The sequence below is a fragment of the Chitinophaga jiangningensis genome (genome assembly GCF_900142605.1).
GTDB lineage: Bacteria > Bacteroidota > Bacteroidia > Chitinophagales > Chitinophagaceae > Chitinophaga > Chitinophaga jiangningensis.
Genome location: NZ_FRBL01000001.1, coordinates 346030 through 576715, shown reverse-complemented (window position 1 = coordinate 576715; position 230686 = coordinate 346030). Strand labels below are relative to the sequence as shown.

Sequence of the window (230686 nt, the reverse complement as noted above, 5' to 3'; positions counted from 1 at the left end):
ACATTCCATTGCTGAAGCAGGGGAATGATAATGTGAGGAGCAATCCGTTTAGTAAATACTTCCCTAAACCAAACTGGAATATTACCTATAATGGGTTGACTAAAATTGAACCATTCAGGAGTATACTTACCAACTTCACGTTGTCGCACAAATACACCGGTACACTGAGTATGAGCTCCTTCAATACGAGTATGTATTATGAGGATCCACGTATTGCAGGTTATCCGGCGTTCAGGGACACTATCAGTGGTAACTACTATCCATATTTCATGGTGCCTAACCTGACCATGACAGAGGCCTTTGTGCCGTTACTGGGTATGGATATGACCTTCACCAATACCCTGAACCTGCGACTGGAATTTAAGAAATCCCGCAGTCTGAGTCTTAGCCTGATCGACTACCAGCTGACGGAATTACGTTCCACAGAAGTAGCGATAGGCGGTGGTTACCGTATCCGCGGAGTGACTTTACCTTTTGCTGTGAATAAAGAAGGCAGCAAGCGTTTGCAGAATGACCTGAACATCAGGCTAGATTTAAGTTTGAGAGATGATAAGACCGTGAATAACAGGTTGGATGCCGACCAGGTAATTCCTACCAGTGGTCAGAAGGTATTGCGTATTGCACCGAGCATTGACTATGTGGTGAACAATCGTTTGAACCTGCGTTTCTTCTATGACAGAGCACAAACGATACCGGCGATATCTTCGGCGTATCCGATTACGAATACCCGTGGTGGTTTAACGTTACGATTTGTATTATCACAATAATAGTTTTAGTACATGGTGCGATATACCCATCGCCTCCGGCGATGGGTATATCGCAAAAAAAAAGAGGAGCCACCGGCTCCTCTTTTTTTTGCGATAAAAAAATCAGACTTTCCTTTTTTAAAGTTTTCCATCCTATCTTTGCCCGGATTTGAAATACCTTGTTATCATATTAGTGTTCGCAGGATTATTGCTGGAGAATGCCAGCAAGGGCCTGATTGTGCTGCAATACTGGGCTAACCAGCAGTACATTGCGCAGAACCTTTGTGAAAACAGGGATAAGCCTCAAATGCACTGTAATGGCCGCTGTCACCTTAAGAAAGAATTAGAGAAAGATGCGCAGCCGGAGAAAAGCAGCAACACAAATAAAGAGAGTTACGAAGTAATGTTTGTAAACGAGCTGCAATCGTTTTTACAGGCACCTCCTGCCAATGAAATAATACATTCCGGATATTATAAGGATCCCGTACTTCCGACGCCTGTATTTGCTATTTTCCATCCTCCTCAGTGGTACAACTGTTGATACCCGTTTCTTAGACTTTTCAGATTTACAAACCCCGGGAGTGGCCACAGGCCTGTCCCAGCTGTTTATTGTACCACATGAAACAATGTTGTTTACTCATCATTGCGTGTTTGGCTGCAATGCAGACCCATGCCCAGCAATTACGTGGGCGTGTGGCTGACATGCAAACACGCGAAGCATTACCAGGCGCGGTAATAAGTACGCTCAATAATAATAAGGGCTGTGCAGCGGATGCACAGGGATTATTCGGATTAGACGCCGGAAACGCTGATTCCATCAAGATTTCCAGCGTTGGATATATCACCAGGAAGTTGCCGGTTACAGCGGTTACGCAGGGCATTATTTACCTGGAGCCGGTAGCGGCCAATCTCAATGAAGTAATAGTATCTTCCTCAAGGGATAAACAATACAGGACTGATGCGCCGGTCGCCATCAGCACTATATCTCCCCAAACACTACAGGATACAAAGGCTACTACACTGGACAAGGTGTTGAATAAAGTAAGCGGAGTGTATATGGTGGACCTGGGTAACGAACAGCATACCATGGCTATTCGCCAGCCGATAGGTTATAAGAGCCTGTTCCTGTACCTGGAGGATGGTATTCCCATCCGCACTGTAGGCGATTTTAACCACAATGCGCTGATAGAAATCAATATGGCGGCGCTGCGGAACATAGAAGTGATCAGAGGTCCGGCTTCCTCCCTGTACGGCAGTGAAGCAGTAGGCGGAGCCGTCAATTTTATTACGTTGTTGCCCACCATTGCGCCTACTGTAAAGGTGCAGGCGGAAATGAGTAACTGGGGGTATAAACGTACCGACTTCAGTGCCAGCGGTACCAGTGGTAAGTGGGGGGCGGTAGTGTCGGGCTACTACGCTAATCAATCCAACGGATACATGGACCACAGCGATTTCCATAAGCTGGGCCTGAGCCTTAAAACCGTATACCAGGCTAATGCCACTACCCGCTGGACCAATGCCGCTACTTTAATAAATTACAATACTGATCAGACAGGTGGCCTCGACAGTGCTCATTTTTACAGCAAAGATTACCGCAATTTTCAAACTTTTACTTACAGAGATGTACAGGCCTTGCGGATAAGAAGCACGTTAGATAAACAATGGAATGAGGATAACAGCACCAGCTTCACGGCGTTTTACCGGCATAGTACCATCGGGCAAAACCCTTTCTATGCGATAAAAAATACGGCTGATCCGCTTCGGTCCACCGGGCAAATCAATAGTGATGGCTTTCATAGCTATGGTATGATTATCCAGCATAAAAAGCGTTTCAACTGGAAGGAGGCTGCGCTGATAGCTGGTGTGAGTGCGGATTATAGCCCTGCAACGTATTATGCGGGTTTTATTACGGTAGATAGAAATGCCGCCGGTTATTATACTTCCTATCAAACAACGGATTCAGTGTTGACGGATTACAAGGTAGGACTCCTGAATACTGCTGCTTACACGCAATTTGAAATGTCGCCTTTGCACCGGATGAAAATGGTAGCGGCGTTGCGATACGACCGCATGGATTATGATTTTGTGAATCATCTTACCCCATCAGCATATACGGGTGCACCCAGTGAAAAAAATAATTTCAATGCGCTCACCCCTAAGCTGGGATTGATTTATAGCCTGGAGAATCAAATTGGTTTTTACGCGAATTACAGCAGGGGTTTTGCGCCACCAAATATTTCTGAATTGTACCAGGGAGTGAAGGTACCGGTGTTGGAACCTGCTACTTATAATAACTACGAAGTAGGTGGCTGGTTTGGCTTTGCAGGAAATAAGGGGTATGCAGATATTAGTGTATATCGGATGAAAGGCACCAATGAAATTGTAAGTGTGCGTACGCAGGATGGTAGCTATGAAAACCGTAATACGGGTGCTACCACGCATCAAGGCATAGAATGGAATGTGAAGTACAATTTATGCAGCAGTATTCTGCTGCGTACGAGTGGTACTTATGCGCATCATAACTTTGACGCCTATACGGAGAAGGGAAAGGTGTATAATGATAATCGGATGAATGGTGCCCCGCAGTGGATTACCAACAGTGAAATAACGTGGAAACCTTTGTTCCTGAAAGGTTTCAGGTTGGGTGGCGAATGGCAGCATATCGGTAGTTATTACATGGACCCTGCCAATACAGCGATGTATGGGGGCTATGACCTGTTTAACCTGCGTGCAGGATATGCTTTTAAAAGTATCGACTGCTGGATCAACTGCATGAATGTGGGGGACCAGCTGTATGCTACCACTGCGGAGAAGAGTGCTTATGGCGCCACCTACAGGGTAGGGCCTCGGCAGACGTTCAATGTTGGAATCGGATATACTTTCACCGGAAAAAAGTAACAATATGAAAATGATCTGGATAGCAGTCATCATTTTTTTTACTGCTTGTACTGTCAGGGAGAAACCAACTGCGCGATTCCTGTCGCACCCGGATGTGGCAGCTTCCTGCCCCTACATTACACACGATGCAGCGGGGAACCTGGCTATCAGCTGGATTGAAACGGATACGGCTGACAATAGTTATATCTATTATACTGTTTCTGCCGATCAGGGGGAAACCTTTGCAGCGCCGGTGCAGGTAACTGGTTCTGCGGGTGTATATCCGCACGATGAAAACCTGCCGAAGGTATTGTTTAAACCGGATGGAAGTATCATTGCCATGTTTGGTACTGAAGCTAACGATGCGCGGAACAAGTATGCCGGTAAGGTGATGTATACACAATCGTTTGACAGTGGCCGCACCTGGCAACCTGCTATGCCATTGGTGACTGATACGGCCGGATATGATCAGCGGTATTTTGACATGGCATTGCTGCCAAACGGAGAGGCAGCAGCCATCTGGCTGGATAATCGCAAGGTGGCCAGTGCAGAAGGCTCTACGCTGTACTTTGCGCGCACCAATGGCCGCAATGGATTTGGCGATGCCAGCCCGGTAGTAGAAACGGTGTGCCAGTGCTGCCGTACCAAGCTGCTGGTGGATGATAAAGGCGCGGTGCATGTGGTGTACCGGGATATTATCAACGATAGTATCCGTGATATGGTGCACCAGGTGTCGGTGGATAACGGACAACATTTTTCCCCGCCGGTACGCATCAGTGCGGATAACTGGGTGGTAAACGGTTGCCCGCACACAGGACCAACTTTAGGTGTGAATAAAACCGGCCTCCACTTCGCCTGGTTTACCATGGGGCATGGAAAAGGGGTGTTCTACTGCCGCTCTGTGGATAACGGGAACGCCTATACGCAAAAGGAGTCGCTCAGCGGAGCCCCTATGGCCAAGCATCCGCAGCTGACGGTTGGTGCAAACGGAGATGTGTATATCGCCTGGGATGAGCCGGTAAAAGTTGGGGATGATTTCAACAGCAGGATCGGGTTTGTGCATAAGTCGCCCGATGGTAAAACTATCTCTTCTTCCCCCCTTACATCCGATAGTGCCTACGCTAATTTCCCGGTGGTGGGTACGGCAGGAAATAAGGTGCTGGTGGTATACAAGCAGCGGGTGGGAAAAGGTACCGGTGTGGCATGCCAGGTGTTGCAGCCATAAAATTGTTCGCTTGCAATTTATTATCTGTAGAGACGGGCGCAGCCTGTTTCTACGAAAGGACATAAAAAAAACGCGGGGCACCTGGTGCTCCGCGTTTCAAATCATTGAGTACAACAATACATCTCAGCTGTAACCAAAAGAGAAACCTTTTTGTCCAGCCCAATCTGTCGCAGTAACCCAGCGGCCGTAATTGCCTTTTGATGTGTTACCGAAATAGTAGCGCCACTGCTCTTTCCACCTGGGATAGTACAGGCGCAGCAAGTACATTGTTAGAAATGTAAGCATAGGGATATGGTTTTCATTAAATTAACGGATAGTCAAGTTCAGTTCAGCATTGGCACGGGTCCTATATTTTTACGGCAATGTTTTAGCCAAAAGATATAGGTATTTTCAAATATACTTGCTTTTACTAAATCGTAATATCACACGTATGTGTTAATTTTTATCTATGTAGTAAGCGTTGGCCTGTTGTAACGGTGTTACTACCAGGTCGTTGATACAAACATGCGCCGGCAACGTAGTTACATAGTATACTATGTCGGCCACGTCCTGTGCACTCATTGGAATGAAACCCTGGTAAACGGCTTTGGCTTTATCTTCATCGCCTTTAAATCTCACCATAGAAAATTCCGTTTCAGCAGCACCCGGATGAATAGCGGTTACCTTCACACGATAAGGCAGCAGATCAATACGCATGCCCTGGGAAATCGCATCTACAGCAGCTTTGGTAGCACAGTAAACATTACCCTTCGCATAAACATGCTTGGCCGCAGTAGAGCCTATGTTGATGATATGGCCTGTGGTGCGGGAACGCATCCAGGGCATCACTACCCTCGACACATACAGCAGCCCCTTTACGTTGGTATCAATCATGGCATCCCAATCGTCGATACTGCCTTCCTCAATGCTGCTGAGCCCTGCAGCCAGCCCGGCGTTATTCACCAGTATATCGATGGCCTTCCATTCTTCCGGAATGCCACCCAGCGCCTGGGCTACCTCACTTTCATTTCTTACGTCAAAGTTCAGTGCCAGCACGTTGGTACCATATTCCTGTGTGAGTTGTGTGGATAATGCTTCCAGCCTTTCCTTGCGGCGGCCGGTTATAATAACATCGTAACCTTTGGAAGCAAAAGTAATAGCGCAGGCCTCACCAAATCCTGCCGTAGCGCCTGTAACAAGAACAATACCCATGAGAAGTAAATTTTAAGATAAGCTGAGGATGCAAAAGTAATGCAATTTGCAGCGAATCACCGGATGAGTGTGACGGTTCCTTTTCGCTGTATCTCCTGGCCGCTTAAATCGGTGCCGCTCAAAATCCAGATGTAGGTGTCTACCGGCGCGGGTTTGCCGAGGAAGGTGCCATCCCATCCAATTCTGAAATCAGTGGAGGCATATAACTCCTGCCCCCATCGGTTAAAGATCCGGAAGTATTTGTAGCTCACCATTCCTACGGGAATAAAGCGGAAACGGTCGTTTACCCCATCGCCATTAGGCGAAAAGGCATTAGGGATATAGATTTCAGGGCCGGCATAAAATTTCACACTCATGGTATCGTATCCTACGCAGCCTTGCAGGCTGGATACTTTCAGGATGTAAGTGGTATCAGTTACGGACTGCAGTACGGGATTGGCGATATTAGGATTGCTCAGCCCAAAGCCAGGTGTCCATTGGTAGGTATCACCACCGCTGCCCTGCATGGTAAAGGGCAGGCCCCTCACAAGGATGGTGTCGTTGCCGGCGAACGGATTTACGGCATAGATCCGCACATCTTTGGTGACGGACTTCTCACACTGGGTGTTGGTGTTAAGTGTAAGTGTGAGGCTGTAAACGCTGGCGCTGGGGAAAGTATAGGTGAGGTAACGGGTAGACTGGTCCTGGATGGTACTGTCGCCATTAAGCTCCCATTTCCGGTTTGTAATGGTGCCGTATTGATAAGTGGATAAGTCCTCGAACTGAATAGGATCGCCTTTACAGAAGCCGGTGTTTTTGAAATCAGCTTTCAGGCCGGGATAATTCGATACCTCACCGGTGGTACTATCGGTACAGGCCAGTCCGGGATTTACCACCATCTTAATCTTATACACCCCTGTATCCGGAAATACGTGCTGAAACAGGTTCTTGTTGGTTGTCAGCGTATCGGTACCATCTCCAAAATTCCAATAATAGGTAGATGTAAAACCTGCGTTACTATAATTAGGCATCGGCACGGCCAGCGTGGGCTCGTCCGCACAGTTGCGCAACACGGAGGGAATAGTGGCCGTAATTTTTGTGGTACAGTCAAATACGGTCATCAGGATATCCTTGCTGTGCGTGCCCAGAAACTTTTTAGTGGTCCGGTCATATTCGTTTACGCATACCGTTACCACATACTTTCCCGGCCGGTCTGGGGTACAGGTTATCAGCCCGTTGTTGTTGATACTGATCTGCGGATTCCCCCCCATGGGATTATTTCCCGAGTAAGGGGGGATATATCTTACCGTAGTATTATAAGGAGGCGGGGTGGTGGAACTCCGGTCGTTGTTCAGGGTACCATCGGTAAGGGCGCTGCAAAGGCTGTAGGTGAGACTATCGCCATCTTCATCAAACGCTGCATAATCCACCGAAAAGCCGATGGCGTTGCAAATAACGATGGTAGTATCTTTATTAAAGTAGGCGCTGTTATTATAAGGCTTTGTTTCTGATCCGGGAATAACGGTATAATACGTTGAACCTTCATGTTCGGAGTCGTAAATATTAGTGAGCTTTTCGCCACGGCAGCACCGTTGTGAGGATACATAGTAGCCGCCTGCCACCGGGGGTAATTCAATGGTAGCCTCATAAAAGGCTACTTCCAAATGTTGCGCCTGCGGGGCGAGACAAGGATTCTTAAGCGTATCGATCAATGGTTTTATGGCGGTGATATAGAGGTACACAGAAGATAAAATCCTGGTGCCATTTGCGGAGTACACATTAGCAACGGAAGGGTTTTCAAAGCGGTCAATACAACCTTGCCGGTCGCCGCAGGTAAAGTCTGCGTCGCGGTAAAGTTTGAGTGTAATCAGATAGCGGTAGCGTAGGCTATCTGCACTCATACCTATCGTTTTGTAATATATCTCGCCACCAATGATATGATAGCCAGCTGCATTAAGGAATAACAAACAGCAGCTAAGTACCAAAAAAATGACTCTCTTCATAATAGGGGTACTGCTCTATTAATTTAACACAAAATGAGCAGTTCCGGTTCACTGAAGTGTCATTATCGTACAATCGTTACCGTTCCTTTTAAACTGATAGTTTTTTGATTGATGTCCACCCCTTCTACCATCCAAACATAGGTGCCAACAGGGGCACGCTGGCCATTTACGGTGCCGTCCCAGCCCTTGAGATATGCTGTGGATGAATACATTAGCTTACCCCAGCGGTCATATACACGGAAGTAATTCATTTGAACAATGCCAACGGGCAGCGGCCGGAAAATATCATTTTTTCCATCGCCATTAGGAGAGAAGGCATTAGGTATATAGATTTCCGGCCCTGCGATGAATCTTACGAAAATATCATCGGTGCCACTGCAACCTTCCTGCGTATAGGCGGTAACGGTGTAAGTGATGTCTTTATCATATGCCGCAAACGGTGAAGGAGAGGTGGTGGAATTGAGTCCGGCGGATGGTGACCAGGTATATCTCACCCCTCCGGATGCATGTAACTGGAATGGAGTACCCAGCATTACAATGGTGTCATTGCCGGCAAACGCCTGCACCGGTGGTACTACTTTTACCAACGCCGTTGCTGTCACTTCTTTGGGGCATCCCAGTGTATCCGTTACCGTTACAGTGAACAAAGTGGTATCCGTAGGCTTCGCCCAGGTGATGGCGCTGCGTGGGTTTTCTACATAGTAGCTGGGCGACCAGGTATAGTAAGCGCCACCGCTGGCACGTAATAATACCCTGCTGCCGCTGCAGATGGTTGAATCCGGTAAGGCAGCTGCCCGTGGTGGATCAACTACTTTCATGCCTACGGTATCACGGTTGTGGCATTTACCCAGCTGTGCATGTATTTCGTAGCGCTGTGAGGGTGGTTGTGGTAAAACGGTAGCCTGCAAATCATTTCCGACAACGGTGTTGCTACCCAGCTCCGTCCAGGTATAACCATAAGGCCCGTCTGAGGTGGCGCGCAGTTTTACTTCGTCGCCGGTACAAACGGTACTGTCGCTCATCGCATTCACGTGAATTTGCTGTCTAACATCAATGGCTACACGTTTTTCAGCGGTGCATTGCTCCTGGTCGGTAAAGTACACAGTGTAAAAAGTATCTACTAAAGGAAATACTGTTGGGGTTGCCGTGTTTTCATCGAAGATCCGGTAGCTGGCGGGTTCCCAGGTAAAGGTGCCCGGTACGTCACTGGTAGCAGCGAGCTTCAGTGAATCGTTAATGCAGATAACCGTGTCGGTAGTAGCATACAACGGAGGATGGTCGTATACGGATAAAGTGGTGGTATCATATTGCTCACAGCCAAAGCTGGTGCGGGCATACAGGATCACCTGGTAGTTGCCTGTTTTGGTAAAGGTAAACTGCGGGTTGGCCAGGTTAGAGCTGTCGGCCGCTACGCCGGTGCCAAAATCCCACTTATAATAAGCCATGGCCCCCATATCGGTGGTGCTTCTGTCGGTGAACTGTACAGGTTTATCCACGCATCTGCCGGCGGTGCTGAAATCCGTGTGAAACACCGGAAACACCAGTACTTTGGCCGTGGCGCTGTCGCCGCAGTTACTGTTTTTATCTACATACAATTTTACGGTATATATACCGGGAGCAGCATAAGTATGCGGTAAAGGAGCGGGGTCATTGGTATCGAGCGTGGTCCCATCGCCAAAGTCCCAGTGATACGGCTTTCCGAGTGTACTGTTATTGAGGAAGGTGACCGTCATGCTGCGGCATTCGGTGTATTTATCCGGCATGGCAGCTACTACCTGTTTTACGCAGGTGGTCACGTTGATGTGGAAATCTTTTCGGAGGGTACCTACGAGTTTACCATTGCGCCTTTCTTCCACGCATACGGTTACTACGTATTTGCCGGGATCGGGTGCAATGCCGCTGATGATACCGGTTTTGGAATCTATGGTAACATTGGGTCCCAGTGGGGAGGCGCCGCTATAGGGCGGTACATAGCTTACATAGTCATAAGGTGGTGGGATGGCCGGATCAGGAATGCCGGTATTGTTGGTAGCCCTGCCACCTTTATAGGCAGAACAAAAGGAATAGGTGAGCTCATCATTATCCTGGTCGCTGGCGGAGAAGTCGTATGTGAATTTCTTTCCTGCGCATACCAGGGTGGCTTCTTCTTTATTAAACTGCGGGCTGGAATTTTCCGGGATGCCATTTTGGCGTCCTGGTAATTCCGTAAAATAGGTAGCACCAGTACCCTGGTTACCGGCAGGGCCGTTCATATTTTCAGCGATGATGTTGACCATGAAGTTATCGCGGCAGCAGCTCTGAAAAGAAACCGTATATCCTTTGTTGTTAGGGGCTACGGTGATATTGGTGGTATAATAGGCTACCTGGAAGCATACCCGTGGCGGGTTCACGATGCAGGGGTCTACCTGTGCCAGCTCTTTTTGCTCAAAGGAAGACCGGCCTACGAGTGGACTGGTAATCGCTGTGGTGCCGGGATTATCATTGTCGTAAACGGTGAGGTACACGGAAGCGGGCATTTCAGCGATATTCTGTCCGCTTTCACAGGTGCGGTACAGGCGCATGGTTACCCGGTAAGTATAGTTTCCATTGGCTTCCTGTTGCAGGAAGGTGTAATACACTTGCCCTCCTATAATATGTTTGGCGTGCACGGCCAGCGTGCCCATCATACATATGAGGATGAACAGTAGTTTTTTCACAACCAGAAAGTGTTTGTCTGCCTGGGTTTAAAGCTGGCAGAATGAAATAAATTGGTTCAGTAAATGATTACTTTCTTCAATTTTTTCCCACATTCCCATGTGGCCAACCTCTTCAAAAATGAATACGCTGCTGGTTTTTGGTAGCATCACCTGTTGTATTACACTGGCTGGTGCTACTGCGTTATCATCTTTCCCTATCACAAATAACACGGGAGTTGATGCTGAAGATAATAATCCGGTCAGATCGGGTCGTTGCATCATTGCATTGGTGTAGGCAATGAGTGATTCATCGGGACATTGTGAACACATATCGATACCTGCTTCTACCAGTTCGGGCTTTTTCGTTTTGGTTGCCGGGCTAAACAGATTGGGGATCGTTTGCCGGGTAAATAATGCACCGCCATGTTGCCGGATAAAGTCCATAGATTTCTTACGTGTATCCTTTTTCTCTTCTGTGTCAGCTGCTGCTGTAGAATGAAAGAGGCCAAGTCCTTTGATCACTTCGGGGTGTTGCTGCAGCAATGCCAGTGCTACATAACCTCCCATGGAGTGACCGATTACTACCGTTTCTTTTATGTTTTCTGCTAACAGTATTGCATATACGTAGTCTGCCATGGCAGCAATGGTAAGCCCTGCTGTAAGGGGCGATTTTCCGGTGCCTGGAAGGTCGGGGAGTATCAGCCGGTAATACCTGCTCAGGTAATCCCGTTGTGCTTTCCACACCTCGCTGTTTTCTGAAAATCCGTGAAGGAGTACTACCGCCGGGCCCTGTCCAATGTCCTGATAGGTGCCATTTCCATTATTGATTGTTTTCCACATTTCTGATGCCTGGAATGAACCGTGAAAAAATAGCATGTATCAATAACAAGATACAAAATATTATTGCTCCTCTCGAAATAAGATCTCCATATTTTACGTAGAACGTAAGATCATACCTCGGTGTTACAGGTGCTTTAAAAACGGCTGGTTCCCAATAGGGTTGCGGCTGATAGATGTTGCCCAGCGGGTCTACCACTGCTGAAATACCGGTGTTGGCGCTGCGGGCAATCCATTTCCGGGTTTCAATGGCACGGATGCGGGCATACTGCATATGTTGCCTGTGCCCTTCTGTATTTCCCCACCAGCCATCGTTGGTGATGATTACCAGCAGGTTGGCGCCGGCACGCGCACGGGAAGCTACATAGTTACTGAAAACGGATTCGTAACAGATGGTAGGGAATACATTAATGTTGTGTGCCGGATCTGTAAGCATTTCACAGGCAGGGGTGCGGCCATAACTTCCGCTGATGCCGCCCATGTCCAGCGCCACTTTTTTCATGAAATTGAAATAGCGCACATAGGGTACCAATTCTACCCCCGGCACCAGTTCATATTTATGATATATCTGTATGGAGTTCGAAGTATCGATTTGCAGTGCGCTGTTGAAGGCATCCCAATGGGTGCCATCTTCCATGGTGCGACTCCCTTCTGCCGCTTCATCCGGCTGGCGGTACTGCTTTAAAGTAACAGCGCCGGTGATCACTTTGGCATGTGGGTATTGACGCAGAAAGTCACGTACAGCGGTAACTTCAGGCGTGTAGTTTAATTGCTCTTCCCAGCCGCCCTGCGGAAATAGCGCAGTTTCCGGCCAAATAATATAACGGGTATTGCTATCTGTTTTTTCTTTTGAGAGAGAGATGAGTTTTTCGACCTGCTGCATGGAATTGCCTCCGGCAAATTTCTCATCGTAGGGATCAATATTAGGTTGCACTACTACGACGTTGATTTGCTTTGCCGGATCATCCGGAACAGGGTGAATGAGCACATTCACCAGCAGTGGCAGCAATAGGACAACCGCAGGCTTCCATATCTCTCTTTTACAAAACTCCGCAAAGGAATAATCGTGTATACGTGCCCGTTTCCATGCTGTATAAATCAGGATATTGCTCAGTAGTACCCATACGGTGCCACCGCTGGCGCCGGTATATTCATACCACTGTATCCACCCGGGGTGCATGGCAAAGCCGTTACCCAGTACCAGCCATGGCCAGCTGAGTTCCCAGGTTTGGTGAATATATTCGAAGGTGAGCCAGTATACGATCAGCGCAAAATAGCTGCTGGTGGCCGACAGGCGCCGGCGACTATTCTTATACATCACCCACGGGATCGTCATCAGAAAGGCATTAAAGCTGTTGGCAAAAACGCCGCTGGCAGGCACGGGGGTGTTGCCCACCCACCAGGTACTGCCCGCATTCCAAAGGAGAAAAGCGAGGAATATCAGCCCGAAATAAGCCCCCTTATGCCTTACCTTCTCTGTAATATAAAACAAAGGCGTAAGGGCAATAAAAATCAACGGGGTAAACGGCATGGTAGGCCAGGAAAGCCAGAGCAGCAATCCACTGAGTATACTTAAAATGATAATGCGCAGGTTCATATTCGTGTTTCAGGAATAGATGGCAACGAAGATAAGTGGGGATCGGTACAAAACAAAAGACGGCATGCTATTATAACATGATATTAATTGATTATTTGAATGACGGCCTCCTGAAAGCAAAACACCGCAGTCCATACAAGTAGTACGAACTGCGGTGCGTTATAATTTAACTGCTTGCGCTTATCTGCTATAGTTAGGTGCTTCTTTAGTGATTACCACATCATGCGGGTGGTTTTCTTTAACGGTAGCAGCGGTGATTTTCACAAACTGAGCTCCCTGTAAAGTTTTCACATCTTTAGAACCTGTGAGGCCCATACCTGCACGAAGTCCGCCTACAAACTGCTGGATAACTTCGGAGAGGTATCCTTTGTAAGGTACGCGACCTACGATACCTTCCGGAACGAGTTTTTTGATATCATCTTCATCCTGGAAGTAGCGGTCTTTACTACCTTCCTGCATGGCTTCGATAGAACCCATACCACGGTAGGATTTGAACTTACGACCTTCGTAGATGATGGTTTCTCCCGGAGATTCCTCCACACCAGCGAAGATGGAGCCGGCCATGATGCAGGATGCACCGGCAGCCAGGGCTTTCACCATATCACCGGTATAACGGATACCGCCATCGGCGATAACAGGAATACCTTGTTTTTTCAGGGCGTCAGCAGCATCCATTACAGCGCTCAGCTGAGGGAAACCGGCACCGGTTACGATACGGGTAGTACATATGGAACCAGGGCCCACACCTACTTTTACCGCATCAGCACCAGCAGCAGCAAGTGCGAGGGCACCTTCCGCAGTGGCTACGTTACCAGCGATCACCTGTAATTTAGGGAATGCTTTCTTCAGTTTTTTCAGGGTGTTGAGTACTGCGATGGAATGGCCATGAGAGCTATCCAGGCAAACTACGTCCACGCCTACATTAATCAGGGCCTGTGCACGATCCAGCACGTCAGGGGTGATACCCAGTGCTGCACCTACCAGCAGGCGGCCAAACTCGTCTTTCACTGCATTAGGATAGCTGGTGAGCTGGAGGATGTCACGATAAGTGATCAGGCCAACCAGTTTACCCTGCTTATTTACCACAGGCAGTTTTTCAATCTTATATTGCTGGAGGATTTTTTCCGCCTTTTTCAGGTCGGTGCCTTCAGGAGCGGTGATCAGCTTTTCGCTGGTCATTACTTCTTTTACGAGGCGTTTTTTATTTTTCTCGAAACGCAGGTCTCTGTTGGTCAGAATGCCGATCAGCTTGCTGGCGTTGTCAACGATTGGAATACCACCAATGCCGTTTTCTTTCATGAGCTTCAGGGCCTGGCCAATGGTAGCATCCGGCTGTAAGGTAACAGGGTCCATAATCAGACCGCTTTCGCTACGCTTTACACGACGAACCATTTCCGCCTGTCTTTCTATGCTCATGTTTTTGTGGAGAATACCTATTCCACCCTCTCTCGCCAGGGCGATAGCCAGATTGGCTTCCGTAACAGTGTCCATAGCGGCAGATACCATCGGTAAATTGAGCCGTATGTTCTTTGTTAATTGCGTAGAGATATTTACATCTTTCGGATGAACTTCAGAGTAGGCCGGGACGAGGAGTACATCATCAAATGTCAGTCCGTCAGCTACAAATTTGGGTTTAGATTTTCCCGCAGGCATGATGCAACTATTTGTCAGTTAAAAAATAATTGCACGCAAATGTACACCTATTTGCGCAATAAATAAAATTTCACTGTTAAGCAGTTGTGAATTTGTGTTTCCTGACGCTCAAATGACAGGTTCATATACCTGACCCGGCAAACATTTCACCAGGGACTGCATTTCGAGGTTGAATACGGCTACTGCCACCTGGCTACCGCTCAGGCGACTAAGTATATATATTTCTTCCAGATGTAGCCGTTTCCGTTGCTCAAAAAGCCGCATAATAGCTTGTTCTTCCGGGGAAAGTTCGGGAAACAACGGTACCTGCCTGTTAGCTATGGGCCTGGCTGCCTGTTGGTCCCATCCCATAGCGCTTAATATATCTGCTGCACAGGTAATGAGTGTGGCCTTGTTTTCCCGGATCAATGCATGGCAACCGGCGGAATACCATTCGCCCACCCGGCCGGGAATGCAATATACATCCCGGTTGTAGCCATTGGCCAGGGCGGCAGTGATCAGTGAACCACCTTTGATACCACTTTCAATAACTACCGTGGCATCTGCCAGTCCTGCCACTATCCTGTTGCGCTTTGGGAAATTCTGTTTATCGGGCAGGGTATTAACGGGGTACTCCGTGAGTAAGCCGCCGCACTGCTGCATGCTTTCGGCCACCTGACTATGTGCGGCCGGGTATATACGGTCCAGCCCATGTGCCAGTACGCCTATAGTGGGCGCCTTGGCCGCCACGGCGGTGTTGTGCGCCAGGATGTCGATCCCATAGGCCAGTCCACTGATAACGGTAACACCGTTATCGCACAATTCCTTCACCAGTTGCTCGCAAACCCGGATGCCATATGGCGATGGCTGCCGGGTGCCCACAATGCTCACCATCCGGGAGGCATTCAGGGAAGCATTTCCTTTGAAATACAGCAGGGATGGGGCGTCCATACAATTACGCATTCTCCCCGGATAGCTTTCATCTCTGTAAAAAATAACCTGGATATCATTGGCGCTGATGAATTCCATTTCCTTTTCTATGGGCTCAAAATCATTGAAGTGCTTGATGGCGCTGGCCTTTACACTGCCTACCTGTTCAATTTTTTCCAACTCGTGGTGCCTGGCCTGGAAAATAGCGGAAGCAGTGGGAAAGTAATCCAGGAGCTTCCGGATGGTGACATCACCAATCATGGGCACCCTGGTTAATGCAATCTGATACATTAATTCGGAGGGCATAACAAACAATTTTAGTCCATTCAAATTACAATTTATCCGGAGTAGTTTTTTCTTGCACAGGTGATTTATTTTTGCAGCAACCAATTTATATTTTATGAAGATGATAAGGCTTTGGGGAGTAGTACTACTGGCAGGTTTGGCAGCATGTAAAACCGGGCAGCCGGCGGCAGGCAGCACCGCATCCAACACGGTGCTGGTACCACAGGGAGCTGCATGGGCCGCCTTGTGGCAACAACAGTCGGGTGAGTACAAGGCATTGTGTTTACAGGCATACCAGCTGGCCACATGGCGACTGGATCAGTACCTGGCAAAAGCCAACGGTAAGCCGCTGGCTGTAGTAACGGACATCGATGAAACGGTATTGGATAACAGCCCCTATTCTGTGCACCAGGCTCTGAATAAAAAAGGCTACGACGAAAAAAGCTGGGCCGAATGGACCGCCAAAGCAGCTGCTGACACGGTACCGGGAGCTCCGGCATTCTTCAAATATGCAGCGTCAAAAGGGGTACAGGTATTTTATATCACCAACAGGCTGGAGTCGGAACGGGCTGCCACCCTTAAAAACCTGCAGCAGTTCAACTTTCCTTATGCAGATGACCAGCACCTGCTGCTGAAAACAACCACTTCCGGCAAGGAACCCCGCCGCCAGCAAGTGCTGCAGCAGTATGATATCGTGTTGCTGTTTGGAGATAATCTCAGTGATTTTGCGTCCATTTTTGATAAAAAACCTTTCGAAGAAAGGAATGCCGCTGCGCTGAAATCCAGTGCCGATTTTGGTTCGCGGTTTATTGTGCTGCCTAATCCGATGTATGGCGACTGGGAAGGAGCCCTTTATAATTTTCAGTATAAGCTCACGGAGCAACAAAAAGATTCCGTGTTGCGAAGTAAGTTGAAAAACTATTAATAGCATATTTCCATAATACAAAAAGCAGGGGCGGGCCAGTGGCTCGCCCTCACTATTTGTCCTCATTTGAAGTTTTTTTTATTAACCGGTGTCCATTGTGTCGTTCAAATCCGTCTTTAGGCAGGAATCCAGCTTTGTACCACCAGCATGCCACCAAGTGCTGGTGAATACAACGTTTTTCCATTTTGGGTAGAATTCTACAAAACATTATCTTATCTTGTTAGCTAATTAGTGTTTGTACAGTAAATGAACAATTGAGTTGTCAACCAAAATAGTACTGGAGGAAAAAGAGTTATTACAACAGGCCGCTGAAGGAGACAGGGAGGCATATGGACAATTATATGCCCGGTATTACGACTCCCTATATCATTCCCTTTCATTTCTGGTTAAATCAGAGACGGAGGCAGAAGAATTAATTCAGGACGCTTTTGTAAAGACGTGGATCAGCCGTGAAACGCTCATGCTGGTCAGGTCATTTGGCGATTATATGTTTACAGTAGCCAAGAACCTCCGTATTGACAAAATGCGGAGCCGCAATACCCGAACTACAGCAGAATTTACCTATCAGGAACACCGGCCGGAATCGGACCCCTTGTCGGATGATATCTACCTATATAAACAATATTATGAAACTGCATGGGCTGCGGTACAACAGCTGCATGGTAAAAAGAAATCTATCTTCCTGCTACGGACCCAGGAAGGACTTACATTGCAGGAAATAGCAGAACGCGAAGGTATCAGCAGATCCGCTGTGAAAAAGCACCTGTATACGGCATTGGAACAAATGAAAATGGCACTGGTTAAAAACGGTGAGTGGATGTCTGTATTAGTACTGCTTGTCATGCCATCCTACCTGTAAAATTTTTTTTAGAAAAAAGGTGTCCATTCCCTATTTCACTTACGTCTATCTATTAACAGCATATGAATAAACAAGAAGTAATTGTACTGTTCAGGAAATATGATGATGGTACCATCACTGAACAGGAGCGGCTTACCTGGGAAGAGTGGTGTAATAACATCACTCTGGAAGCATTTAATGAAATGCTCCGGGAGGCTTTTCCTGAGCGTACTTTTCCTAAAGGACAATTACTTCCACACAGGCAGGAGGCATTAGCATTAGCCTTAACAGCTGCTGAACAAAGGGATGCCTCACCAGTGGTGCCTATGGGCCGCTGGCGCTGGGCCGCAGCCGCAGCTGCGGTAGTGTTGGTAGCAGGTGCGGCGTGGTGGTATAACGGTACCCGGCCAACCGTTAAGATAGATGACTTCAAAGCTGCTGCTAAAATTCAGCCAGGCCGTCAGGGTGCTATGTTAACACTTGCAAACGGACAGCAGGTATTGCTCGACAGCCTCGGAAACGGTCTGATCGCCGCTCAGCAGGGAACCAACCTGCGCATGGATGCCGGTAAACTGAAATACGACGTATTAAAAAAGGACAATGAAAAAATAGCCTGGAATACGATTACCACTCCCAGGTCCAGGCAGTTCACCCTCATACTGCCCGATGGCAGTATGTTGTGGATGAACGCTGCCAGCTCCGTGAAGTTCCCGGTGAGTTTTGCCGGTAATGAAAGGCGGATTGAAGTATCCGGTGAGGTATACATCGAAGTAGCACCGCAGGAAAATCAACCTTTCTATGTTTCACTCACTGGTCAAACAGCGATAGAGGTACTGGGCACCAGCTTCAACATAAGTGCCTATAACGACGATAAGCATATAACAGCCACCCTGATTGCAGGAGCTATCAACGTAAAAACAACAGATAATAAAATACAGTTGAAACCCGGGCAACAGGCCCTGGTGAAAGAAAATGGCAGCCAGCTGTCAATTAATACAAATCCGGACCTTACCAAAGTAATGGCCTGGAAAAACCGACAATTCAATTTCGAAGGTGCCAATATTAAAGATGTAATGAAACAATTGTCCAGATGGTATGATATCGAAGTAGTGTATGAGGGCACGCCCCCAAATATCGACTTTGGTGGAAAACTTAGTATGGACATGAGTCTTGATGGAGTACTACATGCGTTGAAAGACGCCGAAGTCCATTTTAAAATGGACGGTCGCCAACTAACTATTATGCAATAACCAGAATGAATGTTATTGCCAGCTACTTATGAGATTATATCAACTAATTTAAAATTATAGACAGTAAAACAGATCATTAAACTTAATTAAAAACAACATAACTGGTAAACGTGGAGCAATGAACCGTCGGATTTATCCGATATGGTAATGGCTTGCCTTTACCCAAGAACCAACCAACCAACTTGGAACAATAAAGCCGGAAGAGAAATTGGACCCTCGCTTCCGGCATAGGTTCCAATTGGAAAATCGTCGTATACAACAACATTTAAAAATCAAAACCCAACCAAAATTATGCAAAAATCTGCAAACCGTTCTACGGTTATGTGGCCGGGATTAACGCGCTGGCTACGCCAGAACGGCGCTCTAAAACATTACTTGTTGGTTATGAAGCTAACCGCTTTAATAATGTGCTTTTCACTGATGCATGTATATGCGAGTACGTTTTCTCAATCAGTGACTATTTCTGCCAAAGGAGCAGGATTAAAAACTATTTTTTCAGAGATAGAAAAGCAGACTGGCTATGTTGTTTTCTATAACAAAGCCATGCTTGAAAATACAAACAGGGTAACCGTACATGCTACCAACGCGCCGCTCAGATCTTTCCTGGATGAAGTGTTTGCAGATCAACCCCTCAGGTACCGGATTGATGGTGCCAATATAGTGCTCACCCGTAAAGTTGTTGTTAGCGAAAAAGTCCCACCGGTATGGGCCATGGTTATTCCTGTTATGATCCGTGGCCGGATTACAGATGCTTCCCATAATCCATTACCTGGCGCTACTGTTTATGTGAAAGGTCGTAAAGATCGATTCGCCGTAGCTGACGCAAAAGGTAACTTTGCAGTCAGTTGTGAGGAGGGGGATGTGCTGGTATTTTCTTATATCGGCTACAAGACCGGTGAGTTTAAAGTGGGTAGATCTTATACACTTAACATCATCTTACAGGAAGATCAGAAAAACATCAAAGACGTGGTAATTACGGGGATGATGGTACGTAAAAAAGAAAGTTTCACGGGAGCAACATCTTCATTCACTGGTGAGCAGTTGAAAACAGTGAGCAACCAGGATATCGTATCCAGCCTCAAATTACTGGATCCTTCTTTTGTACAGATTGAAAACAACCTGGCAGGGTCCAATCCTAACGTATTGCCTACCATTGAGCTGCGTGGACAAACCAGCATCTCTTCCACCGGACTGCGTGATCAATTTTCCAATGATCCTAACCAGCCACTCTTCATCCTGAATGGTTTTGAAACTAACCTGCAGACTATTGTTGACCTGGACATTAACCTGGTTGCATCCGTTACCATCCTTAAAGATGCAGCCTCCACTGCTATCTACGGTTCCAGAGCTTCCAACGGTGTAATCGTAGTTGAAACTAAAAAACCGCTGCCAGGAAAACTTCGTGTTAGCTACACCGCGGATCTTCGCGCTGAACTGCCTGATCTGTCTTCTTATAACATGATGAACGCCAGTGAAAAACTGCAGTTTGAAAAACTGGCCGGCGCATATGACGAAGTCAGTAATAACCCACAATACCAGGTATACCTCGACACCATTTATAATGCGCACCTCAGAAATGTATTACGTGGGGTAAATACCTACTGGTTAAATAAGCCGCTGCAAACCGGTTTTACCCAGCGTCATGCAGTTAATGCCTCCGGTGGGGATAACATTTTCCAATATGAAGTAGGCTTTAATTACCGTACCAACTCCGCTACCATGATCGGTTCCAAGCATAACGACTGGGGGGTAACACTGAACCTGTTCTATAACAGTGATAAGGTACGTATTGGTAATATGGCTTATGTAAGTGGGAATAATATGGCAAACTCCCCTTACGGTAGCTTTACAACCTGGGCAAATGCCAACCCTTATTACGAAATTCCTGCTGATAACTCTCTGCCATACCTGGAACAAATCCGCACGGGTTACAGCCCAATGAACCGGAATATTGTGAATCCCTATTATAACGCAGGATTAGGTAGTTATGATAAAGGTAACGGCTATACGATCACTGATAACTTCCAGGTAAATATAGATGTAAGTAAAAATTTTAGAATTCAGGGTAATGGCCAGGTACAAAAAGGCATGACTGAGTCAGCTGCGTTTATATCTGCCATGAATACCCAATATCTGACGCAGGCAGATCCAACCCTGCGAGGCTCCTACACTTTTGCCCGTCAATCGCCATTTTCCTACAATGCCAATGTGAGTGCCACCTATACGCAGATGCTGGCACAGCGCCATTCTATTACCGCCTATGCCCGTGCTGAAGCCGCTGAAAATAAAAACAGCGCCAATGGTTACAAGGCAATTGGTTTCCCTAACATCAGTAATGGTAACCCTGCTTTTGCATATGGTTATGAGCAAAGTGGGGTACCTAACGTAGCTAACAGTATCACCAGAAGAAATTCCTTCATTGGATCAGTGAACTATTCTTATGATGGCAGATACAATGTGGATCTGAATGCAAGCTTTGATGGTTCTACCGCTTTTGGTTCAAACAAACGTTATCAACCATACTATTCTGTTGGAGGTAGCTGGAACCTGCATAAAGAGCGATTTGTAAAAGCAATGGGTATTTTCAATAACCTGCGTTTGCGTGGTAATATCGGTCTTACCGGTAACCAAAACTTTGGTAACGTAAGTGAATCCGTTTACAAGTATTATTCTGCCATCAATGGATTTGGGCAAGGTGTATACCTCAGCGCTTTAGGTGCTCCTGATCTGAAATGGCAAAATACTTTGCAAACCAGCTTCGGTATCGATGCTGACCTGCTGAAAAGCAGGTTGAAATTACAGGTGAATGGCTACCGTAAGCTCACCGACCCACTCGTGGTTGCTATTACCCTGCCTTCTTCCACCGGTCTGAGCAATTATCCTTTTAATGCCGGCACGTCTGTGGTAAACGGCTGGGAGTTTATGGCCACTGCCTATCCGATATTCAAACCTAAGATGGTATGGTCCGTCGGTATTACAGGCGCACTGCTCAAACAGCATTATGAAAACTTCAATAACAAACTGGCTGGTTTAAATAAAGATTTACAGAAAAGTAATTCATTAACCAGGTATAAAGATGGTTACAGCTCTTACGACTTGTGGGCAGTTGTTTCACAAGGTATTGATCCTGCAACAGGAAGAGAAGTATTCCTCCGTAAGGATGGTCAGCAAACCTTCGTGTATGACGCTACTGATCAGGTAAGAGTAGGAACTACCAATCCGAAGGCACAAGGTGTATTAAACTCCTCATTTACCTATTATGGCTTCCGTGCAAGCGTTTACTTCAGCTATGTCTACAGCAAGGACCAGTTCAATACGGCCCTGTATAATAAAGTTGAAAACATCACTTATGCACAATTATCCAACAACCAGGATAAGAGAGCCTTATATGATCGCTGGAAGAAACCAGGTGATGTAGTGCCTTTCAAAGGTATTGCTGACAGTAAGCAAACACCAATATCATCACGCTTCATCCAGAATGAGAATTCCATTTCCCTGTCTTCCCTCAACGTAGGCTATGAGTTCAGAGACAAGCCCTGGTTGAGTAAAGCAAGTCTGGCAGCGTTGAATCTCAGTGCTTTTACCAATGATTTGTTTTATATCTCCACTATAAGAAGAGAAAGAGGAATTGATTATCCGTTCGCGAGATCTGTATCATTCAGTCTCAGAGCTACTTTCAAATAATGCCTAAAATATTGACCGCATGAAAATTTACATATATACACTGGCGTTAGCTGCACTTGCGTTTTCCAGCTGTAAAAAATGGATGGATGTAAAACCGGAAGATAAATTCCTGGAAGAGCAGCTGTATGCTTCCAAACAAGGATTTGAAACAAGTATCAATGGATTTTACCTGGGGAATACGGATGCTGCACTTTACGGTGGTTCGCTTACGATGACCACCATGGACATCCTGGGACAACTGTATACCGCATCCTTTGATTCCAAGAATCCGAACTATTCCATGTCATCCTATTCCTATGGTGATGATGCAGCTAAATCGTTAATAGATAGAATCTGGACTAAGCAGTTTGCCAATATCGCTGGTGTGAATAATTTTATTGCAGCCGTAGATAAATATGGTGCTGTGATGGATTCCGCCAGCCGTAAGCGTTATAAAGGTGAAGCACTCGGGCTTCGTGCCTTCTACTACCTGGACCTCGTGCGGATGTTTACCCCTGCATATTCCCAGGATTCGCTTATACAACTGATGCCTTATTACTCGAAGGTATCTAACGATATTTCACCGTTTTACCCTACCAATCAGGTGATGCAGTTTATCCTGGATGATCTTACAAAGGCAGAGCAGTTATTGCTCGCCTCAGATCCTGCGGTACAGCAGGCACGCGTAAGCCAGGTGTCTGGTTCTTTCGACCGTACCACCCGTAATTATCGCATGAATTACTATGCAGTAAAAGCACTGAAAGCCAGGGCATATATGTGGATGGGTAATAAGCCTGCTGCACTGGCTGCTGCCAAAGCGGTGATAGGTGATCAGCTTAAATTTCCATGGACAACTACCGATGATCTGAAAAATGGTGAATACAGTAATAAAGTATTTGCTACAGAAATGATTATGGGTATGGAATTTACCAAATTACTGGATGTATTCAACAGCAACTTTATTTCTACGCTGGATGGTACGGTGCTGCTGGCCCCTGAAAGCAGTGGGGCGTTTATCAACCAGACCGTCTTTGAAGGTATTTCGGCCGATTACAGGTATCAGTACAACTGGAAAATTGTTGCAAAGGCCTATCCTACTTTCGTAAAGTACCAGGATACCAACAACAGCGGATATGCTTCAAACAGAACAGTTCCATTAATCCGGATGGGCGAAATGTACCTGATCGCTGCTGAATGCGAACCAGACCTTGGAACAGCAAAGTCATACCTGAATGAATTGTGGATCAAAAGAAACTTCGGTGCGCTGGCTGATAACGCCAGTGCCGTGGATCTCACCGCGGCGATCCTGAAAGAATACAGAAGGGAATTTATAGGGGAAGGACAGCTGTTCTTCTTTTACAAAAGAACAAGGGCCGCCTCTATCATAGCAGCCAGCACTAACAAGGCATTGACTATGTCGGATGTTAAATACACTTTCCCTATTCCTTTATCCGAAACTACTCCAAGATAAAAACTGCTACCATGAAGAAAGTAATTTTATCTATACTGATATTGACAGGATTTTTGGCCTGTAAGAAAGAGGATATTGATGTTTATCATAATGAAGCGTCAGGAGCCAGCATCTATTTCCCCAGACAGGAAGTTGATTCCACCGGAGATATTTCATTCTCCTTTGGTTATATTAAATCAACGATTGCCGATACTTCTATCACCATACTCATTAGAACCTTAGGAGCGCCAACACGATACGACAGACCTTATGATCTGAAAATTATGGATAGCAGCACGGCTACTGCCGACATGTATAGCATCGCCAATAAAACCCTGGCTATTCCTGCAGGAAAAACAGCCGATACTTTGGTGATCAACCTGCACCGCGCCGATGCCTTACAGAAGAAGGGTTATATGCTTAACCTGGAATTGCATGCCAATGAGCATTTTAACACCAATTATTATGAAAACATCGTTACACCTGGTAGTACAAAGCCTAAGCGCTACTATACACGCATGCGTGTAACAATGGACGATATTGCCGGTGCACCGGACTGGTGGCGTCAGGGGAATGCTGCCTATTCCTTTGCATTAGGGTACTTTGGTACTTTCAGTACACTGAAGTTTCAGTTATTGCTTACCTATTATAATCTTGATCCGTTGGAATTAACGAAATCCAACTGGCCAATGCTGGAAGGCAACATTTACCGCATCATTGCCTGGGCAGGCGGCCTGAAGTCTTATCTGACTGCCATGCAGGCACAGGGTACACCTGTATTGGAAGCTGATGGCTCTCTGATGAAAATGGGAACTAACGCTAAATAATTATTCATCACTTACACGGATCAATATGCATCGTCCTATAAAAATATTTTCTTTCATAGCGATCATTGCTGTAGCCCTCATATCCGGCTGCAGAAAGGATTTAGGTAATTATAGTTATCACGATATCAACAATGGAACGATCAGTGGTATAGAACCACTTTATAATGCACGGCAGGGAAGTCAATTAAAGATAAATCCTGTATTGGATTTTACGTTAGAGAAAGATACCTCCAAATATAGTTACGAGTGGTTTAGCCTGGATGGAGTTGTTAATCCTATCATCCGTACCGTCATCAGCAGGTCGTTGAACCTTGACTGGACAGTGTCACTGCCGGCGAAAGATGCGCAATATAAATTGTATCTGAAGGTTACAGAAAAAAGTACCGGCCAGAGCTGGAATACATATACCATGTTAAAAGTATCCACCAACATTGCGGATGGATGGGCTGTTCTTAATGATGTAAGTGGCGTTGCAAGACTGGACTTCCTGAATTACCTGCCCGCAACAGATTCTTTTGAATATTACCGTGATATACTGGCTTCACAACAGTCAATTGTGCTGAAAGGTAAACCGGTAAATGTATCCTTCTGGTACAGAAGAAATGCCTTTACCTCCGCCTATAGTAAAACACTGACTGTAAGTACTGATGTGACCACCACCTTCTTTAATACAACCAATAATAAGTTCTCAGATTATACGGATATTACTAAATCAGTATCTACCTATAATACACCTCCTTATTACAGCTTAGGTGTACAAACCTCGGGGAGAGTTGATTATATAGCTTTCATGTATGATAACCTGGGTAACCTGAGCTACGAAAATGCCACGCAGGGACTTCCGTTTGGTAATCGTATAAATAGAACTTCAGACTTAGCGCCTTTCAATATATCAAAGTGGTTTGCTTCTGAAATGCAACAGGTGCCTAACTATACGCTGATGTATGATACGGATCATAAGCGATTCATGGAGCATAGAGGTACTAACTCCTATAGCACCATTGCTGCCAACAGTAATGCGGGACAGGGAGGAACAGTATTGTTTGATCCGGCACATATGGATATGGAGTTGTTATACATGACGTATACACAAGCCATAGACGGTCGTATTTATGCTGTTTTTAAAGATAATAGCGGCGCCATTTTCCTCGCCCGTATTAAGGCTGCAAATACCACTTTTGTACCTTTAGCATTCGACAAGATCTCTGATTACGCACCAAATATTGCTAACGCCAGTAACTTCGCCGTTGATCCAATTGAAGGATACCTCTGTTATAACATCGGTTCTAAAGTTTACCGGTATACACCCGACAGGAAAACCAATGTGATGATTGCGGACTACGGAGATAAAACCATTACCGTCTTTAAGTTCCACAGAATGGTGTACTCACTTAATTCTGATCGTATGAAAGCCTATGCTTCCAAATTGATGGTTTGCTCCTACAATGCGGCAGCACCGGCTGGTTCGGGTAAAATGGATCTTTATACACTACCTAACCTGGATGGTCCTGTTATCTTATACAGATCCTTTACAGGCTTCGACAAAATTGTAAGCGTGAGCTATCGAGAGTAAATATGCTATCCCTATAACCCATAAAAAAACCGGAACATTTTATACGTTCCGGTTTTTTGTTTTTATAAACTGATTACTTTAAATACCGTTCTTCTGTTAGCGGCCCTGCCTTCTTCCGTATCGTTGCTTTCCACCGGTTGTGTTTCTCCAAATCCTTTACTGCTTAACCTCTCAGCGGCAATACCTTTTTGTATAAGATATTTTACTACTGATTTAGCCCTGTTCTCAGATAACAGCTGATTGTCTTTATCGCTGCCTACATTATCGGTATGCCCGGCAATTTCAATCTTCATACCGGCATTGTCGTTCATGAGTCGCACCAGCTTATCAAGTTCCAATTGCGACGCAGGTTTCAGCTCAAATTGTTTGCTGTCGAAAAAGATATTATGCAGCACAATACTGGCATTCACTGCAATCGGCTGCAATGGAATATTTTTCTCAAACGGTTGTCCGGGATTATGCTCTTTCAAAGAAAAGTTATCTGAATAAAACAGGTAGCCTTTTTTGTTGACATGGAAAGCATAATCGCGGCCTACCGGCAATGGTGCCAGGAAGTTGCCGGCAGCATCGGTGGTAAGTCGGGCTACCGGGCTGCTGCCTTGCAGGTCGATGACGTCTACGGCTGCCTGCAGTCGCTCGTGGCTGGAGCTGTCGTACACAAAGCCTTTCACATACAGTGTTTGCAATGGTCTGGCTTCGGGATATAATTCAAAGCTGTAAATATCCAGCGTGCCTTTTCCGTCAGCACGATCGGAGGCGTAGTAGGCCGTGGTACCATTGGCATCTACTATGAGTGACCCTTCTTCATCAATGGTGTTGATAGGATAGCCGAGGTTCACTGGTTTGCTCCAGGAGCCATCCGCCTGTTTACGGGAATAGTACATATCCAGCCCACCATAGCCGGGGTGACCGTTAGACGCGAAATATAGCGTTTGCCCGTCTGCGTGAATAAAGGGAGTAGATTCTTTTCCTTTGGTATTGATCACCGGGCCAAGGTTCTCAGGATCGCTCCAGCGGCCATTTTCTTGCAGATGTGATACAAAAATATCGGCGCCGTTGTTGGGCGTTTCGCGGGCGAAATAGAGCGTTTGGTTATCGGCCGTGAGTGATGGTTGGGATTCCCAGTCGCGCGTGTTAATGGGTGCTCCCAGGTTCTTAGGTGTTGTCCAGCCTTCGGGGGTTTTATGGGAGATGTAAAGGTCGCAGCTCCCTTTTCCTTCCGGGAAATCACAGCCTGTATAGAGCAATATGGTCCCATCCTGGGAGATGTGTTGCGCACCTTCGTTAAAGGATGTATTGACCGGTGCGCCCATGTCTACGGACTGTGCCCAGCCATTGCCTTCGCGTTTGCTGATATAGAAGTCCTCATTACGGCCGTTTACGCGGCGGGTGTATACGAGTGTTTGCCCGTCGATGGTAAGGCTGGGAAAGTATTCCATATCCTTTGAATTGATATGGTCGCCGAGGTTTTGCGGCTGAAAGGGAATTTGTTTTGTGCTGTTGGCCACTGCAAATTCATAGTTGGCTTTCAGTTTTTCGGCATTTCTGCTGCTTACCTTAGCATTAGCCATGTATTGATTCACCAGTTGCAGTGCGCCCTGGAAGTCGCCCATACCGGCCATTGCACGGGAGTAGGGGAGCATGATCATGCGCATGCTGCTGCTGTCGAGTTGTTTGAATTTTACAAATGCTTCGGTAGCTGCTTTATAGTCTTTTGTTTCTATGTAGCACATCCCCAGCTGGCCGTAGGCATCCAGGAAATTAGGAGCAATGGTGATGGCTTCTTTGAGCAGTGGGATCGCCTCTTTGGTGCTATAGACCGCAATAGCGGCCTGGGCTTTGTCGAAACTGGCTTTGGCCTTTTTCGGCGCGTTATCGGCCGTTACAAACTGTGCCTGCAGCCTGGGGCTGAGGAGCAGTAGTGCGGCGCAGCAGATGAGCAAGGTGTGTTTCATAGTAGTAATACAACGTGTAAGATAGGTTGTTTATTTAGCCCATATCGATTTTTGATCGAATTCCCGAAGCCGAAGGCTCCGGGAAATTCGAAAAAGCCCGTGCCATCGGCACGGGCTTTTTCGAAAATATATAAAAATGCTGGTAAACTGGTTAAGGTACGTTGATGTACTTATGTATCTGAAGCGATAGTTGCCACTGCGGATTATCCTTGATATAATCGATGATCAGCGGCGTCATTTCTGCACTTTTTCCCCATTCCGGCTGCAGGTATAATCTGCAGCTTTTATCCACCATGGCGGCGTGTTTCTCTGCCCAGGCGAAATCGGATTTATTGAATATTACCACTTTCAGCTCATTGGCGGCTTTGCATACTTCCGGCAAAGGGGCTTTGAACTTTTTAGGGGAAAGGGTGATCCAGTCCCAACTGCCGCTGAGAGGAGAGGAACCCGACGTTTCCATATGCGTACGAAAGCCTTTTTTATGAAGGGCTTTGGTAAGTGCGTCGAGGCGGTGCATCAGTGGCTCACCGCCGGTTATCACGGCGATACGGCCGGGATTGGCGGCAGCTTCCTGCACGATACTATCGATGGTGAGCTGCGGATGTTTATCTGCATCCCAGCTTTCTTTGACATCGCACCAATGGCAGCCTACATCGCATCCGCCGAGGCGGATGAAATAGGCGGCCTTGCCCTGATAGAGTCCTTCTCCCTGAATGGTGTAGAATTGCTCCATCACCGGCAATGTGCTGGTGCTATTTGAAATAAGTACTGACATGTTCTAACCCTGCAAAGGTCCGATTTTTTACGGAACCTGTTAATTCTGACTACCTTTCTGTCCGATGCATGCCTGGTAGGTATTTTTCAGCAGTGCAGCGATGGTCATAGGACCTACACCACCAGGTACCGGCGTGATATAGCTTGCTTTAGGCGCTACTTCATCGAAATTCACATCACCTACAAGGCGGAAACCACTTTTCTTAGAAGCATCCTCAATGCGGTTGATCCCTACATCCACGATCACAGCACCTTCTTTCACCATATCAGCGGTTACGAAGTTAGGCCTTCCGATGGCAGCAACGATGATATCGGCCTGGCGGCAGATGTCAGCGAGGTTATGGGTGTGGGAGTGGGTGAGTGTAACGGTGCAGTTGCCCGGAGTGGTATTGCGGCTCAGCAGGATGCTCACAGGAGTACCTACGATATGGCTACGACCAATTACCACTGCGTGTTTGCCTTTGGTAGGTACGTTGTAGTGTTCCAGCATCAGCATGATACCGTAAGGAGTAGCAGGTATAAAGGTAGGCAGACCGCTTACCATTTTACCTACGTTCATTGGGTGAAAACCATCCACATCTTTGCTGGGATCGATGGTGTTGATCACCAGTTCTTCGCTGATGTGCTTAGGTAAAGGCAATTGAACCAGGATACCATCGATATCCGGGTTTTCGTTGAGCAGGATGATCTGGTCCAGCAGGTGCTTTTCAGAGATTTGCTCATCAAAACGCAGGAGCGTGGAGTTGTAACCGCATTCTGCACATGACTTTACTTTGGATGCAACGTAGGTTTCGCTGGCCGGATTGTTACCAACCAGGATAGCAGCCAGGTGAGGAACCTTTTTGCCAGCTGCCTTTAACTCAGCCACAGAAGCGGCTAATTGGGCCTTGATGGCCTGAGATACATGTTTACCGTCTAAAATTTGCATGCGCAAAGTTAGGACGTTTCTTGCAATTTCCTGCAATTTCTTGCAGGAGTGTTTTTCAAGTAGCGTACTTTAAGGATTTTATTTTGCCGGCCGACTTAAGCCCATGCCTGCGGCATGGGCTTAAGTCGGGTGTAGTCATGGCCGCAGGCCGTGACTACACCCGAGAAATAATCAACAGCAGCTTTTGCTAAAAAAAAGACACGCCGAAGGCGTGCCTATGTCAGAAAATATTGCTGGTTCTGCAAAACAGGTTACAAGAGAAACCTGTTTTGCGGGAGACAAGTAATTAGTCTCTTACGAACCGATTGGATTGTAGTGGAAATTATAAGGCAAACAAAGACGGTTATCAGTTAGCAAAAGGCAGTGAATCTGAAAAATATGATAAATATTAAACTTTTGCTAAGCTTTCGATCACAATATATTTAAATTTTTGGAGCTGCGCCAAGAATTTCTTGATCAGCGGCATCTGCATATTTTTCGAAGTTGCGGATGAACTGGCTGGCCAGGTTCGCCGCTTTCGCATCATATTCATTTTTATCGGCCCAGGTGTTGCGTGGGTCGAGGATATCAGCTGGTACGCCGGGGCAGATTTCCGGGATGGCGAGCCCGAACACAGGAGTGTTGCGGTATTTCGCGTTATCCAGTTTCCCGTCGATGGCAGCAGCAATCATGGCGCGGGTGTAAGCCAGTTTAATACGGCTGCCGGTACCATAAGGGCCTCCGGTCCATCCGGTATTAATCAGCCATACGTTCACCTGATTTTTACGCATTTTCTCGCCGAGCATGCGGGCATATTCCGCCGGGTGAAGTGGGAGGAATGGTGCACCGAAGCACGCAGAGAAGGTGGATTTAGGCTCAGTTACGCCTGCTTCCGTACCTGCTACTTTCGCGGTATAACCTGAAATGAACTGGTACATGGCCTGTCCGGTTGTGAGGCGGCTGATCGGAGGCAGCACGCCATAAGCATCCGCAGTAAGGAAGAAAATGTTCTTCGGTACCGCACCTACAGAAGGTTCCAGTGCATTAGGAATATACGTGAGCGGGTAAGATACACGGGTATTTTCAGTGATGGATTTATCCGCGTAATTCACCGTGTTGGTGCCAGGGAAGAACGTTACATTCTCCAGCAGTGCACCCGGGCGCACCGCCTGGAAAATTTCAGGTTCTTTTTCTGCACTCAGGTCAATACATTTTGCGTAGCAGCCACCTTCGAAATTAAATACGCCGGTATCTGTCCAGCCGTGTTCATCGTCGCCAATGAGCTTACGGTTAGGATCAGCGCTCAGCGTGGTTTTTCCGGTGCCACTCAGGCCAAAGAAGATGGCGGTGTCACCTGCAGCGCCCTGGTTGGCAGAGCAGTGCATGCTGAGTACATGTTTGTTGTGTGGCAGTATGTAGTTCAGTACAGTGAAAATACCTTTTTTGATTTCGCCGGTGTAGGCAGTACCACCAATCAGGATAACCTTTTTAGTGAAACTTACTACGGCAAAGTTAGACTGGCGGGTGCCGTCAACAGCAGGATCAGCAAGGAATCCAGGTGCCTGGATCACTGTCCAGTCACTGTGCATTTCCTCCAGTTCTTCCTCCGTAGGACGCAGGAACATGTTGTAGGCAAAAAGACTGGACCATGGCAGTTCCGTAATCACTCTTACGCCCATGCGATAGTTGTTATCGGCACAGGCAAAGCAATCACGTACCCATACGTCTTTCCCGGAAAAGTAAGCGGTTACTTTCCTGTAGAGGCGATCAAAATTTTCGGTAGTAAATGGGAGGTTGAAGTCGTTCCAGTTTACGGAGTCCGTTGTGATGTCGTCCTTTACAATGAATTTGTCTTTAGGAGAGCGGCCGGTAAATTCACCGGTGTTTACTGCAAGTGCTCCCGTGTCGGATAAAACGCCCTGGTTTCTTTCTACAGTTTGTTTAACCAACTTCTCTGGCGAAAGCTGGTAGTATACGTTCGAAGCGTTCTCTATGCCCAGTTCCCGTAAGTCAGCTAAATGATTACTTACGCTACTCATTTGCATAAAAGCAAGATTGTTTTGGTGTAAAAGCAAAGCTAGGTAATTTTTGAAATCATCAAATTTTATAAGTGTTGTACCATTAAAATTTAGAAATCAGCAGGCTATCTGCTGATTTTGTTGCGATATCTCTAATATGTCCGGGAAACATTGGAGGTTGTCAAAGGTATATTGTGTGAAAAAAACATTAAGTAGGGGTAAAATAATTCTATAGTGATTTTATGGGGTTTATGTGTTGATTGCGAATGTTTTATATATATGGTCAGTGATTAGGGAGATGCCATTTGCATCTCCCTAATCACTTTTTAGTTCCGGACCGCAGGTCCGGAACTAAAAAGTGGCAAAATCGCCTTTTATACATTTACCTAATTTCTAACTGACAAACTTTCCCTAAGTTTGAACCCTCATTGAAAATTAGAGATATGAAGAATCTGCCTTTGGATCCGCAGCTGTTCACAAAGAACCGCCAGCGATTTGTGGCCAAAATGAAGCCTCACTCAATTGCTATTGTCAATTCCAACGATGAACTTCCAACCAATGGCGACGCACTGTTCAAATTCAAACAGAACTCCGACCTGTACTGGCTTACAGGCATCGACCAGGAAGATACCATGGTAGTCCTCTACCCGGATAATCCTGATCCTAAATACCGCGAAGTACTGGTGCTGGTACGCCCTAACGAGCTGAAAGAAAAGTGGGATGGCAAACGCCTGAGAAAAGAAGAAGCGACCGCAATTTCCGGAATGACCACCATCGTGTGGCTCGACGCCCTCGACGCACTCCTGCAGCAATGGGTACACGAAGCGGAAAACGTATACCTGAACAGCAACGAAAATAACCGTAAATCCAACTACGTTCCGGTGCGCGACTACCGCTACGCCGCCGAAATGAAAGAACGTTACCCGCTGCACAATTTCCTCCGCGCCGCCGTTATCTTCAAAGAACTGCGCGCCGTTAAATCACCGGAAGAAATTAAAGTGATGCAGGTAGCTATGGATATTACCGAAAAAGCATTCCGTCGCGTATGCGGTTTCATTAAACCTGGTGTATACGAACACGAAATTCAGGCAGAAATTGTGCACGAATTCCTGCGCAACCGCTCTGCAGGAGAGGCTTACGGCTCTATCATCGCCTCCGGCGACCGCGCCCGCACCCTCCACTATGTGTTTAATAACGCAGAATGTAAAGATGGTGAACTGATTCTCATGGACTTCGGTGCTGAATACGGCGGCTACAACGCTGACCTCACCCGCACCGTACCGGTAAATGGTAAGTTTACACCACGCCAGCGCCAGGTATACGATGCCTGCCTGCACCTGCACCACTACGCAGTCTCTATTCTCCGCCCTGGCATCACCCTGGCGAAATACCACGAAATGATGGGCGAAGAGGCTACCAGAGAATTCATTAAACTCGGCCTCCTCACCGAAGCAGATGTTAAAAATCAGGACCCTGAAGTACCTGCCTACCGCAAGTACCTCTACCACGGTATCTCTCACCACCTGGGTGTGGATGTGCACGACCTGGCCCCTTCCTTCCTTCAGCCAATCCCTGAAGGAGCGGTGCTCACCATCGAACCTGGCATCTACATAGAAGAAGAACAAATGGGTATCCGTATCGAAAACAATTACTGGATTACCGCTAACGGCAATGTCGACCTGATGAAAAACATCCCGATCACTGCCGACGAAATCGAAGCTTTAATGAAATAATAAACCCGGCCCCTCACCCCTGTGGGGGGCTTTTTTTCGCTAACTACAATTGCAGCATGCGACAAATTCCCAATATTATTACCCTATGTAACCTGTTTTGCGGAGCACTGGCTATTATCTGCGTGTTACATGCGCCCGAATTCAGGGCTGATTTTAACGGTGCCGACTATACGGTCACCACTCCCGAACCTGTTTACTGGGCTGCTGCACTGGTAGTACTGGCAGCTATATTCGACTTCTTCGACGGCATGGTTGCCCGGCTCCTCAAAGTTCAATCGCCCATGGGGAAAGAACTGGACTCCCTGGCAGACGTAGTAACATTTGGGGTAGTACCCGGCATGATGCTCTACCGCCTCCTGCGCAGTGCCTATTTCCAGGAACCGGATGTATTCGACGTTTCCATCGTGAACCTGGCCCCGGCATTACTGGTGCCCTGCTTTGCGGCATACCGGCTCGCAAAGTTCAACCTGGATACCCGCCAGTCAGAAAACTTCATCGGGGTACCTACCCCGGCCGTCGGCTTACTGGTAGCCTCCTTCCCGCTTATCGTACTGTATAATCCCTATCATCTCGGACACTGGTTCCAGAACATATGGGTGTTGTATAGCATTATCCTTGTACTCTGCTACCTCATGGTCGCAGAAATACCCATGCTCAGCCTTAAAGTGAAAGAGAAATCGCTGAAGGCCAACTGGACACGACTGCTGCTGGTAGTACTGGCCATCGTGAGCATTCCTGTACTCAAATTTGCGGCCGTACCGTTCATCTTCATCGTGTACGTTATCTTATCGCTTTTGTTCCCGCCAATGAAGGCGAAACAAGCGTAATCATTTTTTTGACGTAGGTTTGTAAAAAACCGAAGAAAGCATGCCTTCGGCATGCTTTCTTCGGTTAACCCGGTGCGGTCCGCACCGGGTTAACCGAAATACCAAGCGTTAATGAAGTTAATAATTGTACCATCACCCATCGGCAACCTCGCCGATATTACATACAGAGCTGTTAAAGTACTGGAAGAAGCTGACCTGATCCTGGCGGAAGATACCCGTACCTCCAGTGTTTTATTGCGTCACTACAACATCAATAAACCCATCACTCCTTATCACCAGCACAACGAACATAAAGTAGCGCAACATTTAGTTGACCAGCTGCAGCAGGGAAAATCCATGGCTTTGCTGACGGATGCCGGCACACCGGGCGTTTCAGATCCTGGCTTCCTGCTGGTCAGGGAATGCATCCGCAACGGTGTGCCGGTAGAATGCCTGCCTGGCGCCACCGCTTTTGTACCCGCCCTCGTGAACAGCGGCATTCCAATGAACCGCTTCATTTTCGAAGGATTCCTGCCACTCAAAAAAGGCCGCCATACCCTGTTTACACAACTGGCTACAGAAGAACGCGCCATCGTATTTTACGAATCGCCTATGCGACTGGTACGTACGCTGGAAGACCTGATTCAATACTTCGGAGCTGACCGCCAATGCTGCGTTAGCCGGGAACTTACCAAAATGTTTGAAGAAAATAAAAGAGGCACCCTCCGCGAAGTAGCCGACTACTTTAAAGAAAAAGGAGTGAAAGGTGAAATTGTAGTGGTTGTACAGGGAGCGGAATAATTTTGTGACTGCTGACATAAGGCTGTCATTACCCATTGCTTATTTTGTGATATAAACTACACCCATGCTTATATCCGATATCGCACGTTTACGCTTGCACGCTCAACAGCTTTCGCATCATAGTTGTAAAACGCCGCAGGCGCTGGTGAAGTACATGGGCCCGATGCAGGCGCAGGATTATAACGCCGGCAAATACGCCATAGGTACGCGTTTGCCGAAGGCAACCCTGCCCATGGTGGAAAAAGCCATCAACCAGGCGAAAATTATCCGTACCTGGGTATTCAGAGGTACTCTGCACCTGATGGTACCGGAAGATATCCGCTGGATGACCCCCCTCGTGAAAGACCGCCTACAGCAGCGCCTGAAAGCCCCTGAAAAAGCACTGAATGTGGACCCCGCCGGATATCCCAAAATCTATAAACTCCTGCAGCAGGAAATGAAAGGCGGCCGGCAATTGCTGAAAAGCGAAATCGAAACACTGATCACCGGGCACAAATTCAACAGGAATTATATGCAGTACCTGCTGCTCCGGGCTTCACTCGAAGGCATCATCTGCCACGCTCCCATGCGCGGTAAACAGTTCACCTTCACCCTGCTGGACGAATGGAGTCCGGGAACCAACACCATCACCACAGAAGCAGCGTTAGGGATGCTGGCCACGCGTTTCTTCACCAGTCACGGACCAGCCACTGTAGCCGATTTTATGACCTACGCCGGTATCACTCAGAAAGAAGCCAATGTTGGCCTGGAAATAGCCCGGCCTTCTCTCGACAATATCACGCTTGATAAGGTGGTATACTGGTGTGGAAAAGGATGGCTGAAATCTCCCAAAGCAGTGCCGCAGGCATTGCTGTTACCGGCTTTCGACGAAATTCTGGTGGCCTATAAAGACCGCTCCGCCATCACCCCGGCGGCACACAAAGGAAAAGCCATGACGATTAATGGTATCTTTCATCCCATTATGCTCCTGGACGGCCAGTTGACAGGCCTCTGGAAACGCACCATCGTGAAAGACGGGGTAGATATTGAATTGCAGCCCTTCCATCTCCTTAAAAAAACAGAAAAACAGGCATTTGAGGCCGCCTGCCACCACTATGCAAATTTTATGGAACTGCCACTGCGGCAGGTAACTTACGCCTGACCGTTCATAGAATTGATCCGCTTCTTATCTTGAATTGTTTATTTTCGCAGCCTGAACAAAATCTAACAGCATGAAGCACCCGGTTATCGGAGGCTGCCTGGCTATGGCCCTCGCCACAGGCAGTTGGTTACAGCTGCAAGCGCAATCAGACCGCTGGCAGCAACGAGTGAAATACACGATGGATATTAAGGTTGACGCGCCTGCAAATAAGTTCACGGGTAAACAACATCTGGAATATTACAATAACTCTCCCGATACGCTGAAAAAAGTATTCTATCACCTTTACTGGAATGCATTTCAGCCAAACAGCATGATGGACGTACGCAGCCGCGAGCTGGGCAAAGTGGTGATCGGCAAAAGTAAATCAGGTACCGATGTACTCGATTGGGATGGCCGTGTACGCGATCGTATCGCCAACCTGAAACCGGATGAAATCGGCTACCAGAAAATTATTTCCCTGAAAAGAGATGGTAAACCCCAGGCATTCAATGTAGTGGAAACTATCCTCGAAGTACCACTGGATAAGCCTATCCTGCCAAACTCCAAAGCGGAATTTGACATGGAATTTGAATCGCAGGTGCCCGTTCAGATCCGCCGCAGTGGCCGTAATAACGCCGAAGGGGTGGACTTCTCCATGGCACAGTGGTATCCAAAAATGGCCGAGTATGACTACGAAGGCTGGCATCCTACACCCTATATCGCACGCGAGTTTTATGGGGTTTGGGGAGATTACGATGTCACCATTCACATGGACCGTAAATACACCATTGCCGCTACCGGTTACCTCCAAAACCCTGATGTAATGGGACACGGATATGGAAAACCCGGTGCGATGGTAAAACGCCCTGCCGGTGATATCCAAACCTGGCGGTTTATTGCGCCAAACGTACACGATTTTGTATGGGCCGCCGATACGGAATACAAACACATTACCCAGGAAGTAGATGGCTTTACCGCGCATTTCTTCTATATCGAAAACGATAAAACCAGGGATACCTGGCCTGCATTGGCCAAAGCTATTCCTAAAGCTTACGCCTATATCAAAAAGCATTACGGCGCTTATCCATACAAACAATACTCCTTTATCCAGGGCGGCGACGGTGGTATGGAATACCCGATGGCTACGCTGATCCTTGGCAATGGTACCGCTGCCGGCTTGTACGGTGTGGCCATGCATGAGTGGATGCACAGCTGGTACCAGGGTATGCTGGCTACCAACGAAAGCTTGTACCCATGGATGGATGAAGGCTTTACCACCTTTGCAGAAGAAAATACCATCTATAACACCGTAGACAGTCTCAAAGGCAAATGGCCAATGGAAGATACCTACAATGGATATTTCCGCCTGGCAAAAAGTGGCTTTGAGGAACCGGCTACCACCCATTCCGATCACTACAGTTCCAACTACGGTTACAGCAACAATGCTTATCGTAAAGGAGCGGTGTTTTTAGAGCAACTGGGTTATGTAATTGGTGCGCAGGTGCGCGACAGTGGCCTGATCCGCTATTACAACGAGTGGCGCTTCAAACATCCGAATGCCAACGATTTTGTGCGCGTGATGGAGAAAGAAAGCGGTATTCAGCTGGATTGGTACAAACAGTATTTGATTAATTCCACCAAGCATATTGACTACGGTATTGATTCCGTGGCAGCTAATGGCAATAAAACCACCATTCGCCTGCGCCGCATCGGTGAGTTCCCGATGCCGGTTGATTTGCTGGTAACGGATAAGAGCGGTAATAAAACGATGTATTATATCCCGCTGTCGATCATGTTCGGTGAAAAACCAAATGAAGATCCGTCGGTGAAACGTGTCGTAAAACCAGGATGGTTCTGGACGCACCCAACTTACGAAGTGGAAGTGGAACTGCCTTTCAACCAAATTAAAGCAATTGAGATAGATCCGAGCCAGCGACTGGCGGATTTAGACAGAAGAAATAATAAAGCAGTAGCTGAATAGTTATCTGCCTTTCGTATATCCGCGGCCTTCGGCCCCGGATATACGAAACAGCCCCATCACCGAAGGTGATGGGGCTGTTTTGTTATTAGAAAATTCGCTAGAAAATAAGTTGCTGTAATTGATTCTCCCACGCCTGCGCATGCTGCTCCTGAAACTTCAGTTTTTCCAGGTGATGCTGATTATGATGCGCCGTAAAGTACAGCATTTCGCGTACGGTTAATTTACCCAGCAGTGGATGCGGGAGCCGGTATTTATCCAGGTCGTTTTCTGACCAGTTACTCAGCTTCTCCTTCAACCGGTATTTCTGGCCGATGAAGCTTTGTAATAATGCCTGCCGTTGCGCGTTATAAATAACGGCGGGCTGGTAAGGCGGGGTAGTGGTAGCTCCCTGCGCCAGCTTGTCCTGGTAATGCTGTACCAGCACATCATACGATCGGGAGGGTTGCTGACTCACCCCGAAATACCGGAGTGTAAATTTTGGAAATCCCAATGCGCTGCTAACCGGTCTTACCGATTTGATAAGATGATCCATTTGTTGACCAGCGGACCATTTGCCATAAGGTGAAGCAGTAAATCGATGATCCGGCAGCGTGTTTACATAGTCGACGAAGTTGTCGAAGCTTTTGTCAAGTAGAGATTGTATCTCATGCTGGTTCAGGTACATAGGAAATTCGATTTAAAGGGTACAAAAAAGTCACAATACCTGGGCGCCTTTAGTGAATATACCTGGGCCTAATTGCAAGCTTCCTGAAGTTACGCCAGTTTTTGCAAGCCGCCAATATATTGTTTATTAAAATATTTAATTTTGGTTATAATGGATGAGTTGGAAATTCAATACCCGTTTAAAATATGTATATGTATTTTAATTTAATGTGATTTTTTGGTGGGTATCCTGTCTTTCCCAATCTCTTAATATATTTGTTACTCACTTTTAACCATATAACCCATATCCATTGCAACAACCATATCAGGAATTAATTCACACGGTATTCGAGTATATTCCAAGAGGAATAGATCCTGCAACGGATCCTGAAGCCTGGTCCAACTCTCCGGAAATGAAGCGTTTAGCTGAAAAATGGACCGCTGCCAACGCTGATACGAGTGTATGGGATGCATTTTGTGCTTTTATGGTCAACGTATACGGTAAATCCAGGGTGGCCGATGTGTCGACCCCTGATGCGCTACACCGTTGCCGCCAGCTGATGATCGACGTTAGTCGCCATCCTGACAGGGCGGAAAAGCTGGTGATCAGCTGGAGTATCATCGCGCCCTATTACGAAATTTACCGCTCAAAAGCTGATCTGGTAACAGATAGCGGAAAGCCCTGGCTGATCAATCAAAGAAGTAGTTACGATATCGCGCCTGATTGGGGAGATGATGCGGATGAAGTGGTCAAAGCACTGTTTGCTTACAATTACCTGACGCCATTTGCAGGCTCGATCATTATTCCGGACATTGCTTTGACCTACACTGGTTTCGGGGAGGTAACGCTGTCAAAAGCGTTATTTACGGATATTATTATTTAGTTTTCAGGGAGATGTTATTGAAACTTCTCCTTATTTTCTTCGTCCCGGGCATCGGGTGTCCAACGGTTCCAGCCCCTGCAACGGTCCCGCATCTTATCCCGCAGTTCCTGTTGTTCTTCTGCTGTCATGTTCTGCCATTTATCACGAAACCGGTCTTTCCATTCTGCACGGCGACTACCAAACCTGCGGCCCCCATTGTTGTGCCAGCCGAAGAGTAATTTACCCAGTAACAGCAGGCCAAAGGCTTGCCAGTAAGTGACTGTTGGTCCGTGGAAAAGCTCTGGTATCAGCCAGTTCCAAAGGGTCATGGTCAGGAAAATTACAGCGGCTACAAATGCGATTCCGCAAAGGCCCATCAGTAATTTTGTTTTGAAATCAAACCCGCGTCTGAATCGTCCCATATAAAAAAGTTAGTTTAATCAGTTGTTAACAATTTCACGATACAGTTCTCCTAATCGCTCTCTCAAAAACAAGACAGCATAGCGTTTGCGGGAGAGTAGTGTATTTACACTCACGCCTGTTTCTGCACTCATTTCCTTAAAAGATTTACCCAGAATTTCGTGGCCTATGAACACCTGTTTCTGCTCCGAAGGCAGGTCTTCAATGGCAGCGGTAATCGCTTCCGAAATGATTTTCTGCATCATGGGCGTATCGGCTTCCATGGAGGTATCAGCGATGATTTCCGGCAGGAAGAGGACTTCTTCTCCTTCTATTTCATGTGTGTATGTGGCAAAAGGAGTTTCTTTCTTCTTCCTGAACCAGTCGGTGATCCGGTTGCGCGCAACGGAAAACAACCAACCGGTGATGGAATCAACCTGGCTTCCCAGGCGGAGGTATTCTGTGAACTGATAAAGCACGTCCTGCAGAATATCCTCGGCATCTGATACATTGCTCACCCGCTGACGGATAAAGTTGAGCAAGCGCTTGCTCTCCTGTTTCACCGCCGCCTCTATTCGCTCATTTTGCTCTTGGGCCATAATTGTATTTGATAGGAGCAACTGTTTCATCTTGTTATTGAAGACGATTCAGTATACCGGATATTTTAGCAGATGCAGAAATTATCTACGCAGGCTCCCCAAAAACGCGGCTAGTGCTTGGCCATCACAATATATTTCGTCTTGAAGCTCTCTTCGGGGAAGATGTCGTATATGTCTATTAATCTGGGTTTCAATCCACTTTCGGAGATTTCCTGGGCGAGGTCGCCGCCTTTAAGGCAGATCAGTCCCTTTTCGAACTGCTTGCCGGGAACGGTGGATTTTTTCATCAGGTGTTTGCTCCAGCGCCAGAGGTCTCCTAAAGGAGCCACTGCCCGGGAAACAACGATATCAAATTTACGGTTTTTGATTTCTTCTACACGTGTATGCGCGGCCGTTACATTTTTGAGTCCCAGCTCGGCAGCCACGCCTTCCACCACTTTAATCTTTTTTCCAATGGAGTCTACCAGGTGGAACTGTACTTCAGGGAAGAAGATCGCCAGCGGGATACCCGGAAATCCGCCCCCGGTGCCCAAATCAATAATCTGGGTGCCAGGCGTGAAATCGGCAATCGCGGCAATGCTCAGTGAGTGTAATACGTGCTTTTCGTACAGGGCGTCAATATCTTTCCTGGAAATGACGTTAATTTTCTCGTTCCATTCGCTGTACAGTCCCTTTAACGCTTCAAACTGCGCCAGCTGTGCCGGCGTGAAGTCGCTGAAATACTTTAAAATAATCTCCATGCTGCAAAAATAAACTTATTCCACAATGAACAAGCTTACCAGCGGTTTTTGGATTTGATCAGCAGGGCTGGTGTAAACACCACATAATACAGGAGCATGAAAATATCCATGAACCAGGCGTATTTAAACAGATCCCTTTCATCCAGCTTACGCATTGCGCAAAAGTTGATGATGGCCTGGATGAGGAGCTTACCGCCAAAAATGCCCAGAGAGTACCACAGCAGCGGTGCCGGGAAAAACAAGGTAAAGATAAATGCCGGGTAAAAGAGGAAATGCGTCAGGGAAAACAGGCCCAGCACCATCTTGTGGAAAAAGCGGTAATGCTTTCCGGTAGTCATGTGCCTGGTTTTTTGTCGGAACCAGCTACTCCAGGAAGTTTTGGGTTCTGAGTAGGTAAATGCTTTTTTATGAATCACCACACCCACGTTTTTACGGTTGGCGGCAGTGTTTACAAACAGGTCATCATCGCCACCGGCCAGGTGCTGGTGACTGGTAAACCCTTTGTGGCGGTAAAACAGTTCCCGCTTGTACGCCAGGTTGCGGCCCACGCCCATATAAGCCATACCGCTCATAGCGAACGACAGGTGCTGCAACGCACTGAAGTAGGTCTCGTAGCGGATCACCTTATTGAGGAAGCCTGGTTTTTTATGGTACGCGCCATATCCCAGCACGATCTCTTTATTCTCTGTAAAACCCTGACTCATCAATGATAACCAGTAAGTACTGGCCGGCTTGCAGTCGGCGTCCGTCAGCAGCACATTTTCATGCGCAGCCCCCCGAAGTCCCATCGACAATGGAAATTTCTTTCCAGGAATAAACTTGGCGGGTTGCTTGATTTCTATCGTCCGGTAATGTGGATAACCGGGCTCTATGGACCGGAGATAATAGCGGCTGTCGTCTTCAGAGTTATCATTTACCACAATCACCTCATACTCAGGGGTCAGGTGATGGTGAAAACGCTGCTGCAACACCGCGGGGAGGTTGCGTTGCAGGTTCAATTCCTCATCCTTCGCACAGATGATAACTGAAAATTTCTCAGCCGGCGGCTGGTCCTGATCAAATTTCCGGGAGTAAAACGCTACCCTGGAAAAGATGAAGAGATAATAGCATATCTGAATTCCTGCAATGATGGCAAAGGAATATAAGGCAATTTCACCCAGATGGTCAAACATAATGGAGGCAAAAATATAATAATTTTAATATCTGTAAAAAGATAAATTATTTAACGTTTAAACAGCTTTGTAATAATGCACAATTCGATTTGCAAATCGGTATCTTTGCACGCTGAAATGGAAATCTCGTGAATTTTGAACTGATAACCACAGATAATGGCAGTAAAGCCAGGGCAGGGAAAATTACCACTGCCCACGGAGAAATAGAAACGCCGATATTCATGCCGGTTGGTACGGTGGGCAGCGTAAAAGCGGTGACCCAGGAACAACTGCGCGACGCCGTGCAGGCCCAGATCATCCTGGGTAATACCTATCATCTGTACCTGCGCCCGGGCCTGGAAGTATTATCCAAAGCCGGCGGCCTGCATAAATTCAACGGCTGGAACCGGCCTATACTTACAGATAGCGGTGGTTACCAGGTATTTTCCCTGGCTAACAACCGGAAAATCAAGGAAGAAGGAGTTGTTTTCCAATCACATATCGATGGTTCCCGTCATTTATTTACACCAGAAAATGTAATGGACATACAGCGTACCATCGGAGCCGATATCATCATGGCTTTTGATGAATGTCCGCCGTACCCGTCCGAATACAGATATGCCCGCAAATCGATGGACCTGACCCATCGCTGGCTGGACCGCTGCATTAAACGCCTCGGCGAAACGATGCCGGCCTACGGCCACGAGCAAACCCTGTTCCCGATTGTACAGGGCAGTACCTATAAGGACCTGCGAAAAGCTTCGGCGGAATATATCGCCAGTCGCGGTGCCGCCGGCAACGCCATCGGTGGCCTCAGCGTAGGGGAGCCGGAAGAAGATATGTACGAAATGTGCGAGCTGGTATGTGATATCCTGCCTGTGGAAAAACCACGTTACCTCATGGGCGTAGGTACCCCCTGGAACATCCTGGAAAATATTTCCCTGGGTGTGGATATGTTCGATTGCGTAATGCCTACCCGTAACGGACGTAACGGTATGCTGTTTACCTGGAACGGGGTGATCAACATCAAAAATAAAAAATGGGCGGACGACTTCACCCCCATCGATGCTAACAGCGAATGCTTTGCCACCCGCGATTACAGCAAGGCCTATATCCGCCACCTCTTTGCAGCCGGCGAAATTTTAGGCATGACGCTTGCCAGTATTCACAACCTTGCATTTTACCTGGAGCTGGTGAAGGAAGCCCGCAAACAAATATTAGCAGGCACTTTCAGCACCTGGAAGCCGAAAATGATTGCGCAGTTAAAAACACGTTTATAATACCAGCAATTCAAATAATCCAATAAACTAATATCTTTGGGTTCATGCCGAAATTAATTACGAAAATAGACTGGTATATATTACGTAAGCTGATAGGTACCTTCATTTATTCGCTGGCGATCTTCCTCCTGATCTCCGTGGTAATTGATATTACCGAGAAGGTGGATGACTTTATGAGTAATAATCTTTCCCTGCGCCAGATTGTAGTGGATTATTATTTCGGCTTTATCCCGCATATTCTGGCGTTACTGTTTCCGCTGTTTATCTTCCTGTCTGTTATCTTTTTTACCTCTAAAATGGCTTACCGGTCGGAGATTATTGCCATTTTGAGTGCCGGCGTGAGCTTCCGACGTTTCCTGCGCGCCTACTGGATTGGGGCTTTCCTGTTTGGAGGCATCCTCTGGCTCGCCAACTTCTGGGTGGTGCCTAATGCTAACCGCATCCGTACCACATTTGAAAATAAATACCTGCACAGTCACGATAATCAGAACACACAGTTCGACCGCAGCACCCGCATCGACAGCTTTACCTACGTGACCTTCGGAACCTATGATCCTAACTACGGCAATGGCTCTTCCTTTGTGCTGCAGCAGGTAAAAGGGCAGGAGGTGACTTTCAGGATGCGTGCTGACAGGGCTTCCTGGGACAGCACCGCTAAAAAGTGGCGGCTGGACTATGTGACCATCCGCACCATGGATGGGCTGAAGGAAACCTGGCAGAGCAAGCAGGATACCATGCTCAAGATAGCTTTGACACCTAAGGATCTGGTAGAAGAAAAGAATATGCAGGAGGCTATGACCACCCCTGACCTTCGCCGCTATATTCAGCGGGAGGCAATCAGAGGGGCGGAAGGCCTGAATACCTATTGGGTGGAATATTACCGCAGAACAGCTGCTGCTGCGGCAGTGGTGGTGCTCACGCTGATTGGTGGTATCATTGCGGCCAAGAAAGTGAGAGGGGGTAGTGGGTTGCATCTGGCGGTAGGGATTGTGATCAGTGCATCCTATATCATCGCTTTACAGTTTGCGACCGTGTTTTCCGTGAAGGCAGACCTAAATCCCCTGATAGCTGTGTGGATACCGAATTTCATTTTCGGGGGGCTGGCATTTTATTTATATAGGAAAGCGCCTAAGTGATGGGCACAGGATAAAAATAGTTGGAACGGCTCGCGGTTGCGGGCCGTTTTTATTTCCCCGGCATTCATCTCTGCCTTCGGCAGAGATGAATGCCGGGAGCGCCGCGCCAGCGGCGCTCCCGGGCTGGGAATGATTTTGGGGCAGGAATTCCCGAATACTTTGATTCTCCGGGTACACCTGCATAAGAGGAAAATCGTAATAATATTCCAGAAGGGCCGGCGGGCCGGTCCCGGCCCGCGGTAAGAAATTCTGTTGCCGAAGGCAACAGAATTTCTTACCGCAAAAAATACAAAACATCAAATAATCTCACCTTCTATTTTCAATATTTTCAATTCATTCTGAAAAAATTTACAATTTCTTTATCGTTTATGAGTATTATATTTTTTATACTTGTAAGATGCTGATTTCAAGTAATTAAAATTGACTTTTGCCCACCTGAAATCTGGCCGGAATGCACATGATTTTGTTGTTAATTTGCCATTAAAAATCGCTTAAGGGTGGTAACTTCGTTAACAAATCATTACTTTTGACAATTGATCGATTTTGTTTTCATTATATAAACAATAGCAGTAAAATGGGGTACATAAAAGAAAAATTCAAGGTTAAGGCGGATGAATTGAACGCTGAAGTAAAAGACCTGCTGAAGAATCACGGCACCACCAAAATTGAGGATGTCACACTTGCACAGGTATACCAGGGTATGCGCGGTATTACCGGACTGGTTACTGAAACTTCCTTGCTGGACGCTAATGAGGGTATTCGTTTCCGCGGATATTCCATTCCCGAACTGAGAGAGGCATTACCAAAAGCACCGGGTGGCGCGGAGCCACTGCCGGAAGGTTTATTTTACCTGATGCTGATCGGTGAACTGCCAGGTGAAGCAGATGTACAATATATTTCCAGCTTGCTGGGTCGCCGCTCACACGTGCCTAACCACGTTTTCGACGCCATCGAAGCTTTACCTATTTCTACACACCCCATGACCATGTTTACCGTAGGTATCATGGCACTGCAAACTGAATCTGTTTTTGCTAAAGCTTACGCAGAAGGTACCAACAAAAAAGACTATTGGAGCTATGTGTATGAGGATACCTTAAACCTCATCGCACGCCTGCCTCGCATTGCTGCATATATCTACCGTCGTAAATATAAAAATGGTGATCACATTCAGCCAAACGGTATGCTGGACTGGGCTGGTAACTTCGCACATATGCTGGGCTACTCCGACGAAGGTTTCCGTGAGCTGATGCGCCTGTACATGGTGATCCACGCGGATCATGAAGGTGGTAACGTAAGTGCACACACGACACACCTGGTAGGTTCTGCCCTCAGCGATCCTTACCTGGCTTTCGCTGCCGGTATGAACGGTCTGGCTGGTCCGCTGCACGGCCTCGCTAACCAGGAAGTGATCAAATGGATCCTCCAGATGCGTGAAGAGCTGGGTGGTGGTATGCCAACCAAAGAAGAAATTGCTGCTTACGTTCGTAAAACACTTTCCGAAGGTAAAGTAGTACCAGGTTACGGTCACGCCGTACTTCGTAAAACAGATCCACGCTTCACCGCGCAGATGGAATTTGCGAAATCTCACCTGCCAAATGATGAACTGGTAAGAATTGTATGGATGGTTTATGAAACTGTTCCGCCAATCCTGCAGGAACTGGGCAAGGTAAAAAACCCATGGCCTAACGTGGATGCTCACTCCGGTGCACTGCTCGTACATTACGGCCTGGTAGAATATGAATTCTACACCGTGCTGTTCGGTGTGTCACGCGCCCTCGGCGTACTGGCTTCCCTCTGCTGGGATCGCGCCCTCGGCCTGTCACTGGAAAGACCTAAATCCGTGACTACCGAATGGATGAAGCTCTTCGTAAACGGTAAAGTAGAAGCTTCTGCCGAATAACAAAGTGTTATAATTGTTTTTTATAGAAAAAGGCAGGTGGTGAATTTTTACCACTTGCCTTTTTTATTTTTGTAACCTGAACAAATTTGTAACCTATTTCCACATTTACTGCCATATTATCCAATCCGATCGAATACCTGAAAGGGGTAGGCCCGCAACGGGGTGAACTGCTGCGTAAGGAACTTAGTATCCATACCTTCGGCGACCTGCTGCAATACTTTCCCTTCCGGTATGTAGACAAAACGAAATTCGATCTTATCCGCGACGTCAGCGGATTTGATGACTACGTGCAACTACGCGGCCGCATTGTACACATGGAGGTAATAGGAGAAAACCGTGGGAAGAGATTGGTGGCCACCCTGAAAGATGAAACGGGAACGATCGATCTAGTATGGTTCCAGGGCTGGCAATGGATGCAGAAATCTGTTCAGCTAAATACCGGCTACATCGTATACGGCAAGGTATCCACCTTCAACGGTGCCATACAAATTGCCCACCCGGAAATGGACCCTATCACCGAAGTATCCGCCACCGGCAAACAGTTTCTCGAACCGGTATATTACACCACCGAAAAACTGAAAGCCCGCGGACTAACGGCAAAGGCTATAGGAAAACTCACCAAAAACCTGCTGGAACAATTATCCCCGCAGGAAATCAGGGAAAATATTCCCGTTGACATCCTGCAGCAGTACCGGCTGATGCCCCGCTCCCTGGCGCATTACAAAATCCACTGGCCACTGAGTGAAGAGGAGTCACACCAGGCCCAACGACGCCTGAAATTCGAAGAACTATTCATCGCGCAAATACGCATCTGCCGACTAAAAATACGCCGGCAGAAACTTTCCCATGGTTATATATTTGGTGCCGTTGGGGAACACTTCAACGACTTTTACAATAACCATCTGCCCTTCGATCTCACGGGTGCACAAAAACGTGTGCTCAAAGAAATCAGGCAGGACACCATGCATGGCCGCCAGATGAACCGCCTGCTGCAAGGTGATGTAGGCAGTGGTAAGACCATGGTGGCACTGCTCACTGCGCTGCTTGCTATCGACAACGGCTTCCAGGCCTGTCTCATGGCGCCTACGGAAATACTTTCCCAGCAACACTTTAAAGGTATTTCCGAACTGCTGGAAAATATGCCGCTCAACGTGGCACTCCTCACCGGCAGCGTAAAAGGAAAAGCACGCAAACAGGTATTGCAGGGGGCCAAAGATGGCTCCATACAGTTGCTGGTTGGTACCCACGCCCTCCTGGAAAAGGAAGTGGAATTCCAGAACCTCGGCATGGCCATCATCGATGAACAGCACCGCTTCGGCGTAGCACAACGGGCACGCCTGTGGGAAAAAAATAATATCCCACCACATGTGCTCGTTATGACCGCAACGCCTATCCCACGTACGCTCGCCATGACCATCTACGGTGATCTCGACGTTTCCGTGATCGATGAAATGCCGCCAGGCCGCAAACCCATTACCACCGTGCACCGTACCGAATTCCAACGGCCACAGGTAATGGACTTTATCAAGGAAGAAGTGAAAAAAGGCCGTCAGGCTTATATCGTATACCCGCTCATCGAAGACTCTGAAAAGCTGGATTACGAAAACCTGATGAAAGGTTATGAAGAAGTGAAAGCCTTCTTCCCTGAGCCTCAATACTATATCAGTATGGTGCATGGCCGCCAGCCTGCGGACCAGCGCGAAACCAATATGCAACGCTTCGTTACCGGCGATACCAACATCATGGTGGCCACCACCGTGATCGAAGTAGGCGTAAACGTACCCAACGCCTCCGTAATGGTGATCGAAAGCACGGAACGATTCGGCCTCTCCCAGCTGCACCAGCTGCGCGGCCGCGTTGGCCGTGGCGCCGAACAATCATTCTGTATCCTCATGACCGGCAATAAAGTGAGCAAAGACTCCAAAGAACGTATTAACGTGATGGTACAAACGAATAATGGTTTTATCATCTCCGAAAAAGATATGGAACTTCGTGGCCCCGGAGATATCGAAGGTACACGCCAAAGCGGGGTGCTCGACTTCAAACTGGCCGACATCCTGGCCGATAAACCCATCCTGGATGCCGCCCGCAACAGCGCTGAAAAGCTGCTGCAGCAAGATGTTGACCTCGTATTGCCTGAAAATCAGGGACTCAGAGATTTTCTGGCCGCACAGCGAAGTAAAACTGTCTGGAGCAAAATTTCCTGACCGCTTTTAACGTTTATTAATTATCAGCGTCTAACTTTTACGTATATATTTTACGGCAAAACCCTTATGAGTGCGTAAGTTATTGTGTATGATGCCGTAACAATTGGGTTGGCTTGTGCGTTTATAGTAGTATATTAGTTTTTTCAGATAATTAAAAATCTTATCCCGTTGAAATTTACCCTCCCGATCGGATTTGTTGGAACGATTATCGGCTTATTGCTGTTCACCTCCGCTATGGCGCAGCAAACAGCTGGTCTAACTAATTATTCCCCGCTGAACTTCGCGGAGAATAAAGGACAGTGGGATTCGCAGGTGCGCTATAAATCCGACCTGGATGCAGCAGCGGTATTCCTGTTAAAAGATGGTTTCCGGTTCGTACTCCAGCACCCGGAGGACCTGGATAAAGTGGAGGAGTTTATCCACGGACATGTGCACAAATCAGATACGCTGTATGTCAACGACCGTAAATATGTGGGGGATAAAGTAGTAGGCACTATCGACCGTAAAGATCCCTTCCCTACTTCCATGCCTACCGTCAGAAACCACGCCTACACGGTGTCTTTCGTGAACGCTAACCCGAACGTTTTACTGGAACCAGAAAAAAAACAGGAGTTCTATAACAATTACTTCATTGGTGATGACCGCTCCAAATGGGCCTCCCACGTGTCATCCTACCAGGGCGTGAATTACATCTCCATATACAAAAATATTGACGCTCATGTGTACTCAGAAGCCTCCAAACTTAAGTACGACATGATTGTGCACCCAGGCGGAAACCCGGATGAAATCCTGCTCAACTACGACGGAGCCACCGGCATGGAAATCAAAAAAGGTCAGCTGATTATCCACACCACTGTGGGAGATGTTACGGAACAATTACCATATGCCTACCAATATGTAAATGGTGAGCGTGTATCCGTAAAGGTTAGTTACAAACTCAATGGCAATAAAGTTGGTTTTAAAATCAATGGTTCCTACAACAAAGATTATGACCTGATCATTGATCCGGTATATGTTTTTTCCACCGTTTCCGGTTCCCGCTCTGATAACTGGGGCTTTACTGCCACCTATGATGACGATGGTTTCTTTTACGGCGGTGGAATAGTATTTGGCCGCGATTTCCCGGTAACAAACGGGGCATATCAAACTGCCTATGGTGGTGGTGAAATTGACATAGGCATCCAGAAATTCACGCCCAATGGCACCGGCCTCGTATACTGCACATTTATTGGCGGTAGTGGCGCGGAACAGCCCCACTCGCTCTTTGTAAACAGGAATAAACAACTGGTAATTTCGGGGAGAACAAAATCCGGCAATTACCCCATGGATAAGTTAATTGGCAAGCGCGGCGGATGGGATATTGCCGTTTCCATGCTGTCCGCAGATGGCGCTAGTATGGTGGGTTCCCTGGTCATCGGCGGCTCTGCCGATGATGGCGTGAACATGAGAGACCAGCGTGCCGGCGGTGCTACAGGCCTGCTGCGCAACTATGGCGACGATGCCCGTAGTGAAGTAGTGGTAGATGGTGCCGGTTATATTTACGTAGCCAGTTGTACCCGCTCCAGCGATTTTCCTGCTACCGGCGGCGCTTTCCAAACCACCCACGGTGGTGGCCAGGATGGTGTGGTATTGAAAATCAACCCAATATGCCAGGACGTAGTGTGGGCCTCCTACTTAGGAGGTAGAGGCGATGACGCGGCATTTGTGATTGCATTAAACGACCTCCAGTCGCTCTACGTGGCAGGGGGTACCAATAGCGACGATTTTAAAGTAACCGGCTCCGTAGCCGGTCCCACCTTTACCGGTGGCGCCTGCGATGGCTTTATCGCACATCTTTCCAGCGACGGTTCCTCGATTTTACAGGCTACCTATGTGGGTTCTACCGATGGCCAGGCCGATCAGATTTATGGTATCCAGCTGGATAATAACGGTTACGTATATGTGACCGGTACAACAGAAGGCGTATGGCCCATCAAGCAGCCCACCGGCACTGCCACGTTCTTTAACCAGAACTCCGCACAGTTTATCATGAAGTACCAGCCCAATCTGTCCGATATCGTGTATTCAACAACCTTTGGTAAGGCCAGAACTTCTTCCAGGCTGCCTTCTATCAGTCCCACCGCTTTCCTGGTAGACCGTTGCGAAAATGTGTACGTTTCCGGATGGGGTGGTGGTATCAACCCGGCAGAAGGTTATCCTAACTCCGGTACCGGTGGCTTACCACTCAAAAATCCTTTACAGAGCCTGACGGATGGTATGGATTTCTATTTTATTGTGTTACAGAAAGATGTAACCGACATCCTGTTTGGTAGCTACTTTGGTGGCGCCGGTTTATTTGAACACGTAGATGGCGGTACCAGCCGGTTCGACAGAAATGGGATCATCTACCAGGGTATCTGCGCCTGGTGCCAGACTGGTAGCGACTCCCGCCCCCGCTATCCCACTACACCTGGAGCATACAGCAGTACGCCGCCCCGGTCCTGTAACTACGGCGCACTCAAAATTGCATTCAACCTCGACGGGGTGAAAGCAGGTATTAAAACACTGGAAAGAAAAAATAATTACTGCGTACCCGAAACCATTACTTTCATTGATACCACACAGGTATATGTGAACACTTCCTTCTACCGCTGGGACTTTGGCGACGGTAGCCCGGAAGTAACCGGTAATGCACTGGATACGGTGTCCCACGCTTATCCGAATGTGGGTACTTATATAGTTCGACTCATCAAATCCGATGCAAGCACCTGTAATGGAGCAGATACTGCATATATCCAGGTGAAACTGGGAACCAACCGCGCTACGCTGGATCTGGTGGCCAATCGCCTCCCGCCATGCGAATCGTTGCAATATGAGTTCCTGAACAACTCCAACCCCGGCTCCGGCGCATTCAGGGATAGTTCATTTATTTTCAACTATGGCGATGGTCCTGCGGTGTATGTGCTGCAGAATCCGCCTACCTTCCCATTCAAACATACTTATCCTGCACCAGGATTGTATAATGTGTCGCTGATGCTGCGGGATACTAATTTCTGTAATGCTCCTGAAGTACTGAACCTTCCACTGCGTGTAGCCGTAAACGTGAAGGCGCAGTTTGAAATGCCGGATACGGTTTGCGTGGGTGAAACCATCAAGCTGGATAATACATCCCTGGGTGGTCAAACCTTCGTGTGGACATTTGGTGATGATAATTCCCAATCTACCGACGCCTATCCGCTGCATACCTTCAATATTCCGGGCACCTTTGATGTGAAGCTGGTAGCTACGGACCTTACCACCTGTAATGAGAAAGACAGCATTGTACAAAAAGTGCTGGTAGCGCCGCTACCGGTGGCTGATTTTGAATTTTTACCAAATAAAGCCGTGGAAAATACACCGGTCACGTTTACGAATAACAGCACAGGTGCACAGTCTTACCTCTGGAATTTTGGAGATGGCGATACCACTTCGGTAGCTAACCCGGTACATCAGTTTAATACCACCGGAACATTTACCGTTTGTTTAACCGCTTCTAATCCGGAAGGTTGTGCCCACACCACCTGTAAAGATGTGAACGCGATTGTAGTGCCATTATTTGATGTGCCAAATGCATTTTCACCGAACAACGACGGTATCAACGATGTATTTTATATCAAAGCATTTGCGGTGGCAAAATTCAACCTGAAGATCTTTAGTCGCTGGGGACAACTGATATTCGAAACCAACGATTTCAGGCAGGGTTGGGATGGTAAGTTTAAAGGAGAAGTAATGCCTATGGATGCATATGCATACGTAGTGAGTATAGAATTTAACGATGGTACCAAAGGTAACCGTCAGGGTAGTGTAACCTTGTTAAGATGATGACCCATGAAGCAGCTAGTTAAAATCGCGGCAGGCATGTTCCTGTTGTTAACCACCGGATTGAATGGATATTCCCAGGACCTGCATTTCTCGCAGTTCTTCAACTCTCCATTGACCACCAACCCTGCCAACACAGGGTTTATTCCGGATGGCAACTATCGTATCGGGGTGAATTATCGCGACCAGTGGACTTCTATTCCGGTGCCTTATAAAACGATGTCGGTATTTGGCGACTGGCAGTTATTCCGGGACCGCCTGGAGTATGGCTGGGTAGGACTGGGAGGGGTGATCCTCCGAGACGTGGCGGGTGCAGGAAATCTTTCTTCCACCAAAGCCTACGGATCTATTGCGTACCATCAGTTGCTGGGCAACAGCAGTTTGCTTTCCCTCGGTTTCAATGCAGGTACGGCTAATAAACGGGTGGATATTACGAAGCTGGTTTTTGGGGATCAGTGGAATGGTAAATTCTTTGATGCACGCGTACCTACTGCGGAACCTATCAATGCATCCAGCACCAACTACTTTGATTTACAGGTAGGTATGAACTATGCCTACTTCCCAACCGATAATATTTACGTTAATGCCGGTTTTTCCGTGCATCATGTGAATAAACCACGCGAAACCTTTTATGATTCAGATAATATAGTTCCCCGGCGTTACATTGGCTTTTTAAATGCCAGTATCAAGGTGAGCGACATGGTGATCCTCAACCCCGGCGCGTATTACAGTAAGCAGGTAAATACCTCCGAGCTGGCAGTGGGCATGAATGCGGCTTATAACGTATCCGGTGATGGTTCGCAGCAGGCCTACGGTGGTATTTACTACCGCGGTAATGATGCTGTTATCGCCATGGTGGGCTACCAGTTAAGTACGGTGAAGCTGATGTTCAGTTATGATGTTACCACTTCACAACTCTCTGCTGCCAACAGCCGCAGGGGCGCTTATGAAATCGGTATCATCTACACCGGCTTATATCGCAACCGCGCATTTACTGATGCGGTACGATCCACCTTCTGCCCTTCGTTTTAAATTCTCTGCTTATTGATTACTTTTGTTACATGACCACATTGAATAAGGTAACTGCTGCACATATAGCGGCATTACGTGAAATAGCAGGCGACAAAAACGTGCTGGTGGATGAAGAGAGCCTGGACCGCTATGCACAGGACGAAACCGAAGATTTACACTTCCTGCCGGAAGTGGTGGTAAAGCCGGAAACCACAGCGCAGGTGAGCAAAATCATGCAGCTCTGTCAGCAGGAGCTGTTGCCCGTTACTCCGCGTGGTGGCGGTACCGGCCTTAGTGGTGGCGCACTGCCACAATTGGGAGGCGTACTGCTTTCCATGGAACGTTTCAACAAGATTATCGAGATAGACGAAAGAAATCTGCAGGTAACCACCGAACCAGGTGTTATCACAGAAGTGCTGCAGAATACGGTGAAGGAAAAAGGCTTGTTTTACCCGCCGGACCCCAGCAGCAGGGGAACCTGTTTTATAGGTGGTAACATCGCTGAAAATTCAGGTGGCCCTAAAGCGGTGAAATACGGTGTGGTGAAGGATTACGTGTTAAACCTTGAAGTAGTGTTGCCTTCCGGCGAGGTGATCTGGACGGGCGCTAATGTATTGAAGAATTCAACCGGTTATAATCTCACCCAGCTGGTGGTGGGTAGCGAAGGTACTTTGGGCATAGTAACTAAAATTGTGTTGCGCCTGATTCCACTGCCTAAAAACGACCTGCTGATGCTGGTGCCTTTCCGCTCTGCGGAGAGCGCCTGTGCCGCGGTGAGCGCGATTTTCAGGGCGGGCTATACGCCAAGTGCCATGGAATTTATGGAGCGGGACGCATTGCTATGGGTAACCCAATTTGTGGATTCCTCAACGGTGAAGATTGAAGACGATATCCAGGCACATTTGCTCATTGAAGTAGATGGTAATTATCCCGAAGTGCTGATGCAGGAAATGGAAGGCATTGCCGGTATTGTAGAAGGATATGATATCGGGGAGATATTATTTGCGGAGGACTCCACCCAAAAGGATGAGCTCTGGAAGCTGCGTAGGAGAGTGGCAGAAGCAGTAAAGGCTAATTCTGTTTATAAAGAGGAAGATACGGTGGTACCGCGGGCGGAATTACCCGTATTGCTCAAGGGAGTCAAGGATATAGGGGCGAAATACGGATTCCACTCTGTATGCTATGGCCATGCCGGTGATGGTAATCTGCACGTCAACATCATTCGTGGTACCCTTACGGAGGAGCAGTGGAATGGCACCCTTACCGAAGGTATCCGCGAAATCTTCCAGCTGGTGAAGGAACTGAAAGGCACTATTTCCGGTGAACACGGTATTGGGCTGGTACAGAAGAATTACCTCGATATTGTGTTTGACGATACTTCCCTTCGTATAATGAGGCAAATAAAACAGATATTTGATCCCAATAACATCCTCAACAGAGGAAAAATATTTGACTGTTAAATACCGATTTATGAAGAAACTGCTTTTGGGTTTGTTTTTAATGGCCGGCATACAGTCGGTGAATGCCCAGTATTATCAGACTGACCCCACTCGCCGCCAGGCGCCTAACCAGGCTCCTGCCCCTGCCCAGCAGAAAGGATTTGACCCCAACCGCCTGATCGTAGGTGGTGCTATCGGTGCGGTATTTGGCGATTATACGAATGTGAATATAAGTCCGCTCGTGGGTTACCGGTTCAATGATTACATCGCGGCCGGTGCCAATATCAACGCCCAGTATGGGCAGATTCGCTATCGTGATTTTTACGATGTAACTACCGAGCGTGATACCTATACCATCTTTGGTGGTGGCGTATGGGGCCGCGTATATCCTATCCCACAGCTGTTTTTACATGTGCAGCCGGAATATAACGGTGTGTCAGAAAAAACTACCGTTTACGATGTGCCTAACATCGGGGATAAATACACTTACAAATCCAACTACGGCGTACCTAGTTTGCTCCTCGGCGCCGGTTATACACAAGGCGTAGGCGGCAGGGTAGGCATCAGCTTCTCCGTGCTGTACGATGTACTCCAGGACGACCGTTCTCCTTACAATAATCAACTGATATACAGAGCAGGCGTAGGCCTGGGCTTCTGATAAAAGCATATTTCCATCCGGAAAGGGTTAGATTAACCCTGTGTTAAATGTTTATAAAGGCTAAACTTTATTTTAGTATGAATGCTACCTTTGTACGGTAATTATAAATTTAGCCAGATGGGAATACAGTTAGCTGTTTTTGACATTGCAGGCACCACCCTGCATGATGAGTCCAACGTTGCGCTGGTGCTGCAACAGGCGGTAAAAACTGCCGGAGTGGATGTTACTGTTGACGAAGTAAACGAAGTAATGGGATACGCCAAACCTTTCGCTATCCGCTATCTGCTGCGTACAAAGCAGCATCCGCGTTATAACGATGACGCCTATATCCTGGAACTGCATGAACTGTTTGTGAACAATATGAAATCGCACTATGCCACCAACCCGGCTGTCCGTGAAAAGGAAGGGGTGTCGGAAGTATTTGCGGCACTGAAGCAAAAAGGTATTAAAATCGCGCTGGACACAGGCTTCGACAGGGATATTACCAACGTGATCCTGCAGCGCACCGGCTGGCAGGAAAACGGCCTGATAGATGCGGTGGCCACCAGCGATGAAGTGCCGCATGGCCGCCCTTATCCGTTCATGATTTACCGCATCATGGAGCAGCTGGAAATCGCCAGCATAGCGCAGGTAGCTAAAATCGGTGATACTACTTCCGACCTGGAAGAGGGCACCAACGCCGGATGCGCCGTAGTGGCGGGTGTTACCACCGGTGCCTATACCCGCGAGGAGCTGGCCAAAGGCCCGCATACCCACCTGATCGCACAACTCGACGAATTACTCCACATCATCTAAAAATATTTTCACCACCATGCAACAGCAACAGGCGGAGGTAGCCGTTATCGGCGCAGGTATTGTAGGCCTGGCAATGGCTTACAAACTGTCAAAACAAGGCAGAAAGGTAGTATTATTTGAAAGGAACAGTAAGGCTATCAGCGCTTCCATACGTAATTTCGGACTGGTATGGCCCATCGGCCAAACCGCCGGTAAAATGTACAACCGCGCCATGAGCAGCCGGGAAACATGGCTGGAGCTGGCCGCTGCCACCGGTTTACAATGTCAGCCAACAGGATCATTGCATCTTGCATACAACCAGGATGAACTGGCTGTGCTGGAAGAATTTACTGGCAACGCCGCAGCCAATGGCTATGAATGTGCATTAATATCTCCCAAAAATATAACTGACTACTCCCAGGCAGTAAAGCAGGAAGGCCTGCTGGGGGCCATGTGGAGTAACACGGAAATGACCGTAAACCCACGACTGGCCAGCGCCTCCATCGCCAAATACCTGGAAGAGGTGATGAAGGTAACGGTGCGTTTCGGCACTGCCGTAAATGGCATCCATATGCCTTATATTGAAACAAAGGACGAGAAATGGAAGGTGGACCAGGTGTACGTATGTAGTGGTGCCGACTTTGAAACCCTTTACCCTGCTGAGTTTTCAAAATCATACCTTACCAAGTGCAAACTCCAGATGATGCGTACCGTACCGCAACCGGGCAACTGGCAGCTGGGCCCCGCACTCTGTGCCGGCCTTACTTTGCTGCACTATTCCGCCTTTAACAGCTGTACTACGCTGGAGGCTGTACGTAAACGTGCGGAAGCAGAAATGCCGGAATATATGAAATGGGGCATCCACCTGCTGATCTCTCAAAATGGGGCCGGAGAGCTTACCATCGGGGATTCCCACGAGTATGGCCCCGACTTTGAACCCTTCGATAAAGCCTTTATCAATGAGCTTATCCTCCGATACATGCACACGTTCCTGCAGGCACCTGATTTCACCATCCAGGAGCAGTGGCATGGTATTTACCCCAAACTGAAAAATGGCAATACTGACCTGATTTTCGCACCGGAAAAGGATGTGACCATCGTTAATGGCCTCGGAGGCGCCGGCATGACGCTGTCGTTCGGTCTTGCAGAAGAAATTGTAGCTGGCCGCTACCAATAGCACCGTGAACAATTATAACATGCCCTGCGGTGTGTGCTGCTTGCACACTGTAGGGCATTCCCATTTCTATCCTTAGTGTATATACGTAAAACTAAAATTAGGTTATTGCCTAAATATGCAATAATTTAAGCCCCTATTAACCGTTATGAAAATTAGCCAGCTTCGCAACGTTTCTGCAGCATAGTATGAAGAGCTTTGCTGCACGTTCATAACGTGTTAAATGGAAAGCAGGTTTCTTTTGAGTTACCTGCTTTTTTTATGCAGGTGTTTTTACATCTTATGTTCTAATAATCGCGATGACCTTCGGTCATCGCGATTATTGGAAGTTTGCCCTTCGCCGGACGCGAAGGGCAAACCCCCGGTAGTGAGAAAGGCCGCTGGCCCTCCTCACAACCGGGAGTTTCTCTCGCACCGAAGGTGCGAGAGAAACTCCCGGCCAGTAAACAAAACAAGGTTCTTTCCCGCAAAAAAATCCTAAATTGAGCCTTAGCATAAATGACAAAGCATGAATGATAGATTAAAGAATTTAAAAGAAAGGGATTGGACAGAAACCAGAGCTCATTCAAGTTGGCAAATCTTCAAAATCATGGCGGAATTCGTCGATGGTTTTGAATCACTCGCAAAAATTGGCCCCTGCATATCTATATTTGGTTCCGCACGTACAAAGCCTGGAAACCGCTACTACGACCTCTCTGAGGAAATAGCCTTCCGCCTCGCTGAGGAAGGTTTCGGGATCATTACCGGCGGAGGCCCCGGCGTGATGGAAGCGGCCAACAAAGGCGCACAGCGTGCCGGCGGAAAGTCAGTAGGCGCCAATATTACACTGCCACACGAGCAATATCCGAATCCATACCTCGATAACGACAAACGACTCAACTTCGATTACTTCTTCGTAAGAAAAGTGATGTTCACCAAATACTCACAGGGCTTTGTAATGATGCCTGGTGGATTTGGTACAATGGATGAATTTTTTGAAGTGGCTACCCTCATCCAGACCAAAAAAATGGAAGAAACGCCAATGGTGCTGGTGGGTCGCGAATACTGGAGCGGGTTGCTGGAGTGGATCCGCACCACCATGATGGAAAAAGAAAGCAATATCAACCCGGCTGACCTCGATTTGCTGCAGCTGTTTGATACTGCCGATGAAGTGGTGGAGTACTTCCGGGTATTCTATACCACCAACAAACTCAGACCAAACTTCTGATAAAACAGGCCATAATTGCTTATTTAAGCGCCACAGTTACGCATAAACTGCTATACTGTGGCGTTTACTATTTAACAGGCAGGTGTTCAAAGCTTAGCGGTTTTCTTTAGCTTTGCAGAAATTTTATATATGGAGCTGATACCGGTAGCTGTGGAGCAATTTTCAGAAAAATATACGACCCCTGAAAGTGAATTATTATACAAACTGCACAGGGAAACATATCTGAAAGTAGAGCAGCCGCACATGCTCAGCGGCCATGTACAGGGTCAATTACTGAGCATGGTCAGTCATATGATACGCCCCATGCGTATCCTTGAACTGGGAACCTATACCGGTTACTCCGCCATCTGTCTCGCACAGGGCTTGCAGCCGGGAGGTATTTTGCATACGGTAGATGTAAATGAAGAATTGGAAACACTTTGTCGTAAATACTGGGAAGCCACCGGGAACGCTGACCGGATTAAAATGCATATCGGAAAAGCAGCGGCAGTAATCGACTCGCTGGACGAGGTATTTGACCTGGTATTTATTGACGCTGATAAAGCAGGATATGAACATTATTACGACCAGGTATGGGATAAACTCCGGCCCGGTGGTTTTATCCTCGCTGATAATGTGTTGTATCACGGCCAGGTGCTGCTGCCTGAAAATGAACGGGGCAGCCAGGCTAAAGCAATGGTGCGGTTCTGTGAAAAAGTACTCGCAGATGACAGGGCCGAACAAGTATTATTAACTATCCGTGATGGTGTGTTGTTGATCAGGAAGAAGTAAGCATCACCATGAATTATGCCCATTAAATTCTAACATACATGCAAGTAAGAAAATTCTTGTTGGTGGTCTGTTTTCTTCTTGGCTCCGCATTGCTGGTGAAGGCACAGAGAATTACCACCCAGCAATATATAGCCACCTACTACCAGCTGGCTATAGATGAGCAACGCCGCTCCGGCGTTCCTGCCGCCATTACACTGGCACAGGGTGTGGTGGAAACACAATCCGGCAATGGTACACTGTGCCAGCAGTCTAACAACCACTTCGGTATCAAATGTAAAAATACCTGGACGGGTAAAACCATCAAATACGATGATGACGAAGCACAGGAATGTTTTCGTGTATACGAAACCGCTGATGAATCGTATCGGGATCACTCCGACTTTCTCCGTAACAATCCCCGTTATGGTTTCCTCTTCCAGTTTGATGGAGAAGACTATAAATCCTGGGCCTATGGCCTTAAACAGGCGGGGTATGCTACCAATAAAACCTACCCGCAGCAACTGATTAAGGTGATTGAAGATAATAACCTGCAACGCTACTCCCTGGTGGCACTGGGTAAATTATCTCCGGAAGCAGTGGCGGCTGAAAATGCAGCCATCGCCGGTACAGTGGTAAATCCTAAACCCCGCCCGGTAAACAATAACAACTCAACTCCGGCTAACAATAACAGTACAGCTTCCCGTCCGGTTAAATCCAGCAAGCCGGTAGCAGGTAACTATCCGAAAGGAGTGTTTGAAATCAATGGTCGCAAAGTAATTTATGCCAAGGCCGGTACTTCCCTGATTGCCCTGGCAAGCCAGCGTGATATCCGCCTCAGCAAGCTGGTACGCTTCAACGATCTGCCAAGTGATGCCCCGCTGAAGAAAGATATGATCATCTTCCTCCAAAAGAAATCCAAACGAGGCAGTAAAGATTATCACGTGGTTGCAGGCAATGAAACCACACACGATGTAGCACAGGCGGAAGGTATCCAGATAAAATGGCTGCGCCGCAGGAATAAACTGCACGAAGGTGAAGAGGCTGCCGCCGGCCAGCAACTTGCCCTCAACGGCTACGCTTCCAAAACACCTGCACTGGCAAAAGCCACCAGGATCTTAAAGGAAGAAGAACAGGAACCGGAAGATTTTTCGCCCGGTAAAATGGTAAAAGATATAAAAGAGGAGATGGCAAAACCTACTTCCAGCGGTGGTGTAGCGTCTATTCCTCCATCTAAGCCAGGCGGTGTACCCGTTCCAGTGGTAGTAGAACCGGATAATACCGAAGCCAGCGTGCCAGTAAAAGCAACGATGCCGAAGCCAGCGCCGGCAGGGCCAGCACCGGCACCCGTAAGAAACACACCGGCACCGGTGAAATCCGGTGGGCAACAATACCACGATGTGCAGCCTAAAGAAACACTGTACGGTATTGCTAAAATGTACAACAGAACTGTAACGCAGTTACAGGAGTGGAATAATTTGCAGGGCTTCGATATCAAAATCGGCCAGCGCCTGCTTGTGGGAAAGTAAGCACATCTTTTCGTGCTTTTAATTGTTAAAATGGAAATGAGTATTTATGTCGGTAATCACAGTGCATGACAAACAGTTTCAACCTTATATCAATGCCGCAGATCTGCAGCAGCGTATCAAGGAAATGGCCACCCAGATCAATCATGATCTCAAAGGGGAGCGCCCGTTGTTTATTGCTATCCTGAATGGTTCTTTTATGTTCGCTGCTGATATGTTTAAGTATATCAACATCGATGCAGAGATATCCTTTATTAAACTGGCCTCCTACAAAGGCACCAAATCTACCGGAAACGTAGTGCAGGCTATCGGTTTGGATGAAGACCTCTATAACCGTACCGTAGTGATCCTGGAGGATATTGTGGATACCGGTAAAACTTTAAGCCAGTTTTTACCACAGCTGGAACATCAGCAACCCAAAAAGCTGCTGGTAGCTTCGCTGCTCACAAAACCGGAAGCTATGGTGCATCCGATCAAAATCGATTACCTCGGATTTTCCGTACCTAATAAGTTCCTGCTGGGTTATGGACTCGACTATGATGGCCTGGGTCGTAACCTGCCGGAAATCTACCAGCTCGTAGAGCCGTAATGGTTACCGCGTCCTTCTGCACGCTTTGAGCTGCGCAAATAGCTGCAAAATTGACTAAAAAGCCTGGTTTTTACACAAAAACCAGGCTTTTTTATGCCCTGATCAGGTTGCAGGCATGGATTTCTCGTCAGAAATTTTTAATTTAATCCATGCGAAAGTTGCTTTTGCTGCTGCTCTTCTGCTGTAACCTCGCCAGTGCGCAAACAAACTGGATCTCCGGGGCAATAGAAGACAGTACCGCCAATAAACCCCTAAGCGGAGTTTCCGTAAGCGTTATGAACGATACTGCCGTGGCGGTATCGAACAGCTACGGCCTTTTTCGCATTGCTGTGTCCAGGCCGGTAGTGCAGCTCAAACTGGAGCTGGACGGTTACCAGACGAAAATTATTTACGCCCGCCCTAATGAGTACCTGGTGATCAGGCTCCTGCCCCAGCGCCCTCCTGCCGACGCGATTGCGCTGGCCAAAGCCAGGGCTAACATCTCCCGAAATAGTAACCCGAATTATACGAATGCCGGCATAGGCATGTATACTTTTTTCAATGAAACCTATGGCGCTACCTATGAAAATAAGTTCCAGCGGACTGGCGTAGCGCCTATGTCCAATTTTGCCGTGGATGTGGACAGGGCTTCGTACAGCAATATCCGCCGCTTCCTCCGTCAAAAGGAAAAGGTGCCAAGGGATGCCGTCCGCATTGAGGAAATGGTCAACTATTTCCACTACAATTATCCGCTGCCAGGCAATGGTGAAACGTTGAAACTGTCAGGATGTTATACCAGTTGCCCCTGGGAACCCATGCATCACCTGCTGCAGATCGTAATACGCGCCAGGGCCGTACAGTTGGATAGTTTGCCTGCCAGTAATCTCGTTTTCCTGATCGACGCTTCCGGCTCCATGGGCGCTTCCAACAAACTGCCGCTCCTACAGGCTGCCTTCCGCGTGCTGGTGAACAACCTGCGGGCCAAAGACCGGGTAGCCATTGTGGCTTACGCCAGCGAACCCAGTGTGATACTGCCTTCTACAAGCGGCGACCAAAAAGAGAAAATTCTCAATGCTATCGATAACCTCAATGCCAATGGGGCCACTGCTGGTGAAGCTGCGATAAAAATGGCGTATAAAGTGGCTAATCAGCATTTTATACCAGGGGGTAATAACCGGGTGATACTGGCTACAGACGGCGATTTCAACGTAGGCCGCTCTAGCGATGAAGAGATGGAAGTGCTGATCACCAACGCCCGGGAAAGTGGGGTGCTGCTGACCTGCCTCGGTGTGGGCATGAAAAATTATAAAGATTCCAAACTAAAGGTGATGGCGGGAAAAGGCAATGGTAACTTCGCCTATGTGGACGACCTGGATGAGGCCAATAAAATATTTGCGCAGGAGTTTGGCAGCACGCTGTTTACCATTGCTAAAGATGTAAAAGCACAGGTAACTTTTAATCCGCGTACTGTAAAATCGTACAGGCTTATAGGTTATGAAAATAAAGTACTGGCGGATGCCAGTGCCGGAAAAGATTCTATCGGTGGCGGTATTATCGGCAGCGGGCACTGTGCGGTGGCTTTATATGAAATATTGCCAGCGGACAGCATGGTGACAGGCGACAGTGTGCTGGCTGGCATTAAGGTTACCTATCGTGCGCCGGACAGTGAGGTGCAGGAAGAAAAGGAATTGCATATCAGTACTGGTTGCGCAGCCTTTAGCGAGGCCACTGCCGACTATCGGTTTGCAGCGTCTGTAGCGTTGTTCGGAATGATATTAAGGAATTCTGCCTATCGCGGTTGTGGTGATTGGGAGATGGTAGAGGCTATGGCGAAAAAGGCGGTGGGAGCGGATAAGAGCGGCTATCGCCAGGAGTTTTTGAAATTGGTAAAACTTGCTAAAAAGGAGCGTTAAAGAAAGCCGTCCACCTTTGGTGGACGACTCCTTATTGTAGGGACCGAAGGTCCCGACAATAAAAGATATTATTTGATAATTCTATAGCACTGTCTGATCATCTTCTGTTGAAAATCAAACGGCAATGTTTGCGCTGTAATATCCTTGATGGTACTGGCTTCTATCTGATCACTTTCCATTACAAACCTGCGGTAATTGTTACTGAAATAGATCACACCTCCTTTTTTGGTGGCGAGTAATACTTTATTGAGTAACATCACGTGGTCGCGTTGAATATCCAGGAACTCCTTCATACGCTTGCTGTTGCTGAAGGTAGGCGGGTCCATGATCACGAGGTCGAAGGTGTTCAGCTTGAGCGAGTCCAGGTATTGGAGTACGTCCGCATGAACAAATTCGTGTTGAGCCGGATCAATGTCGTTAAGGCGGAAGTTATCCTCGGCCCATGCCAGGTAGGTTTTGGACAGGTCCACGGAGGTTACGTGCGAAGCGCCGCCTGCGGCTGCATACACGGAAAAGGAACCCGTATAGCAGAAGAGGTTGAGCACTTTTTTATCTTTGGCTTCCTCCCGCACCATGGCGCGGGTCATGCGGTGGTCGAGAAACAGGCCGGTGTCGAGGTAGTCGGAGAGGTTGACTTTAAATTTAAGTCCCGCCTCGTTGGCCACCATTTCATGGCTTTCGGTGCTGAGTTTTTCGTACTGACTTTGCCTGTTTTCTTTGCGCTGCCGTTGCTTTACCCATATTTTTCCGGGTGCTACATTCAACACTTTACTGATCAGTTCCAGGCAGTTGTCGAGCCATGCCTCATGCGCTTCTTCGTCCATGCCGTGTTTGCGGTGGTACTCAGCGATGTAGACGTAGTCTTCATACATTTCGATGCTGAATGGAAATTCAGGGATATCGTCGTCGTATATACGGTAGCAGGTGATATGCTGGCGGCGGGCCAGTTTGGAAATATGCCGGAAAACTTTCGTTAGCCGGTTTTCGAACATCTGCATTTTGTTGTCCATAGTGCTTGCTGGGTGGTTTTGTGGGGCCTTCGGCCCCGGGAGCGAGCTTTTTTCTGCAAAGCGGCAAAGATTTAAGCAGCAAAGGCTTGCCATATGTTGGTTATCGGATTTAACGGGCCTTCGGCCCGTGAGGATCACAATCTATCCTGTGCCAGAGGTACAGGATAGATTTGTCCGAAACAACAAAACATAAGTCTTAGCTGCTTACCTGCTTATGCTGCTTTGCGAGAAAAAAGATCGCATACATCTCTGCCGGAGGCAGAAAAAAACAAAAGAGAGAAATGGCCAAGGCTATTTCTCTCTTTTGCAAAAGTATTTAAATCTCCGCTCAGCTGAAAATATCTCTCACCTTTTCGAAGAAACCTTTTTCAGATTTTTCCGGGTTAGGTTTAAAGTTTTCGGAAGAGTTGAGTTTATCGATCATATCTTTTTCTTCACCGGTCAGGTTTTGCGGGGTCCATACGTTTACCTGGATCAGCTGATCACCGCGATCGTAGGAGTTTACGGATGGGAAGCCTTTACCTTTCAGGCGGAATATTTTACCGCTTTGTGTACCGGCAGGGATTTTTATTTTTGCTTTACCGTCGATGGTAGGTACTTCCACGGAGGTACCGAATACCGCATCCGGGAAGGAGATGTACAGGTCGTACGCTACGTTCAGGCCATCGCGTTGCAGCTCCGGATGTGGTTCTTCTTCGATGAGGATGAGGAGATCACCGGGAGCGCCGCCTCTTTCGCCGGCATTACCTTTGCCGCTCATGCTGAGCTGCATGCCTTCTGCCACACCTGCAGGGATGTCGATGCTGACGGTTTCCTCGCCATACATGCGGCCTTCGCCTTTACAGTGGTTACATTTGCTGGTAATGATTTGTCCTTCGCCATGGCAGTTAGGGCAGGTGGTAACGGTTTGCATCTGGCCGAGGAAGGTAGAAGTTACTTTTCTAACTTGTCCGGAGCCACCGCAGGTGTTACAGGTCTGGAAAGAGTTTTTGTCTTTCGCACCGAGGCCGCTGCAATGCTGGCAGGATACGTATTTTTTAACCTTGATTTTCTTGTTGGCGCCTTTGGCGATTTCTTCGTAGGTGAGTTTAATTTTCACGCGCAGGTTGGAACCACGGGTACCTCTGCCACGGCGGCCACCGCCACCGCCCTGCCTGCCGCCTCCAAAGAAGGAGCCGAAAATATCGTCACCGAAAATGTCACCGAAGTTGGAGAATATGTCGTCCATATTCATGTTGCCACCGCCTCCAAATCCACCGCGGCCACCATTCATGCCGGCATGACCAAAGCGGTCGTACTGGGCACGCTTATCAGGGTCGCTCAGCACTTCATATGCTTCAGCGGCTTCTTTGAATTTCTCTTCTGCCTCAGTATTGTTGGGATTACGGTCCGGGTGATATTGCATGGCTACCTTGCGGTACGCCTTTTTAATCTCATCCTGCGAGGCCGTTTTCGCAACAATAAGGACTTCGTAATAATCTCTTTTGGTAGACATTATATAAAAAACTTATAACTCCACTCGGGTGGAGCTTTTGGTCCTGTGAATAAATATTGTAATTCCGTCAGTTGTCAGCATAGCAACGGATGTGGCTTATGCCACATCGTCATTTATTTGCCTACTACTACTTTCGCGTGACGTATTAATTTGTCATTCATATAGTAGCCTTTCTGCAGCACGTCCAGCACTTTACCTTCCAGGTCCGGTGTAGGGGCAGGGATTTCGGTGATGGCATCGTGCAGGTCTGAATCAAATGGTTGGTGTAATGCTTCCATTTCCTTCAATCCTTTTGCGAACAGGGAGTTTTTCAGCTTATTGAAAACCAGCTGCGAACCGTCTTTTACGGCCTGGAGCTCAGTGGCGGTCTCCATTTGTTTGGAAGCGCGCTCGCTATCGTCCAAAATATCGAGCAAAGATATGATAACATCCTTGCCGGCAGTTTGCATTAATTCTAATTTTTCTTTTGCAGTACGCTTGCGGAAATTGTCAAATTCAGCCTGCAGACGGAGATATTTATCACGCAGCTCCTTGATTTCCTGGTCTTTTTTCTCCAGTTCACCAACTTCTTCCAACTCATTATTCATATGCGAAGTTCCACTCATATTCTCATCAGCGTTAATGTCTGGCATGCTGTTCTCATTTTCGGTATTGTTAATTTCCTCTTGATGCATGTCTTTTTCGTTTTCTGTCATAATTGTAATGATTGTCTGCAAAGATACGTTGTCAATTACTTTGCCAAGGGCTGATTTGGCGACAAATTGACATTGCCTCCTTAATCTATGTTAATGGCTGCTGCCGATTTCTTACCTTTGCACCTCGAATTGCGATAAATGACTAAAGTTTTTTTAAAGAAAAAGATACAAAACAGGGTTTTGCAGGGCCATCCCTGGGTTTTCGGTAACGAAGTAGGGGAGATTGACGGCCCGGTAAACGCCGGTGATATTGTGGACGTGTTCACGCACCAGGGCCATTTTGTGGGTCGTGGTTATATCAACCCTCAGTCCCAGATCCTGGTACGCCTGCTTACCCGCGATAAATCAGAGGAAATCAACGATGAATTCTTCTACCGCCGCCTCCTGAAATGCTGGGAGTACCGCAAAAAAATCGGCTATGTGGAAAACTGCCGCCTCGTATTTGGTGAAGCCGATGAAATGCCTGCCCTTATCATCGATAAATTCAACGATTACCTGGTGATTCAGACGCTGGCACTGGGGATGGACAAATGGAAAGGCGCCATCGTAGATGCGTTGAACCGTATCTTCTCCCCAAAAGGTATATATGAAAGAAATGATGTACCGGTAAGGGAACTGGAAGGCCTGGAACAGCAAAAGGGCTTCCTGAGCGCACCGTTTGATACCAACGTGATCATTAATGAAAACGGGCTTAAATTCCATGTGGATATCGTAAATGGTCAGAAAACCGGCTACTTCCTGGATCAGCAGGATAACCGCCGTGCCATCCAGCATATTGTAAAAGGTGCGGATGTACTGGAAGCATTCTGCTATACCGGTACCTTCTCCTGCCATGCAGGCTACTACGGAGCTAAAAGCGTTATGGGACTGGATATCTCCGAACATGCTGTGAATACCGCCCGCCGCAATGCGGAACTGAACAACCTGCAGGATATCTGTAAGTTTCAGGCAGTAAACGCCTTCGACCAGCTGAAACAATGGACCCGCGACGAAAAGAAATTTGACGTTGTAATCCTTGATCCGCCGGCATTCACCAAAAGCAGGGAAAATATCCAGAAAGCCATCACCGGCTACAAGGAAATTAACCTCCGTGGTATGAAGCTCCTGAAACCGGGTGGTTTCCTCGTAACAGCCTCCTGCACCAACCTGGTGCCGCCAAGCATGTTCCTGGAAATTATCGATATGGCCGCTAAAGATGCTAAAAAGAAACTTCGCCAGGTGACCTTCCAAACGCAGGCACAGGATCACCCGATTCTCTGGAATATTGAAAATACCACCTACCTGAAGTTTTTGATTGTAGAGGTACAATAACCTATTCGAAAGGCGCCTCCGGCGCCTTTTTTGTGCCCTGCGCTGCGCGTAGGTACGAAAGCCCCTATGCCACGGTATCAGGGGCTTTTGTGTGTATGCAATCTAATAGCACCAGTGGGGCTTACCTTTAAAATAGTTAGAAAACCGAACTATCTTATGGGCCCACACGTCGAACATGTATGTAAAGGGTAAAAGAAAAGCCGATCCATCAGGATCGGCTTTAAAATATCGTGAAGCTGTTATCTCTATTTAACTACATTAAACTTCCCGGATTCTACCAGGTTCCCACGCCTGTCGCGTAACTGATAAATATACAGGCCACTGTAATAATTATCCAGATTAACCGTTGTACGCTGTCCGATCGATTTCAGCTGGTCAATTTTCTTTCCCAGAAAATTATATACAATAAGATCGTATAAACGCTCGTTATTATGTAGTTGCTGAATTTCGAAGTTGATAGCGGAGGTAGCGGGGTTCGGATATAATCTGACAATTTTACTACCCCCGTCCGTTGCCGGCTGGGATTTGTCGGTCTGTGCACTGCTCACTAAGGAAAACAGGCAAAAAACCAAAGATAAAATGAGGGTAGAGGATTTTAACATAGTGCTATAAAGATAAAATTATTTTCAAATATATTAACTTTTTTTGATTGATAAATCACACGATCTCCTGTGCACACCTCTATGTAAATTTAACAAATACAAAGCCATTTTGTTAGCTTTTTTCTTGTTTTTATGTAAATTTTAACGGAAATTTTCGTCTGCTTATACAATCTTTTGAAACTCAATTCGTTCTCCGAATTAAAATCTAGGGCAATTCACACTTTCAAGCGTGCTGTTCCGGCTGTTCAGGAAGCCTTTAAACACCAGCGATATCTCAAAGCCCCCAAAACTCTGACTTGCAGTCCTCAACTGTGAAATATTTGCGTCGTAGCTCATCCCCAGTTCATACTTGTCCATATCCAGTTTTACAGTCGGTATCAACGCGTCATTCCAGCGAAGGAAGAGGCCGCCGTATATGCCCCTGGTAGATTCTAACCCCTGATCCATCAAAGCATAACGCAGCATTGCTCCACCGATATATTCGGAGTAACTACCCTGGTGCAACTGGTTATACTCCGCCACCAGCTTTACCCGCTCCTCCAACGGAATGGAAATGCCGGCATTAAACGTGATCTTAGGGTTGAGCATGATAGATTTATCATTGTAAAAAGAAACCTTCGGGCTGTTAAAATGAAAATACCCCACCCCGATGTAATAATTCACGTCTTCACGGATCACACTGTTGTAACTCAGCCCCACGCCGGCATCCAGGTAACTGTAGCCCCGCAGTGCCAGCTTGCCCTCCTCACCGGTAGCCATACTCGGATCAAAACGCCCGCCGGTATACTGGTTATCGAAAGTCATATTGGCTGGATCAAACTGGCGCTGTACAAAACCACCCATGAAACCAAGGGAAAGAAAACTGGCTTTGTCAGCATTGAGCGACTTATGATAATTTATCGCCGGCATAATCTGGGTAGATTGCAGCCTGCTGGTCCCCGCACGGTCATAAGTCATCTGCAATCCGGTAGTCAGATAGTCGTTGGCGTTACCCACCGGGAATTTGATTTCTCCACTTAAAGTCCCGGTCTGATAAGGAATAGTCACCTGGTTCCATTGGTTGCGGTATACCGCCTGAACCCTTACATCTCCATTGAAAATGCCTATCAGCGCCGGATTACGAAGGATAGGCGTTTCGTAGAATTGCGACAAATGGATGTCCTGCGCCAGAGCGCCCGACCCGCAAAGGGCCATACACGATAGCAGGAGAAGTCGGTACAGGTGTTTCATGTATCCAGGTTATGATGTTATCTCAGTAATGTTAAGTTGCCTTTCAGCTGCAATAACTCGTTGGTATCGCAATAAGCTTCGAGAAAATAAATGTATACATCGGCAGACTGTGGCTGGCCTTTGAAATAGCCATCCCAGCCCTTGCTGATATCGTCGGTATTGAATTTTTCGCGGTGGTATACCTCTTGTCCCCAGCGGTTAAATACGCGGAGCGACTTCACGAAGCTGATGCCCTTTCCACGGGGGTAAAACACGTCGTTTACCCCGTCGCCATTAGGACTAAAACTGTTAGGTATAAACAGGGCATCGCTGCCGCATACGAGGTTTACTTCCATCACATCCACCTTCGTACAGCCGAAACGGTTAGTGCCGGTAACACTGTAGGTCATCGGTTTACGCACATTGGCAATAGTAACGGGGCTGTTAGGAAAACTGAGGTAATCGGTGGGCGACCATTCCCACTTTACTACATCCAGCGAGCCGGTAGCCATGAGCGTGGTGGTAGTGCCTACGGAAATTGTCTGGTCTTTCCCGGCATTCACCTGCGGCGTGGGTTTCACGCTCACCTTTACTGTTACAGGTGCACTGTAAGGGCACATAGGATCGTTTGTGCCGGTTACCTGGTAGGTGACATCTGCCGCGGGCGTGGTGATCGGGTCCGCAATCTTGTTGTTGGTGAGTCCATCCAGTGGCGTCCAGTTATAGAGTGCGGCACCGGAGGCCTGCAATTTTGTACTGCTGCCATAACATACGATGATATCGCTGGAAGCTACGGTGATATTAGGTTTAGGTACTACCGTAATATTCAGTGAATCACGCATCGTACAGCCGTAGGCGTTAGTAGCTTCTGCTATATATTTTGTGGAACTCAGGGGAGATACCACCGGCGCCGTGCAAAAAGTACAGCTGATATTATCGGTGCTGAGCCACTGCACGTTCCCGTCTGTAATGGCATTCAGTGGAGTGCCGGTACCTTCACATATTTTAGGATTGGTAGCATTTACTTTCAAAAACGGCGATGGGTTAATCGTCACTGTTTTAGTGATACTATCCTTACAGTTGCGTGCATCCGTAATGACCAGCTTTACGCTGTAGTTGCCGCTGGCGCTGTATTTGGTGGCTGGCGGCGTTTGGGAAGCGGACGCCAGTCCGTTACCCAGGTCCCATTGCCAGTTGGTAAGGGGAATATTGGGAGATGTAACCGACGTGTTGCTGAAGGAAACCGGCTGCCCGGCACATGCTCCTCCGGAAAGATTGAAATTGGCTACCGGCGCCAGTATGCTGATGTTGGCGGTTTTACGTACTACCTCGTCGCAATAGGCTGGATTGCTGTAGTGGATGGTCAGCTGATCATCGTACACACCGGTTGCCGGCCAGTTTTTCGTGTAGCTTTGCGCGTTAGTGTTTTGTGTGGTGCCATCCCCGAAAGTCCAGGTGTAGCTGGCTACAAGTTCCAGCGGTACGTTGAGGACTTCGTAGGTAGCGTTACTACCGCGACAAATAGCGCTCACTCCTGTTGTGAAATCTGCATTGAAATAGTAAACAGTCTGGAAGCTGCTGTGGGTACAGGTTCCATTGTTGTCCTGCACTGTAAGGCGTACTGTATATTTACCGGGTGTGGTATAATTGTGTACGGCATCGCGGGTAGTTTCAATAGCACTATTATCTCCAAAATCCCACTGATAGGTGGCGTTAGCGGTAGTATTGGAACTTGTATTGGTAAAACTGAATTCGCTTTTGTTGTTGCAGTTTCTGGTATAGGTAAAGGCGGACACTGGTCCGTTGATCGTTACCGGCACAGGTGTGGCGGTGGTGTAACAGCCATTGCTACCCGCTTTCAGCTTCACGGTAAGGTTACCGTTAGCGTTAAAGCTATGCCTGATGTCGTTGGAGGTAGTCTCCTGTTGGGTGCCATCGCCAAAATCCCAGCTATACGTATCGGCATATTGTGCATTGGCGATGAGTCGCACCGGCTCGCCGGTGCAGGCGGCCGCAGGCGCTGCTGTAAAGCTGACGTTGGCCGGTGGATTACCGGCACGGACCTGCCTGTCATACGTTTTCTTAATAGTACAACCACTGGTGGTATTCACCGTAAGCGTAACGGTATACGTGCCCGTTTGTGCATACGTGTGCGTAATTGCTGCATTACCGTTTTGTGTAATCCCATCTCCAAACTCCCAGGTGTACCCGGTTACAGGATCGTTGGTGGTATTAGTGGAAGTGGCGGTGAAGGCTGCCTGGTAAGGCACGCAGCCGGCTACCGGTGCACTCATGGTCACTTCAGGCAAAGAAATATTGATATAGGCTGATTTCACTATCTGCTGCGTACAGCCGTTTGCGTTAGCCACCTTCAGCGTTACATCAAACTTACCGGCTTTGGTGTAAGCATGTGCCACGGTAGCGGTAGTAGTAGTAACGGGTGCACTGCCATCTCCGAAGGTCCAGGTTCTGACTGCACCATCCGGCGTGAGATCGGTGAAATTGGCGGTATACACTTTACAGCTTTGGGTAACATCTGCCTTAAAATCAGGCACCGGAGTACCTGCAACAGTAAACTCCTTATAGTAACTACTTTCGGTGTTATAATATTTAGCTGTGAGAGTAATGCGTTTCACGCCTCCCGACGTATAAATAACTTGTGGATTTACATCATGAGAAGTTCTGCCATCCCCAAAATCCCAGGTGTACATTACCGGCGAGCCGGTAGTGGTGTTCTGTAATGTAATGGTTACAGGTGAGCATAATGTTGACGGTGAAGCAGTGTAGTTGAAGTTGGCCTGCTGCGCACAGAGCTTTCCTCCAAATAACAACACTAACAGTAACAATAATGTCCTGAAAGGATATTTCATAGGTTCGGGCGGTTTTTCATAAATCAGACCACAAATTAATGAAAAAAATAATAAACGACCAGTTGTATCTATTTTAGATTGTTAGTCAATAAGTTATCTGAGTAAAGTGATGTTGCCTTTCAACAACTGGGTGCCGCCTTTATCACAAACTACCTCCGCAAAATAAACGTAGACATCCGGGTTGGCTGCCTGTCCCTTGAAGGTTCCATCCCACCCTTTGCTAATATCGTCCGTTGTAAAGCTGTAACGTTCATAGATCATCTGTCCCCAGCGGTTAAAGATCCTGAAGGATTTCACTTCCTGTGCTCCGCGGCCCCGGATATAGAAAATATCATTCACCCCATCCCGGTTAGGGCTAAAGGAATTAGGAATGAAGATGTTAGCGTTATCGCATACAATTTTTACATTCAGCTCATCCGTTCCCGTACAGCCGTAACGGTTAGTTACCTCAATGAAATAAGTGGCGTCGTTTTTTGGCGTAAGCGTAGTGCTGGCGCAGATGCTGCAGCTAAGGCCATCTTGCGGCGTCCATCGTACAGTTGCCACATCTTCACTCAACTGTAATCGAAGTGGAATGATACTACCATTGGAGGTTGTTATGTCCGGGCCTGCATTAACGGTGGGCGATGGATGCACTACAACGTGTGATACCGCCGTGGAGGTAAAGCAGTTGTATTTATCCTGCCCCGTTACGGTGTAGTCAGTTGAAACGGTTGGCCGGGCAATCGGATTGGCAATACCGGCATCACTCAGTGTGGCGGCAGGCGTCCACTGGTAACGGTCGGCCCCGGTGGCCATCAGCCTGGCGGCAGTGCCGTTACAGATAGCTGCGTCACTAGTGCGCACGGTCACAGGTTGCGTAACAGTCAAACTGATTTTTTTTGTATTCGTACATCCGTAAGGGTTAGTAGCCACAACGGTATAGGAAGTATCGATATCAGGTGTTACCAGCGGGGAATGACTGCCGGCATCACTGATATTATAATTGGTCCATGCCACGGTGGCATCGGCTTCTGTATTGGCTAACAGCTGCAGTGGCGTACCGCGGCACACATTCACCTTATCGGGTGTAGGCGCCAGTAGCGGCGATACGCGCACTGTGAATTGTGTATTAGCGATATTCGGACAACTGCCATCGGCATTGGTAACCGTGAGCTGTACTGGTTTTAAACCGGCGATACGGGCTTCGTAACTAATCGGAGTCTGTTGGGTGGTGGTAAGCTCAGTGCCTATGTTCCATTGCCATTTTGCATTCGGCTGACCCGTAGTTTCATGGCCGGTAATGGTGGTAGTAAAGCCCTGGCAGATATCCGCAATGGGATCGATAGCGGCCCTTGGCTGTGTGGGTACCATCAGCTCTTTGGTGGCTTCAGCAGTACAACCATAGGCGGTTACAATTTTTAGGTTGATGGTATGCTTGCCAGGATTTGGATAGTTAAACGAAGGGTGGCGGGTCGTGCTGGTATTACCCGGATCGTCGGGTACGCCAAAATCCCATGTGCTGTTAATGGGCATTCCCAGCTGTTCCTCGGTCAGCGTTTTGGAGAGATTAGTAAATCTCACCAAACCACCCCCACATGCGGCAGAATTATCAATGCTGAAATCCGCTACGGGTTTATCCACAATCACCTTATCGTTAATGATAGCCGGCACTTCACAACCCTGGGCATCAATCAGGATCACACGCGGCGTATAGATGCCACCGTTAGGATAAATGTGCGGTGGCGACTGCGGTGTAGTCGTGGTTTCTACCACGCCATCATCAAAGTCCCACGCATATTTAACGGTTTTGGTAGCGGTGGCGGTCATGCTCATATTCAATGGCGCGCAGCCGTGGTCCGGCCCTGCGGTGGCAGTACCGTTTGGTCCATCAATGGTGATGGACTTCTTAAGCTGGTTATTACAACCTTCCCGGGTGTAAACGGTCAGTACAATTTCATAGGTACCGGGGCGTGAATAGATATGCCCGTCGGGGTTATTGTTGCCGGTGTTGGTGCCATCGCCAAAGTCCCACCGGGAGCGGATAAAATCAGTTGAAGTATTGGTGAGCGTCACATTCGCCGGCGGGCAGGGCACCATCGTTTCCGGCAGTACGAAATTGGCCTTTGGATCAGGCACCCTGATCTTTTGGGATGTTTCATCTGTGCAGCCGGCGCTGGAAGTGATTTTAAGTTTGATATCATAGGTACCTGGTGCAGTAAAACTCTTATTCGGATATAGGTTTGTGCTGGTGGTACCATCTCCAAAATCCCATGCCACAGCAGCATAACCGGTAGATGTATTGTAATACATGCGGGATTCATTGAGGCAGGGCTCTGTGCTGGTAACGGTAAAGCTGGCTTTGTGATTATCCAGTTGTACCTGTTTCATCACACTGGCAGCGCAATTGAACTTATCCGTTACCGTTAGTGTAACCGGATAGCTGCCGTCCTTACTGTATTGATGGGCAACGTCAACTGGTTTGGTAGTGGAACTCACGTCGGCACTGTTGTCGCCAAAGTTCCATTGCCAGGCGGTGAGCGCATTACCAGTGTTCATGGTAGATTGGTCGGTAAACAGTATATCGCTGTTGCGGCATAGCTTTCCGCTGAAGGTAAAATTCGGAATAGGGCCGTTTACAGTTACATCGGCAATATTGGATTCAGTGGCGCAGTTGTTCAGGTCTGTCGTTTTTACCTGCACTTTGTACTCGCCCGGAACGTTGTACTGGTGCATGGCCGGCTGGTTCCACACGGTCAGGTAATCCTGTGTGCCATCGCCCCAAAAAATGAAGTAGCCCTGCTGTAGGGTGTCCGCCGGAATGGTGGCGGTGAGGGTAAGACTTTTACCCACACATACTGAAGCCAGGTCTGTAGAGATCGCAGGTACCTGGTCTACAATTACCACACTGTCCCCAAATTCATTATCACAGGCGCCATTATTCACTTTTAGGGAGACATAAAACCTGCCTTGCTTCGTGTAGGTATGTGCGGGCTCCGGATCCGTGCTGGTAGTGCCATCGCCAAAATCCCACCAATAATTTTTAGGTGCTCCCGGGTTGTTCCCCCAGTTGGTGAGGTCGCTGAATTTACGGTAGGCGGGTTGCGTACAATCCACGGTGGTAGCCCATTCTGCAATGGGTGGGTTCACGTTGATGTAATCAGTTTTAATGAGTGTATCTCTGCAGCCGTAGTTATTCACAATCAGCCGCACATCGTGTAAACCTACGCTACGGAAATAATGCAGCGGATTTTCGACGGAGCTGAACCGGTCGTCCTGTGGCGTGCGTGGGTCATCTATATCTTCCAGAAAAGTCCATAGCCATTCCTGGCCCGGAGGCAGCGATCTGTTAGTAAACTGTACCGGGTCCTTCGCACAAACGGTGAGCGGGGTGGCGGTGAAATCCACGATAGGTTTGCGCCCTGCCCGCAATACGATGTCGGTAGTACCCTGGCAGCCATTTACAGTGGTATATGTTAGTATTACATTGAAAATCCCTTCGGAGGTATAAACATGTGCAGGATTGGGGCCGGTGCCGGTGGTGCCATCTCCAAAGTCCCATTTATAGTCCACCACAGGTTCATAAGGTCTGGTGGTAACACGTGTGGATAACCGGGCATTAAAAGGAATGCAGCTATCGATTCTTGCTGCTATTACCTCTACCACGGGCAGGGAGTAATCAACCACCAATGGTATACTTACTGTGCAGCCATGGTCGGTAGTGGCGTTCATTACCACGTTATAGGCGCGGTTTTGTGTAAATGTATGAGTAGGATTTTGTTCGGTAGATGCTGGTGTTCCATCGTCAAATGTCCAGGACCAGGAAGCAGCATTGCTGTTGGTGGCGGTAAACTGTGTAGCTGCCGGCAACTGACAGGTATTGTTAGGGGTAACGGTTGGTTGGTCGGTAGGATTATCATACATCGTGATGGGCACTATCACTACATCCGAGCAGCCGTCTAAGGTTACGGACAATACTACCTGTTGGCCGCTTACCGCAATACCGTGGCTGGCATTCAGGGTGGTGGCAGTGCTGCCATCAGGAAACGTCCATATCGAGGAAGACGGGGTGGGGGTAGATGTATTGGTGAACTGCACGGTTTGCCCCATGCAGGAATTCGAATAAGTAAAAGCGGCTTTCAGGTTTCCGATGGTGATGTAGTCCGTCAGCGTTGTGCTGCTTTGGCAATCGCCATTGGTAGCAGTAAGCGTTACGGAGTATTTACCGGGTTGCGCGTACTGGTGGGCAGGACTGGTTCCTGTTGTGCCATCACCGTAGTCGTATGTAAAAGTAAATTCTTTATTAGGGTCAGGTGTTTTGTTGATAAAGGTGACATCAAAAGGGGCGGTGCAGCTGCTGGATTTTATGGCCTGGAAGTCGGGCTTATCCGGTGCTGTTCTTATTTTAACAGGCAGCGGTGTGCTGCTGCTGCGGCATCCCCAGTTGTTAATCGCGATAGTGCTTATATTGTAGGTGCCGGAGGCGTTAAACGGGTGACTCACTGTTTTACCCTGATCCCCTTTCAGGAGAGTACCGTCGCCCATATCCCATTCAATAGAAGTGATGGTACCGTCGGGTGTGGTGGAGTTATCGGTGAATGAAAGTGTGGTGAACTGGCAGGCATCAGTAACCGTACCGGTAAAGCTGGGTTTGGGGACATCGTGTACTACTACATCCAGTGTTTTAGTAACGGGCCCTGATGGATAGGTAGCCGTAAAGGTGACTTTGTATGTTTTAGGAACATCAAAGGTTTTCTTTGGAGCCAGGAGGTTATCGATGCCTGATCCCTGATCAAAGGTCCATTCGTAGCTGGTGTATCCCGGATCTAGTGTGGCGGAAAAGCTTACCAGCATAGGTACACAGCCGCTTGTTTTATCTGCACTGATCGATACATTTTGCGCCTGGCTATTGGCAAAGGATAATAACAGTAAGATACTCACTGCTAAGGATATACGACAATAAAAGTTTTTCATGGCATAGGTGCCCTTTACAGGCAGGTCATAGGTATGTTATGTGAGCTAAAAATAATACATTAATCGGTATGCCTGTATTATATCTTCATTTCGATTGCGGGAATACCTGTAAATTGAGGACAGTATTTAATGCAGCAACTTTTTATGGATAGTCAGTACTGGAACGACCGTTACCTGAACAATGAAACAGGTTGGGATATGGGGCAGGTATCGCCCCCGTTGAAAGCCTATATAGATCAGGTGGAAAATAAGCAGTTACGTATACTCATACCAGGTGGGGGTAATAGCTATGAGGCGGATTATTTGCATCAGCAGGGATTTAGTGATGTGACGGTGCTGGATATTGCGCCGGTGGTGGCGGAGCGGCTTCGGCAGCGTTTTGAAGGTACCGGGATTAAGGTGGTGGAAGGCGACTTTTTCGTACATGCGGCACAGTATGACCTGGTGCTGGAGCAAACATTTTTTTGTGCGCTGGAACCGGGACTGCGCAGGCAGTATGTGGAACATATGCATCGTTTAATAGTGCCGGGAGGCCATCTGGCAGGCGTGTTGTTTAACTGGCAGTTTCCACAGGAGGGGCCACCATTTGGGGGAGATATTCATGAATACCGGGAAATATTTTCTCCCTATTTTGAGTTATATACGATGGAAGCATGTTATAATTCCCACCCTGCCCGTCAGGGCAAGGAAGTATTTATTAATTTTATACCGAAATAAGATATTGTTTATGAGAAAATTGTTGACCATATCCGCTTTGTTGCTGGCAGGTTTGGGCGTATCTGCCCAGGACAAACAGCGGGAGGATGCAGCAACCTTTGCCAAAGATATTGCCCAGCCGGGCGTGCAGGTTTTTGATGTACGTACAGCTGCGGAGTTCAGAACAGGTTATTTGCCTAATGCACTACAGGCGGATTACACCCGGAAAGAGGAGTTTCAGGAGCGGGTGAAATACCTGCATAAGGATCAGCCGGTATACATTTACTGTTTGAGTGGAGGGCGGAGTACTGCGGCTGCCAAATGGATGCGCGAAAACGGTTTCACCAGCGTAGTAGAGCTGGACGGAGGCATCAATGCCTGGAAGCAGGCGGGTATGTCGCTGGCTGGCGCTAAGGGACAACAGCCTCAGATGGCGATCAGCAGTTATTTGCAGCAGGTGCAAACAAAGGGCTGGGTACTTACGGATGTAGGTGCTGCCTGGTGTCCGCCGTGCAAGCAGATGGAGCCGGTGTTGCAGGCGTTGTTGAACGAGCGTAAGGATGTGAAGCTGGTAAAAGTGGATGGGGGGAATGATACAGAGGTGATGCAGTCTATCAATGCTTCGAAGCTGCCTACTTTTATTATTTATAAAGATGGCGAGGAGCAGGGAAGGTTTACGGGAGTAACCAGCAAGGAGCAGTTGATGAATATGTTGAAGTAGATGTACCTTAATAAAAAAGGAACGGATGAAGCCGAAGGCTTCATCCGTTCCTTTTTTATTTATCTGTCGCCGAAGGCGACAGATAAATAAAAATTATAAAAACTTACCTGCGGCATAATCGAGAAAATAGCTGAACTGCAGTGGGTTTCCTGTAATTTTCTTACATAGTTCATTGGAAGTATAGAATCTGCCGAAGGGATGTATATTATTCCGCAGCCAGTCCAGCAGCGGTTGATAGTTGCCGATGGCAATGCTGGCGTCGAGGTCAGGTACCTGTTTTTGTGCAGTGGTAAAGAACTGTGCAGCGTAGAAGCTTCCCAGGGAATAGGTAGGGAAGTAGCCGAAGCTGCCATGCGACCAGTGGATATCCTGGAGTACGCCCTGGGTATCGTTTGGCACTTCTACGTGTAGGTATTGACGGTAGTAGTCGTTCCAGGTTTTGTTCAGGTCTTTGGTGCTGATGGAGCCGTCGATCAGGCCTTTTTCAATTTCGTACCGGATCATGATATGAAAGTGATAGGTGATTTCATCCGCTTCCGTGCGTATCAGTGATGGCTGTACGTGATTGATGGCTTTGTAGAACTGCTGCAGGGATACGTTGCCGAGTTGTTCCGGGAACAGTGCCTGGATTCGTGGATATTGAAATTTCCAGTAGTTGAGGCTGCGGCCCACGTTGTTTTCCCAGAGGCGGGATTGCGATTCGTGGATACCGAGGCTGGCGGCTTCTCCGCAGGGGAGGCCGTATTGTTCGGTGGGCAGGCCTTGCTCGTAGAGTGCGTGGCCGCCTTCGTGGATGCAGCTCCAGGTCATGTTGCTGAAATCATTTTCATCGATGCGGGTGGTTACGCGTACATCCAGCGGGTTGAAGCTGGTGGTGAACGGGTGTTCGGAGATATCCTGGCGGCCGGCGTTCATATCGTACCCCATTTCTTTGAGGAGGTCGATACCGAGTTTCCATTGTTTATCGCGGTCGAAGTGCAGGTGCAGAAAATCCCGTTGGGCGGGTGTTTGTTTGGCGATATCCTCCAGCAGTGGGGATAAGGCGGTTTTAACTTCTGCAAAAATGGTATCGAGCATTTCTACATTGGCTCCTTTTTCATATTCGTTGAGGAGGGCGTTGTAGGGATGGTCGTTATAGCCGAGTACGGCGGTTTCCTGTTTTTTCAGTTCCACCATGCGGGCGAGTGCAGGCTCAAAGAGGTTGTAATCGTTGGCTTTACGGGCTTTGATCCAGGCGTGGTAGGCCTGGTTGGTGGCTTCAGATAATTCGGCCACGAGCGTTGCCGGGTATTTTTTATTTTTATCGTAGTCTTCCAGGGAGAGATGAATATTTTTCTGCTGAACAGCATCCAGTTCCGGGTTGTTGTGCAAGTCGTGCAGCAGGCTGCCCAGCTCCGGGGAGGTGAACAGTTCATGTGCGATGGTACTGAGGGTGGTGATTTGCTGGCCTCTGAAGCCGGCGCCTTTTTCCGGCAGGTAGGTTTCCTGGTCCCATCCCAATACGGCGATGGCATTTTTTACGTCTGCAATTTTTTGCATCTTTAGTTTGTACGCCGCATATTGTTCTGCTGTAGATTTGCTTCCTGGCATAACTTATATTTTTTTACAAATGTAGGGGATGGCCCGAATGAACCATTAATTTTTACCCATTATGAAGATAAAAGAGATTATTCAGGCGATTGAAAGTTTTGCGCCGTTGCAGTACCAGGAGAGTTACGATAATGCGGGGCTGCTTTTCGGCGATGCATCCAGGGAGGTGACGAATGTATTGCTGACATTGGATGCTACGGAGGAGGTGATAGACGAGGCGATTGCGCGTGGCTGCAACCTGGTGGTGGCGCATCATCCGATTGTGTTTGGGGGGCTGAAGAAGATTACGGGCAGCAATTATGTGGAGCGGGTGGCGATCAAGGCGATCCGGCATGAGGTAGCGGTATATGCCGCGCATACCAATCTGGACAATGTGCGTAACGGTGTTTGTGCGGAGATGGCGGCGCGGCTGGGGTTGGATCATTGCAGGGTGTTACAGCCTAAAAAGGGTTTATTAAAGAAGTTATACACATTTGTACCGGAGGCTGATGCCGAAAAGGTGCGGGTAGCGCTGTTTGAGGCGGGTGCCGGGCATATCGGGCAGTATAGTGAATGTAGCTACAATGGCGCTGGTGAGGGCACGTTTAAGGCTGGTGCCGGCACGGATCCATATGTGGGTAAGGTGGGGGAGCGACATTTTGAAAAGGAAACGAAGTTGGAAGTGATTTTTCCGTTATATTTGGAAGGTCGTGTGATTTCCGCACTGTTGTCGAGTCACCCTTACGAGGAAGTGGCATATGACATTGTAAATCTGGACAATACATATAATGAAGTGGGTTCTGGCCTGGTGGGCGAGTTACCGGCGGATATGGATGAGTTGGAGTTTTTGCGGCTGGTAAAGGAGCGGTTTGGCGCTGGATGTGTGAAGTATACGAATCTGAGGGGGAAGAAAGTGCGTAAGGTGGCTTTGTGCGGGGGTGCTGGTAGTTTTCTGCTGAAGCGGGCGATTGGAGCTGGGGCGGACGTGTACATTTCCTCGGATTTCAAGTATCACGAATTTTTTGATGCTGATAATCAAATAGTTATAGCAGATATTGGACATTTTGAGAGCGAGCAGTTTACAGTGGAATTATTTTATCATATATTGACTGAAAAATTCCGTAATTTTGCGCCTCTTAAATCTACGATTAAAACAAACCCGGTAAATTATTTATAATACATGGCTACCGTAAAAGAATACTCCGTTGAAGAAAAATTAGCGTCTGTGCTCAGATTGCAGAAGATTGATTCCAAGCTGGATGAGATCCAGGTGCTGAAAGGGGAGTTGCCGATTGAGGTAAAAGACCTGGAGGATGAGATCGAGGGATTGAACACCCGTCAGTCACACATTGAGAATGAGATCAAGGGTATCCAGGATTTTGTTTCCAACAAGAAAGCGGCTATTAAAGATGCGGAAGCGCTGATCAAGAAATATGAGAAGCAGCAGGACAATGTGAAGAATAACCGCGAGTTTGAGGCAATTACCAAAGAGATCGAAATGCAGAACCTCGAGATCAAGTTGGCGGAAAAGCATATTAAAGATGCCAACGAAGAGATCAAGGATAAGAGCCGTGTGCTGGAAGGTGCTAAAAAAGCGGTTGGCGATAAAGAAGCTAACCTGAAGCACAAGAAAGGTGAGCTGGAAAAGATTATTGCCGAAACTGAGAAAGAAGAGACAGCATACGAAAAGCAGAGTGAAGAAGCACGTGGAAAAGTAGATCCGCGCTTGCTCGCTGCTTACGAGAAAATCCGCAAAAATTACCGTAACGGTCTGGCCGTGGTAACAATTGTTCGTGATTCCTGCGGTGGTTGCTTTAATGCGATCCCTCCTCAGCGTCAGGCGGAAATCCGTCAGCACAAGAAAATCATTGTGTGCGAGCATTGCGGACGTATCCTGGTTGACAACGACCTGGAAGCTTCTGTAACTATCTAAGTACTCACTTAAGCGCTTTATAAAAGACCTCCGCAAATTGCGGGGGTTTTTTTATGTGGTTCAGGCGGTACCGGGCTGGTGTCGGTTTGGTTCTGCACTTTTGCCGGTGCTGTCCCGGAACGGGAACTGGTATTATCATTTGCGATTACGGGATGCCTTCTTTGGTATTGCCGGGTGTATCCGGAACAGTTACTGGTATTATCATTTGCGATTATCGGATGCATTCTGTGGGAATTGCCGGGCATATATCCGGAACAGTCACTGGTTTTATCACCGCCGTTGCCGGCAGCCTTTCGGAAACTCTACGTTGCCGTAATACCAAGTTGATCCCCGGGCCGGCGGCCCGGGGATCAACGCTTTTCTTTTCCCGCCGAAGGCGGGAAAAGAAAAGCGTTATGAATGAAAAAAAATAAACTAATATAATTAGTGTCATATTACTAAAAATATTAGTTTTGCTATAATTTATTGCTCCACGCACATACCATGCGTACAAGTTCTTTTTATTTGTGGCAGGAAATTCGCTGGAATAAGGCAACTTTGAGAATTGTGAATTGTTTGATCAAATGAAGACCTTTAATTTCAGGAATTTTGTCGGTATGCGAATCGTAGTTACATTAATCTTGGTACTGAGTGTAGCGTTGAACGTTAGTGCGGGTCAGAAGGTATATGACTTTAACACACGGTGTGAGCAGGCATATGATGCCATCATGCAGTTACGTATCAACGCCGGAAGGGCATTGCTGGAAGCAGAAAAAAAGGAACATCCGGATAACCTGATGCCTTATTTCCTGGATGATTATGCAGATTTTTTTCCGCTGTTCTTCAATGAAGATCCTTCGGAGTACTCACGGAAAAGAAATATGCGTGGCTTTCGTCTTGATAAAATGGCGGAAGGATCACCGGACTCTCCCTACTACCTCTATACCCAGGCGGCTATCAAGTTCCACTGGGCAATGGTAAAAGTGAAGTTCAACGAAAAATGGGATGCTGCATGGGAGGTTCGCAAGGCCTACATGACGCTGAAAGAAAACCAACGACGCTTCCCTGACTTTGTACCTAACAAAATGCTGCTGGGCGCCATGCAAACCGTTTTCGGGACTATCCCCGAAGGGTATAAATGGATTACCAACATCCTCGGTATGAAAGGCAGTATTAAGGAAGGGATGAATAACGTGAATGAGTTCATTGAAAGCAGCGCGCCGGAAGCGAGGTATTTCAGAGAGGAATCCTATTACTACTATTGCTACCTGACACTGTTTGTGGTGAATAAGCCGGAAGATACCTGGCAGTTTCTGCAACGCAAGCAGCTGGACACAAAAAATAATTATCTCTTTGCCCTGATGGTGGCCAATCTTTCTATGAATAACCAGAAAGCCGCCAACGGTATCAGGGTGTTACAGGAAAGAAATGATTCAGGAGATTATGCAGATATCCAGTATTACAATTACGTATACGGACTGCTGAAGCTCACCCGGCTCGATGATGATGCACACATTTACCTGGAAAGGTTTATCAATAACTTCAAAGGGAAGTTTTACCTGAAAGAATGTTTGCAACGACTCAGCTGGTATTATTACCTGGAAGGTAATCAGGGGGCTGCCAATAAATATAGAGAGATGATCCTCTCCAAAGGCGGTACGGAAACGGATGCGGACAAACAGGCATTGAAAGAGGCACAAAGCGGCAGATGGCCCAACGCCTTTTTGCTGAAAGTACGCCTGCTGAGTGATGGCGGATATTTCAGCGAAGCGCTGAAATTATTGCTTACCAAAAAGGCCGCCGACTTCGATGCGATGGACGAAAAACTGGAATATGCTTACCGCCTTGGTCGTATCTATGACGAAACCGGCCAGGATGATAAGGCCATCCAGATGTATGATGTAACCGTGAAAGTTGGCGCCAACAGGCCTGAATATTATGCCGCCCGCGCCAGTCTGCAAATGGGGATGATCTACGAAAAACGAAACGAAAAAGCCAGAGCTGTCCAATGCTATCAACGATGCATGGATATGAAAGGGCACGATTATAAAAATTCCCTCGACGCCCGTGCTAAAGCTGGTATCCAGCGTATAAGCGGAAGCTGAGGAAATAAAGCACTTGCATAGATTTTTTATTATCCTGACTTATGTTACAGCGCTTAATTATAAAAAATTACGCCATTATTGATCACCTGGAAGTTGACTTCTCAGGAAACCTGAATGTTATCACCGGTGAAACAGGCGCAGGTAAATCTATCCTGCTCGGTGCCCTCTCTCTGATCCTCGGTGAAAGAGCAGATCCAGGCGTGCTGTTTAATAAAGAAGAAAAGTGTTACGTGGAAGGTGTTTTCACCTTTAAAGACAGGCAGGTATCCGTATTCCTAAATGAACATGAACTCGATGTGGAAGATCAGCTGATCATCCGCCGGGAAATCAGTGCCGCCGGGAAATCAAGGGCGTTCGTAAATGATACACCTGTTAATATCTCCCAGCTGTCGGCACTCAGCCAATACCTGGTAGACCTACACCAGCAGTTTGATACACTCGAACTCGGCAACGCCGAATTTCAGCGCGAAGTAATTGATGCCCTCGCCAAACCAGCGGAACTGCAGCAATACCAACAGCTGTTCCAACAATACTTACAGGTACAGAAAAAATATAAGGAACTGTTCGACAGCAGGGACGTAGCCAACAAAGAACTGGACTACAACAAATTTCTGCTGGATGAGCTGACAGAAGCTGACTTCAAGGAAAATGAAATCGAGGACCTGGACAACGAATTACAGGTGCTCAGTCATGCCGAAGAAATCAAAAATACCCTTAGCCGCGTTTACTTTCAGCTCAAGGAAGATGAACAGCCCATCTTACAACAACTGAAACAAATGCAGTCGTCCCTGCAAACAATCGCCTCTTATCATAAAGATGTGCCGGCGGTGGCAGAGCGAATGCAGTCACTCTATATAGAGCTGCAGGACATCGCCGGTGATATTGACCGAATTAGCGACCAGGTGCAGTTCGACGGTGCACGTATTGAACAGGTAAACGAGCGCATGGCCATGGGCTACCGCTTCTTTAAGAAGCATGGTGTGCAAACCACTGCTGAGCTGCTCGAAATCAAAGCCGCACTGGAACAGAAAGTCTCCAGCGTGCTTAACCTCGATGAGGAACTGGCTGCACTGGAACAGCAACAGGCCGAATTAAAATCGCGCCTGCAGGAACTGGCCACCGGCATCACTGCCGCCAGAACTACCGCTGCACAACCATTTGAGAAAAAAGTAAATGAACTGCTGGCACAGGTAGGTATGCCAAATGCCCGTATGAAAGTGGATATCGCCAGTGGCGAACTGAATGCATATGGCCAGGATACGATCGACCTGCTCTTCGATGCCAACAAAAGCAACCAGTTTGCCCCGGTTGGTAAAGTAGCCTCAGGTGGTGAGTTGAGCCGTATCATGCTTTGTGTAAAATCACTCGTGGCAAAATCCGTTCACTTGCCTACCCTCATCTTCGATGAGATCGATACCGGTATTTCCGGTGAGGCAGCCAAGCAGGTGGGCGTTATCTTAAAAGACCTTGCCAGGGAGCACCAGATCATCTGTATCACGCACCAGCCGCAGATTGCAGGTAAAGCAGACGCACACTACTTTGTATACAAGGATGCAGCTGCCGATAAGGTGCGTACCAGCGTTCGCCTGCTGACACTGGAAGAGCGCATCAGTAAAATCGCACAGATGCTCAGCGGAGAGAAGCCTACAGCGGCAGCATTAGAAAATGCACGTGAAATGGTGAGATGAAAAAAGCTGCCTGCCAACAACTCCTGATATTATGGCGTCACGCATATATAAATTAGACAGGTATACTTCATGGGAGGAAGTCTGCGTGTAAATGCCGGCCGAAGGCAGGTAAATCACTCAAACTGACCGGTAAATAAATCAAATAGCTTTTTTCAACTATAACGACTATTTTTGCCGAAATTAATTTTTGACCAAATGGCTCATAACTTATTAAAAGGGAAAAAAGGTATCATCTTTGGCGCTTTGGATGAAAAGTCTATCGCGTGGAGAACTGCACTGCGTTGTGTAGAAGAAGGCGCTGAAATCGTGCTTACCAATGCTCCTATTGCCCTCCGTATGGGTGAAATCAAAAAGCTGGCTGATACCTGTAATGCACCGGTAATCCCTGCTGATGTAACCAACATGGATGATCTGAATAACCTGTTTACTAAATCCATGGAGCATTTTGGCGGTAAGATTGACTTCGTACTGCACTCTGTGGCGATGGGTATGAACATTCGTAAGGGCAGAAGCTATACCGACCTGGATTACGATTTTAACCACAAAACATTCGATATCTCCGCCATTTCCTTACACCGTGTGCTGCAAACAGCTTACAAACTGGATGCGCTGAATGAATGGTCTTCTGTAATTGCGCTGTCTTACATCGCTGCAGAACGTGTATTCCCTGACTACGGTGAAATGGCTGATGCCAAAGCACTGCTGCAGTCCATCGCACGTAGCTTCGGTTACCACTACGGTGTGCATAAAAAAGTACGTATCAATACCATCTCCCAATCTCCGGTTAAAACAACTGCAGGTGGTGGTGTGAAAGGCTTCGATGGTTTCATGACCTACGCAGAAGAAATGAGCCCGTTGGGTAATGCTTCCGCCGACCAGTGTGCAGACTATGCGGTTACTCTCTTCTCTGACCTGACAAGAATGGTGACCATGCAGAACCTGTTCCACGACGGTGGCTTCTCTTACACCGGTGTTTCTGAAGGAGTGGTGCTCCAGATGGAAAAACAGTAATAACTCAATAGTACGACTATATGAAAAAGGCCGCTGCAGTTGCAGCGGCCTTTTTTGCTCCCCATCCAACAACCGCCTTTGGCGGTTATTGGATGGGGAGTTGGTTCCGACCGAAGGTCGGAACCAACTCCCCATAATGGCTAAAGAGCTTCAAATAGGCACAAAAATAGCCGCTCCACCACGGTGGAACGGCTGCAGTTCTTTCGGCATAGGATCCTCAGGAGCCTATAAGTAACAACGGATTATCTGATTAATACTCATCTTCGTTGAAGAAGAAGTCATCCTGTGACGGATAATCGGACCAGATATCCTCAATACCTTCGTAAATTTCCCCCTCATCTTCCAGCTCCTGTAAGTTCTCAATCACTTCAATCGGTGCACCGGAGCGGATTGCGTAGTCAATGAGTTCGTCTTTCGTAGCTGGCCATGGAGCATCCTCCAGGTATGAAGCTAATTCTAATGTCCAGTACATCTTATTAAAATTTTTACTTTTTTAATTTTCCGCAAAAGTATTATTTAATTTGAAATAAACAACTTTTACTATTTTATTGGTTATTTACTTTTCTTTGGGTTATGCTAACCGCTCGCAATGTCACCAAAAATTATTCCAACTTACCGATTTTAAAGGGAGTGGATATAACTGTCAGTAAAGGAGAAATAGTGACTATCGTTGGTTCCTCAGGAGCCGGCAAGAGTACGCTGTTGCATATCCTTGGAACACTTGACCAGCCCAGCTCCGGCGAAATACTGCTCAATGATGTAAACCTGACTGAACTGAAAGGCAACCGCCTGGCCGACTTCCGGAACCGCCATATTGGCTTTATTTTTCAGTTTCACCACCTGCTGCCGGAGTTTACTGCCATTGAAAACGTTTGTATTCCCGGCTATATCGCCGGTGTCAACAAAAATACTGTCAGAGAGAAAGCTGTTTTCCTCCTCGAAACCCTCGGTTTGAAGGACCGGCTGGATCATAAACCCGGCGCCCTATCCGGTGGTGAACAGCAGCGTGTGGCCGTAGCCCGCGCGCTCATCAACTCCCCAGATGTGGTAATGGCCGATGAGCCTACCGGTAACCTGGACTCCCGCAATGCCAGAGAACTGCATAACCTGTTCTTCGAACTCCGGGAAAAACTGAACCAGACATTCATTATCGTTACGCATAACGAAGAGTTGGCGCCGCTTAGCGACCGCCAGCTTGTGATGAAGGATGGTAAAATCATTTAGCTCCCGAAAAGCGCCCGGCTTTGCCGGACGCTTTTCGGGAGCCGGGTCAGGGCCGCAGGCCCTGACCCGGCTCCCGGTTAATAGCCGTATATATCCATACCCGCACTAAAAGTACGGCAGTGCGCATCCACCACGTCTTTCACCTTCGGCGAATACCCACCACCCATGACTACGGCCACGGGTATATCATGTTTTTTCAATATGTCAAATACCAGTATGTCCCTTTCCAGACATCCCGCCGCGGTGATTTTGAGCTTTCCCAGCTTATCTGTTTCCAGAATATCGACCCCGGATAAATAATATACAATATCAGGCCGCACCTTGTTTATCAAAATCTGTAAAGCATCTTTCAGTGCCTGAAGGTATGGCCCGTCAGTGATGCCATCCGGCAGGGGAATATCCCAGTCGGAGCGCTCCTTATGGAATGGATAATTATGTGCCCCGTGCATGCTGAACGTGTATACACTGCCGTTATTTTCAAAGAGGGAAGCCGTTCCGTTGCCCTGGTGCACATCCAGGTCCACCACCAGTACCTGCTTCACTTTACGCCGATCCAGCAGGTAGTTAGCCGCCAAACCAATATCGTTGAGTAAGCAGAAGCCTTCGCCCCTGGCGGCAAATGCGTGGTGGGTGCCACCGGCCACATTAAAGCCGATGCCGTGATCCAGTGCATGCAGGGAGATGTCGATCGTTCCCTGGCCGATCGTGATTTCGCGCAGGGTCAGGCGTTCGCTTTGCTCAAAGCCAATCACCCGCTGCTCGCGGTAGGTGAGCTGCTGATCGCGCAGTTTATGCCAGTATTCCTTTTCGTGGGTGAGCAGGATAATATCTTCATCCAGTGGCGAAGGTTCAAACAGGTGCATCGGCTGAATGATCCCTTCCCGCAGCAGTTGCTGGGGGATCAGTTCATACTTCACCATCGGAAAGCGATGCTCCGGCGGCAACGGATGTACGTAAACGTCATGGAATGCTATCTTCATAAAACCTTATTGGGCCCTTACTACCGACTGACCGGCAATTACAAAAACTGCCTCTCCCGGCTCGGCATCTACGCTGGCCATGCCGGTAAAATCACCGAAGGCGGGTAAAATCCCGCAATGGCGGCCAAAATAAAAGCAGGGCAATCGCAAACGCTGTTTGGCCAAACCTGCCATCACATATCCCGGATGCAGATGCCCGGAAAACGTGTATGTATAACCGTTAGCGCCCTCGCAGGGCTCATGAATAAAGTGAATATCGCGAATGGTAAGGTGGGGAGAAGTAGTGACCTGCAGGTTGACATATATCTCCTCCGGCATAATGTCATGATTGCCAACTACCAGGTGGAAAATGATGTGCGGGAACTGCTGGCGCCAGATCTTAAAATACTGCACCTCGCTGTTTTCCCGGCTGTGAAACATATCGCCTACAATAATGATCTGCGTAGGCTGCAGGCGGGTGATCAGCCGCTGTAATCGCAGCAGGTCTTCCTCCACAATGCCGGTAGGTACAGCAATGCCGGCCTTCCTGAAATGTGTAGCCTTGCCCAGATGCAGATCTGAAATAATAAGTGCCTGTTCTTCCTGCCAGTATATCGCGCGTTCCGGCAACAGGTGCCAGTGCTGCGATTGGTATACGAATATTTCCCCTGTCACGCTTTCCTCTTTTTTAATCAGGCTGCAAATTATCAATTATTACCCGTTTGCGGCGATCAATTTTTTGATGCGGTCTTCCAGTTTTTCGCTGGTCATGGTATCGCGCAAACTATCCACTTTAATCGGGAAGCAGAAGGGTGTGAGCCGCTCCGGGCGGGTGATTACAATCTTGCTAACCGCTATGCGTTCCAGCGTTTCACGGAGCCTGGCTTCTTCCATCTGGTAAAAGAAGGCCTCATTAAACGCCTGTTGCAGCAGCAGGTTATGCGGATCATAATCCCGGAACACGTTGAATATAAGGGAGGAAGACGCCTGTAAATGCCTGTTGGCTTTGCTTTTACCGGGATAGCCCTGGAAAATGAGACCGGCAATCACCGCTATATCCCTGAATTTACGCCTCGCCATTTCCGTGGAGTTCACGCTGGCTTGTAGTTCTGTATTCAGGTTTTCGAGAGATAGCAGCGCCTTCGCATTCTCCGCCGTCACGGGAATGGGCTGGTCGGACAGGAGCTCAAACCCATAATCATTCATCGCTATCGAGAAAGTAATGGGCTGAATTCTGCTGATACGGTATGCCAGCAGTGCGGCCATTACCTCATGCACCAGCCGCCCTTCGAATGGAAAGCAGAAGAGATGGTAGCCGTCTTTGGTAGCTATATGCTCTATCAGCAGCTCATCATCTTTAGGAACGTGGGATAAGTGCTCCTGCAGCTGAAACAGCGGCTGCAGGGCAATCAGCTCCGGGTCTTTGGTTCGGCGGCTAAGCGCTTCGTTAAACTTCTGGCGGAGCATTTTTCCCAGGTTGGACGACAGTGGAATACGGCCGCCCTGCCAGGAGGGTACAATCGTTTTTTTGGAAGTGGATTTGCGCACGAGGGCCGTCATATCTTTCGTCATCACAAATTCCAGGTTACGGCCGGCCAGTGTAAAGGATTCGCCGGGTTGCAGCCGGGAAATGAAGCCTTCTTCTATCACACCCACATAGCCACCGGAAAGGAATTTCACTTTCATCATCACGTCACTGACGATGGTGCCTATATGCAAACGATGGCGCATGGCCAGTACGCGGCTGGTACAGCGGTAGTAGTTCCCGCTTCTCTCTACTTTCTTAAACTCATCATACCCTGAGAGAGCTTCGCCGCCAGTGGTGAGGAAGGCCAGCAGCCATTGCCAGTCCTCCGGGGTAATATGTTGAAAACAGTAGGTTTTACGTACTTCTTCCCAGATGTCGTTTGCATGAAAGCCATCGGATACGGCCAGCGTCATCAGGTATTGCAGCAGCACGTCCCAGGCAAGGAGTACGGGCATGCGGCTTTCAATCAGTTCCTGTCCCATGGCTGCCTTTAGCGCCGCGGCTTCCACGAGCTCGAGCGCATGGGTAGGGAGGAAATATATTTTGCTGACAGCGTCTGGCTGGTGGCCGCTACGGCCGGCCCTTTGCAGAAACCGGGCAACGCCCTTCGGACTTCCTACCTGTATAACGGTGTCCACCGGGCGGAAGTCCACGCCAAGGTCCAGACTGGCGGTACATACCACCACTTTCAGGATGCCATTATGCAGGGCTTCCTCCACCCATACACGCAGTTCCATGTCCATTGAGCCGTGATGTAAGGCTATGGCTCCCGCCAGCTCCGGGCAGTGGGTGAGGAGCGACTGGTACCAGATTTCACTTTGGGAACGGGTATTGGTAAACAGGAGAGTGGTTTGACTCTCCTTGATTATCGGAATAGCCTGTGGGAGCATTTTAAGGCCCAAATGGCCGGCCCAGGGGTAATTCTCTATCTCAGTAGGGATTACACTGGTAAGGGCTATTTTCTTCCTTAAAAGTGCCCTTATGATGATGCCATCGTTATGGTAAGGACCCAGGAGTACCTGCATGGCCTCGTCGAGGTTGCCGATGGTAGCAGATATGCCCCAGACTTTAAGGGGAGGGCGATTTTCTTCGATGGCCAGCCCGCGGAGGCGGCTTAGCGCCAGTTCCACCAGCACGCCTCTTTTGGTGCCGATGAGTTCATGCCATTCGTCTGCCACAATGGTGTGCAGGTGCTGGAAGTGTGCGGGATAGTCCCTTTGGGCAAGCAGGATATGCATGCTTTCAGGGGTAATGAGCAGTACTTCCGGCATTTGCTTTTTTTGTGCAGCGCGGGTAGCAGTGGAGGTATCGCCGCTGCGAATGCCTACCTGCCAGGGGATGCCGAGTTCGTCCAGTACTTCGGACATGGCACGGGCAATATCTTTGGCCAGTGCGCGCAGCGGTGTGATCCAGATGAGTTGCAGGCCGTTTTTCTTTTTTTTCTGATAGTCTTTGGGGTGCGCATCAATCCATGCGATCACGACTCCCAGAAACAGGGAGAACGTTTTACCGAAGCCGGTGGGCGCGTTTACAAGTCCTGATTTGCCTTGCAGGTACGCTTCCCAGGCTTCTTGCTGGAATTGAAAAGGTTGCAGCTCTTTAGCGGCGAGCCATTCCGTGATTACCTGATGTCCTTTCATGCACAATTTCCTTACCGGGTTATTGGATAAAATTAAGACACTATTTTTGCAACATGCTCTCTAAATTTTTCAGGCTGGAAGAAAACCAGACCACTTTCAAAAAGGAGGTCCTGGCAGGCCTCACTACTTTCTCCACCATGGCTTATATACTGGCGGTAAATCCCAGTATCTTGTCCCAAACGGGCATGGATTTCAATGCCCTGATCACGGCTACTGCCCTGGCGGCGGCCATAGGTACGCTGGTGATGGCGTTTTACGCTAATCTGCCGGTGGGGGTGGCGCCGGGTATGGGGCTGAATGCTTTTTTCGCGTATACGATTGTGTCGGCCATGGGCTATAGCTGGCAGTTTGCGCTTACAGCGGTATTCCTGGAAGGGGTTATTTTCATTTTTCTTTCTCTTTTTAAGATACGGGAGGCGATCATCAACAGTATCCCGTCCAATCTCAAGCATGCCATATCGGTAGGCATAGGTTTGCTGATTGCGCTGATAGGCATGGCCAATGCGGGCATCATCCAAACAGGCATGCATCATGTGGGTGATGGCCGGCTGGAAGGGGTGATCCTTAAAATGGGTGATCTTACCTCTGCAGGTCCGCTGCTGGCATTGATTGGCGTGATTGTAAGCGCTGTGCTCATGTACAAGGGCATCAATGCGGCGTTGCTGATCGGTATCCTGGCTGCAACGCTGGTGGGCATTCCGCTGGGTATAACCCATATGCCTGAAAACGGCCACCTGATTGGATGGCCACCGTCGGTAGCACCCGTAGCGTTTAAGCTGCAATTCGATAAAATATTTTCAATGGACATGGTCAAGATCCTGTTTACACTGCTGATGGTGAACCTGTTTGATACGGTGGGTACGCTGATCGGCCTTTGTAACAAAGCAGGATTGCTGGACAAGGATGGTCGCATGCCACGCGCCAAACAGGCCCTGATGGCGGATGCGGTGGGTACTACGGCTGCCGGCTTACTGGGTACCAGTGTGGTAACAGCCTATGTGGAAAGTGCGAGTGGTATTGCGGCTGGTGGCAAAACAGGGCTTACGGCTTTTACGGTAGCCATCATGTTTTTGCTGGCCTTGTTTTTTGCGCCGGTGTTTGCCATGATTCCTACCGCAGCTACTGCACCTGCCTTGATAATTGTGGGCATGCTGATGATGGGCGCCGTTACAAAAATAGATTTCAATGATGTAACGGAAGCGCTGCCGGCATTCTTAGCCATCGCTATGATGCCTTACTCTTACAGCATTGCAGAAGGCATCGTATTCGGAATGTTATCCTATGTGTTGCTGAAAGTATGTACAGGGCAGCATAAGCAAATCAGCCCTGTCATGTATGTGCTGGCCATCCTGTTTATCGTAACCTTCTTTGTTAAATAGTTTTTTCTACCAGCGTAGTACCCGTGTTGCTGACTTGTAAGGTATGTATCGCATTGCATTTCAGGGCATAGTTATTACGTTGGTGGCCTACCGGGAAGTTAAAGCATACCGGGTAGTTGTATTTTCCCACGCGTTCGAATATCATATCGTACAAAGTTCTGCCAAATTCTTCTCCCGGATCATCGGGTTTAATGCGGTTGAAACCACCAATGATCAGGCCTTTAAGGTGTCGAAGTTTGCCGGATCTTTCCAGGGTTCCCAGCATTCTGTCCAGGCTATATAAATATTCCCCAACTTCCTCCAGGAAAAGTATTTTCCCTTTGGTGTTGATTTCTGACGGAGTGCCCGACATGCTTTGCAGCACACTGAGATTACCCCCAACTAGTGGTGCAGTGGCGCTGCCTTGCCGGTTGTTGGGATCAGCTACGGCAGTATATTGCATGGCGGTTCCGGTGAGTGATTTATAAATGGAGGAGATGGTATCCTGCATCACGGCGTCGGATGTACGAAAATCATCAGGGAAGCTGTTACACATTTTACTGTGTATACTGGAGATGTTAAACCTGCTGTTGATATGGCTGTGTAACGCCGTAATGTCGCTAAATCCAATGATCCATTTGGGATGTTTGGTGAACGCGTCGAAATTGAGCCGGTCGATCATCCTGGCGCTACCGTATCCGCCGCGGGCGCACATAATGGCTTTGATGTCCCGGTTGTTAAGCATATCCTGGAAGTCGGCGGCACGTTGCGCATCCGTGCCGCCGAACGAACCATCTTTCAGTCCTACGGTGCTGCCTATACGAATCACAAACCCCCAGCTTTCCATAATGCGTACTGCTGCATCAATTTCATCCCTGTTAATAAACCCTGCCGGGCAGGTAATACCTATCTCATCACCTTCCTTGAGATACGGCGGGATAATGGGATGAGCAGGCATGTCGTCAAAAGGCAGTATGGCAGCTGCTGCTCTGACGCCCGGAAAGGCGGCACCGGTGGATATTAAGGCGGATAAAAAATGCTTACGATTCATTGGATTAAAGTAAGCATATTTTATGGATTATGCCTGCCTCAATTCCCGTACGGACCAATGCGCGACGTACTGTCCGTTTTTCAATTCCACGATATCAATGATCCGCATGGTTAATGGCTTGCCGATGGCTGTCAGTCCCAGGAAAGGTGCATTCAGTATGCCCGTAAACGTTTTATGGGTGATTACGGTATCTCCATCGGCATACATGGCATGGATGTCGAGTTTAAGATCACCGATATTGCTGAGCCCTGTGAGGATAAAGGTTTTGAGAGAGTTAATATCTTTGGAAAACCCCGGAGCAGCGGTATGATTGATGAAATCAGGATGTACGATGGCGTCAAGAGTTTCCATGTCTTTGTGGAGGAGGCAGGCTTCATTGAAAAGTCTTACGGTAGCCATGTTTTGTTCAGCAGTGTGTTGCATAGTAATTTTTATTTACTGCAAAGGTAAATTGGTGGGGAAGGTCCGGGTAACGCGATCGGCTCAGATCATAACATTTTTGGTGCGCATGGCCTGCGGGGTGGTACCATATTGTTTGCGGAACAGGGATATAAAATGTGGGGTATGTTCAAAGCCGCATTCGAGGCTTATTTCGGTGATCTGTAGTTGTGAATTAAGCAGGAGGGTATGGGCGTATTTGAGTCGCTCCGCAGTGATCCATTGCCGCGGGCTGCTCTGGAAATGCTGCTGGAAATCCCGCTTAAATGCAGCGAGGCTTCGGTTGGAGAGCCGGGCCAGTTCCGGCAGGGTAAGTGGTTCAAAGAGGTGGTGTTTTACTACCCAGTCTATATTTGGCGCACTGCCATTGGCGATATCATGCAGCATGGCTGCTACCTGAGTTTTTTGCGGTGTGGCCAGCAGGAGCAGGAGTAATTCAAATACTTTCAAGGGCAGCAGTTCTCCTATTGTAGCGGGTGGTGCGGTAAAGTACTGCAGGTATTGTTCCTGAAAGCTGTTTAGTGCCGTTGTGATGGGAATCACCAGGTTAGCCACAGGTGAGCCGGTAGCTGGGAAGTGTGCGCCATATTTGTGAATAAATCGGCTTACCTGTTCGTCCGTAAAATAGATCAGCAGACTCTTAAAATCGGTGCCGTCTTCCACGATGTCGGACAGGATGTGAAAACCCTTGCGGAGGATGAATACGGAGCCTGCGGCTACCTCGATGGAGGTATCGTTGGTATGCAGGATTTTATAGCCGTTGAGTACGAAGATGAGCGTGTTTTCTTTCAGGAATACACGTCGTTTTTCGGCCATGCGGCGTTGTTTGAGCATGGCGTAATGCGTGTTGCCCAATTTCAGCAGTTGCTGACCGGGAAAGTCCTGTGGAAATTTAAGCAGCATATCAATACACTACCTGATGGGTAGCTTTAATCACTGAAATTACAAAAATGCTTTGGGTGTGACTGAGGTTATCGAGTTCACCCAGTTTATTCACATAAAATTCGCGGTATTCATCCATATCGCGTACCTGTACTTTGATCATGAAATCAAATTCACCGGAGATGTTAAGGCACTCGGTAATTTCATGGAAGTTCAGAATTTCCTGGATGAATTTTTTTCCGTACTTTTTGTTGTGTTCTTTTAAGGTAATGTAAACCAGTACTGTTAATCCTTTACCAATTTTACCGGGGTCCACGATGGCGGCATATTGCTTAATGATACCTGCCTGTTCCATCTTGCGGATGCGCTCATATACGGGCGTGGTGCTCATGTTAAGCTGGGCAGCTATATCGCGCATGGTCATCTTGGCATCTTGTTGCAAGAGGCGCAGGATGTTCATGTCCTTTTCATCCAATACCAGTTGTGTTGTTTCCAATTTTTTCCTGATTTAGTAAAAGAATATAGATCTTTATGGAATAAAAATCTACATAAAGATAGATATAAGGCAATTTATTCCAAAATTTCTTTTTTATTTAGTTTTATGTTCTAGAAAATATAAGTTTGCTGACCCAATTCAATCTTATGCAGCAACGAATAATTTTAATGATTTCCTGTCTGGCCGTATTCTTTGAAACGCTGGATGCTTCTGTATTGAACATGGCCATCCCCTCAATGGAGCAGTACTTCAATTTTGGTCCGGATGCCATTCAGTGGGTACAGGCACTGTACCTATTGTTTTATGGCGGCTTTGTATTGCTGGGTGGGCGGCTCACGGACATCAGGGGTCGCAGGAACGTGTATATTACCGGTGCTGCCATATTTGGTGCCGCTTCCTTTGCTGCGGGCTTTGCAAAAAGTTTTGGCTGGCTGCTGGCATGCAGGGCGGTGCAGGGCATCGGCGTGGCATTTGCCATCCCGGCAGCGATTGCGATCATCATTCACACCTTTACCGTACCGCAGGAGCGCAACCGGGCCATGGGCATATTTGGCGCCATGGCAGGCACCGGCTTTGCCACCGGGTTGGCCATAGGTGGCTTGATCAGCGCTTATTGGGGCTGGCAATGGGTATTCTTCATTAACGTGCCGGTAATCATACTGGCGATCCTGCTTGCGCTTACCTATATTCCTGCTGATCAGAAAAATGAACAGTCTGTTCCCAGTGATTATAAAAGTGGGTTGATGATAACTACGCTCATGCTGGCTGCCGCGTGGATGGTTCATTCCCTCGGCAGCATCGGCAGCCATCCGTGGATGTTTGCCGGTACGCTGACAGGATTTTTGGTACTGGGTACTTACTTCATCCAACGGGAACGTGCACACGCCACACCGCTTGTGGACTTTAGTATATTTAGGTTAGATGGTGCCGTTGCGGGTAACCTGGCGGCGTTACTGACAGGCGCTGCATTTGTCAGCTACTTATTCCTGCTCACGCTCTACCTGCAGCAGCACCTGCTGTTTAGCCCTGCCAGCGCAGGCTTGCTGTTACTGCCTTTCAGTATTCTTTCGGGCTTGTTTTCAAAATTCATACTGCCGTTTTGCTTTAAGCGTTTGGGTGTAACGGGAGTGGGCTTACTGGGCAATGCTTTCATGGTTACCGGCTTCCTGAGCTTTATGTTGAGTTACAGCGGCGTACTGCCGGTACCGTTAATTGTATTTGGTATTTTTTGTACCAATTCGGTAGGTATTTCCATGATATTCCCGAGTGTAACCATCCTGAGTGTGCAGGCGGCGCCTCCGCATCAGCAGGGACTCGCCTCTGGTATTAACGGTACTTCCAACTCCTTTGGCGGTGGGCTCGGACTTTCTGTTACAGGGCTGATCATGCAGGTAGTACCGCTGTATCAGCTGGATATGCACCTTTCTTCATTGGTGATGCTGCTGGTATTTGAAGCGCTGGCCATTACCACACTATTGGTATATCAGCGTAAGCATTCAGCCCTGGTGGAGGGCAAGTAATTTTTTCAGGTCGTCGAGGGTATTGATCTCTGCCACGGGCTTATCTTTACGCCAGCGGGCTATGCGCGGGAAACGCAGCGCTATCCCTGATTTATGGCGATTTGAAGCTGCAATACCTTCAAATGCAATTTCAAAAACCTGCAGTGGCTCCACCGTTCTTACCGGGCCAAATTTTTCCAGCGAATGCCTTTTTATCCAGCTGTCTACTTCCGCAATTTCCTTATCGGTAAGGCCTGAATAAGCTTTGGCAAAAGGTACGAGGTTATCGCCGTCGCGCACTGCAAAGGTATAGTCGGTATATAGGTTAGACCTGCGGCCATGGCCTTTTTGCGCATACAGCATGACTGCATCCACTGTAAACGGATCAATTTTCCACTTCCACCAGTCGCCACGTTTGCGGCCTACCTGGTAAGACGCCGCCAGCTTTTTTAGCATCACGCCTTCGCTCACGTGTGCCCGTGCTTCGTCGCGTAAGGCGGCCAGTTGCTGCCATTCCTGGAAGGTAATCACGGGGGAGAGCTGCAACATGGGTTGCTGCACCTGTTGTACGATGGATTCCAACAGCGCACGGCGCTGGGATAACGGATAATCGCGTATATCGGCGGATTCCCATTCCAGCAGGTCGTACGCCAGAAATGCTACCGGTGCTTCCTGCAGTTGTTTTTTGGTTATAGTTTTACGACCGATGCGGGTCTGCAATGTTTGAAAGGGCAGGGGAGTGTTATTAGCGTAGGTTAATATCTCCCCATCCAAAACTACTCCATCAGGTAATGCATTGGTAAGTGGCTGGTATTCCGGAAATTTTTCGGTGATCAGTTCCTCTCCGCGTGACCATACAAACAGCTTTCCTTCTCTTTTGATGATCTGCCCGCGGATGCCATCCCATTTCCATTCGGCTTGCCACTCTTCCGGCGGCCCCAGCTCCTCCGGTGCTGTTTCCAGTGGATAGGCGAGGTAAAAGGGATAAGGCCGCGAGGCATCCGCGCCGGTGGTATGAAGGTGTAATAAGTCTTCTATGGTGGCTTCCCGCGGGTCCCAGTTGCCGATGATCATATGGGAAAGGGTGGCTGGTGGAATATCCCAGGTTTTGGCCATGGCGTTCACCATCATTTTTTGCGACACGCCTATACGAAAACCGCCGGTGATCAGTTTGTTGAATACAAATCGTTCACTTTCATCGAGGGAGTTCCAGGCATGTTTGATGAACTGTTCCTTAGTAGGTTCGTCTGCCTTATCGAGTTGCAGCAGTTGTTCCATCCAATAATGCAGGGGAGCGGCTTTCCGGTCCGTGGGCGGTGGCAGCAGGAGGGCTATGGTTTCTCCCAGATCACCTACGGTGTGATAACTTTCATCGAACAGCCATTCCGGCAGGCCGGTTTGTTGAATACACCAGTTTTTAAGTTGCGTGGTATTCACGGTTCGCTTAGGTCTCCTACCGGTAAACAACGCCAGTACCCACGTTTTATCGTGACCGGGGGCTGTGGCAAAGTACTCACTGAGGGCGGCGAGCTTTTCATTTGTTTTGGTACTGTTGCTGATTACCTGCACTAATTTTGCGAACTGCTGCACTTGAATAATCTTTTAGTTATTGACAATGTTTCCGTTTTCTTCCTCTCCATAGGCCGTCACCACTTCTTCGGCGGCAATGCCCTGTTCATGGAGGTAGCGGGCAAATACGCTGCTGAAGCCATGTGTCACGTATACTTTTTCAGCGCCGGTAGCCTTCACGGCGGAGAGGAGGCCGGGCCAGTCGGCATGGTCCGACAGCGCAAAGCCTGCGTCCGCATTTTGCCGGCGCATATTGCCCCGCACCGTCATCCAGCCGCTGCAAATGCCGAGTGCATACGGACTAAATTTTTTCATCCAGCTTACATCTGCGGAAGGCGGTGCAATAATGATGCTATTCGGAAAAGCACTTTTAGGGGTGTCGGGCGTAATATGCTCTATGGGCGGCAGCTTCCAGCCATTATGTACCAGCGCCTCATGGGTATTGGCGATGGCGCCATGCACGAGGAATTTCTCCGTTTTGTGTTGTAAATGCTGCATTACGCGCTGGGCTTTTCCCAGGCTGTATGCCAGCAATACGCTGGCTTTGCCGGATTGACGGTTATCATCTACCCACTGGCCTATTCCCGAAAAAATCTCCTCCTGTGGGGCCCACCTGTAAATGGGCAGACCAAAAGTAGATTCTGTGATGAACGTATGGCATTTCACGGGCTCGAATGGTGAGGATAGTCCGTCGTTTTCCAATTTGTAATCGCCGCTCACCACCCATACTTCCCCGTCTTTTTCCAGCCGTATCTGTGCGGAGCCAATGATATGGCCGGCAGGATGCAGGGTTACTTTCACGCCGTTGAAGTAAATAGCTTCGTTATAGGCAATGCCCTGCACGTTGATATCTTGTCCGAGCCGGAGTTGTAGTAGCGGCACCGTTGCGTTTTCGCATAAATAGTAGCGGGAACCAAGCCGGGCATGATCCGAATGGGCATGCGTGATAACCGCACGGGTAACGGGTTTCCACGGGTCAATATAAAAATCACCCGCAGCGCAGTAGAGGCCGCTGTTGGTAAATGTGATCATACCTGAATTTACTTAAAAAGATGCAGGTTGCCAGAAAAGTTGTTTGTATATACCTTTGCGTGGTTACAAACAAAAGATATGAGTCAATTTCCGCATATAAACCTGCCTTTAAAAGCTAAGCTGACCTTTACAGCCAACCCGGTAAACGTGGTACCGATACCTGGTGGAGAGGTGCTGATGAACTTCGCCAGCCAGCCACTGATTACTAAGTTGAATGATAACCTGGAAATCGTCTGGGAAAAAATCATGCAGGGGCAAAATGCCAATTATGTGAGCAGTAAATTATCTGCTTCCCCTGACGGGCGACTGATTGCTATTGCCGGCATGACAGACATGCGTATATTAAATGCCGATGGAACTGAACTCCTGCATACCGTGGAGCATGGCTCCTGGGGCTGGTTTTTAGGGGCTGCCTGTTATTTTTCGGCAGATAATAAAACTATCTGGTATGTATTGCCGGGTGATGAAAATGAAACCGATGAATTACAGGTGATGGACGCCCAAACCTTCGGGGTAATTGCCTCCTATCCGCTGTTAGAGAGTCAGCAACATGCCTACACTTTCCACGCTACACCTGATGTATCCACCATCCTGCTGGAAGCCTCTGCAGGCCAGGAGCAATCCACGCTTATGCGGTTGCAGCTCAGCGATGGTGTGATTAAACTGACTGAACTCAGCCAGTGCGAAGATGTGATCATGGGTAACTTTGCGCCTTCCGGTAAAGAGTTTGTTATGGCTCCTCATTATGAAGGACCGGTAGAAATATTCTCTTTCCCTGAAATGGAGAAATTAGCTGAACAGGACCAGGAGTCTATATTTGCGGGCAGCATCGATTTTCCTGCGGCTGAACCGGATAACATTAATTTCACGGTGTATTTTATTGATGATAATCATTTGCTGGTAGTTTCCCAGTTTGGTCGTTTACTCCTGCTTGATAGAGCTTCGTTGCTGGTAAAAGGAGAGGTGATGCCGGAAGGTATTGTGTTTACTGCTTATGATATGGAAGGTAATCCTACTACAAACAGAGATGAGATTTATGATTACAGCAGCAATGTGATCAACGTGATGATGGTGCATGGAAAGCTGTTGCTGACAACGGCGGAAGGGGAGTTGAGGAGTTATGAGCTGCCGGTGTAAATATTTCAAAAGGACGTTTCAATTCCAGAAACGTCCTTTTGAAATTACATTTTCTTAAGCCCATCTTTATTAATAAAATCGGTTTCTTTTTTCGGTCCGTTCAATCGATGTATAAAAACGGGAGGCAATGTTTGGATATGCCGGATGTTACTCCATGAGTATACGTCGTTTTTATAAGCCGAAGAAATGCCTGCTTCGCCGGCAAATTCTACTGTACCGTCATAAGAATGTTTGAGATAGTAAACCGGAATAACATATTGATTCACCCCTTTCTCACTGAATAGTTTCCAGTTAACTCCTTGTAATGCTTTCTGTTTAAGCTCTTTGTTGGGACATGGGTAATTTTCAGGAATGCTTACCTCAACAGTATTTGATACTTTCACCAGTATGGTATAAACGCTGGATTGCCTGAGTGAATCTGCATCTCTTACATCCGAACTCAAGATTTTTACTATTTTATTAAATTCGGTTTCTGGCGTTAATGTTTGGGCAATGATGCTTTTATGAAATATTAACAGGACACCTGCCAGCAGATACTTGTACATAATATCGTTTGATTACGGTATTGGGAATTGTTAGTACAAAAGTTACAAACAATTTTCACAAAGATGATACGCCTGCCATAAAAAAGGTGCCTCCAAAACTGGAAGCACCTTGTTCACATTGTTTACCGTTTACTTTTTAACAATCTTCCTGATCCGGTGATTTCCCAGGTCAGCTACGTAAATGTTGCCGGCGGCATCCATGCATACATCTGTAGGTTGATTAAACTGTGCTGCCGAGCCTGGCCCATCTGAAAACCCGCTGCTGGTACCGGCAATGGTGGATACTTGTCCACCGGCAATCAGCCGGATCTTATTATTACTTAAATCTGCGATCACGATATTGCCGTCTTTATCGAGTGTGATACCGTAAGGATCAGCAAAACGTGCCGCATTGGCTACGCCGTCGATATAGCCGGTGGTGCCGTCACCTGCAATGGTGGTAACCACGCCTGCCGGCGTGATTTTCCGGATACGGTAGTTCAACCGGTCGGCGATCCAGAGGTTTCCATCTTTATCGATTTCCAGGCCGCTGGGGTTCTTAAACCGGGCGGCAGTACCGGTACCGTCTGCAAATGCAGCGGTACCGTCGCCAGCGATTGTACTTACAGTTCCATCTATCGAAATTTTTCTGATGCGGTGATTCAGGTTATCTGCTACATACAGGTTACCGGCGGGGTCCACCACTACATCCAGTGGCTGGTTGAATTTTGCAGTGGCCACAGGGCCATCTGCAAAGCCAGCGGTGCCTGTACCGGCTACGGTGCTCACCGTACCGTCTGCAGCTATTTTACGAATGCGGTGATTATCCCTGTCGGCCACGTAAATGTTGCCGGCAGCATCCGCCACCGATCGCCAGGGCAGCTTAAATAAAGCCGTAGCCGCTGCGCCATCTTTAAACCCGCCAGCGTCAACGCCTGCAATAGCCGATACGTTAGTACCGCTGATTTTTCGGATACGGTTATTACCACGATCTACCACAATAATGTTGCCTTGTGCATCCACCGCTACGCCTTCCGGGTTTTTGAACTGTGCAGCAGTACCACTGCCTTCCACACTGCCCCCGGTGCCGTTGCCGGCAAGGGTGGATACTATATATTCCACGGGAGGTAAGGTGTAGTTAAACACAGGACCGGTGGCCTGTTGCTGACCTACGGCAATGGAAATGACGCCGGTAGTGCCGTTTGCAGGCGTCACCACCTGCAGCTGGCTGGCGTTGGCTTCGATCACCACTGCGGCCGCGCCGTTGAATTTTACTTGGTTCTCTTCCCGGATGCCACTGAAGTGCTTACCGTTGATGATAACAATGGTGCCGGCAGGAGCACTCCCCGGCCATACGGATGTAATACTGAGCGCTTTTACAGCGGATGTTTCATCGTTTTTATCGCACGAAACACCCAATAAAGCCATTAATAACAGTAACGTATATACGATATTTTTCATGGTGTCAGGATTGAATTAAGGTAGATCGTTAATGATCATCCAGCTGTTACCCACAGCACGGTTGTTGCCATCAGAAGGCTTGTTGCGTACCTGCCATACCGGTGCCAGCGGATGACGGATCATAAAAGTAGAAGAGCCGCCACCGTCCAGGTTTACCACGGTTTTGGCGCCGCACGCTTTCAGCAGCATACCCAGGTCGGTAATGGTGATACCATTGCTATAGTAAAAATTGCGCCCATCCACTACGGCGAAGTACAGGGTATTGTCCGCACTGATACCCGCAGCGGTGCGTGGTTCTATGGTTACATCGGTTTGCAGCTGTACCACGTTATCCTTCACGAGCAATTGCCCTGCACCCAACGCATCTTTGATTTGTGGCTGCATCACCGGGAAGTCCGCCCGGGTACCGAAAAACGGCTTACCATCATTGAGTACGGCAATGAAGGTGGCACTGCGTTCATTGGCCCACGTAGTTTTGAAAGTTTTACCATCTTTCACCATAATACCACGAGGTTCCCCAATGGTGCTGAAAAAATCGGCATTAACGGCAGCGGCTACACGATTGTGTGTGGAGTCGATGTACTTTGCCATGTCCGGCACTGTTTGCAGCGCCCATGGTGTAAGGCCGTACGGCGTGCCCGCTTGTAAACGGATGCCAGGCTTATTCATATCCACTTTTAAAATGAATAGGCGCATGGTATAGCCGGTCTGACTCAAATAGTGAATATCAGTTTCCTCAATGCCGGGAGCAATTGTGAAACTGGTATCGGAAAATACTTCAGCTATAATTTTAGTGCTGTCCGTAATTTTCTTAGCGAGGTCAGTCACCGGTGCACGGTGCACGGGTGCTGTGGTATCTTTATTGCAAGCCACCGCAGTGATGCTCAGCAGCAGGCAGCAGGCAAGTCTTATAATGCGCATGATCTTAATATTTTGGATTTTGCTGTAGTAAGTTGTTTAACGCCAGTTCGTTCATGGGCAGCGGGAATTTAGATTCCCGCTCTGCCAGGCCAATGTCGCTGGTTCTGTTCAAACGTACCAGGTCGAACCAACGGAACCCTTCTCCTACAAACTCTTTTCTTCTCTCTTCTAAAACAGTATTTAAATAGTCCTCTTCAGTACTCGGACTCACCGCAGTTAATCCACGGGCAACACGCAGTTCATTGAGGCGGGATAAACCTGACAGACCCTGTGCTTCCGCACTGATCAGGTACATTTCGGCAATGCGAACCACAATCAGCGGATCGGTGCCCGACTGACCACTGGGATATTTGTTCACCACGTTCAGCCCCTGGTAAGTGTCAACCGACATCGCCCTGCGTGTATCCGTTGACGTGAACAAATTCATTACCTCGTTGGTAGGCCGGTATACATAGCTGCCTTTTACAGGATGGGCATAAGTATAAAACAACGTGCTGATATTGGTGCTTGATTCAATCGTCGCATTTTTAAAGGAGAAAACGATTTCTGTATTGGCCAGCGCGCGGAAGATCTTGTCGAATGAATCCAGTTGGAAGAACCCGGATTTAATCACCTCTTCCGCATAAGCAGCGGCTTCCGTTTTTTTATTTTGTGCGAGCATCACCCTTGCCATCAGGGCTTTTGCAGCCATATTGGATACATAGTTGTATGAACCGTTGGTGTAAGCAGGGGTAGTGCTGATGGCGGCCTGCAGTTCTTTTTCTATGAAGGCCCATACTTCTGCTTCCGTGTTGCGTGGCACTTTATTGGCGGTATTTTTTTCCAGCACAGGCACGCCACCCCAGCGGGTTACGAGGTTGTAGTACTCGTAAGCGCGGAAGAAATGTGTAATGCCCAATACTTCATTTTTACGGGTGGACTCACGCAGCTGCGAGGCTGATTCCAGCAGGTTGTTGATCTGGTACAACGCGCTGTAGTAGCCGTTCCATGCGGTACTCATCAGGCCCTGCTCCGGACGCATAATGTTGCTGATAAACGTATTCAAACCACCATCAGTAGTAGAGCCCGAGTTAATCAGGTTACCACCGGTGATATCAAACATGATGTAGGATTCCGGACCGGGCGCGTTTTGTACACGGTTATAGATGCCGTTGAGGAACGATTCTACATCGTCAGGAGAAAGGGTGTTGGTGGCCACAGCGGAGTGCGACTTCACATCCAGCAGCTTGCTGCAGGAGCTGAAAACCATGCTGCCGGCTAATATAATCGGTAATAGTTTCTTTTTCATGATCAGGTCAGATTGATGTTAAAAGCCCAGGTTAAGTCCGATGATAAAGGAACGTGGCTGCGGTAATATCAGGTTATCTTCACCAAGGAAACGCGGGTCCATATTGGAATTCACTTCCGGATCCAGTCCGCTGTATTTAGTCCATAACCACAGGTTATCTGCCTGTGCATATATGCGTAAGCGGGAGATATGCGCTCTTTCCAACAGCGATGTTGGGATATTATAACCCAGCGAAACGCTTCTCAGGCGCAGGAAGGAACCGTTTTCCAACCAACGGGAGCTGTTGTAGATATTATAACCCAGGTTGTAAATCGCGCGGGGTGTGGTATTGCTGGTACCTGGCCCGGTCCATCTTGTTTCCACAGAGCGGAGGGTGCTGTTAAATCCGCTGAGGCCAAGTTTTTCCGCGTTAATTCTCCAGGTAGCATACACATCTGCCCCAACAGCATAATTCACGAACACACCTAAATCGAAGTGACGGTAACGGAAGGTGTTGTTCCAGCCACCGTAGAAGTCCGGATTGGAGCTGCCTACGATGGTGCGGTCGTTGATGTCGATGTTACCATCGTTGTTCAGGTCTGCGTATTTCACGTCACCGGCTCTTACGCCAATGTCGTACAGCGGTTTGGGTACTTCCTTATCATCCTGGAAAATGCCTGTCATTTTATACACCCATATGCTGCCGATATCCTCGCCTACTTTGAGTCCGCGGTTACTGCCAATACTCAGTACATCCGTGTTACCAATTAATGAAGTGATGCGGTTTTTAACATATGCGATATTAAAATTGGAATTCCAGACTACCGGGCCCAGGTTTACGTTGGTGTTCAAACCCAGTTCCACACCGGTGTTCAGCATGGAACCTATATTGCTGGTGATGCTGGTGAAGCCGGAGGTGCCCTGAATAGGCATGTTATAAAGGAGGTTGGTAGTTTTTTTGTTGAAGTAGTCCAGCGTTACTTCCACCGCACCTTTCAGCAGTGAGAGGTCGATGCCGGCATCCAGCTGATTTGCTTTTTCCCAGGTGAGGTCATTGTTGCCGGTAGTAGTTACAGAGATACCACTTTTTCCGTCATAGTTATAACCGCCGGTTGTGAGGGATTGATAAGCATAGTTACTTACGCCTTCCTGGTTACCGGTAGCACCGTAACTCACGCGTATTTTCAGATCAGTAGTGGGCGAAAACCAGAATGGTTCTTTGGATACCTGCCAGCCCGCGGATACAGCAGGGAAGTAGCCATACCGGTTTTGTGGCGAGAACCTGGAAGAACCGTCTGTACGCATGGAGAGCGCCAGCAGGTATTTATCTGACCAGGCAAAATTAGCTCTGGCAAAGTAGGACTCCATGGCGTTACCATACAGGTTGGTGCCTGCATCATTGATCACCGCGGCAGCATCCAGTACATCAAACGATGGTGCCGGGAAGCCGTTACCATCAATACTGGAAGAGCTGATCATGTTACGCTGGAAGGATTGTCCTGCGAGGAAATCAGCTTTCAGTTTACCGAAGTTAGTGCTGTAGCTGAGGGTGTTTTCCAGCAGGATATTGCTCAGCAGGCGGCGCTCATCTACATTTCGGCCGTTGCCGGTACCATAAGGGTGTTTCTGGTTGTAATAGATATAATCCTGTGTATAAATCAGATCTGTTCCCAGTGAAGTTTTGAAGGTCAGGCCTTTTGCCAGCTTCAGCTCTGCAAACAGGTTGCCTAACAGGCGGTAGTTATCGAGGTATGCTACTTCCTCATTTAAGATTTGTACCGGGTTGTGATATACGAGGTCGCTGGTGCCACCTACATAATAGTCACCGTTTGGCTTGTATGGCCTGTCAAACGGCCGTTGTGGCAAACTGCGGCCCAGGATGGTGCTGCCCAGGTTGGAGCCTGGCACGCGGTTATTTCTCGAATAGGTAAGACTCATATTCGCCCCGATCTTTGCCCACTTCACCGGCTCGCTGGTGAGGTTGATGCGTGCCATGTATTTTTCCAGACCATTGGTTTTGATGGTACCCTGTTGATTCAGGTAGCCGGCGCTGATGTAGTAGGTACTTTTTTCAGTACCTCCGGAAGCAGCTACATCTACGCTTTTGGTGTAGGCTTTGCGCAGCACTTCATTCATCCAGTTGGTTTCAGGGAGCCCCGGGTAAGGGTTGTAGATGTAGGGGATGAATTTACTGTTGCCTGGCGTGTAGCCGTATTGGTTATTATAGTTGTCGATAGCTTCATTGGCTACTTCAACATATTGTGCGCTGTTAGCCATCTGGATTTTGTTGAGTCGCGCTACTTCCTGCATGCTGGCGAAAGTATTCACAGTCAGCTGTCCTTTGCCTTTTTTACCGCTTTTGGTGGTGATCAGCACCACGCCATTGGTGGCGCGGGAACCGTAGATGGAAGCGGAGGCGGCATCTTTCAGTACATCAATTGATTCTATATCGTTCGGATTCAGTTCAGCCAATGGGTTCATGCTTTCGCCGAAGTTGGTGATGGCGGCGTTGTGCGGCATTACCGGCACGCCGTCGATTACATACAGCGGTTCGTTGCTGGCGCTGATGGAGCCGATACCCCTGATGCTTACACGTACGGCGCCGCCGGGAGTACCGGAGCCGGAGCTAACGTTTACGCCGGCAATACGGCCCTGCATCATTTGATCGGGACCCAGCACCGGGCGGGCGTTCAGGTCGGTAGGTTTAAAGCTGCCAACGGCACCGGTAAGGTCTACTTTTTTCTGTGTACCGTAGCCAATTACCACTACCTGCTGCATGTCCTTGCTTTCACGTTTCAGGAGTACGTTGATCGGTTGTGCTTTGGTGATGACGAGTTGTTGGGCGGTAAAGCCTACAAAGGTAAAGTTCAGTGTAGCCGGCAGCGTTACATTTTTCAGTTCAAATTTTCCGTCGGCGTTGGTGATGGTACCGGCGGAAGTGCCTTTCACGCCTATGGTTACGCCGGGCAGGGTTTCACCGGTGTTGGCATCTTGTACGGTACCGGTAACGGAAACGGGGACTACCTGTTGGGTTTGATTATCTTCCTTTTTGGGAATCAGGATCACGGTTTTGTCTACAATGCGGTAACTCAGTGAGGTGCCTTCCAGGCATTTGTTCATCACCTGGTCTATCGTTGCTTTTTCGAGTGAGAGCGTCACTCTGTTAGCGGCTTTGGACAGGTTTTCGTCGCGGAAGATGAAGAGGTAGTCGCTTTGCTTCCTGATGATGCCGAAAATCGTTTCCAGAGTGGCATTGGTGGCCTTCACGGTGAGTGGCTGGTCCTGTGCCAGTGCGCCTGCGGATGTTTGCATCGAGATGGCGAGCAGTAACAGCAGGCCATAGCGGCATATACGCGTGGTATATGAGGTTGCTCTGCACTTGCCAAGCCATCGTTTGATGGGTAAATGTGTTTTCATTGCTGGTAAGTTTGTGGAATACAATAGTGTGTTGTATCAGCGTGCGCGCAGTCGCTGATGCAAACAAAGTATTAGTGATTTTTTTTTGAATTATCTGGTTACGCTAATGGTCCGTCCTTGTATTTTGAAATGCACGCCTGCAGTGAGTTCCAGTATTTCCAACGTGCTGGAAAGGTTGGCCTGCCGGCGCATAAATCCTGTTACATGAATAGCTGATATATCTAAAGTTTCGTCGTAATTAACATCTGTATCATACCATCTGCTGATGGTTTGCATTACTTCTTTCAGGTCGTCGTTTTTAAATGCGAACTGTCCGTTTTTCCAGGCGATGGCGCGTGCAGGATCGCCGCCGGAAGCCTGGAGGCGGCCGGTGGATTTGCTATACACGGTTTGCTCCCCGGGTTTGAGGACAATTGATCTTTCTGCTTTGGCTACTTTCACGGCCCCCTCGATGAGGGTGGTGGTGTTGCGTTTTTCTTCCGTGTAGGCTTTCACGTTAAAGCTGGTGCCCAGTACCTGTACCTGCTCTTCCGGTGTATTTACATAGAAGGGCATATTTGCATTGGCGGCCACTTCAAAGTAGGCTTCGCCGCTGAGTGTTACGGTGCGGGTGTTGCCTCGGAAGGAAGCCGGATAGGTGAGCGTGCTGGCGGCGTTGAGCCATACTTTGGTACCATCGGAAAGTACTACCTGGTATTGGCCGCCTTTAGGTGTTTGCAGGGTGTTGACGGCTACGGATTGTTCGGTATGATCATATACCAGTTCGTCTTGTGCTTTGTGAATTTTTTCATCGCCCGCGGGTATAGTGCCGTCTTTGGTGTCTTCCAGTACCACGGTTTTCCCGTTGCCAAGGGTAAGGGTGGCTTTGTTGGAGCCGGGCTTCACATCTTCCCCAAACTTACTTGCAATAAGGCTTGCAGGTGCAGTAGTTTTTTTATTTGTTACAGAGAGATGTGGAGCTGTCCACACTACAACTGCCAGTATAGCTGCGGCAGCCGCTGTGGACACTACTATGAGCCTGCGGTATCGGTTACGCGGTACCGGCGGTGCTGCAGGTTGTAGTTGTGAATGTATTTTTTGCAGCAGCATGTGGGCGTGCTCACTGTTCTTTTGTTGTGTGGTAGCTTCCCGGAACCGTTGCAGCAAATGCTCCTGCAGCTCACTGCGGTTGGAGGTAGCCAGGTAGTGCATTACCCGCTGCCGGTCTTCTTCCGTCCAGTGTTCTTTTTCGAGCAGTTCAATGATGTAGTGGTCCATATCCACAGGTAGCGTTTATATTAATACACCGGGGAGTGAAGAGAGGGGGGCTGTGGAGTAAAAAAAATTTTAACAGGTGGCAGCAAGATAGGCCAGCAATGGAACGCCCACCTGAAATGCTTTGTCGGGGTGCATTCTGGCATATTCCCTGATGAAATCGTTGGCTTTGGTAATATGTTCTTTTACGGTATATCGGGAGATGTTTAGTGTTTCTGCTGCTTCTGCGTAGGTTTTGCCCTGGATTTTACAGAGGGTGAATACGCGTTTGCGTTGTGGCGGTAGTTGGCCAATAGCTTCTTCTATCAGTTGCAGTTGTGCTTCGGTGATCTGCCATTCATTTTCTGCGGCTGTAACGCTGGTGGCCAGTTGTTCGGGAGCGAGCTTTTCCCGCTGGCGGTCGCGCAGATAGTTCATGCTACGGTTATAACTCACTACAAATAGCCAATTGCCGAGGGGGCGTGCCACATCGAGTGAATCTTTCTTCTCCCATAACCTGATAAATACTTCCTGGATGATATCATCGGTGGCAGCAGCATCGTGCGTGAGCCGCAGGATATTGCCATATACAGCCTGAAAATAGGTATGGTAGATGGCGTCGAAAGCTGCCATATCACCGCATTGCATTTGTGCTATCAGTTCCGTTTCTGTTAACCCTGTATTCGTTGACATGAATTAAGTACGCTTATTAGGTTAGCAATCAGCAGGTTCTTACACCGGATGAATAGACAAAGATTAGAATTTTGGTTGTTTAGATGTTGGTTACTTCGCTAAGTTAATATTTATTTAATCCGAAAGAAATATAAATAGGTGTTTTTTAACGCTTGTCCACCCGGGCCTTCGTCCCGGGTGGACAAGCGTGGGGGGAGGCCTGCGGCCTCTCCCGCACGCATACACTGCATATGGTGTTATGTAGCGCATTATGGAAATGGCCTGCAGTTTTTCCTGTGTGTATACACGGGAATGCATACGGTGTAGCGGTGTGCTTCAGAAATGCTGCCGGGCGTATTGTAGCAAAGGCCTGCGGCCTCTCCCGCACGCATACACTGCATATGGTGTTGTGGAACTCATTATGGAAATGGCCTGCGGGTTTTCCCGCGTGTATACACGGGAATGCATGCGGTGTAGCGTTGTGCTTCAGAAATGCTGCCGGGCGTACTGTAGCAAAGGCCTGCGGCCTCTCCCACATGTACTAATTCATCTGCCGGCAGGCAAAACCCCGCGCGACAGCGCGCAAAAAAAAGGCTGATGCCGAAGGCATCAGTCTTTTTCTACACTTCAAAATATTATTAGTTATTCGTATTCATCTTCACATCCTCGGAATCGCCCTTCTGATAGATATAGATGTTCTTATTCTCAAAATAGGAAGGAATGGTTTCACCATCTTTCACATATACCGGCTGGAAGTTATACCTGGAAATGATCTTAGGTGCATCGTTGGTATAGGCGTTGAAGTAAACTCCTTTGTCGCGCATCAGCCGCACGAAATAATAGGTCATGTCAAATCCTTTGATCGCCATGTCTGAAGGGCGTGCACGATAAACACGACGGAAATAATCCGTTACATATTTGCTGTAATAATCGTTTTTATCGTTGTAGTAAGGAGAGGAGTAGTAGATATTCATGCCTTTGAATTCCGGCTCTTTAAACCGGAAAACATCCCAGGTAGGCATACCGTAGATCTGGATCGGGTAGGTGGCTGTAGCGGTGCTGAGCTTGCGCAGCAGGGTTTTGGCGCCATTCTCGTCCAGTGCCGTTACGATCAGGATATTGGTACGGTCGGTGAGCAGCACTTTGCTGAGTTCGTCCGCGGTGGTGGCATCACTCCATACAAATTCACGGATCCTTGATTTTTTAGCGTAATCCATTTTATCGTAGGCTGCTTTGAAGTCAGCATACATGCGTGATTCAAAGGCGGTGTTACGGCGCAGCAGCACAATATTTTTATTCGCAAATGTTTCCTGTACATACTTCTGCATTGCTTCGGTATGTGTTTTCAGGGTGCTGTTGCTGATAAACAGGAACGGGTTATCGGTAACGCCACCATCGTTAGGGTAGGTAGCGGACACGAAATTGATTTCTTTATCGCGGGAGAAATCGCTCAGTTCCTTTAGGTCAGGATTGGTAACCGAGCCGATGATCAGGTCGGTGGCATCCAGCACTTTGGATTTGATCAGGCTGGAAATGCTCTGTTTTCCTTTGCTGTCGTATACGGTTACACGGAGATTATACCCTTGTGTTTGCAGGGAGTCGAGGGCGAGCTGTGCGCCTTCGTAGAATTCAAGTCCTGGCAGTACGTAGCGGGGCATGGTACGACCTGGAATATCGTTGGAGGTGGCAAATACGGAGTCGAGATACAGTGGCGCGAATATGGCCACGTTGTAGGTGCCTCTTTTCACATCTTTGGCAAAAGCGGGTACGTTGAAAGGTATTTTTTTATCTACCTTTTTAGGTTCCGGACTTTTTTCAGGTGTGGGTTTGTTAGTGGTGGTATTGGGAGCAGGAGCAGGTTTTGATACGGTTTTGCGGGAGGAGGAACAGGCGCTGATGGTGAGCGCGATGGCCACTCCGGCAAACAGGTGTTTTATAGAAAAAGACAGGCTCATAACAATTGGCAGTTTGTGTGCTTGATATAAATTTAACAACCGACCGGCATCTACTGCATAAGTTGTGCCGATCGGTTATTTTGGCTCGTAAGTCGCCCGTTATTCCCACTCAATAGTGGCAGGTGGCTTGGAGCTGATATCATAAACAACACGGTTAATACCTTTAACCCTGTTGATTATATCATTGGACATTTTTGCCAGGAACTCATATGGCAGGTGCGCCCAGTCGGCGGTCATACCGTCTACGGAGGTTACTGCGCGCAGTGCCACGGTAAACTCGTAGGTACGTTCGTCGCCCATTACGCCTACGCTTTGTACCGGCAGCAGGATGGTACCCGCCTGCCATACTTTGTCGTAGAGGCCTGCTTCACGGAGTCCGTCGATGTAGATGGCGTCTGCCTGTTGCAGCATATCCACTTTTTCCGGGGTGATGGCACCGAGGATACGGATGGCCAAACCAGGACCCGGGAATGGATGACGAGCGAGGAAGATGTCGCTGATACCGATTTCGCGGCCTACGCGGCGTACTTCGTCTTTAAAGAGGAAGCGCAGTGGCTCTACCAGCTGCATGTTCATCTTTTCAGGAAGGCCACCTACGTTGTGGTGCGATTTAATGGTAACAGAAGGACCGTTAACGGATACGGACTCAATTACGTCCGGGTAGATGGTACCCTGACCGAGGAAGGAGATGTCTTTCAGCTCAGAGGATTCCTGCTGGAATACTTCGATGAAAAGGCGTCCGATGATTTTACGTTTCTGCTCCGGATCGGAAACGCCATCCAGCTGACCGTAGAAGAGGTCTTTTGCATTCACCCCTTTCACGTTCAGGCCCATATGTTTATATGATTCCAGTACGGTTTCGTATTCGTCTTTACGGAGCAGTCCGTTATCTACAAAGATGCAGAACAGGTTGCTACCGATCGCCTTATGAATCAGTTCAGCAGCCACGGTGCTGTCTACACCACCGCTGAGCGCCATTACTACACGTTTATCACCTACTTTTTCCTTGATATTAGCGATGGTTTCCTGTACAAAGTGAGCAGGAGTCCAATCCTGGCTGCAGTTACATACATGCAGGAGGAAGTTGCGGATGATCTGTTTACCTTCCAGGGAGTGGGTTACTTCCGGGTGAAACTGCAGACCGAATACCGGGTTTTTAGCAACTTTCGAGCTTTTGAAAGCGGCTACCGGGATATTTTCAGTGGTAGCGATTACTTCGAAGGTATCCGGTATTTTTTTGATGGTGTCGGAGTGACTCATCCAAACCTGGCTTTTACCGGAAATATCATATAATAATTTTTCCTCTTTATCGCTGTGCTCCATAAAGGCGCGTCCGTATTCACGGATATTACTTTTGGCTACTTCGCCGCCGAAGTTTTTGGCCATCAGCTGTGCACCGTAGCAGATACCGAGTACCGGTACTTTTTCGGCCATGGCTGCAATGTCAACGGAAGGTGCATTTGGATCATTTACGGAAAACGGACTTCCGGATAAAATAATGCCTTTGATGGATTCGTCCCATGCTATTGGCTGCAGGCATGGTTTAATTTCGCAATAAACATTTAGTTCGCGTATGCTGCGTGCAATCAGCTGCGTATACTGTGAACCGAAATCGAGGATAAGTATCTTTTCTGTCATGGTGGTGCAAAGATAAAGTCATTATGGGAAATTCGGCTTATCTGATTCCAAATTCCGAAATCTGGTTGTATCTTTCTACCATAATCCAGCATTTATGAGAATCAACACTAGCCTTTGCCAAGGGCTCCTGACCCTAACCACCCTCGTATTATTGTCCTCCTGCAATTTCCGCCGTATAGAAGGAAATGGTAATGTAATCAAGGAAGAACGCCAGATCACCGCCTTCCGTAGCATCAAAGTTGATGGCGGTATGAACGTACACGTACAGCAGGGAGAAACAAAAACTGCCGTCATTGAGGCGGAAAGCAACATTGTACCGCTGATCGTGCTGGAGCGCGACGGCGAGGAACTGATTGTAAAGCTCCGTGAGGATGTGCATAACATCAGCACCCACAAGAAATTTGATGTTTACCTGTCCGCCCCGGAACTGGACGCCATAAAAGTGGACGGCAGCGGGGATATCGACCTGCTTGGCACTTTTACCAACCGGGAAGATATTAAACTAAAAATTGCCGGTAGCGGTAATATCATCGGTAAGGTGGACGCCCCGTCCATCGATGCTTCTATCGCCGGTTCCGGTGATATGAAGGTATCCGGCCAAACCCGTGATCTGAATGTATCCATCGCAGGTGTTGGTAACTTTGAGGGACTGGACCTGTTCACCGAAAACACCAAAGTGAAAATATCTGGTACCGGTAACGCTAAGGTTCACGCCAGTGTAACGCTCAAAGCAAGTATCGCCGGTGCGGGTGACATCATTTACAAAGGCTCGCCAGAGGTAAGTCAGTCTATCGCAGGCGCCGGTTCTGTACAACAGGCGAAATAATATTTACAAAATTTTAACAAATTTTGTATCATAAAAAGACTGATTCTTAGTTATTTAGAAGAAAATATTAAAAGTCCTTTAGACCAGGTGCAGCAACAACTTAGTAAGCCGATTGGTGTTGCACCTGGCTGGGGCACAAGCCCTGAAAGTCAGCCTTTAACCCCGCTTTCCAATTACCTTTACTCCCCGCAATACATCAAATTATCATTAAATCATATAAATGATAGTATCTTTTTTGTAAGTTTACAGCTTAATTAATGTTGAACTCCTGTTCCTTTTATGAATGTAAAACCTAAGGTCCTGGTAGTATATTATACACAAACCGGGCAGCTGAAAAGGATTGTAGATCATGTGCTGGCGCCGCTGGAAGGCAAAGTGGATGTAACTTTCGAGCAACTGGTTCCCACAGAGCCTTTTGCGTTTCCCTGGAAAAAGCAGACTTTTTACGATACAATGCCGGAAACGGTACTGCAAACGCCACGTGGTATACAACCTTTGAAAGTTGATGTGAACGAGCATTTTGATCTGGTTATACTGGCATACCAGCCATGGTTTTTATCGCCATCGCAGCCTACCGCCGCGTTCCTCCAAAGTGAACAGGGCCGGCAGCTGTTGAAAGGTAAAAAGGTAATCACCCTCCTCGGAGGCCGCAATATGTGGCTCAATGCCCAGGAATCGGTGAAAAAATACCTGCAGCAAGCTGGTGCCAACCTGGTAGGGAATATTGTACTGGTCGATAAATCTTCTAACCTGGTATCCCTGATCACCGTGTTAAGGTGGCAGTTTAAAGGACTGAAAGCCGCTACCAAATATCTTCCGCCGGCAGGAGTGCAGGAAAACGAAATCGTTACCAGCGCCCGCTTTGCGGCACCTATCGCCAAGGCACTTGAATCCGGCAACTGGAACAATCTGCAACAGGAACTCATTGACCTGAATGCCGTTGAACTCATTCCTAACCTGATTTTGCTGGAAGACAGAGGCATCAAAGCCTTCCGCTTCTGGGCCAAATACATCAGCGCCAAAGGTGGGCCCGCAGCAAGCTCCCGCCAGGGCCGTGTGAGTATGTACCGCTCCTTACTGTTGCCCGGTATTGTGGTACTTTCACCCATTACACTGATATCTTCCCTTATTAAACTTAACCTGAAAAAGAACGAACTGCAAAAGGAAGTGGAATACTATAAAAGTACTTCCCTTCGTTGAGTGGAAAATGCAGGAATTTCTGTGCCGACCTGTAATTAACCCGGCTTTTTGTCTGGTGGCGTAATAATTGTAATTCAGATTAGAATTCTATATTTACGTTTGTATAATACATATACCATCATAACATGCACCCATGTATGGCCTATCCAGCTTGTTGCATGTGCCTTTTAAAGACGAATTTTTTCAAATGAAGGAAGTTTATATTAACAGGCTTTCAAAATTTTTACCCAACAAGCCTGTAGAAAATGAAGAAATGGAGAGCATTCTCGGGCTGGTAGATGGAAAGCCTTCCCGTATGCGGTTGAAGATTTTGGGAAACAACAAGATCAAAACCCGCTATTACTCCCTGGACAACGAAGGGAAGTCGACCCATACCAACGCGGAAATGACAGCTGAGGCGGTGAAAGCATTGTTTGACGACAAAAACCCAATCAGTAACCTGCAGCTCCTTGCCTGCGGCACTACATCTCCTGATCAGTTATTGCCTAACCACGCCGCTATGGTGCACGGTTTGCTGAAATGTCAGCCTGTAGAGCTGATCGCAGCTACCGGCGCTTGCGCCGCTGGTATGCAGGCATTCAAATATGCCTGGATGTCCATCCGTTGCGGAAATACTTCCAACGCGGTGAGCACAGGTTCCGAAAAATTCTCTGCCTGGATGCTGGCTGAAAAATTCCAGCCGGAAAGAGATGCTCAAAAAGCTTTAGACGCTAATGGCTACATTGCTTTCGAAAAAGACTTTCTCCGCTGGATGCTGTCCGACGGTGCCAGCGCCGCTTATTTCTCCGATAAGCCAAACGAAGAAGGACTTTCTTTACGTGTAGACTGGGTAGAAATCGCCTCGTACGCCAATGAACTGGAAACCTGTATGTATTCCGGTGCCATCAAAACCGAAGATGGCGGTACCAAAGGCTGGATAGAAATGACTCCTGACGAATGGGCCTTCCACAGCGTGTTCTCCTTTAAACAGGATACGCGACTGCTGGGCAAAAATATTGTTCCTTCCGGTGCACAAATGTGGAAAAACCTGGTGGAACGCTATGGTATAAACCTGGATGAAATCGACTTCTTCCTGCCACATCTTTCTTCTGAATTCTTCCGTCTTAAAATAGATGAAGAAATCACCCGCATTGGAGTGCCTATCCCGCTGGACAAATGGTTCACAAACCTGGACCGCGTGGGTAACGTGGGTACTGCATCTCCATACCTGATGCTGGAAGAACTGATGAATACCGGCCGACTGAAGAAAGGACAGAAGATTGTGATGATGGTGCCGGAAAGTGCGCGTTTCTCCTATGCTTACGCACAGATCACCGTTGTATAAGCATTCACCTTTAAAACTGCTGTCATGAAAAAAGAGGAAGTACCACAGGATAAGGATAACCTTCATGAAGGTACATTCAAACAGATTATGTATGCGGTGGATAACTCGGGCAACTATGTACAGGTGCAGAGTGCTGGCTGGGAGCCTGAAAACATCGCCCTCGACCAGGCCTGGGAAGAAGTGAATAAAAGAATAGAAGCAGCGAAGCAAAAAGTACTCGCCGGAGAAGTGAGCCCCATCGCCTACTACATGGAAAAAAATATCATGGACCTTGCCCTGCTGGCAAACTATGTAGGCAAATTCCAATGGCAGGTGAAACGGCACATGAAGCCGGCGGTGTTCAGGCGATTGAGCCAACACATGCTGCAAAAATATGCAGATGCCTTTAAGGTCAGTATCGCTGACCTGCAGCACATAAAATAACTTACAATTTTCCACATCAAACGGAGTTCTGGCAACCGGAACTCCGTTTGATAATTAATGGAGCTATAAAAACTATGAGCGAAATTCTATTCCATCACACACAAACAGCACATTGCGAAAGCGGTGTTATCTCCAATCTGCTGGGCCACCACGGACTGAAGATCAGCGAGCCAATGGCTTTTGGTATCGGTGCCGGATTATTCTTTGGTCACCTGCCGTTTGTGAAGGTGAATGGTGTGCCGGGTACCACTTACAGGATATGGCCTGGTGCTATATTTCAACGCGTTTGTGACCGCCTGGGTGTAAAAATGAAAGTGGAAAAATTTAGTTCTGTGGAGAAAGGAATGGCCGCACTGGATCAAACCCTCGCCACCGGAACCCCTGTAGGACTGCTTTCCAGCGTGTATTACCTTACCTATTTCCCTGCCTCCTACCGTTTCCACTTCAATGCACATAACCTCGTAGTATATGGCAAAGAAAATGGCAACTACCTGGTAAGTGATCCGGTAATGGACAGTATTACCACCATCGACCCGGAAAGCCTGGCCCAGGCCCGCTTTGCAAAAGGATTTCCGGCCCCTAAAGGAAAAATGTATTACCCGGTGAGCGTACCATCTTCCGCTTCATTGGAAAAACCAATCATAGAAGGTATTAAGCAAACCTGCCACTATATGCTTAAGATTCCGATACCCATGTTCGGTGTGGACGGTATCCGGTTTCTGGCAAAACGGCTGAAAAAATATCCGGAGAAACTGGATGATCGCCGTGCAGTACTTTACCTCGGCAATATCATTCGTATGCAGGAAGAAATTGGTACCGGTGGTGCCGGATTCCGCTTCGTATATGCGGCCTTCCTCCAGGAAGCTGCCGAACTGCTGAATAAACCTGAACTATCCAAACTGGCCACCGAACTCACGCAGATCGGTGACCTGTGGCGTACCTTCGCCTTTGCAGCCGGCCGCGTATGCAAGAGCCGAAGCGCAAGTGATGATTCCTATAACGAGCTGAGTCAGATGCTTTTCCGCACAGCTGCTGCTGAAGAAGCATTTTTCCGTAAGCTCAGTAAGGCTATATAATAAAACGTTATGTCCAGCATTGCAGTAAAAGAGCTATACAAAACCTACACCGGCGCAGAAGAGCCCACGCTGAAAGGCCTGACGTTCTCCTTCCGGAAAGGTAGTATCGCAGGGTTGCTTGGGCCAAATGGCGCTGGTAAAACAACCACTATTTCCATTCTTTGCGGACTGGTAAAAGCCAGCAGCGGAGAGGTGCTGATCAACGGCCTCTCCCAGGACGCCGCTCACCGCGAAGCCATCAAACAGCAAATAGGTGTGGTGCCGCAGCGCATTGCCCTCTATCCGCAGCTTAGTGCGGTGGAAAACCTCACCTACTTCGGTAACCTTTACGGCTACAGGGGGAAGGGCCTGAAAGCCCGCATCATGGAGCTGCTGGAGGCATTCGGACTGGAAAAAAGTGCGGATAAAGAAATTCATAAATTCTCAGGTGGTATGAAAAGGAGAGCCAATATTATTGCGGCCATCCTCCATCAGCCATCGCTGCTCGTACTGGATGAGCCTACAGCGGGTGTAGATGTCCAGTCCAGGAGCATGATCCTGCAATTCCTGCGTGAGTACAACAGCCAGGGAAATAGTATCCTCTATACTTCCCACCTGCTGGAAGAAGCACAGTCGCTCTGCAGCGATGTAGCCATCGTAGACCAGGGGCGCCTCATTGTTCAGGGTAACCCTGATCAGCTCATCCATGACCTGCCGGATTGTGAAAACCTGGAAGACGTGTTCCTGCACTATACAGGGCATGCCTTGCGAGACTAATATTCAGATTAATGCTACGATTACTGGCGACAATAAGAAAAGAATGGCAACTACTGGTGCGCGATAAAACAGGACTCACCCTCCTGTTTCTCATGCCCGTGGTGTTGATTACAGTAATGGCACTGATCCAGGATGCGCCGTTTAAAGACTACCAGGAAGTTAAATTTGATATCCTGACGGTTGACAACGACCATGGCCGCCTGGGCCGCCATATACGCGAAGGGCTGGCCAGTGGCGGACAATTCCGTATCATAGATTCGCTGGACGGCAAACCGCTGACTGCCGAACAGGCACGACAGCTGGTAAACGAAGGGACTTATAAAATCAGTATTATCATTCCCGCTGGTGCTACCGGCAATATCGTGAGCAACGCCAACAGAATCGTGAATGATATTTCCCATCGGATGGGTATGTCGCTGGCACTGCCGGTAAAGCAAAACGCCGATTCCCTGGATGTTACCATCTACTTTGATCCTGCCGCTAAAAAGGCTTTCAAAGGAGCTATACACCAGGCGATTGATAATTTTCTGACGCAGGTAGAAACAGATATGCTTTTAGGGCGTATCCGCCAGGAACTGCGTCGCAAAGATTCCAGTGTGACAGCATCGAATGACACCCTTCCAATTCGCCTGCAGGCGGTAGGGCTGAAAGAAGAGGCGACAGGCACCGGCAAACAGATAGACGTGATTTCCAATTCCGTACAGCATAATGTACCGGCCTGGAGCATATTCGCAATGTTCTTTATCGTGATCCCCATTGCCGGCAATATGATCCGGGAGCGGGAAGACGGCAGTTTGCTGCGAATGAAGCTGATCCCGGGTTCCTACCTGGAGATTTTACTGGGCAAGATGTTGTTTTTTGTGGGCATTTGCGTGGTACAGTTTTATTGCATGATGCTCGTGGGTATGTACATCATGCCTTTACTGGATCTTCCAAAACTGGTGATGGGCCGCGATGCGGGCGCTACCTTCCTGGTAGCTGCTGCAATTGGCCTGGCCGCCACGTCGTACGGTATACTGATTGGCACGCTTTTTAAAACGCCTAATCAGGCCCTGAATTTTGGGGCTATTTCCATCGTGATCCTTTCTGCCATAGGTGGCATCTGGATTCCGCTGGAGGTGATGCCGCAGAAAATGCAGGCGATCGGGCATTTATCCCCGCTTAGCTGGGGACTGGATGCCATCAATGATATTTACCTCCGTAACGGCAATATAGCCTATGTGTGGAAAAATGTAGTGCTGTTGATTGTTACGGGCCTGGTAATGCTGGCAGTAGCCGGATATGTTGAAAAACGAAGAATGAACTGAGAATAATTTTCAAAACAGTACTAAAACTGTATTTTTACCAATTAACAAAGGCATCTGTGGCTGCCGACAGTCGCAGGTAAACCTACAACATTATGGAAGAATTAAAACAGAAACTGAAAGAACAGATCATTGAAGCACTGAATCTGCAAGACACCAAACCTGCTGATATCGACGACAACGCGCCGTTATTCGGAGATGGTCTGGGACTTGACAGTATCGACTCCCTCGAACTGATGGTATTACTGGAAAGACAGTATGGCATCAAGGTGGAAGATCCGCGTGAGGGCCGTAAAATCCTGCAGTCTGTTCAGTCTATGGCCGAATTCATTCAGTCTAAACAACAACCCGCTTAAGTAATTCAGCTGCATGGCGGAAAGAGTGTTTATTACAGGGATGGGAATGGTCACCGCCATTGGTGATAACGTGGCCGGAAATCTGCAACGCCTGCGCCAACAGGAGAGTGGGCTTGGGTTTACGGACTACATAGATACTATTTACAAACAGGTACTGCCGGTAGGTGAAGTAAAGCTGGATAACACCACTTTGTTTCGCATGGCCGGCATTCCTGTGCAGGATGGGTTTAGTCGCACTACATTGCTTGGCCTCGTGGCCATGCGCGAAGCATTGCAGCAGGCAGGCATACAGCACCTCCAGGATGAGCCTACGGGTTTCATCAACGCCAGTACGGTGGGAGGGATGTGCGATACAGAAAAAGTTTATTTTGACCTGATCAATCCGGAGAAGTCGGGCACTTTTATAGAAAGTATACATACCCTCGACTGTGCTGATTGTACACAACGTATAGCCGATACCGTCGGCTTTACCGAACATATGGCCACCATTAGCACGGCCTGTTCTTCTTCTGCCAATGCACTGATGTTTGGTGCGCGCATGATCAAGGCAGGGATGTATCAGCGGATGGTATGCGGCGGTACCGAAGCGCTTACCCGTTTCACCCTCAATGGATTCAACTCGCTGAAAAATGTGGATAAGCAGTTTTGCCGCCCTTTTGATCAGCAGCGTACCGGCTTAAACCTGGGTGAAGGCGCAGCTTACCTGGTACTGGAAAGTGAATCCTTTGCAAAAGCAAACAACAGTACTATCCTTGCGGAATTCACCGGTTACTGTAATGCCAACGAAGCATTCCATCCTACCTCTCCCTCTCCGGAAGGTGATGGCGCCTATGCTGCCATGAAAAATGCACTGGCCATGAGTGGCCGTACACTGGAAGAAGTGCAGTATATCAATGTCCATGGCACTGCTACTTTAAACAACGATATCTCCGAAGGACGTGCACTGGAACGGATGTTTGGTACAGCAATACCTCCATTCAGTTCCACCAAACCGTTTACCGGTCATACGCTTGCTGCCGCAGGCGCTATCGAAGCGATCTACGCGGTACTGGCCATCCGGAACGGTATCATCTTCCCGAACCTTAATTTTTCCGAACGTATGGAAGAATTGCAAATTGCTCCGGCAACGGAACTACAGGAAGAAGTGGTCATCAATAATGTAATTTCTAATTCTTTTGGCTTTGGGGGTAACAATGCTTCCCTCGTGATCAGTAAGTATGAAGGTTAAGTGTTATATCCAGGGAATGGCGGCAATATCTCCACAGCAAACTTTTGATGGAGATATTTCGACGGCGCCGTTTGTGCATAGCGAGAGCAACCGCTTGGTTTGCGTGGAACCGGATTACAAGCCCTATATTCCTGCAAATAGTTTGCGCCGGATGACACGTGTGCTGCGTATGGGACTTGCCACTGCATTGAAATGCCTGTCTGTCAGCGGTGTTTCCACCCCAGGCCCAATTGTTACCGGCACGGGAAAAGGCAGTTTGCAGGATACGGAAAAGTTTATCAAAGAAATTGAACAATACAAGGAAACGGCGCTGAACCCTACACCGTTTATTCAATCTACTTACAACTCTGTAAACGGACTGATTGCGCTACAGCAAAATGGTACCGACTATAACAATACATTTGTGCACCGCGGCTTTTCCTTCGAAAACGCTTTGGTAGACAGCATGATGCTGTTGCAGGAAGGCGCCAGTCATACCCTCACCGGCTCATTTGAAGAAATGACGCCGGAGCATTACTATATTAAGAGTCGCATTGGCCAGTGGCGGGAGGCTCCTGTAGGTAATACTCATTTGTTTGATGCCAATTTGCCCGGTACTATTTCGGGAGAAGGTAGTGCCTTCTTTGTGCTGGCGGCCGCACCAACGCAGGAGTCTAAAGCGGCAGTAACCGGTATTAAACTCCTCTACAAACCTGCATCAGAAAGACTTTCGGCAGTACTGCAGGAGTTAGGTGCCGATGCCGACCTGGTGATCAGCGGCGCTAATGGCGACAGTAACTATGCCCATTATTATCAACTCCTCAACACCGTACTACCCAAACCCACTATACCGTTTAAACACCTCTGCGGGGAATATGATACTGCAGGTTCCTTCGCTTTGTGGCTGGCAGCCTCGCTGCTGCACGCGGGTAACATACCAGCGGAATGGTTTCCGATGGTGAAGGAGCTGCCGGCGGATTTTAAGAAGGTGGTGATTTATAATCATTTTTTTGGAGAGCAGCACACGGTGATGGTGGTGGAAAAGGTGTAGGAGTTTTATATTTATTTTAAGTTTATACCTGTGAATGAATTTCTGTTCGCTGTCTTAGCCACCTTGACAGTAATCATTACTTTCCGGCTGATTGTGTTTTCCGTGGCGAGGCAACGGATCACAAAGGATTTACTTATCAATAGTTATGAATTTCTCAGACTGGTATCAGCTTATGAAACCTTTCGGTATAACAGTGATCGGCCTTCTATCAGATTTATTATACGACCCAAATTACCCATCGTGTATTTCCGTGAACTTCATTTTATTGGTGCTGATGGCAAAGAGGAGAAGATGTTGGTAGCCATTGAGGTGGATATTGGTTCAATGAAGATATTTTACCAAAAGGACGTTATTTTTAAGTCATAAAAAACGGGCTGGTGTACTACACCAGCCCGTTTTTTATAATACCCTGAACACCGGATACCGCATATACTCCGGCTCTGCGTACGGCGAATGCTGATATACCCATTTCAGCTGTGCCGCTCCATTATTTGCAAATGCAGTATCAGCTGCGCGTTTTTTCTCTAGTTCCGCCTGTACTTCCGGGTGTTGTTTCAGCCATTCATAGCCGGTATCTTCAAACACATACGGGGAGTAGCCTTCTTTTTGTCCGAGGATGCCATCGAAGAAATTCCAGGCGAAGTAGGAGTCACCAGCGGTGGGCTCAAGTGTTTCGATAAGGAAGCGGTTAGCAACCTGGTTCATCGGGATATAGAAATCTCCTTTGCGGAAGTGAATAGAATCCATGGTGGTGGTCACTTTCACATCAGTATGGGGGAAGTGACTTTCATAGGGTTTAGTATAGGATTTATAATCAGCGATGTGGTAGGTGGCTACGTAGATGGTAGTATCTTTTTGCAGCGGCTGCATGATCACTTTATTGTTTTTCAGCAGGTCGATCACCGGCCACCAGCCCTGGGGGATGATGTATGCCTTTGGTTTATCCACAAAGTTGGTGGCGTTGGCAAAGTTGTAAAATTTCACCTGACGGGTATAAGGCTTGGTGCGATCGTAGTAGAGGCGTGGTAAGCCGGAAATGTTGCTGGGTTTATGGCCGGCGGCAAAGCCTTTGAAGGTGATCAGACTGTATTTTCTCATATCAAACTGCCAGTCAAGCGGGAACTGTGCTTGCGTACGCACCGCTTTTTTAGTGTCGTTACGGAGGTCACGGATGGTGCTGCTGTTGTCGGAGGTGAATTTAATAAAGCACTGCATGAGGGCGTAAGTTGCCTGTACCCGTTGGGGGTAGGGTTTCAGCATATGTGTTTCCGGCACAAAGCCGAAGGTATGGAAGAGCGTGGTGAAACCGGAGGAGTAGCGTGGGGAGTCGTCAAACTCTACCCAGCCGCTGTCGGGTGTTTCACCGAAGTGGTTTACATAGGGTACGAGGTCGTACCCTTTTTCTTTCATGAGTTGATAGAGGGTGGGGGTAAAAGTTTTATGGAGATATTCACCCATCGGGCCGCCCAGTTTATCGTGCTGGGTAGCGAGTAGAGTCATAATATGCTGGTAATCGGCGCCGTTGCTGACGTGGTTGTCGATAAACACGTCCGGGTCTGTAAGGTGGTAGATTTGCTGGAAGGAGCGGGCATTTCTGGAGTCAGTTTTTATAAAATCGCGGTTTAAGTCCAGATTTTGGCCATTTCCGCGGCTGCCGAAGGCATCCGGACCGTTTTGATCCACCCGGAAAAAAGTGGTACGGTTGAGTGCGCCACCGATATTATATACCGGGATGACTGCCAGTACGATATTATCCGGGATGCTGGCTTTTCCTTGGGCGAGGTCGCGCAGGAGCATCATGGAAGCGTCGATACCGTCCGGCTCACCGGGGTGTATACCGTTATTGATGAGTATGATTCTTTTATCTTTTTTATGGAGAGATGTAAAGTCAAAGTCTTTTGTAGGGCTGTAGATAACGAGGTGGAGCGGGTAGCCGGCGTCCGTGTTTCCCATTTCCAGCATTTTTATCTGTGGGTACTTTTTGGTGAGTTGCTGATAGTACGCGATGACTTCCTGGTAGGTAGCTGTTTCATTGCCGTTGCTGCGTTCATATCGGGTCAGGAGCTGCTGGGCGAAGGAGGGGAGGCTGAGGAGGGCAAAAATGCCTGAAATGAGGAGTTTTTTAACAGAAAGACTAAGATCTGGCATATGTATATATTTTATCTCTATATAAACAGACTAGAAAAACAAAAAGCCCTTCCCTCGTGAGGAAGAGCTATAAATATTGTTACTGAAGCAATTAGGCGAGAGCGTTAACTTTCTTAGCCAGCTTGCTTTTCAGATTTGCAGCTTTGTTCTTGTGAATAACGTTACGTTTAGCCAGTTTGTCGATCATGGAAGCTACTTCAGTAAAGTCTTTCTCCGCTGCCGCTTTATCAGTCACTGCTTTCAGGTCACGGATGGCATTACGGGTAGTTTTACCGTAGTAACGGTTACGCTCATTACGTTTTCTGCTCTGACGTACGTCTTTTTTCGTTGCTTTATGGTTTGCCATTTTTCAAATTTCAAGTTTCGGACGGCAAAGGTAATACTTTTCTCAATTCAATACAAAATTTTATTCGCCGTCTTTAAAGGTGCAAATATAAGTGATTGATGCTAATGTTGTGCATAGCTAATCATCTTATTATTTTCTAATTTTTTAGATACTCGGTAATGAAAAACGAGCGATATTTGCAATCCCATACATTATATAATGTGGGACATCTACCTATATAATGAGGGACTCAACAGAAAAGTATTTGAACTGAAGATCAGCAAAACTCGTTGTAAATGAAGGACTTCTCATTTGTCACCAACTCACATCCTGCTTACATAGAATCTTTATATCAGGATTTCCGCAAAGACCCTAATTCCGTCGACCCAGAATGGGTGAAATTTTTTGAAGGGTTTGATTTTGCAGTATCCAACGCCAATGGCAAGGCGGGCCCCGCGGCGCCAACGGCAGCAGGAGGTGGTTCAGCGCCGGTGACGAACGACCAGCTGGCAAAAGAATTAGGCGTGTACCGTCTGATTCAGGCTTATCGCAAGAAAGCCCACCTGATCGCTAAAACTAACCCGATCCGCGAGAGAAAAGACAGAAAAGCGGGTCTGGAAATTACCAATTTCGACCTCAGTGATGCGGATCTGAATTCAGAATTCTACTCAGGTACTTTCCTGGGCCTTGGTAAAACCACGTTAAAAAACATTCTGGCATTCCTTAATAAAGTATATGCAGGACCTGTAGGTATCCAGTATACATATATTAATGACCGCGAGAAAGCTAAATGGCTGGAAAAAGAATATGAATCTGCCATGAATAACCCGCTTTCCACGGAACAACGCCGCCGGATTCTGCAAAAGCTGAATCAGGGTGTTATTTTCGAAAAATTCCTTCACACCAAATATATCGGTCAGAAACGTTTCGGTCTGGAAGGTGGAGAATCCACTATTCCGGCACTGGATGCGATGATAAGTGTTGCCGCTGAATACGGCGTACAGGAATCCGTTATCGGTATGGCTCACCGTGGCCGCCTCAACGTACTGGCAAATATCCTCGGCAAAACTTACGAGCAGATCTTCAACGAGTTTGAAGGCCTGGCTATCCCTGACATGACCATGGGCTCCGGTGACGTGAAATATCACCTCGGATTCCGCTCCCAGGTTACAACCGCAGGTGGTAAACCCGTAAATCTGCAACTGATGCCCAACCCTTCCCACCTGGAAGTGGTAGACCCGATCGTGATCGGCTTTTCCCGCAGCAAGGCAGATGTGATTTACGACAGCGACTACGATAAAATCCTGCCTATCCTCATCCATGGTGATGCGGCCGTAGCAGGACAAGGTATCGTATATGAAGTGGCGCAAATGAGCAAACTGAAAGGTTACTACACTGGTGGTACCATTCACTTTGTGATCAACAACCAGATTGGCTTCACCACCGATTTTGATGATGCCCGCTCTTCTGACTACTGTACCAGCGTAGCCTCCATCGTACAGGCGCCGGTATTCCACGTAAACGGTGACGATGCGGAAGCGGTGGTAAAAGTATCCCAGCTGGCTGCACGCTACCGCCAGGAATTCAATGAAGATGTGTATATCGATATGGTGTGCTATCGTAAGCATGGCCATAACGAGGGTGATGAGCCTAAGTTTACACAACCATCTCTCTATGCCCTGATCGACAAACATCAGAACCCACGCGAAGTATATACGCAGTTCCTGCTGCAGAACGGCGATGCCGAAGCGCAGTCACTCGCAAAAGATATGGAAAAGGTATTCTGGGATGAACTGCAGGCACGCCTGGATGAAGTAAAACAACATCCGCTGCCTTATGTAAACCAGAAACCGGAAGAATGGTGGCAGGCACTCCGCAAGGCTACCCCGGCAGATTTTGATCAGTCGCCGGCAACCGCCATCAACGAAGCTGATTTCAAACGCCTCTTCGACGGGCTGATGAAATGGCCTGCTGATTTCGTGCCTTTACGTAAAGTGAGCAAACTGTTACAGGATAAAATTAAACTGTACCAGGAAGAAGGTAAGGTGGACTGGGCTACCGGTGAACTGCTGGCTTACAGCAGCCTCCTCATCGAAGGTAAAGACGTACGTATGAGCGGTGAAGACGTGAAACGTGGTACTTTCTCCCACCGTCATGCGGTGCTGTTCGACGAAAATACCAATGCCACCTATAACCGCCTGAACGATCTCCAGGAAAAACAAGGCAAACTCAGAATTTATAACTCTCTCCTGAGTGAATATGGTGTACTGGGCTTTGAATACGGTTATGCAATGGCTAACCCTAACAGCCTGGTAGTTTGGGAAGCGCAGTATGGCGACTTCGTAAACGGTGCACAAACAGTAATTGACCAGTATATCAGCAGCGCTGAACAGAAATGGACCACACAAAATGGCCTGGTGATGTTGCTGCCTCATGGTTATGAAGGTGGTGGACCGGATCACTCCAACGCTCGTCCTGAGCGCTTCCTGCAGCAATGTGCGGAAGAAAATATGGTGATCACCAATATCACTACAGCGGCGAACTTCTTCCATGCGCTGCGCCGTCAGCTGAACTGGCAGTTCCGCAAACCGCTGATCAACTTCTCTCCAAAAGCTAACCTCCGTCATACGGGTGCTTACTCCACTATGGAAGAGTTTACCAACGGTGGATTCAAGGAAGTGCTGGACGATCCGTTTATCCAGGATGCTTCTCTGGTGAAGAAAGTATTGCTGTGTACCGGTAAAATGTATTTTGATCTGAGTGATAAACAAGCGAAGGAAGACCGCAAAGATGTGGCCATCGTTCGTCTGGAACAACTGTATCCGCTGCCAGTGAAGCAACTGGAAAACATTGCTGCCAGATATAAGGGAGCTACCTTCTTCTGGGTACAGGAAGAGCCGCTGAACATGGGCGCTGCTTCTTACCTGCAGATGAACCTGAAGCAGATCAATTACGGTGTTATCAGTCGTAACCCAAGTGCATCCACTGCTACCGGTTATGCGAAAGTGCATGCCCGCGAACAGCAGCAGATCATTGACACCGCTTTTAACATCTAATAAAATAATCAAAGAAATAAAACAGATACCTGCTGTTATCTGTTAGGTCTTATGTAAAGAAATGCAGCCTGGCCTTAATAGCAGGTTTCACCATCAACTGATAAAATATGGTTATCGAAATCAAAGTCCCTACGGTAGGCGAATCTATTAGCGAGGTAACAATTGCGAAATGGTTGAAAAAAGATGGAGATTATGTGCAACAGGACGAAGTATTGTGCGAAATGGAATCGGAGAAAGCTACTTTCGAACTGAATGCTGAAAAAGCAGGTATCCTGAAAATTGCTGCTAATGCAGCTGAAGGAGCTACGCTGAAAATTGGTGATGTTGCCTGCACCATCGATACGGATGCAGCAGCACCAGCGGCTTCTGCGCCGGCAGCAGCAGCTCCGGCAGCGCCAGCAGCGGCACCTGTAGCGGAAGCAGCACCAGCAGCACCAGCCGTAAACAAAGGGGTAATTGAAATGAAGGTGCCAACAGTAGGCGAATCCATCAGCGAAGTAACCCTGGTTAAATGGACCAAAAAAGATGGTGATTACGTGGAACGTGACGAAGTGATCTGTGAACTGGAATCAGAGAAAGCTACTTTCGAACTGAACGCAGAAGAAGCAGGTGCACTGATCCTTGTAGCAAAAGAAGGTGACACCCTCAAAATCGGTGATGTTGCCTGCAAAATAGATACTGCTGCTGCACGCCCTGCGGGTAAGGCAGCACCAGCCGCCGCTCCTGCAGCTACGCCTGCACCTGCAGCAAAGCCACAGGTACAAAATGCGCCTGTAACCAGCATTCCTAACGATATCAAAGCTACCCCGGTAGCTGCGGCGGTAATTGCCGACAAGCACGTAGACCCTGCTACCATCAAAGGTAGCGGCGCCAACGGCAAAATCGTGAAAGATGATGTGTATGCTGCCCTGCAAAATCCAGGTGTGGCAATCGGCCAGGAAATGTTCAGTCGCAACGAACGTCGCGAGAAAATGAGCAACCTGCGTAAAACGGTTTCCCGCCGCCTTGTAGAAGCGAAGAACACGACCGCTATGCTGACTACCTTCAACGAGGTAGACATGACCGAAATCATGGCATTGCGCGCTAAATACAAAGAGGTATTCAAGAAACAACACGAAGTGAACCTGGGCTTCATGAGCTTCTTCACCAAAGCCTGCTGCTTCGCATTACAGGAGTTCCCTTCCGTAAATGCCTACATTGATGGCGAAGAACTGGTGTACCATGATTACTGCGATATTTCCATCGCCGTATCTGCTCCTAAAGGTCTGGTAGTACCGGTGATCCGTAACGCGGAAAGCCTGGATATGGCCGGTATTGAAAAAGAAGTCCTCAACCTGGCTACCAAAGCCCGTGACAACAAATTAACCATCCCGGAAATGACCGGTGGTACCTTCACTATCACTAACGGTGGTGTGTTTGGCTCCCTCATGAGTACGCCGATCATCAACATTCCGCAGTCAGCTATCCTGGGTATGCACAAGATCCAGGAACGCCCGATGGCAATTAATGGCCAGGTGGTAATCCGCCCGATGATGTACATTGCACTCAGCTATGATCACCGTATCATCGATGGTCGTGAGTCTGTAAGCTTCCTCGTTCGCGTAAAAGAAATGCTGGAAAATCCTGAACAGCTGCTGTTCGGTAAAGATCCGCTGAAAGCGCTGCTGAAGCTCTAATCTGATAGTATTTAGAATAACATATAAGGCCGGTATCGCGAGATGCCGGCCTTTTCCATTTGTATCGGGGATTAAACCGCACCTTCGGTGCGGTTTAATCCCCGGTTGAGCGACGGGCCGCAGGCCCGTTGCTCAACCGGAAAACTGAAAGATGCTATAATGCCTTACCTTCGCACCATGACCCGTTGGGAAAGTTATCTCGTTTCAGCAGCCAAAGTGATCAACGCCTATAAAGGCGACCTTCCGCTGCACCATTTTCTGAAGAAATTTTTTAAGCAGCACCCGCAGATGGGAAGCCGCGACAGACGCTGGATTTCGCAGCTCGTATATCATTACTTCCGCCTCGGATGGTGGAAGAGAGATATGGAGGTAAGTGAGCGATTGCTGTTAGGTACCTTCCTGTGCGAACAAAAGTCAAACGACCTGTTGGCACAATTGCAGCCGGCATGGAATGAGCAGATAGATGCATCGTTAGCTGAAAAATTGCAGTTAAGTAATGCCGGTGAGCTCACCGCTGAACAGTTATTCCCCTTTACGGACGAGCTGTCTGAAGGCATTGACGCCAACGCATTTGCGCTGAGCTACCTCAATCAGCCACACTTTTTCCTGCGTATCCGCAATAACAGGCAGGACAAAATACTGGCGATTTTAAAGCAGGCCAACATAGCGTATGAATTGTCTGAAAACCGCACTACGCTTGCGTTGCCGAACGGTACTAAAATCGAAGAACTGATCCCGGATAAAAGCTGGTACGAAGTACAGGATGCCAGCAGTCAGCAAACAGGCCTGTTATTTAAGCCTTCCAGAGGTCAGCGCTGGTGGGATTGCTGCGCTGCAAGTGGCGGTAAATCCATCCTGCTGAAAGACCAGGAACCGAATGTGCAGCTGCTTGTGAGCGATGTACGCAGGTCTATCCTCGAAAACCTCCAACAGCGCTTTGCTGCCGCCGGAGTAAAGAACTATGAAGCACGCGTGGCCGACCTTACCAATCCTGCGTTTCCGGGAACAATGGGGAATGTGAAGTTTGACGGGATAATCCTTGATGCACCCTGCAGCGGTTCCGGTACCTGGGGCCGTACGCCGGAGAGTTTAGCCTTTTTCAAAAAAGAGGAAATTCAACGATACCAGGATTTGCAAAAGCGTATAGCCGATAACGTTATACATTTTGTGAAACCGGGTGGCGTGTTGATTTATATTACCTGCTCCGTATTTAAAAAAGAGAATGAGGAAGTGGCGGCGTTCATAGAAGCCAATAGTAATTTGAGAAGGGAAGAAGGCGGTGTGATTCCGGGGTATGAAAGCGGGGCGGATACGATGTATGCGGTGAGGTTTAGGAGAGTTGGGTAAAATCTTATCCAGAGAAAAATTTTTAGTAAATATCTTATTTTAAAAGGGATAAAATTCTATTTTTAAAAAGTAGTGTACCCATCCCTTTTATACTAATGATATTGTGAATCAATGAAAAAGAATTTATTTCTCCTATACCTTCTGTTTGCCTTGGCAGGCGTTGGTTTTGCACAGACTGGCGATTTACTTCGCGTGATGCAACCTTCACCTACCAGCCGTGAATTCGAAAAGTACATTACCCAGCAAGTTTCCTTGTACAATGGTATTCCTGAAATCAATATACCGTTATATAATCTCCAGGTGGGTAAGGCGTCAATACCCATTATGCTGAAATACCATGCCTCCGGAATAAAATTTGGTCAGAGCTCCGGGGAGGTGGGCGTTGGCTGGGTACTTGAACCAGGGTATAGAATTTCCAGGACTATGTATGGTCGTCCGGACGAATATTTTCCCATGCCTGCAAATCTGGACGTGGTCAACTCAATTCCAGATCCCGCAACAAGGGATGTTTACCTTGCACAATTTGGCCGGGATAATGAAATGTATCTTCCCTTCGCGTCCCAGGCGCTGGATGGTGAGTATGATAAGTTTTCTTATTCTCTGGGAACTACAGCAGGTATGTTTATTATTACTGACCGGCAGCAACGAAAGGTAAAAACTACCAGCACGTCGCTGGATACAATTTCCTATACGCAGAATCTACAGGGACTGATTACTAATTTTGATATAACGGATGGCAATGGAATTTCCTATCGTTTTGGAAAAGAACTTACGGGGTCAAATACTGTATATGAAAGAAATTCCAGCGTTAACTTCACCAAAGGGATTACTCCGACTGCATGGCTGCTGACTAATATGGTTGATCCATTCGGACAATATGCACGATTTCATTATAGAAATTATCAGGAGAGTAACTCAAATACCGCGAAATCACTGTATACGATGGCCTCAGTTTCCGGGCCTTACCAAATGTGTCCTAATACAACCGGAGACGCAAATTTAAGCAGTGTTCCACTAAATGTATATGAGGTACAGGCATTAACGGATATAACTACGGAAAGAGAGGTGGTGAAGTTTTATCGAAAAGCCAATACGACCATTATTGACTCCATTACAGTAAATCTACTCACTGGTCAGCGTTTGAAAAAAATTGTATTCCAACATGTCTCAACTGCGCTGCACCGGTTCCTGGATAAGGTGATAGTTTATGGAAGCAAAGATATAAATGGACAGACGTACAGCTTTAACTATATTAACCGGGACTATCCTGGAAATGGAAGTCTGATCGCGGATTATTGGGGTTATTACAGACAAACCTCCAATAATTACTATGAGTTTCCGGATTTTGGAACCCCGTACCTCTGTAAAGGGGAAATGGGGGCTGTTTCGCTGGGGGCCTATATGACAATGACTGACAGAAACCCGTATGGTACTGATGCCAGTTTTTTTACGCTCAATAAAATAACCTATCCGACCGGGGGAAGTACTTCTTTTGAATATGAATCAAATAAATATTGGGGAGCGAATGATAATAATGGGATGCTTACGATTAAAAATGTTGGTATCAGAATAAAGAAGATTTGGTTTAATGACCTTGTGAGAAATGAAACAATGATGAAGGAGTATAGATATGGCACTACTGATGATGAAACAGGGGTGGTTTCGGTAGACCTGGCGAATAAAAATCTCTTTATTTCTGAAGCTGTTTATGGGGACTGCCTGCTATCTGGTGCAAGTCAGGTGGACGTTAGATTATTGCGTACAGTCACCTTCAAAACCAACCCTGATGAAGAGTTGGCGGCGGCAGCTGCAAGCCCGGTTACCTATAGCAAAGTTACTGAAACTTCAATGGGTATCAATCCAGTGAACGGTTTGACTGAATACAATGGGAAAACTGAATATTATTACATACTTCCTGAGTCTATTTACTATCAGGGTTATCCAGTAAACTCCAGTTATATAGCGTATGATGGATTAATGGATGGATTTGGAGGAGACTGTATAAATATGGGTGCTGGAGCAAAGAATATGTTGCGAAAGTATCCTGCTTATTATGTTTCTCTCGATGCCACCTGGAAAAAGCCAGTGTTAAAGTCTAAAAAAGTATACAAATATGTAAATGGAATATTTGAACCACAGTTATTTGAGGAGAATGAATATGTTTCGAATATGGAAATGTTTGCTGGTTTAAAGGTGCGGAAGTTTTTTAGTGCAGCTGAAAATTATAATAATTCCAATAACTATTATGCTAATAGTATTACCAGTTTATTTGATTATGGTAGTTATAGTGTTTCATGCGGGGATCAGGTGCTTTCACGTACAATTTCCACGTATTTTTCAAACGGCAGCCAGTTGCAGCAGGAGAGAAAATTAAGCTATAATTCATTATTACAGGTCAGCAAAGAGGAAACTGTTAGTAGCGATAATACCAAAACAATTGCATATAACTATTATCCGAAAGACTATGGCGTAATTACGGGGACTGACCCGATCTCATCAGGTGTAAAAAAATTGTTAGCTAGTCATATACTTACGGCTACCATTGAGAATACATTGGCAAAAACTGATATTAATGGCAGTAATGAGCGGGTGGTCAAATCGAGTTTTAATTCCTTTAAATCCGATATGCCATTACAGGATGGGTTATGGACCTTCAATGAAGGTAACAGTGTTACCAATTTTAGCAGAACTACGTTGATTAACGGAGCGGTAAGCCATGACTCCCGATATCAACGCAGGTTATCGTTTAATAGCTATGATAGTCGCGGAAATATCCTGGAACAGCAGAAGGTGAATGACATTGCGGAACTTTACATCTGGGGTTATAACAACCAATATCCAGTCGCGAAAATATTGGGAGGAAACTATGTTACCGCTGTCGGGCAGCTAAACCAGGCAATTTTACAGTATCCGGCCAACGACCAACAATTGAGGGAAGAATTGAATAAGCTCAGAATTAATAATCCGGATGGAAAAATACTGGTGAGTACATATACATATGCGCCTTCCATTGGTATTACCAGTGAAACAGATCCTGCTGGTCGTACTTCTTATTACGAGTATGATGAATCAGGTCGTTTAAAGCTGATAAGGGATGCCAATGGTAATATTGTTAAGCTGTATGACTACAAATATCAGCAGCTTTTAACTCAATAAATATAAAATTTATAAACCGTTCTGTTCTTTGATGAATAGTTGAAGTACCATTTTCTAAACAATAGATATCCTGATACTGTGAATAAATTTATCCTTGTCCTTGTTTTTGGAGTATTCCCAATAATATCAGTTGCACAGGAAAATAAACCTGTCGTAACTACTCCGGTTTCTCAGCCTGTAGAGAGTGTGCCTGCCGCATATACGAATCCCACCATAAATTATGTGAGAACCTGGGCGCCGGCCATTCCCCTTACAAATGCTACAGACGTTAGTAGCCGAACTAAGCCTGTAAGCCAGGTGAAAGAGCAGACTGCTTATGTAGATGGTCTTGGCCGGCCACTTCAATCAGTAGTAAAGGGGATTAGCCCACAGGGTCGTGACCTGGTAACACCTGTAATTTACGATCAGTTTGGCAGGGAAGTCACCAAATATCTTCCCTATACCTCCACCACGGGCGACGGTAATCTGAAGCTTAACCCATTTTTGGAACAGCAACAATTTTACCAGGGATATCCTTCGGCACAAAACAATACCATCTATTATAGTGAAACTGAATTTGAAGCATCTCCGCTTAATCGGCAATTGAAAAGTTATGCCGCCGGTAACGGCTGGGCCAGAACAAAGGGAAACCATCCGATAGAGCAGCAATACCTGGTAAATGAATCAGCTGACCAGGTAGTCATCTGGACAGTGGATATTAGTGGCAATGCGGTTGCTTCCGGATATTATGCTCCGGGAACCTTGTACAAAGAAGTTATTATTAATGAAGATGGGGCAAAGGTTATCAGTTTTAAGGACAAAAGTGATGTTTTGATTCTAAAAAAGACGGAACAAACTTCTCAGCATACAAATGCATATAATGGTTGGCTGAGTACCTATTATATATATGACGATCTGGGCCAGCTCAGAACCGTTATCCCACCGCTGGCAGTGGAAAAGATTATTGGCCAGTGGACCCTTGGCGCCGTACAGGCAGAGCTCTGTTTCCAGTACAATTATGATGATCGTGGCCGGATGATTGAAAAGAAGATTCCGGGAGCAGGCGTAGTGGAAATGGTTTATGATACGCGCGACCGGCTGGTTTTTACTCGGGATGGAAACATGCGCGGTAAAGGAAACTGGCTGGTGACTTTTTATGATGGGCTTAACAGGCAGGTAGAAACCGCTATTTATCATCCTACGGTGCCTACCGATCGTTCTTCACTCCAATCAGCCATGAATGCGGTTACCAATACCACTGGACAGCAACAATTCACCTTCCCCGGCATCGATAACCTGGTAATGGCTACTGATCAGGGTAAATCACTTTATGAAGCAAGAATAAGTATTGAGCTGATTGATGGTTATGATAGTAATACAGGCGAAAAAGAGTATAGCATAAATACCAGCCTGAATACCGGTCAGGTTGCTTTGCAGTTGACGAACCCGTTGCCAGCTATCAGCGAAGGGGAACTGACCCCGTTGACTTTTACTTTTTATGATAACTACAACTATCCTGGTGTGATAGCACCGGTTGGCTTTGATTTTAATCCTTATAAAGATGGCAATGCAATTGGGCCGGTAGACCCAGTAAGAACATTGAACACACAGGGATTAGTGACAGGTATGCGCACCCGCGTACTGGGTACAAACAGCTGGCTTACTACCACTACTTACTATGATGATAAAGGTCGCACTATAGAAATAGTGAAGGAAAACTATAACGGGGTTAAGCATACGGTTCATTCCATGTATGACTTTACTGGCAAAGTTTTACTGACCCATGAACAGCATATTAATCCATCGAGTGCGCAACAATCTAACATGGATGTGATCACCCGGAATACCTACGATGCAGGGGGCAGGTTGCTCACAGTTACCAAACGTTATAATAACGACGCCAGCCTGGAGCGAATTATTTTATCAAATACCTATGATGCAAATGGTCAGCTGCAGAAAAAAGACCTGGGTATTGGGAACGATGGTATTGCACTTACTTCTGTGAATTATGATTATAATATCCGTGGCTGGTTAACAGGTATAAACAAAGCATATGTGACCAGTGGTACTGGTGACCGCATGTACTTTGGCCAAACATTGTCTTATGACAACGGATTTAACAATCCATCTTTTAGCGGCAATATCGCTGGCCAGCTATGGAGAGGGTATAATGATCCTATAGCAAGGGCCTATGGGTATAAATACGATAATGCCAGCAGACTGCTTTCTGCGGATTTCAACCAGCAGGATAATGGTCCTTCTGACAGCTGGACGCATAGCTCCGTGAATTTCTCGGTATCCAATCTTGGATACGATGCCAATGGCAACATCATGAGCATGAAGCAGGACGGGATGGTAGCCGGTGCACCCGCAGTAATTGATAACCTGCAGTATCGCTATATGAATAATAGCAACAAGCTGGAGTCAGTGAACGACGTAGGTGGAACCAGTGCGGCACTAGGTGATTTTAAAAATTCGCCCTCTGACGGAGTGGACTACGGTTATGACAGTAATGGTAATCTTACCAGTGATAATAACAAAGGCATCAGTCAAATCAATTATAATATTCTTAATCTGCCAGAAGAAATCACTGTTGGTACAAAAGGAAGCATCAGTTATTTGTATGATGCTACTGGCGCCAAACTCCGAAAAACAGTAATTGATAAAACTGTTTCGCCGGTAAAAACTACTGTTACTGATTATATGGCCGGCCTTGTGTTTAAGGATAATGTCATGGAGCTGATAAGTCATGAAGAGGGCAGACTCCGTGTGGTAAATAAGCAGGGTGCTGCGCCATTATACATTTATGATTATTTCCTGAAAGATCATCTGGGCAATGTTCGCACTGTATTGACGGAGCATAATGACCAAACTATTTATGCTGCTACAATGGAAACTGCTAAGGCTTCTGCAGAAGAAGCGTTGTTCAGCAATGTGGCCACTACCAGGGCAGATTTACCGGTGGGTTACCCAACGGACGAAACTTCCCCTGTTAACAAATTTGCATCCAAATTAAATGGAGGGTCAGAGAAAAAAGTAGGCACTTCACTGGTGCTGCGTGTAATGGCTGGTGATACTGTCAAAATAGGCACCAAGGCCTTCTACAAATCAACTGTTGGGCAAAAGAAGAATGCTTCCAAAGAAGAAATTCTTAGCTCCCTACTAAATGCATTCGGTGAAAGTGCTGGAAATGGTGGACACGGTAGTGTAGCCTCGAATCGTACACCAGCCAGCAACCTGACCGGTAACGACTTACGTAAGCTGGCTGAAAAAAATCCCGACCAGGGAGCAGCGGACAAACCCCGCGCTTACCTGAATTATGTATTGTTTGATGATCAGTTTAAACTGGTGGATCAGAGCAGCGGCCTGAAGCAGGTAGCTGCCACTCCCGATGAGCTGCAAACATTAGCGACCGAGGATGTAGTGATGGAAAAGAGTGGTTTTCTGTATATTTATACCAGTAATGAAACTAACCAGGATGTTTATTTCGACAACCTGGTGGTGACGCATAACGGCGGGCCGGTACTGGAGGAAACGCATTATTATCCATTTGGGTTGACGATGGCGGGGATAAGTTCAAATGCGTTGAAGGGAAGTAATTACGCTGAGAACCGTTTGAAATACAATGGTAAGGAACTTCAGAGTAAGGAGTTCGGCGATGGTTCCGGATTGGAGTGGTATGATTATGGCGCTAGGATGCAAGATCCCCAAATTGGGAGGTGGCATGGAATAGATGCTAAAGCAGAAAAGTACAATTATATTTCCCCATATAGTTACACTTTGAATAACCCTATCAATTTTATTGATCCAGATGGAAAAGATGTTAGAGTTGGAATTAATGCGGAGAATCACACAATTACGTTGTCATCAACGATTTTCGTTATGGGAGCGAATGCTGAAAAGCAAACCGAAAAATATAATCAGTTTCTTATAGATAATTCACGATTACTCAGTGGAAAATTTAACGATGCAGATGGAAATGAATGGACAATTTCTATAGATATTAATTATAAAGTTGGGAATGAGGATGATAAGGAAAGAATAGCCAAAAATCCAAATGGAGATAATATCTTGGAATTGACTACAAATGGAAATTTTGCTCGCGCCGAGAGTATTGATGGGAAAACCCCAAGTGCACAAATGGTTCGTGAGGATCCTAATAATCCCTATAGCAGGGTTGTAGGGCGTTATGATGGGATCGGTAGAAGAACTGTGATCGGTATAGGAAGAAACGCTGATAACAGTTATTCAGATGGAGGAACCGGATTTCACGAAACGCTGCATTTATTTGGATTACTCGACAGATATTATACAGATAAATATGGAGCATTTAAGGAAAGTCATAAGGGATACGAAAATGACGTGATGGGAACACCGGCAGGTTTCCCGGATAGTAATCTTCAAATGACCCAAGGGCATTTTAATAATTGGGGAAATTATATAATCAATAATAAACTTCCATCTGGATCTATCATCAACGTAACTGTTGATAGAAATCCACTAACAAATGCGCTATTGCCATGAACTTTCAAAGGATTATAAAAGTATTGATGTTGTCCATATTCTTAACTGCTAGTTTATCCTGCAACAAAGTTTTTTTCGTGGACAGGTCGATTGTACTTCGCCAACAATATGGATACATAGTTGAACAAAGAAATCAAATGGTATTTATTCCTATGGATATCAATAAGGATTTCATTAGTCAGGTTAACGGAAAGACAGGATATCGAATCTACCAGTCGCCGGGCTATGAAGGAATTAAATATGCGCAAGGGGATAGTATTCAGGTAGAAATGCATTATTATGATGTTAAGATAAAGAAGGATGTTGTTCTTAATGAAAAAGTTTATATCGTTAGAGCTATAATTGTTTATACTGACGACAAAAAAAGCCGATCTAAAGAAAATACAACAATTGCATTCGACTATGAGGGTAAGACATACTCATTTACCTCCTATGCGAATCGCTTTACACAGGTTTATCAAGTTGTAGGGGTCGTATCATTGTTAGATAAGAAGTAATAACATCATCTTTATTGCATTCGAACTAATCTTGCCAAAGTTTTTCCCTTTTTTCGTTAACTTTTAGATGGAAACCATCACTAACGAAAACTGCGCAGCATGAAGACACTCTGGAAATACCTGAAGCCGCATAAAAAACTGATCCTTATTTCCTTGCTGCTGGCCGGCTCCGCGCAACTACTCAACCTGCTGGACCCAATTATCTTTGGTAAGATTGTAGACAATTACGCTTCCAACCCCAACCATCTGAGTGAGAAAGAACTGGTGAGTAGTGTGCTTTACTGGCTGGGAATTGCTATTGCAATTGCCTTGCTCGCCAAGGCATTTAAATCTCTCCAGGAATACCTGACAAGAAAAACCGTAGCACAGTTTGGAATGCAGATATTTAATGATGGGCTGAAACAAACGCTGCGCTTGTCGTTCCAGGAGTTTGAAGAAAACAGGAGCGGTACCACGCTCTCCATTTTACAGAAAGTAAAAACAGATGCGGAGCGCTTTACGAACAGCTTCATCAACGTCCTTTTTTCTTCGCTGGTAGGAACCGGTTTTCTTATTTGGTACAGTATCAACAAAAACTGGATGCTGATTCCTGTATTCGTAATAGGCGTGCTGGTATTAGGTTCACTGACGGGGCTTCTTTCCCGTAAAATAAAAACGGTGCAGCGCAGCATTAACCGGCAAACAGATGCGCAGGCAGGTGTGATTACAGAAAGTCTAAGAAATATAGAGCTGGTAAAGAGCCTTGGGCTTACGTTTCCGGAGATCAGGCGTTTGAATGAGCAAACCAAAAAGATCTATGAATTGGAGATGTACAAAGCCAAAAAAGTAAGTACACTTTCATTGCTGCAAGGCACCGCACTCAACCTGTTGAAACAATCGATTTTGTTTATTTTACTATGGCTGATATTCAGGCAGGTACTGAGTACCGGTGAATTGATCGCCATGCAATTCATATCCACAGCCATTTTCGTGCCCCTGCAGGACCTGGGCAATATGATCCTTCAATACCGCGAAGTAGACGCCAGCATCCGCAATTTTGATAAGCTGATGAAGAAACCGGTAGAACGCCGGCCAGAAACGCCGGTAGAGATTGGACCTTTGGAAAGTCTGCGCTTTGAAGACGTAGTTTTCAGGCATAAAACGGCTACCTATAACGCCATGGATGGTATTTCATTTTCTGTACACCTGGGGCAAACCATTGCTTTCGTAGGACCTTCCGGCTCCGGTAAATCCACGCTGGTAAAGCTCCTGGTGGGACTATATACCCCTGTTAGTGGTAATATCTACTTTAATGAAGTAAAGTCCAGGGACCTCCGTTATAACCCGCTGCGCCGTCAGATTGGCTTTGTAACACAGGACACGCAACTGTATGCCGGCACCATCCGCGATAATATGCTGTTTGTAAAACCCGGGGCTAGTAATGAAGAAATTATGGATGCGCTGAACAAGGCTTCCGCGGCTGCTTTGATAGCCAAAACTGATAAGGGTATTTATACCATGCTGGGTGAAAACGGCATGAAGCTGTCGGGAGGGGAGAAGCAGCGAATTTCCATTGCCAGGGCGCTGCTGCGGCAGCCGCGACTCCTCATTTTCGATGAGGCCACCTCGGCGCTGGACTCCCTTACAGAAGAAGATATTACAGCCACTATCCGGGAAGTATCCGCTTCCAGGGAGCAAATGACGATACTGATTGCCCATCGGTTATCCACTATTATGCATGCAGATGCTATTTACGTACTGGAAAAGGGTAAGATAGTGGAAACAGGCAGCCATGAGGAGTTGCTGGTGCAAAAAGGGCTCTATTATGCCATGTGGCGGCAACAGGTGGGTGAGCGCCGCTTCCGCCCTGAAACAGTACAGGATGCTGCTGCCGAAGATGAGGATGAAGAGGATGATGACACTATTGTGCAAAAAATAGGGCTGACCTGATGGCCAGCCCCGTAAGTATAAACTGTATGTACAATTAAAGATTGTCAGGCGTAAACGCGCGCTGAATAATACCACCGCCGATTACATCATCGCCTTCATAGAAAACGGCCGACTGCCCGGGGGCAATACCTTTCACGTTTTCGTAGAAATTCACCTTCACCTGTCCGTTTTCGTTGTAAAGATTGCTCAGCGCACCTTTATCCTTGTAACGGATTTTGGTAACGGCTTCCATACCGTCAGGAATGGTTTCGTATTTACCCATGTTTATTTTAGCAACAAACATTTCGTTTTTCTGCAGTTCATCTTCGTTGCCAAGCACCACTGTATTGGTTTCCGGAATAATTTCCGTTACAAACACCGGGCGGCCCAGGGCAATGTCCAGTCCTTTACGCTGACCGATCGTATAAAAAGGATAACCTTTGTGTTTACCTACAACAGTACCATCTGCGAGTACGAAGTTGCCGCCGTTTACCCTTTCTTCGAGACCTTCCACTTTGCGTTTCAGGAATCCGCGATAGTCGTTGTCCGGCACAAAGCAAATCTCATAGCTCTCCGCTTTCTTTGCCAGTTCAGGGTAGCCGAAATCGAAGGCCATTTGCCTGATCTCCGTTTTACGGTATTTACCCAGTGGCAGGATGGTGCGTGCGAGTACATCCTGCTGGATGCCCCACAGTACATAGCTTTGATCCTTCAGTTCGTCTATCCCTTTGCTGATAACGTAACGACCATTATCGTGCTGGCGAATCTGGCCGTAGTGGCCTGTAGCAATAAATTCGCAGTCCAGTGCATCGGCGCGTTTCATCAGTGCGCGCCATTTGATATGGGTATTACAGAGTACACACGGGTTAGGTGTGCGACCTGCAATGTATTCATCTACGAAGTTATTGATCACAAAATCGCCGAATTCGTCGCGGATGTCCAGCACGAAGTGCGGGAACCCGTGATGCACCGCAGCTGCGCGGGCATCATTAAATGAATCGAGGTTACAGCAGCCGGTTTCTTTCTTGCTGGCACCAGCCGACGCATAATCCCAGGTTTTCATGGTGATCCCCACCACTTCATAGCCCTGTTCGTGTAACATCAGTGCTGTTACAGTACTGTCGATTCCGCCACTCATGGCAACCAGCACTTTTCCAAGCTTGCTCATTAAAATTGTTTTAAGGATGCAAAATTACTTAAAATCCAGCCAATGCCGGTACACATATTATCGATTATACCAATGCCACAATCAATTTTTACTATGGGATGATACGTTTTTGGCTGGGTTTAGCAATTATTTAGCTTGTTACTACAAATTGTTAATTTAGCGCGCTATATTTAGTGTCCAAACAAGAGGAAATGTTACCAATACTCAATCAGGAGCTCGTACTTCAAAGAGCAGATTCCGGCGTCAGTGAAAAACAGTTTCAATTCCCGGAGAAAATACTTCAATTCGGCACAGGCGTACTGTTACGCGGACTTGTAGACTATCTCGTAGACAAAGCCAACAAGCAACAGGTGTTCCAGGGCCGCGTGGTGGTAATCAAATCCACCGACGGAGATACCTCCGAATTTGATCAGCAAAATTCATTGTACACTACACATATTAAAGGAATTTCTCAAGGGGAATTGGTGGATAGCGTACTGATAAATGCTTCTATTTCCCGTGTTTTGCAATCGAATGCAGACTGGAATAAGGTGCTCCAAGCAGTGCATCAGCCTGAGTTACAGATCATTATATCCAACACCACCGAGGTGGGTATCCAATATGTAGCAGAAAAAGTGACAGGAGGAGTACCCTCCAGCTATCCCGGCAAGCTGCTGGCCATACTCTGGGAACGTTACCAGTACTTTAAAGGCAGCAGTAACACGGGTTTTGTGATCGTGCCTACTGAATTGGTAGTGGATAACGGGAAATTATTGAAAGAAATCGTACTTAAACTGGCAGCATTCAATGAAATGCCGGCAGGCTTCATCGATTGGATCAACGGCGATAACCACTTTTGTAGCAGCCTGGTAGACCGCATCGTTCCCGGAAAGCCACGAAATCTCCCGGAAATGGAAGAAAAAGCAGGTTATTCCGATAAACTCTGGATTGAAGTAGAGCCGTTCCTGTTATGGGCGATTGAAGGCAACGAATATATCCGGTCAGTATTATCGTTCCATCAAACAGATGAGCGCATGCTGATCCAACCGGATATTACGCCGTTCCGTGAGCAGAAACTGCGCATCCTCAACGGTTCCCACACTGCTACGGTACCAATGGCTTACCTGTCGGGCCTCAACACAGTATACGAAGCCATGGAAAACGAATACATGCGCAATTTTTTCCAGCAGGTAATTTTAGAAGAAATTCTGCCAACCATTAAAGATATTTGTCCTACGGCACCTGCATTTGCCGCGGATGTACTGGACCGCTTCGCCAATCCGTTTATCGCGCATAAGCTGATCAGCATTACTTTCCAGGAGAGCTCCAAGATGAATGCCCGCAATGTGCGAACGCTGCTGCGTTATTATGAGCAAAAGAAAGCCCTGCCTCCGTATATGTGCCTCGGTTTTGCTGCCATGCTGCTGTTCCTGAAACCAGTGAAGCAGGAAGCAGGAAAGTACTACGGTGCAAGGGATGGGGAAGAGTACCTGATTACAGACGATAACATCGCCCTGTTTGCGGAGTACTGGGAGCAACGTACCACCACCTATGAAATGGTGGCTAAAATAGCCGCAGACACGCGTTTGTGGGAGGTTAGCCTGCACGCTATCCCTGGCTTTACCGCTACTATCAGTGAACATTTGGATCAATTACTAGAACAAGGAGTGAAGTCATTCATCCGCCAGGAGCTGGCTTCCTCCCGTATATAAATTCTACAGTGCTATGAAACAATTTTTGTCGGAGGATTTTTTGCTGCAAACAGAAACGGCTAAACGCTTATACTTTGATTATGCGAAGGCGATGCCTGTGATCGATTACCATAACCACCTGCCTCCGGATGAAATAGCGCAGAACAAGGTATTTGCCAACCTCACGGAGATCTGGCTGAAAGGGGATCACTATAAGTGGAGAGCGATGCGTGCCAACGGTGTGGCGGAGCAATTCATCACCGGCGAGGCAGATGATTTCACCAAGTTTAAACACTGGGCGGCCACTACTCCTTATACCATGCGCAACCCGTTGTACCACTGGTCGCACATGGAACTGCGCAATCCGTTTGGAATCACTGATCTGTTGAGCGAGTCAACCGCCGAAAGTATTTACCAGCGCTGTAATGAACAGCTGCCGGGCCTCAGCACCCGGGCGTTGCTGACGCATTACCAGGTAACCACGTTGTGCACCACTGACGATCCGGTGGATTCACTGGAACATCATGCGGCCATTGCGGCCAATCCGTTTGGAACGGCCGTGCTGCCTACTTTCAGGCCCGACAGGGCCATGGCGGTGGATAACCCTGCTGTCTTCAACGCTTTTGTCGATAAGTTGTCGGAAGTAGTGAACAGTGATATCAATAGCTACGACAAGCTGCTGGCCGCTTTGCAGCAGCGCCACGATTATTTTCATGAAAAAGGCGGGCGACTGAGCGATCACGGGCAGAGTGCATTTTATTTCAAACCGGCTACCCCGGCGCAGCTGGAGCAGATCTTCCAGCAGGCCAGAACCGGTAAGGTTGCCACGGAACAGGAAAATGAGCAGTTCAGAACAGCCGTGCTGTTGCAGATATGCGAGTGGAACCACGCCAAAGGCTGGGCACAGCAGTTTCATGTGGGCGCTATCAGGAACAATAACACCAGACTATTGCAGTCCTACGGCGCAGATGCGGGCGTTGATTCCATTGGCGACTGGAAAAATGCCATGGCCATGAGCGCGTTCCTGAATGAACTAGATAAGAAAAATAAGCTGGCTAAAACCGTTTTATATAATCTGAACGGGGCCGATAATGATGTATTTGCAACGATGGCGGGCAACTTCCAGGATGGCAGCATACCGGGTAAAATCCAGTATGGCTCCGGTTGGTGGTTCCTGGATCAGAAAGACGGAATGGAAAAACAAATGAACTGTTTAAGCAATATGGGCCTGCTTTCCAGGTTCGTTGGCATGCTTACGGACTCACGTAGTTTTCTTTCTTATTCGCGTCATGAATATTTCCGTCGTATTTTGTGCAACCTCCTGGGCCGGGATGTGGAAAATGGAGAGCTTCCTAACGATATGGCATGGTTGGGAAAAATGGTGCAGGATATTTGTTACAATAATGCAAAAGCATATTTCGGATTCTAATGAAAGCAGTAAAAGTAATTACGTTTGGGGAGATCCTGCTGAGGCTCTCCCCGCAGCTGTCGGAGCATACAGCTGCGATCTACGTAGGAGGGGCTGAGGCCAACGTGGCCGCAGCCCTGGCTCAATGGGGCACGCCTGCATCCTACCTGAGTAAAGTTCCTGACAACGGCTTATCCCGTGATGTACTGGCCCAGCTGACTGCATTGGGGATTGAAACCGACAGAATGTTATGGGGTGGGGACCGCATCGGTATCTATTACCTCGCACAGGGTAGTGACCTGAAGCATGCCGAGGTAGTGTACGATCGCAAGTATTCATCCTTTGCCAGCATTCAGCCGGGTACGGTGGACTGGGACAGTCTGCTGGGCGATGCGGAATGGTTCCACTGGAGCGCCATTACCCCTGCGTTGAACCCTGAGGCCGCCGTGATCTGTAAAGAAGTGCTGGAAGCAGCTACCCGCAAGGGGCTGACCATCTCCACAGACCTGAATTTCCGCAGTAAACTTTGGCAGTATGGTAAAAAGCCATTTGAAGTGATGCCGGAGCTGGTGGAATACTGTGATGTGGTAATGGGTAATATCTGGGCGGCGCATACCATGCTGGATACTTCCCTCAATACCGTGGCCCTGGAGCAGGATAAGCAGGAAGTATACATTGAGCAGGCTACCGTGGTGGCCAAGGAGATTACTGATCGTTTCAAACGCTGTAAGCGTGTGGCTTTCACCTTCCGCTTTTCATCTGCGGCTACGCATAACCACTACTACGCGTTTTATTATAACGACGGTAATGTAGCGGTAAGCAAGGCCTATGATACCGATCAGGTGGTGGACAGAGTAGGCAGCGGGGATTGCTTTATGGCAGGCCTGATACATGCCCAGCTGGCCGGAAAGGATGACCAGGGAATCATCTCATTTGCCGCCGCCGCCGCTTATTCCAAGTTTTTTGTTAAGGGAGATTTTAATACTACTGCGGTAGAGGACATATATAAATTGATGTAGACATGGCACCGAAATCAGAAATAATTTTAGCTGCTTTCAGGCAGAGCGGGGTTATCCCGGTTTTTTATCATGAAGATGTGAATGTATGCCTGGAAGTACTGCAGGCCTGTTACGACGGTGGACTGCGGGTATTTGAGTTTACCAGCCGCGGCGCCGCTGCCAGGGCTAACTTCAAAGCCATGCTGGAAAAGAAGAATGCTGGTATGCCGGAAATGTACCTGGGTATAGGTACCATTAAAAACGCGGACGATGCAGCATTTTTCGCGGATGCAGGTGCTGATTTCATCGTTTGCCCTATTGCAGATCCGGCTACTGCTGCTATCTGTCATGAAAAGCAGATTACCTGGATTCCCGGATGTATGACGCCTACAGAAATTGCTGTTGCAGAAAAAAATGGTGCCCAGCTGGTGAAGCTGTTTCCTGGTAATGTGCTGGGTCCTGGTTTTGCCACTGCGATCAAGCCTTTGTTCCCTAACCTTAAATTTATGCCTACCGGCGGGGTAGAACCAACTGCGGAAAGTATGAAAAGCTGGTTTGATGCAGGTGTTGTATGCGTTGGTATGGGCTCCAACCTGCTGTCTAAATCATTGATTGAGAACCGTGACTGGACAGGCTTGAAAGAAAAAGTTATGCAAACGTTTGCAATTCTGAAAGGCTTGCAGTAAATTAAGCCTCTTTATAAATTCCAAATTCAGCCGAAATGAATTCCACAACTTTAGGTAAATATCGCTGGCGTGTATGTGCGCTGTTGTTTTTTGCGACCACGATTAATTATGTAGACAGACAGGTAATTGGGTTATTGAAAGATACCCTTGCCCTTGAATTCAATTGGACAGAGAAGGATTACAGCTACGTAGTAATGGCTTTTTCCGCTTCATATGCGCTGGGTTTGCTGGTGTTTGGAAGGCTGATCGATAAAATAGGCAGTAAACTGGGATATGCGCTGTCAGTAACCGTTTGGAGCATTTCCGCGATGGCACATGCGATCGCCAAATCTACTTTCGGTTTTGGTGCTGCCCGTTCTGTACTGGGTGTGAGCGAAGCGGGTAACTTCCCTGCGGCTATTAAATCTGTGGCTGAATGGTTCCCTAAGAAAGAAAGAGCATTTGCGACCGGTATCTTCAACTCCGGCGCCAATATTGCCGCTATCGTCGGCCCTCCTACCGTGTACTGGATCTTACGTAATTACCACTGGCAAACAGCGTTTATCTGGACGGGTGCCATCGGTTTTGTATGGCTGTTCTTCTGGTGGATTTGGTACGAAATCCCTTCCAAACAAAAAAGGCTGAAAAAAGCAGAATATGACCACATTCATTCTGATAACGAAGAAGTATCAGATGCGGATGCGAAGAAAGGCGTGAAATGGGGTAAACTGTTTGGCATCAGACAAACGTGGGCTTTCATTTTCGGTAAATTACTCACCGACCCAATCTGGTGGTTTTATCTCTTCTGGCTGCCTACCTACCTTTCCTCTACCTTCGGTATTGATATGGCCAGCACCGGCGGATGGCCGCTGATTGTGGTGTACACCATCTCCAGCATAGGTAGTATCGGTGGGGGATGGTTATCTTCCTACCTGATCAACAAAAAAGGCTGGCCGGTATTTAAAGCCAGAAAAGTTTCCATGCTGTTCTTTGCATTGTGCGTACTGCCGGTAGTGTTAGTACCTTATATCCCTAACCTGGCTGTGGGCCTTGGTTTGATCGGATTGGCCACTGCAGCACACCAGGCATGGTCTGCCAATATTTTCACCACCGTGTCCGACATGTTCCCTAAAAAGGCGGTTAGCTCTGTGGTAGGTATCGGCGGTATGGCCGGTTCTGTGGGTGGTACACTGTTCCCGCTGCTGGTGGGTATTATCCTGGATCACTATAAGGTGCTGGGTAAACTCTCCCTCGGTTACGGTATTATCCTTACCATCTGCGGTTTGGCTTACCTGCTGGCATGGCTGATGATGCACATTTTTGCACCAAAAATGGAACAGGTAAAACTGGATGATGAATCTCCTGTAACGGCTGCCCCTAGCGGACAACACGTGTAAAACAGGTATAAATAAGTATTCGTTTAAGTAGAGTACCATTAAGTATAAGAGTCAGGGGATGCGGCCCTGACTCTTTTTTTATGCCGCTGTTTTATAGTTCTCTTTCTTCCGCCTGCGGCGGAGAGATTTAAATTCATAACAGGCAGGTGCATAGTTAGTGGTCTATACCTCTGCCACCAAAGCGACAGGGGCAAATTGCCCACAGCCGCTTTGCTGTTCCCATAAACCCTTTGTAAAGTGGAGCCTTTTTAAAACATGTCATATTGCGGGGGAATGTAGCCCTGCCGCTTTTTTATTCAGTGTGAAATCCTACTCTTCACTTCTAATTTGTTCACGAATGATTTGCTTCTCCCTTTCAAGCTCCAGACGCAATTCATCCTCAGTTGGTAGTACTAGCCTATATTTTGATGCAAATAGCTGCTTATTTTCTTCTAATACACTGTATTTCACTATTGTTTGATCTTTTTCTGTGCAAAGTATAATGCCTATTGTTGGATTATCACCCTCAGTTTTCATACGATCTTCAAACAATCGCACATACATATCCATTTGGCCAATGTCTTGATGAGAAAGTTCTTTAATTTTTAGATCAATAAGTACAAAACACTTCAATATATAATTATAAAAAACTAAGTCAATATAAAAATGCTTAGTTTCAGTAGTGATACGATACTGCCGGCCAACAAACGAAAAGCCTTTACCCAGTTCTAATAAAAACTGCTGTAAGTTGCTAATTATAGCTGATTCAATATCACTTTCGGAAAATCTGGATTGCATATTTACATCCAAAAACTCCAGCACATATGGATCTTTTATCAGATCAACCGGCTGTATTTTCTCCATTTTCTCCTGTTCCCTTAGCGCCTCCCGCTTATTTTGTGAAGAAAGCAATCTCTCATAATACAAGCTGTTAATATTACGCTCCAACACTCGTGTACTCCAACTTTCGGTAAAAGCTTCATTAAGGTAATACTCTCTCGCCCTGGGATTGTCCACCCTCATAATCAAACGATAATGGGTCCAACTCAATTGGCTACGCAGTGCGTAGCTTTTATCCCAATCAGGGAAAATATCTTATTGGAAACTACTGCTTTTATGCCCTTTGGAGGTTCTTTTAAATAGTTATTATCTTCTCGGTGTATCATTTCAGACGTGTTTTAAAAACAAAAAGCCGCTTAAATATTAGAATTTAAGCGGCTTTAATACCTTCGATATTATTGTGATTCCAACGGGAGCTTTACTTCTTTCACTATTATCTTCATCGTTATCGATGGGAGTATTATGATGTCATATTACAAACTCACCCCACGTTTCCACGGAATAAAATCATCCTGGTGCAGCTGCTCTGCTTTCGTATATACTTCGCCGCTGGCAGCCTGGATAACATATTCCAGGATCTGCTCACCCATTTCTGCAATGGAGTGCTGACCACTGATGATAGAACCGGTATCAATATCGATAATATCAGGCATACGGGTAGCCAGTTTGGTATTGGTAGCCAGTTTAACTACCGGGGCAATCGGGTTGCCGGTAGGGGTGCCTAAACCAGTAGTGAACAGTACGATGTTGGCACCGGAACCTACTTCCGCAGAGGTGGACTCTACATCATTACCTGGTGTGCAGAGCAGGTTTAAGCCTGGTTTGGTTACGTATTCTGTATAGTCGAGAACATCAGTAACAGGGGACGTTCCACCTTTTTTGGCAGCGCCTGCGGATTTGATCGCATCGGTGATGAGGCCGTCCTTGATGTTACCCGGAGAAGGGTTCATGTAAAAGCCGGAACCTACGGATTGTGCCTGGTTTTCGTACGCACGCATGATGCGTATGAATTTCTCAGAAGTATATTCCGTAGTACAACGGTTGATCAGCTCCTGTTCCACACCGCACAACTCAGGGAATTCGGAGAGGATGGAGGTACCGCCGAGTGCCACCAGCAGGTCGGATGTATGACCTACCGCGGGGTTGGCAGAAATACCGGAGAAACCGTCGGAGCCGCCGCATTCCAGGCCTATTACCAGCTTGGACAGTGGGGCAGGCTGGCGGGTGATCTTGTTGGCCTCTACCATCGCCAGGAAGGTATCTTTTATGGCAGCAGAGAGCATGTTAAACTCGGAAGAGCTTTTCTGCTGCTCGTATACCAGGATTGGTTTATTAAAATCAGGATTCAGCTTTTTCAGGGATTCCTGTAAAATGCTTACCTGTGCGTGCTGACAGCCGAGGCTCAGCACTGTGGCACCTGCCACGTTTGGATGGTGGATGTAGCCTGCCAGCAATGCACAGAGTGCATCTGAATCCTGGCGGGTACCACCGCAGCCCCCTTCGTGGGTCAGGAATTTAATACCATCTATATTAGGGAAGATGGTGCTGCGTTTGCTGGTATCGGTGGACTGGCCTGCTTCATAATTTCTGATCGCGTCCAGGTCGCCTTTTTTATAGAGTGCCACCAGGTCAGTTACCTGTTCGTTGTAAACCTCTGCTGGCGCAAATCCCAGCCCTTTTTCGAAGGCGGTTTTGATCACGCTTACATTCCTGTTTTCACAAAATACCAGTGGAATTACCAGCCAGTAGTTTCGGGTGCCTACCTGGCCATCCTGGCGGTGGTAGCCCATAAAGGTGCGGTCTTTCCAGCGACTTACGTCAGGTGCCTGCCATTGCTCGCTACCATCTTTTTCATGGAAGGCGTTGGCATCATGGATCACATTTTCAGTGGTCATCAGGCCGCCTTGTTTGATCGTGGTTACCGCTTTGGCCACCAGTACGCCGTACATGGTGATCGGGTCTCCACTCGCGACATCATTAATAAGGAATTTATGTTTGGCAGGCGTAAGCTGCAGCAGTTCTATGTTGTGGCCGTTGAAGGTAATTTTTGTTCCAGCCTGGAGGTCTTGTAATGCAACCAGCACATTATCTGCCGGATGTATCTGTAAATAACTGTTCATAAAGGCTAAAGTATGAAGATTTGATGCCGGCTGGTAATACTATAATGTTAATCCCTGATGAAATTTTGACAAGTTGTAAAATCAGCTGAAATCTTGTACAGTGGCAAGTTACGAATGAATCAGGAAATGATAAATAAGAATTATGAAGGTTTAAATACCATTTGAAAAAAAGTTTATGCAAACGTTTGAACAATTATTACATTTAGATACTTTTATCGACCACGTTGACAAGGGGACAATGAATTTTTAACAGGCCGGACGAGCTTATACCACTTTGAGGAAACGTATTTCCAACAATTGAGTACGCGATCAGCCCATTTTCGGTGCGGTGTCCGGAGCGCTTTTCTTATAGTAAACAACTAGCCCTATGAGGTTGAACCATACTATATTCCACGTTGTGCTGGCTACAGGCCTTTGCCTGTCGGCACATACCATTATGGCGCAGCAGAAAACTACGCCCAATTACCTGGAGAATGCCTGGAAACAGGCTGGCGGCGCCGCTGCCATTACCGATGCAGCTGCGTGGCAACAACAGCTGAAGCAGCGCATTGCCGCTAAAATAGCCGCCCTGGATGCCACTACCCGTAAGGCCATGATTGCCGATGCGGAGAAGGCGATGTCATTCCAGTGGCCCTCCATCACCGCCGAAGTATACCTGCAATTCAGGGATAATGGCAACCGTATCAACTTCGAAAATATTCAGTTTGAACGCCGCAAAGTATTGTCCACCCTTATTGCCGGGGAAATGGCGGAAAACAAGGGCCGCTTCCTGCCACAGATCGTAAATGGCCTCTGGCTGATCCTGGAAGAAAGCACCTGGGTACTGCCGGCACATATTGGAGCACAAAAGCTGGGCAGCAACCTGCCCGATCCGAACGAGCAGGTGATCGACCTGTTTGCCGGCGAAACCGCTATGACGCTCTCCTGGGCTCAGTTCCTGCTCCGCAGCGAGCTGGATAAATACTCGGTAATCGTGAATAAACGCATCGATTACGAGCTGGAAAAAAGAATCTATACGCCTTATCTCGAACGCAACGACTTCTGGTGGATGGGCTTTAAAGGCGGGCAGGTGAACAACTGGAACATCTGGATCAATTCCAATGTACTCAAAGCGGCACTGCTCAACCTCACCAACACGGATAAACGTAACAGGGTAATCGAAAAGAGCATCCGCAGTGCAGATAACTTTGTGAACGCCTATGCGCCCGATGGTGGCTGTGACGAAGGACCTAGTTACTGGGGACACGCCGGCGGCAAGCTCATTGAACTACTGGACGATTTGTACAGCAGCAGTGGTGGCAGGCTGGATTTCAGCAATAATAAGCTGATGCACGCCATCGGTGCGTATATCTATAAAATGCATGTGGACAGCAACCGCTTTGTCAACTTCGCGGATGCTTCTGCCCGCAGCATACCGCCTTCCCAGGATGTGTTTATGTACGGCAAAATGTATAACGACGAACAGCTGCAGCAGTTTGGTGCCTACCTCAACCAGCTGGAGCGCCGCGGAGGGGATAATATCCGTATTTCCGCGCTGGGTATTTTCGTATATAAGTTGTTGTTGGGAGATGAAATGCAGCGTACGAAAGCGGTCGCGCCGTATACGGGTGTCAACTGGTTGCCGGATTTACAGGTATTGTCGCTCCGCAGCAGGCCAGGCAGTAGTGCAGGACTGTTTTTTGCCGCTCAGGGCGGGCATAATGCGGAAAGTCACAACCACAACGACGTAGGCAATTTTGTACTGTACATGAACGGAAAGCCTGCGATCATTGATGTAGGGGTGGGCACTTATACGAAGCAAACCTTCAGCAAGGACCGTTATAAGCTGTGGTACATGCAGTCGCAATGGCACAATTGCCCTACCATTAACGGTGTGCAGCAGAAAGACGGGCGTGCTTTCCAGGCAAACAATGTGCAGTTTACGCCGCAAAAGAGCGCCTATAAATTGCAGATGGATATAGCAGCCGCTTACCCTGCGGAAGCGGAGGTGAGCAAATGGCAGCGCACTTATAATTTCATTCCGGGTAAACAGCGATTGGAACTAACGGAGGCGTATGTACTGAAAACCTGGAAGGAAGCATTCCGCGAGCATTTCATGACCTGCCTGCCGGCAGACGTGAGCAAAGCTGGCAAAATAGTGTTGTCGGCCAAAGAGGGGACGCTCGTGATCACTTATAATCCGGCTGAATTTGCGGTGGAAACGGAGCAGCAGGAAATCGCCGATGGCCGCTTATCGCCGGTATGGGGCAACAGTGTTACGCGCATTACGCTGGTATCGAAAGGTAAGCAGCTGGCCGGTAGCCACAGCATTGGTTTTACCATGGAGTAGCAGCACCGTTGCTTTTTACATTTTTGAGGGACTTTGTTTCGATAACAGGACCAATACATATTAGTGATCCGGGAGATGCCACGCCACAGCCGTTACGATGGAATAACGATTGGCATGCGCTGACATCTCCCGATAAAAAAACCGGGCAATGCCACGCCGCAGCCATTTCGATGAAATAACGATTTAGCATGCGCTGACATCTCCCGTTAAAAATATTTTTTAACACAGTTAAACACAGTGCTGACAAGCCTTTCCCGTGAACAATGAAAAAAGTGCTTGGATTATTGCAAACGTTTGCATTAAATTAGAGTCTTTATAGACCGGCATCTGGTAACACGCTTTAAACAATGTAAGTTTTGGAAAGAAGAAACTTTATCAGGATGGCCCCGTTAGCCGGACTTGCGGGAATGATACCATCGGCGGCATTTGCATCAGCCACTACCACGCAGGAGAACAATTCCACAGCTGCACTTACCGACCGTGCGTATCACGTTCAGCTATTACAGAAAATTGTTACTCCCGTGGTGGATAACATGAGCAAGGGCACCCTGAAGAAGAACATGCCGAAGGAAAAAGGTCCGGGATATGGACTGGCACTGGAAAAGGTGACCTACCTGGAAGCTTTTGGCAGATGTATTTCCGGAATGGCGCCGTGGCTGGCATTACCGGACGATAACACCGCTGAAGGCAGGCTCAGAAAGCAAATGCGTGAGCAGGTACTGCAAGGCATTGTGAATGGGGTAAATCCGGCCTCGCCCGACTACCTTAATTTCCGGGAAGAAGGGCAGCCACTGGTAGATGCGGCTTATCTGTGTCAGACGTTTATGCGGGCACCACAAGCGCTGTGGGAGCCGCTGGACAACAAGACCAAACAAAATATAGTTACCGAACTCAAAGAGCTGCGCCGTATAAGGCCGGCTTATAACAACTGGCTCCTGTTTGTAGGCATGGTGGAAGCCTTTCTGTTGTCGATCCACGAAGAGTACGAGCCGCTGCGCACGATGATTGCCACACAGAAAATGAAAGAGTGGTATGCAGGAGATGGTTTTTATGCGGACGGGCCGCAGTTTTCGCTCGACTACTACAACGGATACGTGATACATCCAATGTTCACGGAAATGTTGAAAGTACTGATGGACAACAGGCAGGGTACAAAAGCAGATTACGATCAGGCCATGAAACGAATGCAGCGCTTTGCAGAGCTGCAGGAACGCATGATTGCACCTGATGGTACCTATCCCGCTTTAGGACGATCCATGACCTATCGTACGGCTGCCTTCCAGCCTCTCGTACAGCTGGCATTAATGCATCAGCTGCCCGAAGGAGTGGAGCCGGCTCAGGTGCGCTGTGCCATGACCGCCATCATGAAACGCATCTTTGAAATGGAAGGCACCTTCGATAAACAAGGCTGGCTGCAACTGGGTATTGCAGGCCATCAGCCGGAAGTAGCAGACGTGTATACTTCTACCGGCAGCCTTTACATCTGCACCAACGGTTTCCTCGCATTGGGATTGCCGGCAGAAGATCCTTTCTGGAGCGCCCCGCCGGCCGAATGGACGGCGCAAAAAGTATGGAGCGGAAAACCAGTGAAAAAAGATTATCACGTGACCTATTAATTTAAAAACTAATTAAGCGTTACAGTATATGGGCAAAAATTATGAATCCCGTTATGCAAGCAGTCCTGCTGAAGTAAAGCAGATGAATACTGCACAGTTGAGAGAAGCCTTTCTGATTGAAAAAGTATTTGCTGCAGACCAGATCAACTGGGTGCACACACATTACGATCGTTACCTCACCGGGGGTGCCATGCCTGTTAAAGGAGCCATGAAACTGGAAGTGATCGACCTGCTGAAAGCAGATTATTTCCTGGAGCGCAGAGAGCTGGGAATGATCAACGTAGGCGGCGATGGTATCGTGGAAGCCGATGGCGTGAAATACGAAATCGCTTTCAAAGAAGCACTCTACATTGGTAAAGGCACTAAGGAAGTTACTTTCCATAGCAAAGATGCCGCTAATCCGGCCAAATTTTACCTGAACTCCACCCCGGCGCACCATACCTATCCAACAAAGAAAGTTTCAAAAAATGAAGCTGAAATTGTTACTTTAGGAGCACTGGAAACTTCTAACCACCGTACCATCAACAAACTGCTGGTAAACTCCGTACTGGAAACCTGCCAGCTGCAGATGGGTATGACGGAACTGAAACCAGGCAGCGTGTGGAATACTATGCCGGCACATACGCACGACAGAAGAATGGAAGTTTACTTCTACTTTGAAGTACCCGAAGCACAGAGTGTATGCCACTTTATGGGCCAGCCGCAGGAAACCCGCCACATTTGGATGCAAAACGAACAGGCAGTTATTTCTCCGCCATGGTCCGTTCACTCCGGTGCAGGTACCAGCAATTATACCTTCATCTGGGGTATGGCCGGTGAAAACCTCGACTACGGCGATATGGACCACTGCAAAATCAATGAGCTACGTTAGTAACTGATATAATCCGTAATCATGATGAAAAATATACTGAAGGTGAGTCTTGCGGGACTTACCTTATTCCACGCATCCGGCGCTATGGCGCTGCCGGTGGGCGACTCCTCTCTGTCGGCACCGTCAGTAATTGCCCAAATGGAGAAAGTAGGCACATGGCAATGGAATAAACTTGATAATAAAGGGTTTGCCTACGGCAGAACCAACTGGACCAATGGCGCCCTGTACACAGGCATGTTCAAGCTGGCACAGGTATCCGACAACCCCTCCTATATCCGCCACCTCGTGCAGGTAGGAGTGGAAAGTGACTGGAATACCGGGCAGGACAGGTTTCATGCGGATGACTACTGCGTTGGTCAGCTGTATTCCCAACTGTATATGCTATACAAGGACCCTGTAATGATCGACCGCTGGCGCAAACTGGCAGATACCATCGTGGCACAGCCACATACCGAATCCCTGGAATGGGTAAACGGTATTGCCCACCGCGAATGGGCCTGGTGCGATGCACTGTTCATGGGCCCTCCCGCACTGGGATACCTCAGCACCGCCACCAACGATCCGAAATACCTGCAAACAGCAGATAAACTGTGGTGGAAAACAACTGATTTTCTCTATAGTAAAGAAGATAGCCTCTACTACCGCGATGCTACCTTCTTCAATAAAAAAGAAGCCAACGGCGCCCGCATGTTCTGGAGCCGCGGTAATGGCTGGGTAATCGGTGGCCTTGCCCGCCTGCTGGATAATATGCCGGCCAGCTATCCGAACAGGGCAAAATTTGTAGAGCTGTTTAAACAAATGGCTTATAAAGTAGCACGCCTGCAAACCAGCGATGGTACCTGGCATGCCAGCCTGCTCGATCCGGCCAGCTACCCTTCCAAAGAAACAAGTGGTACCGGTTTTTACGTATATGCATTAACGTGGGGTGTGAATAATGGTATCCTGCCGGAGAAAGAATTTCTGCCGGTAATCAAAAAAGGCTGGGAAGCACTGGTAAGCTGTGTACAGCCTAATGGTAAACTCGGCTTTGTGCAGGAAATTGGCGCTGCGCCAGGCAAAACCACTGCAGACGATACGGAAGTATACGGCGTAGGTGCATTCCTGTTAGCAGGCTCGGAGATCATTAAACTGGATATCCGCCATCAGCCGGGTGTGGCCATTCAAATGACCAATACCATCGGTGTGAACCGCCCGGGTGAGTTAGTGGAGATACCCATGTCCACTTTTGCCAAAGCCCAGGGAAAAGCTAAAACTTTCAAAGTAATCAATGCCGTTACCGGAAATGAAATTCCGTACCAACTGATTATTAACGGGGAAAAAACAGCTTCTTCCATCCTGTTGCAGGTAAACGCCGCTCCTGGTGCCACCGTAACAGCTTTCGTGAGAGAAGGCACACCGGCACCGGTGAAACCTGCCGCCTACGGCCGATACGTACCGGAACGTAAAGATGACTATGCCTGGGAAAACGACCGCATGGCATATCGTATGTATGGCGCCGCACTGGAAAACACACCTAAGGAAATGGCCTTTGGTATTGACGTATGGGCAAAACGTACCAATGAACTGGTGATCAACGAATGGTATAAAACCGATAATTATCACCACGACAACGGCCAGGGCCTCGACTACTACAGCGTGGGCCTCACGCTGGGTGCCGGCGATAATGCACCTTATATTAAGGACTCCATCTACTTCCCTAAGAACTACCGCAAGTACAAAACGCTGGAAAACGGCCCGCTCCGCACTACCTTCCAGCTGATGTATGAAAGCTGGAACGCCGCCGGAACGCCGGTTACCGTCACTAAAACCGTCAGCCTGGACGCAGGTTCACAACTGAACCGCATGGCCTACCAATACAACTTCAAAGGCAGGGAACTGCCGGTGGTAACGGGCATCGTTAAACGTAAAGAGCCAGGCACCGTACTGCTCAACGAAAAAACCGGTGTAATGGGATACTGGGAGCCACAGCATGGGGAAGATGGTACCCTCGGACTGGGTGCAGTATTCCCGGAGGCTAAGCCTGGCATGAAAACAGATAACGTACATTTGCTTACGCCTGGCGTAGCATCCAGCACTGCCCCTTATGTATACTACATGGGTGCCGCCTGGAGTAAAGGTGGCCGTTATACCAATGCAGCCGATTGGTTTAGCTACCTCGAGGATTTTGCACAGCGCGTACAACATCCGGTAGAAGTAAAAATTAAATAATTCTTCAAATCAGAAATAATGTTTGAATTAAACGGAAAAGTAGCCCTGGTAACAGGTTGTAAACGTGGTATCGGAAAGTCGATGGCGGTAGCGCTGGCAAAAGCCGGTGCGGACATCATCGGGGTTTCAGCATCACTGGAACTGAGTGGCAGCGATGTGGAGAAAGAAGTGACTGCCCTTGGCAGACGCTTTAAAGCTTACCAGTGCGACTTTGCAGACAGAGATTCACTGTATGCCTTTATCAGACAGGTACAGAAAGATGAGCCGGTAATCGACATCCTGGTAAACAACGCAGGTACCATTATGCGTAAGCCTGCGGCAGAGCATCCGGATGAATACTGGGATACCGTGATCAACACTAACCTGAATGCACAGTTCATCCTCACCCGCGAAATTGGTAAAACCATGATCGCAAGAGGTAGTGGCAAAGTGATTTTTACCGCTTCCCTGCTCACTTTCCAGGGTGGTATCAACGTGCCGGGCTACGCAGCCAGCAAAGGCGCCGTAGGTTCGCTGGTGAAGGCATTTGCCAACGAATGGGCATCCAAAGGTGTGAACGTAAACGCCATTGCACCGGGATATATCGCTACCGATAATACCGCCGCTTTGCGTGCAGACCAGCAACGCAGCACCTCCATCCTGGACCGCATCCCTGCAGGCCGCTGGGGTGAACCGGAAGATTTTGAAGGACCTATCGTATTCCTCGCTTCTAAAGCATCAGACTATGTGCATGGAACTATCCTGACCGTAGATGGTGGCTGGATGGGCAGATAACATACTATCATTGCAGGAAAAGCCATATAAATTCCATGAGTAAACGAACAGAAAAAACAATTGTCGATATTGCGGAAGAACTGCAACTTTCGGTTTCCACAGTATCCAGGGCGCTGAACGACCATCCTAACATCAGCGCACGTACGAAAGAACGTGTGAAAAAGGTGGCCAAAAAAATAGGATATCGTCCGAACGCACTCGCTGCAGGTTTGCGCAACAACAAGAGCAAAACCATAGGCCTCATAGTGCCCAGAATTTCTATGTTTTTTCCTGCAACGATCAGTACCATCATCCAGAATAAATTACAGGAATTCGGCTATAACCTGATCATCTGCCAATCCAACGATTCCTACGAACAGGAAGTGGCCCTGGCTAATACGTTGTATTCCGCAAGGGTAGATGGACTGGTGGTGTCAACCACACTCTACACCACTGATTTCGCGCACTTTGATATCTTCCGTAATAATAATATTCCCCTGGTATTTTTTGACCGGGTGCCAAAGGATTATAACGTGAAGGTGATTAAGGGAGATGACTACCGTGGCGGTTATGTAGCCACCACGCACCTGGTAGAGAAGGGTTGTAAGGATATTGTGCATATCTCAGGACCGCTGACCTGTTGTTTATACAGCGATCGTGTGGCAGGATATAAAGCAGCATTGCAGGAACACGGACTGCCATCTAAAAAGAACCGTATTTTTTACCAGGAGCTGACCCGTGAAAATGCGTGGCAGACCTGCGAGAAAATTTTCGGTCAGCAGCCGTATCCGGATGGCATCTTTGCCTCCAACGATACTACTGCCATTACCATCATCGAATATTGCAGAAAGATGCACCTGCGCGTACCGGAAGATGTAAAGATTGTTGGCTACTCCAATGATCCGAGAACCGAAATCGTGACGCCTTCCATCTCTTCTGTAGATCAATATCCCGCCATGATGGGAGAGCGGGTGGTAGCTGTACTGATGGAACTGATCAACGGCCGCCAGAGCGCTGAACCACGTTATTCACAGGAGATAATTCCAATCCAGCTGATAGAGCGGCAATCCAGCGCCGGAAAGTCAAAAACGGGCAAAAAGAAATTGACTTTATCTTAACTCAGACGTATATACGAAATCATGAAAAGAAAACTTATTATTCCATTATTACTGTCAGCATTGTGTTTGCAATCGTACGCACAGGTTGGCAAAGCCAACAGGGACCTGCTGCAGAAAGCAGATGAATCCTTACAGTTTGCCGCCCGTCAGTACAAACTGATGGCCAAACATTTACCTGATACTGTACTGCCTAAAACTACTGATGCTAAAACCGGTAAACTGGCCACTTCCAATAGTCGCTGGTGGTGCTCCGGATTTTATCCCGGCGTAAACTGGTATTTGTTTGAGTACACCAAAGATCCTGCGTTCAAAGCGGAAGCGCTGAAACGCCAGGCATTGGTAGAAAAAGAAAAGAACAACAAAGGAACACATGACCTCGGTTTCATGATGTTCTGTCCTTTTGGCAATGCATACCGTATTACCAAAGATCCGGCGTATAAAGACGTACTGCTCACCAGCGCTGCTTCTTTATCTACCCGCTTTAACCCAACGGTAGGTTGCATTAAATCATGGGATCATGGCACCTGGAAGTTTCCGGTGATTATCGATAACATGATGAACCTGGAACTGCTCACCTGGGCCAGCAAAAACGGTGGTGGTAAAAAGTACGCGGAGATTGCAAAGATCCACGCCAACACCACCATGAAAAATCATTTCCGCCCGGATTACAGCTCTTACCACGTAATTGATTACGATCCGGCCACAGGTGCGGTGCTGCAAAAGAAAACACACCAGGGCCTGGCGGATAGCTCTGCATGGTCGCGCGGGCAGGCATGGGGCCTCTACGGCTACACCATGATGTACCGTGAAACAAAGAATAAGCAATACCTGGCGCAGGCAAAACATATTGCGGACTACATACTCAATAATCCACACATGCCTGCGGATATGGTGCCTTATTGGGACTATGATGCACCAAACATTCCTAACGCACCGCGCGATGCTTCCGCTGCTGCTGTAGCTGCATCCGCCCTGCTGGAACTGAGCAAATACACCGACAAAGCTACCGGTAACCGCTACTGGGGTGCAGCAGAAAAAATGCTGACCAGCCTCTGTAGTCCTGCTTACCTGGCTAAAGAAGGTGAAAACAACGACTTCATCCTGATGCATAGCACAGGGTCACTGCCTCATAACTCTGAGGTAGACGTTCCCCTGACGTATGCGGATTACTACTTTGTTGAAGCGCTGTTGCGCTACAAACAATGGGCTAAATAATATCTTAAAGGTAACGGGGTGTTGGTTTTCCTTCACCCCCTTTTTTTTGATTAAAAAAATTATGCACTGTGAACAGAAGAAAATTTTTGCACGCTATTCCCGTAGCGGGACTGGCTGGGTCCTTAGGTACCGGCAAAGGACTCCTCCACGATGTAGCGGCCGATGCTGCCGCCAAACCTCCATCCGACAGAGATTATAACGCCACACTGCTGTATCGTATAGCCCATCCCGTTATTGATGCGTTGAGTCGTGGCCAGCTGAAGCAGCAGATGCCGCGCGAAGTAGCGCCGCATTATGCCAAGCCGGTAGACAAGGTAACCTACCTGGAGGCCTTTGGCCGCACTATATCCGGCGTAGCACCGTGGTTGGAATTAGGGGGAGATGATACCGCCGAGGGCAGGCAACGTGCCGCGTTACTGCAAAAAGCCAGAACGGCCATGCACCAGGCAACCGATCCTAACGGTGCCGACTATATGACGTTCAATAATAAATTTGATGCGCAACCGCTGGTAGATGGTGCTTTCCTTGCGCTGGGTATCCTGCGGGCACCCAACCAGCTCTGGGGCAGCCTGCCCGCCGCTACGCGGCAGCAGGTGATCGACGCTTTAAAGGGACTGCGCGTAGCCAGAACGTTCAACAATAACTGGGTACTGTTTGCTGCCATCATAGAAGCCTTCCTGCTGCAATTTGATACCGGCTGGGATCGTAAACCGGTAGATACTGCCATCAGCAAAATGATGGAATGGTATAAGGGCGACAGCATGTACGGCGACGGCTCCTCTTTTCATTACGATTACTACAACGGTTTCGTAATGCATCCGATGCTGGTGCAGGTGCTGAAAGTACTGGTGGATAAAGGAGAAGGCAGCAAAGAGCAATATGAACTGGCGTTAAAACGTATGCAGCGTTACGGCGCCATACAGGAGCGACTGATTATGCCGGACGGTGCATTTCCGGTGGTAGGCCGCTCTATGGCTTACCGCAGCGGTGCATTTCAGCCGCTGGCGCAATTGGCGCTGGAAGGCAGGCTGCCTGCGGAAGTATCGCAGGCGCAGGTACGCAGTGCCTTAACTGCCATGCATAAACGCATTTTTAACAACGCAAACAACTTCGACAAACAGGGATGGCTGCAGATCGGTTTCTGCGGACATCAGCCTGAAATTGGCGATTACTATATTTCTACAGGCAGCTTATACCTTTGCACCAACAGCTTTCTGCCACTGGGATTGCCGGCACAGCATGAGTTCTGGACGGCGCCTGCGGCGGACTGGAGTGCGGTGAAGGCCTATGGCGGGCAAGGGCTGCAGGCCGATCACGCCATTACAGTTTAATCATGGATCAACAGCCATCAGTATACCTGGCTCGGCAATAATGTTTTGTAACACCGCAGGGGATGATATATAACTAAATATATCATCCCCTGCTTTTTTATAACGAGGATTAAGTTGGGCTATATTTCTGAAATACCTGCATGCATCAATGTTTTCGGTGAGTATATAATCTGCCGGAAGGTATTTGTTATTGGAGATGAAACTAAACAATCCCCCATTGCTGCCTGTAAAATGCTGCAGGATGTAGTCTGCACAGTCCTGCGCTTCCTTCTTTGCCGCTTCATTAGCGGTACACTTATAATACTCCCAGTTTGCTATGGCGGTATAAAGCACATCACCCAACGCTACTGTGGCTTTAAAGGCTGTATCATGTAAGTAGCCGCCATTTGCCAATTTGAAATTTTTTTGTAACGCAACTAAAATTGAATCGGCTTTTTGAAGGTGGGCAGGAACTGCTAATACTTTATGGAGATGCAGGAATGCTGTGGCCAGTTGTGCATTTTCTCTGGCATAGCAGGTGCTGTCAATATCAGGAATACCTTTTTGAAGTCGTGCTGTTGCTGACAACTGGAAGTAGTCACCCGCGTGCACACCCTTTATAACATCTGCATCCTGCGAATTATAATACAGGCCGGATGGGCTACGCATGAATTTATCGAGCCAGGATACTATATGTACTGCCTGAAGCAATGCACTGCTATCTCGTGTTACAGCAAAGTAATCGGAATAAATTTTAATGTAGCGTGCCTGGATGCTTAATATTTTTTCGAAATGTGGATAATCCCATCCGTTATGGGTACTGTACTGATATACGCCTCCCCATACCGGATCATTGAGCTTATATGATTGCGGAATGGTGATTTGCAGCCACTTTTGGAGTACCTGGTCCGTATGATAACGTTGGAGCGCATAGGCGATGCCATCATATTCCAGAAATCGCTGTTGCATATCATATCCGCCTTTTTCCATATCGAGGTAGGAGAGAAAATTATCATGGATAAATGCTGCTGAAGAGAGGGACCACTTCTTTGTTCTGTAGGAGCTATTGGCCGCGCCCACTTTGGCAGGTGGCATCATCCGCGCGGTGGTATATGCACCTTTCAGTAGTGCAAGGAATGCTTCAGGCGCCTGGTAACCGGAATTTTTTAAAATCTCCCTGCCGTCCTCATAAAATATGATAGTAGCTGGCCATCCGTAATCTTTATATCTGGCATATAAATCAGGACGCTTATCCTGATCCTCCCTTACAAGTATAAAATGTTCTGCCAGGTATTGTACGATTGCCGGGTTACTGTAGGTAGAATCATCCATCACGTGGCACCAATGACACCAGCTGGCCCCCAGGTCGAGGAGCACCGGTTTATGCTCCAGTTGCGCCTGTTTAAAGACCTCATCTGAAAAGCGCTGCCAATGATTCACCTGCGCATGAACAGAGGAAATACAACAGCTTAAAATCAATAATAACAAATTACGCATGTTAATCATGTACGTGAGACCGCTAATTCCGGTTCATATTTTATTAATTAATCCGCAGCACCAGCAGATATATTGCTATCAGCAAGAGAGGGGCAAGAATGTGAATATGTTGCGTAAAATTCCGGAAAAGAAAGTATTGGCCGCTTCCTATGTTCCGCGCTGCTACTTTTGTGCTACTGCAAGAATCCTGCAATGCAGCGTTTACATCTCCCTTAACAAGAAAAGAGAAAGTAAGAATATTTTGACGGCAAATGAATATATAAATAATTGTAAATAAGACTAATAATGAAAGCAGGAATAGATATTCCATTTTAATTGTTTAAACTTTTATTAGGATATGAAATATTTTATTATTTTTAGCGTATAACCTAATACGATAGTATAAAGCTTATTGAGAGTTAGAAGTAATAACCAAAATCTGAATAAAAAATAATCGCACGTAAAACTGCCTTTTAGTTGTAAAATTCATTAACTGCTTGTAAATGCTTAGAGGAAATGGTCCTGATGCCAATTTGTGTCCTTGTGTTACTATTCATCTACATGCTAAACCGATTTATTGAACCTGAAAATTTTCTACCTATCAGTATAGTATAGTAAGAGGAAAATGCCAATGATGGTATAACGACTTTTTTATTTATTCAACCAAAATCTGAACTTCATGAGGAAACACTTACTCGTGGTGGCCAGCATGCTATTACTAGCATTTTCTGTAATGGCCCAGAATCAGCGTACAGTTTCAGGTCGTGTCACTGACGAAACGGGTGGCAACCTGACTGGTGTAACTGTTAGTTTTCCGGGTGGTAAAACCGGAACAGTCACCAACACCAAAGGGGAATTTACACTCACCATCCCCACGGCTGTTAAGCAGTTACGTATTTCATTTGTAGGCTACGAAACCAAGTTGGTGCCCATCACCGGCGACAACGTTGGTGCAATCACGTTAGGCCTCGACAGCAAAACAATTTCGGAAGTGGTAATCGTAGGTTACGGTACCCAACGCAGAACAGAAGTAACGGGTAACATCGCCTCCGTTAGAGGAGGGGCAGTTGCCGAAATGCCTATCCAGAGCTTTGAAGCGGGATTAGGTGGCCGTGCTACAGGTGTACAAATCACCGTACCCAACGGGGTGGTAAACAACCCGCCGGTATTCCGCATCCGCGGTGTAAACTCCTTGTCGCTCAGTGCATATCCGTTGATCATCATCGACGGTGTACCTACTTTCACCGGCGACCAGGGCGCTACCAGTGCACCGCTTAACCCATTGGCAAGTATTAACCCCAGTGATATAGCCTCCATCGATATCGCCAAAGATGCGGCAGCTACCGCCATCTACGGTAGCCGTGCAGCCAACGGGGTAGTATTTATCACCACTAAAAAAGGTAAGCTGGGAAAAACCAGGTTTAACTACGACGGCTGGGTAGGCTGGAGCAAACCCGTACGCCTGCCTGAACTCCTGAATGCACAGCAATACATCGATATCAAAAACGAAGGGTTGAAAAATGCGAATAACCCTAACAGATATAAGGCCAACACAGATGCCAATGGTAACATGGTAGACGTAAACTGGCTCGATGTGGTATATCGCGATAAAGCATTCTCCCAAAGCCATAGCTTCAATGCTTCCGGCGCTACGGAAAATACCAGCTACTACTTTTCCGGTGGTTATACCAACCAGGAAGGTATCCTGAAGCGTAATGCTTTCGGTCGTAAAAACCTCCTGTTTAACCTCGACCAGAAAGTAGGTAAAATATTCACTGTAGGTACTAAATTATCTTACAGTAATGAGCAGAGTCTGATCTCCGGTTCTTCCGGATCACTGGAAGGTGAAGCCTTCAACTCCGGTGGTTTAGCCAGGCTGGCCTTTCTTACATCCCCCACTACCTCTCCTTACAACAACGACGGTTCCTATAACGTAGACGGTGCGCAGATAGGCCGCCAGGGCAACCCTGCCCTCGCTGTAGGGATCTACAATCCACAGGTATTGCTTGATCTGGATCACTCTAACACAGAGAACAACCACATTCAGGCAAACGTATACGGTGAGCTGAAACCATTCGACTGGTTAACGCTGAAAACCAACTATGGTATCGACTACCTGCTGATGAATAACGACATCTATCAGAACAACCAAAACGGTGACGGTTACGCATCTAATGGCGATATCTTCAACATCTATACACAGGTGAAAAGATGGGTATGGACCAATACCGCTGATTTAAATAAATCTTTCGGTAAAAATAATTTTGGCCTGTTGCTCGGTCTGGAACAACAGCACGACGATTATCAGCGCTACGGCCTGGAAAGACAAAACCAGACAGATAACATGTTTAACACCATCCAGGGTGGCTGGTTGTCTGATTTCTCCACCGGATTAGACAGAGGTGAAAACTACCTGTACTCCGCTTTCTCCCGTTTGAATTATAACTATGATGCTAAATATTTCCTGAGTGCTAACCTGCGCCAGGACCAATATTCCGCTTTATCCCCAGGCCATAAAAAAGGTACCTTCTACGGCTTTAGCGGTGGTTGGGAAATTGCGAAAGAAAAATTCTGGTCTTCCGGTGGTATCAGCAATGTTTTCAGCAATTTCAAAATCAGGGCAAGCTACGGTAAAGTAGGTAACATGGCCGGTTTAGGAAACTTCGACTTCATGTACCTCTACCATCCGCAGCTGTATGGTGGTAACCCGTCTATGTACTTCAGCCAGTCCGGTAACTCAGAGCTGGGTTGGGAAGAAAGTAAGAAAACAGACGTGGGTATTAACTTCGGTATCTTAAAAGACCGCATCAATTTTGAAGTAGCTTATTACCACAACAACGTGGACGGGCTGATCCTGCGGATGTCTTCTCCTCCAAGCTCCGGTTTGCCTTCTACTATTCCGGTGAACGTAGGTTCCCTGTTCAATAAAGGTATTGAAGCATCTGTAAACGCTACCGTAATTGATCACGGCAGCTTTAGCTGGACTTCCAACTTCAACTTCAGCTACAACAAAAACCAGATTACATCCCTGCTGGATGGTGTAACAGAAATTCCTTATACTACCAGTGGCCTGGAACAAACTTCCATCAACAAAGTAGGCATGCCGGTAGGTATGATCTACGTAGTACGTTCTGCGGGTGTGAATCCTAAAAACGGCCGCCGTATGCTGATCAATAAAGACAACAAACAGGTGGAGTATGATCCGTTAGCAAAAGCATACTACGATATGGAAGGTAAGCCGGTGAGCGCTGTGAGCGTAACTTCTGCAGTACCTTATGCCAACACCAATCCGAAGTTCGTAGGTGGTTTTGAAAACACTTTCAAATACAAAGGATTTGAACTGAATGTAATGCTGACCTATCAGGCAGGTTTCTCTGTGTATTATGGTTCCAACGCGGGTCTGAGAGATCAGCGCTACTGGAATAACAGCACTGATGTACTGCACAGATGGCAGAAAGAAGGCGATGTTACCGACTTCCCTAAAATCTACTATGGTGACAACGTATCCAACGGTTCATCTTATGCGATTTCTGCCAACGTGTTTAAAGGAGATTTCGTGAAGCTCCGCAATGTTGGTTTGAGCTATAACATTCCTTCAGAAGTGGTGAAACGCGCGCATCTGGGTGGTGTACGTGTGTATGCAACCGCACAGAACCTCGCTATCTGGACTAAATACCCTGGTCCTGATCCGGAAGTATCCTCCAATGGTAATAGTCCTTCCGGACAAGGTATTGACCGTAATACACTCGCCAACGGCAGAACGGTAACAGTAGGTGTTAATGTTAATTTCTAAACCGAATGAAGATGAAAAAAATCAGCATATATACACTGTTGCTGGCAATGGGGCTGGCTTCATGCAGTAAAGACGATTTGCTTAATCCGATTCCTGCCGGCGACATGCCCGACTACGTGGCTTTCCAAACCAAGGATCGTATTGCGAGCCTGAACAATGGTTTGTATACCCGTTTAAAAGACGGTCGTTTCCTCGGAGGTAAATTTCAGATTGCCAATGAAGTGCGCGCAGAAGATTACCAGAATGAACTTTCAAACAGCGTAACCTTTAACCTTACCTGGAGAAGGGGCGCCAGCAATGAAACGCAGGAAGTAAAAGAGATATGGAATTACGGTTATCTCACGATCAATAATGCCAACCTGTTTTTGGATGGTATGAATGCCGGCGGTGGCAGCAAAGTGGTGGGGGATGATGTGGCGAAAGTTTACATCGGTGAAGCGAAATTTGTGCGCGCACTGTCCTATTTCAGCCTGTTGCAATTATACGCCCGCCCTTACTGGGATGGCAATGGCAGCAAGCCAGGTTTGATTATTTATACCGAAGGTAATAAAGACAAAGGCTCTTACCAGAAGGCAAGGAGCACAGTGGCTGAAACTTATACACAGATTCTTAAAGACCTGGATGAAGCAGAAGCAGCACTACCTAAAGCAAGTGCCGGCTCTCAGCAGTCCGTAACACATGCGAACTTTTACAGTGTAGTAGCGCTGAAAATGCGTGTATACCTGCACATGGGCCAGTATGATAAAGTAGTGGCTGAAGGTGCTAAAATTGTAAGCGCAGCTGCGCCTTTCGTTTCTCCTGGCGGTCATGGCTTACAGGCCGATGTTACCAAAGTATTCCAGGCGCCGTATACTACCAATGAGTCAATATTCTCACTGCCATTTACCAGTGCGGTGGGCGACTTCCCGGGTACACAAACGCAGCTGGGATACTACTTTGCGCCAAATGATGGTCCGTATGGTGGTAATGGTGAATACACCATGATCAGCACCGGTATTGTAAGTGACGCAGGCTGGAAGGCAACCGATGCACGCCGTGCAATGGTGTATAACGATGGCAGCGATAACTATATGACAAAGTTTGGTACACCCAGCCCGTATACCGACTGGGTACCTGTTTTACGCTATGCCGAAGTGCTGCTGAACCTGGCGGAAGCTAAGGCCCGCCTGGCGGCTGGCGTGGATGCCGGTGCGCTGGAACTGCTGAATGTAATCAGGCATCGTTCAGATCCTACTACCACTTTTGTGGCGGCTGATTTTGCTACCAAGCAGGATTTAATTAATGCTATCACAAAAGAAAAACATATTGAATTGCTAGGCGAAGGCTTCAGAGGCATGGAAGTTACCCGTTTGGGGCTGCCATTTGTAGCCAGGGGAGGTATTGTAGCGGTAGATCCTACTGCGGCAAAATACATCTACCCGATTTCTTCCGACGAGCTGGTGTACAACAAGCTTTGTGTGGATAACCAGTAAAGTTTTTGTTTCCTCTTTGTAGCGGCGCGGCATTTTCCAATGCTGGTCTTATTCATAAGCAATAATGGAGTCCCTCCCTTCCCAAGGGGGGGACATTCCGTTTCAGGCAGCGCTTACAGGCTCTATAACCATGTTGCAGTGCTTCTTGTTCATCCCTGAAAAAAACGCGGTTGGCGGTCTTCATTCGTTTACCGGAACTGCATTGCAGGGTACCGTATATTTTCAGCTTTTTATTGCCGCCAATTGTAATGGCTCCTGTCCGGATGAGTTGCAGGAGATTTTTACTGCGTGTATACGTGGTGGTGCCCAATTGCTGATGGTGTATCATATATTTTTTTCGGGGAGATGTAATGGTTTTTCCGGCTGGTATCCCGTGGTGGCGGTTGATTCCCGGCTGGTGTTAGTGCATCACAAGTTTTTTTCAGGGAGATGTTAACTGCCGCCGGGGCTGATGCTGCGCTCCACGGTAGTTGCTGGTGCATCACAAATCTTTTTCCGGGGAGATGTTAGCGGCCTCCCAGCCCAGTATCGCGTTTTTGCGGGTAGCGCCCCAGTGGTAGCCGCCTGTTTCACCGTTGGCTTTTATCACGCGGTGGCAGGGGATCAGAAAGGCCACGGGGTTGCTGCCAATGGCGCTGCCTACTGCGCGGGAAGCGTTGGGGTGATTGATTTTTTGTGCGATGTCGGAATAGGTGCTTACCTGTCCGAGCGGGATATGCAGCAGCGCATCCCATACTTTCAGCTGAAAGGGGGTGCCTTTGAGGTGCAGTTTTATGTCGGATAAACTGGCCCAGTCCTGCGTAAAAATATACAGTGCATGTTGTTGCATCAGATCCGTCATTTGCCTGAAAGTGGCGGCAGGAAAGGCTTGTACGAGTCCTGTAAATGCGGCGGTTTCATCTTCCGAAAAAGCCATATAACAGATGCCTTTGCTGGTACTGGCTACAATCACGTTGCCAAACGGACTTTCGGCGAAGCTGTAGTTGATTTGTAAGGCTTTGCCGCCGTTTTTGTATTCACCCGGGGTCATGCTTTCGATGTTTACAAACAGGTCATGCAGCCGGCTGGTGCCGGAGAGGCCTGTTTCAAATGCAGCATCCATGAGGGTGGCCTGGTCATTTTTAAGCAGGGCCTTGGCATAGTCGAGTGTGAGGAACTGCAGGAATTTTTTGGGAGATACGCCTGCCCATTCTGCAAAAACCCTTTGGAAATGAAAGGGGCTGAGGTGCGCGGCAGCTGCTATTTCCCGGAGGTCCGGCTGTTCTTTGAAGTGGTTTTTAATGTAGTCGATGGCGAGTGCCACTTTTTCATAATTGTCCATAGCATTCACTTTTAACACAAAGGTAGCGGGTGGTGCAGTGCCGGTAAACCCGATTATTGCGCAGTTTATCTATAACATATTTTGTGATATGAGATTTTTTTGTAGATTTCCAAAGATAAAGGAAGCTATTTATTCATAAAATTTCATGTTGATGAAAATCAAAAAGAGCATGGCTTTATTAGCCGCTGCCTTTGTGACTGCCGGGGCGCTTTGCTCCCTGTCGCTGCCACAGGAACCGGAGAAGCCGAAGAACCTGAAGGTGCTGCCTAAAAACATCAGTCACGAAGAGCTGATTGTGGTAATGCGCAACTTCAACAATGCCCTCGGTGTAAAGTGTGGCTTTTGCCATGCGCCTTCCAAGGATGATCCCAAACACATGGATTTCGCCAGTGACGAAAATCCGCACAAAGGAGTAGCACGCGATATGATGCGTATGACCAGCCGTATTAACAAGAAATTTTTCAAAGGCTCCGAGCCGATGACAGTGACCTGTTATACCTGTCACCACGGTAATGAGGAACCTGTGAGCAAGCCTGCCGACAAGGCACCTCAGGCGCCGCCTGCCAGGTAATTTTTTTCCGGCATTTCCCCCGTGCCGCAGGCAGGGGAAAATGCCGGTGGGAGGGCACCTTTAGTGCCCTCCCACCGGCCACCGGTACCTAAACCCAGTTTTAACACTGCGAATACACGAAATCACTTATCTTTGCATCTGTCTTTTGAGATAATAGCATACAACCTGAAAAACTTGCTCTCCTCATTGGTCATCTGTACAGGATTTTAGACCTGTAACATATTCATAACAGACCAGATAAACTTTCACATTTTTTGTAATAGCTAATCCGGTCAACCCCGACGCACATCCCGGGTTAAATTATTAAACATGCAATTTGAGCAATTAGGGCTTATTGAGCCCATTTTAAAAGCCGTAAAAGCTGAAGGCTATACGACCCCAACCCCGATCCAGGAACAATCCATTCCAATTGTATTAACCGGAAAAGATTTGTTAGGCTGCGCCCAAACCGGTACCGGTAAAACGGCAGCTTTTGCCATTCCTATTTTACAGCGACTGTATAACGAAAACTGGTCGTCTGCGGGGTATAAGCATATCCGTGCACTCATCCTCACGCCTACACGCGAACTGGCCTCCCAGATCGGTGACAGCTTTACCGCTTATGGAAAGCATACGGGTCTGAAACATGATGTAATCTTTGGTGGGGTACCACAGCATAAACAGGTGATCTCTCTGCGCAGCGGTACAGATATCCTGATTGCTACTCCGGGCCGTTTACTCGACCTGATGAACCAGGGTATCATCTACCTGAACTACCTCGAGGTATTTGTGCTGGATGAAGCGGACCGTATGCTGGACATGGGCTTTATCAACGATATCAAAAAAATTATTAAGGAGCTGCCTACAGAAAGACAAACCCTGTTTTTCTCGGCTACCATGCCACCTAAGATTTCTCAGCTGGCTAATTCCTTACTCTATAAACCTGAAAAGGTGACCGTAACGCCGGTGTCTTCCACAGCCGAAAGGGTGGAGCAGGGGGTGTATTACATCCGCAAAAAGGATAAACAGGCATTGCTGGAGCTGATTCTGAAAAACAAGGAAATTGACCGTACCATCGTGTTTACACAAACCAAGCATGGAGCGGACAGGATAGCTAAAAACCTGAAGCGCCGCGGCATCAATGCCGATGCGTTGCATGGTGATAAATCACAGTCTTCCAGGGAAATGGCGCTGGCCAACTTTAAAAGTGGCCGTATGCGCGTACTGGTAGCTACTGATATTGCCGCCAGAGGTATCGACGTAGACGCGCTGGAACATGTGATCAACTACGACCTGCCAAATGTGGCCGAAACTTATGTGCACCGTATTGGTCGTACAGGAAGGGCCGGCGCTTCCGGCATTGCACTATCCTTCTGTGATCATGAGGAAAGAGCCTACCTGAAGAGCATCCACCGTCTTACCAAACAGGAAATCACTGTTTTGCGCCATCCTTTTGAGGAAGCAGCAAATATGGAAGCGAGGAGTGCAAACCCGGATGCACCTAAGGCCGATCCGCGCAGGCCTAAGCCAAGGAACATGCACAAGAAGCGTTATCAGAATGATAAGCGTGATAAGAAAAAAGTAGATTTTTAATGATATAGCAAAACCTTCGGTTTTGTGACAAAGGTTCCGCATTTTATGCGGAACCTTTTTTTATCTCGCTATTTGTGTAGATCTGCGTATAATCATCGAAGAGCGGATGACGGTATTCCGTTCCCAGTTCCTGGTCTTCCTTTTTTCCAGCATATTAAACAGCACAGTGGCCGCACTTTTGCCCATATCATGTGCAGGCTGAATGATGGTGGTAAGTGCCGGATTTAACAGGCTGGCAGTTTCCAGGTTGGAGAAGCTGAGTATCTTCACATCAGCGGGGATGGCGAGTCCCAGCGATGCGCAGGCATGGTAGCTGGTGATGGCCAGTTTTTCCACCGAAGCAAAAATGCCATCCGGCTTTTCAGTGGCCAGCATATTGGTTATCAGCTCCTGGTTACGCTGTGGGTCAGTGCTGCAAGGCAGCAGTAAGGACGCTACATTTCCATTTTTGGTGGCTATGGCCTGCTGAAATCCCTGCATACGTTTGCAGTCGATCGACAGGTGCGGGGAGATGGAGAGGTACGCAATTTTCTTACATCCTACCTCCATCAGATGATGAGTGGCCAGCAGGCTGCTGTCAAAATCATCTGTGGTAACGGTGGGCGCGTCCAGATCGGCACAAATCCGGTCGAAAAACACGATGGGTATGCCCTGTTCCCGGATCGGGTGCAGGTGCTGGATATTACTGGTGTTTCCCGCCATGGACATGAGAATACCGTCTACCCGGCCGCTCAGTAAATGCTGAATTACTTCCGCTTCTTTCTGCTGATTTTCGTGGGTGAAATAAATAAGTACATGATAGTTTTTTTCCTGTGCGATGGCTTCTATACCATTGATTACGTGGGAAAAAAAGTTATTGGAAATTTCAGGAATGATCACTGCAATAGTTTTGCTGCGTTGGCGGCGTAAACTGCTGGCATAGTGATTTGGCTGGTAATTTAGCTGTCGGGCCAATGCATGTACCTTCTCTTTTGTTTCTGCACTGATCTCATAGCTATCCATCAGCGCCCTTGATACTGTGGATATTGCCAGGTTTAACTCCCTGGCAAGCATTTTAATGGTGATTGCACTCATAAGACTTTACCTCTTTTTCATACTCTGTGGACCTGATACTAATTTAGCGCAATTTGATGTTTTATGCAAACGTTTCCGTAGAATTTTTCAGGAGTCAACCGAATTGCTGTTACATTTAACCTTACTGGTACAAAATATTAGCCTTTCAATAAAAATTACACTAAAAGCAGAGCTATGTTCTCGCGTAAATTCCTTTTAATCGTTATGATGCTGTTTGGCGTCCTCGCTACTTCGGCCCAAACAAAGAAGCTCACAGGAAAAGTAACCGGGGTGGATAACAGCCCCCTGCCAGGAGTAACCATCCAGGTTGCCGGCACAAAAGTAGCCACCGTCACATCCGGAGAGGGTACGTTTACATTAAACATACCGGCAGGCACCAAAGCAGTGCTGCAACTATCTTCTATCGGATATGAACCGTTGCAGTATACGGCCACAGCTGATAATGTAACCATTGTTTTGAAGGAAGCAGTGAAATCATTGTCGGACGTAGTGGTAGTAGGTTACGGTACTGCTAAACGTAAAGATCTTACCGGTTCCATCAGTTCCGTTCCCATTGCCAATACCGAGAAATCACCGGTATTTGGTACCAGCCAGCTGCTGCAAGGGCAGGTGAGCGGGGTGCAGGTAACGCAAACCAATGCGCAGCCAGGGGCCTCCTTCTCCGTGCGGGTACGTGGTACTAACTCCATCACCGCCGGCAGCGATCCACTGTATGTGATTGATGGTTATGCCGGTGCTGATATCACCACCATCAACCCTTCCGATATCGCTACCATGGATGTATTGAAAGATGTTTCCGCCACCGCCATCTACGGTAGCCGTGGTGCCAACGGGGTGGTGATCATCACTACCAAACAAGGTTCCGCTGGCAGAAACACCGTGTCGGTAGATTTCTACCGTGGTATGCAGGAAGTATCAAGAATGCTGAAGATGATGGACGCCACCCAGTTTGGTAACTACCTCAACACGGTACAGGCTTACCAGGGCAAAGCACCTGTATATACACAAGCCGGCCTGGATACCCTGGGTAAAGGTACCAACTGGCTGGATGAAATTATCCGTACCGCGCCGGTAACCAATGCGAACGTTTCTCTCTCCGGAGGAAGTGAAGGAACCAAATACTTCCTGGGTGCGAGCTATTTCGATCAGCAGGGGATTATCATCAACTCAGGCTATAAAAGGGGAACCGTAAGGTTTAACCTCACCCGTGATATCAGTAAAAAAGTACGCTTAGGTATCAATTCCTCTATCTCTTATAATACACAGGGCCTGGCAGCCATCAACTCCAACGGTGGTTCTACCGGTGGTACCCTGCTGGATGCCATGCGCATCAGCCCTGTTGGTCCTGTTTATAATCCGGACGGCAGCTATACATTCGTAGGTGCCAATGCTGATCTCCTTTCCCAGATCGGTAACCCTGTAGCCAATGCTATGCTGAACACGGATAAGCAGAAAGAGATGCGCACTTTTGCCAATATGTTCGGCGAATGGGAAATCATCAAAGGGCTGAAACTCAGGTCTACTTTGGGTGGTGAATACAGAACCGCCCGGGAAGATATCTTCCACCCTACCACTACTTATTGGGGAGCGCAGGATAAAGGTCTCGCCTCCATCGAAAGCAGGGTAGCCTATAACTACCTCACAGAGCATACGCTTACCTACGACAAAGCCATCAATAAAAATAATGCCATCACCGCATTGGTTGGTTATACCTATCAGCTGTGGAGAACCGAAGGATCAACCAACACAATCAATAACCTGACTACTAACAAATACGGTACTACCAACATGAGTGTTGGTACCGCAGTGCCGGTAAGGGTGCAGCCTACTGAATATGCGATCCAGTCGTACCTCGGAAGAATTAACTATCGCCTGATGGATAAATACCTCTTTACCGTGAGCATGCGTGCGGATGGTACTTCTAAATTTGGCCCGAATAAAAAATGGGGTTACTATCCATCCGGTGCATTTGCATGGAGAGTATCGGATGAGGAATTCCTGAAAAATGTAAAACAGATATCTGATCTGAAAGCCCGTATCAGCTACGGTACGGTGGGTAACCAGAGTATTGACCCCTATCTCTCCTTACAGCAATACACTACTAACTCTTATATCCTGAGTCAGGGCCGTGTGGTGGGTACTTCTCCCAATAACTTCCCTAATCCTGATCTGGGATGGGAAAGCACCAGTTCCTTTGACTTCGGATTTGACCTGGGGTTATGGAATAACAGGCTGACAGTTACTGCTGATTACTACAATAAGCAAACGTCGGACCTGCTGTTTAGCAGAACTATCCCTTCCACTTCCGGCTTTACTACTGTAATGGCCAATATCGGTAAAGTGGAAAACGTAGGGTATGAACTGGGATTAAGCAGTGTGAACGTAGAAACGGGCCAATGGAACTGGACTACCTCATTCAATATTGCTACCAACAGGAACAAGATTAAAAGCTTAGGTGGCCAGGATAATATCCCGCAGGGTAACGTAAGCTCCTCCGTATTTCCGGGTGGTCAAAACTCAGGTATCCTGAAAGTGGGTGAGTCCATCGGCTCCTTCTACGGTTACCAGTTTGGTGGCATCTGGCAGTCGGACGATCAGATTAAAGCCAGTGGCACTAAACAAACCGTAAAACCAGGTGATCCGATTTATGTAGATCAGAATGGTGACGGTGTACTCTCCGCGGATAAAGACAGGGTGATTATTGGTCATGCACTGCCTAAATTTACGTATGGCTTTACCAGTAACCTGAAATATGGCCCATGGGCACTCAGCATCTTCCTGCAAGGGGTACAGGGCCAGGATATCCTGAACGTAAGCCGTATTGAAATGGAAAACGGTGCCGTGTACAGTAACAAGTTCGCTTATGTAGCTACTGACAGCTGGCATGGCGAAGGCACCAGCAATACGCTGCCAGCCATCGGAAGCGGTTTAAGAAGAGCATCCAACGTTACCAGTGATATTGTGGAAGACGGAAGTTTCCTCCGCATCAAAACCGTAACGCTCTCTTACCAGTTACCACTGCCTAAAATCACCAAAGATGTATTCAAGTCAGCACTCATCTACGCTACTGTACAGAACCTGTATACCTTCACCAACTATTCCGGTTTTGATCCGGAAGTGAATACGTATGCTAATTCCTTTGGTAACTATACTTCTCTAAATATTGACTACAACCCTTATCCAAACATCAGAACCTATACGGTAGGTGTTAAGTTCGGATTCTAAAAATTGTATTCACAGAGAAAACTAATTAAAAATGAAAAAACAAATTTCCATCATATTATTGGCAGCAGCCGCCATGTTTGGTTCGTGCAAAAAAGGGCTGGATGAGGTACCGGAGGGTTTTCTGATTAACGGAACGGCTTATAATGATGCCAGCGATGCGCAGTCTGCTGTAAACGGCTTGCTCAGTGCCTTACAGCCACAGGCTTATTATCAGCGTACTATTTACGTCATCACGGAATGCTCCGGCGATGCCTTACAACCAATTGCCGGGCAAACTCCTGAGCGACTGGAAATGTTTAACATTACTTATACGGCGGGTAATGTGGAAATCAGAAACTGGTGGCAAAACAGCTACAAGCTGATTTCCCGTGCTAATGATATCATTGCCTATGTGCCGGCCATTCAAATGGATGAAGCGCAGAAAAAGAACCTGCTTGGTAATGCATATTTCATGCGGGGTATGGCCTATTTCGACCTGGTAAGGAGCTTTGGGGACGTGCCTTTGGTGCTCAGTCCTGTTACCTCCCTCAATGATCCTAATATGTATCTCCCCCGTACAGACGGAGGTACCATTTATAAACAGGCGATTGAAGACCTTAAATACGCAGAAGCTAACTGCTTTCCTGAAAATAAAATAACACTCAAAGGCATGGTTTCTTCCGGTGCGGCTTCTGCCATGCTGGCAAGGGTATACCTGCAGCGCAACAGCACACAGTGGAAAGATGCTGCCGACAACCAGAATGCACTGGATGAGTGTAACAAGGTGATTGGTTCCGGCCTCTATAAACTCCTGGATAAATACGCAGATGTATTTGACTGTGATAAGGAGAATGGCGCTGAGCACATTTTCAGTGTGCAGTTTGGTGCAAACGGCTCCGGTACCACGCAGAATATCATCGTAAGGATGTTTTCTCCGGCCGGCCTCGGTGGCTCTGGTTCCTTCCTCACCACCCAGCAGTTTTACCAAAACGCTTACTTCTCTGCGGCCGATACCCGTAAAGCCTGGAACCTGTCCAACTTCGACGGCTCCAAAACTGTTGATCCTTTTATCTATAAATACCGGGATGCACAATGGGCTAAAAACAGTAACAACGCCCGTAACAACTGGCTGATCCTGCGTTACGCAGATGTGCTGATGATGCAGTCGGAAGCGATGAACAACCTGAACCCGGCAGATCCTGCCAAGTTCGACGGCCTCAACGCCGTAAGGAAACGTGCGGGCCTCACTGCACCTGAGTTCCAGCTGAACCTGACCAACACACCTAATGCCCAGGCATTTGTGGATACCCTGGTGAAAGACCGCTCCCGCGAGCTGTGCGTGGAAGGTCACCGCAGATGGGACCTGATCCGGTTAGGCAAGTACAAGGAAGTACAGCAGTCCCTCGGACATAAAGTAGAAGATTACCAATTACTGCTGCCGCTACCACAAACAGAGCTGGATGCAAATACTAAACTGAAACAAAATCCGCTATATAACTAAAATTAAAAGATATCTCTTTGAAGAAGGCCGCACGTTGTTGCGGCCTTTTTTTTGCTGTTAACTCCCCCTTTCTTCCTTAAAAAATGACGATAGTAATATTACATACATCATATTCCCGAATAAATAACGGTGATGTAACTGTGTTATTCCTTATTTTGAGCAGCCTTTTATCTGCTATCACGATAAGAATACGGGATTATCTGAGAAATCCCGTTGAACATTTGATATTGTATTTTTATTTTTTGATTTTGACCCTTTTAATGAGATGGATACCCGAGCCAACAAATTGAGTGAGCTGATACGCAGACGTCCAGCCATGTTTGTCGGAAACCTGCACTTTACCGGTTTTGCCAACATGCTGGAGTTTGTATTGGAAGAGATGTTAACTGAGATCACGACTGATACTACCATTGAGATTGAATTCCTGAAAACCAATGCGATCCGCATGACTGCTAAAAAAGTAGCCACCGCCGGATTAATTAACTGTATCTATAACCTGGATCAGCCGGATATGCAACAAACCAATTCCCTGCCGGTAGCCATTATAGTAGCGCTGAGCCTGCACGCGGAACTGGAGATCCATCACCTGGCTGATGTGCTCACGCTCGATAGTAAACAGGGGGAATACATTCTTAATGCAAAGCCGGGTGAGGACACGCCCGGCAAGGTAGCCATAGAGTTTACACCTGATCCGTTGATATTTCATGACTTTATACCCGACTATGAGCAAACAGCAGCCCTGATGCAAAAGTTTGCCTACCTGTACCCGGGTGTTAAAATTATTGTGGAAGACCACCGACAGGACCATAAGCGAAATGTGTTCCGTTATCCGCAGGGTGTCAGTCGCCTGCTGGATACCGCCATAGCACAGCATCCGCACGCGAGCCCGTTTTTCCGGCTCGACCTGAAGGCGGCCATTCGCGACTATGTATACCAGGTAAGCTTTTGCTATCAGCCGCTGTGGCTAACGACCTCGTATGTACGATCTTTTGCCAACCACTACGAGTTGTTTCTCGGCGGTGCACTGATAGAAGGGGTACAGGATGGTATTATTATGGCGATCAAAGAGGCCGCGCTGATCACCAAAACTAAAATCCGCATCAGTAAAAAGAAACTGGTGGAAAGTATGATCCTCATTGCTGCGGTAAGGGGGAAGGGACTGGAGTTTGTTGGGCCAGGAAAGTGGCGGCTGGAGGCCGCAGCCGTAAAAAATGATATTAAGAAATATGTATTTGCAGAAGTAGCCAGATACCTGGCCATCAACCCGGATGAACGCAACCGGGTGGTGCTGAATTTTGCGTACGAGTTTGAATAGTACAACCGGGGGCAAAAGTTAAATGAAAGTGCTGAGAATCGACTAAGTGATTATAGGTTCCCGGCAGGTACCCGAATAAGTTCGGGCTGATCATTACTTTTAACTCAGCCCCCGGTCTTGATTTTTTATTGCAGGATGCCCGCAGGTATCTTGCCATCGATTTCACCAAAGGATAATCCCAGGAGCTTAGCCACTACCGGCGCCACATCCGTTACCTTCATTTCCTTTACCACCACTCCTTTTTTCAGGCCGGGACCAAAGGCAACGAAGCCGGTCTGTATGTCCCTGAAGTCGGGGAAGTAGCCATGTGCGCCACCTTTACCGGCTTTCACCAGTTCACCTTTTACCGTCCCTGAAATGTTCACGCCATCGCTGGCAGCCAATGCCATGGCGGCATTTGGATCAGCGCCCACGCTAGCCAGCTGTTGCTGATCAATGATCTTAAACATGGCCTGCTGGTTTGCCGGCAATGTGTGGAGCAGTGCTTTCACTTTGTTGAGTGTGGCTACATCGTTTTTGTTTTTCAGGTGCAGAAATGCTGCGCCGCCACTGGTGTGGAATTGCGCCTTCCAGTCGCCGGCAGCAATATTATTCATCAGGCTATTTTTAGCCAGGAGGATGTTGGGCGAAAAAATCTGTTTTACGTTCACGAAGCCATGGTCGCCGGTTACGATGATGACGGTGCTATCGTATATGCCTGCACGCTTGAGCGATTCGATAACAGTGCCCAGTGCTCTGTCGGCGCCGGCTACGGCTTTGCGGACCAGCAGGCCATCGCGGCCTTCCTCATGTTCGTAGTGGTCGGCGCAGGGAAGGTGCAGTGTGGTGAGGGCGGGTTTATAGGTGCGGATCAGATAAGCACCAATGCGGGCCACGTTTTCATCCATGATCAGCTCCCCGTTTTCCATCGTGATATCTGCGGCGGCCATGGTGCCGGTAGCATTCTCCTGCACCTCTTTCCAAAGGGTGGCCGGCGTACAAACGGAGGCGGTCAGCTCACGGCGGTCTTTATTTCCCCCTACCGGCCAGATATCCGGTACATTATAATCCACCGGTGCACCTACCGTAACCGGCCAGATGACGTTGGCGGAAGTTTTGCCGGCTTGGCGTACGAGGTCGTATAGCGTCGGAGTTTTAATAGCTTCATAGTGCCAGTACCAGCGGCCGGTAGCGCCGGCAGGCTCAAATGGGGCGTTGTAAAAAATACCGTGTTTGGCAGGTGTTACACCGGTGATAATGGAAGTATGATCAGGATAGGTAACACTGGGGAAGATACAGTTGACGCCGTCAGCAGCCACCCCGTTATCTTTCAGGTGACGCAGGTTAAACATGCCCCAGGAGGCATCGGTATAAAACTCAGGGCGGAAACCATCGATGGTAATCAGCACCACGTGTGATGCTTTTTGTGCGTATGTACTAACGCCGGCGGCCAGTAGCGCGCCCAGCAGCAATAGCTTCTTCATTTTTTTGGGCGCAAAGATATCCCGTAGCAAAAAAGATATATGTTAACTTATTATTAAGCACTGCTAAACATTCTCCGAAAAAAGCAACGCCTGATTATTACTTTTGTGCTCCTATCTAAAAATCAGGCGTCAGTGAATAAAAAGTACTACATCATAGATTTCGACAGCACCTTTACGCAGGTAGAGGCGCTGGATGAATTGGCCCGCATTTCATTGCAGGATCATCCGGACCGTGAGCTTATTTATAAAAAAATAGAAGACCTCACCAACCAGGCAATGGAGGGGAAGTTGTCGTTCAGAGAAAGTCTGGCAGGCAGAGTAAAGCTGCTGGAAGCTAACAAAGAGCACCTGAAGCTGCTCGTGAAACACCTGAAAAAGCTCGTATCTCCATCTTTCGCCAGAAATAAAAATTTCTTTAAACACCATGCTGACGATGTATTGATCGTATCTGGCGGCTTTAAAGAATTTATTACACCGGTAGTATTGCCTTATCATATCCGCAAGGAAAATATTTACGCCAACACATTCGTGTTTGATGAATCAGGTAAAATCATCGGTTATGATGAAGCTAATCCGCTTTCATTTGAAGGCGGGAAGGTGAAGCTGCTAAAGGAACTGCAGCTGCAGGGAGAAATTCATGGTATTGGCGATGGCTATTCCGATTTTCAGCTGAAGGAGTTCGGCATGATCAAAAAGTTCTACGCATTTACAGAGAATGTGGCCCGTAAGTCGGTGGTAGAAAAAGCGGATCACGTAACGCCAAGTCTGGATGAGTTCCTGTACATCAACAACCTGCCTGCGGCTATTTCCTACCCTAAAAACAGAATCAATTGCGTAGTAACATCACAGGTGCCGGACCAGGTAGTTAAACAGCTGAAAAAGGAAGGATATACCGTAAAACAGGTAGAAAAGCTGGATAGCAGCAATGTAGTGAAAGCACGCATCATTGTTGCCGGAGGAAAAGAAAAGATAGGAGAGGAGGTGTTGGAAGCGGCTGCTAAACTAAAGCTGATTGCCTATCTGGGGAATGCAGCTAAAGCTGTTCCGGTGGCTGCCTGCACACAAAAAGGGGTGATTGTATTTGATGATTTTAAAAAGCCTGCATCGGTGCTGAAGCGTATCACCGGTTTTATCAATAACGGCGATTCCTTTAAGAGCCTGAATTTCCCGAACATTCAGCTGCCGGCATTATCCAGGGTGCACCGCTGCATTCACGTGCATAAAAATGTACCCGGTGTAATGGCGAACATTAACCAGGTGTTTGCCGACCATCAGATTAACATCGTGTCGCAGTACCTGATGACCAATGATCATATTGGTTATGTGATTGCGGATATACGTTCGGATTATGATAAGGTGTTGCTGAAAGCTTTGAAGAAAGTAGATAATACGATCAGCTTCCGCGTGTTGTATTAGGCATAAAAAAAATGGAGACTTTTGGTCTCCATTTTTTTTGTTCCACAGGGTAGAAAGTGTGGGCAGGATAGGATTCGAACCTATGAAGTCGTAGACAGCGGATTTACAGTCCGCCCCATTTGGCCGCTCTGGAACCTGCCCGTAAAGAGAGAAAAAAAAGGAACAGACCTGATGTCCATTCCTTGTGTTGTTGTTGCGGACCAGACGGGACTCGAACCCGCGACCTCCGCCGTGACAGGGCGGCATTCTAACCAACTGAACTACTGATCCTCACTACTGGCGGCCTTTTGAGCCGTTTTTGTTCCCCGTTTGGGGTTGCAAATATAGCAACAATAATTTCATTCCACCAAAATTATTTTTAAAAAAAGAAAATATTTGCAACTTTACAGCATCAACCCATTTTAAAACCTTACCTATGAATGCCACGCTGGTCGTGATTTTGCTGCTCCTTGCAAATGTGATTTTTTCCGCTATAGGATTTCGCAATAAAAATTTCTTTTACAAATATCAGTTTGTGGTGGAGAAGGTATTGCTGCAACGTCAATACTGGCGCGTACTTACAGCGGGCTTTCTGCATGTGGGCTGGGGACATCTGGCGGTAAACATGCTCACCTTTTATTTTTTTGGGGTAGATATGGTGTACGCCATTTCAGCATGGCAGCTGTTTTTGATTTACTTTGCCAGTCTGATTGGGGGGCAGCTGTTTGCGCTGTTCATACATCGCCATCATGCGGATTACAGTGCGGTAGGTGCCAGCGGCGCCGTTGCGGGCGTGGTGTTTGCCACCATTGCCTACATGCCTGATATGTATGTGAACATCCTTGGAATTATTCCCTTACCCGGATGGCTATACGCGATCATGTATATATTTATTTCGATTTACGGCATCCGTTCCAAGTCGGATAACATTGGCCACGAAGCACACCTGGCGGGAGCTCTCACCGGCATGCTACTGATGATTGCCATGTATCCGGCCATCCTGCGGGCACATTATCTTTCTATTGCTGCGATACTACTGCCCTGTATTTTTTTCATCTATATCGTGCTCACCAGGCCTTACATATTGCTCATCCGCAATAACTTCTTTCAAAAACACCAGCCTTACCTGAGTATCGACGATAAGTACCGGATGGAAAGAGCCCATCGGGAAAAACAGGTGGATGCCATACTGGAAAAGATCCAGCGCAAAGGCATGATCAGCTTAACCAGCGAAGAGAGAAAGACGCTGGAAGAATACTCCAATAAGCTGTAGGGTAAGCGAAAATCCGTATTTTGCGCTAACCCAAATGGTATCAACATGGATCAGCTGAAAGAGAAATTACGGGTTTTCGTATGGCCGTACCTGATAGTAGCGTTGTCATTCTTATTGTTATACTCTGCCTGCCACTGGCTGTTTTTCATAAGAATGGAACTGTTTGCGGCCGACCAGGACGTGCTCAATTACTGGGCGCCAATGGGGCTCGCCTGGATTCCTGTTTTGCTATTTTTCAGAGAACGATTGCTAAAACTACAGCTGAGAAATCCGGAGAATAAAGTCTTTCTGATTCAGATGTACCTCTGGCTTGCTATCAGCGTACCAACAGTACTGGCCCAGACCTATCTGATTGCTGCTACCGGCAAACTGACCAACTTGCAGGTAATTTCAGACATTACAAAACTACCCCCAACGAAATATTATCATCTCTCCCAAACCTATATAGACAAAGCCAATGCAGGCGTGGTGAATGATGCGGAAATCAGTGGTAAGCTGAATGAGGATTTTAAAATGTACCTCTACGTAGTGCTGCCCATTTTCGATAAGCCGGCGGATACCAGCAGTCATAAAACAGTAGCCTGGTATGCACTTAAGTATAGTAAAACGGTGTCGAATAAACTGAGCCCGGAGCAAAAGGAAAAAGAGTTCCGGCAGTTTGCAAACGAAAGCCAGCACAAGTTTGACCGCCTCGAAGTCAATAATTTCAGCTATCTGGAAAAAGTACCCGGTGGTCAGGATAAGGATGCCTGGCTGGCAGCCATCCATGAAAACAAGCCCTTCGCCGGTAGCGGTAGCATCCTGCTGCAACCACAGTCCGGGGATTTTACACAGCATACGCCTTCCATACTCTGGACGATACTGGCCTTTATTTTAGCGTTTGTGATCTGGGCGGCCATTATTATCTACACAAAAATAAAACCCCGTGAACAGCCGTATGGCAACGACTGGCACACGCCGCACACTGCTGATCACGGGCACGCACATACGGAAACGCGGCAACGGCCGGTGCCTCCTCAGCAGCCCTCCTTTTTTAAACCACATAAGGGTTATTATGTAACGCCGGCACTGATGTACTTAAATATTGGCGTGTATTTGCTCATGGTAGTGAGCGGACTGGGAGTGATGGCCTTTCGGGCAGATGACCTGCTGCACTGGGGCGCCAACTACCGGCCCTATACCATTAACGGGCAATGGTGGCGGTTACTCACCAGCACCTTCCTGCATGGTGGGCTGGTGCATATGGCCTCCAATATGTTTGGACTGGTGTTCGCAGGTGCCTTTCTGGAACCACTGCTCGGCGGTAAGCGCCTGCTAATCGCCTATCTTACAGCCGGCATAGTGGCCAGCGCAGCCAGCATTGCCTGGCATCCGGATACGGTAAGCGTGGGCGCCTCCGGCGCTATATTCGGCCTGTTTGGAATGTGCGTGGTGTTTCTGGCCAAAGCCTATAAAAATGAATACGCCAAACGGCAACTTTATAACATCCTGATGCTGATTGGCTATAACCTGCTCTGGGGCCTCAGTGGCGGTATCGACAATGCTGCGCATATCGGAGGGCTCATCAGCGGTATGCTGGTAGGCCTTATCCTGCATCCGGGTGTAAAAAGAAGAATCCTGGAAATGCAAAAAGGTGAACCGCTGGACGAGGAAAATCTTGATTAATTACAAAAAATTCCCATATTTGAGGTGTGAAAAGCCTTATTTTGTAATAAACCAATGCCTCCTATGAAAATTAAGTTATCCATATTTATCCTGCTGATGACAGCCGGCAGCGCCTACGCACAGGCTCCCGCCTGCGATTGTGCTGCTGAATTCAAGTACATCAGGCAAAAAGTGGAAACCAATTATTCCGGATTCAATGATAAAGTGAAACAATACGGCAGGAAATCCTACGATAGCCTGGTAAGCAGCCTGCAACAACTGGCTCCTGAGGCGGTACGGCCTACCTACTGCCTGTTTCTTGTAAAACAGTACATCGATTTTTTCCATGACGGCCACCTGATCCTGGACCGCCCTGCGGACGATAGCCGGCATGCGCTGCCTGAAATTGCCCGCGCCCGTGCCGCCAGAAAGGAAGTGGAATCAGTACCACTCAGCGCGTGGACCATCACCCGACTGAAAACTTCCACAGGCCCGGAAGGGATCTTCTGGAATGAAGAAGGTACCGTGCGCATGGCCGTTACCGAATCAAAAAATAAATTCAGGGATTACGTAGCACAGGTGCTGGTGTCGTACGATAATAAATGGCGTAAGGGAGATATCCTGATGGAATTGAAATACGATACGGTTAACTATGTGTTTAACGGTTTCGAATACACGGACATGGGGCTGTTGAAAAATATCAGCCTGGTGACCAACAGTAACTCCTTTGGCAAGTGGATCAGGGAAAGTGCCGGTTTTAAGCCGGGGAACCTCCAGGCGGCAACTACTACCCCTGCAACATTCGTGAAAAAGCTCTCTGATAAAACCTATTACCTGCGCATGGCTTCTTTTGAACAGGATCAGCTGGATGCCATCGACAGTGTAATGAAAGCTAATAATAAAGACATTGCTGCCCATCCGAACCTGATCATAGATGTACGTGGTAATGGTGGCGGCAGCGACGCTGCCTTTGCTGCAGTAAGCCCATTGCTGTACACGGACTCCATCCGCATCACCGGTGCTGATGTTTGGGCTACAGAAGATAATATTAACAGCTGGAAGGAACTGCTGAAAGTAGGCTTACCGGAAGATACAAAAGCAGCGCTGCAAAAGGTAGTGGATACGATGGCTGCCAACAAAGGCAAGATGGTACCTATTTCCAGGGATACCTGGAAAAAAGTGACCGCAACCAACCCGGCACCTAAAAAAGTGGTAGTGCTGATGGATGGAGGTTGTGCCAGCACCACAGAAGAGTTTTTATTACAGGCAAAGCAAAGTAAGAAGACTACCCTGATGGGCGCACCCAGCGCAGGTATCGCTGATTATGCCAATGTACGTGTTGCCAGATTCAAAACGCTGCCTTTTGTAGTAGGCTACCCTACCAGCAGAAACAGAAGGATTGATAAAGGGCAGGGTGTGGATAACGCAGGTGTAAAACCGGCGGTAATAATAAAGGATACGGATGATTGGGTTGCCTATGCGCAGGCCTATCTCGAAAAATAATCACACAAAAAAATCCGCCTCACAGCGGATTTTTTTCTTTATATGCTTCCATCGCCAGGCGACCATGGTGATCTGCAATACGGGTAGTTTCCGGGAGCCGGTATAGTCGCGCCATTTCTAACACAATAGCAGTGGCAGTATCCAGCGATACTTTATGACCGGTGGATACAAATACCGGATTAATATTATCCTGTGTACGGAGCGCGTTGCCAATAACCTGCTGATCATCTTCTGCCAGTAGTGGCGATATGCTGCCTCTTCTGGCACCTGGCTCCGCAAAGGTGCCATACAGCCTCGTTTTTCCACAGCCAATCGTTGGTAGGTCAAGTATAGTCCCCAGGTGTGAAGCCAGCCCAAAACGGCGCGGGTGAGCTATGCCGTGACCATCGCAGATGATCAGATCAGGTTTCAGTGTTAGTTTTTCCCAGGCGGCCAGTAAGGGCGGCATTTCCCTGAAGGAGAAGAGGCCCGGTATATATGGAAAGGTAACCTCCATTACATGTGTGGCAACTGCGGCCAGTTCCAGTGTGTCGTAATGTAAAACGGCGATGGCGCCGGCAATAAGATTGGTATCCTTATCGTATTCCACATCAGCGCCGGCAATATAGCGGATAGGTTGCCGGAATCGGTTTTCAGTAATGATTTGCTGTCGTAATTTTTCCTGCTCAGCGACGGCATCAGGTTCTGTTAGCATGGTGCTGGTCTTTTTGCTAATATCGGCAATATTTATTTAATTTTTGTCGGAATTCACCCGGTGAATGTCGTGCACAGCCACGCTATCAACCGGAAAAACGGGGTAAGTTTGCATTGTAAACAACCACACGTCAATACTGAAAAATTAAGTCATATGAATACCGTTATTACTGTACAAAGCATCGTTAACGCTCCTGCAGCAAAAGTTTGGGAACTCTACAACACTCCTGCGCATGTTGTAAACTGGAACAATGCATCGGAAGACTGGCATACACCACATGCAGAAAATGATCTTCGTGTAGGCGGCCAGTTTAAATACACTATGGCTGCAAAAGATGGCAGCTTCTCCTTCGATTTTGGCGGAGAGTATACTACGGTGGACCAGGAAAAAGAAATCGCTTACGTGCTTGGTGATGGCCGTAAAGTGAAAGTAACGTTTGTACCGGCGGGCAATGGAACCACGGTTACTACGCAGTTTGAAGCGGAGTCGCAAAATCCGGTGGAGATGCAGCAGGGTGGCTGGCAGGCGATCCTGGATAATTTCAAGAAATATGCGGAAGCGAATTAAATAGTTTTCAAACCTTGCAGGCACCTTTGGTGCCTGCAAGGTTTGAATAAAGTTGCCCACCGCAGGTGGGCAACTTTATTCAATATTTAAACGTTGGTAAGTCCAAGCGCTTTAAACGTTTTAGGCCCTACAACCCCATCCGCATCCAATCCATTTTTCTGCTGGAATAATTTCACCGCCGCAAAGGTAGTAGCTTCAAACACGCCACTGGCGGCAATAGCAGGATTAGCACCTTTTTTATTCAGCGCCTGCTGGATGAGTAAAACCACTTCACCGCTATCACCTTTACGTATATACGATCCCGTTGTGATTTTGGTATCGCTTACCGGTGGCTTCACTGCAGCTTCCTGCAGCAGGCCGATTAGTTGCGTATCCACTTTCCCTGTTACTGCCAGTTTATTTTTTTGCTGAAACTGTTCGATGATGTTTTTGGTTTCATCGCCGAAGATACCATCTACGGTAATGTTGTATTTCAGGTCGAACAGTAGTTTTTGCAGGGTGATTACTTCGCTGCCGCGGTCACCTTTTTTCAGGAGATAAACCGGTGCCGGAATGTCGGGTTCCTTGTCCAGCGCAAATGGTTTTACAAAGGCTCTCACGGAGCTTTTATTGCGGGTACGCAGCATTACGTTGCCCCCGTCGCTGTCGTTACCGGTAGCGGTATTGCCTTCCCAGGCCTGGAAGCTGGTACGTTCGGCATTGAGCCATTTTACGAAGATGCCGGTATGGTTGCAGATGCCTTTACCTGACCAGTCGTATAATACAATATCACCTTCCTGGGGGGAGGTTACAAGCCGATTATTTCTTTTCCAGTAATTGTAGCCAGACTGGCAGCCCTGGTAGCCTTTGGGGCTGTCGATAGCCTCGAGCGGGTGCCCGGCTTTATCATAAACGTAGCTAACAAATATGGCGCACCAGGCGTATCCGTCCAGGCCGTACCATTTACCATACTTGGTTTTATTGCTCCCAGGGGGAGTTTCAGTATTGCCTTTTTCTGCGGCAGCTACTGCGATGATTTTACTTCTTGACATAAGGATTTATTTGAGGTTACATTAATTTCGGGGTCATGTGGGGTCGAACAATAACAGTAAGTTCCGCCTTTTTAGGGAAATTTCAAAGGGTGGACTTCAGCTTCCGCATAAATACGCATTTTTACAGTATGAAACTCCATATTTTCGGCGCTGCCGGCACAGGTGTAACTACGCTGGGAAAGGCCATGGCAAACTATCTTGATGTTCCTTATTTCGACAGTGATCTTTATTTCTGGGAGGCCACCGTGTTACCGTATTCGGAGCGGCGGGCGCCTGCTGAACGCAATGCGATGATATCCCGTGAGTTGGCAGCGGTGCCATCGTGGGTATTAGGTGGTTCAGTTATTAATTGGGGAGATGATATTTTTCCTCCGTTTGACCTGATCGTTTTTTTATGGTTGCCAGCGGAGGTAAGGATGCAACGCGTGAAACAACGGGAATATGAACGTTACGGCGCCTTGCTGGATACCGATGCGGCCATGCAGGAAAAGTTTCAGACCTTTCTTGCATGGGCCGCCGGATATGATAACAATACGGGTATCGGCAGAACACTGGAAGCCCATGAAGCCTGGATGGCCCGGCAAACAACGCCTGTATTGCAGTTAAGGGGAGATGTCAGTACCGAAGAGCGCATGGAAGCCATCATGGGCTGGTGGCGCGCCAACAAAAAGTAGGTATTACCATTCCCGCAGCACTTCTATCAATCTTTCCAGCTCCTGTTCTTCATTGTAATAATGCGGCGATACACGCAACACCCAGTCCACCCCTTTTTCCTGGAAGTCGATGATCGCTGATTGTCTGTTGGTGGTGTGCAGGTTGATTCCTTTATCGCGGAAGTATTGTTTTGCGCCTGTTTCCTGACGGCCCTGCACCGCAAAGGTGACGATACTGCAAGGGTGTGCGCCTCTGTCCATTAGCTGTACGCCGGGTACGGCGGCGAGCTCTTTGCGGAGGAACCCGCACAGTATTTCATTGCGATTCGCTATGGCTTGTATTCCGATGTCGTTAGCATATTTCAGTGCCGTGGCGCTACCGATAACGGACATGTAATTCTTCTCCCATAATTCAAACCTTTTAGCATCCTGACGCGCCTGATAGGTAAAGGTGGAAGTCCAGTCCGCACCACGCATATCCGGCATCAGCGGTTCCAGTCCGGCATGCAGTGCTTTATCAGATACATAGAGCATGCCTGCACCTCTTGGTCCCCGCAAAAATTTACGCAGGGTACCACTGATGAAATCTGCTTTGATGGTTAGCGCATCCACGGGCAATTGTCCGAGCGACTGACATGCATCCAGCAGGTACAACGTGTCCAGCCGGGAGGTGATGTCGCCAATGGCCGCTGCGGGCTGTACCAGGCCTGAGCTGGTAGGTACATGCGTAACGGATACCAGCACGGGGCGGTGTTGTTTAATTTTATTTTCCAGGTCTTCCAGGTCAATTTCTCCGGAAGCGGTGTTTTTTACCAGTTCCAGGCGTACCCCAAACCGCTTTTGCAAAGAAAGTAAGGTGATGAAGTTGGAAGGATAATCGTTTTCAGAAAGCAGTACTACGTCGCCGGGTTTGAATGGTACGGAGGACAGTGCAAGATTATAGGCATCTGTGGCGCTGGTAGTGTATGCGATGTTGCTGCTTCGGGTGTTGAGCAGGGTAGCAGCCTGATCATAAAAAGTGGTGATGGCCGGTGCGTATTTATCTGCTGTTTCATATCCGCCGAAGTCAGTTTCCTGGACTAGATAATCTTGCATGGCATGCAGTACGGGTTGGGGTATCAGCGAAGCCCCGGCATTATTGAGGTGGATGACGTTGCTACATCCCGGTGTATCTCTTCTGAGCAGATTGAGGTCCATAAAAATGTTAACTTAGGTAAACAATGTCTCAAATATACTCATGAAAAAGTTTATCCTGATCCTTATTCTGGCAACCTGCGCAGGTGTGGTGAACGCGCAAACGATCAAGTCGGGCGACTACACCACCAAATACACCATCAGCTGTGATGGTACTATCAAAAACAGCAGTTACACGATGGTGGGCAAAATCAGCAGCAGTGGTACGGTGCAGAATGCGCATTATCAAACCATAGGGTATGCAAAGGATGGCAGGATTCAGGATGGTAGTTATTCTACTGTTGGATATGTAAAAGACGACGGTACTGTACAGAACAGCAGTTACAGCACAATTGGCTACATCAGGGATGACGGGCGTGTCCTGAATAAATCGTACAGTACCATCGGTTATGCTTCCGGCGTGAAGAAGGAGTGGGCTGCACTCGTTTTCTTCTTTTTTGATTTTTGATTACCAGGTGTCTGCTATCAGTTCTTTGTTGAGCATGGCGCCGGCTACGCTGCCGCTGGCGATAGCGTTGGCAACGGATCGGCCCATGGTGGTGATGTCGCCGCAGGCATAAACGCCTGGTGCGGACGTACGTTGCATCATATCAGTTTTGAGGATGCCTTGTTCTGTAATTTCCAATTCCAGTTGCTGCGGTATTTCGCTTTGCTGCACCATGGCCGGGCGTGCATATAGTGCGGTGATGGTATGTGTTGTATCGTCGGCCAGCATTACTTTTTTTAGTTTTCCGGCATCGTGGATCATGGCTGTAATAGCGGTGGTTATCACGGGTATGCCGTGTTGTTGCAGTTTGGCCAGTTGTTCATCATTGAAGAGATGCGGGCCGTTGGCAAATACGGTGAGTTGATTGGTCCAGTTGCTGATGAGTTTTACAAAATCGTATCCGATTTCTCCGCTGGCGATGATGCCGGTAGGCTGATCTTTCACTTCATATCCATGGCAGTAGGGGCAGTGGAGTACACTGATGCCCCAGCATTCGGCAAATCCCGGTATATCTGGCATTTCATCTTTCCAACCGGTGGCGAGCACCAGTTTTTTGCCCAGGTACTGCTGGTTATTTTTTGTGGAGATGTTAAACCCGTTTGGCGTGCGTGCTGCGTGGGTGGCCAGGTCGGTAACAAATGTGACAGAAGGATAGGCCATTACCTGCTGTTTTGCTTTGGCGTTGATGTCCGCTGGTTTAGTACCATCCAGTGTGATGACGTTGTGCGAATGCGGTGTGAACCTGTTGGCGGGCTTACCGCTGTCGATCACCAATACCTCTTTCTTTGATCTTGCCAGTGCCATGGCGGCTGAGAGGCCGGCATAGCTTCCGCCTATGATAATAGCGTCGTAATGAATCTGTTGCATGGCGTAAATGTTGCTTTCCGGCAAAAATACTAAAATGCAACCATGTTGCAAAAAAATATTCTTTCAGCCGGCAGGAAAAAAAGTCCAATACATAATGATTTTAGTCCATCTGCGAAATAACGTAGCCGCTGTAGATTTGCATTATAATTTTAAACAAACAAAAAGTATGGGTAGCAATAACAAATTGGCATTTTTAATTTTTCGTATAGGCATTGGGGTATTTTTTACCATTTTCGGCGTAATGAAGTTGATTGGCGGTCCGCAGGTATGGGAGTTTTTAGGCGGTACCATGAAGTTCGTAGGCATTTCCTTCTGGCCTTTATTCTGGGGATTGCTGGCTACATTGGCGGAGCTGCTGGGTGGCCTGGCATTGATCACAGGTTTCTTCGTACGTCCGTTATCGGTAGCCCTGTTATTTACCATGATCATGGCTGCTATTCTGAAAGTGGCCAGCGGCGCTCCTTTTGCGGAGGTATCCTATCCGTTGGTAATGATATTGGTAACCGTATTCTTTGTGATGAACAAAGGTAAATACAGTGAAGCGTAAAAATGGGTCAACCTGAATAGTAAGAGAGCTGCACCTCAGTCAAAAGGGCAGCTCTTTTTATTTTAGTGAGGATATCTCACGAAGGTATTGCATTAATACTTTCTCATCGGAATGGAGTCCATTGTTGCTGGGTTTGTTCCGTTGTGCTTTCAGTTTTTTCAGCCAGGGGGCGAGGGTACCTTCTTCGTATTGGGAGAGCAGCAGCGGGTGGACATAATATTTTTTACAAACGGCGCGGGTATTCCCCAGTTTGTTGGCAACACTGTCTATAATTGTCACAATATTTTTACGGCAGGCGGTGATAGTTTCGTAGGGTTCCAGGTCTGCCAGGAGGTTAAAGGCATGGACGGTGCCTGCCCAGGTCCGAAAGTCCTTACAGGTAAAGTCCTGCGCGGAACAACAGGCCTTGATATAATCGTTCACCTCCCCGGAGTCCAGGTGGTGGTGGGTTCCATCTTCTCCATAATACTGGAAAAGGCTTTGCCCCGGTATATCCTGTACTTTTTTGAGTAGTCGTGCCAGGGCGGCATCCCGTAGTTCTATTTTGTGTTCTACTCCTTTTTTTCCTTTGAATTGAAAGAAAGCCCTGCTGCCGGTAATTTTCACGTGCTTGTTGCGTAGGGTGGTGAGACCGTGTGAGCCATAGAGCTTTTCATAACCGGTGTTGCCTACGCGGATCTGGGTTTCTTCCATTACCATGAGTGCTATGGCGATGACTTTCTCTTTGGGCAGGCCGGTAAGGCGGAGGTCTTGTTCTACTTTTTTACGGATAGCCGGCAGGTTTTCCCCAAACTGCAGGAGTCGGAAGTACTTGGTTTCGTTTCTTACTTCGGCCCAGGCGTTGTGGTAGCGGTATTGTTTACGGCCTTTGGTATCTGTTCCGGTAGCTTGGAGATGGCCGTTGGGCCAGGTGCAGATCCACACGTTTTCCCAGGCAGGAGGCAGCACGAGTTTACGTATACGCTCCAGCGTAGCCTCGTCGGTAACGGGGTTGCCCTGCGGATCGAGGTACCGGAAGCTGCTGCCGCTCCGTACCCGGGTGATGCCAGGCGTATCCGACTTCACATAGCGGAGCTTTACCGACTTAGCTACGGCCACGGGATCTGATATCTGTTCAATGGTTATCATAACCGTTAGGAATACAGAAAGAGTGCCACAGGGAAAAGCCGTATATCAAAAAGTTGAAGGAATTTTAAAATATAAGAGAAACAATTACTATTTTCAATTGGTTTTAACCCTTTCAACCAAAGATGTTATTAGTCCCTGTTGCGAATTATAAACTTTCATATCCCAAATTCTAACTGTATGAAAAAAATATCCCGATTGCTCTTGTTGTGCCTGGTGGCGGGCGCTACTGCTTTGTTCGTTTCTTCCTGTAGTAAAGAAGGTCCTGCTGGCCCTGCTGGTGCAGCGGGTGCCAATGGCCAGAATGGTGCGCCTGGTCCTGCTGGTCCGTCAGGTCCTAAGGGTGATACCGGTGTGGCCAATGTTATTTATTCTTCCTGGCTGGATGTGGCTTTCCAGGCTGATACTATTCATACCGCCGGCGGTGGTATTGATACGATTGGTTACGGTGCCCTGATCAATGCACCTAAACTGACATTAAGTATTCTGAATACCGGATTGGTAAAAGTTTACCTCAATGGTGATGCACCTAATGATCCTTCCCTTATAGCGCTGCCATACTTCAGTGCTTTCAGTGGCCTCAGTATTGAAGTAACAGCCTATGTTAATACGATCAGTCTTTATTCGAATGCGAATGTCAGCACGCAGGTGGATAGAAATGGTGTGAAGTACTTACAGTACCGCTATGTATTAGTACCGGGTGGTGTGCGTGCAAGATCCGTGATTGACTGGAATAACTATGCTGCCGTGAAGGAATATCTTGGATTAAAAGACTAGGATTTCATATGGGAGTAAACCCCGGCAGGAACGTGTTTCTGCCGGGGTTTTTAATGGCCACTTATTTCTTAAAATAGTTCTCATTAAAACGGCACTCTTTATCAAACAACGCATAGGTCTTACGTTGGGTAAGCGCTATCATACCCAGTTCCTCTGCTGTTAACAGTCGTTCTTCCTGTTTGGCGGTTGCTTCTATTGTATCCAGCAACTGGTAGAGTGTAAATACTGTATTATCGCCTTTGAACAACTCCCGGCGCATTCGTTCCGTTTGCTGGATAAATTCATCTTCCGACACCCGCTCCACTTCATCCTTTCCAAACATTACTTTGGGTAGGTAATCTTCTCCCGGCACAAACCTGCCAGTATCCCAATCCAGCTTGAGTATCTCTATACCGCCATTTGCAAGGGGCAGCAACTGCACGGTGCGATTGCCGACTATAAAATATTTGGGTACATCAGCGTTGTTCTGTGGATCATTCATAAGTTATTCTTTTATAGGTTCAGCTGGTTTAGCGGTCACTTCTTTTATGGCTTTACCAAAAATCGCATTTACCCTGGCTTCTATGGACAAGGCGATGGCGTGTTGTTCCGGCGTTAACTGGCCTGCAGCCCTGGCTGCATCCGGCGCAACCACCCGCTTCACTTCATAAATCGGATGCTCGAAACTAGCTACTTTATCTATCTGTTCCAAGTGTAATCGCAATTCTACTATATGGCCATTGGACATTTTAATACTCATGAGTACATCACGGTAGCCACTTTGTTGGGGATCGGCAAAACGGTCTTTAACCTTAATGATCCTGCTGCCAAATTTGCTTTTTATCACCGCCAATGCCTGGTAAATACCTTCCAGGGTGGTAAAGACAATTTTACCACCTGCAATGTCTACCAGCCAGGATGCGTCGCCGCCATATTCATCCCTGACTTTTTGTTCGGCCCTTTCCCTTCCTTTCAGGCCTGGGCGCATCTCTTTCCGGCCTCCTGTTTTACTTACTTTCGGGTCACTCAGTATTTCGTCCATTACTTTGCTTAACTCCGTTGTGGCAGCCTCAGCATCTGCATACATTTTATCCAGGTCAGCAGTCTGCTGGCGAGGTTTGGTCTGGTTGATCGCTTTCACCTCTTTTTCAAATTCCCCGCTTAATTTGCGTTGTTCCTCCGTTAAAGGTGTAACTTCTCTAAGGTCTCTGCCATTGTATTTTTCCACTACTTTTTCCGCGCCGAGAGTTTTTAATTCATTCATTACTTCTTCCAGTACAGGAATTGCTTCCGGGTGTTCGGCGAAGCTCCTGAGGATATTTGGATTTGCTTCCAGGTATTTGCGGATCGGATCATATTTTAAGAGTTCGGGCTTTATTTTCTCGATCTTGAGCAGTAATTCAAATTCCTTTAAGGCTTCAGCTGCTTTATCCTCCCGCATTTTCTTTTCTCGCGCTGCACCACGGGCGGCCACCTCTTCTGCACTCATGAATTTTTCGTATCCGTCTGCGGCTTTTAGCAAATCCTTCGCAGCGTTAGCCTGCAATATTTCCTTCATCATGGCATCTATTGCGTCCAGTTGCTCTTTTACTGTTGCATTAATCTCTTTCAACACGGTTGACCGCAATTGCTCCACCAGCTTAGCCCTATAGCCCTCAATGGCTTTTCTTCCTTCCGGCGTTTTTGCCATTTCTTTCCAGGGTATTTTCTGCCCATCTTTTACTGACGAAAGGTCAAAGAAGTCACTGTCACCACTTTCCAGTTTGTCAATGAACTTGTCCGTGTCCATTTTTTCAATTTCGTCCGCTGACTTCAGTGCATTTTCCTTAGCTGCTTCCCTTGCTTTTACCAGGTTCTCCCGATGTCCGGTTAATTCGGTTTGAAACTCAGCTTTTACCTTGTTCAGATTGATGCCTGCCTGTACCTGCCGTCTGAATTTTGTAAGTGCGCCGTTGATTTTAGCAACGGTTTGAGGGAAGTAGGTTTTTGCTATAAATCGTATTGCTAATGCCAGTGCCAGCAGGCCTACGGCCATTATAACGTTTGTGAGCGCAGCGCCGGCCTTCTTTACCTGCTCCTTAAATTCTTCTTCCGTGGTGGCCTGTGATGCAGCTTTTATGCGTAACTGTGATTCCACAGTAGAAAGCACCACGGTGCCCGCCAGCATGTATCCCATGAATGCAGCAATGGTGGCCAGTTCTCCCACGCCAGTGAGCCAGGATAATACATACAAAACACCGCCTACTGCCAGCATCCAGCCGGAAAGTTTGGCGCCGGCGCCTACACCTCCTGCCCATCTGGCCCAGGTATTAGCGTCACCACTGGCCGCTTCCTGCAAATCTTTCCCAATGCCATTAAAGGTATCACCGGTGTTTTGCAGGGTAGCTGCTTTGGCAAAATCCACTGCGGTTTCACCGGGATGGTCCTTCATGTATTCGAGTTGCGCTTTTGTAACATCCCAGGCTTTTTTAGCGGCGAGGTCATACCTTTCTGATTCCGACATAGTGCGGATATCCTTTCCACCCAGGTCTTTCAGCGCACTGTCCATAGCTTCCTGCATGTTGGCAGGGCCGCTCTGTTTGGGCGCTGTCTGCTGCTCCTTCATGGCCGCAATTAACTGGGCTTTGCGGGCCAGGAACATATCTACGGACTTTTCAAAAAGCTGGAGATCATCCGTAGCGCGTAATGTCAGCATTTTATAAACAGCCAGGTCTTCCGGTGAAAATTGTTTCAGCTTATCGGCAATACGCTGCAGTTGTTGGTAATCACCGGGTTTGAAGGTGCCTTCGCCTCCCATCAGCGCCCTTATTTCTTTAGGTAGTTCTTCCAGCTTCTTTTTTTCCTCCAGCACTTCATTGCGCATGTTTTCCCACGTTCTTGCCTTACCCTTTTCTCCTGGTTTTATCTTGGTATGCTCTCCGGAAATCTCGTAATATCTTTTATCTGCTTCGGCATTTACCTTTTGCTGGCTGTCGCCCGGTAATGCTTTAAAATCTTCTTTTAGTTGTTTTTCTTTTTCGGCCTGTTCTCCTTTTGCCTTATCCAGTTTAGCCTTATGCAGCAAAAAAGGTACGATCTGTCCCCTGTTTTTGCTCATGTCGCAATAACTTCCACATGTCCACGAGAGATTCATTTCCTTGCCGTAAGTAACGCGTTCAAAGAGCCGGTACATTTGTTCCAGGGTAGTATAGTCCTGCGGTACTTTTACCTGGAACGGTATATATTCCGGATCCCGTTTTTTTTGCCGTTGGATTTTTTTCTGAATGCCACTGTTTTGCTGCACCACATGTGTTAACTCGTGGGCCAGTAGTTTATCGCCTTGTTGGCTGCCGGGGCTATAGGTGCCCTGGTTAAAATAGATATCGTTGCCGTAGGTAAATGCGTGGGCATTTAGTTGTTCACTTAATTGCACCGCGGTGGTGCCAGTGTGGATTTTCACATTGCTGAAATCTGCACCAATGGCATTTTCCATATGTGCGCGGGTATTTTCCGGCAAAGGTGCGCCACTACCCTTTGTTTGCTGTAATGCAGCTGCTATATTATCTCCGGCAGTTACCTCTCCTGTCTTCTCTTTTCGGCTTACCGGCATGGCATCTCCGTCTTCACCTTTTTGCATCATTTCTTCTTCCTCACAATGCGCACATTTTCTTTGCAGCGCGTTGGCTGCAGGTGTGAAGAAGGGAGGCAGCTGACTACGGCTAACATCAGGCATTGCCGTTACCCTGTCCGCCACTGCATCTGCTTCCTTTTCGAGCGGATCGTCGGGTGGGCTAACCCTGAGCTTAGGCTGAATAGCCGATGGAACGAAAAAAGGAGTGGTGCTGCTTTTTTCAACAAAATTTGCATTGGCTATGGGCACCGTGTTTTTATCAGATTTAGTTTGATGCTCCATGGCAGTGAATTTTATTACCAGTGATTCCTGGCGTTATAGAAACTTGCTCACGCGAACAGGCATTCATCCGAACTTTCGGGAAAAGGGGTATATCCATGATTGTCGTAATTCAGGGGTTACAGATTATTATTCTTTTGGGGTTTCAGCATGATATGCTGTAATTTCTTATTGTTTTGAGTGAATCTAAGTTAATTATTAAACAAATTCCGGCAAATTTTTTCCATGGAATTCGGGTAATACGCGTAGAAGTACTGAATACCGCATGCCGTATAAGTATCGGGGAACTGTTCTCGCTTTACTACACCTGTTTTTTAATAATTTTCGGTATTATAATGCCGATTTTTCATTTTTGATGCCAAAATTTCTTAAATTTAATACTGTAACAGTATTATAATGCCGATGGATATAGGAGAAATTGGGCATAAGCTCCAGGAAAGAAGAGCCTTATTTCGGCTGCGACAGGAAGATCTTGCCGAGATAAGTGGAGTGGGGGTTAGAACGATTCGGCAAATTGAACAGGGTATTGGCAATCCCTCGTTTCAAACCCTGCGAAAACTGCTTTTAGCATTAGGTATGGATGTAACGGTGAATATTATTCACAAAGAATAACCTGTATAGATGCAAAAAGGAGAAGTGTACTATAATAATATACTGGCCGGAATACTGGAAAAGAGGAGTTCCGAAGATTATCGATTTACATATGATGATGCGTATATGGAAAATGTGGCCCTGCCTTCCATCAGCGTAACGTTACCTAAGAAGCAAAAGGAGCATTTTAGTCCACTGCTTTTTTCCTTTTTCGCTGGCCTCTTAGCGGAAGGAATCAATAAAAGCATTCAATGCCGTTTGTTGAAAATTGATGAAAATGATGATTTTACCCGTTTATTGAAGACGGCCAATGTAGATACTATCGGAGCTATTACAATTAATGAAATAACAGAAAATTAGGGGAATCAGTTATGTGCCCTGGATGTTATAAACCCAATAAGGACCCCATGGATGGGTATTGTGTTAGTTGTCGCAAAAAACTTTTTGGCGGCAGGAAGGTATCTCATGTCCTTAACTTCGATCCTCCTAAAGAAAATAATTACAGGGAGTACCAACACCTTACTAAAAAGCTTTCCATTTCAGGTGTGCAATTGAAATATTCTCTTATACTGGATGGAACTGTGCTTAAATTAACAGAATCAGCAGGACAATATATTCTTAAGCCTGTGCCTAATGCGGACCATATTTTAAACAAAGATCAGGCACCCGAAAACGAGCATTTAACGATGCAAATAGCCGCGCAGTTGTTTGGTATGGATACAGCAGACAACGCATTGATTTTTTTTAAGGATGGTTCTCCTGCCTACCTAACCCGTAGATTTGATATTAAGCCAACAGGAGGGAAGTATTTGCAGGAAGATATGGCCCAGGCCAGCGGTAGAACCAGGCAGGGGCAGGGCGAGAATTTTAAATATGATGGTACCTATGAAGAAGTAGGAGCACTGATAACCCGGTATGCAGCAGCGCCTGTTCCTGCATTGGAAGCATTTTTCAAACAGGTGCTGTTCAATTACATCTTTTCAAATGATGACGCCCATTTAAAGAACTTTTCATTTATCGAATCCCCTATGGGTGATAATATACTCTCCAGTGCATATGATCTGATGTGTACTGAGTTGCATACTCCCGGTGGAGTAGAAACTGCATTGGGACTTTACAAGGGAGATACGGATAATGAGTTTTACGCGCGTGAAGGCAGGTATGGGCAGGTTCATTTCAGAGAGCTTGCAAAAAGAATGGGAATACAACCTGTCAGAGCTAACAGAATTATTGCTACACTTTTAGCTGAAAAGTCAGCAGTACATCAAATGGTGGAAAAATCATTTCTAAGCGCTGCCGCAAAACAACAATACCTATCCTATTATGATAGTAAAGTTCGATTATTAGGTACAAATGAACGGTTGATTGCAGATCAGTTCAGGAAGTCCACATTTCCTCCTGACGTAATGGTGAGAGTTTTCTTTTATCGGGGAAAACAGCCAATCGTCGGAAAGATTATTCATACATTGGCAGATGATCCTGCATCGGTTACAAATAATCACTTTGCTTTTGTTGAAGAGGTAAATTTAAAGGAATATAACCAAACCGGAGATGCCAGCCTTGTTACGGTCATCGATGCCGATACTGTAGTAGAAGTAAGGGAAGTGGGTTAACACATGCTATCGGCGCATTTAGCGCTCCATCTTCCCAGTTATCCCAAAACATTCGCAATAATATTCCGAATTACGGTTTCCCGTAAGTTTCACCGTTATGCCTTGTTTAATTTTAATGAAAAAATTTCAAGGCGATGAAACAGACCTACTATGTATCCACGGTTCGGCAAGCTGTAACCGGGGATAATGAAGTGCATGTGGAAACATGCCAAAAGCTCCCGCTCTCTCAAAACAGGATTAGACTGGGTGAGTATTATCATTGCGCGGAAGCAGTTAATGCCGCACGCAAATTATATCCAACTGCTGATGGGTGTAAAATATGTTCTCCTGCTTGTAATCGACAATAGCAGAAATTGATGATTATACCTCCTTTCCGCCATTCTCCCGGGTATTTTAAGCAGTGCTTAGCAATTGTCAGAACCGGATAAAATTAGCAGGAAGCGTACCATGAACGGTAATGAAAAAGCACTGTTCTCAAATCTGGTGCGCTTCCAATCCGGTTCAGCATCGATCCTGAACTACTAATATTCAAAACTGTTTTTTATGGGTTGGTCTTACCGTAAATCAATCAGCGCCGGACCTTTCAGAATGAATTTTTCAAAAAGTGGGATTAGTTATTCAGTAGGCGTAAAGGGTGCCCGCGTGAATGTTGGTCCCAGGGGTACCTTTGTCAATTTGAGTGCGCACGGCATAAGTTACCGGCAAAGATTGTCGGGGCCCGTTTCCCGGCAACCTGCTCCACCAACCGAAGTTTTACCTGTCCAGTCAGGCATAAATATTACTTCTGCAGCAGTGGAAAACCTGTCGGATACAGACTCGCAGGCTTTCATCACTGAGCTGAATGAGAAAAGTTCGCTCGTGTCGTATACAAAATGGACAGTGTGGTTATTGCTGGTACTGCCATTATTCCTGTTGTATTATTCCTTCGGAAAACGTGACAAAATAATACGGCCTGCAACAGAAAGTGTAATCGTAAGGATTTTTGCACCCAAAGGTGCCAACATCAGGCAGGAGCCGGATGTGAAAGCTAAAATATTATTCACATCGGTGTACGATGATAAGTTCATCCTGCTGAGTGATACCAGTAATAAGTGGATTAAAGTAGCAGTGGCGGATTCCGCAGGGTATGTCAGCCGGGAACTGGCAGAACTGGTTCACCTCACCACAGCGGAAGTGAAAGTGGAAGAGTGGCAGCTGATTCACCGCTACCTTTCGTACATCGCCACGCTTGGCTTACTGTGTTTTGTCCCCGTCGTTATTTGGTCGCGGAAAAAGGACAAACAAAGATTTCAAATGGAATTACACTATGATATGGACGAGCGGTACCAGCAGGTGTATCAGCAATTTCAGGCGCATTTCGCCAGCTTCTGCCAATCCTCAAGGGTGTGGCAGTACCTGAATGCTCAGGGCAATATTGACTATAAACGAAACGCAGGAGCGGGGAAGTTAATCAAACGTGTTGAGGTAAAAGAATTATCAGCCAATAAAATGCCCATCCCTTATTTTATCACTAATGTTTCCATTCCGTGTATTTCCCTGCAACATATGGACCTGTATTTCTTACCTGAGCGATTATTGATGAAACGGGGAAATACTTTTGCTGCGGTGTTTTATAAGAATCTACAGATAACTGGCCGCATCACAAATTTTGTCGAATCAGAGCCTTTGCCGCATGATGCCAGGGTAGTGGATTATACCTGGCAATTCGTTAATAAAGATGGTGGCCCCGACCGGCGTTTTAACGGCAACCAGAGACTACCCGTATGTGCCTATTCCGAATATACCTTTACTTCCGGCACAGGAATTTATGAAGTAATTGCTACCTCAAAACAGGCAGCAATGGATGATTTTTCAAGGTTTATTGTGAAAATTGGAGCGCTGCAAAAAATGATTGGAGCAAATCTTAAGTGAGGAGAATGCAATTTGGTTTACCCATTACCAACTATTCTTACAATAAAAAAAGCCTTGTGAAACTCACAAGGCTTTTTGCGGACCGGACGGGACTCGAACCCGCGACCTCCGCCGTGACAGGGCGGCATTCTAACCAACTGAACTACCGATCCTTTCCGTTGGGGTTGCAAATATAGGATTAAATATTTTAAATATCCAAATGATTTTTCAAATAGTCCTAAAATAAACAGACCCCGGTGAAAACCGGGGTCGCTATTTAACGCTATAATTTGTTGCCTTGCACAAATTGTCTGGCTATAATACATAGTAAGTTGGTCGTTCTGCAAGTACTTCTTCCTGCGGCTCCTCCTGCGTTTGCTCGTGGAGCATCTGGCGCAGGTCACGCTCAATCGTACGGGCAATCGTAGTCATTGGCGTGTCCGTTGGTTTACCTTCAAATGGATCCTGTAAGCTGATACCCATACGCTCAATCAGTAAGAATGAAGCTGAAATGGCTACTACCAGCGGAATCTCCATGAACCCTAAAGAATCAATCAGGGCAAAAGGTAACAACAGGATGAAAAATAACACCGTAAAGTGCGTGTATAAGCTGTAGGTAGCAGGAAATACCGTGTTCTTAATACGTTCACATTTTCCCATCGAATCACAAAGCTTGGTAAGCGTAGCATCCAAAGCTACCTGCTGGTAACTGTTGATCCACTCATTTTCCAACGCCAGCTTGATGTCTTTACCGTGTAAAAGCAACAGCGCAGCCGGCACATTATCATACTTCATCACATAGTTCAATTCCCTGCGCGTTAACAACCGCTCCAAACCCTTTAATGGATCGGTTTTGCGTAACGACTGACCAAGACTGTGCGTCCAGGCTGCCTGCCGCTTTATAAAACGTTCTCTGAAATGCTCTAACTCTTCTGATGGATAGGCCGTTGCTGTTAGTGTTAATACCTGTCTGGACAGAGAACGTGAATCATTTACTATCGCACCCCATATGGTTCGCGCTTCCCACCAGCGGTCGTAACCCTGGTTGCTACGGAAGGCCAGCAGCAAGGATAACACTGTTCCCAGTATCATCGGTACCGCAATGGGTATGCTTATATTCTTAAGATTGTATTGGTAGTATGCAATGTTTATAGCCATGCTGTAAATCGCTACCACCAAAATCTCATACTTTATCTTCCCAAATACATAACCGAAAGGGATATTCTTTCTTAGCAGCATAAAACACTGTTTTAAAATTATTCTGATGTCAGCAACAACGATGAAATGGTCGCTTTTACTACCACCTTTCTGCTTCCCGGTAAAGTGGCTGCCAGCTTAGGCAGTTTCGCTTTTTTTATCAGCTTTCCGGGATTATAACTACGCTTACTCGGTGCATTATACTCCAGGTCTGATGGCTCCACAATCACGTCAATGTTGTTGGCCAGGCAGAAGTTTTTAAATGCAACACCTGTATCTCCATGGAAAAATTCAACTTTTAGTTGGTGAATACTGGACGCATATTTATTGCGGATAATCTCACAACCATCCTTGAAATCAGCCGTGATCAATTCAATATGCCTGCTGTTACGGGTGAAAGTCACCAAATCAAAAATGGAATCAGGCATACGTAACGCATGCATGAATATGACATTCACCAACTCGTCCGGGTACTGCGATACTACGTTGTGTACATAACCAAGAGAACGTATGGAAAAGTCAGTAGGAATAAGTACATTTTTCATAGCTGTTGTATTTATGATACAAAACTATGACCGCACAGTTAGAACGTGGTAAGAGAGGGGTTAAAAGGTGGTAAGAATGTGGTAAGAAAACGGTAAGAAACGGTCAGGTTACAGCGGTAACTCCACCCTGATCTCGGTTCCGGTGTTTACCTGGCTCTGTACAATGATGTCGCCCTTGTGCATCCGGATAATATTCATCGCCAGCGGTAAACCAATGCCGTAACCCTTAAATTCACCGGTGTTAGAGGCCCGGAAAAACGGAGAAAATATATATGGAATGTCCTGTTGCGGAATGCCAATACCCTGGTCCTTTACAATAATAATCACCTTTTTGTCCGTTGCCGCCAGAGCAATAGATACCGGCTTATTATTAGAATACTTACAGGCATTCATTACAATGTTGCTCAAAGCCAGTTCCAGCAACTGTTCATTCCCCTTTACGGTCAGCTTTTCCTCCTCTTCCGGGAACAGGCTATAATCGATATTTACCTGGCTGCCAGGGATCAGCTTATCGATCGTATCCTTTACGGTAAATAATAGCTCATCCGTGCGAACGGCCTGCCACTGGGGTTTCATTCCGTCAAAGCCCGTCTGCGCAAGGTGCAGGAGACTTTTAGTAATATGCTCCAGCCTGCCAGCCTCAGTCAGAATGCTTTCCATAGCCTTTTTATAGGTTTCAGGGCTCCTGTCCTTACTCAGCGCCAGCTCTGCCTCCCCAATAATAGCCGTAAGCGGGGTGCTCAGCTCATGCGAAGCATTGCTCACAAAGTTATTCTGCGTTTCAAATGCCGTTTCCAGGCGATCCAGCATGTTATTAAACGTACCGGCAAGTTCATTCAGCTCGTCCCCGCTATTGTCCATATTCAGCCTTAAATGCAGGTTGCGGGAGCTGATACTCTTCACCTGGTTCATGATATGGCGTATAGGCTGCAACGTTAGGCGGCTAAAAAATGCCCCTACTCCAATCAGTATAACAGAAGATATTAGGAAACAAATCAACAGAATCCTTTGCAGCCAGGCCATGTAATCCTCGCTGTACTGGTTGATGGCACTCACAATTACCACATACAGCCCCTGCTTGGACTTGTACAGCACCCCCTCGTAGAAACGGTTGCCCTGGCGGTGTGTAGCCAGATGCTGGGTGAGCACCGTCTGGTAAAAACTGGGGGGCAGATTTAAATCCGTATGCATTTGCACATGCCCGGTACTATCCACCTTCAGAAAATATTCTTTCTCCGCAGGCAGCTTTTCCAGGTGCTCTTCGCGGATTTCATTATAGATGTCGGCGTCGGATTCATAATAAGGTAAAGTCGCTTTCGCCGCCAGGTAAGCACGTATTTCCAGGCGCTTGTAAAAATCCTCAAAGGAATGCTGGTTGGCAAAAAAGTATACCAGCCCGCCCATTATCACAATGGTGGATATAGTAAGTCCTGCGAAAGCAAGCAATATCTTATGGCGTATCTTCATCCAGGTTGTTATCCTTTAGCATGTAACCCAGCCCGGTAACGGTTTGTATTAACTCGGACTGTCCGTTTTTATTTAATTTTTTGCGGAGATAGTTGATATATACATCCACCACTTTGGTGTTCATGTTAAAATCAATGCCCCATACCTGCTCCAAAATCTCCATGCGCGACAATACCTTCCTCGGGTTGCGAAGCAGGTATTCCAGCAGCCGGTATTCCGTGGCCGTGAGTTGTATGTCGTAGCCCGCTCTGGTGGCTGATTTAGTGTCGGTGTTCAGGGATAAATTCGCCATCTGCAACACTGTCGTAGAAACTACCGGCGCCGCAATGCCGCTCTTGCGGCGGAGCAAACTGCGGATCCTAGCTTCCAGTTCCTGGAGCTTAAAAGGTTTCACCAGGTAATCGTCGGCACCACTATCCAATCCCATCACTATATTTTCCGTGGTGCCAAGAGCAGTGAGCATTAATATCGGGGTAGCAATTTCCTCCCTGCGTATGGCCTTACATACCTCAATACCATTGAGTGCAGGCAACATTACGTCTAGTATGATCAGGGAAAATATGGGGTTGTCCAAAGCCATACGTAACCCGCTGGCGCCGTCAGGCGCTACGCTTACCTCATACCCGGCTTCCGTTAAGCCCCGGGTAATCACAGATACTACAGCAGGTTCGTCTTCTATGAGTAATAATTTCATCTACAACAAATATAAGGCATCGGGTATTTATAGTTATCTATTGTGTCTATATAATTAACAATTTTTATAGAAAGATGTAATATCTTTTGTTGCCAACCCGCCCGTAGCGCGAAAAAGTTAAGGTCAATAATTGTATCTTTCGCATCGATATTTTTCCCGTTATGCTAAAGCGATCGTTTTGTCTGATTACTTTTTTAGTGGTGGTAGTGATCATACTGTCACAATGTGTTGGTACCAAAACCGATCCGCGCGGCCCTGTTTACGCCGGGGATGAATCCTGTAAAAGCTGCCACCGCTCAGCATTTGATGCGCACCGGACGTCGGCACATCACTTTGCCAGCACCATCGCGGATAAACACTCCGTCCTTGGCAGCTTTCTGGCGCCTTCCAATGTTTTTAATTTTCCGGGAGATGTTACCGTTCGGATGGAAAGTGATACGTCAGGGCTTTACCAGACGGCTTATCAACATGGCTCACCGCAGGAGAAAGGCCGCTTCGCCGTTACGATTGGGCAGGGACGAAAGGCGCAAACCTATCTCTCTTTTAAAGAAAATAAATACTACCAGCTACCTATATCCTATTTTACGCAGGTGCACAGCTGGGCAAATAGTCCCGGTTTTCCCGCCACCCATCCGTATTTCAACCGACTGGTGCCTGCCACCTGCTTTTCCTGCCACAGCTCTTATGTAAACGTAACAACCACCTACGAAGGCATGCAGCGTGTGGAAAAGTTTGCCGAAAATGAAGTGATGTACGGGATCAACTGCGAACGTTGCCACGGCCCCGCTAAGGAACATGCCGATTTTCATACACGGCATCCGCAGGAGAAAACAGCACAGCACATCACCCGCACCGGTAACCTCACCCGTCAGCAACAAGTGGATATGTGCGCGGTATGCCACTCAGGCCTTAAAACGCCGCAACGCTCCCTGTTTGAATTTAAGCCGGGGGATAAGCTGTCCGACTACATCATGGCCGATTACCTGGCCACCGCCAGCGAAAGGCAATCCAACGACGTGCATGGTAACCAGTACCAACTGCTGACTGCCAGTAAATGCTACCGGGAGTCGAACCAGCTTACCTGTAACACCTGTCACGACGCACACGCGGTTAATCGCAACAACCTGCAGGCCTATAATAATCAGTGCCTGAGCTGCCACCAGCCCGCCACTGACAGGTTCTGTACCAATAAGGCACTGCCGCCGGCAGCATTACAGCAGCAATGTGTGAACTGTCATATGCCGGTGCAGCCGTCCAGGGTGATCACACTGCTGCCCAGTGGAAAGGAGCAGCCGGTGGCCGATTCCCTGAGGTCACACCTGATAAAGGTGTACCGGTAGTTATTTCACCTCGCGGTAATCATATTTACCCTTGATATTTTTGTTGAGATACGTACCCTTGCTGAAAGCCTGCTTCATTTCCTCATACACATGCAGGGGTACCTGCAGGTAGTCGTATACCTTTCCGGAAACATACCTGACCCGAAGCACCGCGTGCTCCGGCAAATAGCTGAAATGTGCAACCACAGTAGATGGCATACCTCCTCCGCCTCAATCATCGTACCTGAATAAATGCTGGGCCTGCTCCGAAGCGTCGCCTTTGCCCTGCATTCTGTCGCAACAGACCCGTACTGAATGCACGCATAAACGTAACTTTAATGCAAATACCAAAACGCCATGGAAAAGAAAAATATCACCACCATCGATGCGTATATTTCCACCTTTCCCGCAGCCACGCAAAAGCTGCTGAAGCAGGTGCGTCAAACCATTAAAAAGACGGCACCTGACGCCACTGAAAAAATTGCTTACGGCATCCCCACCTTCGTGTACCATGGTAATCTGGTGCATTTCGGAGGGTACGACCATCACATCGGCTTCTACCCGGCATCATCCGGGGTGGCTCACTTTGAAAAAGAGCTGCAGCACTTTCATACCTCAAAAGGGACCATACAGTTTCCCCTGGATGAGCCCATACCGCTGGAACTGATTGCCCGTATCACCGCTTTTCGTATGAAAGAGAATGAAGAGAAACAGGCGAAAAAGAAATCGCCTGCTAAAAAAACAGAGAGTTTTTTTATTCCCCGGATATCCAACCCGGCCCGCCGCGCCCTGGAAAGCATTGGCATTAACACCCCTAAGAAACTGGCAAAGTATTCCGAAAAAGAAATGCTGGCACTGCATGGAATGGGCAAGGCTTCTCTGCCGCTGATGCGGGAAACACTGCTGCAGCACGGCCTCAGTTTCAGGGAATCATGATCTTAAATACTTGTTAAAATTGAAGCAAACGCAGGCATCTTTCAGAAAGCGGTATAATAACTGAGTAGGCTATACGTTTTTGAGCTAGATTTGCTACCTGAAAAATTAAATTAACGTAGCAACGAGCAGAATTTTTAAAACAAAGCGTGCCTATCCAACATGAAGAAGAATATTATTACCGCCATAGCTTTACTGTTTACTTCCTATGCCTTTGGTCAGAACAAGCCGGTGATAGGCGTTACCTTCAAAGGTAATGACAGCACCACTTACCAGTCGGCCATTCAGAATACCGTAGAAGATGCCTTCCTGCGTACGAAGCGGTTCGACCTGGTGGAACGTGGCGAAATGGAAAATGTGAAAGGCCAGGCTTCTGAAAGTGCCAGCATTACCGCCATGAAGGAACTGAAAGCACAGTACCTGCTCATAGGTAACGTGGTAAGCGTTACGGAAGACCAGAAACAGGCCAGGGTGCCCGTGCTTGGAACTACCGTAACACCGCAGGCAGAAATTATTTTCAATGTAAAAGTGCTGGATGTAAATACTGGCGACCTGGTGGCTTCCGGCAATTTCAATAATATCGGCAAAGGTAAAAATGCTTTTAACGATGCGCTGATGGGTACCCGCAACCGCCTGGACAAATTCATTAAGGATAACTTTAAGCTCACCGCTACCATCGCTTCCGTAGAAGAGAAAAATACTTATGGGGACGCCTCCAAAGTATTGCTCACTGCCGGTAACGCCGTGGACCTCCGCGAAGGCGATGAGTTTAAGGTATACGAAAACGTAGAGGTAAACGTAGAAGGGAGGAAAATCAATCGTAAACGAACCATCGGTAAAATCGTAGTATCCCGCATCGAAGATGAGCACTTCAGCGTATGCGCCGTAGTAGAAGGTGCCGGTGAAATTACAAAACTGCTGAACAGCAATGCTACCCTGCGTTGTGAGCTGACAGCAGAGGCACCAAAGAAATTATTCTTTCAGAAATAAATCGTTGCTCAATAATTAGTTTCGGTAAGGGCCACCTTCATTAGGAAGGTGGCCCTTTTTATTTGTAACATCTACGGACAGAAGTGTCCGTATCCGAACAGAAAAATTATATCTCTCCTTAAAATAAAACCAGTGTAATCCTTTGCTGTAGCCGGTTTTTATATTTCCTGGCATTATGGTACTGTTTGTGCCAACCTAAAGGAAAAACAAAAACATGCGTACCTGTATCACTTTTTTACTCGTGCTGTTTACCACTATCACCAGCGCCGCGCAGCTGCCCGGTAAATATGTAACCCCGGTGGTATTGCGGCTGGACAGCCTCTTTTGGCAGGCCTACAATACCTGCGATATCGACAGGTTTCGCGGCCTGCTGGCAGATGACGTGGAGTTTTATCACGACAAGGGTGGGAGCCTGCATGGGATTGATCCGCTGGCTAATTCTATTAAAAATAACCTGTGTGGTAACAGGGATAAATTTAAATTAAGGAGAGAAGCAGTTCCGGCAACGATAAAGGTTTTTTTACTGGAAAATAACCACGAGGTGTATGGCGCACTCATAACGGGGATGCATATATTTTATGTAACGGAAGGCGGCAAACCGGAATATGCGGACGGAAAGGCCAGGTTCGAAATGCTTTGGCTGCTGAAAGATGGGCAATGGAAAGTATCCAGGGTATTTAGCTATGATCACGGCCCGGTACTGGATAATTATGGTGATTAAAGTTATCATGATATGAGTTGTAACATATTGATTAATATATAATTGAGAAGGGGTTAAGAAAAATTGTAATTTTTAAGAAAAGTTGTAATTTTAGTTCGATAAGTCACGGCAGGAATCCGAAAAGGCCGAACTAGAGTAGGAAAAGAACCCCAAAATTGTATGTTATGAAAAAGCTAATGTGGTTAACATTAAGCGCCCCCATGTTTTTGTTATTTGCCTTCACCATGCAGGATCGTCAGGCCAGAAATACCGGTATCCAACGTACCAGTAAAAACCTGTACACCGTAAACCGGTCAGCTGTAAAAAATGTTTCTGCTGCTGACCAGGAGGAAATTAAACGCCTGGTAGTTGAAAAGTATGACATCAAGGATTTTAGCCGCGGCGAAATCACCATTGCCTCCAATGACCCCAGAACAAAGGCTATGGGCGGTATCCTTGACAATTCTATTTACAAGGACTGGGTATCCACTAAATTTATTTTCTGGAAACAGCTGAAGCAAATTCCGCAGGAAGCCATTCGTGCAAACGAAATTATGCAGAAGTATGCAATGGCACCAGGCAGATAATGCTATCACCAGATGGCTGAAGCGTAACGCTTCAGCCATCTCTGGTATTGGAAAGATGCTGCTCGGCAGCTGGATAGTGCTGCACCTGCTGTTTATTACCGTTGTTAACTCCGTGTCGGTATACGAATCCTACCAGGATTTTCACAAGCAACCTCGCAGTGCCACATGGGCCAGGGGCCTGGAAAGTTGGCTGGGTAAGCCTTTCCTGCAGCGGTATGGCAGGTACACCGGCGCTGAAACCGGCTACGGATTTTTTGGTATCAACGTACGCTCCAATGGTATGCTCATCGGGGAGTGCAATGGGGAAGCTATTACACCTGAATTTCATTCGTTCGAAACTACGCTGCGTTTTTTTTCCATGGGGAATAGTCTTACCGATGATTTTATAAAACCGGGTGAGCACAGGCAGCTGCTGAATGATTACAACCAGCTGGTGATGAAGAACATTGCGGTAACGTTATTCCAGCGGCGCCATTGTATGGATACTGCGATCTATATCAGTTATAATATGCTGGATTTTCCTATGCTGCAACAGGTGCGAAGCGGCGCTGCGCCGGCCTATTCGCAGGTAAAATTAATTTCCATCAACTATAGTCTTAATGTAAATGAACAACTCAGCAGGCATTAATCACGCGGCATGGTTGCTTTTCTTCCGTGTAAATGTGGCAGGTATTGCCTTGCTGCATTTTTTGGCAATACAGCCTGATTTTACAGACCTGTACAGCTATTCGGGGTACATCTATCCGGACATTATGGATCTGTCAACCGATCAGGTGAGCCTTACGCTGGTCAGGTTCCAGGAGCTGCTGAACCAATGGCATGTGGGTATCAGCTATGAAGCGTTGTTGTGGGTTTGTCGTATAGCCTATCCTGTTAGTTTGGTGTGCCTGCTGCTGGGACTACTCACCCGTGTGAATGCCGTGATCGCATTGTTTTTACAGTTGCTGCTGATAAAGTCCATTCACTTATATGAGTATGGCGTGGACGGCTACACGACGTTTGCCCTGTTTTACTGCTGCATTTTTCCCGTAGGCCGGGTGTATTCCCTGGATAATAGGTGGCGGCGGCCCAATCGTGTGCCGGAGGCTGGAGCCTTTTTGTTTTTACTAAGGGCGCACCTTTGCATTGCTTATTTTTTTTCAGGCTTTGATAAGATAATAGGACCATCCTGGCGCAATGGCGAAGCCCTCTGGAAGGCGCTGCACAGCCATAATTACTACAGTGTGTTTCCGCTGGATTTCCTTGCTGCCACGCCGTTTTTCGTTGTTTCCGGCTGGCTTACGGTAGTGTTGGAAATGGGATATTTTGCCGGGATGAACAATAAATATACCCGCAAATACTGGCTGGCGGGCATTGTAGCCCTGCATCTGTTCATAGCGCTGTTTATGGGCCTGTTCTTTTTCTCTGCCCTGCTGATCGTTTTAAACCTCTCTGCTTACCTGGCACCTTATGTACGCCAGGAAAAATTACAACCCCACAAACAGGAAGAAATGCAGCTATATAGTTGAGCGCTAACAGGCCGGGGTATTACCGCATTCATGTACTTTTTTATAGCGTGCATTCTAAACTTCTAAATACTGTGCAGGCGCTGATGCACAAAATAATAAAAGAGTCCGCCGCTCAGGTACGCAGCGGCGTCCAGCAGGTCAGCTGTATATCTCCTTGAAAACCCGGGCATGATAACTTCAAGCAGCAGCGTGGTGTACAAGGCAATAAATAAAAGGTATACCAGCGGGTAGCGGTATGCCGGCTGCCGGATAATATATTGACGTGTAATCGTAAGCGTGAGATGGGCGATGGCAGGAACGGCGACGAAGTCCGTGAGCTGTCCGTTGATAAAAGGCAGGATAATGCCCTTTTGCCGGCAATAATGCACTGCCAGCCATACCAGGCAATAGCCGGTGAACAGCGGATCAAACAGCTGCTTCATCGTTTACAACACAAATAGGATGGCTGCTGATAATGCCAGCGTTACCAGGCCTACCATTAGCGCGGTGAGATAAAAAGCTCCGTTTTTAGCTGCCCGTTTAGCGATACCATCTCCGGGACTGATGGGGAAGGCCATCGCGCGGAGCCGCTGCCAGATGGTTTCCTGCTGTTCCTCTGTATCCATTGTTTTTTATTTAGTGCAAATGTACTAATTAATTAGGTCAATTGTACTAATTTTATCGTTAGTCGCCTAAGCTGATAATATTATTACCTTTGCCGCATGAAATCAGGAAAACCGAACAGCTCAATCAACGGGTTATTAGTAGAGATCTGTAAGATTAGAAGAAACAAAAGTAACGAACTATTATCAGGTGCAGGGATTCACGCGGGGCAGGATATATTACTGTACTATCTTGATCTGGAAGACGGGCAAACCGTATCTTCCCTGGTAGAAAAGATGGGTATTCAGCAGGGCACTATTGCCGCTATGATCGACAGGATGGTGAATGCGGGAATGATTACCAAGGAAAAAGATGAAAACGATAAGCGCATTTCAAGGGTATCCCTCACTAAAAAAGGCAGGATGGCGCACCAGCAGGTGGCGGACTCCTGGCGGAAAATGGAAAGTATTACAGCCAAAGGACTCTCACCGATAGAGCAGGCGCAACTAATTACCTTACTGGAAAAAGTGAAAGAGAATCTTTCCTGAGAATGATTATTTTCGTGAAATCATAAATGTCCATTATCCGACTATGCAACAATCAAAATGCCCCAGCTGTGGTGCTACTGTATTTGACCAGGCAAACGCCGGTGCTGATGTGCGGGAGATGCTGATCAACTGCCAGTACTGCGGATCACAATTCACCGTTAGCAATCCAAATTACAGGGAGCCACAAGCGCAGAGCGTCAGCTATACCTATAACAGCACCAGCTTTACGTATACCAACAATACCCGTCCGGGCACAGGCTGGAATCAGGCAGGCGACTGGCAACATAAGTTTACCAGTATATTTGGCCTTATAATGGCCTACATTGTGGTAGTACCGGCTGTGATTTGTTTAGGGGTGGGAATTTTTAAAAGAGATGGTGGTGCGGTAGCCGGAGGGGCCATACTGGCATTGGCTTTCATGTTCTTCTTCTTACTGGCTAAAGCAAGTAAGAAGGAATTGAAGCGAAGAGCAGCAGAACGCGGAAACCAGGGATAAAAATAAATTTGGTAACATACTTGCACAACAGCCACACCAGCGGCTGTTGTGCTTTTTTTTAGTATCATTGTTTTTCAACTATCGTAAACCATGTCGCATAGATTATACCTGTACAACCTCGAAAAAGTTCCTGAACAGGCAGGAGCAACAGCATCCAATTTGCCGCTGGCCGCTTATGGCAACACCGATGAGCAGGTGCTCATGATGATGGAATGGGGTTATGAACTGCCGCCATTTTTTTACCCGCTGTTTGCCGGCGGTATTACCATTGCACCTCCGGTATACAACGGCTCAGAGGGCGGCTTGTATGCCCCGGCAGCGCCGGGTAAGGAGGCGTTTGCCGACTTCTACAATTTCCTGGAAAAGCATGCGGATACGCTGATGTATAACAAGGATGCTTTTGAAAACGCAAAGAAAAAGCTCCTGCGCTTTTTTGAAACCAAGGTAACTCATGCCTGGTTTCACCTGGACGCCTGGGATGTGTTTAATATGTCGGACGACGGCGCCGAAGGCAATCACACTGCCCAGGCGGAGGACCTGAAACTGATCATTGAGCAAACGAATACGATTATACGTAAAGCCATAGCAGCAGATAACCCTGACCTGTTGAATGAATGGCCGCCTATCACCAACAGTGGTTATCATGCGGAATTTAAGCAGCTCCTTAACGATGAAGGGTTCAATTATGGCTGGGCTGTAATAGAATCCGCCCTCATGGGCGACTACACCGGCCTGGAAATATTCATGGAGAACGGACTGCAGGGGCTTAAAAATGAGGAGGGTAACATTGTTTTACCAGCTGAATTTACAGAGATATTTGAGTATCCCATCGGCGAGGAACTGGCCCTGGTATTACATCAATCGGGTAAATACGGGTATGTCAACAGGGCGGGTGAACTGGTGATACCTTGTATATATGAGGATGCGTACGATTTCGCCAACGGCTTTAGTCACATCGTTACAGATGGGAAAGCCGGTGTGATAGATGAACGTGGCCACGCTACCATCCCCGCGGTGTACGACAATGTACATGTGCTAAAATACGGGGTATTTGCAGTTAAAAAAGGCGGTGAATGGGCACTGATGGGTGAGCAGGAAACCTTGCTGCTACCTTTCCAAACGGCCGAAGACGTAGGTATCGACGACAGCGGGCTGATTTACTTCTTCTTTAAAATAGAAAAAGAAATCTGGTACTATTCAGATACCTTCCACTTCCTATTAAAAGGATTGTCGGATAATATTGAAACGGAAGGCGGCTGCTACCTTTTCACCATGAAAAGCCAGATGGGGCTGCTCAGCAATACCGGCGAGCAACTGATTCCTTTTGCGGAGCAAACTATCCGTTACGACTATCCGCTCGATGCTTTTATTGTACAGGCGAAAACAGGCTTTGGATTATATCATGCCACGCAGGGCTGGTTACTACCGGCAACTGCAGAAAATATTTACGCGCTGCAAGCCAATCCCGGAGAGCATGGCGAGCGACTGGCAGTGGTACAACAGGGGGGCAATTCGGGTTTATATGCCATAGCAGCAGATTCCCGCTGGGTAGCCACGCCGCAGTATAAAGGTTTCATCTTCCTGAAAGATAATTATGTAGGTTATAAAAACAGTGAAGGCAAGTGGGGAATATTGGATTATGCCGGCAACCGCATATCGGAGCCAGTCTATGACAGCGTAAATGGTAAGGAGAATTGCCTCACCTACGGCATTGCCATTACTTTCAATAGTGATGCTATCCTGTTAATTCAGGGAGATGGTAATGTCCGCCCATTGTCGGCCCGGGAGGTAGTGGACGAAATGTCCGTTTACCCGGAGTCCTTTTATACCAAAGACCAGCTGAAGGCACTGCGGAAAGCTTTGCCGCTGGCGGAGCAGGCGCTTAACGAGCATGCCCTCGGCAGCACTGCCCTGGACGAAGGCCGCTCTGAAGATGCTATCCGCCACTTTGAGCTGGCAGCCTCGCTGCATTGCTTCGAAGCCATTACAGACCTCGGCTACCTGTACGAGTATGCAGACGGCTATACGAATACCGGAAAGGCATTTGAATTGTACAAAACTGCTGCTACCTTAGGTGAGCGTTATGCGATGAAAAACCTGGGCCTGATGTATCAATACGGTCGCGGTACGGCGCCGGATTACCAGCAGGCTGCTTATTGGTTTGAGCAGGCTATTGCCCATGATAATGAAGATGCCGTGGAAGCGCTGGCGGACTTATATTATTACGAAACCTACGGCATGCTGGACAATGAACGCGCCCTGGAATTATATCAAACGGCACTGGACAATGGTAATGAAGAAGTAGCATCTAAAATCGGTAATATCTACGAGATAAAAGGAGATATCAAAAACGCCATCACTTATTATAAACAGGCTGCCAAAAGCGGTAACACGTTTGCAAAATGGCGGTTGGGCTGCTTTTATACAGATGGCAACGGCGTGAAACGGGACCTGCATAAGGCTATGGCATTATACCAGGAAGCGGTAGCTGATTTACCGGATGTACACGTGGATATCGCCATCCTGTATGCGGCCGATCCGTACTTTGATCCGGCGGAGGCAAAGCGCCACCTGGAGCTGGCAAAGGAAGCCGGTGTAGATACCGCGGATGAGTATATTGATAAGTTTAAGCACCTCTGGAAATAAATGGAAAGTTTACTGGCGCAGCTGACAAAAATCCACCACATCGGGGAGGAAGCACGCATTGATTTAGAGGCCAGTCTCACCCGCATGGTGCTGCCTAAAAACGAATTGCTGATTACGGAAGGAAGAGTATGCAGGCACCTGTACTTTATTGAAACAGGCAGCCTGCGTGGCTTTTATAACCAGGAAGGGAAGGAAGTGACGCACTGGTTTGGGTTTGAAAGTGATTTTGTGACATCCTTTCACAGCTTTATTACCGGCCAGCCCGCTGTAGAGAATATACAGCTGATGGACGGTACTATTTTATGGGCCATCACAAAGGAATCGCTCACAACGCTGATGAATAAGCACCATGATATGGAAAGACTGGTGCGTAAATCCTACGAACGATATTATATCCGCCTGGAGGAGCGCTTTATCAACGCGCATTTCAAAACCGCTACGGAGCGCTATGAGCAGCTGCTGGCGGAGTCGCCGCATATTATAGAAAAAGTCCCTCTGGGCTATATTGCCTCCTACCTGGGCATATCCCAGGAAACACTTAGCCGTGTCCGTAGTCGGCTTTAACATTTACAAAACAGGTTTTTGACTAATGTCAAAAGAATTGCTTTGGGTGGCTGCTAGCTTTGTACCATCAAATTTACCACTATGGAACAAAGAAATCAGCAACAACCATCCGCCGCTTTCGTAGCTGCCGCCTGGGTTGCGCTATTAGCAGGTGTAAGCGCTTATATCATCGGGCTGGCTAATGTGGACATGGCCCTTAATGAAAAAGGATATTATTTTACCGTATTGATGTTTGGCCTGTTCGCCGCAGTTTCGGTACAGAAGTCGGTGAGGGACCAGCTCGAAGGCATTCCCGTAACTAATATCTATTACGGGCTTGCCTGGTTCTCCACCCTGCTGGCTATTGTGCTGCTAACGGTAGGGCTCTGGAATGCCGGACTCACTAAAAGTGAAAAAGGTTTCTATGCCATGTCGTTTACCCTTAGCCTGTTTGCTGCCATTGCAGTACAGAAAAATACCCGCGACGGCCGCCAGCAACCGAAAGATCGTTTGAATGGCGAATAGTGCCGGCCTTCCATCCTAAAAAGTGTAGTAATCTATATATTGTTTGTTTGTTGAAAGTCCGGGCGTTGGAGTCCGGACTTTTTTATTATGCATAGGATGTTATTTGTGTTTTTTGAAATAAAATGGCAAATTGTGTAAATAATTCCTTATTTTTAAAGGTATAATGCTAAAAATTTGGATATGCTGATTGAGTTTAAGTGTAAGAATGTTTTTTCTTTTAAGGAGGAAACTTCATTTTTAATGACATCGGTGAAGTCTTTTAAGGAATTGACAGAGACAAATGTAATTCCAACAAAAAAGGGGTTCAATTTGCTCAAAGTCGCGGCTGTTTACGGTGCAAATGGTAGTGGCAAAAGCAATTTTATTGCGGCGATGAGTGTAATGAATACAATCATATATTCTTCATTCAGCGATTCGTTGAAAAGAGAAGGTGACAAGAAAAGCCCAAATGATTTTAGTTTTAAGTTGAGTACTGTAACGGAATCCCAAAGTAGTATGTTTGAAGTTTCATTCCTTATTGAAGAGGTTATCCACAGATATGGATTTGAAATTTACAATCGTGAAATCCTGAAGGAATGGCTTTATAGAAAGGTTGATCGGGAAGTATTTCTGTTCACCAGGGAAAAGCAGCAATTTACCGTTAATAAAGAATCTTTTCCGGAAGGAGATAAATACAAATCGGAAGTGAATGAGAATGTTCTATTCCTCAGTCATCTTGCCCAATACAACCAACCTGCATCGAAGCATATTTTAAGCTGGTTTAATCTGCTTCGCACTTTGAGTGGCATTGATGAATACGATTATGAGCGTTTCACAGTTAAGTTATTGAGAGATAATCTGAGTTTTAAATCGTGGGCAGCTACGGCATTAAAATATCTGGAGATTTCAAATATAGAAGCAGGCGATAAGGATGATGAAATTATTACTTATCATAACAAGTATAACGAACATAACTTACTGGTTGGTGCTGTTGCTTTCGATCCCTATATGGAATCACATGGTACGCAGAAATTGATACGCCTTCTGGGGCCTGTATGGTTGAATCTAAAGTACGGTGGGGTTTTGTTCATAGATGAACTGGATTGCAAATTGCATCCTAATCTTACAAGAAAACTACTTGCCTTATTTCAGCAGTACAATCGCAGGAATGCACAATTTGTTTTTACCGGACAGGATATAAGTCTGATGGATAAAGATCTGTTGAGGCGGGATCAAATATGGTTCGTAGAAAAAGATCAATTCGGTGCATCAAAAATTTACTCCCTTTCTGAATTCAGCACTAAAGCGGTAAGAAATACTTCTGATTTTGCAAAGAAATATTTGGATAATCAATTTGGCGCCGCTGATACCTTAGAAATTACGGATAAGCTTATATCTCAGTTATATGAGTAAAAAGGAAGGGAAAAAGCTGCCAAAATACTTAAGGGAACAGGGGGACTTAGGAATAAAGGAGCCAAAGAAGCGAAAAATAACATTTTCCCTGACAAGACATATTGCAGGTCCACCCGGGCAATCATTTAAGGAGTGGGATGATGAAGGGTTAATGGCGGTATTGGCAACCATGATGCAGTATGCAGGGCAATTTACAACCCAGGAGGTAATTCAGGAGGGCTGTATTAAGTTATATAATAAATTTGGATATCCACCCCATTCGGAATTTCCCAAGCCAAAACATATTTCAGTTGAAACCTGGGCAGTAATGCATATTACGGCTAACAGTAAGGAAGTGGTGGCGGGATATATAGAGGATAATGTGTTTTATATTGTATTCCTTGATAAGAACCATGTGTTTTGGCCTATGGCGGATAAGTGAAGTAGTATATTGACTAAAGCCACTACACATAAAAACCACCCGTTAAGTCATCTTTTTTGGGTATTTTTATACCGATAAGTCATTTCATATAAGCGGGTGTTTTTCAGCGATAATGGGGGAGTATCTACAACAGGAACATGTATTATTAAAAAATCTCGCTGCCGGAGAACAGTCCGCTTTTCAATTCCTGTTCCATCAACACTACAAGGCACTCTGCTATTTTGCCAACAGCATTGTTCAGGATACGCAGGAAGCTGAGGATCTGGTACAGGAGTCCTTCTCCAAGCTCTGGAACAAGCGCACCGATTTTCAATCCGCCGCTAATATAAAAGCCTTCCTTTTCATTGCCACCAAAAATGCCTGCCTGAATTTCCTCAAAAGCAAAGAGCGGTTAACCATCCGCGAAAAGGAATTTTCTTATCTCCAAACCGGTGTGGATACAGGATTCGATCCCGCCATGACGGAAACAGAAATTATTACACAATTATATAATGAGATAGAAGCGCTGCCAGGGCAATGCAGGCGGATCTTTAAAATGAGTTACCTGGAAGGTAAAAAGAATGACGAGATCGCAGATGAGCTGCGGATCTCCTATAATACCGTAAGAGCACAGAAGTTGCGCGCACTGAAACTGATTCGTAGCAGCCTGCTCAAAAAGAATATCTTACCGATGTTAGGAGTTTATATCGCACTGATTAAATATTATTATTATCACTAATCAGCTCCGCCAGAAAAAAAAATAAAAAAAGTAGCGGGTTCCTTTAATCGAAAATAAAGTTTTCTTGTTTTTATAGTAATTGACAGTGTCTGGAGGGGAATAAGAACATGGACGAACCAACTATTTCACAACGTATTGCTTACCTCGTTTATGGGTATCAGCAACAAACTTTAACGGAAGCAGAAAATACTGAGCTGATGGATTGGATCCAGGCAGCTCCTGGAAACCGTGCTTACTTTGAGCAGTGGACCAATGCTGAATTATTGCAGGGGAAATTGCAGCAATACCGCCAGTTTGATGCAAATGCCGGCTGGGAGGCCTTCCGGGACCGGCATTATCCCGCTGCTCCCGCAAAAAGCCGCTACCGCCGGCTGTATTGGTGGAGCGCCGCCGCAGCCATCGCCCTGCTCGTAGCCACCGGCGCCTACCTCCGTCAGGACCGCCAACAGCCAATCGTTGCCTCCGTTGCAACGCCAGCCCCGATTGTACCAGGCTCCAACAAAGCTACACTCACGCTGGCCGATGGGTCCACCATCCCGCTGGATAGCGCCACCAGCCAGGTGTTTAACCAGCAAGGCAGCATCGCGCAACTGCAAAACGGTCAGCTGCAATATGCCGCTCAGGATCCGAATGCAGCCATCAGGTACAACACCCTCACCACGCCAAGAGGCGGCCAATTCCGATTAATGCTCCCCGATGGGACGAAAGTATGGCTCAACGCGGCTTCTGCCATCACGTATCCCACATCTTTCGAAAAAAATAAAAGAGAAGTTACCATCAAAGGTGAAATATATTTTGAGGTGGCCACCCACCAGCAATGGCCTTTCGAAGTTAAAACGGATGCCAATACCAGCATAGAGGTGCTGGGTACCAGCTTCAACATCAACGCCTATACGGACGAAGCAGGCATTAAAACCACCCTCATCAGCGGCGCCGTGAAAGTAAACGCCGGCACTACCGCCGCTGTGCTCAGGCCAGGACAGCAGGCACTGGTCAATGCTGCCGACAAAATCACTATCACCCATGCCGATACCACCGCCATCCTCGCATGGAAAAGAGAAGCATTCTACTTCCAGGATGCTGATATCCCTACCGTTATGCGTCAACTCGCCCGATGGTACGATGTTACAATAGTATATAATGGAAATATCCCTGCCAGAAGATTCCAGGGGGAAATACAACGCCGGCTGCCACTCACGGATGTACTCGAAGGCTTGCAGGCCTCCGGCCTGCACTTCCGTGTAGAAGGCCGCAATATAATTGTGGAACAATAAATTATAGGAAGATGTAATACCAACTTTTACAGTGGTCACGTCAGATAAAAAAACCGGAGGTGATTGGACCCACCCCCGGTAAACATCCGGTGATCATTCGCCATAAGCACGCTAATACTTAATACCAATTATTCAACCAGACAAATGCAAATCTATGCAATTGAATTTTTATGGTAAAGTCCTACCTATGCCCGGACTTCACTCAACCAAAATTGCACTTACTATGCGATTGACAGTTTTTCTAATGTTGGTAGCTACGTTAAAAGTATCTGCCTCCGCATTTGCCCAGTCGGTCACTATGTCCGTTAAAAATGCTCCAATGGAGGAGGTTTTCAGCGCCGTCAAAGAACAAACAGGCTACCTGTTTTTCTACGACAAAGACCTCCTGCGCCATGCGAAGCCGGTAACCGTAAAAGCGGAAAATACCGCACTGGTGCCCTTTCTGACCACGGTGTTTAAAGATCGTTCACTGGACTTTACCATCCGTGATAAAACTATCTTTATCCGTAAAAAAGAACTGCCGGCAACTCCGCAGATCAACGGCACGGAAACCGCTACACCTCAGCAGGAACAACGACAGACAGGCCAGGTGAAAGATGTCCAGGGGCAGCCACTCATCGGCGTGTCCATTAAAATACAAGGTACCAGCAATGGTGTAGTCACCAACGAAAACGGCTACTTCAGCATCCCGGCTAAAGAAGGCGATGTAATGGTGTTCTCCTATATCGGCTACGAATCTAAAACCCAGCCAGTGGCACTCAACAGGCAGCTGCTGATCATACTGAAAGCACAAACAGCCTCCCTCGATGAGGCAGTGGTGATCGGCTACGGTACTACCAGCAAGCGCTATAACACGGGCTCTGTTTCCAGTATTAAAGCCAGTGATATCGCCAACCAACCCGTGCTCGATGCGCTCGGTGCGTTGCAGGGCAGGGTGTCCGGCGTATTTATCAATTCGTCCAGTGGCTTGCCCGGATCAAACTTTAGCGTGGTGCTGAGAGGTCAAAGCTCGCTCTCCGGCCCCAACAATCCACTATATGTGATCGATGGAGTGCCGTTCTACTCCGAACCGCTCAATACCTTCACCTCTGCTAACGGTAACCAAAGCCCGATGGCATCCATCAACCCCGCCGATATCGAACGGATCGATGTGCTGAAAGATGCAGATGCCACCTCTATCTACGGCTCCAGGGGCGGTAACGGCGTAATCCTCATTACCACCAAAAAAGGAAAAGCCGGCAAAACACAAACTAACTTCAACGTATACACGGGCGCCGGTAAAGTGGTAAATACAATGGATATGCTGAGTACGCCTGACTACGTGGCCATGCGCAAAGAAGCCTATGCGCATGATAATAAGTCGTACGACCGCGAAACCGCTCCGGATATCACCATTTGGGATCAGCAGAAAACCACCGACTGGCAAAAATTCATCATGGGTAATACCGCCCGTATCACGGAAGCACAGGGAACGGTATCCGGTGGTACGGCACAAACGCAATACCTCATCAGCGGTACCTATCATAAGGAAACAACCGTGATGCCCGGCAGCCTCGGCTACCAGCGCGGTGCAGGCAGGATGAATATTAACCACACCAGCCTCAATGGTAAGTTTAATATTAACGCGTCCGTTAACTATACTGCCAACAAGGATAATTCTATTCCTACCGACCTGACCCTTTTCTATAACCTGGCGCCTAACTTCCCGCTGTATGATTCCACCGGTGCCCTCTACTGGACCGGCAACATCCAGAACCCACAGGCTTACCTGCTGCGCAAATCAGTGGTAAGTACCAATATGTTCCTGGCTAACACCGTGTTGAGATATACCATCCTGCCAGGACTGAACGCTAAAGCAAGCCTCGGTTACACCCACACGGGTATGGACCAGATGCGTATTACACCAAATGCCAGCCTGAATCCACTCACCTCAACAGGTAGTGAATCCTACTTCGGTAATTCCAGTTTAGGCTCTTACATCATTGAGCCGCAGCTCGACTACAATAAGGACATCGCCAAAGGTAATCTTCAGGTTATGGTAGGTGGTACCTTCCAACAGAATATCACCAATGGTAAGTCAGTAATCGCCTCCGGATTCTCCAGCGATGCTTTGCTGGAAGATCAGCATGCGGCTGCACTGGTGGTGCCACGCCCGTCTGTCTACGCGTTTTACCGCTATACATCCATCTTCGGAAGGGTGAACTATAACTGGGATGGAAAATATATTGTAAACGCTTCTTTCCGTCGCGATGGCTCCACGCGCTTTGGCCCTGGTAACCGCTTTGGTAACTTCGGCGCCGTAGGTGCAGCCTGGGTATTCAGTAAAGAGTCGTTTATCGGGGAAGACGGCTTCCTTAGCTTTGGTAAGCTCAGAGGTAGCATCGGTAGTTCCGGTAATGATAACATCAGCGACTATCAATACCTGGATGCCTGGAGCTCTACGCCTTATCCGTACGGGAGTATACCAGGGTTAACACCCAGCCGACTGCCAAATAATAATTACAGGTGGGAAACGAATCATAAAAAGGAAATTGGTCTGGAACTCGGCTTCCTCGACAACCGGATTATGTTTAATACCAACTATTATTATAATATCTCCGATAATCAACTGGTGGCTTACCAGTTGACACCACAGGTAGGTTTTGAATCTATTACCGCCAACCTCCCTGCCAGCGTAATGAACAGCGGATGGGAGGTTGAACTGAATACTACTAATATTAAAAATAAACATTTCAGCTGGCAGACAGGCCTGAACATGTCCATCAATAAAAATAAACTGAAATCATTCCCGGGTATTGAATCCTCTACCTACAAAAATATCTATGTAGTAGGTGAGCCATTGTCCATCGTGAAAGGGTATCAGTTCCTGGGCATTGATCCGGCAACGGGTACGCCTAAGTTTTTCAGTAATACCGGTGCGCCTACGCCTACAGAGAATGATGACTACGTGATCCTCGGTAAGAGAGCGCCGGATTTCTATGGTGGTTTCTCCAACACGTTTAACTGGAAAGGATTCACACTGGATGTACTGCTGTCGTTTGTAAAACAGGAAGGCCCCGGCATCAACTATGGTTACAGCACCGTGGTGATTGGCGGCCCTGTAAACCAGGATCTCCGCGCACTGGACCGGTGGCATAAACCCGGTGATATCACCAGCGTCCCGGGTGCTACCACGGTGGATGGTTCTTCAGCGTACCGCAATTACAGCCTTTCTACCGCCAACTGGGGCGATGCTTCCTATATCAGACTGAAAAACGTTTCCCTGCGCTACGATCTGTCGAAATACACCAGCAAATGGAAACTGAGCAACCTGAGCGTATATGCCCTCGGTCAAAACCTGTTTACCATTACCAACTACAAAGGGCTTGATCCTGAAACACAAGGTATGGTAGTGCCACCGTTGAAATCATATACCATTGGCGTTCAATTTGGTTTTTAAAAATATTCTTTAGGGAGATAAAAGATTTTATCATGAAACGATTACAATTTTTATTAGCCGGGCTACTGTTATTTGCTGCTACTTCCTGTAGTAAGTATGTAGACACGCCTTTGCCTAAAAATGAACTGGTGTCGGACCTGGTTTTTAAAGACGATAAGGCCGCCACAGCGGCGGTGACCGGCGTATATGGCAACATGAATTCCTTTAACTACATGTTCTCCAACGTGCTGATCAACTACCTCAGCGCCATGCAGGCAGATGAGATGTATTATTACACCAGCTTTGCCAACTATGATGTGTTTAAGGAAAACAGGCTGTTGCCAAGCAGTCAGTATGTGCAAAGCATGTTTGCAGACTTATACAGTTACATCTACCAGATGAATGCCTGTATAGAAGGGCTTTCTGGCGCAACATCCCTCACCCCTGCTGTAAGAAATCAGTTGCTGGGAGAATCCTATTTTATGCGCTCTTTCTTCTATTTCTACCTGGTGAATATGTACGGTGATGTACCGATGATTACCGGAACAGACTACCAGGTAAACGGTGTAAAACCACGTGTGCCACGCGCAGAAGTTTACGACACCATCATCTCCAATCTGAAAACGGCGGTACAGTTGCTAGGTGATCAATATCCGTCCGGTGCACGCACCCGCCCCGATAAGGCTGTGGCAAACGCGCTGCTGGCAAGGGTATACCTGTATAACCAAAATTGGGATCTGGCAGAAAGTACCGCTTCTCTGGTGATTAACAATAATGCCTATACGCTGTTAACGGATCTGAATACCGTATTCCTGGCTAACAGTAAAGAAGCCTTATTTCAGCTGCAGCCTTTAAATCTTACCGGCGGCAGAAACACCTGGGAAGGGTTTACTTCCACGCCGGCTACAGCTACCGGTACCGGCTTATTCCGCCTGCAACCAGGACTGATATCTGCTTATGAAGTGGGTGATCAGCGCCTGGCAAAATGGACGGATGTCAGAACACCGGCTACCACGCCTAAATACTACATTCCGTTAAAATACAAGATCCGCACTTCCACTGCCGGCGTCACTGAATACTCTATGGTGATGCGTTTGGCGGAACAATACCTCATCCGCGCGGAAGCTAGGATTCACCAGGGTAAAACGGATGATGGCCGCAGCGACCTGAATGCTATTCGTAAGAGAGCGGGATTGGGAGAGCTTTCCACCAGCCTCGATCAGGCGGCATTATTGCTGGCAGTTGAAAAAGAGCGCCAGCTGGAACTGTTTGCAGAATGGGGGCACCGCTGGTTCGATCTCAAACGTACCAAGAGATCCGATGCTGTACTTGGGCCATTGAAAGGTGCTAACTGGCAGGCTACGGATACCTTGTATCCGATTCCTTCCGATGCGATGAGAACGAATATTAACCTGACCCAGAATCCAGGGTATAACTAAGCCGGCTATATGAAAAAATTGATCGTGCTGCTATTACTGATGACAACTGTTGTCAGTAATAGCTTCGGGCAACAATCCGTTGTAATATCACCGGCTTACCCGGAAAGAGGACAAACTGTTACGGTTACTTTTGACCCAACTGTAGTGGGAAACGGCATCCCTTCGGATGCTAAGGAAGTAACCCTGGTGTTTTCCTACTCTAATTTTTACAATCTCCCCTGGAGAATGAAAATGGAGAAAGCAGGGAGTAAATGGACGACTTCCTTTGTGCTGGCAGATTATACTGTGTTTGCCACTTTCTACCTTGAAAGTGGAGCGCATATAAATAAGCCGGCTAAGGAT

General features: G+C 47.4%; 180 protein-coding genes and 3 tRNA genes (2 of these 183 running past the window's edge). 113 read left to right on the top strand and 70 right to left on the bottom strand.

The window, feature by feature from the left end; all coding sequences use genetic code 11:
- From sov to BUB18_RS02290, 4 genes are all read left to right on the top strand, one after another.
- A protein-coding gene (gene sov / locus BUB18_RS02305) for a T9SS outer membrane translocon Sov/SprA (protein WP_073077595.1) crosses the window boundary here: on the top strand, positions 1-767 show its final stretch. Its footprint begins 6520 nt before the window's first position; the window shows 767 of its 7287 coding nt (coding positions 6521-7287); its start codon lies beyond the left edge, outside the window; it ends in the stop codon at positions 765-767.
- Between the two features lie 148 nt (positions 768-915).
- The gene (locus BUB18_RS02300; protein ID WP_073077593.1) at positions 916-1287 is read left to right on the top strand and encodes a hypothetical protein; all 372 of its coding nucleotides are present in this window, start codon (positions 916-918) and stop codon (positions 1285-1287) included.
- Positions 1288-1364: 77 nt separating this feature from the next.
- Positions 1365-3644: a TonB-dependent receptor gene (locus tag BUB18_RS02295; protein ID WP_073077591.1), complete on the top strand. Its 2280-nt coding sequence runs from the start codon at positions 1365-1367 to the stop codon at positions 3642-3644.
- 4 nt (positions 3645-3648) lie between these two features.
- A complete protein-coding gene (locus BUB18_RS02290; protein ID WP_073077590.1) occupies positions 3649-4848 on the top strand; it encodes a sialidase family protein in 1200 nt (399 codons plus the stop codon).
- Between the two features lie 435 nt (positions 4849-5283).
- Here BUB18_RS02290 and BUB18_RS02285 read toward each other — a convergent pair whose 3' ends face one another.
- The 7 genes from BUB18_RS02285 to dprA all read right to left on the bottom strand — a co-directional run bounded on the left by BUB18_RS02285 (position 5284) and on the right by dprA (position 15998).
- Complete coding sequence (locus BUB18_RS02285; protein ID WP_073077588.1) at positions 5284-6039, bottom strand: SDR family NAD(P)-dependent oxidoreductase; 756 nt, start codon at positions 6037-6039, stop codon at positions 5284-5286.
- A 56-nt stretch (positions 6040-6095) separates the two neighbouring features.
- Positions 6096-7919: a PKD domain-containing protein gene (locus BUB18_RS02280; protein ID WP_073077586.1), complete on the bottom strand. Its 1824-nt coding sequence runs from the start codon at positions 7917-7919 to the stop codon at positions 6096-6098.
- A 164-nt stretch (positions 7920-8083) separates the two neighbouring features.
- Complete coding sequence (locus BUB18_RS02275) at positions 8084-10717, bottom strand: PKD domain-containing protein (RefSeq protein WP_143159799.1); 2634 nt, start codon at positions 10715-10717, stop codon at positions 8084-8086.
- A gap of 27 nt (positions 10718-10744) precedes the next feature.
- Entirely contained in the window at positions 10745-11536 is a 792-nt protein-coding gene (locus BUB18_RS02270) for an alpha/beta fold hydrolase (RefSeq protein WP_073077582.1), read from the bottom strand.
- Positions 11517-13130: an apolipoprotein N-acyltransferase gene (gene lnt, locus BUB18_RS02265; RefSeq protein ID WP_073077581.1), complete on the bottom strand. Its 1614-nt coding sequence runs from the start codon at positions 13128-13130 to the stop codon at positions 11517-11519. Before lnt ends, BUB18_RS02270 begins: the two co-directional genes overlap by 20 nt.
- A 180-nt stretch (positions 13131-13310) precedes the next feature.
- Positions 13311-14783 (bottom strand): IMP dehydrogenase, encoded by a 1473-nt coding sequence (gene guaB, locus BUB18_RS02260; RefSeq protein WP_073077578.1) that lies wholly within the window; start codon positions 14781-14783, stop codon positions 13311-13313.
- A 108-nt stretch (positions 14784-14891) separates the two neighbouring features.
- Positions 14892-15998, bottom strand: a complete 1107-nt coding sequence (dprA, locus tag BUB18_RS02255; RefSeq protein ID WP_073077576.1) for a DNA-processing protein DprA — start codon at positions 15996-15998, stop codon at positions 14892-14894.
- Positions 15999-16092: 94 nt separating this feature from the next.
- Here dprA and BUB18_RS02250 point away from each other — a divergent pair, with 94 nt between their 5' ends.
- From BUB18_RS02250 to BUB18_RS02220, 7 genes are all read left to right on the top strand, one after another.
- The gene (locus BUB18_RS02250) at positions 16093-16902 is read left to right on the top strand and encodes a 5'-nucleotidase, lipoprotein e(P4) family (RefSeq protein ID WP_083549257.1); all 810 of its coding nucleotides are present in this window, start codon (positions 16093-16095) and stop codon (positions 16900-16902) included.
- A 259-nt stretch (positions 16903-17161) separates the two neighbouring features.
- Positions 17162-17761 (top strand): RNA polymerase sigma factor, encoded by a 600-nt coding sequence (locus tag BUB18_RS02245; protein WP_073077574.1) that lies wholly within the window; start codon positions 17162-17164, stop codon positions 17759-17761.
- Between the two features lie 62 nt (positions 17762-17823).
- Positions 17824-18990, top strand: a complete 1167-nt coding sequence (locus BUB18_RS02240; RefSeq protein ID WP_073077572.1) for a FecR family protein — start codon at positions 17824-17826, stop codon at positions 18988-18990.
- 384 nt (positions 18991-19374) lie between these two features.
- On the top strand, positions 19375-22674 hold the full coding sequence (locus BUB18_RS02235; protein ID WP_178372066.1) for a SusC/RagA family TonB-linked outer membrane protein: 3300 nt from the start codon (positions 19375-19377) through the stop codon (positions 22672-22674).
- Between the two features lie 19 nt (positions 22675-22693).
- Complete coding sequence (locus tag BUB18_RS02230; RefSeq protein ID WP_073077571.1) at positions 22694-24124, top strand: RagB/SusD family nutrient uptake outer membrane protein; 1431 nt, start codon at positions 22694-22696, stop codon at positions 24122-24124.
- Between the two features lie 11 nt (positions 24125-24135).
- A complete protein-coding gene (locus BUB18_RS02225) occupies positions 24136-24930 on the top strand; it encodes a DUF4843 domain-containing protein (protein ID WP_073077569.1) in 795 nt (264 codons plus the stop codon).
- A 25-nt stretch (positions 24931-24955) separates the two neighbouring features.
- Positions 24956-26503, top strand: a complete 1548-nt coding sequence (locus BUB18_RS02220; RefSeq protein ID WP_073077567.1) for a PKD-like family lipoprotein — start codon at positions 24956-24958, stop codon at positions 26501-26503.
- 62 nt (positions 26504-26565) lie between these two features.
- Here the strand turns inward: BUB18_RS02220 and BUB18_RS29905 are convergent, their stop codons facing one another.
- The 4 genes from BUB18_RS29905 to pckA all read right to left on the bottom strand — a co-directional run bounded on the left by BUB18_RS29905 (position 26566) and on the right by pckA (position 32184).
- Positions 26566-28458, bottom strand: coding sequence for an OmpA family protein (locus tag BUB18_RS29905; RefSeq protein ID WP_073077566.1), 1893 nt, complete (start codon positions 28456-28458; stop codon positions 26566-26568).
- 151 nt (positions 28459-28609) lie between these two features.
- The gene (locus BUB18_RS02210) at positions 28610-29233 is read right to left on the bottom strand and encodes a 7-carboxy-7-deazaguanine synthase QueE (protein WP_073077564.1); all 624 of its coding nucleotides are present in this window, start codon (positions 29231-29233) and stop codon (positions 28610-28612) included.
- A gap of 39 nt (positions 29234-29272) precedes the next feature.
- A complete protein-coding gene (gene folD, locus BUB18_RS02205; RefSeq protein ID WP_073077562.1) occupies positions 29273-30160 on the bottom strand; it encodes a bifunctional methylenetetrahydrofolate dehydrogenase/methenyltetrahydrofolate cyclohydrolase FolD in 888 nt (295 codons plus the stop codon).
- 422 nt (positions 30161-30582) lie between these two features.
- Positions 30583-32184 carry a phosphoenolpyruvate carboxykinase (ATP) gene (gene pckA, locus BUB18_RS02200; protein ID WP_073077560.1) on the bottom strand — a complete coding sequence of 534 codons (1602 nt, stop codon included), beginning with the start codon at positions 32182-32184 and terminating at the stop codon, positions 30583-30585.
- Positions 32185-32600: 416 nt separating this feature from the next.
- Here pckA and BUB18_RS02195 point away from each other — a divergent pair, with 416 nt between their 5' ends.
- The 5 genes from BUB18_RS02195 to BUB18_RS02175 all read left to right on the top strand — a co-directional run bounded on the left by BUB18_RS02195 (position 32601) and on the right by BUB18_RS02175 (position 38598).
- Positions 32601-33890, top strand: a complete 1290-nt coding sequence (locus tag BUB18_RS02195) for an aminopeptidase P N-terminal domain-containing protein (RefSeq protein ID WP_073077558.1) — start codon at positions 32601-32603, stop codon at positions 33888-33890.
- 56 nt (positions 33891-33946) lie between these two features.
- Positions 33947-34717 carry a CDP-diacylglycerol--serine O-phosphatidyltransferase gene (pssA, locus tag BUB18_RS02190; protein ID WP_073077557.1) on the top strand — a complete coding sequence of 257 codons (771 nt, stop codon included), beginning with the start codon at positions 33947-33949 and terminating at the stop codon, positions 34715-34717.
- Positions 34718-34828: 111 nt separating this feature from the next.
- The gene (gene rsmI / locus BUB18_RS02185; protein ID WP_073077555.1) at positions 34829-35497 is read left to right on the top strand and encodes a 16S rRNA (cytidine(1402)-2'-O)-methyltransferase; all 669 of its coding nucleotides are present in this window, start codon (positions 34829-34831) and stop codon (positions 35495-35497) included.
- Positions 35498-35561: 64 nt separating this feature from the next.
- The gene (locus tag BUB18_RS02180; protein WP_083549251.1) at positions 35562-36638 is read left to right on the top strand and encodes a winged helix DNA-binding domain-containing protein; all 1077 of its coding nucleotides are present in this window, start codon (positions 35562-35564) and stop codon (positions 36636-36638) included.
- A 70-nt stretch (positions 36639-36708) separates the two neighbouring features.
- Positions 36709-38598, top strand: a complete 1890-nt coding sequence (locus BUB18_RS02175) for a M1 family metallopeptidase (protein WP_178372065.1) — start codon at positions 36709-36711, stop codon at positions 38596-38598.
- 97 nt (positions 38599-38695) lie between these two features.
- Here the strand turns inward: BUB18_RS02175 and BUB18_RS02170 are convergent, their stop codons facing one another.
- On the bottom strand, positions 38696-39262 hold the full coding sequence (locus BUB18_RS02170; protein WP_073077551.1) for a DinB family protein: 567 nt from the start codon (positions 39260-39262) through the stop codon (positions 38696-38698).
- A gap of 289 nt (positions 39263-39551) precedes the next feature.
- Here BUB18_RS02170 and BUB18_RS02165 point away from each other — a divergent pair, with 289 nt between their 5' ends.
- Positions 39552-40124 (top strand): hypothetical protein, encoded by a 573-nt coding sequence (locus BUB18_RS02165; RefSeq protein ID WP_143159798.1) that lies wholly within the window; start codon positions 39552-39554, stop codon positions 40122-40124.
- A 14-nt stretch (positions 40125-40138) separates the two neighbouring features.
- Here BUB18_RS02165 and BUB18_RS02160 read toward each other — a convergent pair whose 3' ends face one another.
- The 4 genes from BUB18_RS02160 to BUB18_RS02145 form a co-directional block, all read right to left on the bottom strand.
- Positions 40139-40525 (bottom strand): hypothetical protein, encoded by a 387-nt coding sequence (locus tag BUB18_RS02160; protein ID WP_143159797.1) that lies wholly within the window; start codon positions 40523-40525, stop codon positions 40139-40141.
- An 18-nt stretch (positions 40526-40543) separates the two neighbouring features.
- The gene (locus BUB18_RS02155) at positions 40544-41101 is read right to left on the bottom strand and encodes an RNA polymerase sigma factor (RefSeq protein WP_073078400.1); all 558 of its coding nucleotides are present in this window, start codon (positions 41099-41101) and stop codon (positions 40544-40546) included.
- A gap of 110 nt (positions 41102-41211) precedes the next feature.
- Positions 41212-41841: a 16S rRNA (guanine(527)-N(7))-methyltransferase RsmG gene (gene rsmG / locus BUB18_RS02150; protein ID WP_073077545.1), complete on the bottom strand. Its 630-nt coding sequence runs from the start codon at positions 41839-41841 to the stop codon at positions 41212-41214.
- A gap of 35 nt (positions 41842-41876) precedes the next feature.
- The gene (locus BUB18_RS02145; protein ID WP_073077543.1) at positions 41877-43013 is read right to left on the bottom strand and encodes a glycosyltransferase; all 1137 of its coding nucleotides are present in this window, start codon (positions 43011-43013) and stop codon (positions 41877-41879) included.
- Positions 43014-43141: 128 nt separating this feature from the next.
- Between BUB18_RS02145 and tgt the strand changes: the two genes are divergently transcribed.
- The 15 genes from tgt to BUB18_RS02065 all read left to right on the top strand — a co-directional run bounded on the left by tgt (position 43142) and on the right by BUB18_RS02065 (position 64369).
- Positions 43142-44272 (top strand): tRNA guanosine(34) transglycosylase Tgt, encoded by a 1131-nt coding sequence (tgt, locus tag BUB18_RS02140; RefSeq protein ID WP_073077541.1) that lies wholly within the window; start codon positions 43142-43144, stop codon positions 44270-44272.
- Positions 44273-44316: 44 nt separating this feature from the next.
- Entirely contained in the window at positions 44317-45408 is a 1092-nt protein-coding gene (locus tag BUB18_RS02135; RefSeq protein WP_073077539.1) for an LptF/LptG family permease, read from the top strand.
- A 574-nt stretch (positions 45409-45982) separates the two neighbouring features.
- A complete protein-coding gene (locus BUB18_RS02125; protein ID WP_073077535.1) occupies positions 45983-47308 on the top strand; it encodes a citrate (Si)-synthase, eukaryotic in 1326 nt (441 codons plus the stop codon).
- Positions 47309-47403: 95 nt separating this feature from the next.
- Positions 47404-49515: an ATP-dependent DNA helicase RecG gene (gene recG, locus BUB18_RS02120; RefSeq protein WP_083549249.1), complete on the top strand. Its 2112-nt coding sequence runs from the start codon at positions 47404-47406 to the stop codon at positions 49513-49515.
- Between the two features lie 168 nt (positions 49516-49683).
- On the top strand, positions 49684-53355 hold the full coding sequence (locus BUB18_RS02115) for a T9SS type B sorting domain-containing protein (RefSeq protein WP_083549247.1): 3672 nt from the start codon (positions 49684-49686) through the stop codon (positions 53353-53355).
- 6 nt (positions 53356-53361) lie between these two features.
- On the top strand, positions 53362-54384 hold the full coding sequence (locus tag BUB18_RS02110; RefSeq protein ID WP_073077531.1) for a PorP/SprF family type IX secretion system membrane protein: 1023 nt from the start codon (positions 53362-53364) through the stop codon (positions 54382-54384).
- A 29-nt stretch (positions 54385-54413) separates the two neighbouring features.
- Positions 54414-55823: an FAD-binding oxidoreductase gene (locus tag BUB18_RS02105; protein WP_073077529.1), complete on the top strand. Its 1410-nt coding sequence runs from the start codon at positions 54414-54416 to the stop codon at positions 55821-55823.
- Positions 55824-55833: 10 nt separating this feature from the next.
- Positions 55834-56460 (top strand): hypothetical protein, encoded by a 627-nt coding sequence (locus tag BUB18_RS02100; RefSeq protein ID WP_073077528.1) that lies wholly within the window; start codon positions 55834-55836, stop codon positions 56458-56460.
- Positions 56461-56577: 117 nt separating this feature from the next.
- A complete protein-coding gene (locus BUB18_RS02095; RefSeq protein ID WP_073078394.1) occupies positions 56578-57255 on the top strand; it encodes an HAD hydrolase-like protein in 678 nt (225 codons plus the stop codon).
- A 16-nt stretch (positions 57256-57271) separates the two neighbouring features.
- Entirely contained in the window at positions 57272-58411 is a 1140-nt protein-coding gene (locus tag BUB18_RS02090; protein ID WP_073077526.1) for a TIGR03364 family FAD-dependent oxidoreductase, read from the top strand.
- A 586-nt stretch (positions 58412-58997) separates the two neighbouring features.
- Positions 58998-59615, top strand: a complete 618-nt coding sequence (locus BUB18_RS02085) for an LOG family protein (RefSeq protein WP_245805602.1) — start codon at positions 58998-59000, stop codon at positions 59613-59615.
- 129 nt (positions 59616-59744) lie between these two features.
- Positions 59745-60386 (top strand): O-methyltransferase, encoded by a 642-nt coding sequence (locus tag BUB18_RS02080; protein ID WP_073077513.1) that lies wholly within the window; start codon positions 59745-59747, stop codon positions 60384-60386.
- 38 nt (positions 60387-60424) lie between these two features.
- A complete protein-coding gene (locus BUB18_RS02075; RefSeq protein ID WP_073077512.1) occupies positions 60425-61891 on the top strand; it encodes a glucosaminidase domain-containing protein in 1467 nt (488 codons plus the stop codon).
- 46 nt (positions 61892-61937) lie between these two features.
- Positions 61938-62477, top strand: coding sequence for a hypoxanthine phosphoribosyltransferase (gene hpt / locus BUB18_RS02070; RefSeq protein ID WP_073077510.1), 540 nt, complete (start codon positions 61938-61940; stop codon positions 62475-62477).
- A gap of 149 nt (positions 62478-62626) precedes the next feature.
- Entirely contained in the window at positions 62627-64369 is a 1743-nt protein-coding gene (locus BUB18_RS02065; RefSeq protein ID WP_083549244.1) for a YfbK domain-containing protein, read from the top strand.
- A 68-nt stretch (positions 64370-64437) separates the two neighbouring features.
- Here BUB18_RS02065 and BUB18_RS02060 read toward each other — a convergent pair whose 3' ends face one another.
- The 3 genes from BUB18_RS02060 to BUB18_RS02050 all read right to left on the bottom strand — a co-directional run bounded on the left by BUB18_RS02060 (position 64438) and on the right by BUB18_RS02050 (position 67548).
- Positions 64438-65379: a class I SAM-dependent methyltransferase gene (locus BUB18_RS02060; RefSeq protein WP_245805601.1), complete on the bottom strand. Its 942-nt coding sequence runs from the start codon at positions 65377-65379 to the stop codon at positions 64438-64440.
- 328 nt (positions 65380-65707) lie between these two features.
- Positions 65708-66874 (bottom strand): molecular chaperone DnaJ, encoded by a 1167-nt coding sequence (dnaJ, locus tag BUB18_RS02055; protein ID WP_073077509.1) that lies wholly within the window; start codon positions 66872-66874, stop codon positions 65708-65710.
- A gap of 113 nt (positions 66875-66987) precedes the next feature.
- Positions 66988-67548 (bottom strand): nucleotide exchange factor GrpE, encoded by a 561-nt coding sequence (locus BUB18_RS02050; RefSeq protein WP_073078385.1) that lies wholly within the window; start codon positions 67546-67548, stop codon positions 66988-66990.
- Between the two features lie 159 nt (positions 67549-67707).
- On the opposite strand from BUB18_RS02050, the gene BUB18_RS02045 reads away from it, so the two are divergent.
- Positions 67708-68880: a class I SAM-dependent rRNA methyltransferase gene (locus tag BUB18_RS02045; protein WP_073077507.1), complete on the top strand. Its 1173-nt coding sequence runs from the start codon at positions 67708-67710 to the stop codon at positions 68878-68880.
- Positions 68881-69125: 245 nt separating this feature from the next.
- Here BUB18_RS02045 and BUB18_RS02040 read toward each other — a convergent pair whose 3' ends face one another.
- The 4 genes from BUB18_RS02040 to BUB18_RS02025 all read right to left on the bottom strand — a co-directional run bounded on the left by BUB18_RS02040 (position 69126) and on the right by BUB18_RS02025 (position 78481).
- On the bottom strand, positions 69126-69482 hold the full coding sequence (locus tag BUB18_RS02040) for a T9SS type A sorting domain-containing protein (protein WP_073077505.1): 357 nt from the start codon (positions 69480-69482) through the stop codon (positions 69126-69128).
- 198 nt (positions 69483-69680) lie between these two features.
- The gene (locus BUB18_RS02035) at positions 69681-70712 is read right to left on the bottom strand and encodes a PorP/SprF family type IX secretion system membrane protein (protein ID WP_073077504.1); all 1032 of its coding nucleotides are present in this window, start codon (positions 70710-70712) and stop codon (positions 69681-69683) included.
- A 17-nt stretch (positions 70713-70729) separates the two neighbouring features.
- Positions 70730-73561: a T9SS type B sorting domain-containing protein gene (locus BUB18_RS02030; protein WP_073077502.1), complete on the bottom strand. Its 2832-nt coding sequence runs from the start codon at positions 73559-73561 to the stop codon at positions 70730-70732.
- Positions 73562-73654: 93 nt separating this feature from the next.
- Positions 73655-78481, bottom strand: coding sequence for a PKD domain-containing protein (locus tag BUB18_RS02025; protein WP_073077500.1), 4827 nt, complete (start codon positions 78479-78481; stop codon positions 73655-73657).
- A gap of 162 nt (positions 78482-78643) precedes the next feature.
- Between BUB18_RS02025 and BUB18_RS02020 the strand changes: the two genes are divergently transcribed.
- Together BUB18_RS02020 and BUB18_RS02015 are read left to right on the top strand one after the other, a co-directional pair.
- A complete protein-coding gene (locus BUB18_RS02020; protein ID WP_073077498.1) occupies positions 78644-79231 on the top strand; it encodes a methyltransferase domain-containing protein in 588 nt (195 codons plus the stop codon).
- A 10-nt stretch (positions 79232-79241) separates the two neighbouring features.
- Positions 79242-79931, top strand: coding sequence for a thioredoxin domain-containing protein (locus BUB18_RS02015; RefSeq protein ID WP_073077497.1), 690 nt, complete (start codon positions 79242-79244; stop codon positions 79929-79931).
- Positions 79932-80024: 93 nt separating this feature from the next.
- Here BUB18_RS02015 and BUB18_RS02010 read toward each other — a convergent pair whose 3' ends face one another.
- Entirely contained in the window at positions 80025-81521 is a 1497-nt protein-coding gene (locus tag BUB18_RS02010) for a carboxypeptidase M32 (RefSeq protein ID WP_073077496.1), read from the bottom strand.
- Positions 81522-81582: 61 nt separating this feature from the next.
- Here BUB18_RS02010 and BUB18_RS02005 point away from each other — a divergent pair, with 61 nt between their 5' ends.
- The 5 genes from BUB18_RS02005 (at position 81583) to BUB18_RS01980 (ending at position 88216) form a co-directional block, all read left to right on the top strand.
- Complete coding sequence (locus BUB18_RS02005) at positions 81583-82677, top strand: Nif3-like dinuclear metal center hexameric protein (RefSeq protein WP_073077495.1); 1095 nt, start codon at positions 81583-81585, stop codon at positions 82675-82677.
- Positions 82678-82680: 3 nt separating this feature from the next.
- Positions 82681-83433: a zinc ribbon domain-containing protein gene (locus BUB18_RS02000; protein ID WP_073077494.1), complete on the top strand. Its 753-nt coding sequence runs from the start codon at positions 82681-82683 to the stop codon at positions 83431-83433.
- A 596-nt stretch (positions 83434-84029) separates the two neighbouring features.
- On the top strand, positions 84030-85517 hold the full coding sequence (locus tag BUB18_RS01990) for a tetratricopeptide repeat protein (protein ID WP_073077492.1): 1488 nt from the start codon (positions 84030-84032) through the stop codon (positions 85515-85517).
- A 41-nt stretch (positions 85518-85558) separates the two neighbouring features.
- The gene (gene recN, locus BUB18_RS01985) at positions 85559-87205 is read left to right on the top strand and encodes a DNA repair protein RecN (protein ID WP_073077491.1); all 1647 of its coding nucleotides are present in this window, start codon (positions 85559-85561) and stop codon (positions 87203-87205) included.
- A 195-nt stretch (positions 87206-87400) separates the two neighbouring features.
- Positions 87401-88216 (top strand): enoyl-ACP reductase FabI, encoded by an 816-nt coding sequence (locus BUB18_RS01980; RefSeq protein ID WP_073077490.1) that lies wholly within the window; start codon positions 87401-87403, stop codon positions 88214-88216.
- A gap of 250 nt (positions 88217-88466) precedes the next feature.
- Here the strand turns inward: BUB18_RS01980 and BUB18_RS01975 are convergent, their stop codons facing one another.
- The gene (locus BUB18_RS01975; protein WP_012794455.1) at positions 88467-88688 is read right to left on the bottom strand and encodes a DUF2795 domain-containing protein; all 222 of its coding nucleotides are present in this window, start codon (positions 88686-88688) and stop codon (positions 88467-88469) included.
- A 101-nt stretch (positions 88689-88789) separates the two neighbouring features.
- Between BUB18_RS01975 and BUB18_RS01970 the strand changes: the two genes are divergently transcribed.
- Positions 88790-89440, top strand: coding sequence for an ABC transporter ATP-binding protein (locus BUB18_RS01970; RefSeq protein ID WP_073077489.1), 651 nt, complete (start codon positions 88790-88792; stop codon positions 89438-89440).
- A gap of 77 nt (positions 89441-89517) precedes the next feature.
- On the opposite strand, the gene BUB18_RS01965 is transcribed toward BUB18_RS01970, so the two are convergent.
- From BUB18_RS01965 to BUB18_RS01955, 3 genes are read right to left on the bottom strand one after another with little or no spacing between them, the layout of a single operon-like run.
- The gene (locus BUB18_RS01965) at positions 89518-90420 is read right to left on the bottom strand and encodes a histone deacetylase family protein (protein ID WP_073077488.1); all 903 of its coding nucleotides are present in this window, start codon (positions 90418-90420) and stop codon (positions 89518-89520) included.
- A 6-nt stretch (positions 90421-90426) separates the two neighbouring features.
- Complete coding sequence (pdeM, locus tag BUB18_RS01960) at positions 90427-91074, bottom strand: ligase-associated DNA damage response endonuclease PdeM (protein ID WP_178372064.1); 648 nt, start codon at positions 91072-91074, stop codon at positions 90427-90429.
- Positions 91075-91113: 39 nt separating this feature from the next.
- Positions 91114-93567, bottom strand: a complete 2454-nt coding sequence (locus BUB18_RS01955) for a ligase-associated DNA damage response DEXH box helicase (protein WP_073077487.1) — start codon at positions 93565-93567, stop codon at positions 91114-91116.
- 53 nt (positions 93568-93620) lie between these two features.
- Here BUB18_RS01955 and BUB18_RS01950 point away from each other — a divergent pair, with 53 nt between their 5' ends.
- Positions 93621-94946, top strand: a complete 1326-nt coding sequence (locus BUB18_RS01950) for an NCS2 family permease (RefSeq protein ID WP_073077486.1) — start codon at positions 93621-93623, stop codon at positions 94944-94946.
- On the opposite strand, the gene BUB18_RS01945 is transcribed toward BUB18_RS01950, so the two are convergent.
- The 4 genes from BUB18_RS01945 to BUB18_RS01930 are packed head-to-tail and all read right to left on the bottom strand — an operon-like array spanning position 94939 to position 97792.
- Positions 94939-95976, bottom strand: a complete 1038-nt coding sequence (locus BUB18_RS01945; RefSeq protein ID WP_073077484.1) for a S66 peptidase family protein — start codon at positions 95974-95976, stop codon at positions 94939-94941. The two genes, BUB18_RS01950 and BUB18_RS01945, sit on opposite strands and share 8 nt — an antisense overlap.
- A 27-nt stretch (positions 95977-96003) precedes the next feature.
- Entirely contained in the window at positions 96004-96399 is a 396-nt protein-coding gene (locus tag BUB18_RS01940; RefSeq protein ID WP_073077482.1) for an ester cyclase, read from the bottom strand.
- Between the two features lie 60 nt (positions 96400-96459).
- Entirely contained in the window at positions 96460-97317 is an 858-nt protein-coding gene (locus BUB18_RS01935) for an AraC family transcriptional regulator (protein WP_073077481.1), read from the bottom strand.
- Position 97318: 1 nt separating this feature from the next.
- Positions 97319-97792: an Lrp/AsnC family transcriptional regulator gene (locus tag BUB18_RS01930; RefSeq protein WP_245805600.1), complete on the bottom strand. Its 474-nt coding sequence runs from the start codon at positions 97790-97792 to the stop codon at positions 97319-97321.
- A gap of 146 nt (positions 97793-97938) precedes the next feature.
- On the opposite strand from BUB18_RS01930, the gene BUB18_RS01925 reads away from it, so the two are divergent.
- Positions 97939-99312 (top strand): MFS transporter, encoded by a 1374-nt coding sequence (locus BUB18_RS01925; RefSeq protein ID WP_083549237.1) that lies wholly within the window; start codon positions 97939-97941, stop codon positions 99310-99312.
- Here BUB18_RS01925 and BUB18_RS01920 read toward each other — a convergent pair.
- Positions 99289-100881, bottom strand: coding sequence for an ATP-dependent DNA ligase (locus BUB18_RS01920; RefSeq protein WP_073077478.1), 1593 nt, complete (start codon positions 100879-100881; stop codon positions 99289-99291). The genes BUB18_RS01925 and BUB18_RS01920 overlap by 24 nt on opposite strands.
- A 12-nt stretch (positions 100882-100893) precedes the next feature.
- Positions 100894-101892 carry a ligase-associated DNA damage response exonuclease gene (locus tag BUB18_RS01915; protein ID WP_073077476.1) on the bottom strand — a complete coding sequence of 333 codons (999 nt, stop codon included), beginning with the start codon at positions 101890-101892 and terminating at the stop codon, positions 100894-100896.
- Positions 101893-101970: 78 nt separating this feature from the next.
- On the opposite strand from BUB18_RS01915, the gene BUB18_RS01910 reads away from it, so the two are divergent.
- Positions 101971-103029, top strand: a complete 1059-nt coding sequence (locus tag BUB18_RS01910; protein ID WP_143159795.1) for a WD40 repeat domain-containing protein — start codon at positions 101971-101973, stop codon at positions 103027-103029.
- Positions 103030-103073: 44 nt separating this feature from the next.
- On the opposite strand, the gene BUB18_RS01905 is transcribed toward BUB18_RS01910, so the two are convergent.
- The 9 genes from BUB18_RS01905 to guaA all read right to left on the bottom strand — a co-directional run bounded on the left by BUB18_RS01905 (position 103074) and on the right by guaA (position 116117).
- Positions 103074-103574: a hypothetical protein gene (locus tag BUB18_RS01905; protein ID WP_073077473.1), complete on the bottom strand. Its 501-nt coding sequence runs from the start codon at positions 103572-103574 to the stop codon at positions 103074-103076.
- 129 nt (positions 103575-103703) lie between these two features.
- On the bottom strand, positions 103704-105014 hold the full coding sequence (locus BUB18_RS01900) for an NHL domain-containing protein (protein ID WP_073077471.1): 1311 nt from the start codon (positions 105012-105014) through the stop codon (positions 103704-103706).
- A gap of 15 nt (positions 105015-105029) precedes the next feature.
- Positions 105030-105935, bottom strand: coding sequence for a phosphodiester glycosidase family protein (locus BUB18_RS01895; RefSeq protein WP_073077469.1), 906 nt, complete (start codon positions 105933-105935; stop codon positions 105030-105032).
- A 4-nt stretch (positions 105936-105939) separates the two neighbouring features.
- Positions 105940-107223, bottom strand: a complete 1284-nt coding sequence (locus BUB18_RS01890; protein ID WP_073077467.1) for a RagB/SusD family nutrient uptake outer membrane protein — start codon at positions 107221-107223, stop codon at positions 105940-105942.
- 18 nt (positions 107224-107241) lie between these two features.
- The gene (locus BUB18_RS01885) at positions 107242-110619 is read right to left on the bottom strand and encodes a TonB-dependent receptor (RefSeq protein WP_083549235.1); all 3378 of its coding nucleotides are present in this window, start codon (positions 110617-110619) and stop codon (positions 107242-107244) included.
- A gap of 90 nt (positions 110620-110709) precedes the next feature.
- Positions 110710-111876 carry a FecR family protein gene (locus BUB18_RS01880; protein WP_073077465.1) on the bottom strand — a complete coding sequence of 389 codons (1167 nt, stop codon included), beginning with the start codon at positions 111874-111876 and terminating at the stop codon, positions 110710-110712.
- 69 nt (positions 111877-111945) lie between these two features.
- Positions 111946-112545 (bottom strand): RNA polymerase sigma factor, encoded by a 600-nt coding sequence (locus BUB18_RS01875; RefSeq protein ID WP_073077464.1) that lies wholly within the window; start codon positions 112543-112545, stop codon positions 111946-111948.
- Between the two features lie 617 nt (positions 112546-113162).
- Positions 113163-114479, bottom strand: a complete 1317-nt coding sequence (locus BUB18_RS01870) for an ABC transporter substrate-binding protein (RefSeq protein WP_073077463.1) — start codon at positions 114477-114479, stop codon at positions 113163-113165.
- Positions 114480-114578: 99 nt separating this feature from the next.
- A complete protein-coding gene (gene guaA, locus BUB18_RS01865) occupies positions 114579-116117 on the bottom strand; it encodes a glutamine-hydrolyzing GMP synthase (RefSeq protein WP_073077462.1) in 1539 nt (512 codons plus the stop codon).
- A 94-nt stretch (positions 116118-116211) separates the two neighbouring features.
- Between guaA and BUB18_RS01860 the strand changes: the two genes are divergently transcribed.
- The 10 genes from BUB18_RS01860 to BUB18_RS01815 all read left to right on the top strand — a co-directional run bounded on the left by BUB18_RS01860 (position 116212) and on the right by BUB18_RS01815 (position 125640).
- Positions 116212-116943 (top strand): head GIN domain-containing protein, encoded by a 732-nt coding sequence (locus BUB18_RS01860; RefSeq protein ID WP_073077461.1) that lies wholly within the window; start codon positions 116212-116214, stop codon positions 116941-116943.
- Between the two features lie 279 nt (positions 116944-117222).
- Complete coding sequence (locus BUB18_RS01855; RefSeq protein ID WP_073077460.1) at positions 117223-118143, top strand: hypothetical protein; 921 nt, start codon at positions 117223-117225, stop codon at positions 118141-118143.
- Between the two features lie 187 nt (positions 118144-118330).
- Positions 118331-119467 carry a dialkylresorcinol biosynthesis protein DarB gene (locus BUB18_RS01850; RefSeq protein WP_073078375.1) on the top strand — a complete coding sequence of 379 codons (1137 nt, stop codon included), beginning with the start codon at positions 118331-118333 and terminating at the stop codon, positions 119465-119467.
- A gap of 24 nt (positions 119468-119491) precedes the next feature.
- The gene (locus BUB18_RS01845; RefSeq protein ID WP_073077458.1) at positions 119492-119890 is read left to right on the top strand and encodes a flexirubin biosynthesis protein DarG; all 399 of its coding nucleotides are present in this window, start codon (positions 119492-119494) and stop codon (positions 119888-119890) included.
- 74 nt (positions 119891-119964) lie between these two features.
- On the top strand, positions 119965-120966 hold the full coding sequence (locus BUB18_RS01840) for a BtrH-related acyltransferase DarH (RefSeq protein ID WP_073077457.1): 1002 nt from the start codon (positions 119965-119967) through the stop codon (positions 120964-120966).
- Positions 120967-120975: 9 nt separating this feature from the next.
- The gene (locus BUB18_RS01835; protein ID WP_073077456.1) at positions 120976-121722 is read left to right on the top strand and encodes an ABC transporter ATP-binding protein; all 747 of its coding nucleotides are present in this window, start codon (positions 120976-120978) and stop codon (positions 121720-121722) included.
- A gap of 11 nt (positions 121723-121733) precedes the next feature.
- Positions 121734-123029, top strand: a complete 1296-nt coding sequence (locus BUB18_RS01830) for an ABC transporter permease (RefSeq protein WP_073077455.1) — start codon at positions 121734-121736, stop codon at positions 123027-123029.
- A gap of 92 nt (positions 123030-123121) precedes the next feature.
- Positions 123122-123382 (top strand): phosphopantetheine-binding protein, encoded by a 261-nt coding sequence (locus BUB18_RS01825; protein ID WP_073077454.1) that lies wholly within the window; start codon positions 123122-123124, stop codon positions 123380-123382.
- A 13-nt stretch (positions 123383-123395) separates the two neighbouring features.
- Entirely contained in the window at positions 123396-124610 is a 1215-nt protein-coding gene (locus BUB18_RS01820; protein WP_073077452.1) for a beta-ketoacyl-[acyl-carrier-protein] synthase family protein, read from the top strand.
- On the top strand, positions 124600-125640 hold the full coding sequence (locus BUB18_RS01815) for a beta-ketoacyl synthase chain length factor (protein ID WP_083549231.1): 1041 nt from the start codon (positions 124600-124602) through the stop codon (positions 125638-125640). Before BUB18_RS01820 ends, BUB18_RS01815 begins: the two co-directional genes overlap by 11 nt.
- 399 nt (positions 125641-126039) lie before the next feature.
- Here BUB18_RS01815 and BUB18_RS01805 read toward each other — a convergent pair whose 3' ends face one another.
- Both BUB18_RS01805 and rpsT read right to left on the bottom strand, forming a co-directional pair.
- On the bottom strand, positions 126040-127788 hold the full coding sequence (locus BUB18_RS01805) for a M14 family metallopeptidase (RefSeq protein WP_073077446.1): 1749 nt from the start codon (positions 127786-127788) through the stop codon (positions 126040-126042).
- Positions 127789-127879: 91 nt separating this feature from the next.
- Positions 127880-128134: a 30S ribosomal protein S20 gene (rpsT, locus tag BUB18_RS01800; protein ID WP_073077444.1), complete on the bottom strand. Its 255-nt coding sequence runs from the start codon at positions 128132-128134 to the stop codon at positions 127880-127882.
- Positions 128135-128409: 275 nt separating this feature from the next.
- Between rpsT and BUB18_RS01795 the strand changes: the two genes are divergently transcribed.
- The 7 genes from BUB18_RS01795 (at position 128410) to BUB18_RS01765 (ending at position 144277) form a co-directional block, all read left to right on the top strand.
- Positions 128410-131169: a 2-oxoglutarate dehydrogenase E1 component gene (locus tag BUB18_RS01795; RefSeq protein WP_073077442.1), complete on the top strand. Its 2760-nt coding sequence runs from the start codon at positions 128410-128412 to the stop codon at positions 131167-131169.
- A gap of 107 nt (positions 131170-131276) precedes the next feature.
- Positions 131277-132845 carry a 2-oxoglutarate dehydrogenase complex dihydrolipoyllysine-residue succinyltransferase gene (gene odhB / locus BUB18_RS01790; protein WP_073077441.1) on the top strand — a complete coding sequence of 523 codons (1569 nt, stop codon included), beginning with the start codon at positions 131277-131279 and terminating at the stop codon, positions 132843-132845.
- A gap of 159 nt (positions 132846-133004) precedes the next feature.
- Positions 133005-134192, top strand: a complete 1188-nt coding sequence (locus BUB18_RS01785; RefSeq protein ID WP_083549228.1) for an RsmB/NOP family class I SAM-dependent RNA methyltransferase — start codon at positions 133005-133007, stop codon at positions 134190-134192.
- A 111-nt stretch (positions 134193-134303) separates the two neighbouring features.
- Entirely contained in the window at positions 134304-137348 is a 3045-nt protein-coding gene (locus BUB18_RS01780; RefSeq protein WP_073077439.1) for an RHS repeat domain-containing protein, read from the top strand.
- Positions 137349-137570: 222 nt separating this feature from the next.
- Positions 137571-141851 (top strand): DUF6443 domain-containing protein, encoded by a 4281-nt coding sequence (locus BUB18_RS01775; protein WP_218587977.1) that lies wholly within the window; start codon positions 137571-137573, stop codon positions 141849-141851.
- The gene (locus BUB18_RS01770; RefSeq protein WP_073077435.1) at positions 141848-142348 is read left to right on the top strand and encodes a hypothetical protein; all 501 of its coding nucleotides are present in this window, start codon (positions 141848-141850) and stop codon (positions 142346-142348) included. The genes BUB18_RS01775 and BUB18_RS01770 overlap by 4 nt, the downstream gene beginning before the upstream one ends.
- 99 nt (positions 142349-142447) lie before the next feature.
- Positions 142448-144277, top strand: a complete 1830-nt coding sequence (locus BUB18_RS01765; RefSeq protein ID WP_073077433.1) for an ABC transporter ATP-binding protein — start codon at positions 142448-142450, stop codon at positions 144275-144277.
- A gap of 34 nt (positions 144278-144311) precedes the next feature.
- On the opposite strand, the gene mnmA is transcribed toward BUB18_RS01765, so the two are convergent.
- On the bottom strand, positions 144312-145424 hold the full coding sequence (gene mnmA, locus BUB18_RS01760) for a tRNA 2-thiouridine(34) synthase MnmA (RefSeq protein WP_073077432.1): 1113 nt from the start codon (positions 145422-145424) through the stop codon (positions 144312-144314).
- A gap of 191 nt (positions 145425-145615) precedes the next feature.
- On the opposite strand from mnmA, the gene BUB18_RS01755 reads away from it, so the two are divergent.
- The 5 genes from BUB18_RS01755 to BUB18_RS01735 are packed head-to-tail and all read left to right on the top strand — an operon-like array spanning position 145616 to position 151562.
- Complete coding sequence (locus BUB18_RS01755; protein ID WP_073077430.1) at positions 145616-147115, top strand: tagaturonate reductase; 1500 nt, start codon at positions 145616-145618, stop codon at positions 147113-147115.
- Positions 147116-147128: 13 nt separating this feature from the next.
- Positions 147129-148523, top strand: coding sequence for a glucuronate isomerase (gene uxaC / locus BUB18_RS01750; protein WP_073077428.1), 1395 nt, complete (start codon positions 147129-147131; stop codon positions 148521-148523).
- A complete protein-coding gene (locus tag BUB18_RS01745; RefSeq protein ID WP_073077426.1) occupies positions 148523-149521 on the top strand; it encodes a sugar kinase in 999 nt (332 codons plus the stop codon). Before uxaC ends, BUB18_RS01745 begins: the two co-directional genes overlap by 1 nt.
- 2 nt (positions 149522-149523) lie before the next feature.
- Positions 149524-150186: a beta/alpha barrel domain-containing protein gene (locus BUB18_RS01740; RefSeq protein ID WP_073077424.1), complete on the top strand. Its 663-nt coding sequence runs from the start codon at positions 149524-149526 to the stop codon at positions 150184-150186.
- A gap of 35 nt (positions 150187-150221) precedes the next feature.
- The gene (locus BUB18_RS01735; protein WP_073077422.1) at positions 150222-151562 is read left to right on the top strand and encodes an MFS transporter; all 1341 of its coding nucleotides are present in this window, start codon (positions 150222-150224) and stop codon (positions 151560-151562) included.
- Between the two features lie 309 nt (positions 151563-151871).
- On the opposite strand, the gene BUB18_RS01730 is transcribed toward BUB18_RS01735, so the two are convergent.
- On the bottom strand, positions 151872-152633 hold the full coding sequence (locus BUB18_RS01730) for a PDDEXK nuclease domain-containing protein (protein ID WP_083549226.1): 762 nt from the start codon (positions 152631-152633) through the stop codon (positions 151872-151874).
- Between the two features lie 221 nt (positions 152634-152854).
- Positions 152855-154501, bottom strand: a complete 1647-nt coding sequence (locus tag BUB18_RS01725) for a UxaA family hydrolase (protein WP_073077418.1) — start codon at positions 154499-154501, stop codon at positions 152855-152857.
- 367 nt (positions 154502-154868) lie between these two features.
- Here BUB18_RS01725 and BUB18_RS01720 point away from each other — a divergent pair, with 367 nt between their 5' ends.
- The 8 genes from BUB18_RS01720 (at position 154869) to BUB18_RS01685 (ending at position 165942) form a co-directional block, all read left to right on the top strand.
- A complete protein-coding gene (locus tag BUB18_RS01720) occupies positions 154869-156830 on the top strand; it encodes a heparinase II/III domain-containing protein (RefSeq protein WP_073077408.1) in 1962 nt (653 codons plus the stop codon).
- 356 nt (positions 156831-157186) lie between these two features.
- A complete protein-coding gene (locus BUB18_RS01715; protein ID WP_143159793.1) occupies positions 157187-158446 on the top strand; it encodes a DUF2264 domain-containing protein in 1260 nt (419 codons plus the stop codon).
- Between the two features lie 28 nt (positions 158447-158474).
- Entirely contained in the window at positions 158475-159317 is an 843-nt protein-coding gene (gene kduI / locus BUB18_RS01710; protein WP_073077404.1) for a 5-dehydro-4-deoxy-D-glucuronate isomerase, read from the top strand.
- 21 nt (positions 159318-159338) lie between these two features.
- The gene (locus BUB18_RS01705; RefSeq protein ID WP_073077402.1) at positions 159339-161525 is read left to right on the top strand and encodes a glycoside hydrolase family 88 protein; all 2187 of its coding nucleotides are present in this window, start codon (positions 159339-159341) and stop codon (positions 161523-161525) included.
- A gap of 18 nt (positions 161526-161543) precedes the next feature.
- Complete coding sequence (locus BUB18_RS01700) at positions 161544-162299, top strand: SDR family NAD(P)-dependent oxidoreductase (RefSeq protein ID WP_073077400.1); 756 nt, start codon at positions 161544-161546, stop codon at positions 162297-162299.
- A 35-nt stretch (positions 162300-162334) separates the two neighbouring features.
- Complete coding sequence (locus BUB18_RS01695) at positions 162335-163396, top strand: LacI family DNA-binding transcriptional regulator (RefSeq protein ID WP_073077398.1); 1062 nt, start codon at positions 162335-162337, stop codon at positions 163394-163396.
- Between the two features lie 21 nt (positions 163397-163417).
- On the top strand, positions 163418-164611 hold the full coding sequence (locus BUB18_RS01690) for a glycoside hydrolase family 88 protein (protein ID WP_073077397.1): 1194 nt from the start codon (positions 163418-163420) through the stop codon (positions 164609-164611).
- 68 nt (positions 164612-164679) lie between these two features.
- Positions 164680-165942: a DUF2264 domain-containing protein gene (locus tag BUB18_RS01685; RefSeq protein WP_073077395.1), complete on the top strand. Its 1263-nt coding sequence runs from the start codon at positions 164680-164682 to the stop codon at positions 165940-165942.
- On the opposite strand, the gene BUB18_RS01680 is transcribed toward BUB18_RS01685, so the two are convergent.
- Positions 165943-167418: a DUF255 domain-containing protein gene (locus tag BUB18_RS01680; protein ID WP_178372063.1), complete on the bottom strand. Its 1476-nt coding sequence runs from the start codon at positions 167416-167418 to the stop codon at positions 165943-165945. It abuts the gene before it with no gap.
- 658 nt (positions 167419-168076) lie between these two features.
- On the opposite strand from BUB18_RS01680, the gene BUB18_RS01670 reads away from it, so the two are divergent.
- Positions 168077-171190 carry a SusC/RagA family TonB-linked outer membrane protein gene (locus BUB18_RS01670; RefSeq protein ID WP_073077390.1) on the top strand — a complete coding sequence of 1038 codons (3114 nt, stop codon included), beginning with the start codon at positions 168077-168079 and terminating at the stop codon, positions 171188-171190.
- An 11-nt stretch (positions 171191-171201) separates the two neighbouring features.
- On the top strand, positions 171202-172662 hold the full coding sequence (locus tag BUB18_RS01665; protein ID WP_073077389.1) for a RagB/SusD family nutrient uptake outer membrane protein: 1461 nt from the start codon (positions 171202-171204) through the stop codon (positions 172660-172662).
- A 52-nt stretch (positions 172663-172714) separates the two neighbouring features.
- On the opposite strand, the gene BUB18_RS30070 is transcribed toward BUB18_RS01665, so the two are convergent.
- Together BUB18_RS30070 and BUB18_RS01655 are read right to left on the bottom strand one after the other, a co-directional pair.
- A complete protein-coding gene (locus tag BUB18_RS30070; protein WP_073077387.1) occupies positions 172715-172990 on the bottom strand; it encodes an Ada metal-binding domain-containing protein in 276 nt (91 codons plus the stop codon).
- A gap of 153 nt (positions 172991-173143) precedes the next feature.
- A complete protein-coding gene (locus tag BUB18_RS01655) occupies positions 173144-173983 on the bottom strand; it encodes a bifunctional helix-turn-helix domain-containing protein/methylated-DNA--[protein]-cysteine S-methyltransferase (RefSeq protein WP_073077386.1) in 840 nt (279 codons plus the stop codon).
- 151 nt (positions 173984-174134) lie between these two features.
- Between BUB18_RS01655 and BUB18_RS01650 the strand changes: the two genes are divergently transcribed.
- Positions 174135-174554, top strand: a complete 420-nt coding sequence (locus tag BUB18_RS01650; protein ID WP_073077384.1) for a c-type cytochrome — start codon at positions 174135-174137, stop codon at positions 174552-174554.
- Positions 174555-174863: 309 nt separating this feature from the next.
- Positions 174864-176126, top strand: coding sequence for a DEAD/DEAH box helicase (locus tag BUB18_RS01645; protein WP_073077382.1), 1263 nt, complete (start codon positions 174864-174866; stop codon positions 176124-176126).
- A gap of 60 nt (positions 176127-176186) precedes the next feature.
- Here the strand turns inward: BUB18_RS01645 and BUB18_RS01640 are convergent, their stop codons facing one another.
- Positions 176187-177200 carry a LacI family DNA-binding transcriptional regulator gene (locus tag BUB18_RS01640; RefSeq protein WP_073077380.1) on the bottom strand — a complete coding sequence of 338 codons (1014 nt, stop codon included), beginning with the start codon at positions 177198-177200 and terminating at the stop codon, positions 176187-176189.
- Between the two features lie 174 nt (positions 177201-177374).
- Between BUB18_RS01640 and BUB18_RS01635 the strand changes: the two genes are divergently transcribed.
- From BUB18_RS01635 to BUB18_RS01625, 3 genes are all read left to right on the top strand, one after another.
- A complete protein-coding gene (locus BUB18_RS01635) occupies positions 177375-180425 on the top strand; it encodes a SusC/RagA family TonB-linked outer membrane protein (protein ID WP_073077378.1) in 3051 nt (1016 codons plus the stop codon).
- 31 nt (positions 180426-180456) lie between these two features.
- Positions 180457-181905 (top strand): RagB/SusD family nutrient uptake outer membrane protein, encoded by a 1449-nt coding sequence (locus BUB18_RS01630; protein ID WP_073077376.1) that lies wholly within the window; start codon positions 180457-180459, stop codon positions 181903-181905.
- Between the two features lie 316 nt (positions 181906-182221).
- A complete protein-coding gene (locus BUB18_RS01625; RefSeq protein WP_073077374.1) occupies positions 182222-183220 on the top strand; it encodes a DNA topoisomerase subunit B in 999 nt (332 codons plus the stop codon).
- Between the two features lie 125 nt (positions 183221-183345).
- Here the strand turns inward: BUB18_RS01625 and BUB18_RS01620 are convergent, their stop codons facing one another.
- Positions 183346-184683 carry an alkaline phosphatase family protein gene (locus BUB18_RS01620; RefSeq protein ID WP_073077372.1) on the bottom strand — a complete coding sequence of 446 codons (1338 nt, stop codon included), beginning with the start codon at positions 184681-184683 and terminating at the stop codon, positions 183346-183348.
- A 132-nt stretch (positions 184684-184815) separates the two neighbouring features.
- Between BUB18_RS01620 and BUB18_RS01615 the strand changes: the two genes are divergently transcribed.
- Positions 184816-186099, top strand: a complete 1284-nt coding sequence (locus BUB18_RS01615) for an HAD-IB family phosphatase (protein ID WP_073077370.1) — start codon at positions 184816-184818, stop codon at positions 186097-186099.
- A 59-nt stretch (positions 186100-186158) separates the two neighbouring features.
- On the opposite strand, the gene BUB18_RS01610 is transcribed toward BUB18_RS01615, so the two are convergent.
- Positions 186159-186240 (bottom strand) — tRNA-Tyr (locus BUB18_RS01610).
- A 55-nt stretch (positions 186241-186295) separates the two neighbouring features.
- Positions 186296-186369: transfer RNA gene (locus tag BUB18_RS01605), tRNA-Asp, on the bottom strand.
- Positions 186370-186514: 145 nt separating this feature from the next.
- Here BUB18_RS01605 and BUB18_RS01600 point away from each other — a divergent pair.
- From BUB18_RS01600 to BUB18_RS01590, 3 genes are all read left to right on the top strand, one after another.
- On the top strand, positions 186515-187351 hold the full coding sequence (locus BUB18_RS01600; RefSeq protein WP_073077368.1) for a rhomboid family protein: 837 nt from the start codon (positions 186515-186517) through the stop codon (positions 187349-187351).
- A gap of 45 nt (positions 187352-187396) precedes the next feature.
- Positions 187397-189016, top strand: coding sequence for a rhomboid family intramembrane serine protease (locus BUB18_RS01595; RefSeq protein WP_073077366.1), 1620 nt, complete (start codon positions 187397-187399; stop codon positions 189014-189016).
- Between the two features lie 63 nt (positions 189017-189079).
- Complete coding sequence (locus BUB18_RS01590; RefSeq protein ID WP_073077364.1) at positions 189080-190498, top strand: S41 family peptidase; 1419 nt, start codon at positions 189080-189082, stop codon at positions 190496-190498.
- Positions 190499-190517: 19 nt separating this feature from the next.
- On the opposite strand, the gene nfi is transcribed toward BUB18_RS01590, so the two are convergent.
- Entirely contained in the window at positions 190518-191192 is a 675-nt protein-coding gene (nfi, locus tag BUB18_RS01585; protein ID WP_073077362.1) for a deoxyribonuclease V, read from the bottom strand.
- Positions 191193-191345: 153 nt separating this feature from the next.
- Between nfi and BUB18_RS01580 the strand changes: the two genes are divergently transcribed.
- On the top strand, positions 191346-191759 hold the full coding sequence (locus BUB18_RS01580) for an SRPBCC family protein (protein ID WP_073077360.1): 414 nt from the start codon (positions 191346-191348) through the stop codon (positions 191757-191759).
- 86 nt (positions 191760-191845) lie between these two features.
- Here BUB18_RS01580 and BUB18_RS01575 read toward each other — a convergent pair whose 3' ends face one another.
- Complete coding sequence (locus BUB18_RS01575; RefSeq protein ID WP_073077358.1) at positions 191846-192790, bottom strand: C40 family peptidase; 945 nt, start codon at positions 192788-192790, stop codon at positions 191846-191848.
- A gap of 128 nt (positions 192791-192918) precedes the next feature.
- Here BUB18_RS01575 and BUB18_RS01570 point away from each other — a divergent pair, with 128 nt between their 5' ends.
- Complete coding sequence (locus BUB18_RS01570; RefSeq protein WP_073078370.1) at positions 192919-193464, top strand: P-loop NTPase family protein; 546 nt, start codon at positions 192919-192921, stop codon at positions 193462-193464.
- A gap of 3 nt (positions 193465-193467) precedes the next feature.
- Here the strand turns inward: BUB18_RS01570 and BUB18_RS01565 are convergent, their stop codons facing one another.
- Positions 193468-194640: an aminotransferase class V-fold PLP-dependent enzyme gene (locus BUB18_RS01565; RefSeq protein WP_073077356.1), complete on the bottom strand. Its 1173-nt coding sequence runs from the start codon at positions 194638-194640 to the stop codon at positions 193468-193470.
- A gap of 40 nt (positions 194641-194680) precedes the next feature.
- Between BUB18_RS01565 and BUB18_RS01560 the strand changes: the two genes are divergently transcribed.
- The gene (locus BUB18_RS01560) at positions 194681-195085 is read left to right on the top strand and encodes a 5-fold beta-flower protein (protein WP_073077354.1); all 405 of its coding nucleotides are present in this window, start codon (positions 194681-194683) and stop codon (positions 195083-195085) included.
- Here BUB18_RS01560 and BUB18_RS01555 read toward each other — a convergent pair whose 3' ends face one another.
- Entirely contained in the window at positions 195086-195991 is a 906-nt protein-coding gene (locus tag BUB18_RS01555; RefSeq protein ID WP_073078368.1) for an NAD(P)/FAD-dependent oxidoreductase, read from the bottom strand.
- A 166-nt stretch (positions 195992-196157) separates the two neighbouring features.
- Here BUB18_RS01555 and BUB18_RS01550 point away from each other — a divergent pair, with 166 nt between their 5' ends.
- Complete coding sequence (locus BUB18_RS01550; RefSeq protein WP_073078366.1) at positions 196158-196538, top strand: DoxX family membrane protein; 381 nt, start codon at positions 196158-196160, stop codon at positions 196536-196538.
- Positions 196539-196595: 57 nt separating this feature from the next.
- On the opposite strand, the gene BUB18_RS01545 is transcribed toward BUB18_RS01550, so the two are convergent.
- A complete protein-coding gene (locus tag BUB18_RS01545) occupies positions 196596-197666 on the bottom strand; it encodes a DNA topoisomerase IB (RefSeq protein ID WP_073077352.1) in 1071 nt (356 codons plus the stop codon).
- A gap of 177 nt (positions 197667-197843) precedes the next feature.
- Here BUB18_RS01545 and BUB18_RS01535 point away from each other — a divergent pair, with 177 nt between their 5' ends.
- Positions 197844-198440, top strand: coding sequence for a hypothetical protein (locus tag BUB18_RS01535; RefSeq protein WP_143159791.1), 597 nt, complete (start codon positions 197844-197846; stop codon positions 198438-198440).
- A 61-nt stretch (positions 198441-198501) separates the two neighbouring features.
- Here BUB18_RS01535 and BUB18_RS01530 read toward each other — a convergent pair whose 3' ends face one another.
- Both BUB18_RS01530 and BUB18_RS01525 read right to left on the bottom strand, forming a co-directional pair.
- Positions 198502-198921 carry a hypothetical protein gene (locus BUB18_RS01530; protein WP_073077346.1) on the bottom strand — a complete coding sequence of 140 codons (420 nt, stop codon included), beginning with the start codon at positions 198919-198921 and terminating at the stop codon, positions 198502-198504.
- Positions 198922-198924: 3 nt separating this feature from the next.
- The gene (locus BUB18_RS01525; protein WP_073077344.1) at positions 198925-202311 is read right to left on the bottom strand and encodes an eCIS core domain-containing protein; all 3387 of its coding nucleotides are present in this window, start codon (positions 202309-202311) and stop codon (positions 198925-198927) included.
- Positions 202312-202710: 399 nt separating this feature from the next.
- Here BUB18_RS01525 and BUB18_RS01520 point away from each other — a divergent pair, with 399 nt between their 5' ends.
- From BUB18_RS01520 to BUB18_RS01500, 4 genes are all read left to right on the top strand, one after another.
- Entirely contained in the window at positions 202711-202920 is a 210-nt protein-coding gene (locus BUB18_RS01520; protein WP_073078364.1) for a helix-turn-helix domain-containing protein, read from the top strand.
- 9 nt (positions 202921-202929) lie between these two features.
- Positions 202930-203259 carry a HipA N-terminal domain-containing protein gene (locus BUB18_RS01515; RefSeq protein WP_073077343.1) on the top strand — a complete coding sequence of 110 codons (330 nt, stop codon included), beginning with the start codon at positions 202930-202932 and terminating at the stop codon, positions 203257-203259.
- A 47-nt stretch (positions 203260-203306) separates the two neighbouring features.
- The gene (locus BUB18_RS01510) at positions 203307-204512 is read left to right on the top strand and encodes a HipA domain-containing protein (RefSeq protein WP_073077341.1); all 1206 of its coding nucleotides are present in this window, start codon (positions 203307-203309) and stop codon (positions 204510-204512) included.
- A gap of 543 nt (positions 204513-205055) precedes the next feature.
- Positions 205056-206423, top strand: coding sequence for a DUF4236 domain-containing protein (locus BUB18_RS01500; protein ID WP_073077338.1), 1368 nt, complete (start codon positions 205056-205058; stop codon positions 206421-206423).
- A gap of 78 nt (positions 206424-206501) precedes the next feature.
- Here the strand turns inward: BUB18_RS01500 and BUB18_RS01495 are convergent.
- From BUB18_RS01495 to BUB18_RS01475, 5 genes are all read right to left on the bottom strand, one after another.
- Positions 206502-206575, bottom strand: a tRNA-Asp gene (locus BUB18_RS01495).
- 142 nt (positions 206576-206717) lie between these two features.
- The gene (locus BUB18_RS01490; RefSeq protein WP_073077337.1) at positions 206718-207641 is read right to left on the bottom strand and encodes a bestrophin family protein; all 924 of its coding nucleotides are present in this window, start codon (positions 207639-207641) and stop codon (positions 206718-206720) included.
- A 17-nt stretch (positions 207642-207658) separates the two neighbouring features.
- On the bottom strand, positions 207659-208144 hold the full coding sequence (locus BUB18_RS01485; RefSeq protein ID WP_073077335.1) for a hypothetical protein: 486 nt from the start codon (positions 208142-208144) through the stop codon (positions 207659-207661).
- A gap of 108 nt (positions 208145-208252) precedes the next feature.
- Positions 208253-209611 (bottom strand): sensor histidine kinase, encoded by a 1359-nt coding sequence (locus BUB18_RS01480; RefSeq protein WP_073077333.1) that lies wholly within the window; start codon positions 209609-209611, stop codon positions 208253-208255.
- Positions 209595-210305 (bottom strand): response regulator transcription factor, encoded by a 711-nt coding sequence (locus tag BUB18_RS01475; protein ID WP_073077332.1) that lies wholly within the window; start codon positions 210303-210305, stop codon positions 209595-209597. Before BUB18_RS01475 ends, BUB18_RS01480 begins: the two co-directional genes overlap by 17 nt.
- A gap of 161 nt (positions 210306-210466) precedes the next feature.
- Here BUB18_RS01475 and BUB18_RS01470 point away from each other — a divergent pair, with 161 nt between their 5' ends.
- Complete coding sequence (locus BUB18_RS01470) at positions 210467-211645, top strand: multiheme c-type cytochrome (protein ID WP_143159790.1); 1179 nt, start codon at positions 210467-210469, stop codon at positions 211643-211645.
- On the opposite strand, the gene BUB18_RS01465 is transcribed toward BUB18_RS01470, so the two are convergent.
- Positions 211646-211843, bottom strand: a complete 198-nt coding sequence (locus BUB18_RS01465) for a KTSC domain-containing protein (protein WP_073077319.1) — start codon at positions 211841-211843, stop codon at positions 211646-211648.
- Positions 211844-211981: 138 nt separating this feature from the next.
- Between BUB18_RS01465 and BUB18_RS29895 the strand changes: the two genes are divergently transcribed.
- From BUB18_RS29895 to BUB18_RS01435, 6 genes are all read left to right on the top strand, one after another.
- Positions 211982-212560: a DUF1801 domain-containing protein gene (locus tag BUB18_RS29895; protein WP_073077310.1), complete on the top strand. Its 579-nt coding sequence runs from the start codon at positions 211982-211984 to the stop codon at positions 212558-212560.
- Positions 212561-212719: 159 nt separating this feature from the next.
- Positions 212720-213547 carry a CsgG/HfaB family protein gene (locus tag BUB18_RS01455; RefSeq protein WP_073077308.1) on the top strand — a complete coding sequence of 276 codons (828 nt, stop codon included), beginning with the start codon at positions 212720-212722 and terminating at the stop codon, positions 213545-213547.
- A 214-nt stretch (positions 213548-213761) separates the two neighbouring features.
- Entirely contained in the window at positions 213762-214268 is a 507-nt protein-coding gene (locus tag BUB18_RS01450; RefSeq protein WP_073077306.1) for a nuclear transport factor 2 family protein, read from the top strand.
- 164 nt (positions 214269-214432) lie between these two features.
- Entirely contained in the window at positions 214433-214834 is a 402-nt protein-coding gene (locus BUB18_RS01445) for a hypothetical protein (protein WP_143159789.1), read from the top strand.
- Positions 214812-215462: a hypothetical protein gene (locus tag BUB18_RS01440; protein WP_073077302.1), complete on the top strand. Its 651-nt coding sequence runs from the start codon at positions 214812-214814 to the stop codon at positions 215460-215462. The genes BUB18_RS01445 and BUB18_RS01440 overlap by 23 nt, the downstream gene beginning before the upstream one ends.
- Positions 215440-216342, top strand: coding sequence for a hypothetical protein (locus BUB18_RS01435; RefSeq protein WP_073077300.1), 903 nt, complete (start codon positions 215440-215442; stop codon positions 216340-216342). The genes BUB18_RS01440 and BUB18_RS01435 overlap by 23 nt, the downstream gene beginning before the upstream one ends.
- A 62-nt stretch (positions 216343-216404) precedes the next feature.
- Here BUB18_RS01435 and BUB18_RS01430 read toward each other — a convergent pair whose 3' ends face one another.
- On the bottom strand, positions 216405-216764 hold the full coding sequence (locus BUB18_RS01430) for a hypothetical protein (protein WP_073077298.1): 360 nt from the start codon (positions 216762-216764) through the stop codon (positions 216405-216407).
- 3 nt (positions 216765-216767) lie between these two features.
- Positions 216768-216947, bottom strand: coding sequence for a hypothetical protein (locus BUB18_RS01425; RefSeq protein WP_073077296.1), 180 nt, complete (start codon positions 216945-216947; stop codon positions 216768-216770).
- A gap of 96 nt (positions 216948-217043) precedes the next feature.
- Between BUB18_RS01425 and BUB18_RS01420 the strand changes: the two genes are divergently transcribed.
- The 12 genes from BUB18_RS01420 to BUB18_RS01365 all read left to right on the top strand — a co-directional run.
- The gene (locus tag BUB18_RS01420; RefSeq protein WP_073077294.1) at positions 217044-217472 is read left to right on the top strand and encodes a MarR family winged helix-turn-helix transcriptional regulator; all 429 of its coding nucleotides are present in this window, start codon (positions 217044-217046) and stop codon (positions 217470-217472) included.
- 43 nt (positions 217473-217515) lie between these two features.
- Entirely contained in the window at positions 217516-217968 is a 453-nt protein-coding gene (locus BUB18_RS01415) for a hypothetical protein (protein WP_073077292.1), read from the top strand.
- A gap of 90 nt (positions 217969-218058) precedes the next feature.
- Positions 218059-220614: an SEL1-like repeat protein gene (locus tag BUB18_RS01410; RefSeq protein ID WP_073077282.1), complete on the top strand. Its 2556-nt coding sequence runs from the start codon at positions 218059-218061 to the stop codon at positions 220612-220614.
- Entirely contained in the window at positions 220615-221178 is a 564-nt protein-coding gene (locus BUB18_RS01405; protein WP_073077280.1) for a Crp/Fnr family transcriptional regulator, read from the top strand. It abuts the gene before it with no gap.
- Between the two features lie 81 nt (positions 221179-221259).
- A complete protein-coding gene (yiaA, locus tag BUB18_RS01400) occupies positions 221260-221682 on the top strand; it encodes an inner membrane protein YiaA (RefSeq protein ID WP_073077278.1) in 423 nt (140 codons plus the stop codon).
- A 180-nt stretch (positions 221683-221862) separates the two neighbouring features.
- Entirely contained in the window at positions 221863-223074 is a 1212-nt protein-coding gene (locus tag BUB18_RS01395) for an AAA family ATPase (RefSeq protein ID WP_073077276.1), read from the top strand.
- A complete protein-coding gene (locus BUB18_RS01390; RefSeq protein WP_073077275.1) occupies positions 223067-223495 on the top strand; it encodes a hypothetical protein in 429 nt (142 codons plus the stop codon). Before BUB18_RS01395 ends, BUB18_RS01390 begins: the two co-directional genes overlap by 8 nt.
- 112 nt (positions 223496-223607) lie before the next feature.
- Complete coding sequence (locus BUB18_RS01385) at positions 223608-224213, top strand: RNA polymerase sigma-70 factor (protein WP_073077273.1); 606 nt, start codon at positions 223608-223610, stop codon at positions 224211-224213.
- 107 nt (positions 224214-224320) lie between these two features.
- The gene (locus BUB18_RS01380) at positions 224321-225487 is read left to right on the top strand and encodes a FecR family protein (protein ID WP_073077271.1); all 1167 of its coding nucleotides are present in this window, start codon (positions 224321-224323) and stop codon (positions 225485-225487) included.
- Positions 225488-225710: 223 nt separating this feature from the next.
- Complete coding sequence (locus BUB18_RS01375; RefSeq protein ID WP_178372062.1) at positions 225711-228926, top strand: SusC/RagA family TonB-linked outer membrane protein; 3216 nt, start codon at positions 225711-225713, stop codon at positions 228924-228926.
- A gap of 32 nt (positions 228927-228958) precedes the next feature.
- Positions 228959-230344, top strand: coding sequence for a RagB/SusD family nutrient uptake outer membrane protein (locus tag BUB18_RS01370; RefSeq protein ID WP_073077269.1), 1386 nt, complete (start codon positions 228959-228961; stop codon positions 230342-230344).
- Between the two features lie 9 nt (positions 230345-230353).
- A protein-coding gene (locus tag BUB18_RS01365; RefSeq protein ID WP_073077267.1) for a TlpA disulfide reductase family protein crosses the window boundary here: on the top strand, positions 230354-230686 show its 5' end (the start). Its footprint extends 1467 nt past the window's final position; 333 of the gene's 1800 nt are visible here — the first part of the coding sequence; the start codon lies at positions 230354-230356; its stop codon lies beyond the right edge, outside the window.

Bases quoted from the DNA above. Each gene is read 5' to 3' on its own strand.
- BUB18_RS01895 (WP_073077469.1), bottom strand. From the start codon at position 105,935: ATGCGCATTATAAGACTTGCCTGCTGCCTGCTGCTGAGCATCACTGCG.
- BUB18_RS01735 (WP_073077422.1), top strand. From the start codon at position 150,222: ATGAATTCCACAACTTTAGGTAAATATCGCTGGCGTGTATGTGCGCTG.
- pckA (WP_073077560.1), bottom strand. From the start codon at position 32,184: ATGCAAATGAGTAGCGTAAGTAATCATTTAGCTGACTTACGGGAACTG.
- BUB18_RS01755 (WP_073077430.1), top strand. From the start codon at position 145,616: ATGTTACCAATACTCAATCAGGAGCTCGTACTTCAAAGAGCAGATTCC.
- BUB18_RS01765 (WP_073077433.1), top strand. From the start codon at position 142,448: ATGAAGACACTCTGGAAATACCTGAAGCCGCATAAAAAACTGATCCTT.
- BUB18_RS01450 (WP_073077306.1), top strand. From the start codon at position 213,762: ATGCGTACCTGTATCACTTTTTTACTCGTGCTGTTTACCACTATCACC.
- BUB18_RS02010 (WP_073077496.1), bottom strand. From the start codon at position 81,521: ATGCCAGGAAGCAAATCTACAGCAGAACAATATGCGGCGTACAAACTA.
- BUB18_RS02110 (WP_073077531.1), top strand. From the start codon at position 53,362: ATGAAGCAGCTAGTTAAAATCGCGGCAGGCATGTTCCTGTTGTTAACC.
- BUB18_RS01620 (WP_073077372.1), bottom strand. From the start codon at position 184,683: ATGAAGAAGCTATTGCTGCTGGGCGCGCTACTGGCCGCCGGCGTTAGT.
- BUB18_RS01805 (WP_073077446.1), bottom strand. From the start codon at position 127,788: ATGCCAGATCTTAGTCTTTCTGTTAAAAAACTCCTCATTTCAGGCATT.
- BUB18_RS01485 (WP_073077335.1), bottom strand. From the start codon at position 208,144: ATGAAAAATGTACTTATTCCTACTGACTTTTCCATACGTTCTCTTGGT.
- BUB18_RS01905 (WP_073077473.1), bottom strand. From the start codon at position 103,574: ATGTACAAGTATCTGCTGGCAGGTGTCCTGTTAATATTTCATAAAAGC.
- BUB18_RS01420 (WP_073077294.1), top strand. From the start codon at position 217,044: ATGAAATCAGGAAAACCGAACAGCTCAATCAACGGGTTATTAGTAGAG.
- BUB18_RS01795 (WP_073077442.1), top strand. From the start codon at position 128,410: ATGAAGGACTTCTCATTTGTCACCAACTCACATCCTGCTTACATAGAA.
- BUB18_RS01560 (WP_073077354.1), top strand. From the start codon at position 194,681: ATGAAAAAGTTTATCCTGATCCTTATTCTGGCAACCTGCGCAGGTGTG.
- BUB18_RS02080 (WP_073077513.1), top strand. From the start codon at position 59,745: ATGGAGCTGATACCGGTAGCTGTGGAGCAATTTTCAGAAAAATATACG.
- BUB18_RS01965 (WP_073077488.1), bottom strand. From the start codon at position 90,420: ATGAAGATAGCATTCCATGACGTTTACGTACATCCGTTGCCGCCGGAG.
- BUB18_RS02100 (WP_073077528.1), top strand. From the start codon at position 55,834: ATGAAGAAACTGCTTTTGGGTTTGTTTTTAATGGCCGGCATACAGTCG.
- BUB18_RS01595 (WP_073077366.1), top strand. From the start codon at position 187,397: ATGGATCAGCTGAAAGAGAAATTACGGGTTTTCGTATGGCCGTACCTG.
- BUB18_RS01815 (WP_083549231.1), top strand. From the start codon at position 124,600: ATGAAGGTTAAGTGTTATATCCAGGGAATGGCGGCAATATCTCCACAG.
- hpt (WP_073077510.1), top strand. From the start codon at position 61,938: ATGTCGGTAATCACAGTGCATGACAAACAGTTTCAACCTTATATCAAT.
- BUB18_RS02280 (WP_073077586.1), bottom strand. From the start codon at position 7,919: ATGAGTGCAGATAGCCTACGCTACCGCTATCTGATTACACTCAAACTT.
- BUB18_RS01690 (WP_073077397.1), top strand. From the start codon at position 163,418: ATGAAAAGAAAACTTATTATTCCATTATTACTGTCAGCATTGTGTTTG.
- BUB18_RS02250 (WP_083549257.1), top strand. From the start codon at position 16,093: ATGAAGATGATAAGGCTTTGGGGAGTAGTACTACTGGCAGGTTTGGCA.
- BUB18_RS01955 (WP_073077487.1), bottom strand. From the start codon at position 93,567: ATGAAAGGACATCAGGTAATCACGGAATGGCTCGCCGCTAAAGAGCTG.
- BUB18_RS02155 (WP_073078400.1), bottom strand. From the start codon at position 41,101: ATGGCCCAAGAGCAAAATGAGCGAATAGAGGCGGCGGTGAAACAGGAG.
- BUB18_RS02050 (WP_073078385.1), bottom strand. From the start codon at position 67,548: ATGCATCAAGAGGAAATTAACAATACCGAAAATGAGAACAGCATGCCA.
- BUB18_RS01650 (WP_073077384.1), top strand. From the start codon at position 174,135: ATGAAAATCAAAAAGAGCATGGCTTTATTAGCCGCTGCCTTTGTGACT.
- BUB18_RS01545 (WP_073077352.1), bottom strand. From the start codon at position 197,666: ATGATAACCATTGAACAGATATCAGATCCCGTGGCCGTAGCTAAGTCG.
- BUB18_RS01510 (WP_073077341.1), top strand. From the start codon at position 203,307: ATGGATGGGTATTGTGTTAGTTGTCGCAAAAAACTTTTTGGCGGCAGG.
- BUB18_RS01455 (WP_073077308.1), top strand. From the start codon at position 212,720: ATGAAGAAGAATATTATTACCGCCATAGCTTTACTGTTTACTTCCTAT.
- BUB18_RS01725 (WP_073077418.1), bottom strand. From the start codon at position 154,501: ATGAACAGTTATTTACAGATACATCCGGCAGATAATGTGCTGGTTGCA.
- BUB18_RS01935 (WP_073077481.1), bottom strand. From the start codon at position 97,317: ATGCTGCTTAAATTTCCACAGGACTTTCCCGGTCAGCAACTGCTGAAA.
- BUB18_RS01900 (WP_073077471.1), bottom strand. From the start codon at position 105,014: ATGAAAAATATCGTATATACGTTACTGTTATTAATGGCTTTATTGGGT.
- guaB (WP_073077578.1), bottom strand. From the start codon at position 14,783: ATGCCTGCGGGAAAATCTAAACCCAAATTTGTAGCTGACGGACTGACA.
- BUB18_RS02020 (WP_073077498.1), top strand. From the start codon at position 78,644: ATGCAGCAACTTTTTATGGATAGTCAGTACTGGAACGACCGTTACCTG.
- BUB18_RS01990 (WP_073077492.1), top strand. From the start codon at position 84,030: ATGCGAATCGTAGTTACATTAATCTTGGTACTGAGTGTAGCGTTGAAC.
- BUB18_RS02065 (WP_083549244.1), top strand. From the start codon at position 62,627: ATGCGAAAGTTGCTTTTGCTGCTGCTCTTCTGCTGTAACCTCGCCAGT.
- BUB18_RS01720 (WP_073077408.1), top strand. From the start codon at position 154,869: ATGAGGTTGAACCATACTATATTCCACGTTGTGCTGGCTACAGGCCTT.
- BUB18_RS01500 (WP_073077338.1), top strand. From the start codon at position 205,056: ATGGGTTGGTCTTACCGTAAATCAATCAGCGCCGGACCTTTCAGAATG.
- BUB18_RS01575 (WP_073077358.1), bottom strand. From the start codon at position 192,790: ATGTCAAGAAGTAAAATCATCGCAGTAGCTGCCGCAGAAAAAGGCAAT.
- BUB18_RS01645 (WP_073077382.1), top strand. From the start codon at position 174,864: ATGCAATTTGAGCAATTAGGGCTTATTGAGCCCATTTTAAAAGCCGTA.
- kduI (WP_073077404.1), top strand. From the start codon at position 158,475: ATGGGCAAAAATTATGAATCCCGTTATGCAAGCAGTCCTGCTGAAGTA.
- BUB18_RS01835 (WP_073077456.1), top strand. From the start codon at position 120,976: ATGTCCAGCATTGCAGTAAAAGAGCTATACAAAACCTACACCGGCGCA.
- BUB18_RS01830 (WP_073077455.1), top strand. From the start codon at position 121,734: ATGCTACGATTACTGGCGACAATAAGAAAAGAATGGCAACTACTGGTG.
- BUB18_RS02060 (WP_245805601.1), bottom strand. From the start codon at position 65,379: ATGGACAACAAAATGCAGATGTTCGAAAACCGGCTAACGAAAGTTTTC.
- BUB18_RS01655 (WP_073077386.1), bottom strand. From the start codon at position 173,983: ATGGACAATTATGAAAAAGTGGCACTCGCCATCGACTACATTAAAAAC.
- BUB18_RS02105 (WP_073077529.1), top strand. From the start codon at position 54,414: ATGACCACATTGAATAAGGTAACTGCTGCACATATAGCGGCATTACGT.
- BUB18_RS02035 (WP_073077504.1), bottom strand. From the start codon at position 70,712: ATGAAACACCTGTACCGACTTCTCCTGCTATCGTGTATGGCCCTTTGC.
- BUB18_RS01520 (WP_073078364.1), top strand. From the start codon at position 202,711: ATGGATATAGGAGAAATTGGGCATAAGCTCCAGGAAAGAAGAGCCTTA.
- BUB18_RS01820 (WP_073077452.1), top strand. From the start codon at position 123,396: ATGGCGGAAAGAGTGTTTATTACAGGGATGGGAATGGTCACCGCCATT.
- BUB18_RS01425 (WP_073077296.1), bottom strand. From the start codon at position 216,947: ATGGATACAGAGGAACAGCAGGAAACCATCTGGCAGCGGCTCCGCGCG.
- BUB18_RS01435 (WP_073077300.1), top strand. From the start codon at position 215,440: ATGAACAACTCAGCAGGCATTAATCACGCGGCATGGTTGCTTTTCTTC.
- BUB18_RS01625 (WP_073077374.1), top strand. From the start codon at position 182,222: ATGTTTGTCGGAAACCTGCACTTTACCGGTTTTGCCAACATGCTGGAG.
- BUB18_RS01740 (WP_073077424.1), top strand. From the start codon at position 149,524: ATGGCACCGAAATCAGAAATAATTTTAGCTGCTTTCAGGCAGAGCGGG.
- BUB18_RS01550 (WP_073078366.1), top strand. From the start codon at position 196,158: ATGGGTAGCAATAACAAATTGGCATTTTTAATTTTTCGTATAGGCATT.
- BUB18_RS01890 (WP_073077467.1), bottom strand. From the start codon at position 107,223: ATGAAAAAGAAACTATTACCGATTATATTAGCCGGCAGCATGGTTTTC.
- BUB18_RS01695 (WP_073077398.1), top strand. From the start codon at position 162,335: ATGAGTAAACGAACAGAAAAAACAATTGTCGATATTGCGGAAGAACTG.
- BUB18_RS02005 (WP_073077495.1), top strand. From the start codon at position 81,583: ATGAAGATAAAAGAGATTATTCAGGCGATTGAAAGTTTTGCGCCGTTG.
- BUB18_RS02090 (WP_073077526.1), top strand. From the start codon at position 57,272: ATGCAACAGCAACAGGCGGAGGTAGCCGTTATCGGCGCAGGTATTGTA.
- uxaC (WP_073077428.1), top strand. From the start codon at position 147,129: ATGAAACAATTTTTGTCGGAGGATTTTTTGCTGCAAACAGAAACGGCT.
- BUB18_RS02270 (WP_073077582.1), bottom strand. From the start codon at position 11,536: ATGTGGAAAACAATCAATAATGGAAATGGCACCTATCAGGACATTGGA.
- BUB18_RS01630 (WP_073077376.1), top strand. From the start codon at position 180,457: ATGAAAAAACAAATTTCCATCATATTATTGGCAGCAGCCGCCATGTTT.
- BUB18_RS01515 (WP_073077343.1), top strand. From the start codon at position 202,930: ATGCAAAAAGGAGAAGTGTACTATAATAATATACTGGCCGGAATACTG.
- odhB (WP_073077441.1), top strand. From the start codon at position 131,277: ATGGTTATCGAAATCAAAGTCCCTACGGTAGGCGAATCTATTAGCGAG.
- BUB18_RS02220 (WP_073077567.1), top strand. From the start codon at position 24,956: ATGCATCGTCCTATAAAAATATTTTCTTTCATAGCGATCATTGCTGTA.
- BUB18_RS02225 (WP_073077569.1), top strand. From the start codon at position 24,136: ATGAAGAAAGTAATTTTATCTATACTGATATTGACAGGATTTTTGGCC.
- BUB18_RS01490 (WP_073077337.1), bottom strand. From the start codon at position 207,641: ATGCTGCTAAGAAAGAATATCCCTTTCGGTTATGTATTTGGGAAGATA.
- BUB18_RS01785 (WP_083549228.1), top strand. From the start codon at position 133,005: ATGCCTTACCTTCGCACCATGACCCGTTGGGAAAGTTATCTCGTTTCA.
- BUB18_RS01980 (WP_073077490.1), top strand. From the start codon at position 87,401: ATGGCTCATAACTTATTAAAAGGGAAAAAAGGTATCATCTTTGGCGCT.
- BUB18_RS01825 (WP_073077454.1), top strand. From the start codon at position 123,122: ATGGAAGAATTAAAACAGAAACTGAAAGAACAGATCATTGAAGCACTG.
- BUB18_RS01475 (WP_073077332.1), bottom strand. From the start codon at position 210,305: ATGAAATTATTACTCATAGAAGACGAACCTGCTGTAGTATCTGTGATT.
- BUB18_RS02235 (WP_178372066.1), top strand. From the start codon at position 19,375: ATGAAGCTAACCGCTTTAATAATGTGCTTTTCACTGATGCATGTATAT.
- BUB18_RS01430 (WP_073077298.1), bottom strand. From the start codon at position 216,764: ATGAAGCAGCTGTTTGATCCGCTGTTCACCGGCTATTGCCTGGTATGG.
- BUB18_RS01970 (WP_073077489.1), top strand. From the start codon at position 88,790: ATGCTAACCGCTCGCAATGTCACCAAAAATTATTCCAACTTACCGATT.
- rsmI (WP_073077555.1), top strand. From the start codon at position 34,829: ATGAAGTTAATAATTGTACCATCACCCATCGGCAACCTCGCCGATATT.
- BUB18_RS01850 (WP_073078375.1), top strand. From the start codon at position 118,331: ATGAAGGAAGTTTATATTAACAGGCTTTCAAAATTTTTACCCAACAAG.
- mnmA (WP_073077432.1), bottom strand. From the start codon at position 145,424: ATGAGCAAGCTTGGAAAAGTGCTGGTTGCCATGAGTGGCGGAATCGAC.
- BUB18_RS02175 (WP_178372065.1), top strand. From the start codon at position 36,709: ATGAAGCACCCGGTTATCGGAGGCTGCCTGGCTATGGCCCTCGCCACA.
- BUB18_RS01870 (WP_073077463.1), bottom strand. From the start codon at position 114,479: ATGAGCCTGTCTTTTTCTATAAAACACCTGTTTGCCGGAGTGGCCATC.
- pssA (WP_073077557.1), top strand. From the start codon at position 33,947: ATGCGACAAATTCCCAATATTATTACCCTATGTAACCTGTTTTGCGGA.
- BUB18_RS02075 (WP_073077512.1), top strand. From the start codon at position 60,425: ATGCAAGTAAGAAAATTCTTGTTGGTGGTCTGTTTTCTTCTTGGCTCC.
- BUB18_RS02135 (WP_073077539.1), top strand. From the start codon at position 44,317: ATGCCGAAATTAATTACGAAAATAGACTGGTATATATTACGTAAGCTG.
- BUB18_RS01880 (WP_073077465.1), bottom strand. From the start codon at position 111,876: ATGGACCACTACATCATTGAACTGCTCGAAAAAGAACACTGGACGGAA.
- BUB18_RS01910 (WP_143159795.1), top strand. From the start codon at position 101,971: ATGAGTCAATTTCCGCATATAAACCTGCCTTTAAAAGCTAAGCTGACC.
- rpsT (WP_073077444.1), bottom strand. From the start codon at position 128,134: ATGGCAAACCATAAAGCAACGAAAAAAGACGTACGTCAGAGCAGAAAA.
- folD (WP_073077562.1), bottom strand. From the start codon at position 30,160: ATGCAAATTTTAGACGGTAAACATGTATCTCAGGCCATCAAGGCCCAA.
- BUB18_RS30070 (WP_073077387.1), bottom strand. From the start codon at position 172,990: ATGATACACCATCAGCAATTGGGCACCACCACGTATACACGCAGTAAA.
- BUB18_RS01445 (WP_143159789.1), top strand. From the start codon at position 214,433: ATGAAAAAGCTAATGTGGTTAACATTAAGCGCCCCCATGTTTTTGTTA.
- BUB18_RS02145 (WP_073077543.1), bottom strand. From the start codon at position 43,013: ATGTTTGACCATCTGGGTGAAATTGCCTTATATTCCTTTGCCATCATT.
- yiaA (WP_073077278.1), top strand. From the start codon at position 221,260: ATGGAACAAAGAAATCAGCAACAACCATCCGCCGCTTTCGTAGCTGCC.
- BUB18_RS01705 (WP_073077402.1), top strand. From the start codon at position 159,339: ATGATGAAAAATATACTGAAGGTGAGTCTTGCGGGACTTACCTTATTC.
- BUB18_RS01700 (WP_073077400.1), top strand. From the start codon at position 161,544: ATGTTTGAATTAAACGGAAAAGTAGCCCTGGTAACAGGTTGTAAACGT.
- BUB18_RS01470 (WP_143159790.1), top strand. From the start codon at position 210,467: ATGCTAAAGCGATCGTTTTGTCTGATTACTTTTTTAGTGGTGGTAGTG.
- BUB18_RS01925 (WP_083549237.1), top strand. From the start codon at position 97,939: ATGCAGCAACGAATAATTTTAATGATTTCCTGTCTGGCCGTATTCTTT.
- BUB18_RS01840 (WP_073077457.1), top strand. From the start codon at position 119,965: ATGAGCGAAATTCTATTCCATCACACACAAACAGCACATTGCGAAAGC.
- BUB18_RS02040 (WP_073077505.1), bottom strand. From the start codon at position 69,482: ATGTTAAAATCCTCTACCCTCATTTTATCTTTGGTTTTTTGCCTGTTT.
- BUB18_RS01370 (WP_073077269.1), top strand. From the start codon at position 228,959: ATGAAACGATTACAATTTTTATTAGCCGGGCTACTGTTATTTGCTGCT.
- BUB18_RS01395 (WP_073077276.1), top strand. From the start codon at position 221,863: ATGCTGATTGAGTTTAAGTGTAAGAATGTTTTTTCTTTTAAGGAGGAA.
- BUB18_RS01555 (WP_073078368.1), bottom strand. From the start codon at position 195,991: ATGCAACAGATTCATTACGACGCTATTATCATAGGCGGAAGCTATGCC.
- BUB18_RS01665 (WP_073077389.1), top strand. From the start codon at position 171,202: ATGAAAAAAATCAGCATATATACACTGTTGCTGGCAATGGGGCTGGCT.
- BUB18_RS02095 (WP_073078394.1), top strand. From the start codon at position 56,578: ATGGGAATACAGTTAGCTGTTTTTGACATTGCAGGCACCACCCTGCAT.
- recN (WP_073077491.1), top strand. From the start codon at position 85,559: ATGTTACAGCGCTTAATTATAAAAAATTACGCCATTATTGATCACCTG.
- BUB18_RS01640 (WP_073077380.1), bottom strand. From the start codon at position 177,200: ATGAGTGCAATCACCATTAAAATGCTTGCCAGGGAGTTAAACCTGGCA.
- guaA (WP_073077462.1), bottom strand. From the start codon at position 116,117: ATGACAGAAAAGATACTTATCCTCGATTTCGGTTCACAGTATACGCAG.
- BUB18_RS01940 (WP_073077482.1), bottom strand. From the start codon at position 96,399: ATGCAACACACTGCTGAACAAAACATGGCTACCGTAAGACTTTTCAAT.
- BUB18_RS02290 (WP_073077590.1), top strand. From the start codon at position 3,649: ATGAAAATGATCTGGATAGCAGTCATCATTTTTTTTACTGCTTGTACT.
- BUB18_RS01875 (WP_073077464.1), bottom strand. From the start codon at position 112,545: ATGTCAACGAATACAGGGTTAACAGAAACGGAACTGATAGCACAAATG.
- BUB18_RS02085 (WP_245805602.1), top strand. From the start codon at position 58,998: ATGGCGGAATTCGTCGATGGTTTTGAATCACTCGCAAAAATTGGCCCC.
- BUB18_RS01670 (WP_073077390.1), top strand. From the start codon at position 168,077: ATGAGGAAACACTTACTCGTGGTGGCCAGCATGCTATTACTAGCATTT.
- BUB18_RS29895 (WP_073077310.1), top strand. From the start codon at position 211,982: ATGGAAAAGAAAAATATCACCACCATCGATGCGTATATTTCCACCTTT.
- BUB18_RS01415 (WP_073077292.1), top strand. From the start codon at position 217,516: ATGCAACAATCAAAATGCCCCAGCTGTGGTGCTACTGTATTTGACCAG.
- lnt (WP_073077581.1), bottom strand. From the start codon at position 13,130: ATGAACCTGCGCATTATCATTTTAAGTATACTCAGTGGATTGCTGCTC.
- BUB18_RS01405 (WP_073077280.1), top strand. From the start codon at position 220,615: ATGGAAAGTTTACTGGCGCAGCTGACAAAAATCCACCACATCGGGGAG.
- BUB18_RS01780 (WP_073077439.1), top strand. From the start codon at position 134,304: ATGAAAAAGAATTTATTTCTCCTATACCTTCTGTTTGCCTTGGCAGGC.
- BUB18_RS02160 (WP_143159797.1), bottom strand. From the start codon at position 40,525: ATGGGACGATTCAGACGCGGGTTTGATTTCAAAACAAAATTACTGATG.
- BUB18_RS01410 (WP_073077282.1), top strand. From the start codon at position 218,059: ATGTCGCATAGATTATACCTGTACAACCTCGAAAAAGTTCCTGAACAG.
- BUB18_RS01440 (WP_073077302.1), top strand. From the start codon at position 214,812: ATGCAATGGCACCAGGCAGATAATGCTATCACCAGATGGCTGAAGCGT.
- BUB18_RS01525 (WP_073077344.1), bottom strand. From the start codon at position 202,311: ATGGAGCATCAAACTAAATCTGATAAAAACACGGTGCCCATAGCCAAT.
- BUB18_RS02230 (WP_073077571.1), top strand. From the start codon at position 22,694: ATGAAAATTTACATATATACACTGGCGTTAGCTGCACTTGCGTTTTCC.
- BUB18_RS02170 (WP_073077551.1), bottom strand. From the start codon at position 39,262: ATGTACCTGAACCAGCATGAGATACAATCTCTACTTGACAAAAGCTTC.
- BUB18_RS01885 (WP_083549235.1), bottom strand. From the start codon at position 110,619: ATGAAAACACATTTACCCATCAAACGATGGCTTGGCAAGTGCAGAGCA.
- BUB18_RS01480 (WP_073077333.1), bottom strand. From the start codon at position 209,611: ATGAAGATACGCCATAAGATATTGCTTGCTTTCGCAGGACTTACTATA.
- BUB18_RS01745 (WP_073077426.1), top strand. From the start codon at position 148,523: ATGAAAGCAGTAAAAGTAATTACGTTTGGGGAGATCCTGCTGAGGCTC.
- BUB18_RS01860 (WP_073077461.1), top strand. From the start codon at position 116,212: ATGAGAATCAACACTAGCCTTTGCCAAGGGCTCCTGACCCTAACCACC.
- BUB18_RS01915 (WP_073077476.1), bottom strand. From the start codon at position 101,892: ATGATCACATTTACCAACAGCGGCCTCTACTGCGCTGCGGGTGATTTT.
- BUB18_RS29905 (WP_073077566.1), bottom strand. From the start codon at position 28,458: ATGAAACACACCTTGCTCATCTGCTGCGCCGCACTACTGCTCCTCAGC.
- BUB18_RS01600 (WP_073077368.1), top strand. From the start codon at position 186,515: ATGAATGCCACGCTGGTCGTGATTTTGCTGCTCCTTGCAAATGTGATT.
- BUB18_RS01380 (WP_073077271.1), top strand. From the start codon at position 224,321: ATGGACGAACCAACTATTTCACAACGTATTGCTTACCTCGTTTATGGG.
- nfi (WP_073077362.1), bottom strand. From the start codon at position 191,192: ATGCTAACAGAACCTGATGCCGTCGCTGAGCAGGAAAAATTACGACAG.
- BUB18_RS02125 (WP_073077535.1), top strand. From the start codon at position 45,983: ATGGGGTACATAAAAGAAAAATTCAAGGTTAAGGCGGATGAATTGAAC.
- BUB18_RS02295 (WP_073077591.1), top strand. From the start codon at position 1,365: ATGAAACAATGTTGTTTACTCATCATTGCGTGTTTGGCTGCAATGCAG.
- dnaJ (WP_073077509.1), bottom strand. From the start codon at position 66,874: ATGTCTACCAAAAGAGATTATTACGAAGTCCTTATTGTTGCGAAAACG.
- BUB18_RS01845 (WP_073077458.1), top strand. From the start codon at position 119,492: ATGAAAAAAGAGGAAGTACCACAGGATAAGGATAACCTTCATGAAGGT.
- rsmG (WP_073077545.1), bottom strand. From the start codon at position 41,841: ATGGAGATTATTTTAAAGTATTTCAGCGACTTCACGCCGGCACAGCTG.
- BUB18_RS02000 (WP_073077494.1), top strand. From the start codon at position 82,681: ATGGCTACCGTAAAAGAATACTCCGTTGAAGAAAAATTAGCGTCTGTG.
- BUB18_RS02210 (WP_073077564.1), bottom strand. From the start codon at position 29,233: ATGTCAGTACTTATTTCAAATAGCACCAGCACATTGCCGGTGATGGAG.
- BUB18_RS02240 (WP_073077572.1), top strand. From the start codon at position 17,824: ATGAATAAACAAGAAGTAATTGTACTGTTCAGGAAATATGATGATGGT.
- BUB18_RS01535 (WP_143159791.1), top strand. From the start codon at position 197,844: ATGAAAAAAATATCCCGATTGCTCTTGTTGTGCCTGGTGGCGGGCGCT.
- BUB18_RS01950 (WP_073077486.1), top strand. From the start codon at position 93,621: ATGCTCTCTAAATTTTTCAGGCTGGAAGAAAACCAGACCACTTTCAAA.
- dprA (WP_073077576.1), bottom strand. From the start codon at position 15,998: ATGCCCTCCGAATTAATGTATCAGATTGCATTAACCAGGGTGCCCATG.
- BUB18_RS01590 (WP_073077364.1), top strand. From the start codon at position 189,080: ATGAAAATTAAGTTATCCATATTTATCCTGCTGATGACAGCCGGCAGC.
- BUB18_RS01680 (WP_178372063.1), bottom strand. From the start codon at position 167,418: ATGCGTAATTTGTTATTATTGATTTTAAGCTGTTGTATTTCCTCTGTT.
- BUB18_RS01770 (WP_073077435.1), top strand. From the start codon at position 141,848: ATGAACTTTCAAAGGATTATAAAAGTATTGATGTTGTCCATATTCTTA.
- BUB18_RS02195 (WP_073077558.1), top strand. From the start codon at position 32,601: ATGAAGAATCTGCCTTTGGATCCGCAGCTGTTCACAAAGAACCGCCAG.
- BUB18_RS01530 (WP_073077346.1), bottom strand. From the start codon at position 198,921: ATGAATGATCCACAGAACAACGCTGATGTACCCAAATATTTTATAGTC.
- BUB18_RS02180 (WP_083549251.1), top strand. From the start codon at position 35,562: ATGCTTATATCCGATATCGCACGTTTACGCTTGCACGCTCAACAGCTT.
- BUB18_RS01570 (WP_073078370.1), top strand. From the start codon at position 192,919: ATGAAACTCCATATTTTCGGCGCTGCCGGCACAGGTGTAACTACGCTG.
- BUB18_RS01635 (WP_073077378.1), top strand. From the start codon at position 177,375: ATGTTCTCGCGTAAATTCCTTTTAATCGTTATGATGCTGTTTGGCGTC.
- BUB18_RS02030 (WP_073077502.1), bottom strand. From the start codon at position 73,561: ATGAAATATCCTTTCAGGACATTATTGTTACTGTTAGTGTTGTTATTT.
- BUB18_RS02045 (WP_073077507.1), top strand. From the start codon at position 67,708: ATGACTAAAGTTTTTTTAAAGAAAAAGATACAAAACAGGGTTTTGCAG.
- BUB18_RS02015 (WP_073077497.1), top strand. From the start codon at position 79,242: ATGAGAAAATTGTTGACCATATCCGCTTTGTTGCTGGCAGGTTTGGGC.
- BUB18_RS01565 (WP_073077356.1), bottom strand. From the start codon at position 194,640: ATGGACCTCAATCTGCTCAGAAGAGATACACCGGGATGTAGCAACGTC.
- BUB18_RS01390 (WP_073077275.1), top strand. From the start codon at position 223,067: ATGAGTAAAAAGGAAGGGAAAAAGCTGCCAAAATACTTAAGGGAACAG.
- BUB18_RS01385 (WP_073077273.1), top strand. From the start codon at position 223,608: ATGGGGGAGTATCTACAACAGGAACATGTATTATTAAAAAATCTCGCT.
- BUB18_RS01855 (WP_073077460.1), top strand. From the start codon at position 117,223: ATGAATGTAAAACCTAAGGTCCTGGTAGTATATTATACACAAACCGGG.
- BUB18_RS01945 (WP_073077484.1), bottom strand. From the start codon at position 95,976: ATGAATCGTAAGCATTTTTTATCCGCCTTAATATCCACCGGTGCCGCC.
- BUB18_RS02285 (WP_073077588.1), bottom strand. From the start codon at position 6,039: ATGGGTATTGTTCTTGTTACAGGCGCTACGGCAGGATTTGGTGAGGCC.
- BUB18_RS01975 (WP_012794455.1), bottom strand. From the start codon at position 88,688: ATGTACTGGACATTAGAATTAGCTTCATACCTGGAGGATGCTCCATGG.
- BUB18_RS01465 (WP_073077319.1), bottom strand. From the start codon at position 211,843: ATGCCATCTACTGTGGTTGCACATTTCAGCTATTTGCCGGAGCACGCG.
- BUB18_RS01375 (WP_178372062.1), top strand. From the start codon at position 225,711: ATGCGATTGACAGTTTTTCTAATGTTGGTAGCTACGTTAAAAGTATCT.
- BUB18_RS01580 (WP_073077360.1), top strand. From the start codon at position 191,346: ATGAATACCGTTATTACTGTACAAAGCATCGTTAACGCTCCTGCAGCA.